Origin of the sequence: Mycolicibacter arupensis (assembly GCF_002086515.1) — a bacterium.
GTDB classification, from domain to species: domain Bacteria; phylum Actinomycetota; class Actinomycetes; order Mycobacteriales; family Mycobacteriaceae; genus Mycobacterium; species Mycobacterium arupense.
This window is the reverse complement of sequence record NZ_MVHH01000003.1, coordinates 1-181,496: the sequence shown is the minus strand read 5'-3', so window position 1 is coordinate 181,496 and position 181,496 is coordinate 1. Positions and strand designations below refer to the sequence as shown.

At 67.4% G+C, this 181,496-nt stretch carries 164 protein-coding genes, 4 tRNA genes, 1 pseudogene and 2 riboswitches; of the genes and pseudogenes, 83 read left to right on the top strand and 86 right to left on the bottom strand.

From position 1 onward, the window contains the following. Positions 1 to 109: 109 nt before the first annotated feature. Both BST15_RS03190 and BST15_RS03185 read right to left on the bottom strand, forming a co-directional pair. Positions 110 to 1,024 carry an ROK family protein gene (locus BST15_RS03190; RefSeq protein ID WP_046187888.1) on the bottom strand — a complete coding sequence of 305 codons (915 nt, stop codon included), beginning with the start codon at positions 1,022 to 1,024 and terminating at the stop codon, positions 110 to 112. Further along, positions 1,024 to 5,193 carry a glycoside hydrolase family 38 N-terminal domain-containing protein gene (locus BST15_RS03185; protein WP_046187873.1) on the bottom strand — a complete coding sequence of 1,390 codons (4,170 nt, stop codon included), beginning with the start codon at positions 5,191 to 5,193 and terminating at the stop codon, positions 1,024 to 1,026. The genes BST15_RS03190 and BST15_RS03185 overlap by 1 nt, the downstream gene beginning before the upstream one ends. 168 nt (positions 5,194 to 5,361) lie before the next feature. Here BST15_RS03185 and BST15_RS03180 point away from each other — a divergent pair, with 168 nt between their 5' ends. The 4 genes from BST15_RS03180 (at position 5,362) to BST15_RS03165 (ending at position 9,657) form a co-directional block, all read left to right on the top strand. After that, the gene (locus BST15_RS03180; RefSeq protein WP_198528273.1) at positions 5,362 to 6,717 is read left to right on the top strand and encodes an ABC1 kinase family protein; all 1,356 of its coding nucleotides are present in this window, start codon (positions 5,362 to 5,364) and stop codon (positions 6,715 to 6,717) included. A 5-nt stretch (positions 6,718 to 6,722) separates the two neighbouring features. Next, a complete protein-coding gene (locus BST15_RS03175; RefSeq protein ID WP_046187887.1) occupies positions 6,723 to 7,628 on the top strand; it encodes an alpha/beta fold hydrolase in 906 nt (301 codons plus the stop codon). A 118-nt stretch (positions 7,629 to 7,746) separates the two neighbouring features. Continuing rightward, positions 7,747 to 8,610, top strand: coding sequence for a cyclopropane mycolic acid synthase family methyltransferase (locus BST15_RS03170; protein ID WP_046187871.1), 864 nt, complete (start codon positions 7,747 to 7,749; stop codon positions 8,608 to 8,610). A 156-nt stretch (positions 8,611 to 8,766) separates the two neighbouring features. Continuing rightward, positions 8,767 to 9,657 (top strand): cyclopropane mycolic acid synthase family methyltransferase, encoded by an 891-nt coding sequence (locus BST15_RS03165; protein WP_046187870.1) that lies wholly within the window; start codon positions 8,767 to 8,769, stop codon positions 9,655 to 9,657. A 66-nt stretch (positions 9,658 to 9,723) separates the two neighbouring features. Here BST15_RS03165 and rplA read toward each other — a convergent pair whose 3' ends face one another. The 11 genes from rplA to BST15_RS03110 all read right to left on the bottom strand — a co-directional run bounded on the left by rplA (position 9,724) and on the right by BST15_RS03110 (position 14,341). After that, a complete protein-coding gene (gene rplA, locus BST15_RS03160) occupies positions 9,724 to 10,431 on the bottom strand; it encodes a 50S ribosomal protein L1 (RefSeq protein WP_046187869.1) in 708 nt (235 codons plus the stop codon). Between the two features lie 69 nt (positions 10,432 to 10,500). After that, the gene (rplK, locus tag BST15_RS03155; protein ID WP_046187868.1) at positions 10,501 to 10,929 is read right to left on the bottom strand and encodes a 50S ribosomal protein L11; all 429 of its coding nucleotides are present in this window, start codon (positions 10,927 to 10,929) and stop codon (positions 10,501 to 10,503) included. Positions 10,930 to 10,953: 24 nt separating this feature from the next. After that, entirely contained in the window at positions 10,954 to 11,748 is a 795-nt protein-coding gene (nusG, locus tag BST15_RS03150; protein WP_046187867.1) for a transcription termination/antitermination protein NusG, read from the bottom strand. Between the two features lie 23 nt (positions 11,749 to 11,771). Next, positions 11,772 to 12,221, bottom strand: coding sequence for a preprotein translocase subunit SecE (gene secE / locus BST15_RS03145; RefSeq protein ID WP_046187866.1), 450 nt, complete (start codon positions 12,219 to 12,221; stop codon positions 11,772 to 11,774). A 78-nt stretch (positions 12,222 to 12,299) separates the two neighbouring features. Further along, positions 12,300 to 12,372 (bottom strand) — tRNA-Trp (locus BST15_RS03140). Between the two features lie 159 nt (positions 12,373 to 12,531). Then, a complete protein-coding gene (gene hadC / locus BST15_RS03135) occupies positions 12,532 to 13,032 on the bottom strand; it encodes a (3R)-hydroxyacyl-ACP dehydratase subunit HadC (RefSeq protein ID WP_046187865.1) in 501 nt (166 codons plus the stop codon). A gap of 14 nt (positions 13,033 to 13,046) precedes the next feature. Beyond that, the gene (gene hadB, locus BST15_RS03130) at positions 13,047 to 13,475 is read right to left on the bottom strand and encodes a (3R)-hydroxyacyl-ACP dehydratase subunit HadB (protein WP_046187864.1); all 429 of its coding nucleotides are present in this window, start codon (positions 13,473 to 13,475) and stop codon (positions 13,047 to 13,049) included. Then, the gene (gene hadA / locus BST15_RS03125) at positions 13,462 to 13,938 is read right to left on the bottom strand and encodes a (3R)-hydroxyacyl-ACP dehydratase subunit HadA (RefSeq protein WP_083070800.1); all 477 of its coding nucleotides are present in this window, start codon (positions 13,936 to 13,938) and stop codon (positions 13,462 to 13,464) included. Before hadA ends, hadB begins: the two co-directional genes overlap by 14 nt. A 12-nt stretch (positions 13,939 to 13,950) precedes the next feature. Next, positions 13,951 to 14,118 (bottom strand): 50S ribosomal protein L33, encoded by a 168-nt coding sequence (gene rpmG, locus BST15_RS03120; protein ID WP_024440978.1) that lies wholly within the window; start codon positions 14,116 to 14,118, stop codon positions 13,951 to 13,953. 37 nt (positions 14,119 to 14,155) lie between these two features. After that, positions 14,156 to 14,229 (bottom strand) — tRNA-Met (locus BST15_RS03115). Positions 14,230 to 14,268: 39 nt separating this feature from the next. Further along, a tRNA-Thr gene (locus BST15_RS03110) sits at positions 14,269 to 14,341 on the bottom strand. Positions 14,342 to 14,528: 187 nt separating this feature from the next. Between BST15_RS03110 and BST15_RS03105 the strand changes: the two genes are divergently transcribed. Next, the gene (locus BST15_RS03105) at positions 14,529 to 15,245 is read left to right on the top strand and encodes an MBL fold metallo-hydrolase (RefSeq protein ID WP_046187862.1); all 717 of its coding nucleotides are present in this window, start codon (positions 14,529 to 14,531) and stop codon (positions 15,243 to 15,245) included. 12 nt (positions 15,246 to 15,257) lie between these two features. Continuing rightward, positions 15,258 to 16,091 (top strand): hypothetical protein, encoded by an 834-nt coding sequence (locus BST15_RS03100; protein WP_046187861.1) that lies wholly within the window; start codon positions 15,258 to 15,260, stop codon positions 16,089 to 16,091. A gap of 21 nt (positions 16,092 to 16,112) precedes the next feature. Here the strand turns inward: BST15_RS03100 and BST15_RS03095 are convergent, their stop codons facing one another. Together BST15_RS03095 and cynS are read right to left on the bottom strand one after the other, a co-directional pair. After that, entirely contained in the window at positions 16,113 to 17,150 is a 1,038-nt protein-coding gene (locus tag BST15_RS03095; RefSeq protein WP_083070799.1) for a patatin-like phospholipase family protein, read from the bottom strand. Between the two features lie 10 nt (positions 17,151 to 17,160). Continuing rightward, positions 17,161 to 17,610 (bottom strand): cyanase, encoded by a 450-nt coding sequence (gene cynS, locus BST15_RS03090; protein ID WP_442928564.1) that lies wholly within the window; start codon positions 17,608 to 17,610, stop codon positions 17,161 to 17,163. Positions 17,611 to 17,702: 92 nt separating this feature from the next. On the opposite strand from cynS, the gene BST15_RS03085 reads away from it, so the two are divergent. The 4 genes from BST15_RS03085 to BST15_RS03070 are packed head-to-tail and all read left to right on the top strand — an operon-like array spanning position 17,703 to position 20,243. Beyond that, positions 17,703 to 18,215 carry a redoxin domain-containing protein gene (locus BST15_RS03085; protein ID WP_109370669.1) on the top strand — a complete coding sequence of 171 codons (513 nt, stop codon included), beginning with the start codon at positions 17,703 to 17,705 and terminating at the stop codon, positions 18,213 to 18,215. Then, positions 18,212 to 19,072, top strand: coding sequence for a cytochrome c biogenesis CcdA family protein (locus tag BST15_RS03080; protein ID WP_046187857.1), 861 nt, complete (start codon positions 18,212 to 18,214; stop codon positions 19,070 to 19,072). The genes BST15_RS03085 and BST15_RS03080 overlap by 4 nt, the downstream gene beginning before the upstream one ends. Positions 19,073 to 19,120: 48 nt before the next feature. Beyond that, the gene (locus BST15_RS03075) at positions 19,121 to 19,633 is read left to right on the top strand and encodes a hypothetical protein (RefSeq protein WP_046187856.1); all 513 of its coding nucleotides are present in this window, start codon (positions 19,121 to 19,123) and stop codon (positions 19,631 to 19,633) included. After that, positions 19,626 to 20,243: an RES family NAD+ phosphorylase gene (locus BST15_RS03070; protein WP_109370668.1), complete on the top strand. Its 618-nt coding sequence runs from the start codon at positions 19,626 to 19,628 to the stop codon at positions 20,241 to 20,243. Before BST15_RS03075 ends, BST15_RS03070 begins: the two co-directional genes overlap by 8 nt. Positions 20,244 to 20,502: 259 nt before the next feature. On the opposite strand, the gene BST15_RS03065 is transcribed toward BST15_RS03070, so the two are convergent. Further along, on the bottom strand, positions 20,503 to 21,627 hold the full coding sequence (locus BST15_RS03065) for a 6-phosphofructokinase (protein WP_046187855.1): 1,125 nt from the start codon (positions 21,625 to 21,627) through the stop codon (positions 20,503 to 20,505). Beyond that, positions 21,624 to 22,790, bottom strand: coding sequence for a zinc-binding dehydrogenase (locus tag BST15_RS03060; protein WP_046187854.1), 1,167 nt, complete (start codon positions 22,788 to 22,790; stop codon positions 21,624 to 21,626). The genes BST15_RS03065 and BST15_RS03060 overlap by 4 nt, the downstream gene beginning before the upstream one ends. A gap of 53 nt (positions 22,791 to 22,843) precedes the next feature. On the opposite strand from BST15_RS03060, the gene recC reads away from it, so the two are divergent. From recC to BST15_RS03040, 4 genes are all read left to right on the top strand, one after another. After that, on the top strand, positions 22,844 to 26,143 hold the full coding sequence (gene recC / locus BST15_RS03055) for an exodeoxyribonuclease V subunit gamma (RefSeq protein WP_046187885.1): 3,300 nt from the start codon (positions 22,844 to 22,846) through the stop codon (positions 26,141 to 26,143). Further along, entirely contained in the window at positions 26,143 to 29,445 is a 3,303-nt protein-coding gene (gene recB / locus BST15_RS03050) for an exodeoxyribonuclease V subunit beta (RefSeq protein WP_046187884.1), read from the top strand. Before recC ends, recB begins: the two co-directional genes overlap by 1 nt. Then, positions 29,442 to 31,181, top strand: a complete 1,740-nt coding sequence (gene recD / locus BST15_RS03045) for an exodeoxyribonuclease V subunit alpha (RefSeq protein ID WP_046187853.1) — start codon at positions 29,442 to 29,444, stop codon at positions 31,179 to 31,181. The genes recB and recD overlap by 4 nt, the downstream gene beginning before the upstream one ends. A 211-nt stretch (positions 31,182 to 31,392) precedes the next feature. Then, positions 31,393 to 32,277 (top strand): NYN domain-containing protein, encoded by an 885-nt coding sequence (locus BST15_RS03040; RefSeq protein WP_109370673.1) that lies wholly within the window; start codon positions 31,393 to 31,395, stop codon positions 32,275 to 32,277. A gap of 15 nt (positions 32,278 to 32,292) precedes the next feature. Here BST15_RS03040 and BST15_RS03035 read toward each other — a convergent pair whose 3' ends face one another. Beyond that, on the bottom strand, positions 32,293 to 33,933 hold the full coding sequence (locus tag BST15_RS03035) for a peptide chain release factor 3 (RefSeq protein ID WP_046187852.1): 1,641 nt from the start codon (positions 33,931 to 33,933) through the stop codon (positions 32,293 to 32,295). 71 nt (positions 33,934 to 34,004) lie between these two features. Between BST15_RS03035 and BST15_RS03030 the strand changes: the two genes are divergently transcribed. Both BST15_RS03030 and BST15_RS03025 read left to right on the top strand, forming a co-directional pair. Further along, complete coding sequence (locus tag BST15_RS03030) at positions 34,005 to 35,423, top strand: SDR family oxidoreductase (protein ID WP_046187851.1); 1,419 nt, start codon at positions 34,005 to 34,007, stop codon at positions 35,421 to 35,423. 23 nt (positions 35,424 to 35,446) lie between these two features. After that, positions 35,447 to 35,833: a DoxX family protein gene (locus tag BST15_RS03025; RefSeq protein WP_046187850.1), complete on the top strand. Its 387-nt coding sequence runs from the start codon at positions 35,447 to 35,449 to the stop codon at positions 35,831 to 35,833. Here BST15_RS03025 and BST15_RS03020 read toward each other — a convergent pair. The 3 genes from BST15_RS03020 to BST15_RS23005 form a co-directional block, all read right to left on the bottom strand. Next, entirely contained in the window at positions 35,830 to 36,666 is an 837-nt protein-coding gene (locus BST15_RS03020; RefSeq protein ID WP_046187849.1) for an SDR family NAD(P)-dependent oxidoreductase, read from the bottom strand. The two genes, BST15_RS03025 and BST15_RS03020, sit on opposite strands and share 4 nt — an antisense overlap. A gap of 3 nt (positions 36,667 to 36,669) precedes the next feature. Next, entirely contained in the window at positions 36,670 to 37,146 is a 477-nt protein-coding gene (locus BST15_RS03015) for a nuclear transport factor 2 family protein (protein WP_046187848.1), read from the bottom strand. Positions 37,147 to 37,236: 90 nt separating this feature from the next. Next, on the bottom strand, positions 37,237 to 37,371 hold the full coding sequence (locus tag BST15_RS23005) for a hypothetical protein (protein ID WP_264002423.1): 135 nt from the start codon (positions 37,369 to 37,371) through the stop codon (positions 37,237 to 37,239). 340 nt (positions 37,372 to 37,711) lie between these two features. Between BST15_RS23005 and BST15_RS03010 the strand changes: the two genes are divergently transcribed. After that, positions 37,712 to 38,080, top strand: a complete 369-nt coding sequence (locus BST15_RS03010; RefSeq protein ID WP_046187847.1) for a hypothetical protein — start codon at positions 37,712 to 37,714, stop codon at positions 38,078 to 38,080. Between the two features lie 44 nt (positions 38,081 to 38,124). Further along, a complete protein-coding gene (locus BST15_RS03005; protein ID WP_083070805.1) occupies positions 38,125 to 40,662 on the top strand; it encodes an SEC-C domain-containing protein in 2,538 nt (845 codons plus the stop codon). Positions 40,663 to 41,021: 359 nt separating this feature from the next. Here BST15_RS03005 and abc-f read toward each other — a convergent pair whose 3' ends face one another. Together abc-f and BST15_RS02995 are read right to left on the bottom strand one after the other, a co-directional pair. After that, positions 41,022 to 42,686 (bottom strand): ribosomal protection-like ABC-F family protein, encoded by a 1,665-nt coding sequence (gene abc-f / locus BST15_RS03000; protein WP_046187845.1) that lies wholly within the window; start codon positions 42,684 to 42,686, stop codon positions 41,022 to 41,024. Between the two features lie 164 nt (positions 42,687 to 42,850). Further along, the gene (locus BST15_RS02995; protein WP_046187844.1) at positions 42,851 to 43,831 is read right to left on the bottom strand and encodes a metallophosphoesterase; all 981 of its coding nucleotides are present in this window, start codon (positions 43,829 to 43,831) and stop codon (positions 42,851 to 42,853) included. 327 nt (positions 43,832 to 44,158) lie between these two features. Further along, positions 44,159 to 44,270: riboswitch (SAM riboswitch) on the bottom strand. A 171-nt stretch (positions 44,271 to 44,441) separates the two neighbouring features. Here BST15_RS02995 and BST15_RS02990 point away from each other — a divergent pair. After that, positions 44,442 to 44,744 carry a hypothetical protein gene (locus BST15_RS02990; protein WP_131701165.1) on the top strand — a complete coding sequence of 101 codons (303 nt, stop codon included), beginning with the start codon at positions 44,442 to 44,444 and terminating at the stop codon, positions 44,742 to 44,744. Between the two features lie 281 nt (positions 44,745 to 45,025). On the opposite strand, the gene BST15_RS02985 is transcribed toward BST15_RS02990, so the two are convergent. After that, positions 45,026 to 45,268 carry a hypothetical protein gene (locus tag BST15_RS02985; protein WP_046187842.1) on the bottom strand — a complete coding sequence of 81 codons (243 nt, stop codon included), beginning with the start codon at positions 45,266 to 45,268 and terminating at the stop codon, positions 45,026 to 45,028. A 331-nt stretch (positions 45,269 to 45,599) separates the two neighbouring features. Further along, positions 45,600 to 45,711: riboswitch (SAM riboswitch) on the top strand. Between the two features lie 20 nt (positions 45,712 to 45,731). Between BST15_RS02985 and BST15_RS02980 the strand changes: the two genes are divergently transcribed. From BST15_RS02980 to BST15_RS02960, 6 genes are all read left to right on the top strand, one after another. Beyond that, positions 45,732 to 46,406 carry a hypothetical protein gene (locus tag BST15_RS02980; protein WP_046187841.1) on the top strand — a complete coding sequence of 225 codons (675 nt, stop codon included), beginning with the start codon at positions 45,732 to 45,734 and terminating at the stop codon, positions 46,404 to 46,406. Between the two features lie 175 nt (positions 46,407 to 46,581). After that, positions 46,582 to 47,145 carry a hypothetical protein gene (locus BST15_RS02975; RefSeq protein ID WP_131701164.1) on the top strand — a complete coding sequence of 188 codons (564 nt, stop codon included), beginning with the start codon at positions 46,582 to 46,584 and terminating at the stop codon, positions 47,143 to 47,145. A gap of 51 nt (positions 47,146 to 47,196) precedes the next feature. Continuing rightward, the gene (locus tag BST15_RS02970; protein ID WP_046187839.1) at positions 47,197 to 48,009 is read left to right on the top strand and encodes a hypothetical protein; all 813 of its coding nucleotides are present in this window, start codon (positions 47,197 to 47,199) and stop codon (positions 48,007 to 48,009) included. A gap of 4 nt (positions 48,010 to 48,013) precedes the next feature. After that, the gene (locus BST15_RS02965; RefSeq protein WP_046187838.1) at positions 48,014 to 48,520 is read left to right on the top strand and encodes a DUF3293 domain-containing protein; all 507 of its coding nucleotides are present in this window, start codon (positions 48,014 to 48,016) and stop codon (positions 48,518 to 48,520) included. A gap of 138 nt (positions 48,521 to 48,658) precedes the next feature. Beyond that, positions 48,659 to 48,907, top strand: coding sequence for a hypothetical protein (locus BST15_RS22505; RefSeq protein ID WP_234708174.1), 249 nt, complete (start codon positions 48,659 to 48,661; stop codon positions 48,905 to 48,907). Continuing rightward, positions 48,900 to 52,265, top strand: coding sequence for a TM0106 family RecB-like putative nuclease (locus BST15_RS02960; RefSeq protein ID WP_234708173.1), 3,366 nt, complete (start codon positions 48,900 to 48,902; stop codon positions 52,263 to 52,265). Before BST15_RS22505 ends, BST15_RS02960 begins: the two co-directional genes overlap by 8 nt. Here the strand turns inward: BST15_RS02960 and BST15_RS02955 are convergent. Together BST15_RS02955 and BST15_RS02950 are read right to left on the bottom strand one after the other, a co-directional pair. After that, the gene (locus tag BST15_RS02955; protein ID WP_046187836.1) at positions 52,253 to 52,642 is read right to left on the bottom strand and encodes a hypothetical protein; all 390 of its coding nucleotides are present in this window, start codon (positions 52,640 to 52,642) and stop codon (positions 52,253 to 52,255) included. The two genes, BST15_RS02960 and BST15_RS02955, sit on opposite strands and share 13 nt — an antisense overlap. After that, complete coding sequence (locus BST15_RS02950) at positions 52,639 to 55,095, bottom strand: ATP-binding protein (RefSeq protein WP_046187835.1); 2,457 nt, start codon at positions 55,093 to 55,095, stop codon at positions 52,639 to 52,641. Before BST15_RS02950 ends, BST15_RS02955 begins: the two co-directional genes overlap by 4 nt. Positions 55,096 to 55,335: 240 nt before the next feature. Here BST15_RS02950 and BST15_RS02945 point away from each other — a divergent pair, with 240 nt between their 5' ends. Beyond that, entirely contained in the window at positions 55,336 to 56,640 is a 1,305-nt protein-coding gene (locus BST15_RS02945; RefSeq protein WP_046187834.1) for a hypothetical protein, read from the top strand. Between the two features lie 226 nt (positions 56,641 to 56,866). Here the strand turns inward: BST15_RS02945 and BST15_RS22500 are convergent, their stop codons facing one another. The 8 genes from BST15_RS22500 to BST15_RS02905 form a co-directional block, all read right to left on the bottom strand. Continuing rightward, the gene (locus tag BST15_RS22500) at positions 56,867 to 57,583 is read right to left on the bottom strand and encodes a hypothetical protein (RefSeq protein WP_234708172.1); all 717 of its coding nucleotides are present in this window, start codon (positions 57,581 to 57,583) and stop codon (positions 56,867 to 56,869) included. Continuing rightward, entirely contained in the window at positions 57,583 to 58,785 is a 1,203-nt protein-coding gene (locus BST15_RS02935) for an McrC family protein (RefSeq protein WP_046187833.1), read from the bottom strand. Before BST15_RS02935 ends, BST15_RS22500 begins: the two co-directional genes overlap by 1 nt. After that, positions 58,754 to 61,000: an McrB family protein gene (locus BST15_RS02930; protein ID WP_046187832.1), complete on the bottom strand. Its 2,247-nt coding sequence runs from the start codon at positions 60,998 to 61,000 to the stop codon at positions 58,754 to 58,756. Before BST15_RS02930 ends, BST15_RS02935 begins: the two co-directional genes overlap by 32 nt. A gap of 3 nt (positions 61,001 to 61,003) precedes the next feature. After that, positions 61,004 to 64,969 (bottom strand): Eco57I restriction-modification methylase domain-containing protein, encoded by a 3,966-nt coding sequence (locus tag BST15_RS02925; protein ID WP_046187831.1) that lies wholly within the window; start codon positions 64,967 to 64,969, stop codon positions 61,004 to 61,006. Beyond that, complete coding sequence (locus BST15_RS02920; RefSeq protein WP_046187830.1) at positions 64,966 to 67,782, bottom strand: helicase-related protein; 2,817 nt, start codon at positions 67,780 to 67,782, stop codon at positions 64,966 to 64,968. Before BST15_RS02920 ends, BST15_RS02925 begins: the two co-directional genes overlap by 4 nt. Positions 67,783 to 67,786: 4 nt before the next feature. Further along, positions 67,787 to 72,865, bottom strand: coding sequence for a DEAD/DEAH box helicase (locus BST15_RS02915; RefSeq protein WP_234708171.1), 5,079 nt, complete (start codon positions 72,863 to 72,865; stop codon positions 67,787 to 67,789). A 172-nt stretch (positions 72,866 to 73,037) separates the two neighbouring features. Beyond that, positions 73,038 to 74,801, bottom strand: a complete 1,764-nt coding sequence (locus BST15_RS02910) for an AAA family ATPase (protein WP_046686344.1) — start codon at positions 74,799 to 74,801, stop codon at positions 73,038 to 73,040. A 152-nt stretch (positions 74,802 to 74,953) separates the two neighbouring features. Next, on the bottom strand, positions 74,954 to 78,412 hold the full coding sequence (locus tag BST15_RS02905) for a DEAD/DEAH box helicase (RefSeq protein WP_083070796.1): 3,459 nt from the start codon (positions 78,410 to 78,412) through the stop codon (positions 74,954 to 74,956). Between the two features lie 150 nt (positions 78,413 to 78,562). Here BST15_RS02905 and BST15_RS02900 point away from each other — a divergent pair, with 150 nt between their 5' ends. The 9 genes and pseudogenes from BST15_RS02900 (at position 78,563) to BST15_RS02860 (ending at position 87,322) form a co-directional block, all read left to right on the top strand. Beyond that, a complete protein-coding gene (locus tag BST15_RS02900) occupies positions 78,563 to 79,336 on the top strand; it encodes a S1 family peptidase (RefSeq protein ID WP_046187826.1) in 774 nt (257 codons plus the stop codon). Between the two features lie 128 nt (positions 79,337 to 79,464). Further along, positions 79,465 to 79,731 carry a sigma factor-like helix-turn-helix DNA-binding protein gene (locus BST15_RS02895; protein WP_052751342.1) on the top strand — a complete coding sequence of 89 codons (267 nt, stop codon included), beginning with the start codon at positions 79,465 to 79,467 and terminating at the stop codon, positions 79,729 to 79,731. After that, positions 79,728 to 81,350 carry a carotenoid oxygenase family protein gene (locus BST15_RS02890; RefSeq protein ID WP_083070795.1) on the top strand — a complete coding sequence of 541 codons (1,623 nt, stop codon included), beginning with the start codon at positions 79,728 to 79,730 and terminating at the stop codon, positions 81,348 to 81,350. Before BST15_RS02895 ends, BST15_RS02890 begins: the two co-directional genes overlap by 4 nt. A 116-nt stretch (positions 81,351 to 81,466) precedes the next feature. Then, positions 81,467 to 81,958 (top strand): annotated as a pseudogene (locus BST15_RS02885) (sigma-70 family RNA polymerase sigma factor). Beyond that, complete coding sequence (locus tag BST15_RS02880; RefSeq protein WP_046187825.1) at positions 81,955 to 82,671, top strand: zf-HC2 domain-containing protein; 717 nt, start codon at positions 81,955 to 81,957, stop codon at positions 82,669 to 82,671. Before BST15_RS02885 ends, BST15_RS02880 begins: the two are co-directional and overlap by 4 nt. A 69-nt stretch (positions 82,672 to 82,740) precedes the next feature. Next, on the top strand, positions 82,741 to 84,492 hold the full coding sequence (locus BST15_RS02875; RefSeq protein WP_046187824.1) for a thiamine pyrophosphate-binding protein: 1,752 nt from the start codon (positions 82,741 to 82,743) through the stop codon (positions 84,490 to 84,492). Further along, the gene (locus BST15_RS02870; RefSeq protein ID WP_046187823.1) at positions 84,470 to 85,135 is read left to right on the top strand and encodes a hypothetical protein; all 666 of its coding nucleotides are present in this window, start codon (positions 84,470 to 84,472) and stop codon (positions 85,133 to 85,135) included. The genes BST15_RS02875 and BST15_RS02870 overlap by 23 nt, the downstream gene beginning before the upstream one ends. 7 nt (positions 85,136 to 85,142) lie before the next feature. Then, the gene (locus tag BST15_RS02865; RefSeq protein ID WP_046187822.1) at positions 85,143 to 86,174 is read left to right on the top strand and encodes a 3-oxoacyl-ACP synthase III family protein; all 1,032 of its coding nucleotides are present in this window, start codon (positions 85,143 to 85,145) and stop codon (positions 86,172 to 86,174) included. After that, positions 86,171 to 87,322, top strand: coding sequence for an aminotransferase class I/II-fold pyridoxal phosphate-dependent enzyme (locus tag BST15_RS02860; protein WP_083070804.1), 1,152 nt, complete (start codon positions 86,171 to 86,173; stop codon positions 87,320 to 87,322). Before BST15_RS02865 ends, BST15_RS02860 begins: the two co-directional genes overlap by 4 nt. Here the strand turns inward: BST15_RS02860 and BST15_RS02855 are convergent. Further along, positions 87,207 to 88,223 (bottom strand): NAD(P)/FAD-dependent oxidoreductase, encoded by a 1,017-nt coding sequence (locus BST15_RS02855; RefSeq protein WP_046187877.1) that lies wholly within the window; start codon positions 88,221 to 88,223, stop codon positions 87,207 to 87,209. The genes BST15_RS02860 and BST15_RS02855 overlap by 116 nt on opposite strands. Before the next feature lie 238 nt (positions 88,224 to 88,461). On the opposite strand from BST15_RS02855, the gene BST15_RS02850 reads away from it, so the two are divergent. Further along, positions 88,462 to 90,774 (top strand): MMPL family transporter, encoded by a 2,313-nt coding sequence (locus BST15_RS02850; RefSeq protein WP_083070794.1) that lies wholly within the window; start codon positions 88,462 to 88,464, stop codon positions 90,772 to 90,774. A gap of 73 nt (positions 90,775 to 90,847) precedes the next feature. Here BST15_RS02850 and BST15_RS02845 read toward each other — a convergent pair whose 3' ends face one another. The 3 genes from BST15_RS02845 to BST15_RS02835 form a co-directional block, all read right to left on the bottom strand. Continuing rightward, positions 90,848 to 91,282, bottom strand: a complete 435-nt coding sequence (locus BST15_RS02845; protein WP_046187821.1) for a type II toxin-antitoxin system VapC family toxin — start codon at positions 91,280 to 91,282, stop codon at positions 90,848 to 90,850. Then, positions 91,279 to 91,575, bottom strand: coding sequence for a FitA-like ribbon-helix-helix domain-containing protein (locus BST15_RS02840; protein ID WP_046187820.1), 297 nt, complete (start codon positions 91,573 to 91,575; stop codon positions 91,279 to 91,281). The genes BST15_RS02845 and BST15_RS02840 overlap by 4 nt, the downstream gene beginning before the upstream one ends. A gap of 142 nt (positions 91,576 to 91,717) precedes the next feature. Next, positions 91,718 to 93,145: a protein adenylyltransferase SelO gene (locus BST15_RS02835; protein WP_046187819.1), complete on the bottom strand. Its 1,428-nt coding sequence runs from the start codon at positions 93,143 to 93,145 to the stop codon at positions 91,718 to 91,720. A 42-nt stretch (positions 93,146 to 93,187) separates the two neighbouring features. Here BST15_RS02835 and BST15_RS02830 point away from each other — a divergent pair, with 42 nt between their 5' ends. Both BST15_RS02830 and BST15_RS02825 read left to right on the top strand, forming a co-directional pair. Further along, positions 93,188 to 93,982 (top strand): S1 family peptidase, encoded by a 795-nt coding sequence (locus tag BST15_RS02830; protein WP_234708170.1) that lies wholly within the window; start codon positions 93,188 to 93,190, stop codon positions 93,980 to 93,982. 72 nt (positions 93,983 to 94,054) lie between these two features. Beyond that, positions 94,055 to 94,513 (top strand): hypothetical protein, encoded by a 459-nt coding sequence (locus tag BST15_RS02825; RefSeq protein WP_046187817.1) that lies wholly within the window; start codon positions 94,055 to 94,057, stop codon positions 94,511 to 94,513. Here BST15_RS02825 and BST15_RS02820 read toward each other — a convergent pair. Then, complete coding sequence (locus tag BST15_RS02820) at positions 94,510 to 96,078, bottom strand: acyl-CoA carboxylase subunit beta (RefSeq protein ID WP_046187816.1); 1,569 nt, start codon at positions 96,076 to 96,078, stop codon at positions 94,510 to 94,512. The genes BST15_RS02825 and BST15_RS02820 overlap by 4 nt on opposite strands. Positions 96,079 to 96,180: 102 nt before the next feature. On the opposite strand from BST15_RS02820, the gene BST15_RS02815 reads away from it, so the two are divergent. From BST15_RS02815 to BST15_RS02780, 8 genes are all read left to right on the top strand, one after another. After that, positions 96,181 to 97,026, top strand: coding sequence for a class I SAM-dependent methyltransferase (locus BST15_RS02815; protein WP_046187815.1), 846 nt, complete (start codon positions 96,181 to 96,183; stop codon positions 97,024 to 97,026). Then, complete coding sequence (locus BST15_RS02810) at positions 97,023 to 97,844, top strand: acyl-CoA thioesterase (RefSeq protein ID WP_046187814.1); 822 nt, start codon at positions 97,023 to 97,025, stop codon at positions 97,842 to 97,844. Before BST15_RS02815 ends, BST15_RS02810 begins: the two co-directional genes overlap by 4 nt. Positions 97,845 to 97,905: 61 nt before the next feature. Beyond that, the gene (locus BST15_RS02805; protein ID WP_052751341.1) at positions 97,906 to 98,307 is read left to right on the top strand and encodes a DUF4226 domain-containing protein; all 402 of its coding nucleotides are present in this window, start codon (positions 97,906 to 97,908) and stop codon (positions 98,305 to 98,307) included. Between the two features lie 42 nt (positions 98,308 to 98,349). After that, on the top strand, positions 98,350 to 98,694 hold the full coding sequence (locus BST15_RS02800; RefSeq protein WP_046187813.1) for a hypothetical protein: 345 nt from the start codon (positions 98,350 to 98,352) through the stop codon (positions 98,692 to 98,694). Then, positions 98,694 to 98,996, top strand: coding sequence for a hypothetical protein (locus BST15_RS02795; RefSeq protein WP_046187812.1), 303 nt, complete (start codon positions 98,694 to 98,696; stop codon positions 98,994 to 98,996). Before BST15_RS02800 ends, BST15_RS02795 begins: the two co-directional genes overlap by 1 nt. A gap of 37 nt (positions 98,997 to 99,033) precedes the next feature. Then, positions 99,034 to 99,909 carry an oxidoreductase gene (locus BST15_RS02790; RefSeq protein WP_046187874.1) on the top strand — a complete coding sequence of 292 codons (876 nt, stop codon included), beginning with the start codon at positions 99,034 to 99,036 and terminating at the stop codon, positions 99,907 to 99,909. A 196-nt stretch (positions 99,910 to 100,105) separates the two neighbouring features. Beyond that, on the top strand, positions 100,106 to 102,472 hold the full coding sequence (locus BST15_RS02785; RefSeq protein WP_046187811.1) for a lysylphosphatidylglycerol synthase transmembrane domain-containing protein: 2,367 nt from the start codon (positions 100,106 to 100,108) through the stop codon (positions 102,470 to 102,472). A gap of 4 nt (positions 102,473 to 102,476) precedes the next feature. Continuing rightward, positions 102,477 to 103,658 (top strand): FAD-binding domain, encoded by a 1,182-nt coding sequence (locus BST15_RS02780; protein ID WP_046187810.1) that lies wholly within the window; start codon positions 102,477 to 102,479, stop codon positions 103,656 to 103,658. Positions 103,659 to 103,660: 2 nt separating this feature from the next. Here BST15_RS02780 and BST15_RS02775 read toward each other — a convergent pair whose 3' ends face one another. The 4 genes from BST15_RS02775 to BST15_RS02760 form a co-directional block, all read right to left on the bottom strand. Continuing rightward, positions 103,661 to 104,740: a galactokinase gene (locus BST15_RS02775; protein WP_046187809.1), complete on the bottom strand. Its 1,080-nt coding sequence runs from the start codon at positions 104,738 to 104,740 to the stop codon at positions 103,661 to 103,663. Next, positions 104,737 to 105,831 (bottom strand): galactose-1-phosphate uridylyltransferase, encoded by a 1,095-nt coding sequence (galT, locus tag BST15_RS02770; protein WP_046686343.1) that lies wholly within the window; start codon positions 105,829 to 105,831, stop codon positions 104,737 to 104,739. Before galT ends, BST15_RS02775 begins: the two co-directional genes overlap by 4 nt. Then, positions 105,828 to 106,304, bottom strand: a complete 477-nt coding sequence (locus BST15_RS02765) for a DUF309 domain-containing protein (RefSeq protein ID WP_046686342.1) — start codon at positions 106,302 to 106,304, stop codon at positions 105,828 to 105,830. Before BST15_RS02765 ends, galT begins: the two co-directional genes overlap by 4 nt. Positions 106,305 to 106,394: 90 nt before the next feature. Further along, a complete protein-coding gene (locus BST15_RS02760; RefSeq protein WP_046188639.1) occupies positions 106,395 to 107,180 on the bottom strand; it encodes a class I SAM-dependent methyltransferase in 786 nt (261 codons plus the stop codon). 88 nt (positions 107,181 to 107,268) lie between these two features. Between BST15_RS02760 and BST15_RS02755 the strand changes: the two genes are divergently transcribed. After that, the gene (locus BST15_RS02755) at positions 107,269 to 107,700 is read left to right on the top strand and encodes a pyridoxamine 5'-phosphate oxidase family protein (protein WP_046188638.1); all 432 of its coding nucleotides are present in this window, start codon (positions 107,269 to 107,271) and stop codon (positions 107,698 to 107,700) included. Between the two features lie 22 nt (positions 107,701 to 107,722). After that, the gene (locus BST15_RS02750; RefSeq protein WP_046188637.1) at positions 107,723 to 108,754 is read left to right on the top strand and encodes an isopenicillin N synthase family dioxygenase; all 1,032 of its coding nucleotides are present in this window, start codon (positions 107,723 to 107,725) and stop codon (positions 108,752 to 108,754) included. Here the strand turns inward: BST15_RS02750 and BST15_RS02745 are convergent. Further along, complete coding sequence (locus tag BST15_RS02745) at positions 108,710 to 110,308, bottom strand: amidohydrolase (protein WP_046188654.1); 1,599 nt, start codon at positions 110,306 to 110,308, stop codon at positions 108,710 to 108,712. The two genes, BST15_RS02750 and BST15_RS02745, sit on opposite strands and share 45 nt — an antisense overlap. Before the next feature lie 303 nt (positions 110,309 to 110,611). Next, positions 110,612 to 110,694 (bottom strand) — tRNA-Tyr (locus BST15_RS02740). Between the two features lie 79 nt (positions 110,695 to 110,773). On the opposite strand from BST15_RS02740, the gene BST15_RS02735 reads away from it, so the two are divergent. From BST15_RS02735 to BST15_RS02720, 4 genes are all read left to right on the top strand, one after another. Further along, the gene (locus tag BST15_RS02735; protein ID WP_046188636.1) at positions 110,774 to 111,265 is read left to right on the top strand and encodes a YajQ family cyclic di-GMP-binding protein; all 492 of its coding nucleotides are present in this window, start codon (positions 110,774 to 110,776) and stop codon (positions 111,263 to 111,265) included. A 44-nt stretch (positions 111,266 to 111,309) separates the two neighbouring features. Further along, on the top strand, positions 111,310 to 112,785 hold the full coding sequence (locus BST15_RS02730) for a flavin-containing monooxygenase (protein WP_046188635.1): 1,476 nt from the start codon (positions 111,310 to 111,312) through the stop codon (positions 112,783 to 112,785). A 75-nt stretch (positions 112,786 to 112,860) separates the two neighbouring features. Beyond that, a complete protein-coding gene (locus tag BST15_RS02725; protein ID WP_046188634.1) occupies positions 112,861 to 113,886 on the top strand; it encodes an NAD(P)H-dependent glycerol-3-phosphate dehydrogenase in 1,026 nt (341 codons plus the stop codon). A gap of 164 nt (positions 113,887 to 114,050) precedes the next feature. Continuing rightward, positions 114,051 to 115,655, top strand: coding sequence for a SulP family inorganic anion transporter (locus tag BST15_RS02720; RefSeq protein ID WP_083070793.1), 1,605 nt, complete (start codon positions 114,051 to 114,053; stop codon positions 115,653 to 115,655). A 19-nt stretch (positions 115,656 to 115,674) separates the two neighbouring features. Here BST15_RS02720 and htpX read toward each other — a convergent pair whose 3' ends face one another. Together htpX and grcC1 are read right to left on the bottom strand one after the other, a co-directional pair. Beyond that, positions 115,675 to 116,523 carry a zinc metalloprotease HtpX gene (gene htpX / locus BST15_RS02715; RefSeq protein WP_046188633.1) on the bottom strand — a complete coding sequence of 283 codons (849 nt, stop codon included), beginning with the start codon at positions 116,521 to 116,523 and terminating at the stop codon, positions 115,675 to 115,677. Positions 116,524 to 116,605: 82 nt separating this feature from the next. Continuing rightward, positions 116,606 to 117,622: a nonaprenyl/(2E,6E)-farnesyl/geranylgeranyl diphosphat synthase gene (grcC1, locus tag BST15_RS02710; protein ID WP_165757095.1), complete on the bottom strand. Its 1,017-nt coding sequence runs from the start codon at positions 117,620 to 117,622 to the stop codon at positions 116,606 to 116,608. 21 nt (positions 117,623 to 117,643) lie between these two features. Between grcC1 and menJ the strand changes: the two genes are divergently transcribed. Then, positions 117,644 to 118,876: a menaquinone reductase gene (menJ, locus tag BST15_RS02705; protein ID WP_046188632.1), complete on the top strand. Its 1,233-nt coding sequence runs from the start codon at positions 117,644 to 117,646 to the stop codon at positions 118,874 to 118,876. A 67-nt stretch (positions 118,877 to 118,943) separates the two neighbouring features. After that, on the top strand, positions 118,944 to 119,618 hold the full coding sequence (locus BST15_RS02700; protein ID WP_046188631.1) for a class I SAM-dependent methyltransferase: 675 nt from the start codon (positions 118,944 to 118,946) through the stop codon (positions 119,616 to 119,618). Between the two features lie 17 nt (positions 119,619 to 119,635). On the opposite strand, the gene BST15_RS02695 is transcribed toward BST15_RS02700, so the two are convergent. Continuing rightward, positions 119,636 to 120,325 (bottom strand): demethylmenaquinone methyltransferase, encoded by a 690-nt coding sequence (locus BST15_RS02695; protein ID WP_046188630.1) that lies wholly within the window; start codon positions 120,323 to 120,325, stop codon positions 119,636 to 119,638. A gap of 36 nt (positions 120,326 to 120,361) precedes the next feature. Between BST15_RS02695 and BST15_RS02690 the strand changes: the two genes are divergently transcribed. Beyond that, a complete protein-coding gene (locus tag BST15_RS02690) occupies positions 120,362 to 121,006 on the top strand; it encodes a DsbA family protein (RefSeq protein WP_052751340.1) in 645 nt (214 codons plus the stop codon). On the opposite strand, the gene BST15_RS02685 is transcribed toward BST15_RS02690, so the two are convergent. Genes BST15_RS02685 through BST15_RS02675 form a run of 3 tightly spaced genes read right to left on the bottom strand, consistent with a single transcriptional unit; the run spans position 121,003 to position 124,020 of the window. Further along, positions 121,003 to 121,473 (bottom strand): DUF3592 domain-containing protein, encoded by a 471-nt coding sequence (locus BST15_RS02685; RefSeq protein WP_046188651.1) that lies wholly within the window; start codon positions 121,471 to 121,473, stop codon positions 121,003 to 121,005. The genes BST15_RS02690 and BST15_RS02685 overlap by 4 nt on opposite strands. A gap of 50 nt (positions 121,474 to 121,523) precedes the next feature. Next, positions 121,524 to 123,179 (bottom strand): 2-succinyl-5-enolpyruvyl-6-hydroxy-3-cyclohexene-1-carboxylic-acid synthase, encoded by a 1,656-nt coding sequence (gene menD / locus BST15_RS02680; RefSeq protein WP_046188628.1) that lies wholly within the window; start codon positions 123,177 to 123,179, stop codon positions 121,524 to 121,526. Between the two features lie 10 nt (positions 123,180 to 123,189). Continuing rightward, the gene (locus BST15_RS02675; protein ID WP_046188627.1) at positions 123,190 to 124,020 is read right to left on the bottom strand and encodes an alpha/beta fold hydrolase; all 831 of its coding nucleotides are present in this window, start codon (positions 124,018 to 124,020) and stop codon (positions 123,190 to 123,192) included. A 71-nt stretch (positions 124,021 to 124,091) separates the two neighbouring features. Here BST15_RS02675 and BST15_RS02670 point away from each other — a divergent pair, with 71 nt between their 5' ends. Continuing rightward, the gene (locus tag BST15_RS02670) at positions 124,092 to 124,781 is read left to right on the top strand and encodes a sensor domain-containing protein (RefSeq protein ID WP_083070803.1); all 690 of its coding nucleotides are present in this window, start codon (positions 124,092 to 124,094) and stop codon (positions 124,779 to 124,781) included. Positions 124,782 to 124,785: 4 nt separating this feature from the next. On the opposite strand, the gene BST15_RS02665 is transcribed toward BST15_RS02670, so the two are convergent. Then, positions 124,786 to 125,733: an o-succinylbenzoate synthase gene (locus BST15_RS02665; RefSeq protein ID WP_046188626.1), complete on the bottom strand. Its 948-nt coding sequence runs from the start codon at positions 125,731 to 125,733 to the stop codon at positions 124,786 to 124,788. An 81-nt stretch (positions 125,734 to 125,814) separates the two neighbouring features. Here BST15_RS02665 and BST15_RS02660 point away from each other — a divergent pair, with 81 nt between their 5' ends. The 9 genes from BST15_RS02660 to menE all read left to right on the top strand — a co-directional run bounded on the left by BST15_RS02660 (position 125,815) and on the right by menE (position 132,781). After that, complete coding sequence (locus BST15_RS02660) at positions 125,815 to 126,717, top strand: 1,4-dihydroxy-2-naphthoyl-CoA synthase (RefSeq protein WP_046188625.1); 903 nt, start codon at positions 125,815 to 125,817, stop codon at positions 126,715 to 126,717. Positions 126,718 to 126,748: 31 nt separating this feature from the next. Continuing rightward, complete coding sequence (locus tag BST15_RS02655; protein ID WP_046188624.1) at positions 126,749 to 127,633, top strand: SDR family oxidoreductase; 885 nt, start codon at positions 126,749 to 126,751, stop codon at positions 127,631 to 127,633. After that, positions 127,633 to 128,037: a VOC family protein gene (locus BST15_RS02650; protein WP_046188623.1), complete on the top strand. Its 405-nt coding sequence runs from the start codon at positions 127,633 to 127,635 to the stop codon at positions 128,035 to 128,037. The genes BST15_RS02655 and BST15_RS02650 overlap by 1 nt, the downstream gene beginning before the upstream one ends. 113 nt (positions 128,038 to 128,150) lie before the next feature. After that, positions 128,151 to 129,428 carry an inorganic phosphate transporter gene (locus BST15_RS02645; protein ID WP_046188622.1) on the top strand — a complete coding sequence of 426 codons (1,278 nt, stop codon included), beginning with the start codon at positions 128,151 to 128,153 and terminating at the stop codon, positions 129,426 to 129,428. After that, the gene (locus BST15_RS02640; protein WP_046188621.1) at positions 129,425 to 129,718 is read left to right on the top strand and encodes a hypothetical protein; all 294 of its coding nucleotides are present in this window, start codon (positions 129,425 to 129,427) and stop codon (positions 129,716 to 129,718) included. The genes BST15_RS02645 and BST15_RS02640 overlap by 4 nt, the downstream gene beginning before the upstream one ends. Positions 129,719 to 129,761: 43 nt before the next feature. Continuing rightward, entirely contained in the window at positions 129,762 to 130,967 is a 1,206-nt protein-coding gene (locus BST15_RS02635) for an inorganic phosphate transporter (protein WP_046188620.1), read from the top strand. Continuing rightward, positions 130,964 to 131,269 carry a hypothetical protein gene (locus tag BST15_RS02630; RefSeq protein ID WP_046188619.1) on the top strand — a complete coding sequence of 102 codons (306 nt, stop codon included), beginning with the start codon at positions 130,964 to 130,966 and terminating at the stop codon, positions 131,267 to 131,269. Before BST15_RS02635 ends, BST15_RS02630 begins: the two co-directional genes overlap by 4 nt. A 52-nt stretch (positions 131,270 to 131,321) precedes the next feature. After that, positions 131,322 to 131,639 (top strand): DUF3349 domain-containing protein, encoded by a 318-nt coding sequence (locus tag BST15_RS02625; protein ID WP_046188618.1) that lies wholly within the window; start codon positions 131,322 to 131,324, stop codon positions 131,637 to 131,639. Between the two features lie 68 nt (positions 131,640 to 131,707). Next, positions 131,708 to 132,781, top strand: coding sequence for an o-succinylbenzoate--CoA ligase (menE, locus tag BST15_RS02620; RefSeq protein WP_046188617.1), 1,074 nt, complete (start codon positions 131,708 to 131,710; stop codon positions 132,779 to 132,781). 24 nt (positions 132,782 to 132,805) lie between these two features. Here the strand turns inward: menE and BST15_RS22335 are convergent, their stop codons facing one another. Continuing rightward, positions 132,806 to 134,635 carry a DUF7159 family protein gene (locus tag BST15_RS22335; protein WP_052751339.1) on the bottom strand — a complete coding sequence of 610 codons (1,830 nt, stop codon included), beginning with the start codon at positions 134,633 to 134,635 and terminating at the stop codon, positions 132,806 to 132,808. A 118-nt stretch (positions 134,636 to 134,753) separates the two neighbouring features. On the opposite strand from BST15_RS22335, the gene BST15_RS02610 reads away from it, so the two are divergent. Continuing rightward, positions 134,754 to 136,226 carry a DUF7937 domain-containing protein gene (locus BST15_RS02610; protein ID WP_052751344.1) on the top strand — a complete coding sequence of 491 codons (1,473 nt, stop codon included), beginning with the start codon at positions 134,754 to 134,756 and terminating at the stop codon, positions 136,224 to 136,226. On the opposite strand, the gene BST15_RS02605 is transcribed toward BST15_RS02610, so the two are convergent. Continuing rightward, complete coding sequence (locus BST15_RS02605) at positions 136,202 to 136,978, bottom strand: S-methyl-5'-thioadenosine phosphorylase (RefSeq protein WP_046188615.1); 777 nt, start codon at positions 136,976 to 136,978, stop codon at positions 136,202 to 136,204. The two genes, BST15_RS02610 and BST15_RS02605, sit on opposite strands and share 25 nt — an antisense overlap. A gap of 84 nt (positions 136,979 to 137,062) precedes the next feature. Between BST15_RS02605 and BST15_RS02600 the strand changes: the two genes are divergently transcribed. Next, positions 137,063 to 137,932, top strand: coding sequence for a 1,4-dihydroxy-2-naphthoate polyprenyltransferase (locus tag BST15_RS02600; protein WP_046188614.1), 870 nt, complete (start codon positions 137,063 to 137,065; stop codon positions 137,930 to 137,932). Positions 137,933 to 137,965: 33 nt separating this feature from the next. Here the strand turns inward: BST15_RS02600 and rpsR are convergent, their stop codons facing one another. The 5 genes from rpsR to BST15_RS02575 all read right to left on the bottom strand — a co-directional run bounded on the left by rpsR (position 137,966) and on the right by BST15_RS02575 (position 139,389). Further along, a complete protein-coding gene (gene rpsR / locus BST15_RS02595; protein WP_046188613.1) occupies positions 137,966 to 138,220 on the bottom strand; it encodes a 30S ribosomal protein S18 in 255 nt (84 codons plus the stop codon). Between the two features lie 4 nt (positions 138,221 to 138,224). Continuing rightward, positions 138,225 to 138,524: a 30S ribosomal protein S14 gene (gene rpsN, locus BST15_RS02590; RefSeq protein ID WP_046188612.1), complete on the bottom strand. Its 300-nt coding sequence runs from the start codon at positions 138,522 to 138,524 to the stop codon at positions 138,225 to 138,227. After that, positions 138,524 to 138,688: a 50S ribosomal protein L33 gene (rpmG, locus tag BST15_RS02585; RefSeq protein WP_046188611.1), complete on the bottom strand. Its 165-nt coding sequence runs from the start codon at positions 138,686 to 138,688 to the stop codon at positions 138,524 to 138,526. The genes rpsN and rpmG (BST15_RS02585) overlap by 1 nt, the downstream gene beginning before the upstream one ends. Then, a complete protein-coding gene (gene rpmB / locus BST15_RS02580; protein WP_046188610.1) occupies positions 138,688 to 138,924 on the bottom strand; it encodes a 50S ribosomal protein L28 in 237 nt (78 codons plus the stop codon). Before rpmB ends, rpmG (BST15_RS02585) begins: the two co-directional genes overlap by 1 nt. A gap of 168 nt (positions 138,925 to 139,092) precedes the next feature. After that, positions 139,093 to 139,389: a DUF4229 domain-containing protein gene (locus tag BST15_RS02575; RefSeq protein WP_046188609.1), complete on the bottom strand. Its 297-nt coding sequence runs from the start codon at positions 139,387 to 139,389 to the stop codon at positions 139,093 to 139,095. Positions 139,390 to 139,465: 76 nt separating this feature from the next. Between BST15_RS02575 and BST15_RS21180 the strand changes: the two genes are divergently transcribed. After that, entirely contained in the window at positions 139,466 to 139,615 is a 150-nt protein-coding gene (locus tag BST15_RS21180) for a hypothetical protein (RefSeq protein WP_109370666.1), read from the top strand. A gap of 24 nt (positions 139,616 to 139,639) precedes the next feature. Here BST15_RS21180 and BST15_RS02570 read toward each other — a convergent pair whose 3' ends face one another. From BST15_RS02570 to hemL, 7 genes are all read right to left on the bottom strand, one after another. Then, entirely contained in the window at positions 139,640 to 140,920 is a 1,281-nt protein-coding gene (locus tag BST15_RS02570) for a MinD/ParA family ATP-binding protein (protein ID WP_409366538.1), read from the bottom strand. 133 nt (positions 140,921 to 141,053) lie between these two features. Next, positions 141,054 to 142,031: a c-type cytochrome biogenesis protein CcsB gene (gene ccsB, locus BST15_RS02565; RefSeq protein ID WP_046188607.1), complete on the bottom strand. Its 978-nt coding sequence runs from the start codon at positions 142,029 to 142,031 to the stop codon at positions 141,054 to 141,056. Then, entirely contained in the window at positions 142,032 to 143,597 is a 1,566-nt protein-coding gene (locus BST15_RS02560; RefSeq protein WP_046188606.1) for a cytochrome c biogenesis protein ResB, read from the bottom strand. Beyond that, positions 143,597 to 144,376 (bottom strand): cytochrome c biogenesis CcdA family protein, encoded by a 780-nt coding sequence (locus BST15_RS02555; protein ID WP_046188605.1) that lies wholly within the window; start codon positions 144,374 to 144,376, stop codon positions 143,597 to 143,599. The genes BST15_RS02560 and BST15_RS02555 overlap by 1 nt, the downstream gene beginning before the upstream one ends. Next, positions 144,373 to 144,963 carry a TlpA disulfide reductase family protein gene (locus BST15_RS02550; RefSeq protein ID WP_046188604.1) on the bottom strand — a complete coding sequence of 197 codons (591 nt, stop codon included), beginning with the start codon at positions 144,961 to 144,963 and terminating at the stop codon, positions 144,373 to 144,375. Before BST15_RS02550 ends, BST15_RS02555 begins: the two co-directional genes overlap by 4 nt. Positions 144,964 to 144,965: 2 nt before the next feature. Further along, positions 144,966 to 145,574 carry a histidine phosphatase family protein gene (locus BST15_RS02545; protein ID WP_046188603.1) on the bottom strand — a complete coding sequence of 203 codons (609 nt, stop codon included), beginning with the start codon at positions 145,572 to 145,574 and terminating at the stop codon, positions 144,966 to 144,968. Continuing rightward, positions 145,574 to 146,893 (bottom strand): glutamate-1-semialdehyde 2,1-aminomutase, encoded by a 1,320-nt coding sequence (gene hemL, locus BST15_RS02540; RefSeq protein ID WP_046188602.1) that lies wholly within the window; start codon positions 146,891 to 146,893, stop codon positions 145,574 to 145,576. Before hemL ends, BST15_RS02545 begins: the two co-directional genes overlap by 1 nt. 92 nt (positions 146,894 to 146,985) lie before the next feature. On the opposite strand from hemL, the gene BST15_RS02535 reads away from it, so the two are divergent. After that, a complete protein-coding gene (locus BST15_RS02535; RefSeq protein WP_046188648.1) occupies positions 146,986 to 147,369 on the top strand; it encodes a nitroreductase family deazaflavin-dependent oxidoreductase in 384 nt (127 codons plus the stop codon). A gap of 3 nt (positions 147,370 to 147,372) precedes the next feature. Beyond that, entirely contained in the window at positions 147,373 to 147,753 is a 381-nt protein-coding gene (locus BST15_RS02530) for a nitroreductase family deazaflavin-dependent oxidoreductase (RefSeq protein WP_046188601.1), read from the top strand. A gap of 7 nt (positions 147,754 to 147,760) precedes the next feature. Here BST15_RS02530 and BST15_RS02525 read toward each other — a convergent pair whose 3' ends face one another. Continuing rightward, positions 147,761 to 149,131 carry a PPE family protein, SVP subgroup gene (locus BST15_RS02525; RefSeq protein ID WP_046188600.1) on the bottom strand — a complete coding sequence of 457 codons (1,371 nt, stop codon included), beginning with the start codon at positions 149,129 to 149,131 and terminating at the stop codon, positions 147,761 to 147,763. Positions 149,132 to 149,302: 171 nt separating this feature from the next. On the opposite strand from BST15_RS02525, the gene BST15_RS02520 reads away from it, so the two are divergent. The 3 genes from BST15_RS02520 to BST15_RS02510 are packed head-to-tail and all read left to right on the top strand — an operon-like array spanning position 149,303 to position 152,217. Then, positions 149,303 to 150,346 (top strand): ABC transporter permease, encoded by a 1,044-nt coding sequence (locus BST15_RS02520; protein WP_046188647.1) that lies wholly within the window; start codon positions 149,303 to 149,305, stop codon positions 150,344 to 150,346. A 3-nt stretch (positions 150,347 to 150,349) separates the two neighbouring features. Further along, positions 150,350 to 151,339, top strand: coding sequence for an ABC transporter ATP-binding protein (locus BST15_RS02515; RefSeq protein ID WP_046188599.1), 990 nt, complete (start codon positions 150,350 to 150,352; stop codon positions 151,337 to 151,339). A gap of 47 nt (positions 151,340 to 151,386) precedes the next feature. Beyond that, positions 151,387 to 152,217, top strand: a complete 831-nt coding sequence (locus BST15_RS02510) for an alpha/beta hydrolase (protein WP_046188646.1) — start codon at positions 151,387 to 151,389, stop codon at positions 152,215 to 152,217. Positions 152,218 to 152,239: 22 nt separating this feature from the next. On the opposite strand, the gene BST15_RS02505 is transcribed toward BST15_RS02510, so the two are convergent. From BST15_RS02505 to BST15_RS02490, 4 genes are read right to left on the bottom strand one after another with little or no spacing between them, the layout of a single operon-like run. Further along, positions 152,240 to 152,512 carry a hypothetical protein gene (locus BST15_RS02505; protein WP_046188598.1) on the bottom strand — a complete coding sequence of 91 codons (273 nt, stop codon included), beginning with the start codon at positions 152,510 to 152,512 and terminating at the stop codon, positions 152,240 to 152,242. Between the two features lie 17 nt (positions 152,513 to 152,529). After that, a complete protein-coding gene (locus tag BST15_RS02500; protein WP_046188645.1) occupies positions 152,530 to 154,608 on the bottom strand; it encodes a heavy metal translocating P-type ATPase in 2,079 nt (692 codons plus the stop codon). Between the two features lie 26 nt (positions 154,609 to 154,634). Next, positions 154,635 to 154,925, bottom strand: a complete 291-nt coding sequence (locus BST15_RS02495; RefSeq protein ID WP_370759840.1) for a hypothetical protein — start codon at positions 154,923 to 154,925, stop codon at positions 154,635 to 154,637. After that, positions 154,922 to 155,461: a hypothetical protein gene (locus BST15_RS02490; RefSeq protein ID WP_046188597.1), complete on the bottom strand. Its 540-nt coding sequence runs from the start codon at positions 155,459 to 155,461 to the stop codon at positions 154,922 to 154,924. Before BST15_RS02490 ends, BST15_RS02495 begins: the two co-directional genes overlap by 4 nt. A 158-nt stretch (positions 155,462 to 155,619) precedes the next feature. Here BST15_RS02490 and BST15_RS23000 point away from each other — a divergent pair, with 158 nt between their 5' ends. Next, complete coding sequence (locus BST15_RS23000) at positions 155,620 to 157,821, top strand: cellulase family glycosylhydrolase (protein ID WP_264002426.1); 2,202 nt, start codon at positions 155,620 to 155,622, stop codon at positions 157,819 to 157,821. A 6-nt stretch (positions 157,822 to 157,827) separates the two neighbouring features. Here the strand turns inward: BST15_RS23000 and BST15_RS02480 are convergent, their stop codons facing one another. From BST15_RS02480 to BST15_RS02455, 6 genes are all read right to left on the bottom strand, one after another. Continuing rightward, positions 157,828 to 158,268: a hypothetical protein gene (locus BST15_RS02480; protein ID WP_082103937.1), complete on the bottom strand. Its 441-nt coding sequence runs from the start codon at positions 158,266 to 158,268 to the stop codon at positions 157,828 to 157,830. Further along, positions 158,265 to 159,248 carry a porphobilinogen synthase gene (gene hemB / locus BST15_RS02475; RefSeq protein WP_046188596.1) on the bottom strand — a complete coding sequence of 328 codons (984 nt, stop codon included), beginning with the start codon at positions 159,246 to 159,248 and terminating at the stop codon, positions 158,265 to 158,267. The genes BST15_RS02480 and hemB overlap by 4 nt, the downstream gene beginning before the upstream one ends. A gap of 25 nt (positions 159,249 to 159,273) precedes the next feature. Further along, positions 159,274 to 160,989: a bifunctional uroporphyrinogen-III C-methyltransferase/uroporphyrinogen-III synthase gene (locus BST15_RS02470; protein ID WP_046188595.1), complete on the bottom strand. Its 1,716-nt coding sequence runs from the start codon at positions 160,987 to 160,989 to the stop codon at positions 159,274 to 159,276. 33 nt (positions 160,990 to 161,022) lie between these two features. Then, on the bottom strand, positions 161,023 to 161,958 hold the full coding sequence (gene hemC, locus BST15_RS02465; RefSeq protein ID WP_046188594.1) for a hydroxymethylbilane synthase: 936 nt from the start codon (positions 161,956 to 161,958) through the stop codon (positions 161,023 to 161,025). Between the two features lie 5 nt (positions 161,959 to 161,963). Further along, the gene (locus BST15_RS02460) at positions 161,964 to 163,355 is read right to left on the bottom strand and encodes a glutamyl-tRNA reductase (RefSeq protein WP_046188593.1); all 1,392 of its coding nucleotides are present in this window, start codon (positions 163,353 to 163,355) and stop codon (positions 161,964 to 161,966) included. Between the two features lie 190 nt (positions 163,356 to 163,545). Next, positions 163,546 to 163,806, bottom strand: a complete 261-nt coding sequence (locus tag BST15_RS02455) for a glutaredoxin family protein (RefSeq protein WP_082103938.1) — start codon at positions 163,804 to 163,806, stop codon at positions 163,546 to 163,548. Between the two features lie 36 nt (positions 163,807 to 163,842). Between BST15_RS02455 and BST15_RS02450 the strand changes: the two genes are divergently transcribed. Genes BST15_RS02450 through BST15_RS02440 form a run of 3 tightly spaced genes read left to right on the top strand, consistent with a single transcriptional unit; the run spans position 163,843 to position 165,834 of the window. Beyond that, on the top strand, positions 163,843 to 164,301 hold the full coding sequence (locus tag BST15_RS02450) for a nuclear transport factor 2 family protein (RefSeq protein WP_046188641.1): 459 nt from the start codon (positions 163,843 to 163,845) through the stop codon (positions 164,299 to 164,301). Between the two features lie 55 nt (positions 164,302 to 164,356). Beyond that, a complete protein-coding gene (locus BST15_RS02445) occupies positions 164,357 to 165,247 on the top strand; it encodes an HAD family hydrolase (RefSeq protein ID WP_083070790.1) in 891 nt (296 codons plus the stop codon). 59 nt (positions 165,248 to 165,306) lie between these two features. Beyond that, positions 165,307 to 165,834, top strand: coding sequence for an FAS1-like dehydratase domain-containing protein (locus BST15_RS02440; RefSeq protein WP_046191491.1), 528 nt, complete (start codon positions 165,307 to 165,309; stop codon positions 165,832 to 165,834). Between the two features lie 95 nt (positions 165,835 to 165,929). Here the strand turns inward: BST15_RS02440 and BST15_RS02435 are convergent, their stop codons facing one another. From BST15_RS02435 to BST15_RS02395, 9 genes are all read right to left on the bottom strand, one after another. Further along, entirely contained in the window at positions 165,930 to 166,958 is a 1,029-nt protein-coding gene (locus tag BST15_RS02435; RefSeq protein WP_046191490.1) for a lysophospholipid acyltransferase family protein, read from the bottom strand. Between the two features lie 3 nt (positions 166,959 to 166,961). Continuing rightward, entirely contained in the window at positions 166,962 to 168,077 is a 1,116-nt protein-coding gene (locus BST15_RS02430) for an SDR family oxidoreductase (protein WP_046191489.1), read from the bottom strand. Between the two features lie 81 nt (positions 168,078 to 168,158). Further along, complete coding sequence (locus BST15_RS02425; protein ID WP_003402602.1) at positions 168,159 to 168,260, bottom strand: 30S ribosomal protein bS22; 102 nt, start codon at positions 168,258 to 168,260, stop codon at positions 168,159 to 168,161. Positions 168,261 to 168,443: 183 nt separating this feature from the next. Next, entirely contained in the window at positions 168,444 to 168,653 is a 210-nt protein-coding gene (locus BST15_RS02420) for a helix-turn-helix domain-containing protein (protein ID WP_024442553.1), read from the bottom strand. Positions 168,654 to 168,791: 138 nt separating this feature from the next. Then, positions 168,792 to 169,652 carry a pyrroline-5-carboxylate reductase gene (gene proC / locus BST15_RS02415; RefSeq protein ID WP_046190879.1) on the bottom strand — a complete coding sequence of 287 codons (861 nt, stop codon included), beginning with the start codon at positions 169,650 to 169,652 and terminating at the stop codon, positions 168,792 to 168,794. A 115-nt stretch (positions 169,653 to 169,767) separates the two neighbouring features. Continuing rightward, the gene (locus BST15_RS02410; RefSeq protein WP_046190878.1) at positions 169,768 to 170,598 is read right to left on the bottom strand and encodes a thioesterase family protein; all 831 of its coding nucleotides are present in this window, start codon (positions 170,596 to 170,598) and stop codon (positions 169,768 to 169,770) included. A gap of 40 nt (positions 170,599 to 170,638) precedes the next feature. Next, positions 170,639 to 171,481: a sugar phosphate isomerase/epimerase family protein gene (locus BST15_RS02405; protein ID WP_046190877.1), complete on the bottom strand. Its 843-nt coding sequence runs from the start codon at positions 171,479 to 171,481 to the stop codon at positions 170,639 to 170,641. A 17-nt stretch (positions 171,482 to 171,498) separates the two neighbouring features. Next, positions 171,499 to 172,503 carry a hypothetical protein gene (locus BST15_RS02400; RefSeq protein WP_046190876.1) on the bottom strand — a complete coding sequence of 335 codons (1,005 nt, stop codon included), beginning with the start codon at positions 172,501 to 172,503 and terminating at the stop codon, positions 171,499 to 171,501. Then, positions 172,500 to 173,498: a Ppx/GppA family phosphatase gene (locus tag BST15_RS02395; protein WP_046190875.1), complete on the bottom strand. Its 999-nt coding sequence runs from the start codon at positions 173,496 to 173,498 to the stop codon at positions 172,500 to 172,502. The genes BST15_RS02400 and BST15_RS02395 overlap by 4 nt, the downstream gene beginning before the upstream one ends. Before the next feature lie 71 nt (positions 173,499 to 173,569). Here BST15_RS02395 and BST15_RS02390 point away from each other — a divergent pair, with 71 nt between their 5' ends. The 6 genes from BST15_RS02390 to BST15_RS02365 form a co-directional block, all read left to right on the top strand. After that, positions 173,570 to 174,364 (top strand): DUF3109 family protein, encoded by a 795-nt coding sequence (locus tag BST15_RS02390; RefSeq protein ID WP_046190874.1) that lies wholly within the window; start codon positions 173,570 to 173,572, stop codon positions 174,362 to 174,364. Positions 174,365 to 174,678: 314 nt separating this feature from the next. Next, a complete protein-coding gene (locus BST15_RS02385) occupies positions 174,679 to 175,461 on the top strand; it encodes an ABC transporter ATP-binding protein (RefSeq protein ID WP_234708263.1) in 783 nt (260 codons plus the stop codon). Continuing rightward, positions 175,443 to 177,974, top strand: coding sequence for an FtsX-like permease family protein (locus BST15_RS02380; protein WP_234708262.1), 2,532 nt, complete (start codon positions 175,443 to 175,445; stop codon positions 177,972 to 177,974). The genes BST15_RS02385 and BST15_RS02380 overlap by 19 nt, the downstream gene beginning before the upstream one ends. A 29-nt stretch (positions 177,975 to 178,003) precedes the next feature. After that, positions 178,004 to 179,371 (top strand): FAD-binding oxidoreductase, encoded by a 1,368-nt coding sequence (locus BST15_RS02375; RefSeq protein WP_046190873.1) that lies wholly within the window; start codon positions 178,004 to 178,006, stop codon positions 179,369 to 179,371. Positions 179,372 to 179,464: 93 nt separating this feature from the next. Continuing rightward, positions 179,465 to 180,910: an amidase family protein gene (locus BST15_RS02370; protein WP_046190872.1), complete on the top strand. Its 1,446-nt coding sequence runs from the start codon at positions 179,465 to 179,467 to the stop codon at positions 180,908 to 180,910. A 111-nt stretch (positions 180,911 to 181,021) separates the two neighbouring features. Beyond that, positions 181,022 to 181,496: DUF222 domain-containing protein (locus tag BST15_RS02365; protein ID WP_133053189.1), on the top strand; the 475-nt coding region annotated here is incomplete at its 3' end.

The following is a 181,496-nucleotide window of genomic DNA, read 5'->3' as shown; positions in this document are numbered from 1 at the left end:
AAGTCCGCCAAAACCCCGACCTACCAATCGCTGCTTGACATAGGAGCAACGTCCAGGGCACGGCCTTCTCGCACTCTCCCGCCGTGGGCGCAGAGTCAACGCAGGTGAGTCACCGCAGCATGGTCAACGCGGCCGCGCCCACCAGCCCGGCATCGCCGCCGAGGCCGGCGGGCACCACCTGGAGTCCGACCAGGAAGTCGAGTCGGGCGCGTTCGGCGAGCGCCTCGTGCAAGGGGCCGAACAGCAGTGCACCGGACTTGGCGACTCCCCCGCCGATCACCACCAGGTCCAGGTCGCACACCGCCCCCACCGAGGCGATCATCACCGCCAAAGCATCGGTTCCGCGCCGGAACGCGCGCAGTGCCACCGGGTCCCCCGCTTCGGCGGCCGCTCCGAGCGCCTTGGCATCTGCCAACGGGGTCTCCGGAGACCAGCCATGGGCCAGTGCCCAGCGCACCATCGACGGGCCGGAGGCGATGGTCTCCACACAGCCGCGTCCGCCACACCGGCACCGATCCCCGTCGGGGTCGACGACCACGTGACCCACATGGCCGGCGTTGCCGGTGCGTCCGAGCACGGGTGTCCCGTCGAGCACCAGGCCGCCGCCCACCCCGGTAGAGACCACCATGCCCAGCATGGACCGGGTTCCCCGTCCCGCGCCGTATCGGTGTTCGGCCAGAGCCATGCAGACGCCGTCACCGCCCAATCGAACCGGCACCCCGGGCACTGCGGCCGCCACTCGGTCACGCAGCGCGAAACCACGCCAGCCCTCGATGTTGACCGGGCTGACGGTCCCGGCGGCGACATCGATGGGCCCGGCCGAACCGATGCCCACGGCATCCACCCGCCCGCCAGCCCGCTGCAGGACGTTCCCGATCAATTCTGCGACCACGGCCCACACCACCTCGGTGCCCTCGGCGGCCCGGGTCGGCAGCGTCGCGGTGTAGATCAGCGATCCGTCTGGGTCGACCAGGCCGGCGGCGATCTTGGTGCCGCCCACATCCAGCGCAAGGATGCCGGCCATCAGTCCCGGCCTTCCGTCGTCGCCGCCAGGACCGCCAGGCGCACCGCCGCCGAGTACGCCAGCGTGCCCGCGCCGGCCACCCGGACCAGCGCCCACCAGGTGCCGGGCTGCGCCCACACCGGTGGTGCGATGTCGAAACCGATCTCCACCTGCCCACCGGCCGGCACCGCCGCACCCAGCGCGGGCGGGCCGGCCCATTCCCAGGTGCCCCACGGGCTGATCAGGTGTGCTTCGACCGCGAATTCTGCATGCGCGTCGGTGCCGACGGCGACGGTGAGCCGCGCGGATTGCCCGGCGATGACCTCCACCCCGGCTGGATCATCGACGTAGAGCAGCCGGTCGGCACCCGGATCGCCGACGCGCACCACCGCCACGTCTTCGACCGACTGTCGCCAGGCCGCCGGAATGTCGCCGGTCGGGTCCAGCCGGGCGCGCACGGGATACAGCCCCGCACTGGTGCCGACCGGGACGGTCACCTCCAGCGGGATGCTCTGGTGGCCGCCGGCGGCCAGTCGCACCGAACTTCGGTCCGGCGTGCTCGCCCAGCCCGCCGGGCACTGGATGGTCAGGGCGCCGGACAGCTCCGCGTCGACGCAGTCGCTGGCCACGGTCAGGTCCAGGGTCAGCCGCGCGCCCGGCTGCGCGGCGACCCGGTGCGGGTGCAACGCGGGTGTGAGCGGCAGCCCGCCCAGCGGCGCCGGACCGCGGTTGTGTAGCCAGTAGCGGGCGTAGAGCGGCTGGGCCGCCTCCACCTCGGGGGCCAGCGGCGCACTGGTTCCAAGACTTTCAAGGGCGAGGCGCGCCGTGACGGTGGCGATCTCATAGCCGTGCAGCCGGCTCGGCTCCGGATGTTCCTGGGACTTCTCCAGCAGGTCTGCCCTGCCCAACACGGACACCGGGCCCAGGTCGCTGTGCAGCGTGACGGCGGTGTCGGCGCCGCGGGTCTCGACCAACCGCAGCGTGACGGTGTTCGGGTCGACGGGCTGCGCACTGCCGCACGCCGTCGGGTTGCCCATCGCCTTGAGCGCCCCCAGGGCGACGCCGTCGCTCGGGTCGAAGCGCAACAACGAACCGCTCGCCGGCAACGGACCCGATTCCCCGGACGCCGCGACGGCCCGCAGGGGTTCGGCGAACTCGGCACTGCGCGCGGGGATGGCCGACTGGCGCCAGTCGCCGTCGCCGGCCACCAGCGCGTAGTCGAAGGTGTGCGTCCAGTGCTGGAGCTGAAAAGCGCTGCCGTCGGGGGCGGTGCGGCGCGGGTCATCGGTCCACGACGCCGACGGCCAGCTGGTGCAGGATCTCAGCAGTGCGGTGTGCAACGTGCCGGCGGAGTCCACGGCGAAGCTGGGCACCCCACGGTTGAGCAGTGCCACGGTGCGCGACTCGAAGGGCTCCATGGCCGCATCCACATCTTGGTGCACCACGATCTGGGCGTCGACCAGGTCCTGGGCCACTCGGGCGATCTCGGCGTGCAGGGCGTCCTCCTCGCGGCCCGCGATCACCAGCACCGGCAACGCCCGCGGCCCGGTCAGGTCGGCGCCGGGGAGCCAGACCTCGGCCAGGGGCCTTTCCGCCGGCACCCACACCCGGGCGCTGCCGCGGCGCTCGAGTTGATGGTGCAGCTCGGCGGTGTAGGCCGGGTCGGCGGCGTCCAACACGGCGCGGGTGAAGGCATTGCGATCGGGCCCACCGAGCGCAATCCGGGTGTCGGGCAGGTTGGAGTCGACGGCGAGGTTGCCGTAGCGGGGCCCTTCGGCGTCCGTGCAGGTGGCGGTCACCCCGGCCCCTACCAGCGCGACCATCAGCTCCCGTGTCGGGGCGCCAGCGGTAATCACCTCAGCCACCGAGACCGCCCGGCTGCCGTCGCCGACGCTGATGCGCGCGGTTGCCGACAGCCCGAACCAGCGGTGGGCGGGAGTGTCGAGGGTCCACGGGTGTTGTGCGGTGTCCACCGAACGCCCGCTGGGCTCATGCAGCAGTCCGAACCCGCGCCCGATGACGGCGTCGGCGACCTCGGCGACCGGCATGGCGCCGGGGATCGGGCAGGGCCAGCGCACCCGCAGCAGGTGGTCGGCGCCGGTGAACTCGTCGATGGTGGTGGCGCAGTCCACCCGATCCACGCCGTGCCACAGCGTCACGGTCTGGGTGTAGGTCAGCACGTCGCGGATCCGCCCGGACACCACCAACCGCTCTCCCAGCGGGCCCCGATAGGCCTGAACCGTCACGTCGCGGGCGACCGCCGAGGTGAACAGGTTGCCGCTGGGCACCAGATGCCACGGCCCTTCCCCGGACTGTGGGTGCCGGAGGTATTCGTCGTAGACGGCAAGCTGGTTGCCCAGCCCGCCCTCGATCAGCATCTCGCGGCCCCCGTGTCGCCACGAGCTGATGCCGCCGCCACGCTGCGGGTCCGCGGTCAGCTGGTGCTGCTCGTTGCTGATCCGGCTGCCGGGCACCGCCTGCCACCCGGAGGCCTCGGCTGCGGGAGTCAGGCGGTAGGCCCGCCAGCCCAGCGAGGGCACATCGCGGGCGAGCCAGCTGACCGTGCTGCCGCCGTGTCCGACGTGGGCGGGAAGCTCGGTGCCGTCGGGTGCGATCACGCGCACACCGGCCGGCAACGGCTTGTGCAGGCAGGCGGTGACGATGTCAGTGCGATCGCGGGCCACCGGGTTCCAGACCACCGCGTGCTCGCCTCCGGTGCCGCATCGGACCAGACCCGACAACGCCGCCAATGCATTGTCGCGGGTCGCGGCGGCCAGCTGCCAGGCGTCGCGCCAGGAAGTCAGCAGGTCCAGATAGACCTGGTCCGCCTCGGACCCGGTGATCGCATCGTGGTGGGCACCGTAGGACAGTTGCGCCCAGGCCTTGGCCAGCGCCGCCTCCGGGTAGTCCACTCCGGTCAGCCCCGCGGCGAACACCGCGAAGCGTTCCGCGCCGAGCAGCGCTGCTTCAGCGGCCCGGTTGGCCTGCTTGGTGTCGATGTAGGAGACGTGGCAGCCGGTATAGATCGGATTCATGTCACGGGTCTGCGGGGACGGATCCACACCGTGCTGCGCGAGTTCGGTGCGCACGGCCGCGAAGAACTCGCTGGGCAGGGCGCACACGAACTTCGGCCAGGTGTAGCGGGTGTTCCAGTCCCGGTGGATAGCGGTGATCCAGCGGTTGGGAGGGGTGAAGTCGGTGCCCACCGGCAGCAGCACGTTGCGGGTGGCGGCTACCTTCTTCATCTCGGTGAAGAGCCGATACACCTCGTCCTCGGCCTCGGCCAGGGTGGCACAGGCGTCCATCCACCAGCCGGCCGCGTAGTGCGCGGGCATGTAGTGGGTCAACAGGCCGCGCCCCGAGGGCGCAATCCACTCGAATTCGGAGGGGAACTGCATCCGGCGCGGATCACCGTGGTCAGCCATCGGGCCCCACTGATGAAACGGACCGCGCGCCCAGGCACTCGAGGACAGGCCGGCATCGGCGACCAGCCCAGGGAACTGCGGGTCGTGACCGAACACGTCGAGCTGCCAGGCGGTCGCCGGATGTGCCCCCATGATGTCGCGCTGGAAGCCCATCCCGGCCACCAGGTTGCGGATCGTGGTCTCGGCGTCGGTGAGGTTGGTCGACGGCTCGTTGTAGCTGCCGCCCAGCACCTCCACCCGCCCCTGCGCGATCAGGCGGCGCAGCTCGGCACGGTCCTGCGGGTGGGTGTCCCAATACGGCTTGAGGTAGTCGACTTCGGCCAGTACGAACTTGTACTCGGGATTGTCGCGGGCCCAGTCCAGGTGCCCGCGCACCAGGGTGAAGCCGTTGGTCTGGCGGCACGCACCGAGCGGGCTCTCGGTCCACACGCTGGTGTAGTTGGCCTGGGTGTTCCACCACACCGGGTCGTAGTGGAAGTGGCCGACCATGAACAGGGTCCAGCCGGGTTCGGCCACGGTGAAGGTGAAGGCGCTGCCGTTCACGCGGGCATCGTGCCGCTGGCCGGGTACCGGGTTCGCCACCTGCACTGGCACCTCGATGACGCCCGCGCCGGGTTCGGCCACCGCGTCACCGGCCAGACCGGCACCCTCGATCCGCACCGGTGTGGGCTCCTGGGCGTCGCAGTAGCCAACCCGGACCAGCTGCAGCGGCGCGCTCGCCGGCCCGACGAATTTCTCGGTCGACTCGACCTCGAGGATCCGCATGGCACAAACCTACGGATGCGCAGCCGCCGTGCGGAGCCTTTCGGCGACCGGCCGGGATCAAGGCGCGGCGAATTGTCGGACCGAACTGGCAGTACCTGTGGGAGCCGGTGGTCTGCTGCTGGACCGTCCGCCCCGATGGCCTCGACTTGGATTTGGCAGACTGCAGCCATGAGTTCGACCCCACCCCGCCAGGTGGCCCAGCTGGACCGGGTCCCGCTGCCGGTCGAGGCGGCCCGCATCGGCGCGACGGGCTGGCAGCTCACCCGCGCCGTCACCCGGGTCTTCACCCGGCTGCTCAAGCCCGGACCGATCCAGCAGAAGGTGATCCGCGAGCTGCCGCAGACCTTCGCCGCCTTGGGCCCCACGTACGTCAAGTTCGGTCAGATCATCGCCTCAAGCCCCGGCGCGTTCGGCGAACCGCTGTCACGGGAGTTCCGCGGCCTGCTCGACTCCGTTCCGCCGGCAGACCCCGAGGCGGTGCACACCCTGTTCGTCGAAGAACTGGGCGCCGCACCGCAGGAGCTGTTCGCGACCTTCGACGAGACCCCGGTCGCCTCGGCGTCCATCGCCCAAGTGCACTTCGCCACCCTGCACAGCGGCGAGCAGGTTGTGGTCAAGATTCAGCGGCCGGGAATCCGCCGCCGGGTCGCCGCCGACCTGCAGATCCTCAAGCGCTTCGCGCAGTTGGTCGAGCTGGCCAAGCTGGGCCGCCGCCTGTCGGCCGGTGACGTGGTCGCCGATTTCGCCGACAACCTCGCTGAGGAGCTGGACTTCCGCATCGAGGGCCAGTCGATGCAGACCTGGGTCTCGCATCTGCATGCCTCCCCATTGGGCCGCAATATCAAGGTCCCCGACGTGTACTGGGATTTCACCAGCGAGCGGGTACTGACCATGGAGCGGGTGTCGGGTCTGCGCATCGACGATGCCCCCGCCATCCGCAAGGCCGGCTTCGACGGCGTGGAGCTGGTCAAGGCCTTGTTGTTCTCCACCTTCGAGGGCGGGCTACGGCACGGCCTGTTCCACGGCGACCTGCACGCGGGAAATCTGTTGGTGGACGACCAGGGCCGGGTGGTGTTCCTGGACTTCGGGATCATGGGCCGGATCGACCCGCGCACCCGCTGGCTGCTGCGTGAACTGGTCTACGCGTTGCTGGTCAAGAAGGATCACGCCGCGGCAGGCAAGATCGTGGTGCTGATGGGTGCGGTGGGCACCGTCAAGCCCGAGGGCCAGGCAGCCAAGGATCTCGAGGCGTTCGCCACCCCGCTGACCATGAAATCGCTGGGCGACATGTCCTATGCCGACATCGGCAAGCAACTCGGCGCCCTGGCCGATGCCTACGACGTCAAGCTGCCACGTGAGCTGGTGCTGATCGGTAAGCAATTCCTCTACGTGGAGCGCTATATGAAACTGTTGGCGCCCCGCTGGCAGATGATGTCCGACCCCCAGCTGACCGGCTACTTCGCCAACTTCATGGTGGACGTCAGCCGTGAGCACAAAGACGACGAGAACGACTCGGGAGCGTGACCGCGGTGGAGAAGCGCATCGGTACTGCCCGCTCGGGCGATTTGGAGATCTTCTATGAGGATCTGGGCGACCCCGGGGATCCGGCGGTGCTGCTGGTGATGGGCCTGGGCGCCCAGTTGCTGCTGTGGCGCACCGGATTCTGCGAGAAGCTGGTGGCGCAGGGGCTGCGGGTGATCCGCTACGACAATCGCGATGTCGGGCTGTCGAGCAAGCTGGGCCGCGAGCATTCCCGCGCCGGACTGCTCCCGCGCATGGCTCGGTTCTGGCTGGGCAAGCCCAGCCCGGCGGTCTACACCCTTGAGGACATGGCCGACGACGCCGCCGCGCTGCTGGATCACCTGGAAATCGATCAGGCCCACGTGGTCGGCGCCTCGATGGGCGGCATGATCGCGCAGGTGTTCGCCGCCCGCTTTGCGCCGCGCACCCGGTCTCTGGCCATCATCTTCTCCAGCAACAATCGGCGTTTTCTTCCGCCGCCGGCGCCGCGGGCGCTGATGGCGCTGCTCACCGGCCCCTCCCCGGACTCGCCCCGTGACGTGATCATCGAGAACGCGGTGCGGGCCAGCCGGATCATCGGCAGCCCCCGCTATCCGGCCCCGGAGGACAAGCTGCGGGCCAACATCATCGAGGCCTACGAACGCAGCTACTACCCGTGGGGCATCGCCCGGCAGTTCGGGGCAATCCTGGCCAGCGGCAGTCTGGCGGCCTATGACCGGCTGATCACCGCGCCGACCGTGGTCATCCACGGACTGGCGGACAAACTGATGCGCCCCGCGGGGGGCCGCGCGGTGGCGGACGCCATCGATCGCGCCCGGCTGGTGCTGTTCGACGGCATGGGCCACGACCTGCCCGAAGAGCTGTGGGACTCGGTGATCAGCGAGCTCACGACGACGTTTGCCGCCGCCAGGTAAAGTCTCACGCATGCCGCCAGGTGGCCCAGGCCACACCGAAGTGCTCATAACAGACCGACAACGGTATTCTGTGCACACTCTCTCCCCCCTTCCGAGAAGATCGCGAGTGAACTGAACCATGCCCAAGCTGGAACCGAAGTACGAGGAACTGCAGTCGATCTACGACATCTCCAACGAGTTCTACGAGCTGTTCCTTGGTCCGACGATGGGCTACACCTGCGGGTTCTACCCGAGCAAGGACACCACCTGCGACGAAGCGCAGATCGCCAAGTTCGACTTGGCACTGGGCAAGCTGGGCCTGGAGCCCGGCATGACGCTGCTCGACATCGGCTGCGGTTGGGGGGCCTGCATGCAGCACGCGCTCGAGAAGTACGACGTCAACGTCATCGGGCTCACCCTCAGCGGTGAGCAGCGTCAATACGCCATCGACAAGCTCGCCAAGGTGGACACCAAGCGCAACGTCGAGGTTCGGCTGCAGGGCTGGGAGGAGTTCACCGACAAGGTGGACCGGATCGTGTCGATCGGCGCCTTCGAGCACTTCGGCCGCGACCGCTGGCCGGACTTCTTCGAGATCGCCTACAACGCGCTGCCCGAGGACGGCCGGATGCTCCTGCACACGATCACCGCGATCAGCGGCCAGGACGAGGCGCAGGCCAAGGGCATTCCGATGACGATGTCGCTGGCCAAGTTCACGCTCTTCATCATGCGAGAGATCTTCCCCGGCGGTCAGCTTCCGTCGGCGTGGTTGCCCCGCAAATACGCTGCCGACGCCGGCTTCACCGTGACTCGGGACGACGAGATCGGATTCCACTACTCACGCACGCTGCAGGACTGGGCGGCGATGTTGGAGGCCAACAAGGAGCGGGCGATCGAGGTGCAGGGCCAGGAGGCCTACGACCGCTTCGACAAGTACCTCAACGGCTGTGTGGAACTGTTCCGCAATGGGAACACCAGTGTCCACCAGTACACGCTGCAGAAATAGCTCGGATCGCCACGACACGGGTTCCGGCTTGACTACATTTCACGTCAACCGATTCATCCGCGACGGGCTAAGCTTCAACAGTTGACCAGCGCAGATCACCTCATTCCCACTGGGTCAGGTCACAGCGGGTTTCATCAGGAAGGCAAGCAGTCACAGATGGTGGACAAAGCGATACCGACCGCGGATATGCGTCCGAAGTTTGAGAACATCCAGGCCCATTACGACCTGTCCGATGACTTCTTCGCGTTGTTCCAGGACCCGACCCGGATGTACAGCTGCGCGTACTTCGAGCCGCCGGACGCCACCCTGGAAGAGGCCCAGATCGCCAAGCTGGACCTGAATCTGGACAAGTTGGACCTGCGGCCCGGGATGACGCTGCTCGACATCGGCTGCGGCTGGGGCGCGACCATGAAGCGCGCCGTCGAGAAGTACGACGTGAACGTGATCGGCTTGACCCTGTCGAAGAACCAGCACGCCTACTCGCAGAGCCTGCTGGACGACATCGACACCGACCGGTCGCGCAAGGTCCTGCTGCAGGGCTGGGAGCAGTTCCACGACCCGGTGGACCGAATCGTCTCGATCGAGGCATTCGAGCACTTCGGGTTCGAGAACTACGACAACTTCTTCAAGAACTCCTACGACATCATGCCCGCCGACGGCCGGATGACCATCCAGAGCAGCGTGAGCTTTCACCCCTATGACCTCAATGCGCGCGGCAAAAAGCTGACCTTCGAGACTGCTCGGTTCATCAAGTTCATCCTCACCGAGATCTTCCCCGGTGGCCGGCTGCCGACCACCAACATGATGGTGGAGCACGGCGAGAAGGCCGGTTTCACGGTGCCCGAAGCACTGTCGCTGCGGTCGCACTACATCAAGACCCTCAAGATCTGGGGCGACGCGCTGGAGGCCCACCACGACGAGGCGGTCGCGATCCAGTCCGAAGAGGTCTACGAGCGCTACATGAAGTACCTGCGTGGCTGCGAGTACTACTTCACTGACGAGGCGTTGGACGTCAGCCTGGTCACTTACACCAAGCAAGCCGTCTGACCCACGGCCACAGCCCACCAAAAAGCCCCCGTCACGCGCAAGCGTGCGGGGGCTTTTTGGTGGGTCTTATTCCGCCGCGAAGTTGCGGGTGACGGCCGGGTCCACCGGAATGCCGGGGCCAGTGGTCGTCGAGATGGTGACCTTCTTGAGGTAGCGGCCCTTGGAGGACGACGGCTTGAGCCGCAGCACCTCGTCGAGCGCGGCGCCGTAGTTCTCCACCAGGTTCTTCTCGTCGAACGACGCCTTGCCGATGACGAAGTGCAGGTTGGCCTGCTTGTCCACCCGGAAGTTGATCTTGCCGCCCTTGATGTCCGAGACGGCCTTGGCGACGTCGGGGGTGACGGTGCCGGTCTTGGGGTTGGGCATCAGACCACGCGGGCCCAGCACGCGGGCGATACGGCCCACCTTGGCCATCTGATCCGGGGTGGCGATCGCGGCGTCGAAGTCCAGGAACCCGCCCTGAATCTTCTCGATCAGGTCGTCGCTGCCCACCACGTCGGCGCCGGCGGCGATGGCCTGCTCGGCCTTCTCACCGACCGCGAACACCGCCACGCGGGCGGTCTTACCGGTGCCGTGCGGCAGGTTGACGGTGCCGCGGACCATCTGGTCGGCCTTACGGGGGTCCACACCGAGGCGGATGGCGACCTCGACGGTGGCGTCCTGCTTGGTCGAGGACGTCTCCTTGGCGAGTTTGGCCGCCTGCAGCGGGGTGTAGAGGTTGTCGCGGTCCACCTTCTCGGCGGCGGCGCGGTAGGCCTTACTGGTCTTGCTCATCGGATATCCAATCTCGTGGTTGGTTGTGGTTAACGGGCCGAAGCTGGCCCTCCCACGTACGTGCTTCTACTACTCGACGGTGATGCCCATGGAGCGGGCGGTACCGGCGATGATCTTGGCGCCGGCCTCGATGTCGTTGGCGTTGAGGTCGGCCTTCTTGGTCTCGGCGATCTCGCGCACCTGGTCCCAGGTCACCTTGGCGACCTTGGTCTTGTGCGGCTCGGCCGAGCCCTTGGCGATTCCGGCTGCCTTGAGCAGCATCCGGGCCGCGGGCGGGGTCTTGAGCGCAAAGGTGAAGCTGCGGTCCTCGTAGACGGTGATCTCCACGGGGATGACGTTGCCGCGCTGGCCTTCCGTCGCGGCGTTGTACGCCTTGCAGAATTCCATGATGTTCACGCCGTGCTGACCAAGCGCGGGTCCGACCGGCGGCGCGGGGTTAGCCTCGCCGGCTTTGATCTGGAGCTTGATCAGCCCGGTGACCTTCTTCTTCGGGGCCATGAGGGGATGTTCCTTTCGTACTGACTAAATCTTGGAGACCTGGTTAAAGGCCAGTTCCACTGGTGTCTCGCGACCGAAGATCGACACCAGCACCTTGAGCTTCTGCTGTTCGGCGTTGACCTCGCTGATGGAGGCCGGCAGCGTCGCGAACGGACCGTCCATGACGGTGACCGACTCGCCGACCTCGTAGTCGACCTCGATGACCGGCCGCTCCAGACCACCGTCGTGGGCCGCGGCGGCGGCGCCTGCCGTCGCACGGGCCTGCTTCTTGGCCGCACCCTGCGGCAGCAGGAACTTGACCACGTCGTCCAGCGGCAGCGAGGTCGGCCGCGAGGTGGCACCGACGAAGCCGGTGACGCCGGGGGTGTTGCGCACCGCCGACCAGGAGTCGTCGGTCAGGTCCATCCGAACCAGGATGTAGCCCGGCAGCACCTTGCGGTTGACCTGCTTGCGCTGGCCGTTCTTGATCTCGGTGACCTCTTCGGTGGGCACCTCCACCTGGAAGATGTAGTCGCCGACGTCGAGGTTCTGCACGCGGGTCTCGAGGTTGGCTTTCACCTTGTTCTCGTAACCGGCGTAAGAGTGGATGACGTACCAGTCGCCCGGCTTGGCGCGCAGCTCGGCTTTCAGCGCGACCGCGGGGTCGAGTTCCTCGGCCGGCTCGTCCTGGGCGGCCTCGGGGGCCTCGGCGTCAGCCTCGGGAGACTCAGCCGCCTCAGCGGCCTCGAGCGACTCGGTGGCCTCCACCGCGGAGTCCTCCGCGGCCTCCGCCACGTCGACCGGCTCGCCCACGGGCGTGTCGCCGTCGAAGGTAGTCACGGTTGTCAGTCCTTCCTATAACTTCACTCGCCGAACACCAGCAGCACCAGGCGGGCCCATCCGTAGTCCGCCCCGGCGACCAAGGCCACCATGAAGACCAGGAAAGCCAGCACCACCGCGGTGTAGGTGACCATCTGCTTGCGGTTCGGCCAGATCACCTTGCGAAGTTCGCCGACGACCTGCTTGAGAAAGTTGAAGACGTAGACGAACGGGTTGCGCGAGGGCCCTTCGGCCTTCTTCTTGGCCTTCTTCTTCTTGGCCTTCTCGGCATCCGCGGCGTCTTCGGCGTCCAGTTCGATGGCAGTCGAGTCCACGTCGGCGTCGCCGCCGACCCGGCGCCGGGAACGCTTGCCCGTGGGCCGCAGCGGGTCGCCGACCTGCCTGCTCACCACGGCCGTGCGACTGCTGCTACCGGATTCGGCATCGCTGTCGCCGTCGGCTGCGGCGTCGGGACGGTCGAGCTCGTCGGTCACCGCATGCTCCTTCGTTGTTCGCGCTTACCTCGTTGCCGTTCCGCGCATGATGTCCAGTGTCCACCATGGCACGTTCAGCAGGGGCGACAGGACTTGAACCTGCAACCTGCGGTTTTGGAGACCGCTGCTCTGCCAGTTGAGCTACGCCCCTTCGCGGTTGGCGCACCAACCTACGGGTTCGGGTGCTTCACCTGTGCGCCGTCTCCGGCTCACACAATTCGCGCGCCCCCCGTTCGCATCACGGAAAGCGCGCTAATGCTGGGAAAACCCCGAGGTCCGAGTGTACCTCGCCGCGTGGGCCAGTTACTAATCAGGCTGTTCGGACGACCTGACCGGATTCGGCGTCCCACCGGAGGTTGACCGAATCGTCGCCGTCGTGACCCATCATCGTGGTGAACGCCTCGAGCACCACCTCGCCGTCCTGATTGGTCAAGATGTTGCGCGTGGTGACGATGTCAGCACCGAAACGCTCGTTGACCGAGGCGATCTCCATCCGGGCGTACAGCGTGTCACCGGCCTTGATCGGCTTGAGGTATTTGAAGCCCTGGTCCACCTGGACCATCTGCATGGTGGTGTAGCCGGTGTCGACGTGCCGGAAGAAGTCGGACTGCACCAACTTCGCCAGAATCGCCACAAACGTCGGCGGCGCAAGGAGCGAGTCGTAGCCCAGCTTGGCCGCCTCGGCCTCGTCGTAGTAGGCGGGGTCCTCAGCCTTGATGGAGCGGGCGAACTCGCGGATCTTCTCGCGGCCCACCACGAACGACTCGGGGTAACGCCAGATCATCCCCCTGATATCAGTCTTGATCGCCATAGCTGCGCTTTCCCCTAAGCCAGCTTCGCGGACGCGACCGCCCGCCCGAAGATCTTCTTGCCACCCGTGGTGGCGGTGAGCGCGATGCTCACCGTCTTCGATTCGGCGTCTACCGACTTCACCCGGCCACTGAAGGTGATCTCGGCACCCTTGCCGTCGTTGGGCACCGGCACCACCGAGGTGAAGCGGACGTTGTATTCGGTCACCGCACCCGGGTCACCCACCCAGGCCGTGACGTAGCCGCCACCGAGCCCCATGGTCAGCATGCCGTGGGCGATGGCCGTGTCCAGCCCCACCTGCTGGGCGATCTCGTCGTCCCAGTGAATCGGGTTGAGATCACCGGAAACACCGGCGTAGTTGACCAGGTCCTGGCGCGACAGCGGGATGACCCGCTCGGGCAGCTGATCGCCTACCTTGACCGAACTGAACTCACGCAACGCCATCGGTGAAACCCTTATCTCCATCGCCGGCGCGACCCGCCAGCGTCGTATACGTCTTCTGCACGATGTCACCGGCGTGGTTGGTGACCACCTGCTTGGTCATGATGATGTCCGTACCGTGCGCACGACGGATCGACTCGACCGATACGTCGCAGTACAGCCGGTCGCCTTCTTTGATCGGCTGGAGAAACTCCAGCTTCTGGTCGACCTGGACGATCTGCGCGTCGGAGACCTCGACGCCGCAGTACTCGAAGAACCCGGAAATGGCCATGTGACCGAAGACCGAGATAGAGGTGAGCGGGGCGACCAAGCCGTCGTAGCCAAGCCCTGCGGCCGCCCGCAGGTCATGACTGGCCGGGTCGACGGCCTTGACCGCGTTCGCATATTCGCGGATCTTTTCCCGCTCCACCTCGTAGTGGTCGGGATAGCGGTAGTGCTTCCCGGCGAGGCGATCAGCCAACGACACGGTGCGCGCTACTTAGCGAGATTCGCGGTGCGACTCGTGCTTGCCGCAGTTGGGGCAGAATTTCTTCAGCTCCAGGCGGTCGGGGTCGTTGCGGCGATTCTTCTTGGTGATGTAGTTGCGGTGCTTGCACACCTCGCAGGCCAAGGTGATCTTCGGCCGCACATCAGTACTGGAGGCCACGTCTGTTGTCCTTCTTCACATGTCGTATTGCGTGCAGTAGCGGTGGGGAGGCTCGATCTCCCGACCTCACGATTATGAGTCGTGCGCTCTAACCAGCTGAGCTACACCGCCCCGATCGGCGCTAGTCGGCGCACCGACTGGCGTCCACCGAGCCCCCTAACGGAATCGAACCGTTGACCTTTTCCTTACCATGGAAACGCTCTGCCGACTGAGCTAAGGGGGCGGTCACCCACAGCAACCCTTTCGGGCGCTGCAAGCCTGTAGAAGGTTACAACCTCGGCCACGAGGTCACCAAACCGCGACGACAGAACCTGCGTCAGGGCAGGCCCGGCCCGCTTGGCGGCGACCTGCATCGCCCGGCTTCGCCGCGCTCGCAATCGACCGGCCCCCGCTGCTTTAGGCTGAAGGGCGTGCCCGATTCCGACCGGCTGTACTTCCGCCAGCTGCTCTCCGGACGCGATTTCGCGGCCGGCGACCCGATCGCTGCGCAGATGCGCAACTTCGCCTACCTGATCGGCGACCGCCAGACCGGCGACGCCGTGGTGATCGACCCGGCCTATGCCGCCGGCGATCTGCTCGACATCCTCGAGGGCGACGGCATGCACCTGTCCGGCGTGCTGGTCACCCATCACCACCCTGATCACGTGGGCGGCAAGATGATGGGCTTCGAACTCAAGGGCCTGGCCGAGCTGCTGGAGCGCGTCAGCGTTCCGGTACACGTGAACAGCCATGAAGCGCAGTGGGTTTCGCAAGTCACCGAGATCCCGCTGACGGACCTGACCGCCCATGACCACGGCGACAAGGTCAGCGTCGGCGCCATCGACATCGAGCTGCTGCACACCCCCGGCCACACGCCGGGCAGCCAATGCTTCCTGCTCGACGGCCGGCTGGTGGCCGGCGACACTCTCTTCCTGGAGGGCTGCGGCCGCACCGACTTTCCGGGCGGCGACTCCGACGAGATGTACCGCAGCCTGCAGCAGCTGGCCGCGTTGCCGGGTGACCCGACCGTGTTCCCCGGGCACTGGTATTCGGCCGACCCGAGCGCCGCGCTGTCGGAAGTGAAGCGATCCAACTACGTATTCAGCGCCGGAAGCCTGGACCGGTGGCGCATGCTGATGGGCGGATGAGGGGAATGGCTGATGGGATCAGTTGAGGACCGCTTGTATGACGTCGCCCACGCGGGCGCGGATGCCTGGCTGGCGTGGGCCGCATGGTTGGCCATCGTCATCACCGTGCTGGCGCTGCTCTATCTGAACCGTCAGCTGCAACGCAACCGCCGGCTGGCCGCCGAGCAGAGCCGCCCGCACGTGGCGATGTTCATGGAGCCGCACGCCGCCGACTGGCACGTCATCGAGCTGGTGGTCCGCAACTTCGGCAAGACCGCCGCCTACGACATCCGGTTCTCGTTCACCCAGCCCCCCACCGTGGCGCGCTACGAGACCGCCTCGGACGGCTACGCCGACGTGGTAGCCCTGCAGCTGCCGGAGGAACTGACCGTGCTGGCGCCCAACCAGGAGTGGCGAACGGTGTGGGACTCGGCGATCGACCGGGCCGAGCTGGGCGAAGGCATCGAGTCGCGCTTCACCGGGACCATCAGCTACGCCGACAGCCCCGGCGAGCCGAAGGGCTGGTTCGGGCGGCGCGGCAAGCAGCCGCGCTACGAGAACAAGGTGGTTCTGGACTGGGCCGACCTGCCTCCGGTGCGCCGAGTCGAGTTGATGACCACACATGACCTGGCCAAGCGGGAGAAGCAGAAGCTGGAGCTGCTGCGCAGCCTGCTCAGCTACTTCCACTACGCGAGCAAGGAGACCCGCCCGGACGTGTTCCGCGGCGAGATCGAGCGGATCAACGGGGCGGCCCGCGAGATCCAGGACCGGCTGCGGGGTCGTGAGCAATTGGAGGCCGCCGGGAACACCGACATCACCGTGCGGCTCGGTGATGCCAGCGCGGAGCTGGGTAAGCACCGCAGCTGAGCCGCTCATTTCGGGCCTGAGCTAATCCGCCTCGGGGTAGCGCGATGCGCGGAAACGCCGCAGGTAGGCGGGCCAATCCCAGGTCGACAGGAATTCGGTGGCGGCGGCATACCCGTTGTCGTAGAGCTTTTCCCGTCGGTCCCGAGAGATGTCGAAATCCAGCACGCTGACATCGGTGGAGTTGACCTTGATGGCCCGCACGCTCACCCACGGCTGATTCAGATAGGTCTGGTCATGGCCGACCAGCATGGTGCTGATCAGGTTCTCCAGCAGCAGCGACTGTCCGAACAGCCGCAGCGGCCGCAGCACCGGGACCATGGCACCCAGCCCGTCGGAGAGCTCGGGGACCACCGTGACCCCGAATGTCGGCCACTGCGGAGGACGGCCGTCGAGCCGGTCGAAGGTGTAGATCGGGAAGTTGGACAGCACCCCGCCGTCGACCAGGGTGGATCGCAATCCGTCGGCGCTGGTCAGGGTCACCGGGCGGTAGAAGAACGGCACCGCCATCGAGGCCCGCACCGCATCGGCGACCGATTGCTCGTCGGGGTCTAAGCCGTAGACCCGCCGGTAGTCCCACGGCAGCCGGACAAGCTGCCCGGTGGTCACGTCGGTCACCGTGACCACCGCCCGGTAGCGCCGCTCGGGCGCCAGATTGTCGGCCTCGTAGGCCAGATCACCCCAGGTGCGCACGCCCAGATTCGCCAACTCCCCGCGGATCCACGCATGGGCGACGTCGCCGCGGTAGAGGGCACTGTCACGCAAGAACCCCCACACCGGTCCCACCACGGGGATCGGTCCGGCGTCACGCCAGCTGCCCAGCGGTACCGACAGCGCCAGTTCCTTGATCTGTGCGGGCGCCAGCTGGTCACCCTGGGCGGCGGCGGCCAAGATCGTGCCCACCACCGAGCCGCCGGACACCCCGGAGATGCGCTGGAGCGAGTAGCCGGCGTCCATCAGCGCGACCACCGCACCGACCAGCCCCACAAAGCGCACTCCCCCGCCGGACAGCACCAGGTCGGCGGTCAGGGGCTGCGCGGCGCCCATCGGTCGATCAGCCATCAGCGCGCTATCAGTCCGCTGAATTCCATTCGTAGGGAAGGAATTTACCGTCGAAGGTGATGACCACCCGATCACCGCCCGGGTGCGACTTGCGCTCGAAGTCCAGGCTGAAATTGATCGCGCTCATGATGCCGTCACCGAACTGCTCGTGGATCAGTTCCTTGATCGCCGGGCCGTAGACGCCCACCGCCTCGTAGAGCCGATAGATAGTCGGGTCGGTGGGCGGGGCGGTGAGCCCGCCGCGTGTCGGCACCGCGGCCAGGACCGGCACCGCCGACGAGTCCAGCCCCAGCAGGCCCGCCAGGACCGTGCCCAGCTCGGCGGGAATCGGATGCTGGCCCAGCAGCGCCGAGGTGGTCCACACCACCGGCTTGCCGATCGCGTCGGCCAACTCCTGCCACGTCAAGCCTTTGGCGATACGGGCCGCGATGATCTGCTCGGTGATCTGGCTTCGGTTCATGGCATCCAGCATGCCCGTCCGGCTCGGTCTTCGAAACCGTGCGCCATGGCAGAACATCAAGATTCGCAGGAGGCGATGGCATACTCGCCGGTATGCCCCCTGACACGGCTTCTGGGCGTCGCCGATCGGCCGTTCTGTTCATGGCGGTGGCAGCGATCGCCGTCCTGATCTTCGGTTGCGGTTCACAGACCCGGGCCGAGAACGCTCAACTTGATTTTGCCGCCCAGACCCTCGACGGCCGACCGTTTTCCGGCGCCAGCCTGAGCGGCAGGCCGGCGGTGCTGTGGTTCTGGGCGCCATGGTGCCCGCTGTGCCAGCGGGATGCGCCGATGGTCGCTCGGATGGCGGCCGAACACACCAAGGTCACCTTCGTCGGCGTCGGCGCGCAAGACCGATTGGACGCCTTGCGGGCGTTCGCCACCCGCTACGGCGTCGACGAATTCACCGAGCTGGCCGACACCGACGCCGCGGTCTGGGCCAGGTTCGGGGTGACTCGCCAGCCCGCCTACGCCTTCATCCACCCGGACGGGCGTGTCGAGGTCGTGACGGGCTCGCTGCCCGAATCCGAACTCAGCCGGCGGCTGCAGGCTCTGACCGGTTCGTGATCGACCCCGCCACACTCAGTTTCGCTCTGGGCGCCGGACTGGTGGCGGCACTGAACCCGTGCGGCTTCGCCTTCCTGCCCGGCTACCTGGGGCTGGTGATCGCCGGCAGCGGCGAGACATCGCGCCCGGCGGCGCTGGCCAGGGCGGCCTTGGCCACCGTCACGATGGCGACCGGATTCCTGACCGTGTTCGGGATATTCGGGTTGGTGGTCTCACCGTTGATCGCCTCGGCGCAGAAGTATCTGCCGTTCGCCACCGTGGTAATCGGTGTGGCGCTGCTGGCTATCGGCGGGTGGCTGGTGTCAGGCCGCGATCTGGCCGTGCTGCTGCCCGCCGCGGCCGGGGGAACTCCCACGGCGCGCCTGGGGTCGATGTACGGCTACGGCGTCGGCTATGCGGTCGCGTCGTTGTCGTGCACCATCGCACCGTTCCTGGCGGTGATCAGCACGACCTTCCGGCAGGGGTCGACGCTGGCCGGGGTCCTGGCGTTCGTCGCCTACGCCGCAGGCATGAGCATCACGGTCGGCGTGGCGGCCATCGCGGTGGCCTTGATGGGTTCGGCGGCAAGCTCGGCACTGCGACGGGTGCTGCCGTATGTGGGCCGGATCGCTGGGGTGATCGTGCTGCTCACCGGGCTGTACGTCAGCTATTACGGCTTGTACGAGATCCGGCTGTACTTCGCCGACGCCGACCCCGACGATCCGGTGGTCGGGGCGGCGGGCGCGGTGCAGTCCTGGCTGGCCGCCCGGGTAGATGCCTTGGGCGTCTGGCCGCTGCTGGGCACCATCATCGCCCTCGCGGCCGTGGCGCTGGGCTGGCGCGCGCTCACCCGTCCGCGCGGTCTCGGCCCCCACTGATTGTTTCGATTGTTTCAATAGCGGGCATCGGCGAGTAGTATCGATCGCATGCCCATCGTCGCACCGATCGCCCGCCAGGTCGCCGAGCGCGCCCGCACCGACGCTGGGTTCGCCCAGGTCCTGGATGCACTGCTGGACGCGCCCACGGCGCCGCAGGGCACCCTGGAGCGCATCGCCGCCCACGCACTGAACGATCAGCGTCGCGCCGCCCTGATCGACGACTTCGTCGCCGGGGCATTGCCCACCCCCCAAGCACAGGAGTTGCTACGCCTCGGCACTCCGCAGGCGGTGCACCGGCTGCGCAGTCGCGGCAAGCTGATCGGCGCGGCAGTGGGCAACCAGACCTGGTTCCCGGCCTGGCAATTCGACGGCGCGCAATTGCGCCCCGACCTGCCGGCGATCCTGGAACTGCTGGGCCGCTTCACCACCGACCCGCTGGCCGCCGACCGCATCATGCGGCTCACCCATGACGAGCTGGGCGGTGTCTCGATCGCCGAGGCGCTGCGTCACCCCGAGACCGCGGCGGACGCACGCCGACTGCTCACCGCGCTCGGTGCCTGAGCTCCCCGCCGGGTACCGGGCGCCACTGCCCCAGACCCGACCCAGCGGACTGCGCCGTCGCCGGATCAATGCCGGGACGCCGCTGTGGCGCCTTGACGCCGAGTCCCCGGACCAGTGGACCTGGGACGGGTTCACCCACCCGCGGTACCGCTTCGATTCTCCGTCGGCGGCATTCCGGACGCGTTACGCGGCAACCGATCTGGTCGGCGCCTTTCGGGAGCGCTACCGGCTGACCGGGCTGATGGTTCCCGGTGATCACGCCCGCCACCATCTGGTGCGCCTGCGCGCCACCCGGCATCTGCGGGTGCTCGACCTACGCACCGAACGCAATCTCGATGCCCTCGGCGTCGACGACCAGATCAGCACCGGCCAGCACGACGCGGTCTGGGCCACCTGCCAGGAGCTGGCGGACGCCCTACGGCGCTGGTGGCCCGAGCCCGACGAATGCCCGGACGCCATCGTCTACCGCTCGCGCACCACCCCGGAGAACTCGGTCAACTACGCGTTCTTCGGAGCCGCAGCTTTCGCCGTTGAATCCTGGCCGCTCTCCGAGCGCCCGGATGTGACCGCGGAGCTGATTCTGCGTCATGGCTTCACCGTGGCGTTCTGACCCGCCCCACCCGTCACAGGCCAGGGGAATAGGGGTGTGTGCCCGGCTCTGAGCGACAAACGGGGTCCTGCCAGCCACTGATCCAGCGTCGGCCACGAGCGTTGCCCCGCCCATGGACCCGGGGCCGCCAATCCCAAGCCGACATAACGTCGTTTGTCGCTCAGAGCCGGGCACACCCCACACGTTCGGCATCACGTGACGCCTGAGGCGGATGTGGCGGGTCCGGCACTCAGCGCGGCAGGCCGGAACCCGCGCCGGCTCAGCCCCCGCGGACGTCCTCGTCGCCGAACCGGATGCCCAGGTCCCGCGCGGTCTGGATGGCATCGCAGTCCAGCGGCACGGTCTTCATCCGGCGGGTGGCCTCCGCCAGCGGCACGTAGCTCACCGTCGGCGGATTGAGCGCCACCATCACACCGCTGTGCCCCTCGTCGAGGGCCCGCACCGCGGCGGCGCCGAACCGCAACCCCAGCAGGCGATCGGCCGACGTCGGTGAACCGCCGCGCAGCAGGTGGCCGAGTACCACCGCGCGCGACTCCCGCCCGGTGAGCGCCTCGAGTTCGGCGGCCACCTTGACGCCCACCCCGCCCAGGCGCTCGGCCTGGCCCACCGCCTTGCCCGCCACGGTCAGCTCGCCGTCCACCGGCTTGGCGCCCTCGGCGACGCAGACGATCGAATATGTCGAACCCCGTTGCGCCCGTTCGCGAATCAGCTCCGCCACCGAATCGAGTCGATACGGGATCTCCGGCAGCAGAACGGCATGCACCCCCGAGGCCATGCCGGCGTGCAGCGCGATCCAGCCCGCATAGCGACCCATCACCTCCACCACGATGATCCGGCTGTGGGAGGTGGCGGTGGAGAACAACCGATCGATGCACTCCGAGGCGAAGTCGACGGCGCTGTCGAATCCGAAGGTCGCCGCGGTGCCTTCCAGGTCATTGTCGATGGTCTTGGGCACCCCGACCAGGCGCAGCCCGGCCTCGTGCAGATGGTGGCCGATCGCCAGCGAGCCGTCGCCGCCCACGGTGATCACCGCGTCGATCTCATGCTTGGCCACAAGGTCGAGAAGCTCTGCGGTGCGGTCCTGTTCGCTCCAGCTGCCGTCGGGCTGTTGCACCGGGTAGGCGATCGGGTTGCCGCGGTTGGTGCTGCCCAAGATGGTGCCGCCCTGGTGGATGATGCCGCGCACCCGGTTACGGGTCAGCTCGATCAATCCGCCGTTGGGGTAGTCGTCACCGAGCAGCAGTCCGTTGAAGCCGTCGCGGATCCCGACGACTTCCCAGCCCCGGCGGCGCGCGGCCAGGGTTGCGGCGTAGATGACGGCGTTCAGGCCCGGTGCGTCGCCTCCACCGGTGCTGATCGCGATCCGCTTGATGCCCGTCGTCACGCCGAGACCTCCTGCACCGAGCTTCGAGGGTCGATCAGGATCTTGGCGTGCCGGGCCGGATCAGCCAGGGCGCCGAACGCGTTGGCCACCCCGTCCAAACCGACGGTCCCGGTGATCAGGGGTGAGACGTCGACCTTGCCCTCGGCGATCATGTGCAGGGTGTCGCGGAACTCCATCGGTGTGTAGCCCAAGACGAATCGCAGGTCGGTTTCCTTGTTGATCGCGATCGCCGGCCGGAACGCGTCGGTTCCCATGCAGACTCCCACCACGACCACCCGGGAGAACAGCGGCGCCCCGGCGATGATGCCGTCGATCACGCCGGGCACCCCTACGCATTCGAAGATCACCGGCCGCTTCGGTGTGGCGGCGCCGACGGCTTCGGCCGCCCGCCACACATGCCACCAGGGCAGCCGCGCCTTGTAGAGCTTGTCGACGGTGCCCACCGCCAGGCTCAGCGCATCCGGTGCCTTCTCCAGATGCCCGTGACCTGCGGCGGCGGCATACGGCGACTCCTGCGCCGGGTCCACCACGATGTCGGCCCCGCAGCGGGTGGCCAGCGCCCGCCGGCCGGGCGAATAGTCGCTGGCGATCACGGTGCGAACGCCGCGAGCCTTGAGCATGCACACCACCGCCAGGCCGATCGGTCCGCAGCCGATCACGATCGCGACGTCGCGTTTGCGCACCTCGCCGCGCCGCACGGCGTGCCAGGCCACGGCCATGGGCTCGGTGAGCGCGGCCGCCTCGGTGGACAGGCCGTTGGGAACCGGCAGGGTCAGCGACTGCTCCACGAGCATCTGCTCGGCGTAGCCGCCCGGCGCCGAGACCGACAACCCGAGCGCGTGCACGTCGGCCCCGCGTCGCAACAGCGGCAGCGCAACCACGCGGGTTCCGGGGCGCGGCGCCTTGCGGGTGCGGGGACCGTGGTCGAGCACTTCGCCGCAGACCTCGTGCCCCAACACCACCTGCTGATCGGAGCGCATGAATCCGTCGTATCCGGTGATGGCCATGACCTCGGCGACCTCGTCGCAGTGCTGGCGAGCGTGCAGGTCGGAACCGCAGATGCCGCAGCGCAACACGTCGATGAGCAGCTGGCCGCGGTCCGGGATCGGAGTCGGGAGGTCGACGACATCAAGTTGGGCGTTACTACAGCTGACGGCTCTCACGCGTCCCAGCCTACGAGGCCGCGCCGTCGGCACCGCGGTTTATGGTGAGCGCGATGGGCCTTCACCTGCACCGTGCCGAACGCACCGACACCCTGGTCGACGGGCTGGGCGCACTGTTGGCGACGCCCCCGTCCGACCCGTTCGACTCCGAGTTGGTGCTGGTTCCGGCCCGCGGCGTGGAGCGCTGGCTATCCCAGCGGCTGTCTCATGTCTTGGGTGCCGGTCCCGCGGGGGACGGAGTGTGTGCGGGGGTCGAGTTCCGCAACCCGGGATCGTTGCTCGCCGAGATCACCGGCGCCGGCCAGGACGACCCCTGGTCCCCGGATGCCCTGGCGTGGCCGCTGCTGGCGGTGATCGACGCGAGCCTGGATCAGCCCTGGTGCGCCACACTGGCAAAGCATGTGGGCCACGGCGACCCCAGCCCCGAGGGTGAGCTGCGCCGCGGCAGGCGCTATGCGGTGGCCCGCCGGCTGGCCGGATTGTTCGCCTCCTACGCCCGACAGCGGCCACAGCTGCTCATCGATTGGAGCGCCGGGAAGTCCACTGACGGTGCCACCGGGGTGCTGGCCGACGATCTGAGCTGGCAGCCACCGCTGTGGCGTGCGCTGGTGGCCGCGGTCGGGATCGATGCCCCGAGCATTCGGCACCGCGAGACCGTCACCCGCCTGCGCCAGGGGCCCGTCGAGACGCTGCCGGCCCGCCTGTCCCTGTTTGGGCACACCCGATTGGCGTGCACCGATATCGAGCTACTGGAAGCGCTGGCCACCCATCACGACCTGCACCTGTGGCTTCCGCACGCCTCCGACGAGCTGTGGCGCTCGCTCAACGACGTGCACGGCTGCGTTCCGCGCGCCGAAGACGAAACGCGGCGCCGCGCACACCATCCCCTGCTGCAGACCTTGGGCCGCGATCTGCGCGAGTTGCAGCGCGGCCTGCCCGCTGCGCCCGACACCGATGAATATCTCTGCGCCACAACCCGACCGGACACGCTCCTGGGTTGGTTGCAGTCCGATCTGAGCGCCAACGCGGTCCGGCCGCAGGGCCGCAGCCTCGCCGCGGCTGACCGCTCGGTGCAGGTGCACAGCTGCCACAGCCCGGCCCGGCAGGTCGACGTGCTGCGCGAAGTCCTGCTTGGGCTGCTGCACGACGATCCGACGCTGGAACCCCGCGACATCGTCGTCATGTGCCCCGATATCGAGACCTACGCGCCGTTGATCGTCGCCGACTTCGGGCTCGGCGAGCTGGCCGGTGACACCCACCCGGCGCACCGATTGCGGGTACAGCTGGCGGACCGGGCGTTGACCCAGACCAATCCGCTGCTGGCGGTGGCAGCCGAACTGTTGGAGATCGCCGGCAGCCGGGCCACCGCCACCGCCGTGCTCAACCTCGCACACAGCGACCCGGTCCGGGCACGGTTCGGCTTCACCGACAACGACCTGGCCCAGATCACCACCTGGGTGCGCACCGCCAACATCCGCTGGGGCTTTGATCCGCACACCCGCGAGCCCTACGGGCTGTCGCACATCGTCCACAACACATGGCGATTCGGCCTGGACCGCATCCTGACCGGGGTGGCGATGTCCGACGATTCGCAGGCCTGGCTCGATACCGCGCTACCGCTGGACGACGTGGGCAGCAGTCAGGTGGAACTGGCCGGCAAGCTGGCCGAGTTCGTCGCACGGTTGCAGTCGACGGTCGACAGGCTCGAGGGCACCCGCCCGCTGGCGCAGTGGATCACCGCGCTGCGCGACGGGGTCGCCGAACTGGCCGACGCCGGCACGGACGCCTGGCAGAGCGCACATCTGCAGCGGGAGTTGTCGCAGGTGCTCGACGACGCCGCGGACCGCAGTGACACCGCGCTGCGGCTGCCCGATGTGCGCATACTGCTGGACGGACACCTGGCGGGGCGCCCGACTCGGGCCAACTTCCGCACCGGAACGCTGACGGTGTGCACCATGGTGCCGATGCGGTCGGTGCCGCACCGGGTGGTGTGCCTGCTGGGCGTGGATGACGGAGTGTTCCCCCGGCTGGACCTGCCCGACGGCGACGACGTGCTGGCACGACGGCCGATGACCGGGGAACGTGACATCCGTTCCGAGGACCGGCAATTGCTGCTGGATGCGATCACCGCGGCCACCGACAAGCTGGTGATCACCTACACCGGCGCCGACGAACACAGCGGCCACCCCCGCCCGCCCGCCGTCCCCCTGGCCGAGCTGATCGACGCCCTGGATCAGACCACGCCGCAGCCGGTACGCCAGCGACTTGTCGTGGAGCATCCCCTGCAGCCGTTCGACGTCAGATGCGTCGAACCCGGCCGGCTGATCCCCGATGTGCCGTTCACCTTCGACCCGACCGTGCCGCTGGCCGCCAGGACCGCCGCCGGAACCCGTCACGACGCGCAACGGTTCATCACCGAGCCGCTGCCCGCACCGCCGTCGGGAGACGTCGCGCTCGTGGATCTGCTGAAGTTCTTCAAGGACCCGGTCAAGGGCTTTTTCAGCGCGCTGAACTACACGCTGCCGTGGGAGGTCGACGAGGTCGAAGACGGTATGCCCGTCGAGATCGATGCCCTGGGCGAGTGGGCGGTCGGCAATCGCATGCTGCACGACATACTGCGGGGAACCGACCCCGCCAACGCTATCGCCGCCGAGTGGCGGCGCGGCAGCCTGCCCCCCGGGCAGCTGGGTTGGCGCACCGCCAAACAGATCCGGGACCGCGTGGTGAACCTGGCCGCCGCCGCGCTCGAACATCGCCACGGTCCTGCGGCGACCTACGACATCGATCTGGACCTCGGGGGCGGGCGCCGGCTGACCGGCACCGTCACCCCGGTGTTCGACATCACCACGGTGTCGGTCAACTATTCCAAGCTGCGCGACACCCACTTATTGCAGGCGTGGATCCCGCTGGTGGCGCTGGCCGCCCAACGGCCCGACGTCGAGTGGACCGCTCGCTGCATCGGCCGGGCCCGCGACGGCGAGCGCGTCCTGCAGCGGGTCCTGGGCTCCCCGCCCCATCCGATCGAGACGTTGCGGGAGCTGTTGTGGCTCTATGACATCGGGCGTTGCGAACCGCTACCGCTGCCGATCAAGACATCGTTCGCATGGGCAGAGAAGCGCCACGCTCGGCGGGACCCGGTCGGGTATGCCAGCAGCAAGTGGACCACCCAGCGCTATCCCGGTGAGGACGCCGAACCCGCGAGTGTGCGGGTCTGGGGCCCGCGGGCGCCGTTCGACGTGCTGGTGGGTCCGCCGCGGCCCGGCGAGGAGGTCGACGGAGAGGACACCCGGCTGGGTGCACTGGCGGCCAGGCTGTGGCTGCCGCTGCTGCGCGCGGAGAGGCGGGGACGCTGATGGAACGCTTCGATCTGCTGGGCCCGCTGCCGGCCCGCGGCACCACCACGGTGCTGGAGGCCAGCGCCGGCACCGGTAAGACGTTCACCCTGGCCGGGCTGGTGACCCGTTATCTGGCCGAGGGGCACGCCACGCTGGACGAGATGCTGCTGATCACCTTCAGTCGCGCCGCCACCCGGGAGCTGCGAGACCGTGTGCGCCGCCATCTGGTGGAGACCGTGGCCGCCCTCGACGGCAGCCGCGCGCCGGAACCCAACGAACTTGTCGCGCACCTGTGCAGCGGCAGTGTGCAGGAGCGGGAGGCGCGCCGTCGCCGGCTGCGTGATGCGTTGGCCGGCTTCGACGCCGCGACCATCGCCACCACTCACCAGTTCTGTCATCTGGTGCTGAAGTCACTGGGCATTGCCGGTGACACCGGTGCGGGAGTGGAGTTGGTCGACAGTCTGGACGACCTGGTCACCAGTGTCGTCGACGACCTGTACCTGGCGAAGTTCGGCACGCAACGCGACGAGGTGGCGCTGAGCTACGCCGATGCGCTCAAACTCGCGCGGGTGGTGGTCTCGGACCCGTATGCCCAACTGCGCCCGCAACATCCCGAGCCCGGAACGGTGGCCGAGGTGCGGCTGCGGTTCGTCGACGCGGTCTGCGCCGAATTGGAGCTGCGCAAGCGCCGGCTCGGGGTGCTGGGGTATGACGACCTGCTTCGCCGGCTGGCCGGTGCGCTGGAACCCGAAGAGTCACCGGCCCGCGAAAGGATGCGGCAGCGCTGGCCGATCGTGATGGTGGACGAGTTCCAGGACACCGATCCGATTCAGTGGCAGGTGATCGAACGCGGCTTCGTCGGCCATTCGGCGGTGGTGCTGATCGGCGACCCCAAGCAAGCCATCTACGGGTTCCGCGGCGGCGACATCCATACCTATCTGCAGGCGGCCCGCACCGCTGGGCAGCAGCGCACCCTGGCGGTGAACTGGCGCAGCGACTCGGCGCTGGTTCATGCACTGCAGACGGTGATGGGCGGCGCGGCGCTGGGGGATCCGCAGATCGTGGTTCACGACGTCGAGGCCGCGGTCAGCGGGTCCCGGCTGGCGGGCGCTCCGAGCGGCGCGCCGCTGCGACTTCGGGTGGTGGGCCGCGCGGCTTTCGGCGTGGGCGCGGACCGTGCGGTCCCGATGCCTAAGCTGCGACGCCATATCCCCGAGGACCTGGCCGCCGACGTCGCCGCCTTGTGGGCCAGCGGCGCCACGTTCGACGGCAGAGTGATCGGCCCCGGCGACGTGGCGGTGATCGTCGAAAACAGCAAGGACGCGGCGGCATGCCAGGAAGCGTTGCTGCGAGCCGGGATTCCGGCGGTGTTCACCGGCGACGCCGATGTGTTCTCCTCGGCAGCTGCCGCCGACTGGTTGTGTCTGCTGGAAGCGTTCGAGGCGACCCACCGTGGCGGTCTGGTGCGGGCCGCCGCGGCGACGGTGTTCTTCGGCCATAGCGCCGCCGCACTGGCCAACGGTGGTGACGCATTGACCGACAAGGTGGCCTCGACGCTGCGGGACTGGGCCGATGAGCTGCGGATGCACGGTCCGGCGGCGGTATTCGAGGCGGCGCAGCTCGCTGGCCTCAAGTGGCGGCTGCTGGGCGAGTACGGCGGCGAACGCACCCTGACCGATCTGGCCCATGTGGCACAGCTGCTGCATGAGGCGGCGCACCGCGACCGGCTGGGCCTGCCGGCGTTGCGGGAATGGTTGCGCCGCCAATGCACGGAGAGAAACGGCGGCGGGCAACATAATCGCCGGCTGGACTCCGATGCCGCCGCCGTGCAGATCCTGACGGTGTGGGGCTCCAAGGGTTTGCAGTTCCCTATCGTGTACCTGCCGTTCGCCTTCAACCGGCACATGTTCGATGAGGCCGTCCCGCTGTACCACGAAGCCGGTGTGCGGTGCCGGAACGTCGGCGGCCCGGACAGCGCCGACCACACCGACGTGCAACGCCTCAGCCTGGCCGAGGCCGCCCGCAACGACATTCGGCTCGCCTACGTGGCATTGACCCGCGCGCAGTCGCAGGTGGTGGCGTGGTGGTCGGCGTCCTATGACGAGCCCAACGGCGGCCTGTCCCGGCTGCTGCGGGGCCGGCGCCGCGGCGAGGCGCCGGTGCCGGATCGCTGCGAACCCAAGCCCTCCGACGAGCAGGCACTGACCTGTTTTCGGGAGTGGGAGGCCGCCGGCGGTCTGGTCATTGAGGATTCGGTGATCCCCGCGCTGGCCCCCGTCACCCCGGCGCAGGCGCCAGAGGACTTGGCGGCGCGGCATTTTCACCGGCACATCGATACCGGGTGGCGGCGTACTTCGTACTCGGGGCTGATCCGACATGCCTCAGAGAACGCCGCGGACGCAGCAGGCGCGGCGTCCGGGGTACACAGCGAGCCGGAGTTGGCCACCCGCGACGACGAGGCCGACGACGTGCCCGTGCCGGTCGCGGCGCCGCCGGACGGAGCGGACCTGCTCTCGCCGATGGCCGAGTTGCCCGCGGGAGCGGCGTTCGGGTCTCTGGTGCATGCCGCGTTGGAGACCGCCGATCCGTTCGCCGCCGACCTGGCGGCCGAGCTGGAAGCCCAGGTGCGTCTGCACGCCGCGTGGTGGTCGGTGGACGCCGAGCCTGCCGCGTTGGCCGCGGCGCTGGTGCCCATGCACCACACGCCGCTGGGACCGCTGGCCGACGGGCTAACACTGCGCCAGATCGGGGTGCGAGACCGTTTGCGGGAGCTCGATTTCGAGATCCCCCTTGCCGGCGGGGATGTCCGGGGCGTGGCACCGGACGTGCGGCTGGCCGAAGTCGGTGCGCTGCTGCGCGAGCACCTGCCCGCCGACGATCCGTTCGCGCCGTACGCCGACCGGTTGTCCACCGAGGCACTGGGCGGCCAACCGCTGCGCGGATATCTGTCCGGGTCGATCGATGTGGTGCTGCGCGTACCCGAGAAGCGTTTCCTGGTGGTCGACTACAAGACCAACCGGCTCGGTGACACCGCCGCCGACTACGGCTTCGACCGGCTCACCGCCGCCATGCTGCACTCGGACTATCCCCTGCAGGCACTGCTGTATACCGCGGTGCTGCATCGCTTCCTGCGGTGGCGGCTGCCCGACTATGACCCCGATCAGCACTTGGGCGGTGTGCTGTATCTGTTCGTGCGTGGCATGTGCGGGCCGGACACTCCCGTCATCGACGGGCATCGCGCCGGGGTGTTCGACTGGCGACCACCGACCGCACTGGTGGTGGCGTTGTCGGACCTGTTGCATGCGAGGCGGGCGGCATGAGCGAACTGCTGGAGTGGCGGGTTGCCTGTGGTGCCACTGGACTGTTGCGGGACTTCAATCAGGCCGGCGTACTCGATGCCGCCGATGTGCATGCCGCCCAACGCATCACCGCCTTGGGCGGTGAGACCGACGAGACGGTGGGTTTGGCGCTGGCGCTGACGGTGCGCGCACTGCGGCATGGGTCGGTGTGCCTGGATCTGGCGTCGGTGGCCGCCGACACCGACGCCGTGGAGGTGCCCTGGCCGGAGCCGGGGGCTTGGCTGGCGGCGGTGCAGACCAGCCGGCTGGTGCAGGCCCAGGTGCTGCGGCTCTACGACGGTCGACTGCTCTACCTCGACCGGTATTGGCGCGAGGAGGAGCAGGTCTGCACGGATCTACTGGCCTTGTCGGCGCCCGGCACGGCACCGGCGCAGCTGCCTGCCTTTGACCGACTGTTTCCACCCGGCAGGTTCGATGAGCAGCGGGCGGCCGCCGAAATCGCGGTGTCGCAGCCGGTGACGGTGCTCACCGGTGGCCCGGGGACCGGCAAGACGACCACGGTGGCACGGCTGTTGGCACTGTTGGCCGAGCACGCCGAACGCTCGGGCATGCCCGGGCTGCGGATCGCGTTGGCCGCACCCACCGGTAAGGCCGCGGCCCGGCTGACCGAGGCGGTCGCCGCGGAGGTTGCCGAGCTGGACCCGGTGGATCGGGCACGGCTCGCCGGCCTGGGTGCGACAACGCTGCACACGCTGCTGGGTTCGCGGCCGGACACCTCGGTGCGGTTCCGCCACGATCGGGCCAACCGGCTGCCCCATGATGTGATCGTCGTCGATGAGACGTCGATGGTGTCGCTGACGCTGATGGCCCGGCTGCTGGAGGCCATGCGTCCCGATGCCCGGCTGATCCTGGTGGGCGACGCCGACCAGCTGGCGTCGGTGGAAGCCGGTGCGGTGTTGGCCGATCTGGTGGAGGGCCTGGAGGGGCGGCCGGACACCCGGGTGGCGACGCTGCAGACGTCGCACCGATTCGGCGAGTCGATCGGTGCGCTGGCGGTGGCGATCCGCGACGGCGACGCCGACACGGCGATCGCACTGCTGGCCGCCGGCGGCGACCATGTCGAATGGATCGACACCGACCATGCGGTGGACGTGGCCGATCGGTTGGCGGCCGTAGTGGTGCCCCACGCGTTGGCCGTGCGCCAGGCCGCCCTGTTAGGCGATGTCACCGCGGCGGCAGCAGCACTCGACGAGCACCGGTTGTTGTGTGCACACCGGGAGGGGCTGCACGGAGTGCGGCACTGGAACCAGCAGATCCGTCGGCTGGTGGCTGAGCAGACCGGTGATCCGATGTGGACCGAGTGGTATGCGGGGCGGCCCTTGCTGGTGACCGTGAACGACTACGGGCTCGGGCTGCGCAATGGCGATACCGGGGCGGTGGTGGTGCGCAACGAGGGGCTGCGGGCGGTGATCTCGACGGCGTCGGGGCCGCTGGAGTTCGCCACCAGCCGCCTGGCCGAGGTGGAGACCATGTATGCGATGACGATCCACAAGAGCCAGGGCAGCCAGGCCGGTGAGGTGACGGTGTTGATGCCGCCCGTCGAGTCGCGGCTGTTGACCCGGGAGCTGTTCTACACGGCGGTGACCCGGGCGAAGTCCAAGGTGCGCGTGATCGGGTCGGAGGCGTCGGTGCGCGCGGCGCTGGATCGCCGGGTGGTGCGGGCGTCCGGGCTGGCGCTGCGCCTGCGGCAGGCGTGAGGACCCCGAGCTGGATTCCGGGCTGATAGCGCGCTGGCGCCGGGCCGATTCGGCGTGTCGTCGGGCCGACCCATGCGAAGAATTGCCCGCCTCTGAGCGACAACTCGTACCCACGCCGCGTCCCGAGCGCCGTTGTCGCTCAAAGGTGGGCATTTCCCCCATAACCTCCGGGCCATTAGGGATGAGGCTGGTGGTGCGCCACACTGGACCGATGACAGAAACCGGTAATACCCGGGTCGCGGTCTACCTCGACTTCGACAACATCGTGATCTCCCGCTATGACCAGGTCAACGGTCGGAGCTCATTTCAGAAGGACAAGTCCAAGGGCCTGTCCAAGAACCCGGACCGGCTGTCCCGGGCCACCGTCGACGTCGGAGCGATCATCGATTTCGCGGCGTCGTTCGGGACGCTGGTGCTCACCCGCGCTTACGCCGACTGGTCGGCGGAGGTCAACACCGGTTACCGTCAGCAACTGGTAGGGCGCGCAGTGGATCTGGTGCAGCTGTTCCCTGCCGCCGCCTACGGCAAGAACGGTGCCGACATCCGGCTGGCCGTCGATGCGGTCGAGGACATGTTCCGGCTGCCGGACCTGACCCACGTGGTGATCGTGGCCGGCGACTCCGACTACATCCCGCTGGCGCAGCGCTGTAAACGCTTGGGCCGCTATGTCGTCGGGATCGGCGTGGCCGGATCGACCAGCCGCGCACTGGCGGCCGCCTGCGATGACTTCGTGAGCTATGACGCGCTGCCCGGCGTACCGGTGTTCAAACCCGCGCCGGCCACCCCGGAGGCCGAGACCGAGGCCGAGCCGAAGCGGCGCTCGCGACAGGCCAAAGAGGAGCCCGAAGAGGTTCAGCCGGATCCGCAGGACACCGCCACCGCCCTGCTCATCCGCGCGCTGCAGATCGGCTTGGAGAAGGACGACGTCGAGTGGCTGCACAACTCGTCGGTCAAGGCTCAGATGAAGCGAATGGATCCATCTTTCAGCGAAAAAGCGTTGGGCTACAAGTCCTTCAGTGACTTCCTGCGATCCTACTCGGACCTCGTGGAGCTCGATGAGAGCTCGACGACGCGGCTGGTACGCCTCCGGAGCTGACCCGGCGCCCCCGCGTCAGCTCTCCGCGGCCACCAGCGACCGCAGCTGCACGTCGGGATTGTCGCGCTGGAAACCCTGCAGGCGCCAGGCGTTGGAGAACAACACCAGGTGCACGCCATCGGTGCGGGTCATGACCTCCGCCAGCGACTGCTTGCTGACGAAGTCGACGTCAGCGTCGTCCACGATCCGCGCGACCTGATAGGGCAACGGCTCCAGCGTGATCGGCGCCCCCATCTCACGGGCCATCCGGTGGGCGGCCACCTCGAACTGCATGGGGCCGACCGCGGCCAGTACCGGGGCCTGCTCGCCGCGGCGATCGGAGACCAGCACCTGCACCACGCCCTCCTGATCCAACTGCTCGATGCCGCGGCGGAACTGCTTGTGCTTGCTGGGATCGACGTTGCGCGCCACGGAGAAATGCTCCGGGGAGAAGCTCGGAATCGGCGGATACTGCACCGGCACATCGCAATACAGTGTGTCGCCAGGGCGCAGGGCGGCGGCGTTGGCCAGCCCGATCACGTCACCGGGCCAGGCGGTGTCCAACGTGGAGCGCTGCTGGCCGAACACCGACTGGGCGTACTTGGTGACGAACGGCTTGCCGGTCGCGGCGTGGGTGAGCACGTCGCCGCGTTCGAAGGTGCCTGAATACACCCGCGCGAATGCGATCCGGTCGCGGTGGGCGGAGTCCATGCCGGCCTGCACCTTGAACACGAACGCGCTGAACGGTGCGTCGGTGGCGCGTCGGCCGCCGTCGACGTCGAGCGCACCGTTGGGCGCCGGCGCCAGCTCGGTGAGCACATCGAGCAGCTGGTTCACCCCGAAGTTCAGCGCCGCCGAGGTGAACAGCACCGGGGTGGCCGAGCAGTCCAGGAACGCGTCGCGGTCGAAGTCGGATCCATCGGCGGACAGCAGCTCGCACTCTTCGACCGCGGTGTCCCAGTCCGCCCCGGCCGCGGCGTGGGCGTCGGCTGCGGCGATGTGCTCCTCGGGGGCGGCGGTGGCCCCGCCGGCGGTCCGGGTGAACCGGATGAAGTTTCCCGAGCGGCGGTCCAGCACCCCGTCGAACTCTCCGGCGATGCCGACCGGCCAGGTCAGCGGTGTGGGGCGCAATCCGATCCGGTCGGCGATCTCGTCCATCAGCTCCAGCGCGTGCCGGCCGGGGCGGTCCCACTTGTTGATCACGGTGATGATCGGGATCCGCCGGTGCCGGCACACCTGGAAGAGCTTGAGGGTCTGCGGTTCCAGACCCTTGGCGGCGTCGATGAGCATGACCGCCGAGTCGACGGCGGTCAGCACCCGGTAGGTGTCTTCGGAGAAGTCGGCGTGACCGGGGGTGTCGAGCAGGTTGATGACGCAGTCCTGGCCCTTGGCCGTGCGGTACGGGAACTGCAGCGCGGTGGAGGTGATGGAGATGCCGCGGGCCTTCTCCATCTCCATCCAGTCCGACACCGTGGCCCGTCGGCCGGACTTGCCGTGCACCGCGCCGGCCTCGGTGATGGCCCTGGCGTGCAGCACCAGCGCCTCGGTCAACGTGGATTTGCCGGCGTCGGGATGGCTGATGACAGCGAAGGTTCTGCGGCGGGCCGCCTCGGCGGAGATCCGGCCGCTGTGCGGCGCGGTAGCCACCGCCGGCGAGTCCAGGGCGTTATCGGTCATTGCGTCGCTGAGTGTATGGGCGATCTGGAGCAATTCAATAATCGGGCACCAGGCCCGATACCCTTCCAGACGTGACCGCGATCGACTCCGAAAGGCTCGCCACCTGCTTGCAGGTGCTGGCCGAGATCGATGCACTGCCGCCCGAGCACCCCGACGCCGTGGCGGTGCGACGGGCCACCGCACGCATGTTCAAAGCGGTCAAGAAGGCCCGCCGCAGCGCCAAACGCGATGCGGTGGCCACCGCCGACAAGGCCGTGATCGCCGCCACCGCCACCGGTGCGCCGGGGCGCATCGACGACGAGACGCAGGGCATCCCGCTGGTGTCTGCGGCCGTCGGGGCCTCGGCGGGCACGCTGCTGCGCTCGCGGGCCTGCTACATCTGCAAGACGCACTACACGCAGGTCGACGCGTTTTATCACCAGCTCTGCCCGGACTGCGCCACGATGAGCCGGGCCAAGCGTGATGCCCGCACCGACCTGACCGGCCGTCGTGCCCTGCTCACCGGCGGGCGCGCCAAGATCGGCATGTACATCGCGCTGCGCCTGCTGCGCGACGGTGCGCACACCACCATCACCACCCGTTTCCCCAACGATGCGGTGCGCCGTTTCGCCGCGATGCCCGACAGCGCCGACTGGCTGCACCGACTGCAGGTGGTGGGTATCGACCTGCGTGATCCGGCCCAGGTGGTGGCGCTGGCCGACACGGTGGCCGCCCAGGGACCGTTGGACATCCTGATCAACAACGCGGCGCAGACGGTGCGGCGCGCCCCTGGGTCGTATGCGGCCCTGGTGCAGGCCGAACGCACCCCCGCCAACGAACTGGTCGACGTCATCACCTTCGACCACGTCAGCGACGCCCATCCCGCGGCGCTGGCAGGCAGCCTCGCCGCGCACCAGGAGCCGCACGCGCTGACCGAGCTGGCCCTGACCGCGCGCAGCGCCTCCCCCGAGCGGATCGCCGCCGGCACCGCGATCGACGCCGGCGGGTTGTTGCCCGACACCGCCTCGGTGAACAGCTGGACCCAGCGGGTGCACGAGGTCGACGCCTTGGAGTTGCTCGAGGTGCAGCTGTGCAATCAGACCGCCCCGTTCATCCTGGTGAGCCGGCTGCGCCCGGCGATGGCGGCGGCGACGGCCCGCCGTAAGTACGTCGTCAACGTCTCGGCGATGGAGGGCCAGTTCAGCCGCCGATACAAGGGCCCGGGCCATCCGCACACCAACATGGCCAAGGCCGCCCTGAACATGCTGACCCGCACCAGTGCGGCCGAGATGCTGGAGAGCGATGGCATCTTGATGACCGCGGTGGACACCGGCTGGATCACCGACGAACGCCCGCACCCCACCAAGTTGCGCCTGGCGGAAGAGGGTTTCCACGCCCCGTTGGATCTGGTCGACGGTGCCGCGCGGGTCTATGACCCGATCGTGCGCGGGGAGGCCGGCGAGGACCTTTACGGGTGCTTCCTCAAGGATTACGTCCCCAGTAACTGGTAGCCGCCGCGGCTACACTCGGGGCCGTGACGACCACCACAGCGCAAGAGCGCTCCGCGATCACCCGTGCTCGCTGGCTCGCCGGCATGCTGCTCGGTGTCGGGACCGCCCATTTCGCCTGGCCCAAGCCGTTCGACAGCATCATTCCGGCCGAGCTGCCCGGCAGCGCCCGGTTCTACACCTATGCCTCCGGGGTCGCCGAGGTGGTGATCGGGGCGCTGCTGCTGGTGCCCCGCACCCGCCGGCGGGCTGCACTGGCCGCGGCCGCGCTGTTCGTCGCGGTGTACCCGGGCAATCTCAACAGCGTCCGGCTGTTCTGGGACAAGCCGTGGTTGCGGGCGGCGACCATCGCTCGTCTGCCGTTGCAGATTCCGATGGTCACCGCGGCGCTGCGGGTGTGGCGCCACGGCTAATACAGCGGGCCGCCGCCGAACAGGCTCCGGTGCGAGTCGGGCTGGTTGCCGTCCAGGTCGGTGATGCCGTAGTCCAGCGCGATCTCGGCGGTGATCAGGGTGTGCCCGTTGCGGGCGGCCAGGTGGGGGTCCTGCGCCAGGGCCGCGATGACGCGGCCGATGAACTCCGGCGTTTCGGCGTTGGCCAGCGGGAAGCCTTGGAAGTTGTCCAGGCCACGATCCATGAAGCCCCGCATCACTTCGTTTTTCACCAGGCCAGGCCACAGCGACACCGCGCTCACTCCGGTTCCGGCGAGCTCCACGGCCATGTCGGCGGCCATCTTGTCCAGCCCGGCTTTGGACATGCCGTAGAGCACCGAGTGCAGGTGCCCGCGGGCGCCGAAGGAGGAGATGTTGGCAATAAGGCCCGCCCCGCGCGGGACCATCAGTTGTGCGGCGTGCACCGAGGCCACGTAGTGGGCGCGCAGGCCCACCCCGATCAGGGTGTCCCAGTCCGAGAGCGGGCGTTGCCAGAACTTCTCGGTGAATCCGGCGAAGCCCTTGGGCGCGGCCCACACGTTGTTGACCAGCAGATCCAGCCGGCCGCCCTGTTCGCCTGCGATGCGGGAGAACAGCGTCGCGATCTGCGCGTCGTCGCGGTGATCGCACTGCACGGCGATGCCGCGCCCACCGCGCTGCGTGACCTCGCGGGCCGTCTCATCCAGTGGCCCGTCGGCGCCGACAGCACCGCGGGCGGTGACGTAGACGGTCCAGCCGTGTGAGCCCAGGGCCAGCGCGACGCCCTTGCCGACGCTGCGGCTGGCGCCGGTGACCAAGGCGATCGGCGTACTCATGGCCTAAACCTCCACAATCGCGTCGTCGCCGAGGGGCCGGGTGATCGCCCAGAGCTGGCGGAAGTGGCTGCGGGCGATCTTCCAGGCCCCGTCCTCGATCAGGTAGCCGTCGTCGTACTCGCCGGTGAGCAGGCGTTCGGTGCGCTCGATCATGTTGAGCTGACGGAACTTCAGCGTCCAGCGGCCGGTGGCCGTGCCGGGGCCGGTGACGGTGATGTCGGGATGCATGCCGTGGTGCATGTCCAAGATCGCCGGTCTGCCATCCACGGTGTGCAGCGCGATCCGGGTGAACACCGCGGCGATCTTGTCGGCGTCGTCAAAACCGCCCAACGGGCCGTAGTTGATGTCGGCGCCGTGGGCGATGAAGCAGGCCCGAAAGGTTGCGGGATCCTTGGCGTCGCAGGCGCGGAAGTAGCGGTGCTTGAGGGCTTTGATCGCCTCGATGTGTTCGAGCGCGGCCAGCCGCTCCTCGGGGGTCATCGCTCGACGATAGTTGCCGGCACCCGGCGCCACGGTAGGGGCACTCGGGTGCGCGATTCGGCGGCTCGGTTAAGGCCGCTCAGGGGTAATTCAGCAGATTTGGCCGGCGAAGAAGGCCGCCGACACCAGACCGACGCACAGCGCCACGGTGGCGTGACCCATCATGCCGGCGGCTGTGGTCGCGGTGGCTGCCGTGACGCCCAAGCCAGTCAAGAAAGCGGTCATTGCATCGGCTCCTGTGGTCTACATCACATCAGAGTTTCTAACGTGGTCTACACCACATCATATCTCTAAGGAAAATGCCAGCGCCATCCCACTCGCCGGAAAGGCGGCCGGATTCCTTCGATGGCGAAGCCGGCTTCGTCGAAGATGGCAATCAGTCCGGTTCAACGTCCTGCCGCTGCGGCGGCAAGTGGCCGTGGAACACCGGGACATCTCCTTTATGGGGGTCGACCGGCTCTCCGCGGGCAGCTTCAGTGCCGGCAGCTTGTCCCGGACGTGGCCGCCCTTGCGGCCTGTGGACGGACCGGCTTGCTCAAGTGCCGTCTCGACGTACGCTGCCTCCATGCCGCACGAGAACCTTGAGTCACGGGTCACCGCACTGGAGGTGCAGGTGGGAGACTTGCGCAGCCGGGTACGCGCCAGCGAACACGACGCCGCCGCAGCCCGGGTGCTCGCCGGCGGGGCGGACCGCGACGTCGGTGCAATCCGCGGCGAAATCCGCGACTTCCAGCAGGCCACCATCGGAAGCTTCAACGCGTTGCGGGCGGACATGGTCGACGGTTTTAGGCGGGTCGACGAGCAGTTCGCGCGGGTCGACAACGGCTTCGCCGAGATGCGCGCCAAGTTCGACATGACCGCGGCCGGGCAGCAGCGCATCGTGGAGTTGATTGAGACCGTCGTCGACGCGCAGGGCGACAACAGCTCCGTCTGACAGCACCGCCGCAAGCGACGTCCGCCGAACCTAAAATCATGCCCGTGACCGACACCTCCGACGCGTTACCAACGCTCGCAGCGATCCTGACCGAGCACGGCCCGCTCTCCGACGAGGACATCGTCGAGCGGCTAAGCGAAGCCGGGATCACCGATCCGGACGCCGTCGCCGACGAACTGCTCGACGAATACAGTTGCCCGGCCGCGGAATTGCCCGATGGACGCTGGGTGTGGTTGCCCTCACTGTTGGCCGGGCGGGTCTTCACCCACCGACTGACCACCGCAGAGATCACCCACGATCTGCTCAACGTCACCCCGGACCTGGATCCGATCACCGAACTGTGCAATTACGACGGCCTTCGGAACTTCGCCGATGGCGCACCGGCGACGATCGTGCTGCCGGATTACGACGAAGCGCTGCTGGCGCAGCGCGGCATCGCAGGCGAGTCGGTCGACGCGTCCGGTGCGCTGCTGCTGGAACCGGGCACCCTGGCGGGGTTGGGGGTGGCCGCGGGCGACCTGGTCGGACTGCGGTTGACCGACGACGGGATTGCACTGGAGCCGGTCACCGCGACGGCGGACCCGACGCTGGGCGCCCAGCTGGCCGCCCTGCTGGACGCCGACGCGCCCGCATACTTCGCCGCCGTAGTTTGGGCGCTGTGCGCCGATCACCCGTCGGCCTTCATCACCGCGCCGGCCCCGCTGAGCGAGATCGTCGACGAGCATGGACTGACCCGCCATGAGGAGCAGCTGGCACCCGCCGGGTTCGACTTCGCCCGTTGGGAGTTCGAGAACACTTGTGCCCGGCTGGCCGCACGCTACCGCCTGGACCCCGATGATGCGTTCGTGTTGACCACGCTGATCGAGGTGCATGGTCAGATGGCGCGGATGCTGGACATGGCCGCCGACGAAGGCGTTGCGCTTGACGGCTTGGCCGACGACGAGCCCGTCGGCGGACCGTTCGCCGATATCCTCGGCGAACTGGGTTCGGCACTGGCGGATCCGCTGCTGGCCGAGATCCTGATGGAGGAGACCACCCGCGACGGCCGGCACGGGGCCGCCGCGCTGGGCTTGTTCGCTGAGACGATGGAGCCGAAGGTACCGCGGGCGGCGCGGGTGGCGACCCGCTGGCTGCACGCGGTGGCGTACGAGCGGCTCGGCGACATCGACGGGTGCGAACGCGAGCTGCTGGCCGCCGAATCGATGAACCCGGACTGGCCACTGCCGTTGTTCGACCTGGCCCGAATCGCCTCCGACCGCGGTGACGCCGAAACCGGCCTGGGGCTGTTGCGTCGCGCCGGTGCTGACGCCGATCACCCGCTGGTGCACCTGCTGGAACGGCACCGCGCGCAACCGCGCACCGACGTCGGCCGCAACGAGCCGTGCTGGTGCGGATCGGGCCGCAAGTACAAGAAATGCCACCTGGGCAACGAGCAGCTCGCGCTGGCCGACCGGGTGGCTTGGCTGTACGCCAAGGCTCAGCAGCACGTCTTGCAGGGCGAGTGGCGCGACCTGGTGGCCGCGGTCGGCTACGAGCGGACCCGCTACAGCGAGGATCAGCCGGACGATCGGTTGGCCGAAGCCCTGGCCGATCCGCTCGCGATCGATGCGGTGCTGTTCGAGGGCGGGGCGTTCGAGGAATTCCTCGCGTTGCGCGGCGGGTTGCTGCCCGACGACGAGCGGGTGCTGGCCCAACAGTGGTTGGGAGTGGAGCGGTCAGTGTTCGACGTCGAGCAGGTCCGGCCCGGCCGCGGGCTCACGTTGCGGGACGTACGCACCGGCGAGGTGCACGAGGTCACCGAGCGCACCGCCAGCCGAATTCTGCAGCCCGGCCAGCTGATCTGCGCGCGGGTGGTGCCGACGGGCGAGGGCATGGAGTTCTTCGGCGGAGTCGAACCGGTCGCGCTGCACGAACGCGGCCCGCTCATCGAGCTGCTTGATACCGAGCCCGATCCGATGGAGCTGGTGGCGTTCCTGACTCGCCGGTTCGCCCCACCCGCGCTGGTCAACACCGAAGGCGACCCGATGGTGATCTGCGAAGCCCAGATTCGGGTCGGTGACCCGGTGGCGCTGGCCGCCGAGCTCGATGAGTGCTACGAGCGCACCGAGACCGATCCGCCTCAGTGGATCGAGTTCGTCACCACCGACGGCATGCAGCGGGTTCGGGCCACCCTGGCGCTCGACGGCGACACGGTGGCCGTGGACACCAACAGTGACGCGCGGATGGACCGGGTGCTGGTGGTGCTGCGCGGGATCGATCCAGCGCTGGAGATTCTCGACGAGACCCGCACCCCGATCGGCGACCTCAAGCAGGCTGCGGCGGTGACCGGCGACCACCCCGTTGCACGTGAGCCCGAAGACCCGGAGCTGCTCGCGTTCATGGAACAGGTGCTCCACGAATACGAGGAACGCTGGCTCGACGAGTCGATCCCGGCGCTGGGCGGGATCACCCCGCGCCAGGCCGCCGACGATCCGACCCGCCGCGGTGACCTGATCAGGCTGCTCAACAGCTTCCCGTCCGGGGCAGCGGCCGGGCGTGGGATGGACGCTGATCGGTTACGGGCGGCGCTGGGGTTGGTCTAGGAGCCTGCTACTCCCCGAGTTTCTCGGCCAGCGGGGCGTTCAGCTCCTTGACTGCGGCGCGGTTGCCGGCCCGCTTGCCGAGTGCCTTGCGGAGTCCATTCTCACCGGCCACTAGATTTCTGTCACGCCCCCGCGGAATATCGGTATCGAGAGCCGCGGGAAACCGGTACTAGATGCTGCGTGATATCGGGAGTCAATACCCTGAAAAGCCGGTATTCCCCGTCCCCGGGCGTCCGTCGACCGCCCGGTTCACTGCGGCCTCCATTCTCCAGCATCACCGGGTCCATCTGGACTGTCCCGGTAACGGAGCCCCCTGAGTTCGTGTGACACAGCATCCGGTGCCGCGGACCAACCCCTTCCTATAACTCCGTGACGCGCCCGTTCTCGACCCGCCAGGAGCGGTCCAGCCGGACGTTCTGCAACATCCGGCGGTCATGCGTCACCAGCAACAGCGCACCGTCGTAGGTTTCCAGTGCCTGTTCCAGCTGTTCGATCGCGGGAAGATCGAGATGGTTGGTCGGTTCGTCGAGGACCAGCACGTTCGTGCCGCAGGCCTGCAGCAACGCCAGACCGGCGCGGGTGCGCTCCCCGGGCGACAGGTCGTCCACCGCGCGCTCCACGTGGTCGGCGGTCAGCCCGAACTTCGCCAGCAGGGTCCGCACGTCCGCGGTCGACCAGTCCGGCACCCACTGCTCGAAGCGGTCAACAAGACGGTCGGTGCCAGTGAAGCCGGCGCGCGCCTGGTCGATTTCGCCGATGGCGACGTTGGCGCCCAGACTGGCCCGGCCCGCGTCGGGCTGCTGGCGGCCGAGCAGCAGGCGCAGCAAGGTCGATTTTCCCGCCCCGTTGGGGCCCACGATGCCGATCCGTTCGCCGGCATCCACCTGCAGCGACACCGGTCCGAGGACGAACTCGCCGTGCCGCACCACGGCAGCGTCGAGGGTCGCGACCACCGAGCTCGACCGTGGCGCAGCCCCGATGGTGAACTGCAGCGTCCATTCCTTGCGAGGTTCGGCGACCTCCTCCAGGCGAGCGATCCGGCTCTCCATCTGACGCACCTTCTGCGCCTGTTTCTCGCTGGACTCGGTGGCGGCGCGCCGGCGGATCTTGTCGTTGTCGGGGGACTTACGGATGGCGTTGCGGACGCCCTGGCTGGACCATTCCCGCTGCGTGCGGGCGCGTGACACCAGGTCGGCCTTCTTCTCGGCGAATTCCTCGTACTGTTCACGCCGGTGCCGGCGGTTGATCTCGCGTTCCTCGAGATAGCTGTCGTACCCGCCGCCGAAGACGGTCGTGGTGTTCTGCGCCAGATCCAATTCCAGGACACGAGTGACGCTGCGGGCCAGGAACTCCCGATCGTGGCTGACCAGCACCACTCCGCCGCGCAGATCCCGCACGAACTGCTCCAGCCGGGCCAGCCCGTCCAGGTCCAGGTCGTTGGTCGGCTCATCGAGCAGGACGATGTCGAACCGCGACAGCATCAGCGCGGCCAAGCCCACCCGGGCGGCCTGCCCACCCGAGAGCCCGGTCATCAGGGTCGTCTCGGGCTGTACGGTCTCGGCGTCCAGCCCGAGGTCGGCCAGCACCGCAGGCAACCGGTCATCGAGGTCGGCCGCGCCGGTGACCAACCAATGGTCCAGCGCGATCGAGTAGGCCTCGGCCGGATCGGTATGCGCGGGAGCCAGATCCGGATCCGCCAGGGCCGCGGCCGCGGCGTCCATCGCCTGCGAGGCCTGCGCGCAGCCGGTCCGGCGAGCGATATAGGCGCCCACGGTCTCCCCTGCCACCCGCTCGTGCTCCTGCGGCAGCCACCCGACAAAGGCGTCGGCCGGGGCGATGGTGACCGCGCCGTGCAGCGGCTCCAGATCGCCGGCCAGGATCCGCAACAGCGTGCTCTTGCCTGCGCCGTTGGCCCCCACGACGCCGATGACGTCGCCCGGAGCCACGGTCAGGTCAACGCCCTCGAACAGCGTGCGGTGCGCGAAGCCGCCGGCGACGTTCTTGGCGACGAGTGTTGCGGTCATCGGTCCATGGTCGCAGGGGCGGGGAGGGGGTGGGCGCGGCGAATACCTAGACGTAGCCGGTTCGACCGATCCCGGCGCCGACCATCAACCCAGGACAACGCACTGCCGCCGCGCCGGAAGGACATAGACAATTCCGAAATGGATATCGCCGACGCTCTCACCGGTCAGCGCAGTTGCTCATAGTTGTCGGGGTCGATCGTATCCTCCCCCGACCACCGGTAGGCGGTCAGCGGCCCGCCGTTGACGGCGCTGAAGTCGACGCACGCGGTGCGGCCGGTGAAGTCCTCCCCAGGGGTCGGTGACTCCTGCCGCCAGTAGTGACCGTAGAACACAGGGACCTCGCCGGTGTAGACGAACGGTCGGCCCCCGGGCGGCAGTACCGTCTCCGGCAGTGGCGGGTAGGGCTCGCCATCCGCGGTGGTGTAGCCGCTGCTCATCACAACGATGTCACTCAGGGTGCGCGCGTCGCTGTTCCACCAGCGGGTGCGGGCTTCCTCCCGAGTGTGGCCGTCCTTGTCCTGGTACGGGCGCAGGCCGTGCTTGACGAGGCTGATCTCCGAGCCCTTGAGCAGGTTTTCGATCGCGCCGTAGAGCTCGTGCGCCTTGTCGTGCGCCGCCACGAGATGCGCCGTATCTGCAAAAGGGGCGCTGGACCCGCAGTGCCGCTGCACCATATCCATCGATTCTTTATGCCAGCAGGCGTGGACGACGCGCAGTCCGTCTAGGTCCAGCCACAGCGGCAGGGTTGCGAACCAGTCGAGGTAGCGGCGCTGTTGGTGGTCGGTGAGCTGGTCCAGGAATGCCTGGTGCTGCTTGGTGTGCTTCGCGTTACGGGTTCGCAGGTACTTCCCGCTGCCGTCCGGATGCTCGTGATGGTAGCCCAGCGCGTTGAACTCGTGGTTGCCCATCACGATCTGGGCGCTGCCCGCATCGACCATGGCCTTGACCACCTGTAGCACTCGCAATTGGCCTGGGCCGCGGTCGATGAGGTCGCCAACGAACACCGCTTGCCGGCTCGGGTGGCGGTACTCCCCTGTGCCGTATGTGATCTCGTAGCCGAGCTTGGCCAGCAATGCCTCCAGCTCGTCGGCGCAGCCGTGGACGTCGCCGATGATGTCGTACCCTGCCACCGCGGAGTCAGTCATCCGATGTTCTCCTATCCCTCTGGGCCCTGAGGTGGGCGTATCTCCTACTGGTCTGTCCGCTGGTGTGGCCGGGCCACACTTCGCCGCAATCGCAATCCCATCGCTCCGGACTATCACGGGTCGGCGCGGGGTGCGGGTTGTGTCCGCGAAAACGGTGACGCCCAATCCAGTTCACGCCGTCGAAGCGATCGTTGTCGTCGCGCAGCTTCGCTAGGTGCTTATCGTCGCTAGTCGCTGGCCAATATCCGAATTCCGCCGCGGCATAACGCAACTTCGCCAGATCCAAGTCAGCCATCACACCACCGAGCTTTCGGGCCCCTGCTGGCAGAGGCGCTCTTGCCGGCACCGGCTGATGCAGGCCGCGTCGTCATCCGAGCCACCCACGAGCGTGGGGTTGGCGTGCCGCCCAGTCGGAGCTTGGCAACGGCATCTCATGACGCAACATCAGGATAGCGCCGAGCACTGACAGATCGTTGGGCTCGCAAAATCCCGCTAGCCTGTCGGCCGTCCCGGATACGGTGTGCGCAACAGGCAGCCGAGCCATTCAACTCGCTGCCCCACCGGCCGCGCTTCCCCCAGGGTGCGGCAGGAGAAGACGGGAGAAATAGCGATGTTGATGCGTCTTCGCCAACGGCTGCAGCAGGTCTGCCACATCCCGGCAGGTCGCACACGCTGGCCGCCGACCGAGAACGAAGGTTCGGTGAAGCATTACACCTACCGCGTTGAGTGGTCCCCGGAAGACGGCGAGTGGGTCGCATTGTGTGTGGAGTTCCCCTACTTGTCGTGGCTCGAGGCATCCCCCACTGAAGCGTTCGCCGGCATGTTGCGTCTGGTGGGCGACGTGATCGCCGATATGGAAGCCAGCGGCGAGGACCCGCCGCAGCCGCTGGCCGAGAGGGAACGGCCCATGTAGGCACATTTCGATGTCGGTCGCTACGGGTATCCCATCGGGCAGCGCCCTAATGTCGTTCTCCAGGCAATCGATTAAACATCCATACCCGCGCCCGTGTGCCGAATATGCCGAGGCAAAGGCGGCTGGCGCTCCCGCCCGGCATCCCCAAGTCCCGCTTGAACGTCGTCCGCCAGCTCTGCGCGTTGTTCGGCAGAGAATCCGACATCACCGCGTCCGCATCGGTAAGTTTGGCGGTGCGGTAACCGCGGATATTCATCGACGTTGCTCGGCGATGAAAGCCTCTAATCCGCCGATGACATCGGACTGATCGATTGCGTCGAGCCGGAGCGGTCGAGCAGGAATGCGAGCCAGATGAGATTCTGGTTGGACATGGTCGGTCCATTCGGGGTTATCGGGACGATTTGGCGCTTCGGCGCAGCTTGAATCGCATCGGCCCGGAAGATGCCGCCGACGGTAACGGCGTACCGACGTACCCATCCCCTGCCATCGACCGTGACGGTCAGGCGATCGGCGGGTACCGACAAGTCGCGGTCGACGCGAAGACCTCCATCAGGTCGAACAACTTCGGAGATCTGTTCGATTCGATTGTCGGCCTACGATATCCGGTGGCAATCAGATGCCAAATGGGACGGTTCACTGCTCGATCGGAAGCAGCGTTGGATCCGCTGCTCAGCGATCTGCGTCGGCGTGCGGCGCGGGTTTGTCAGTACCGGCGGCGGTACCGCGGCCCGGCAGTGCCCAAAGGCAGACTCGGTTCGTCGCCGGACAGGCCGAACGGTCCCTCGAAGGCGGCGCGAGTCGACCAAGTCGGTCATTACCCCACCCGTGTCGGTGCATCTGGTTATCCCGAAGCGACTTCATGAGTTGCCGTCGTCAAGCTCCGACTGGATGGCACGCCAACCCCACGCTCGTAGGTGGCTCGGATGACGAAGCGGCCTGCCCCAACCGGTGCGGGCAAGAGCGTCTCCCCTGCGGAGACCCGGAACGATGGAGATCTCCATTACCAAGTACACCTCGGATGACCAGTGGCGATCGTTCCAGACGTTCGTCGCGGCGTATCTCGCGGGGATGCTGCACCCCCGGGACGTTTTCACCATCTCTCGGGAGTGGACGGTGATGCCGCCGCTGGTGGAGTTCCGCTGCGATGCCAACAGCCGTCTCTGGTTCAGCGTGGGCGCACTGTCATGGAGCGACGAGGACGACGCAAGCGTTCAAGTCTCGCGCGAAAAGCCGAACCAGGTTGCTGTGGAAACGGTTCAGATACTCCGTGCTGTCGCGGATCTGGACGACCCGCGAAAGCTGCGCCTCAGCGGCAGTGGCCCGGCTAGTTCGGTGGCGGTGCTGGCAAAGGCCGGGTTCATGAACGGCGACTACGACGAACCCGCCAGAGAGGCAGCTATGCGCGCCCGGATGATGGCCGACGTCGATACCGACGGCGATGCTATGGATGCGGAGGCCCGAGCGGCGGGACAACGCGCCTTCGAGGGCACCAAGAACGGCAACATCGCCGCGATTGCCTTCGCGGCTGCCTTGGCACGTCTGCGAAGTTGGGTTGATCCATTCAGCCCGACACCGAAGACGGGCATCTTGGTCGGTGGCGGCGCGCCGCGAGAGGCCGACGAAGACGCCATGATCGATTCCGGTGACCGACCAGCTAACTGAGAAAGGTAGGCCCTAATGACAGATGTCGGGGATGCGGCCCTGGACAGGCTCTACCAGAAGATGATGATCGACGATCAGTGGTCGATTGGGGGCCTGGTGTCTGGACCCCACCTCCAAGGATCAGCCCCGCCCTGCGTTTTGCAGTTTCATTCCGAACCTGATCGCCAGGGACGGCATGCTGGAGAACCAGGTGCTCTACCAGCGAAACCGATCCGCTTACGCCGCCGCCTGGTTCAGAGGAAGAACTCATCCGGTGGCGTCTGACAGCGCTGAGTACTACGCCGTCCTAGCGCCGGACAGGGCGATTAACCGGCGGGCCGCGGAGGCCGCGACTGGCGATTTCACGGTCGTTTACCGCACTGACGACGGCCGGATTCTCACCTTCGATGAGGCATTTGATGAGCTCACGCCGGAACTAGCGGAGGGGCTGCCACCCGACGTTCAAAGTATCGATGGAGGTGACGTCGAAGAGTACATCCTTGAGACCGGCGTCTACGAGTCGATCGAAACCGAAGGACGCGTAGTCGTCCACTACACCGATGGCCGGAAGCGTTGGTCCGCTTATCAACTGCGCGAACATATCTTTCCAGCGTCGGATGACGACGGTTTGACCTTCGAAGACTGGCTGGCCGTCCAGGTTCACAGCGGCAAGCTGACGGCGATCGGCGTGTTGCAGTATCTCGGCTACGACGACGCGGAAGTGCAGATCGTGATTGACGAACGACTAATTGTCGACTAGCAACCGGAAACTCCAGTGTTCCCGACGGCCGATCCAGGAGATAACCACAGAATGACTGCAGAAGCGGTCTATGCGATTGCACGCCACGACGGTGAGGGGGTCGACGCACCGCTGCTGGGACGAGTGGAGTTGATCTCCACGGACGCCATGCTGCTGTTGCGGGATGCCGATGGCCGGGAAACGCCCTGCACGGAAACCGATGCCCTCGCCGTGATCTCTTCGACGCCGGAGCTGCGTGAGATTCGCGCCGGTGAGGAATCTCGGATCAACTGTTCCCCAGATATCGCTGCGGAGTTGCCATTCGTGCTGCAGCCGGTGCCGGCCGGAGGCGATCCGTGCGAGTGTTACGCAGAGGTCAATGATGTGCCTTGGATGGCATATCCGACCCTCCACCAAGGAAGCGTCATGCTGCCGATGTGTGAGGAGACCGAACCGCAGGTGGAAACCCTATGGGCTGAGCATTATGTCGGGGAGGGCGACGACAACCCGCTGACCGGCGACACCACGATCGGACTCGCCACATCGAGTGCGGTCGTTGAGTTCAGCCGCCACGACAATGGTGGTATCGACAGCAGCTTCGGCGTCTCAGTCAGACCGGTCGACAGCATCGTCAACGTGTTTGTCGATTGGTTGCTGAACAATGAAGTTCTCCGCGGCCTCTGGGTCGGAGACTCAGCGCCTTCTCTCCCTGTTCGGTTATTCGAGGACGCAGCCGTAGCCCAGAACCATCAGGCCTCCTGGGAGGCCCGGATAGAAAACGAATGGGGCGGGTCATATATCTCCTGGACGAGCCTCCAACTCCATCTACCAGGCGACGTCATCGAGCAGGTCCGTGTTGCCCTGAGCAAGCGGGATCCCCAGTAACTGCATGGCGCACGAACATAGCGACTTCCAGTGGACAGCAAGCTCCACGCTGGCACAGTGCACCCAAGGGGACTACCCATGGCAGCATTACCTCCAGACCGCGGTCGAGTTCGAGGGTGACCGGCAAGCGGGAACGGTGTGGCCCGTAGATTGCGGCGAAATCGGTTGTGAGCAGCCACCACTGGGCCCGTTGCACATAATCACCACGGTCCAACCCGACAGCAATCCCACCAGCGCGGAGAATCTCGCGCGGATGGCCGTGTTGGACCACGAACTTCAGACCGCAGGTATCGCATCGATCACGGCGATCGGCGTCAGTTTTGACGGCACGCATCGGGAGGAAAGCCGTGCGGTGTTCGGCCTGGATGATGGCCAGGCCCGCGCACTCGGGCTACGTTTCGGCCAGGTCGCGATCTTCGGCTGGCGTGGGCCGCGGTGGTCGCTGTTGGCCTGCGCCACCGACCGGCAGGAACACCGTAGGTGGCGGTGGGAGTCGCTGACGACGCAGTAAACCGGCCCGCTGTGTCAGTGCCTTGACGTATAACCAGACGGGCAGATGGACGGGGAGGGTGAAGACGGTGGCAGACATCGGCACACGGTTGCTGGATCCTTTCGACGGCCGGTGGGCGGTCACAGTGAAGGCGCCGCGATGATCGACGTCCTGATTGTCAGCATTGTGATGCCGCTGGCTCCATGTGGCGGCAGTGGGTACTACGACCCGCGCCACGAGATCTGCCAGCCGTACCTGCCCGCCGACCCACAGCCCGGCTATGACCAGAGCTGCTCGGGCGGCTACTACGACCCAGCCCACGGCGTGTGCGCCCCCTACGAGCCGGCTTACCCGCCGCCGTTCTATCACCGCTACGACAACGCCGCCGGAGGATCAGCCGGTGACTGATCCAACGCCACTCGAACATCTGCTCACGCCGTCGAAGATCACCGCATGGCTGGACTGCGCGCACTATCTGACTTTGCGCAATCAGGTTGACGGCGGAACGCTGCCCCAACCGAATTCAACGTTCGGTGAGTTCGCGAGGCTGCTGCTAGACAAGGGATTGCAGCATGAAGAGCAGTGCCTGGCCGAATATCAGGCAAATGGCAAGTCCGTTCTGGAGATACCCGGACGCTACGAACGCGAGTCGTTTGAGACCTGGGTGACCCGCCTCGGCGACCCGTTCAACGACGGCTGGGACGTGATCTACCAGATGCCGTTCATCCACGACGGGGTGCGCGGCATCGCAGATTTCCTGGTGCGGACCAGCGACGGCCGCTACGAACCGGTGGACGCCAAACTAGCCCGGTCCGAAGCCAAGCCCGGCCATGTGCTGCAGTTGTGTTTCTACGCCGACGCGATCGAGGCGTTCACCGGCATTCGGCCACGGAATATGCATCTGTGGTTGGGATCCGGGAAGCAGCAGACGCTGCGGGTCGACGATTTCAGCCCCTACTGGCGGCGGTTGCGCAAGCAGCTGTCCAAGACGCTGACGGCTGGACCGGAGGCCGGTACGGTTCCGCTGCCGTGTACGCACTGCGACTTCTGCGAGTTCAGAACGCTCTGCGACAAGCAGTGGCACGACGAGGGAGCACTGAACCTCGTCGCGGGGATTCGCCAGCCGGAGACCGTGACCTTCGGGGCAGCCGGCATCGCGAACATGACCGCACTCGCTCAGCCGCGCACATCCGTAGTGGGCATAGGCCCGCGGCGGCTGGAGCGGTTGACTGAGCAGGCACGGCTGCAACTGCAAGCAGCGTTGCTCGCCGATGACGATTCACCCCCATTCCAGTTGGTCGAATCCGGTGAAGACCCCGTGTGGGGGCACGGATTCGAAGAACTCCCCCGCCCCGATGATGGCGACGTGTTCCTCGACTTCGAGGGCCACCCATTCTGGCGGGTCGAGACCGGACTGTTCTTTCTGTTCGGGTTGTTGGAGCGCGGGGAGGACGGGCAGTGGCGCTACCGCGAGTGGTGGGCCCATGACATTCAGGCAGAAGCCACCGCGGTATCGGATCTGATCGACTACCTCGCGCAGCGGCGAGCGGCCTTCCCGGACATGCACGTCTACCACTACAACCACACCGAGCGGTCGTCGCTGGTCACACTCACCGAGAAGCACAACGTGGCGCAACGCGCGTTGACCGCTCTGATCGACACGGGCTTCTTCGTGGACCTTCTCCTGGTGGCCCGCAATAGTATCCAAGTCGGCACCGAGTCCTACGGACTTAAGGCTCTGGAACGGCTTACCAGCTTTCAGCGCAGCCACGACATCGACAAGGGTGCCGGCGCGGTGCTGCAGTACGAGCAGTTCATGAAGGACCGCGACTCAGCCGAGTTGGCAAGCATCGCGGTCTACAACGAGGACGACGTGCGGGCGACGATGGCGTTGCGGGATTGGCTGGTGGCGCACCGGCCGACCGACTTGGCATGGCGGGATGCCGTTCTCGAACCCGACCCCGGGTTGCCGGAACTCGACGAACATGTCGAGCGGTTGCACGCCTTCGCTGTCGATACTCCGGAGTACCTGCTCGGTGATCTGCTGGGATATTGGCGCCGGGAATGGTTCGCCTACATCGGGCCGAAGATGGCCAAGCTGGAGGGTGACACCACCGCACTCCACGACGATCCTGAGGCCCTGACCGAACTGCATTGCCTCGGCGAGGTTGAGCGACTGGGCAAGAGGGGCACACCAATCACCCCTGGCATGCGTTTTTCCTTCCCCCCGCAATCGCTCGAGCGATTCCCATACGACGGCGGCAGTGTCATGTTCGTCGATGCTGAAGGCCAACGGTTCTATCCGAGTTTCGAAAACCTTGAACGCAGTTCCTGCACCTTGGACCTGGTGTGGAATACGGCGCTGCAAGAGGTCGGCGTGCTTCCCAGCGTGGTGCTGTTGCACGACTGGGTCGAGCCCAAGCCGAAACCCCAGACAATGTCAGGTTTCGCCGACCAGCTTCTCGACGGCGCCGACATCAACCCGGTGACGATGGCGCTGCTGCGCAGGGACCCGCCACGTTTCACCGCCGGCGGCGAGCCTGTCGGTGGTGTGTTCACCGACGATCTCGCCGACATGACCCGCTGGGTGACCCATCTCGACAACAGCTACGCCGCGATCCAGGGCCCTCCCGGTGCGGGAAAGACTTACAGCGCGGCGCATCTCATCCATGCACTGATCCTGGCGGGCCGACGGGTCGGGGTCACCGCGACGACACACCACGCTATCGATAACGTGTTGGAGAAGGTGGTGCAGCTCTTCCGGGACAACGGGGACACCGCGAAGCTCAACGCGGTGAAGAAGCCGAAGTCCGGTTCGCCATCGGTTCCTGATGGCACCAGAGCCGGTAGTAGCAAGGACTGCGCGCGGCGCGATGTCAACCTTGTCGCCGGCACCACGTGGTTGTTCGCCTCGAAGGAAATGTGCGATTCCCCCGTCGATGTGTTGTTGGTCGACGAAGCCGGCCAACTGTCGCTGGCCGACGCCCTTGCCGCATCAGTTGCATCGCGCAACGTCGTCCTGTTAGGCGACCCGCTGCAGCTGCCGCAGGTCACCCAGGCCAGCCACCCCAACAACAGCGGGCGCAGCGTATTGGAGCACATCCTCGGTACGGACGAAACGCTGCCCGGTGACCGTGGTGTGTTCCTGTCGAAGACCTTCCGCATGCATCCCGACGTTTGCCGGTTCATCTCCGACGAGATCTACGCCGGTCGGCTCACCCACAATGCGAGCTGCGAGCAGCAGAGCACGGTGGCCGGGACAGGGCTGCGCTGGCTAAAGGCCGAACACCGTGGCAACAGCACGTCCTCGTCGGAGGAAGCGGAGTTGATTGCGACGGAGATCGCGCGGCTCGTCGGCACCAACTGGACCAATGAGAAGGGCGACAAGAAGTTTCTGACAGCCGAGGATTTCATGGTGGTCGCCCCCTTCAACGATCAGGTGCGGGCGATCCGGGACCGGCTCAATGCCGAAGTGTTGACTCGCAATGTGGCGGTGGGCACCGTGGACAAGTTCCAGGGCCGCGAGGCGGCGGTGGTGTTCTTCTCCATGACCACCTCGGCGGGTGAGGACATTTCCCGCGGCGCCGACTTCTTGTTCTCCCGCAACCGGCTCAACGTCGCGATCAGCCGGGCCCGTTGTCTGGCTTATCTGGTGTGTACTGAGGAGCTGCTCAATACCCGGGCGCGCAACGTGGAGGACATGCGGTTGATCGCGACGCTCAATTCGGTGGTGGAGTACGCGCAGCGCCGACATCACCCGGAATGATCGGCTTCACCCTCCGGCGAAACGTTGGCGAGGCAAGCCCGTTCCACTGCGAGGCATTGCTCCCGGACCTCTGCCACGGTCGGCGCAAGCTGGTACGCGTGTTGGTGACAGAAGCCGGTCAGCTGGTGCCAGGCGTCGATGAGGATTCCGCCGGCCGGTGTGGTGTCGAGCGATTTGAGGACCGCGAGTTTTGCTTTCGTCGTTCCAACCACCACAGGGAAATCACACAGCGTCGCGCAGCGGGTGTCGATCAGCTCCTCCACCGCCTGCCGTGCCAGGAAGGCTGCCAGGCGCGCCGAATTACCCGCCGCAGCCTTGTCCGGGGAATCGAGGAGTGCACCTGCCCGCGAAAGCAGCAGTTCGGCGTCGGCAATCATCGGCTCTCCACGATGTCGCGGACGGTGTTGCGGAGGTTCCTGACAGCGTCGCGGCCGAGCACGGCACCGTTGTGTGTGCCGGAGGCGCAAATCGCCATCGTCGGGAAACGGTGTCCTCGCTGAGCTTTCCAGCCGGACACATCGCCTGACGCGTCGCCCGTGAGGGCCAACGCCACCCGCCGCTGAGTGGTCTTCGCTTCCTCCCACACAGCATCGGAATCGTGATAGGCCACACCGGCTTTGGCCCGGTCGCCGAAGAACCGCTGGTGTGCCGCGGCCTCGATTGCCATCCGGAACAGACCGGGCGCCGCCTTCCGCTTGATAAGATCGTCCAAGTGATCGTCGAAGATCACCGCCTCCGCATCTGAGACGTACCGATCCGCCGGCAGGTCGTTCTCCTTCACCACGACCACCGACCCCTGCTCTCGAGTGACGTCGAGCAGCTGTGCGGGCACCGAGCGAGCGCGGATGGCCGCCGGCAGCCGGTCGTCGTGGGAGAAGACGATCACTTGACGGGTCCGCGATAGCTCGATCAATACATCGAGGAACCCGCCGATCTTGGCCGGGTCCATCGCTTGGATTGGATCGTCGAGTACCAAGAATCGAAACGGGCTCGCCGGGGTGGTCGCCCGTGGGATGAACAACGCCAACGCAAGTGCGTGCAGCTCGCCCTGGCTCATCACAGATAGAGCTCCGGCCGGCACCCCGTCGACGGTCCCGTCGATGACTGCACGACGCCGGGTGGCGGTCCCTTCAAGAGTGATGCTCCCGAGGTCTACGTTGCTCTCATGCCGCATCCGACCCCAGATGTGCTGGGCCTGCTCGACCATCGGGGCGAGACGCCGCTCCCGAAGCATCTCGGCGTTGGCGCGCAACCACTTCAGCGCCGCTTTCACGCGATCGAGGCGGTCATCGTCCTTCCTCGCCGTGGTCTCCAGGTCGACCCACGACGCGATCGCACGCGCGTTAGGCGCCCAGGCATCCTCCAGTTCGGCGGCCCGCTCCGCTGCCTCCGCTCGCAGCGCAGTTGCGGCTTCGGCCAACTCCAGCGCCGCGATCTCCACGTGGGTCGGACGGTCGGACAGGCTCTCGGGCGCGGACCGCGCACCCTCCAGCGCCTTGTTGAAGGTGCACAGCGACGCCAGCTCAACTCCGTCGATCGGAGGCACGGCCACGATCGTTGCGAAGAATCCGTCGGCGGCCGACCGAGCCCTCGCCAGCCTCTGAGTCAATGCCTGATGTTTGGCGGTGCTCGCATCAGCCTCCGCCAGCCGTTGCTCAGCCGCCACTCGCCACGCGCCGTCGAACGGTCCGGTCTCGCAGACCGGGCAGGCTCCGTCACCGATGTCCGCATGCAGATGCAACGCCTCGCGCAACAGCGTCGCCCGTGCCGTCATCGCCTTCACCGCGGAATCGGCCTCGGCCGTGTAGTCATCGACCGCAGCGCGCAGTTCGGCCGCCACTTCGGCGGCTTTCTCCGGGGTCGGGACGATCACCGCAGCCAGTGTCCGCAGCCGGGCGATGGTGGCCGCTTGGTCGGTCTCGGTACCCAGGGTCGTCGCCGTCACCGCTTCAAGGTCGTAGGGCATGCGAGCAATCAGCTTCTTGACCTGCTCCGCACGCGGGTCCGACGAGCTATCCAGCGTCTGGCGGAGTTGCGTCCGGCCATCGTTGGCGGCTTTACGCGGCCCACTTAGTCGCTTCTCAGCGTCCTTGAGTCGACCGTCGGCGTCGGCGATCATGTCCAGTCCAAGGAGGCGGTTCAGCGAGTCATACAACGCCGAAGGGGCGTCCTCCAGACGCCCGCCGAGCTCGTCGTACGACATCAGTGGACGATGGGTCTCCAATGGCTGGTCCCAGCCGAGCGCAGTAATCGGTTCACGTTTCTGCCCTTTGATCTGCGACCACCGGTGGGCACTGTCCAGCTCCGCACCTACCGCCCAGTCAACGCCGATGGTGGCGGTGGAGCCATCGCGACCATCGTCCGGTTCCATGGCGAAATCGATGGTGATGGCCGCGGGTTCGCCCCTATGAAGGTTCCGCCACGAGGCTTCCCAGTGCTGGCCCTTCTTGTTGGCCCAGCGATAGCTGGAACCCGTCAGGGCGTATTCCAAGGCCTCAGCGAAACTTGATTTCCCGGAGCCGTTGCGGCCGCTGATCACCGTGATCCCGAAGTAGGGGTTCAGCTCCAAGGTTGCACGGGTTCCGATACCGCGGAACCCCGACACAGTGATCGCACGAAGGAACGCCCGCAATGGCGCCGGCCCGCCCATCGTCTTCGTGTCCGGGCGCTCGGGTACGGAAGCTTCGGCACCCAACTGCTCGGAGAGCTCAGCGTCTCCCTGCAGTGCCGCCGCGACCAGATAGGCCGTCTCTTCGGCCACCGTCTCGTCCGCGTCGAGCAGTTCCCAGACTTCCGCCTCGACCGAACCGCCAAGCTCCGCGCCGTCCACTGCCACGTCCTTTCGCCGAAGTACACGCAGCTTGACACATGGGTCGGACGGAAGGTCGATACTCAGCTGGTCACCCTGAGCAACGCCACCGCGAATCTCTTGGTGCAAAACCGAGCAGCATTCCATGGACAAAGGCACCTTTGTCTCCCGCCAGATAAGACGAGCCCTCCGAAGAGCATTCCTATTTGTCGGTTAGCCGGAATATGGTGTCGGTCGGTGGCGACGAGGAGGGACACCTCAATGACTGATCTGGACGAGCCGGCCCGACCGGTGTGGATGCTGGCGACGCAAGACGTCACGGTGCCACCGATAACCGGGGATGCTGCGATGACCCCCGAACGGCTGACCGAACTGCGGACGGTGCTCGCGGCCCTCGCCGACGCCCCGGTCGCAACCCTGGAAGCCCACCCGGTCCCGGCGAAACTCGACCGCAGACAGGGTATGCACCTCGATGCGGCAAGCCCACTGGCCACGCACCTGTCGCAGCTGATCAGCCAGACATCGAAGACCGCTCCCAGCGCTGCCACCGGCGAGACCCTGTACCGCATGGTCGTCCCGGCGAAGGTTGCCGCACAGGTCGGCGGCGGCATGGTCAAGTCGATGGCGTCCAAAGCAGTTCCCGGCGGCGTGCACAGCGCCATGATGGGGCCTTCGGGGATCGCCGCGCAGGCAACGTTTGTTCCGGTCGCTGGGAAGGCGGCCGCTGCCGCCGGCGGGTCCGCGGCCACGGCTGGGGTCGCCGCAGCAAGCGCCGGGGCCCTGACCGTCGCTGCTCCCCTGGTGCTGATGGCAGTCGCCGTCGGAGTCAGTGCGCACGCCGAACAGAAACGACAACAGGCCATCGCGAACATCTCAGCGATGCTGACGCAGCTGCATAATGACGCCCTCGACCGCGAGCGCGTGGCGCTCAGCGGTTGCCGCGCCACGATCGATAAGGCCACCGCCATCCTGCTGGATGAGGGAAAGATCGGCGTCGGGCTGGGATTGGACAGCGCCGTCTACGCCATCGAGACCGCCGTAGCCCAGGCACATCAGCGCCTCGAGAAATGGCGACGCGCTCTCGACGGGTTGGGTGGGCGACCCGTCGAGCTTGCGCAATTGACGAAGCACTTCGATGGGATCGATCAGCCACAGGGTGGTGATTTCCGCGCCCATCTGGAACTCGCCGAGCTAGCAATCGCACTGAAGAAACGTGTCATCGTCCTGCAGGCCGTAGAGCACGCCCAATTGAATCCGGCGAACCTCTTCGAGAACTTCATCGGCACCCTCAAACGTGATCAAAGGTCGGTCGTGGAGCTGGAAAGGGACATCACCGGTGTACTGCGACGACTGTCGTCCCTGCAGATCGACCGTCCCCGCGGTGTGCGCGACATCGTGTTCTCTCGCGGTGAGGTCGACGAGTTGTTGCGCACCGCCTATCGGCTTCGTGAGTTAGGCGACGGCATCGATACTGCCGAGGGCCCTTCCGATGTCGCGATCGAGATGGTGCGCGCCGGAGACGGCTCGGTGGTTGTTCTGCCGGCGCATCGAGTGGTTGCCGCGTAGCGCCTGGCCGAGTTCATGCTCACTGTTTTCGCAGCACCGCCGACAGATGATCCACCCGAGCCGAACTACGCCTGGCGACGCGAACGCAGATTGGCGGGCGCGACCAACATACGGCGGTTCACCAGCTCCACCCCTGGGTACCGCCGTAGAGCGGGGACAGACGCTGCGTACCGCAAACTGCCGTTGCTTAGGCTCCTGCAGAAACAGGTTTCGGACCGCGGTTTGATCAAGCGTTGATCGCGCGGGAGACTCTTTCGCCTACCTCCCACAGCTCGTCGGGGTCAAGTCCTGAGACCGGACTCCAAGGCGCAGAACCGGTGTGGTCAAGTCCCAACATCGAAGCCAGCTCCGCAAAACCAGGATGCCCGGTGACCTTAAAGTTGCTTTTCCAACAGCCAGCAATCTGCAGCTGCCCAGCTTTGACTTTGAACTTGTACGGCGGGAACCTGCGCATGAACGGGTAAACAAACATTCCGCCGAGGGGGCGCTGACCGAAGAACAGGTGGCAGTAATCGCCCATCGCCGGAAGCCGGCTGTTCTCCTGCAGCCTCTCCAGAACCCTGTGTAGGAAGGCGCTGTCGGATTGGCCTTCGACAGCATCGAGGAATTCCTGCGGCGCCCAGGCATCAGTGTCCCGAGGGTCGAATAGGATCTTCAGCCCCTGGAAGAGTCCGGTGCCCGAAGTAGCGGGCGCCAGTGCTTGGCCCGTCAACCACAACCGAAGCCGCTCGTTGTTCCCCGGTGAAACTGCCGAGAAGGCTTCGTCGGCGCGTTTCGGTCGAGTTCGCGTGAGGCTGGTGATCGCGTCTTCGGATGAGTACTGCACCAGAATCGTGATGCCGCCTTTGCTGAACTCGTCGAGAGTAGAAAGATGGTCCAAATCCCAGCCGAATACCGATGCAAGGTCGAGTGTGTCGAGGCGAAACGTCGTCGGCTCGGTCACTACACTCCTATTTCGACCGTGGTCGACGAAATCTGGACGGCCAATCCGTGAATCTGCTTCAGTAGGTCAGCGGGCTGCAACGCCAAATCAAGTGCGTGGCAGTGGATCACGATGCCGGACCGCCGCACTGTGTGCACGCTGACCGGTTCATTGCCCTTAGCATAGATTAGGTGTCCTTCGTCTAACCCAAGAGCGGTACAGTAGGCGAGCATTTGATAGAGGTCGGCGTTCGGGAACCCGTCGTACCGCTCAGCCTTGTACTTGGCGTCGACGACCGACACCGGCACCCCCTGTGCATGGCACAGCAGATCGGGGCGCATCGGAACCTGGCGCGCATCGTCAAGGTGCAACACCGCCTGCGGTTCGCATCGCCACCCGGATGCCTCCAGTGCCTCACTGAACGCGACGGTGACGAAGTCCTCGAACACCCGCCACATGTCGAACATGTAGCCGGACACCCGCAGCTCACCAACATGATGCTCGAAAGACTCTGCCGCAAGGACAATCTGGGCCAGACGCAGCGCCGAGTGGTAACGGGTGTTCAGCCGGCTCGGTTGCCAGCACGGCAGAGCAGCGCCACGCGACAAGATCGACACGTCGGCAAGGCTTTGACGCAGCCGCTGCAGCCGCCTTCTTGCCGTCTCGCTGATCCGTGGCACGGTCAGTAGCCGCAGTGTGGCGGCCAGCAGCAGCTGGTTTTCGGCGATGTCGACGGTGAAGTCGTCGTACTCGACCGCGACCGGCACCGGCAGCCCATAGAGTCGGGTCATCTGCTCGCCTGCGAGCATTCTGCCGCGCAGTACAGGCAGCGCCTCACGAACCGTGCGGTAGCCCTGCAGAACTCCCTGGTCGACGGCGTGCGAGGCAAGCCGACTGAAGGCTTCGGCGATGCCGGGCAGCAAGTCGTCGGCACCGATGAGGTCGACCTGATCATCGCGCCAGAGCCGCTGGTCTTTGGCGTACCCGATCAAGAACAGCAGCCGGTTCAAGTCGGTGATCTTGGGGCGGACGATGAACTGACGCTCCCCCACCGTGACCGCCCCAACCTTGCGACCGGCGGCGATCTCGTAGCTGCCCGGGTCGAGTGTCGGGGTCACCGTGACCAGACCGAGCCGCTGCAGCACCCGGTAGTCACCACCGGTTAGCTCGACGACCTGCGAGTCGCCGCCTTCAGTCAGCGTCAGCGGCGGCGATGGTGTCATCGTGTTCCACAGTCGAGACTGCAGGCGGGTAGGCGACGTCGACTCTGGCCTGCACCGCCTTTTCGATCGCCGACAATCCATACCGTGCCATCACATCCACCGCGCGGTCGCCGTAGTGGTGCTCTTCGAGCAGCGGCAGGATGGCGGTGCGCCACACCCGCTCCAGCCCGCGTTCGTCACCGTCATAGATCGCCCGCCGCATGAAGTACGACGGCCCGATCTTAAAGTCCGCGTCATCGATGCGGGCATTGAGTTCGTCGAGCAGATCAGCGACTTCGCTCGGGCGGCCGTTGTCTGCCAGCCATTTGCGCAGAATGCCGTTGGTGGGTTCCTCCGCGGGGTGCAGCGCCAGGAATGCGAACCGGCGCCGCATCGCGGCGTCGACCAATGCGATGGAGCGGTCGGCGGTGTTCATCGTGCCGAGGATGATGATGTTCTTCGGGAGTGTGAACGGTTCGGTGTCTTCTGAGGAGTACAGCAGGTCGATGGTCTTGTCGCGGTATTCGAGCAAGAAGTACAGCTCGCCGAAGATCTTGGCGAGGTTGCCGCGGTTGATCTCGTCGATGATCAAAACGTAGACCGCGGTCGGGTTCTCGTTGGCCCGGTCCACCAGGGACCGCAGCGGCCCGGGTTTGAGCGAGAACCCGACCTGCCCGCCGCTCTGACCTGTGGGCCGGTAGCCCTCAAAAAAATCCTCGTAGGAGTAAGCGGGGTGGAACTGGACGATCTTGACGTTGGGCTCGGTAGCCAGGTGGCGGGCAAGTTCCTGGGCGATGTAGGTCTTACCGGTGCCCGGTGGGCCGTAGAAGATCAGCTGCGGGCGGTCACGCAACAGCTCAACACATTCCTGCAGCCACCGCCGGGGCACGTAAAGTCGTTCGGCCAGTTCGGCGGTGGCGTCCGGCAGATGCATCGCGGTCGTGCCGGCCGGGGGCTGGCGTCGCTCGGCCAACGCGACCAGGGTGTCGAGGTGCTGGCTCAGATCGAGCACCTCGCCCTGGGCACCCAGTCGGGCGGCGACCTCATCGGGCAGCTCGGCCAGCGGCAGCGAGTTGTCGTACCACTTGACCGGCCGACGCAGGTTGGAGCGTCCGTCGCTGCTGCCGACGTACTCGGCATCCCCGGTGATGACCCCGAAATACACCCGGCCCTGGCTGACGGTGACGACGACGTCCTGGGGATGCATGCGGTTAAGGAACGCCCCGAACTCGTCGAGCTTCTCCTGGCGCTGAGCGTAGCCCGAGGAGTCGTAATCCTCGTCGACGACCGCTTTGAGTTCGTCGCGGCCGATGCCAGCGGCAACGGTGCGCAACCGGCTGGCGGCCAGCGAGACCGCGCTCTTGTGGCGCCAGATCGGCACCATATCTTGGCCTTTGACGCCAGCGCCGTGGACTTTCCAGGCGCGTCGCACCGGCGGCGGAGGTGTCTTGAACCACCAGTACACATAGGGCTCGTCGTACAGGTCGATGTAGCCGCCCTCGGCGTCGGTGACCGCGGCGTAGATTGCGGCGATATCAGCGTCTCGATCGCCGGTCCGGTGATCGAGATACTTGTCGGCCAGCCGATCACGTAAAAGTTGGCGGTGCTCGGCGCTGACGATCGGCAGGAAAAACTTCGGGAACGCCACGTACAGAAGCGACTGCTTCTGAGCGGCCTGGCCGGTCTGCACCGCGCCGACTTCTTCGCGGAAGGCCAGCGGGTCATCGAGTGCGTCGACCAGGCGCTGTTCGGGCAGCGATTTGAAGTATCGGGCAACCTCGATGAGGTAGACCAGTTGCGCCCACCGGTGGCTGGTGAAGGCCTGCCCGCCGTTGAACACCCCCGGCGCCTCCAGCACGGCTGCGACGTCTGCCGGTATCGCAACCGGAGCCGGGCTCATATCGAGGACGTTGCGGATCTGCTTGACCTTCAATGCTCCGCTGACGTTGGTGAGCGGCAGCGTGTTGAGGATCAACAGCTCGGCGAATAGCTGCACCGCATCCGGTGAGGCATCGGCGAGTTGCAGCTTCAGCTTCTCGAAGAACCCTCCCGAGCCGGCATCCGGCCTATCGACATAGAAGCGGGTCAGCTCGTCGAGATTCGCTGCGGTCCAGATCGGCCGACCCGGTGTGAGCAGCGAGTCGTCTTTGCCGAACCCGAAGTCGATGATTCGCCGTCCGACCTCCTCCAGTGCGGTGGCAGCCGCCCATCGGTTCGTCGCGAGCTGCTCAGTCATCGCCTACTCGGCCCCCTTCTTCACGGTGTCTCCCAGCGGCGAGATGTACGACACCCCTGTGCGTTCGGCCTCTGCCATCGCGTCGTAGACCTCCAGAATCAGCTTCTTGGTGCGGTAGTCGCCGTGCTCGGCGATGTCCTTGCGTTTGACGATCGGGAACGTCTCCATGATGTAGTCGACATCGTCCCGTTCGATGCCATAGAGGTGAAAGAATGCGGCGTCTAGTTCGGCACGACAGAGCGCGCGCGTCTCAACCTTCCACGGAGACGATGCCAAACTGGCGTCAAAATCGGTAGCAAGATTAGTCATCTCCGTGTTGTCGAGGACCAACTCAAGGACTCGTCCTATTACCCAATCTGACCAGCGGCACCCTGCCCACGGCACCTTTCGGCCCAATGTTTCAGATGCAGGCATGGGAAGCTGACGCATTGTAAAGAACTTGAGGTGTGTGCCACCGACTTTCTGGCGGGCTACGAAATCGAACACGAAGCTGTTCCAGTCCGCCAACAATAAAGGGGCCGCTTCGGGCGGGTCACAGAACGTAAGCAGTGTTCCGCCCTCGGGCGATGCGTTCTTCCCATTGATGGTTCCGATACATGTCCGCTCGTCAGTGCTCCGGCAGATGTCGCGCCAACCCAGCAACCATTCACGATCCCAGCGCTCCTTGAGCTTGGCATCAACTTCCCGCTCGTCCACCCAATACCTCGTCATGCCAACGAAATTCGGGTCTTGTTTCTCTGCCAGCGTGACGTCACGGACGGTACCGTCACGCTCGTAGGTGGCCCAGCGGTGGTCGTAATGGTGGATCATCTTCCCCTCATACAACGGCAGCATCCGCTCCTTGCCCCGCTCGAACACGTTTCCGCGCAGCACCCACCCGTCACCCTCCAACTCCTCGCGGCTGTGAAACAGCCCCGAATCGCTGGTCACATTGAAAAGACCTTGCATGAAATTGATCCCCCAAGGGTTTCCGTCGGGATCGCCTTCGCGTATGAGTACCGGCACCCGGCGGTAGATGCCGAGGGTGATTTCGGCGTCGCGGCGGCTGCGGAACACCGGACAGGTGCCGGTGTTCGGGTTGAGCAGGGTGATCTCCTCGGGGCTGAGCGTGAAACGCACGTTCGGGCGTTGCAGGTCTGTTGGGTCATGGGCGAAGAACGCGAAGTCAGCCTCTGGTTCGCGAGCCTCGCGGCCGACCAGGGTGAGCAGGCAGAACTTGTAGCTGCGATGCACCCCTTCGAAGAGCGGTTTGGCATTTTCGAAGTCGTAGAGGCTGGCGATCGACCCGTTGACGACGAGGTCTTTGAAGAAGTATTGGGTGGTGGCGTCGGTTGCAATGCCGGTGGGCAAGATCATCCCGAAGCGGCCAGCAGCAGCCAGCAGGTCGCGCCCGGTCTCCGCGAACAACGGATCGGTCTTGATGCGGCCCCGCCCACACAATGGGTAACGGCCCGAGTTCGCTGCAAAATGCCGTATGCCGTCCACGCGACGCTTCTCGGTGAGGTATTCGCGACCTAGTGGCCGGTCGGTGGCGATGAGTTCGGCGATCAGTTTCTTGCGCTTAGCGCCAGCCGCCTTGGCGACGTCCGGATCTCGCGCCTCGAAGAACTCTTGCTCCTTGAGTTCGATGTGCTCCCAGGGTGGGTTTGCGATAACCACCGAGAACCCACCGGCCCAGCCTGTGGCCGGGTTCACCGAGTCTCCGGCCTCGGCCGTCACTGAAAACAGGTGTGGGAACTCCAGATGCCAGTGGAAGAATCGGTATTCGGCAGTCAGCCGCTGCACTTCAGCCTGTGATGCCTCACTGAGTTCACCGTTGCCGTCGAGCAGGGCGGCGATGGTGTGATGCGTCGGCGCAGTTGGTGCGCCAGGGGTTTTCGTCCAGACGAACGCCGCGCACCAGGCGTCGGCGGCCAGCTGTTGGCGCTGATAGTCCTCCGAGCGTGTGTAGCTGTTCCAGCGCTTTTGCTGTACGTGCACGTCGGCCAGCGACAGCGCCGGGGCCGAGACCACTTGCTGAACTTGCTCACCGAGTTTCTCGGTGGCTGCGGCCATGTCGATGTCGAACAAGCTGCCCTGGGCCTTGCGTTCGGCTTTGTTCTGTTTGGCCAGGGTGGCGGCGATCTTCTTGTCGTCGCCTTCGATCGGTTTGAATGCCTCGTCGGGTAGGCCGTCGCTGAGGAGTTTCGGGGTGGCGCCGACCAGGCCGTTGCCAACCTTGATCTGTGCGTCGAGGAATGCCAGCGGCATGCCGGCGTCGAGGGTTTCCATCCATAGCGACACCTTGGCCAGCTCGGCGGCCAGCGGGTTAACGTCGACACCGTAGATGCAACGGCCTACCACGTCGCGCATCGCGGTGCGCACCGCCTCAGGGGCAGGTTCAGGGTCACCGGTGCGGATGTGCGCAAGGCGTTTGGCGATGCGCCGGGCCGCGCCGACCAGGAAATGCCCACTGCCACATGCCGGGTCGCAGACCGTGATGCTCAGCAGTGCCTCTTGGGGGTCATCGGCTTTCTGGGCGTCGTCGAGGACCGGGTCCAGAGCGGTGTCCAGCAAGGATTCCACTAGCGAGGTCGGGGTGTAATACGTACCGGTGTCCTTTCGCTGGTTACCCGCCGACACCGTTAGCTGGTAGGTCTTAGTGGCCGGGTCCCAGGCGGGCACAAATTCCAGCAGCGCTTCGTAGATGCTGCCGAGCTCTTCGGCGCCGAGGTTGCGGTAGTCGACCACCCGCAGGATCTGCGAGCGGGGTTCGCGCACCAGCGACAGCGAGCGCACTGCCGATTGCAGTGCGTCGTTGGTGACTGCGCAGGTGGTCAGGAAATCCAGTTCCCCCGGCTCATACAGCCCACCGATACCCGGCAATCCGAGTTCCGGTTGCCCGTTTTCGTCGCCGAGGCCGCGCCACACCAGAGTCAGGGCCTGCCAGCGGTCGCTGTAGCGGCCGCCGCGGCGACGCCGGGAGATGCGCCGCAGTTTATCGGTGGAGAAGTAGTCCAGGTAGTGCTGCCGGGCGGTCGGGTCAGCGGTCGGGTCGAGCAAGGCGCCGCGGTCTTCGGCGACGAAGGTGAACAGCAGTCGGTAGACCACCCGCAGTAGGGCTTCGTGGATGTCGCTCACCGTCAGGGTGCCGTCGGCAAGCTGTTCGCGCAAGGTCGTGTTGTCTGGGTGGGTGAGGAATCCGGTCCCCAGGGTTAGCAGGGCATCGACGACGCCGTCGCGCAGCAGATTCAGCGCGCGGGAGCCGGTCTCGAGGGCATCTTGGCGCCACCGCTCCAGCCAGCAGGAGGTGGGCCCGATTTCGGGGTCACGGACTTCAAGGCGGGACTGCTGGCACAGCATGTACAGCAGCTGGAAGTCGGAAAACAGGTCGCCGTCGAAGATCGCTTCCAGATCGAATTCGATATAGGCCGAGCCGACCAGCGAGGTGGAGTCGCGTAGCAGTCGCAGCGTGGTGTCGTTAGCCAGCAGCGCCCACAGGTGCTCATCGGAGCGGTTGAGCAGTTCTTGCACCATCGACTGTGGGGAAGCCCCAGCCGCGCCGGCCATGCCCTTGGTGCGGGTATCCAGCGGCACCCGGCCCAGCAGGTGGATCGGCACCGGACCCCAGAGGTGCGAGATCGGGAAGGCATGCTCGCCCAATGTGATCCCGCCCTTGCCCGTGGTGGGCACCCGACCGTAGCCGAGCTGGTCGAGCAGCACCATCAGGAATCTTTCCCGGGTCAAGGCGGTGGCGGCGTCGGTGTCGGGCAGCGCACCTAGGGCTTCCCGGTAGGCGGTCCACGCCCCACGCAGATACGCCCACACCCGGTTGGCTGCGTCGGAGACCGATTCCCCCGCAGCCAGGTGATAATCCTTGGAAGTCAGGCCGTCAACGCCGGTGCGGGCAGCCAGCCGGCCCAGCAGATCGGCGGGCAGTAAGCCACCCTGGATGCGAACGCCGACGAATGTCGAAGCGTTGTAGCTCATTTGCCGCCTCCCACCGGGGGCACGAACACGAAAATGCCCAGCACATCAGCGCCGGGTTCAACTGTGACCTTCAAGCCGCGTACCACCTCGGCGGACGCCTGACGAACCCGACGATGCGCCGCCAACAACCGTTCTGCCAGCTGCTGACCGTGCTCGGCGAGGTGTCCATTGATGTCGGGCAGCCCGTCGAGGGCCCGGCTCAAAAACTGCTCCGCCTGCGGTGCGGGCACATTGCCAGAAGGTTGAGCTGCTAGCAGCGGGATGACCGCCTCTGGATCGAGCCAGTGCGCCTGAACCGGTGAGCCTTCAAACGCAAGGGTGGCGGCGTCTTCGGCGACGAGTTGTTTGGTCCCGGTGCGGGACGGCAGTTGAAAGTGGAATCGATAGCGCACCAACACCAGCGTGGTGCGGGTGGTCACCGCATTCGTGCGCACAACCGCGCAGCGCCGAGCGGGACGTTGTTCTTCAGGTAGGTTTGCATCCAGTGCGGATTCGAGCACGTAGTGAGCGAGCGCTTCCACGGAGGCGTCGGTGCGGTTGAGCACCGCCTCTCCGCGGCGCACTGGCAGGTCGGTGGCGAAGCGCAGTGGGTTGCTGCGGCCCGGTGGCAGTGAATCGCGCAAGCCGAGCGGCAGCGGTGTCAGGGTGGCAGTGAATCCGGTGTCGGCGGCCGTGACCGTGGAGCGCAGTGCACGCAGGGCCTGCTCGACGAAGTCGGCGACTTGGGTGTTCGTGCCCAGCGTTTCGCGGGTGTCCCGTAGTTCGGCGGAGACTTCCTCGGGTTTGATGCCGTGCTGGGCGTATTTGGTTTGGGCGATCTTCTCTCGTTCTGCCGCGGATTCCCACTGGCCATAGAGGGTGTCGCGTTGTTGTTGGACGTCGAGATCCAGGCTGAGCTGTTCGGCGTCCTTGCCGCGTAGCAGCAGGCCTTCCATCAGGGCCTGGACGACGGCATCCGTGTTGTCGGGCACCGGCACCGACACACCGGTAGCTTTGCGGATCGCCTGGTGTTTACGCAGCAGCACCTCAAGTACGACGCCGTCGATTTGGTTGTCGCTGCCGTAGAGCATCACGGTGCGAACTGTGTCGGCGGTCTGGCCGAACCGGTCAACGCGGCCTTCGCGCTGTTCGTGGCGGGTGGGGTTCCAAGCCAGGTCGTAGTGCAGCACCGCCTGGAAGTTCTCCTGCAGGTTCACCCCCTCCGAAAGGCAGTCGGTAGCCACCAGTACGTGTCGGCCTTCGATGGCAGCCAGCTCACCGATGCGGGCGATCCGCTCATCCGGTGGCAGGGTTCCGGTGACCGCCCGCACCGTCACGCCTCTACCCAAGGCGGCGGTGAGCTGTTCAGCCACGTAATCGGCGGTGTCGATGAAGCGGCAGAACACAATCGGGTCGCAGCCCAGCTCCAGTAGTTCCTGGACGATTTTGACCGCAGCGGCGATCTTCTTATCAGGTTTGCCTTCCAGCTTCTGTACGTCAGTGAGGAAGCCGCACAGCCGTCGCGCTTTCACGTTATTACTAGCGGCGTCAATATCGGCACCGGGGGTGGTGTCGGCGGCTTCGATCACCTCGTCCTCGGATTGGTCGAGTACGACGGCCCGGCCGATAGCGTCGGCTTCCTCCGGTGATGCGGCCGCCGCTGCGGCGGCACGCGTGCGCAGCGTTTGCGCCGCGGCTCGCGGGGAGGATGCCAAAGCTCGCAGCAGCGCCAGCGCCGACCACCAGTTGACCCGTCGGGCCAGCCCGCCGTCTTCGGTGCGGACAGTTTCGCGGGCGTAGTCAAGCACCTTGGTGAACAGCGCCTCATATTCACGGCTGAGCGTGTAGGGCACCTCGGTAGAGAGCCTGTCCTTGGGGAATGGGGTGTCTTCATCAAGGTAGCGGCGGATGTCAGCGCGACGGCGTTGCACGAAGTGTTTGGCCAGCAGTTCTCGGCCCTTGCGTTGTTCCAGGTCAACGGTCGCTAGGTCGGGGTCGAGAAGACCCAGTAGGTTGCGGAAGGTTTCCTCTTTGCCACTGTGCGGGGTGGCGCTGGCCAAAACAATGTGCCGGGAGGTGTCGGCGGCCAGCTCACGCAGCAGCTCGTAGCGTTGGGTGCGGCCGGTCCCGGTACTGGTGGAGTCGGCCACACAGGTGTGTACCTCGTCGACAATCACCAGATCCGGGCAGGTGCGCAGGAATTCGTAGCGCCGGCGGGCGCTCTTAATGAAGTCGGTGGACACCACCGTGACCGGGTAGCGCTCGAAGATCGACTCGGCCCCGATTCGTCCGCGTTCCAGCCGCCGCACTGTGGAGGGCCGAACTAGTTCGGATTCCAGCCCGAACTTGCTGCGCAGCTCGGATTGCCATTGTTCAGCCAGTGCCGGGCCGCAGAGCACTGCCAGTCCCCGGGCGTCGCCGGCCTTGAGCAGCTCGGTGGCCACCAGGCCGGCTTCGATGGTCTTGCCGATACCGACGTCGTCGGCGATCAGCAGCCGCACCACATTCTGGCGCAGCGCCATCATCAACGGAACCAGTTGGTAGGCGCGTGGCTCCACCGCGATCGATGCCAGGCTTCGGAATGGTCCTGCAGTGGAACGGAATCCGATCCGTAGCGCGCTGCGCAGCAGGGAGGCGCTCAGATGATCGCCCAGGTCATCAGCCGCCGGCGGGGGGAAGATGGCGGGGCTGACCCCCTCGCTGACCAGGACGCCTGCAATATCATCATCGATGCCGCCGATCGGGCGCAGCACTAGGAAATCGTCGGTGCTCTCGGGCAGTACCACCCATTCGCGGCCGCGCGCGGTCACCAGGTTGCCGGGGGCGAATCCCACTGCGCTACACCCTTCCTTCGCCGAATGCATAGGCGTGCTGTTGGATCTGGGCCAGCCAATCCTGACCCGGATGCAGACGAAGAACCGACCAGCCTGCATCCATGAGTCTGTCCTCGATCTCGTCGGCGCCGGCCAGCGGCTCTATCTCCACGAACACCGCCAGGCTGGAGCCGGCATTGCGGAACGCGAAATCCGCCCTGACGCCTGCGATCTGTTCGCCTACTCCGTCGGGCAGCGCGAATTCATGCTCGACCAGAAGATCGATGAAAGCGCGTTCCAGCTCCGACCCACACCGCGCACGAACCTGTTCGACAAGATCGCCACGTGACTGATCCTCCGTAACCGGTGTGGTGGTGGATGAGGCGAGTGCCAGCAGCAGATTCCGCACCGCGTGCCGGTCGATAGCGTCGTGCTCGTACTGGTTGGCATACGAGAGTAGGCAGTCGTAGCAGGCCTTTTCGCAGCGTTCCCGTGCACCCTCAGCCTTGCCGAGGTCGGCACCGTCAGGTGTGAAGTGGGTGATTTGCAAGGCTTGGCGAGCGGCGCGGGCCAGCGCGTCGGGTTCGGAGTGCAGCCGGCGCAGCACCCCGGCGCCGCCCTCGGCGGACTCAGTGAACAACATTCGTCCGCGCTCAGCATCATCAGGCAGCGCTTCGCTGGATAGCTCGGAGTCTTCCAGCTGGAACTCGGCTTCCATGCCTCGCTCCAACGCATAGCGCAGGCTGGTAGCGACTTGCTCAGAGACCGGCGCGGCTAGTCGCAGCAACAGGATGTTTCGGGTGTCCTGGACATACGGAATTACCTTGTGCTTAGTCGGCACATCGGCGGCATCGCCGAGCCCATCGTCTTGGGGAGTGGTGTCCTCGGCAGCTTTCTCACTGAGCCAGTCGCCCTTGACGGTGTCCAACCAGTAGCCAAGCTCGTTGGGATTCTTACGCCGCCGGCGCCCCACGTTGGTGACCCGCACTGTCGCGGTGTCACCGTAGCTCAGCGCCGCCACCTCGTTGCCGTCTGCCAACGACGCTGTTGCATCCAGCCGGCCTTGACGTGGCCCGTGCTGACTGAACCGGTAGGAGGTGCGCAGCTCGAACCCGGCCCGTCGGCGCTCTTCCTCGTCGCTGGAGATGCGTTCGCGACGACGCGTAAACACAGTCTGCATCCGCATCAGACCGTGCTGCGGATGCCCCAGCGCCACACCACAGTTCTCGCACACATCTAGGCCTGCGCGGCGCACATGGTGGTAGGCGCAAGATTCGCAGCGGTATACATCCTGTAGTTCCACGGTGCCAATACCGCCCGAGGTCATCGGCACCTGGATGCGTTTGACCTCGTAACGGGCACCCTCGTGGTAGATGATCGCGCCGGGTCCGAACTCACTGACCGCCAGGAAGCGCGGCCGTTGCAGATAGTCGCCGCCTTCGCGGCGTCCGGCACTTTGGCGTGCCCCGGGGATATAGGCGGCCAGCGGCAGCCGCGGGAAGTTATAGCCGGGCAGGAAACCTTCCGAGGCGAAATAGCGGTAGGTGTAAAAATCCGAGAACGCCTGGTCTGTATCCTCGTTGCGCAGCAGCCTCAGCTGCCCTTCGGCATCGCGACGGCGGGCTTCTGCAGCATCCCGCGTCCGTTTGGGCACCGTGGGGTCCAAGATGATCCGGTTCTGCTCCTTCTGATCATCCAGCGCTGCCCGATACAACTCCCGCCACCGCTCGCAGGCCCGGTTGAACTGGCTTTCGGCGTTGGCGATCACGGATTGCGCCCATCCGTCGTACCACCATGCCGTGCGCTCCAAGTCCGCGGCGAACGGCGCCATTAGCTCAGCGGCACGATCGTTGGCCCGCCGCACCGCATCCGAATCGGCGAGAGCGCGCTGCAGGTCCGCCGACAGCGGCATATCCGGAACGTCAACGTCGAGCAGTTGCGGCAACCGGGTGTGCAGACTCGCACGAGTCTCGGCCAGCCACAGGGCATGCAGATGGGAGGCCAGTAGCGCCTCATTGGTGAGGTCCAAGCGTGGTGCGGCCACCGAGCCAGCGACCATGTCCTCCGAGCGCCGGAAGTAGTACTGGTCATGGGCATTGCCGGTAGCGCAGTAGGTAGTAACCAGTGCGGGCTGCCCCGATCTGCCCGCGCGTCCGCTGCGCTGAGCGTAGTTGGCCGGGGTCGGCGGCACGTTGCGCATCATCACCGCGTTGAGGCTGGCGATGTCGACACCGAGCTCCATGGTCGGCGAGCAATACATCAGCTTGAGATCGCCCTTGCGGAATTGTTTTTCGCGTTCCTCACGGTCGGCGGCAGATACCTGCGTGGTGTGTTCCCGCGCGTGCATGCCGCCGAGGTCGGCCGCGGTGTTGCGGTACAGGTCGAGGAAAAAGGGGTTGACCCTAGTCCCCTGGTCCGGGTCGAATCCGCGTCGCAACGGATCCGGCGCGCCGTGTCGTCCGTCGCCGGCCTTCCAGATCACCGCGGAGGCTTTGAGCCGGTAGTTGATGCCGGTGGCCCCCGGCAGATCCACAGTCGTCAGCAACCCTGCGCCATCGAGGGTGGCCAGCAGGTCTTCGATGACCTTCTGTGCGTCCGCAACGTCGAGTTGATCACCCTCGAGTGTCATGCCGCTGCGTTCGCGGATGTAGCGTCCCACCGCCGATCGCCCGGTCATTCGGAAATCGTTGCGCAGCGTGCCCTTCTGCCCGGAGATGGTCGATACCGTGCCGGGTTGGGGCCGAGGCTCGTACGGGGGGATCGCCCACAGCCCGGCCAGGTGCTGATCAGACCGCCGTTTGATCCGATCGAAGCCATCGTCGGTCAGACATTCGACATCGACGGCGAGTTCGCGGCGGAACTCATCAAGCACGATTCGGCACAGCTCTTCTCGCTGCCCTGCTTTTGCATCGCGTAACGGTAGGTACGTCTTGTCCCATAGCCCGGCGTCGGCGGCGATCTCAGTCAGCGATTCGTACCCGATTCGCAGCAGCCCGGTCTGTTCCAGGTTCGGCATCGTCACCCGCCAGCCACGCTGCAGGTCGGCATACAGTCGATATTCGATGAACTCCTTGAACGCCTGCTCTGCTGCGGTCCGCGCCCCATATACGGCGTCCGGGTTGGCGGCATAGTCAGCGAATGGCAGGCCGAGAGTCGCCACCGCTCGTTCAGCGACATCGTCGTGGCGCAGGGCGCCCTGCTGCACCGCCCGGTGCAGCGCCCCGCGCAGCTGAGTCATCTGCACGAAATCGTTGAAGTGGCCAGTCTGCAGGCTCGCGTCCTGGCGGTTGTCAACGAACGTCAGAAGCTTGCGCGACTCGCGGCCGAGCTCGGATTCGGGGACACGGTCCAGCGACCGCACGATCGAAGTGCTCAACACCGACACGGCCGAGCTGCGCCCTTCTACGTCCAGGGTGGCCAGCTTGGCGAAGTCGCTGCCGCGTGCCTGTTCGTAGGAGACCTTGCAGCGCAAGCAGAACCGGAACGGCGCCGGAACAAAAGCCGCTTCGACACCGCCGGCGGTGGCCTCGTTGCCACCCACATCTACCCGGATGCGCCGTGGCAAATACTGCTTACGGCGGTCGATGATCTCGCCGTCCATCAGCCAGGAATCCGGCAGCCGCCCCTCCAGTAGCGGATCGACCGGCCACGGCTGATCGGTGGAGATGTAGAGGTAGCCGTTCGCCTGGTCACCACCACTGGCGTCGCGGTCCCGCCGCGACCGGTAGACCGCTTTGCTGCCGAGCGTGGAGCGGGCTACCACGAGATATTCCTGCCCGCACTCGCGGCAGAAAGCTAGCGGGATCAACAGCTGATCCGGATGATCCGGGACCGTCACCTGGTACTGCGAGGTGATATGGCGCCGCTGTTCCTGCTCGATCGACACATAAACCGTGTCGCCCTTGGACAAGAACTGATGAAGCCGGAACGCGAATAACGGCCGGCGGGTCGTCGGATGCGCAACAGCTGACCCGGCCAACAATGTCGCCCGGATAGCCTGTTCGCACTCATCGACGGTACGGCCGGTCTGATCGGCCAGGCGCGCGGCCGAATCATGCACCCGAGCCGGCCGCTGCCGAATCACCTGCCCAGACTGCGGTTCGGTGGTCAACCCGAACGTAGTCTCGATCCACGTCGCCAGCGGTGACGCCGCGAGCAGCTCGTAGCCGCCGGCCGCACCGCCCTGGCGCACGTCGCGGATCAGCCCGTTGACGTCGCAGGGATCGCCGACGGTGGCCCGGTCCAGTGTTTCCCCTATCACCCGGTCCGCGGTGACCTCGGTCCCAAACAACGCGGTGGCGACCTCGGCGACTACCCGCCGCTGGTCTCCCAGCGTGCCACCGCTGGCCATCGTCGCCGACGTACCAATGCACTGCAGTTGGGGCGATTGGCAAGCCCCCCGCACCCGCCGCACCAGCATTGCGACGTCGGCGCCCTGACGCCCACGATAGGTATGCAGCTCGTCGAGGACCAGGAACGGCAAACCCTCCGCCGCACCCACCAACCGGCGGCGCTCCTCGGGACGGGTGAGCATTAACTCCAGCATCACGTAGTTGGTGAGCAAAATGTCAGGGGGATTGCGCAGGATCTCGTCGCGTCGCTCTTCTTTCTCCTGGCCGGTGTAGCGGGCGAACGTCACCGGCTCGTTGCCCTCGCCGTAGCCGTAGCGCAGGAATTTCTCCAACTCGCCGACCTGGCTGTTGGCCAGCGCATTCATTGGGTAGACGATGATCGCCTTCACCCCGGGCCGACGCGGTTCCTGACGGAGGACGTAGTCGACGATCGGGATTATGTAGGCCAACGACTTGCCCGATCCCGTTCCCGTCGTCAGCACATAGCTCTTGCCGGACTGCGCCGCCTGGATCGCTTCCCGCTGGTGGCGGTGCAGCGTGATCGGCTTGGTGCCGGCGTCTTCCACGTCCCGCTTGGGGCGGAATATCTTCGCGCACTCCGGGTGAAGCAGGTTCTCGGAGACCAGCTCGTCGATGGACCCGCCGGAAGCGAACATCGGGTTCAGCGACAACCACGGCTCAGGCCACTGCGTCTGCTTGGCCAACTCGTCGTGGATGTGTTGACTGATCCGTGGCTCACGCGGCTCGATCACACTGGTGGTGAATAGTCGATAGTCGTCAATGAGCTCTCGGTGTACTTGGAAAATATCCATTGCAGTTATATGCCGATCAAATGTCGAAGGTCAGGCAACAGCACGGGAGTCGCTGCCGCCACATGATGAACGTTAACCGGCGATATAACCGCACGGCATCGGTTGTGGTATTTCACCGCCGCCGCAAAGCATCTGGCAACAGCTTCGAATGCACCACCACCAGCTCCCGGTTCGGTCTCGTCAGCGCGGTGTACAGCGGCCCTTGATGTCCGCGATTCTGTTTGAAGTCCGCCGGCTCCACCACGACAACCGCATCGAACTCGATGCCGCGAGCCGAATCCGGGTCAAGGACGTTGACTTCCCGGCCGCCTTTCTCCCACGGGCTCAAGTCGTGCATAGATCCGACCCACCCGCTCACCCGAAGACTCTTCCTCACCGCGGCAGTGTCGGGGCCGACCACGGCGACCGTACCCAGTGGGTAGGCAGTCAGCAGCCGCTCCACCTGCGCGGCGACCGCGTCGCCGACCTCCGCCGGCCGTACCTTAGTCAGAACCGGGTCCGGGCCCTGCTGTTGGAAGGCATTGATCGTGCGCTGACTCGCGGGGAGCAGCCGGGTGGCGAACTCCAAAATCGGCCGCGTGGAACGGTATCCGATGGCCAACTCGAAGATCGCCGTGTCTTCTTCGATCGCGATCAAGTCCAGGATCTCAGGCCAATTCGCCGGAGTGTGGTCCGACCGGCGCTGGTTGAGATCTCCCAGCACCGTCCAGCGATCCTCGATGTTGATCTCGTCGAGCAGCAGCCAGCCGAGCGGAGTTACGTCCTGTGCTTCGTCGATGATGATGTGGGTGATACCAGCGAGGCCGGCCGGCGGACTCACCTCCCACTGGATGTAGGCGAGCAGCGGCGAATGGGCCTGAAGCGTCCGCGCATGCCGGTACTCGGGCAGAGCGCTCAAATAGGTGCTCCACTGCGGGTCGGACGTGACCACTGCGCTGTTGGCGCGCATGTATTCGTAGACCTGCTCGGCTGACAGTGCGGCACCGCCATTGGCCGTTCGAATGTGCCGGATGGCACGCCGCAGCAAGCGCACAAGTTTCCAGTCGGCGTCCTGCGATGTCGGCGAGATCTCGCCTTTCGCCGGGTACTTCAGCCCGAGAATTTGCTGCCACAGCTCCGGCAACGAGAGCACCCGCAACTGTGCGGAGTTGCTGGCTAAGCGGTTGATGACGCCGAGGACGTGTTTGGAGTACCCCGCAGTCGGCCCGATCAGCAGCACGTTGCCGGCAGACCTGTCCGCGGATGGAGTTTCCTCGTTGACCAGGTATGCGGCACGGTGCGACGCAATGATCGTCTTCCCAGTGCCAGGTTTTCCCTCGATAATCATGCTGTCGCACGCCGGCATCGTCACCAGCGCGTACTGGTCCGGCTGCAGTGTGGCCAGAACCGAATCCAGTCGTTTTGTGCGCGGAGCCTGCAACTGGGCCCGCAACGCTTCTTCCGCACGGATCCCGGCAGGTGGGTGATCGGAGTGATGGTGTCCCTGGCGCGCAGCTGCCGAGAGCCCTTCGGCGACTGGGTCTGACGGCTTCGGCACATCAGGTTGCGGCCGTTTGGGCTTAGTCGGCGGGATAGGGATCGCCAGCCCACGCTTGCGGAATGGGCGCTCAGGCGCGTCGGCGCGGACAGTCTCGTCGCTGAAGTCCACGATCCGGCCGTTGCGTCGCACCATGGTGCGGACCACAGCAACCTCGTCGCAAAGCTTGTGATGTCTGGTGCCGCGGTAGAACGTGCAGGCGATCGGTGCAGTCCAGCTGAACACTTCGATACCGTCGAGTTCGGCGTGTTTCTCGCCGATATAGAAATCGGAACGGCCGTCGACCCATTCGTGGGGAGCAACGAGTGCCACTCGACCGATGAGTTCTCCGGTCGGCACCTCACGCGCTGCAGGCAACCCAGTACGAGTCCACAGACTGTTCCTCGGTCCCTGATACGCCGAGGCTTGACTGGCCTTCTCCCGCAGAGTCTTGGCGTACCGCTTCTCTGCCGTCCGTTCGTCTTCGAGGTCGAGGTCTTTGCGTGTTGTGCTCACTGATCCCTCCGTCGCGCCGCTATTTCGATGACACAGGCCGCGAGCGGCTCGAGTCGGATCTCGGGTTGGACCTCTCGCTGCAGCTCGGCGGACAGCGCCGCGAAGCGTTGCTCGGCGCGACGCCGCTGACTGTCGAACAATGCGATAGCGCGCTCGCTCCGCCCACGTGCTCGCGCGGTGGCGATGCGGTTGTCGATCGTCGCGACCTTGCGCTGGTGCTGTTCCTTCAAGGTGATCGTTCGAGCCTCTTGCAGCGCCGCGAACTGGTGGTCTCGCCTAGCTTGCTCGCTCTGGTGACGATCATGCAGTTGGTTCTGTGCACGATCCGCCAGCCTTTCCAGACGATCGATGGACCGCAACGGAGCATCCTCAAGGTCGCCCTCGGCGAGGGCTGCCAGTAGGGCGTTCGCCGGCCCGTCGCCGGCGTCAAGTCCGGACTCAGTCACCGCAGCGCCCCAGATTTCATCCCCACCGCGCGACGCTGAGACAGCCTTGGCCATGACCACAACGTAAACACCCGGTACGACATCTTCGGCCTTCGCCGGGATCCGCAAGGATGCGAAACGCGCCTGACGGTGGCCTGGGACCTCGGCCGCTGCCATTGCGAGCGGACTAGTCGCGGTGAGCAACTTGCCACCACCGGTACGAGCCAGCTCCTGATCGAGGACCAGCGAAATGGGCATCTCACTGCGCAGTTGTGCTGTGATGCCACTGGTTTCGGAGCGGCTGCGTTGGCCAGCTTTGGCGAGCTCCTCAACACGGCCGGCCATCACCGGATTTCCGTGCAGCTCAGCGGTCCGCCGGTCCTTGTCGAACCGGATTCCCGGCGCGCCGTCGACACGCGCCCAGTCGTCGAGCAGTTGGGCGAGCTCGAGCTGCCCGATATAGCGCCCAGTACGCATGAGATCGTCTTCGAGTCCGGCAACATCGACGTCATTACTGACCAGTAGTGCGCTGGAGGCATCCGAGACGTCCTGCAATCCGGCGCGTTGCTCCTCGATTGCCGTCTCGACCTCATGCATCTTCTGCTCGCGCTGTTCGGGTGTCAATGAGAAGTTGAAGCCAATCTCCAATGCCCGCGGCGCATTTGCGGCGATGATCGGCTCGAGTGCCCCGATCGACGATTCGAAGATCCCGATTCGGTCCAGCAGCCGAGACAGGATACGTTCGTCGATGGTCGCCTCGTTGACGAAGTTCACCACCAGCATGGCCTCTTCAACTTGCCCGATTCGATCAATCCGGCCGATCCGCTGTTCGATCTCCATCGGGTTCCACGGAAGGTCGTAGTTGACCACAGCGGAGCAGAATTCGAAGTCGAGACCTTCGCTAGCAACCCGGTTGGCGAGGACGAAGTCATGTGCGCCGGCGCGGAACTCTCCCATGATGCGGCGGCGTTGCTCCCGATTCACTCCGCCGTGCATAACCTCGACCCGGAACTCGGCCTCAAGGCGCTGCTTGAGATAAGCCAGAGTCGGCCGCGAATGAGTGAACACCAGCGCGCGCCGGCCCTGCTGATGCAGCGTACGCAGCACCTCGTACAGGTCATCGAACTTGGTGTCGACGTCAGCGGGTAGACGTTTCGCGGCCGCTATCAGTCCGGCGTGGGGTTCGAGTCGGACCACGGGTGCATCGGAGTCGGCATCGGTGATGTCACCGAATGCCTTCGGCTCCAGTACGGCACGCCGTGCCATGGGCAGACACGCGCTGGCGAGTCGCAGCGGCATCTGCATCGCGAAGTGTAGTGGCCGTCCCATTGCTTTCGCCCGATTCCTACACCACTGGAGGTATTCGTCGTAAAAGTCGGCTTCGGCCTGAGTCCAGACGACTTCGTGTCGGTCCAAGGTCCGTTTGGACTTGCGGTCGTCGACTTCAACTTTTTTGGTACGGGTGATCACCGTCGAGAGTGTGTTGAGGTCGGCCAGGTAGCGTTTGGCCTCCACGATGTCGCGTGGCGCCAAGTCACCCTTGGCGAGGACCTCTTTCAAAAGCGCGAAGTCCGGGCGTTGCATCAGCGGCGCGCCAAGCGCGGTCACCTTGAGCTCATCAAGCCGGGTGCTCAGTTCGCGGCCGTTGACACCCTTCTCGACCAGGCGTGCCGCGACAGCGTTGATGATGCGGTTGGGTTCCAGACGTAGCTCCAGGTCGCGGATGTCGCCGTAGTCCCCGGGAGCGAGCAGCTCAAGCAGGTTCAGCAGGTCATCCTGACGTAGGTTAATCGGTGTTGCGGTGAGGAAAACCAGATTGTCCGCCCAGTCGGTGAGCCGTGTGCCCAGCGCATAGCTCTTGGTGTCCTGGTTGCGCATGGAGTGCGCCTCATCGACGATGACTAGGTCGAATTCCGGTGGCAGATCATCGAGTTCATCCATGCCCTCCCAGGACCTCAAGCGCTCAATGCTGCAGATACACGCCTGCCGGCGCGGCAGGCGGTTCTGACGGTGCTTCTCCAAGAACGTCCGCAGGGTGGCGGTGTCGAGTTCAACCAGGTCGAACTCGAAGCGGTCGTCCATCTCCTCTTTCCACTTGCCGACCAGGCCGGCGGGACACACGATCAGCACGCGATCGGCCTCCCGACGTGCCTCCAACTCGGTCCAGATCAGGCCTGCCTCGATGGTCTTGCCGAGGCCTACTTCATCGGCGATCAGGATGCGGGCCTTACCGGTTTGCAGCAGCTTCAAGACCGGTTTGAACTGGTATGGACGAAAGGTGGTGCGGGTCGCGCGGAACGAGAACAGGGTGTTGGCGAACTTGCTCTGCAACTTCGCCCGCGTCAAGGTGGCACCGAAACGGCGCGCTGGCGTCGGCTCTCGCGTTACCCACGCTCGAGGATCGTCGAGCTCCGGTCGGGGCTTGAGCGAGGATTCGATGACGCTCTGCTGGTGGCCCTCAACGATCACCGTGTACGACCACTGCCCCGACCTACCGCCGAGATACACGCGGTCGCGGATTACGACGTCTACGTCGCCGGGGTGGGTCACTGCGGCTTCGTTGAGCTCAAACCGTGGTGTGGGTACTGCGTGACCGTCGAGCCAAAACTTCTCCGCCCACGCGAACGCCGCCATTAGCGGGTGATCGTCGCTGAGTTGGTCGAGCGGTGCGACCGTCGCGTCCCCCGGCGGTCCACCGAGTGCCACCTGAAGGATCAGCGCTCCACCATCGAGTCCTTGAAACCAGTACAGCCCTTCGGGTAGTTCCGCTTCGGACTGTCCGAGCACCCGGCACTCATTGACATGCGAAGCAAGGGCACGAACCGGGCCGTCGAGTACTAGCGCCCGCACGAACTCGCCGCGATCAAGGGCGATACTGAGATGTTCCGGATCTGGGTGGTAACCGAATGACGGGACGGGTCCCGTAGCCGATGGATCCATCGACGCCATTGTCGGAAAACCCCTTCTCGCCAAGTGGAGACATTGCAACCAGTGCGGACAATCGTTCGCCGAACGGTCACGCTTGAGCATACTTACGTACCACGTCGCGGGTCAGACGTTGGAGAACTCCTTGGGACCTTTCAATATCACCTCCCCGTGACGTATCCCACTGCCCCTGTTCATCCCCACGTAACCTCTTCGCCAGCAAACCCGCAAAAAAACGTCGGTAGCGTTGTTCGGGTGGACGCCATTCGACGACTCCCACCCAAGACCCTGCTCAAGCGCCTGGCCATCGTGGTCGGCGCGCTCACAGTCCTGGCCGGCATCTTCTGGGCCACCCGCGCACAGCCGGTCCGGCAGTTGATCCCGCTACCCCCGGCCCAGGCGATCGGTCCCGGCGTCGGCATCAATGTGTCCGGCACCGGACGCTCGGAATCCACCAGCTGCACCGCGGGATTTCTGGTCCGCACCAACACGGGGCAGCCGGGCCTGTTGTCCGCGGGGCATTGCAACAAGCCGGGCGGGTCTGGCGAGGTGGCCATCCACCACGGCGCCCTCTACCCCACCGTCGGCGGGTTCACCCAGAGCGTCTACGACGGCGACCGCTGGGGAGATTCCAACATCGGGCTCGTCGTCCTGGACCGCCACGAGAAGTTCCCACTGTCCGCCGAAGTCGACGGTCGCCCGGTGACCGGGGTGGCCGACAGCGTCGAGATCGGCGACGAGCTCTGCCATCTGGGGGTGCGCAGCGGTGAGCCGATGTGCGGCACGGTGATCGCCGGCGAGAGGGACTCGGTGCGCTTCACCGCGGCCGGTACCTGCGGCGATGCCGGTGGCCCGGCGTACCGCGTGCGGCCCGACGGCACCGCCGAAGCGGTCGGCATCTTAAGCGTGGTGTCCGACGGGAAAGATCCCGAGGCGGTGTGCACCGGCCCGCAGGAGTCCTCGGTCGCCCAGTTGATCAAGCCGTGGCTGCAGGCCTGGGACCTGACGCTGGTCACCAGTACGTCGTAAAAACCAGCACTCCCTTCCGCTGCCGCCTCACGCGGACCAGACTGAACGAACGGGCCACGGCCGGTTTCGGGGGGATCCGAAGTGAACCGGCCAGGCCGCCGCAGCGTGTCACTCGGGGAGGCCGGTGCATGGACAGTGGAAAGCCCGCGGCAGATCGCGAGACGATGGCGGGCGCGCCCCGTCACCTGGCTCCCGGCCGGGCCGCCGTGGCCGCCGCACTGACTCAGCTCCCCGTTGAACAGCGGGACCTGCTACGCCGTGCCTACTACGACGGCTGGAGCACCCAGCAGATCGCAGCCGATCTGGAAATGGCGGAAGTCAGCGTGAAAACACAACTGCACTACGCGCTGCGGGCCCTGCAACAGGGCCTGCAATCGGTGAGAACACTGCCATGACGACCTCGCACCGCGAGTACGCCACATGGGACGCCGCCTACGTGCTGGGATCCCTGTCGGCATCGGAGCACCTCGAGTTCGAGACCCACCTGGACCACTGCGGGCTGTGCCAAGACGCCGTCGCCGAGTTGTCCGAGACAGTGGTGGCGCTGTCACTACTGGATCGCAGCGACTTCCCGGTCGAGCTACCCCGCGCGACCGTCGCCCCCGAACTCCACGGCGGCGCCCGGAAGGTCCACGGCGGCAGCGCGGAGCTGTCGGCGCCCAGCGCCCCGGTGGCGGTCTTGCAGCCACCGGAGACCGTCTTCTCGGTGTTTCGCCCCGGCAACTACGCGCCGGTCGCCGACGAGCTCACCGCGTTCGACCTGCCGATTCAGGGCAGCATTCCGCCGGAGCTGAACGGCTGGTACCTGCGCAACGGGCCCAACCCTCGCGCGGCGGGCGGGCACTGGTGCACCGGCGACGGCATGGTGCACGGCGTCCGGCTGCACCAGGGCCGGGCGGCCTGGTACCGCAACCGCTGGGTGCGCACCGAGAGCTTCGATCAGCCGCTGCCGCTGCTCAACCCCGATGGCAGCCGCAACCTGCACGCCAGCGCCGCCAACACCCATGTGATCCAGCACGCCGGCAAGACCCTGGCGTTGATGGATGCCTCCCTGCCCTACGAGATCAGTCACGAACTCGACACCCTGGGCACCTACGACTTCGCAGGAAAGCTCGTCGACTCGATGGCCCCCCACCCCAAGGTGTGTCCCAAGACGGGCGAGCTGCATTTCTTCGGCTACGGCGACTTCGCCCGCTCACAGATCACTTATTACCGTGCCGGCGCCGACGGCACCGTGACGATCCGGCGACCGATCGACCTCCCCGCGATGACGCTGATGCACGAATTCGCTCTGACCGCAGACCATGTCGTTTTCCTGGACCTGCCCGTGGTGTTCAACCCGCGGGTGGCCCTGACCGGGCCGGTCGACCGTGACCCGCCCTACCGCTGGGATGACGGTTACGGCGCCCGCCTGGGCGTGCTGCGCCGCGATGACCCCTTCGGGCCGATCCGTTGGCTCGACATCGAACCGTGTTACGTCTTCCACATCGCCAATGCGTTCGACGTGTCCTCACCCCAGGGCGACGCGATAGTGATGCAGGTGGTCCGCTACCCCGAGATCTGGCGCGACAACAGCGATTTCGAGACCACCGCCGCTTTGTGGCGCTGGACCATCGATCTGGCAGCCGGGGTGGTGCGCGAGGTTCAGCTCGACGATCGTGACATCGAGTTTCCCCGCGTCGATGACCGGCGGGTGGGCACCGAGGCCCGCTACGCCGTCACCGTCGGCACCGAGGGCCTGGTCCGCTACGACCTGGCGCGTGACAGCGCCCAGGTGTACCGGTTCGGTGTCAACGGCACAGCGGGCGCCCCCGATGAGGCGGTGTTCGCCCCGGCTCCGGGGCACACCGATGAATCGGCGGGCTGGTATCTGAGCTACGTCTACAGTCCGGTCCGCCAGAGCAGCGAACTGGTGATCATCAGCGCATCGGAGTTCGACGCCGAACCGGTCGCCCGGGTGCAGCTGCCCCGGCGAGTTCCGCACGGCTTTCACGGGAGCTGGATTCCCGACTGAGCCGTCGGGGTATCCGGAACGAGCATGAACCCATCGCCCACCTACGTCGTATCACTAGGCAGGAGGTGATCAGCTTGCCTCGTATCGGCATCCCGCCCGACCACGAAGCCGCGCTGATGAAAGCGCTGTATGACGAACACGCCGCCGTGCTGTGGCGCTACGCCATGCGCCTGACCGGCGACGCCAGCCGAGCCGAAGACGTGGTTCAATAGACGCTGCTGCGTGCCTGGCAGCACCCCGAAGTGATCGACGACACCGAACGCTCCCCGCGGGCCTGGCTGTGCACGGTGGCGCGCAACATGATCATCGACGAACGGCGCAGTCCCAAGTTCCGCAACGTCGTCGCCTCGCTCGACGAGACAACCGCGCCCGAGCAGCCCACCCGCGACGAGGTGGACACCGCGCTGGACCGGATGCTGATCGCCGACGCCATGGCCAACTTGTCACCGGAGCATCGCGCGGTGATCGAACGGTCCTACTACCGTGGCTGGACCACGGCACAGACCGCGCACGACCTGGGAATCGCGGAGGGAACGGTGAAATCACGCCTGCACTACGCGGTGCGGGCTCTACGCCTGGCTCTGCAGGAGATGGGGGTGACACGATGATGTTGCCGCGAGACGCCGGCCCCACCTGGGGGCCGGACGACGACCAGCATCCCTACGCCATGTGGGATGCCGCCTACGTGCTCGGCTCCCTGTCTGCGGCCGATCGCCGCGAATTCGAGGGCCACCTGGCCGGCTGCCCGCAATGCCGGGATGCCGTCACCGAGATCAGTGGTGTGCCCGCGCTGCTGTCACAGATCGACAGCGACACTGTGGCCGCGATCAACGAGGCCGACCCGCCGCCGCAGCCCCCGACCAGCCTGCTTCCGGCCCTGTTGACCGAGGTGCATCGGCGACGCCGGCGGACCCGGATGGTTACCTGGACGGCGTCGGCCGCGGCGGCCGCCGTGCTCGGGATCGGTGTCCTGATCGGCATCGGCTCCTCACCTGCGCGATCCCCGCACCACGAGGCGGTACCGATGGCGCAGGTCGGCACCACCGCGCTGGCCTCCACGGTCGCGGTCAGCAGCCAGTCCTGGGGCAGTCACATCGACTTGAGTTGCGTCTGCCTGGCGCCGGTCAACGCCCACCACGACACGCTGGCACTGGTGGTCGTGGGCCGCGACGGCAGCCAGACCCGGCTGGCGACCTGGGTCGCCGAACCCGGACACACCGCGACACCGGCAGCCAGCATCTCGACACCGGCGGATCAGATCGCCTCGGTCCAGGTGGTCTCGGCCGTCAACGGCCAGGTTCTGCTGGAGCACACGCTCTAGCGCCCCAGCCTGAACCAACGCCGGACGCACACCGTGTCACAGGCATCGTCGGGAGTTAGGTGGGGGTAGATGTCCAGGATCGTTTCCGTGGTCGATTTCATCATCGCCCAGCTGGCGGCGCAGGGGGTCGGTCACATCTTCGGGGTCGACGGCGCGAATATCGAAGATCTTTACGACGCAGCGTATTTCCACCCCGAGACCACAGCGGTACTGGCCAAACATGAATTCTCGGCCGCCACCATGGCCGACGGCTACAGCCGCAGCGGTGCGGGGCTGGGCGTGGTGGCAGCCACTTCGGGCGGCGGCGCACTGAACTTGGTTGCCGGACTCGGCGAATCGTTCGCCAGCAGAGTCCCGGTGCTGGCGCTGGTGGGTCAGGCACCGAGCACCTTGGACGGCCGCGGCAGCTTCCAGGACACCAGCGGCCGCAACGGCGCTCTCGACGCTGCGGCCCTGTTCTCAGCGGTGTCGGTGTTCTGCGAACGGGTGCTCGCCCCCGAGGACATCGTGGCCGCCCTGCCCCGGGCAATCGCCGCTGCACGCACCGGTGGCCCCGCAGTGCTTCTGCTGCCCAAGGACGTTCAGCGCGGCAGTGTCGCCACCGGGCCGAGTACCCACAACGGCGTAGCCGGATCTGATCAACCCCAGATCAGCGACCCGCATCCGATAGTGCAGGCACTGCGCCAGGCCCACGGACCGGTCACGATCATCGCCGGTGAGCAGGTGGCCCGCGACGACGCCCGCACCGAGCTTGAGGAGCTGCGGGCTCTGCTGCGTGCCCGGGTGGTGTGTGTGCCCGACGCCAAGGATGTCTCTGGCACATCGGGGTTGGGGGCGTCGTCGGCATTGGGGGTGGCCGGCATCATGGGCCACCCCTCAGCCGCCGAGACACTGGCCACCAGCGCGGTGTGCCTGGTGGTGGGCACCCGGCTGTCGTTGACCGCCCGCGCCGGCCTCGATGAGGCCCTGAGCGCGGTCCGCACCGTGTCGATAGGTTCGGCACCCCCCTACGTGGCGTGCACGCACGTGCACACCGCGGATCTGCTTCAGTCGCTGCGCGCCCTGCGCCGGGAACTCTCCGGTGCTGGGCGCCCCCGGTGGCTGCGGGTCCCCGAGACCATGCCGCACACGGAGCTGAAGCCGCCCGCCCACACCGGCCCGGGCGTGCGCTATCGCGACGCGATGGCAGAGCTCGACCGGGCCTTGCCCGCCGAGGTCGACATCGTCGTCGATGCGGGCAACACCGGCGCGGCGGCCATTCACTACCTACCACCGCGCAACGGAGGCCGCTTCCTGGTGGCCCTGGGGATGGGCGGCATGGGATACAGCTTCGGTGCCGGCATCGGCATGGCCCTGGGCCGCGGGCGGCGCACCGTGGTGATCGCCGGCGACGGCTCATTCTTCATGCACGGCATGGAGATCCACACCGCCGTGCAGTACCGGCTCCCCATGGTGTTCATCCTGATGAACAACAACGCGCACGCCATGTGCGTCACCCGTGAGCAACTGTTCTACGAGGGCTTCTACAGCTACAACCGCTTTACTCCCAGCCACCTCGGCGCCGGGCTGGCCGCGATGTTCCCGGGCCTGCACGCGATCGATGTGGATACCGACGACGCATTGAGCGCCGCCCTGGCAACCGCGCTCGAGAACGACGGACCCTCGGTGATCAGCATCGAATGCTCCGCCGACGAGATACCGCCGTTCGCACCGTTCCTGTCCGACACCGATTCACCCAAAGCCACTGCCCCCGATGGGCATCACGACCAAGAACCCACCCACAAGGAGGATCATGTCGATGTCGCTGCCAGCCCTCGCTGATATCAACGACCACACCGGTACGTCCGGGTCCCTGGACGGATTGATCCGCGTCGAGACCAGCCCGCGCGAGGTCGCCACGCCGATCATCATGGAGATGATGCGCTCGGTCTACCCCCACGATGTGGTCTTCGGCGACTACTGCACCGTCAACGACTACATCGACTGCCCGCCCGACGAACTGTTCGACTACCTCTCGGACACCCGTAGCCTGGAGGAGTGGACTTACAGCCTGCGCGGCTTCACTCCCACCGAGCAAGAGGGCCTCTGGCTGGCCTATGACCGGTTGGGTTCGGAGACCAAGATCTACACCCGCACCGAGTTCAATCGGGAAGCCCGCACCGTCGACTATCACTGCGCCTGGGATCAGCCCGACCACTTGTGGATGATCTATCTGATCCGGGTGGTCGACGCGCAGCTGGTCTTCGACAAGCCCGGATCGGTTGTGCTGTGGACCAATTGCCACCACCCGTTCTATGACGAGAACCCCTACCCGCAGACCGCGCCGCCCGAGCGCCCGGTATGGGTGGGCGACTTCTGGGACATGTTCGGCGCCGGACACCTGCTGGAGCTGAAGAACCTCAAGGCGATTGCGGAGTATCGCCACCACAACGGTCTGCCGGTCACCCCGGCCTGGATGCAGTGAGGCGAACATGAGCCAGCCCAACCAGCCCGCAGTCAGCCTGATCGACGTCTCCAGTTACCTGCCCGGCGAGCCCGTCCCCGCCGACTACTACACGCAGTTCGCCGAATCCGATGCGTTGCGCGACAACCTGATGTTCCGTGCCCCCCGATTCCGTCATCACGTGGCCGCCGATGAATCCGCGGTCGACATGATCGAAAGGGCGGCACAGGGAATCATCGAGCGCCACGGCAAAGACGCCTTGGAAAGCGTCGACATCCTGATCACCCACACGCAGTTGCCCGACATCCCGTTCTGCGGTTCGGGCGGCGGCATCGCCCACCGCCTGGGAATGCGTCCGACCACGGTGCTGGATCTGCACAACGGCGGCTGCGCCGCCTTCGTTCTGGGAATCAACATCGCCCGCCAACTCCTGGCCGCCGGCGCCGGGCGCAGCGCGCTCATCGCGATCACCCAGAACGCGGCCGGCCAGGTCTTCGATCAGCCCGCCGTACGCAGCAAGTCGCAGGCGTCGGTTCCCGGTGACGGCGCCGCGGTCGGGCTGCTCACCCTGTCCGATCAGTCCCCGATCATCGACGTCGAATGCCGCACCTACGGCCAGTACGCCGGCGACATGACCTATACCGTCGACCCGCCCCGAAAATGGTGGGAGCCCGGCTCCGGCGCCGGCTACATCGGCTTCACCGAAGACAAGATCACCAAGGTGCTCGCCCGCGGCAATCGGCAGGTCCCCGAGGTCGCGCTCGCGGTCTGCCACCGCAATCACCTGGCCGCCTCCGACATCGGTCTGCTGGTGACCAACCAACCCAACCGGGTCTTTCTGCGCAACTGGCGCGAAGCGCTGGAGTTGCCCGAATCGCGACACGTCGACACCTTCGACGAGTGCGGCAACCTGTTCGGCGCCGGTATCCCGATCAACCTGGATCGCGCCATCAGCGAGAACCGGGTCCAACCCGGCGAGGTGGTGATGATGGCCGGATTCGCACACGCCGGAGACTTCGCCGGTGCGGCGGCCGTCCGGTGGGGCGGGCGTCCGCAATGACCTCCGCGGCACAGGCGGATCCGGCGAGCGCGCAGCTTCGCAACATCCTCGCGCCGGCGATCGACCCCTGCGCGTTGTCGCTCAACGAAAGCGCGCTGCCCCCGCTTCCAGCGGTGCGGGCGGCAATGGCCGACTTCATCGGGGCGGCCAACCGCTATCCGGAGTTCCTGCCGACGCGGCTGCGCACGCTGGTGGCCGACCATCTCGAGGTCCCGCAGGAGAACGTGGCCATCGGCCCCGGGGCCTCCGGCTTGGCCCTGCGCCTGCTGCAGGCCGCTGCGGCACCCGGTGACCGGATCGTATTGAGCACACCCATCTTTGAGGGATACCTGGCGTTTGCCCGGATGGCGGGACTGGTAACGGTGAGCGTTCCCCTCGACAGCTACGGCCACCACGACCTGGCCGCCATGGCCCACGCGGCCCAGGACGCGCGGGTGGTGGTGCTGTGCCGGCCCAACAATCCGACCGGCACCCTGGAGTCCGTCGCCGACGTGGAGCGGTTCATCGGTGAGGTGCCCACCGACACCATCGTGTTGCTCGACGAGGCCTACATCGAGTTCGTCGCGGCCACTCGACGCGTCGATGTCCACCGGCTGATCGCACGCTTCCCGAATGTTGTTGTGCTGCGCACCTTCTCCAAGGCATACGGGCTGGCCGGTCTGCGCATCGGATACGCCTTGGCGGCTCCGGAATTGGCCGAGCTGTTGTGGTCTTTGCAGCTGCCGTTCGGCATCAACACCGGCTGCACACTGGCGGTGGCGGCCTCCTACGCCGCCCACGCCCAATTGGAGCAGCGCATCGCACACATCGTCGCCGAACGCAGCTATCTGAGCGCCCGGCTGCGTGCCGCCGGCGCCTACACCACCGACTCGCACGCGAACTTCGTCTACCTTCCCGCGGCCGGCCGCTCGTGGAGCGAGATCTTCGACCACAGCGGCCTGCAGGTGCGCAACTACCCCGATGGTTCGGTGCGCATCACCGTCGACTCCCGCGGCTCCTCCCAGAAGGTGCTGGGCGTCGTCGAGCAGGCGCTCAATGGGCCAGCAGGTGCACCGCACGGTCAAACACCGCCGGCAATGCGCGGCAGGCCGGGACCACAGCCCGTCGGGCCGGCTGCCACGCGCTGGTCAGCACCAGACCGCGGGTGAGCAGGCGGTAGCGGCGCGTGATCGACTGCCAGCGCCGTTCGTAGGCCTGCGGGTTGTCCTCGACGATCGCCGCGACGGCGGCCGTGGCCTGCTTGACGGCCAGGCTGATGCCCTCTCCGGTCAGCGCATCCTCGTATCCGGCGGCGTCACCGACCAGCAGCACCCGGCCGGCGACGCGCCGCGAAACCACCTGCCGCAGCGGGCCGCACCCACGGGCGGGGCCACTGGCGGCGTCGCCCAGGCGGGCAGCCAGGGCAGGAAACCAGTCGAGCTGCGGACGCTGCGGCGACAAGATCGCCACCCCCACCAGACCGGGCTCTACCGGCGTCACATACGCCTCACCCCAGCGCGACCAATACACCTCCACGAACGGCGACCAGGGCGCAATCCGGTAGTGCGATCGCACCCCGTAGCGCCGTGGATTCCCTGCGACGCAGGGGATCCCGACGGCGCGGCGAATCGTGGAGTGTAGACCGTCGGCGCCGATCAGCCAGCGGGCCCGCACACCGCCCGCGGTGACTCCTTCGGAGTCTTGGACCACGTCGCCCACCTTCGTGTGGATCCAGTCGACGTCGTTGCGTTTGGCCTGATCGGCCAGGGCGGCATGCAAGGTGGTGCGTCGTACCCCGCGACCCGGTCCGTCACGGAAGGACGCCTGGGCGCTGCGCCGGCCGTCGAGGTAGGTGATGCCGTGCAGTGCCATCCCGTCGGGGTCCACCCCGAGCGAGGTCAACACGGCCAGCCCGCCCGGCATCAGCCCCTCCCCGCAGGCCTTGTCGATCGGGCCGTCCCTGGGGTCGGCGACGATCACCGACAGTCCGTGCCGGCGTGCGCACAACGCCGCGGCCAGACCACCGGGCCCGCCGCCGACGATCAGCAGGTCGGCGTCGAAGCCCGTCACCGGCACCCCAACGCGACGTTGTCCATCCGAATACGTTCCCGCACTTCCGCTGTGTTGGCCAGGGCGAAGCGACGGCAAGGGGTGTGCGCAGCCATATCGTGACCACGGTGCCGGCGGGGCGGTGGTTCAACGGCGCGGCACGCCCGCAAATGGTGAACGGCGGGGCCGTCCACTACGTATGTTGTCGGTAAGGGCGCCCCCGCACCCCCGTTTGCCCCGTGAGGCGAAAGGTCACTACGTGCTGTACCGGATCGCCGTGTTGGCCCTGTCCGCTCCACGCCGTGTCCTTGCTGTGGCCGGACTGGTCATGGTGGCCGCAGCGGTGTTCGGAATCCCGGTGGCAGACAGTCTGTCTGCGGGCGGATTCCAGGACCCCGATTCCGAGTCCGCCCAGACCACCCAGTTGTTGACCGACACGTTCGGTCAGAGCGACCAGCAGCTACTGCTTTTGGTGAGTACACCCGAGGGCGCCGACAGCGCGAAGGCGAGCGCGGTCGGCACCGAGATCGCTGCGGCACTGCGCAAGTCGCCGTACGTCTTCAACGTCGCCTCGCCGTGGACGGATCCGCCGTCGGCGGCCGCGCGCCTGAAGAGTACCGACGGAACCGCGGGCCTGATCGTGGCCAATCTCAAGGGCGGCGAGAACGACGCGCAGAAGTACGCCCGCACGCTGGCCGACCAGCTGGCCCAGGACCGCGACGGAGTCACCGTGCGAGCCGGTGGCGGCGCCATGATCTACGCGCAGATCAACCATCAGAATCAACACGACCTGCTGCTGATGGAATCGATCGCGATCCCGTTGAGTTTCGCGGTGCTGGTATGGGTTTTCGGCGGCCTGCTGGCGGCGGCACTGCCGATCGCGCTCGGCGGGCTGGCGATCGTGGGTTCCATGGCCGTGCTGCGGCTGATCGCGTTGGGCACGGACGTGTCGATCTTCGCGATGAACCTGACCACCGCACTGGGGTTGGCGCTGGCCATCGACTACACCCTGTTGATCATCAGCCGCTACCGCGACGAGCTGGCCGAAGGCGCCGCCCCGGACGAGGCTCTGGTCCGGACCATGACCACCGCGGGCCGCACCGTGTTGTTCTCGGCGATCACCGTCGCACTGTCGATGGCGGCCATGGTTCTGTTCCCGATGTACTTCCTCAAGTCGTTCGCCTACGCCGGCGTGGCGACCGTGACGTTCGTGGCTATCGCCGCCATCGTGGTCACCCCTGCGGCCATCGCCCTGTTGGGGCCGCGCCTGGACGCGCTGGATCTGCGGCGCGGGCTGCGCCGGCTGCTGCGGCGCCCCGAACCGATCGCGCGACCGGTCGAGCAGGGTTTCTGGTATCGGTCCACGGCCTTCGTCGCCCGGTTTGCGGTGCCGATAGGCCTGGTGGTGGTCACGCTGCTGGTGGCTGTCGGGCTGCCGTTTCTCGGGGTGAAGTGGGGCTACCCCGATGACCGGGTGTTGCCGCGATCGGCGTCGGCGCACCAGGTGGGTGACGCGATGCGCGAGCAGTTCGCCGACGACTCCGACCGGGCGGTGCCGATCGTGGTGCGCGACGCGCACGCCATCGCTCCCGAGGAGCTGGATCGCTATGCCTGCGATTTGTCCCGGGTGCCTGGGGTGTCCTCGGTGTCGGCACCCACCGGCACGTTCGTCGGAGGCAACCGCGTGGGCGACCCGTCGGCGGCGACCGGCATCAAAGACGACACGGTGTTGCTGACCGTCGCCGGCACCGCCCCGCTGTTCTCGGACGCCTCCGAAGCCCAGCTCGATCGGCTACACCAGGTGCCGGGACCAGCCGGTCAGCCGGTACAGATGGGTGGGCTGGCGCAGATCAACCGTGACAGCGTCGCGGCGATCACCGATCGGCTACCCCACGTGCTGGGCCTGATCGCCGCCATCACCTTCGGACTGCTGTTCCTGCTGACCGGCAGCGTGGTGTTGCCGATCAAAGCGCTGATTCTCAACATTCTGTCGCTGTCGGCCGCCTTCGGCGCCCTGGTCTGGATCTTCCAGGACGGGCATCTGGGGGCGCTGGGCACGACGCCCACCGGGATGTTGGTCGCCAACATGCCGGTGTTGCTGTTCTGCATCTCGTTCGGACTCTCGATGGACTACGAGGTGTTCCTGATTTCCCGTATCCGCGAGTACTGGCTGGCGTCGGGCCAGACCCGCGCCGACAACGACGAGAGTGTGTCGCTGGGGCTGGCCCATACCGCCCGGGTGATCACCGCTGCAGCACTGATCATGTCCATCTCGTTCGCAGCCCTGATCGCCGCGCAGGTGTCGTTCATGCGCATGCTGGGCCTCGGCCTGACCCTGGCGGTGCTGGTGGATGCCACCCTGATCCGGATGGTGCTGGTGCCGGCGTTCATGCATCTGATGGGCCGATGGAACTGGTGGGCGCCCGGCCCGCTGGCGTGGGTGGCGCGGCGTTTCGAGATCAGCGAGAACGGCAGTGCGCCAACGGGTCGGCATGCGGCACCGCCGGGACTGGCGGCCCCCCAGGTGCCGGCGGGTCACGGTGCCCACCGGGCTCACCGGGACACGCAGTAGGCCGCGCTGTCCGCACCGGACTCAGTGCGGCATGAACAGCATTGGAAGCGAAAACCATTGGTGCAGTCTGTCCTCAGATCGCGATGAAACCCAGGCGCTCGGCGACCTGGCGCTGCGCTGCATCTCGCGAGGCGAAACCGCCCTGCTCTCCGGGCTCCAGCAGCGGGGGGACTACCAGTGCGGCGACCGCCAAGTGCCAGGCGTCCATCGCACGCAGTGCATGCCGGCGCACGAGTTCCAGGGCATCTTCCTCCACCTGCTCCTGCGGAGCGCCCAACACGACGACCGGTCCGGCAAGGTCGGCGTCCAATGCTGCAAGAAGGCCCTTTTCCAGGGCGCGGCCCGCCCGCGCTGCGCGGACCAGGGCGCCGGAGACCTCGATCCGGGTCCAGGTACCCGTCACGGTGGCAATTTCCGGGTCGGCGATCAGCGCGGTGGCCTGCTGATGCCCGTCCTCGTCAGCCAGGTAGGCGCGCGCCAGGACGGACGAGTCCAGGTAGGCGATCACGGCCGTTCGCGTTCGTCGGCGAGCAGCCGGTCGAGCTGCGCACCCAGGCCGTGGGTCGACGCGATCGCGCGTTGTCGGCGAGCTGCGCTCACCGGGCGGGCGATCATCGGTCTCAGAGTCCCGGAGGCGGCCGCGGCCGCGCGGACCCGAGCCCGACGGTCGCCGGAATCCGCTTCAGCCGCCGCGTCGAGAATCTCGGTGGCCACCGCATTGAGGCTGCGCCCCTCGCGCGCCGCGCGGGCCATCAGCCGACGGTGCAGTTCCTCGGGAACCCGCAGGAGAAGCTGCTTCACGCCCTCGATGATAGCTACTTTCATATCCTGATATCACCTTGTGTGTGCATGCGGATACCGCGCAGACCGGCGCAGCGTGTCAAGTCTGGTGCAGCTGGCCAGGAAGCGCGTAGTCACCAGCCACTGGCCCTGTGAATAACCGTCACGTTCCGCAGAAGGTCCGGTAGTTCCCGAATTCCGGAGGCGCCGGGGACGCGTAGTCCGCCAGGCCGTCGCGCTCCCGGTACGGGTCGGTGATCGCGCCCAGCAACTGATCCACCGGCGTGAGGTCTCCCCGCATCGCTGCCGCCAATGCCTGCTCCACCAGGTGATTACGCGGAATGTAGACCGGGTTGACGCGGTCCATCGCGTCGACGTCGGGGTCCATGGCCCACCAGCGCGGCAGCCAGTCGCCGAACACCGCAGGCAGTGCGGCGGTGTCTCCGCGACCCGCCCGTGCCAGTCGGCGGAAGAACGAGGTGTAGTCCACCTGGTGCTCGGTCATCAGCGCCAACGCCTGATCGACCAGCGCGGCGGACTCCACACTGGCCGCCAGCCCGAACTTGGCCACCATGCCCGCCGACCACAGGCCGTGATAGCGCGGCATGAATCCTTCGAGGGTCTCCACCGCCACGGCCACTGCCAGCTCCTCGGTGGCGGCCAACAGCGGCAGGACGGTCTCGGCGAACCGGGCCAGGTTCCACTGTGCGACCCGGGGCTGATTGCCGTAGGCATAGCGACCGGCGTGATCGATGGAACTGAACACCGTCGCCGGATCGTAGGCCTCCATGAAGGCACACGGGCCGTAGTCGATGGTCTCCCCGGAGATGGTCATGTTGTCGGTGTTCATCACCCCGTGCACGAATCCGACCAGCATCCACTGCGCGATCAATGCCGCCTGTGCTTCGATCACCGCCTGAAACAGTGCGAGGTAAGGGTTCTCGGCGTGGCCGGCATCGGGGTAATGCCGAGCGATCGCATAGTCGGCCAGCCGGCGCAACAGCCCCAGATCACCGGTGGCATGGGCCTGCTGGGCGGCCAGCTGGAAGCTGCCCACCCGTAGGTGGCTGGCGGCGATACGGGTCAGCACCGCCCCGGGTTGCGGGGTCTCCCGTTGCACCAACGCTCCGGTGGCCACCACGGCCAGCGAACGGGTGGTGGGAATCCCGAGGGCGTGCATGGCTTCACTGATGAGGTATTCGCGCAGCATCGGGCCGACCACCGCCAGCCCGTCACCGCCCCGGGCGAATGGCGTGGGCCCGGAGCCCTTGAGGTGCACATCGCGTTGACGGGCGCCGTCGAGTTCACCGAGCAGCAGCGCGCGGCCGTCGCCGAGCAGCGGAACGTAGTTGCCGAACTGGTGGCCGGAGTAGGCCTGTGCCACCGGGGTCGCCCCGGCCGGAACCGCGGCACCGGTCAACAGTGCCAGTCCTTCGGGACTGCGCAGCCAGCCCGGGTCCATCCCCAGTTCACCGGCCAATTCCTCGTTGAGGACCAGCAATCTCGGTTCCGGTGCTGTGGCGGCCTGCCAGGACTTCGCGAGTTCGGGGAACTGGCGAGCGAAGTCGGCGGTCAGAGTCGGGGACGCCATCTGCCAAGCCTACGCAAGGCCGCTGCCGCTACCGTTGCGTCGGTGACGACACCGAGCCGCGGGGACAGGGTGCGGACAGCGGCGTGGCGGATCGGGACCGCCGTGGTGGTCACCGCGATCTTCGTCGGCCTCTACCTGGTGAACCGCGCCCACCCGATCCACCCCCAGGCACCGATTCCGATGGCGCACGCGATCGGCCCCGGTATCGGCATCAACATCGAGCCCGCCGGCGACCACTCCGGTGCCAGTTGCACCACCGGCTTCCTGGTGCGCGACCGCGACCACCGGCCGGGGTTGCTGGTGGCCGGGCACTGCAATCCGGGCGGCGGTCACGGCCAGGTGGAGATCCGCCACGGCGGCGCCTTCGCCTATCGCACCATTGGCACCTTCACCGAGACCGTCAACGACGGGAGCGACTGGGACGACTACGACATCGGGCTGATCACCCTGGATGATCCCGGCAAGATCCCGGTGACGTCGATGGTCGACGGCCATCCGGTGACCGGGGTGGCCGAATCGGTGGTTGTCGGTGATGTGCTGTGCCACTACGGAATCCGCAGCGGCGGTGCACTGTGCGGACCGGTGGTGGCCAGCGAGACCAACAAGGTCCGCTTCCAAACCGGGGGTACCTGCGGCGACTCCGGCGGACCGGTGTACCGGCTGAATGAGGACGGCACCGCCGAGGCGGTCGGCATCTATGTCGCGGTGTCCGATGGCAACTACTCCGAGCCCAAGTGCGAAGACCCGCATCCGTTCTCGATCGCCCAGACCATCGCCCCGTGGCTGTCGGCCTGGGACCTGACGCTGGACACCACCACCGGCCACGACCCGTCCTGACATCGGCGGCGCGGATGATGGCGAAACGTCGGAAACGCTCCTAACCTGGGGGAATAACCCTAGGAGGGCACGATGATTGCCACCTCAGAACACGCTCCTACCACCACCGCCCCGGCCAGGACACGCATGTTTGCCCGGGTGCTGGGTCCCTTCCTTTTCATCGTCACCGCAGCGGCGATATTTCGCGCACCGCAGGTGTGGGAAGACGTCGAGAATTACGGGACCGACCCGTTGACACTGTGGGCCACTGGGGCATTCACCTTGCTGGTCGGCTTGATCGTGGTGGCGCTGCACCCCTACTGGCGCGGCGCCGCGGCGATCTTCGTCTCGGTGACGGGATGGATCACCGTCCTCAAGGGGCTCGCGTTGACCGTTTTCCCCGACAGTGGCATGTCCGCGGCGAACATGGCGATGCGGGCCGACGGCTGGACCCGCCTGCTCTACGCCGTGTTCGCGCTCATCGGGCTGTATCTGACCTATGTCGGGTGGGTGCCGTCCCGGGAGCGGGGACACCACACACCGGCGCCCTAATAGGTGTCGACGAATCGGCGCGGCGGCACGTCCTGCCCGAACCGGACGGACGCCGCCAGGGTGGCGGCGATCAATCCCCGGGTATCGGCGGGATCGATGACGTCATCGATCTCGAAAAGCGTTGCGGCGTTGAGCGCTTTGGCGTTCTCCTGTGCGATCGCGGTGGCCTGACGTACCCGTTCCTCACGTTCGTCGGCGTCGGCGATGGCCTCCAGCTCCTTGCGTAGACCCAACCGGACGGCCCCCTCCAGTCCCATCGGACCCAGGTGCGCGCCGGGCCAGGCCACGGTCAGTACCGGCTCGTGCAGGCTGCCGCCCATCATGGCCTGCGCGCCCAGCCCATAGCCCCGCCGCAGGATGACCGCCACCAGTGGCACCCGCAGCGCGGCGCCGGCCACCAGTAGCCGAGATGCCCTCCGCACCAGCGCTTGGGCCTCGGCCGCGGGGCCCACCATGTATCCCGGACAGTCCACCAGCGACACGATGGGCAACCCGAAGGCGTCGCACAGCTGCAGGAACCGCGCGGCCTTGTCGGAGGCGGCCGCGGTGATGGCGCCCGCCATCACCATGGTGTTGTTGCCGATGATGCCGACCGGGCGACCCTCGATGCGCGCCAGCGCCGTGACCATCTCCGGCGCAAACTTCTCCCGCAGGAACGTCACCGAGTCGGTGTCCGCCAGGGTTTCGATGATCGGCTTGAGCGGATAGGCGCGCCGGGCGCGCTCGGGGATCATGGTGCGCAACGCGTTCTGGTCCGGCACGGGACCGGGCGCGGTGTCGCCCTGGAAGTAGCCCAGCACCCGTTTGGTGACCGTGACGGCTTCGGCTTCGTCGGCCACCACAATGTCGACGACACCGTTGGGGGCCTGCATCGACAGCGGGCCCACGTCGTCGGGTGCGACGTGCCCCAGGCCGCCGCCGGCGATCATCGCCGGCCCCGCCATCCCGATCGAGGTGCCTGCGGTCGCGATGATCAGATCCGAGGCCCCGGCGATCACGGCGTTACCGGCGAAGCAGCGGCCGTTGACCACCGCGATGCGCGGCACCAGACCGGACAGCTTCGCCCACAAGGCGAATGCCGGCACGTCCAGCGAGGACACCGTCGGGTAGTCGGTGTCGCCGGGCCGTCCGCCGCCGCCCTCGGCGAAGAAGACCGTCGGCAGACGCAGCCGCTCGATCAGCTCGAAGAGCCGATCCTTCTTGAAGTGACCGATCGCGCCCTGCGTTCCGGCCAGCACGGTGTAGTCGTAGGACAACACCGCGCAGGCGCCGCGTTCGCGTCCGAACAGTTCGCCGTTGACGGTCGCGGTACCGCCCAGCAGGCCGTCGCCGGGGGTGTTGGCGATGAGGTCGTCCAGGTCACGTCGGGCCCGTTGGGCCGCGATCGCGAACCGCCCGTACTCCACGAACGTGCCCGGATCGACCAGGTCGGCGATGTTCTCGCGGGCGGTGCGCCCACCGGCGTCGTGCCGGCGCTGCACGGCGTCGGGTCGGGCCGCGTCCTCGGTCAGCGCACGCCGGCGCAGAAGCTCGAGGTGATCGTCACGCAGCGGAGCATCGGGCATCGGGCATTCCTTCGCCGTGGTGTTGACGCCGTGGTGTGGAGGTAAGTCACCATCATGGGCTGCGCCACGTGCGCGCCGGCCTGCGGCCCCTACGCTCGGGGCATGGCGAACGAGGAACAGCAGCACGCCTGGGCGGCCCAGGGCATCGACTGGGTCGACAACGCGGCGATCTTCGAGGCGGTACTGGCACCGTTTGCCGACGCTGTGATGAACGCCGCCGAGATCGGCGCCGGTGCGCGGGTCCTCGACATCGGCTGCGGCTCCGGTACGTTGCTGCAACGCTCGGCAGCCCTGGGCGCCCGTGCGTTCGGCGTGGACATCTCCGCGCCCATGGTCACCGCGGCCCGCCAGCGGGTGCCCGCGGCAACGGTCAGTCTGGGCGACGCCCAGACCATGGACCTGCGCGCGCCCGCCGGCGGGGCCGCGTTCGACACCGTCATCTCCCGGTTCGGGGTGATGTTCTTCGACGACCCGGTGGCCGCGTTCACCAACATCCGCCGGGCGGCCGCACCGGGTGCCCGGCTGGCGTTCGTGTGCTGGCGCGACGGCGACAATCCGATGTTCACCACGGGCATCGACATCTTGGCGACAAAGCTGGAATCGCCTCCCCCGGCGCTGGACCCCACGCTGCCGGGCCCGCTGGCCTTCGGCGATCCCGAACGGGTACGGGCCGTGCTGACCGACGCCGGCTGGAGCCACGTGGCACTCGAAGCGTTCGACGGGGTGTGTGACTTCGGCATCGGCGGCAGCGACGGCGTCGAGGAGCGCGTCCGGCTGATCCTGGCGAACCGCACCGGGCAGCAGGCCCGCGCCGAACTGGAGGAACGGCTGGGCGCCGAGGGTTGGGCCGCGGCCGTCGACGAATTGCGGGACGAGTTGCGCCGGCTGCGGGTCGACGGGGTGGTGAAGTTCCCGGGCCACACCTGGGTGGTCAGCGCGATAGCGTGACCGCTGTGACCGCCTCCTCGCACCCCTTCGACCGCGCCGTCCGGCTCGAGACCGTCGACGCTGGGACCGTTCGCGGCGCCACCGATCCGGACTGGGCCAATATGGTCGGGCCGTTCGGCGGGATCACCGCCGCCGCCCTGCTGCGCGCCGTGGAATCGCATCCCGATCGGATCGGCGATCCGCTGGCACTGACCGTCAACTTCGCGGCCCCGATCACCGACGGCGAGTTCGACATCTGCCTGCGCGCCGCCCGAACCAACCGCAGCAACCAGCACTGGGTGCTGGAACTTCGCCAGGGCGACGAGGTCAAGACCACCGCAACCGCTCTGTTCGGTCTGCACCGCGACACGTGGGCCGACGACGAAAGCCACCCGCCGAGCGTCCCCGCACCCGAGGAGGTCGAGCCGGGTGCGTTTGTGGACGCGATCGTCTGGGCCAAGCGCTACGACATGCGTTTCACCGACGGCCCGGTTCCGCTACGGGCCGTCGAACCCAGCGAATCGTCGACCACCACCTTGTGGGTGCGTGATGCCCAGGGCCGCGCCCTGGACTTCGCTGCATTGGCCTGCCTGTCCGACGTGTTCTTTCCGCGCGTGTTCCTGCGTCGCGGGCGTTTCCTGCCCGCCGGAACCATCACCCTGACCACCTATTTCCACGTCGACCAGAGCGAGATCGACGCTGCAGGAAGCGATTACCTGCTGGCCAGCGCACACGCCAATCGGTTCTCGCGCGGCTACTTCGATCAGAGCGCCCACCTGTGGTCGCGCGCCGGCCGACTGCTGGCCAGCACCCATCAACTGGTGTATTTCAAGGACTGACGCTTCCCTGGGCTTCCACGGTGAATACCGCGATCGCCGGCGGTGAACTAGCGTCCCGGCTATGCCCGAGGAACTCGGCGCTCACGCCGACGCCGCCCGCGCACGCGAGGCCGCGCTGGCGCAGCGGCTGCAACGGTCCGTGCACACCGATCGGGCTTTCCTGGCCACGCTGCGCGACGCGGCGCAGGTCACTGCGCAGGGGCGTCGCCGGCTCGACAGCATCGAAGCCGAGATCCGCCAAGCGGTGGCGCAGCATCGCGCAGCTCTGAACACGCCCGCCGGCGCCCGCCAATTCCAGCGGTTCCTGACCGCCAAGACCTGCGACATCCACCGGGTGATCACCGACACCGTGGCCGACAGTCAGGATCGCGCGCGGTCGGTGCGCACGCTGGGTGGCGGGTACTCGGTGCAGGACCGCCGGCGGCCGACCATCCAGGCCGTCGGTGTCGTCGGCCTCGGGTAGGCCGGGCGGTGTCCCCGCGTGACCGCCGAGAGGAGCTGGTAGATGCTTGTCCCACTTGCGAGCCGCATCCGCGGCAGCAGCCCCGAGGTGTGGCGCACCGCCACCTGGGCGGCACCGCTCGTCGTGCAAGGCGTGTTCGCAGCAGCGTTAGGCATCGGCTGGCTACTGGCCCGCTTTCCGATCAACACTGATGCCCGGATTTCCCTCTTGGTCGTGGTCACCACCACCATCACCACCGATGCCTCGCTCGTGCTGGCCGCAAGACTGCTGTGCGCGGAATCACCACGCCGGCACGGCCTCGGCTTTGCCCTCGGCGGAGCCGCAGTGGCTGTGGCCGCCGTCGGCTTGTCCTTCGTCCTGGCTTTCCTGACCGTATTGCGACCCTGATGAGCGCCCCACCTGCCGAGGATCGCTACAGCCCGTACGGTTTTGTCGCCGCAGTGGCCACCATGGCGTTCGTCGAAGCCGCGACGTGGGCGTTATTCCCCTATTGGATCCTGCAGCTCTACCTGCTCGGCATCGCCACAGCGATCCTGGTACCCACCGGCTTCTTCATGTGGCAGACCGGTGGCATCAAAACTGCTCAAGTGGGCTTGGGCATCCTCATCGGCTGTCTGGCGACACCCTTGACCATCGCCCTCGTCGTCCTCCCGCCAGTGATAGTCACCCAAGTCCTGCACTGGGCGTAGACGCCGACCAACACCACCGGCAGGTACGGTGACCAGCATGTCTTTCCGAATCACTGACACCCCCGATCAGTCCGGCCGCACCTTCGTGGTGACCGGCGCCAACGGTGGTCTGGGCGTGGTGATCACCCGCACCCTCGCCGCCAAGGGCGCCACGGTGGTGATGGCCTGCCGTAACACCGCCAAGGCCCAGGAGATCGCCGACGGCATCGACGGCGACGTGACGGTGGCGGCGCTGGACCTGGGCAGCCTGGAGTCGGTGCGCGAGTTCGCCGGCCAGCAAGGCGGATTCGACGTGCTGATCAACAACGCCGGGATCATGAACATCCCGAAACGGCGGACCGTGGACGGCTTCGAGATGCAGTTCGGGGTCAACCACCTGGGCCACTTCGCACTGACCGGCCTACTCCTGGACCGGATCAGCGACCGGGTGGTGACCGTGGCGAGCATCGCGCACAAGCAGACCCCCAAGTTCTGGGTCGACGACCTCAACTACGAGCACCGTCCCTACCAGCGCAACCTGGCCTACGCGCAGTCCAAGCTGGCCAACCTGATGTTCGCCCGCGAACTGCAGCGCAGGCTCGTGGCGGCCGGTTCTCCACTGCGCTCCTACGGCGTGCACCCCGGGGTGTCGAGCACCGAGCTGTTCGACAACGACAAGACCCTTGTCGGTCTGATCGCCAAGTACGGCCTGCACCTGGTGGGCCAGCCGCCGGAGCGGGGCGCCGAGTCCACCCTGTTCGCGGCCACCGTCCCCGATGCCGACCCGGACATCTATTGGGGACCCATGAAGCTGAACCAGTCGCGTGGCCCGGTGGGGCCCTGCCCCTCCAACAAGCTGTCGAACGACCGGCAGTTGTGGCTGCGGCTCTGGGAGGAGTCAGAGAAGATGACCGGGGTCAGCTACCCGCTCTGAGACAGCGGCGAGGCGGTTGTCGCTGCGAGGCGGGCACACCCGACACCCTTACCAGCCAGTGACAACTGTGACGGATGGGACTCCGGCGGGGCGACGCGGCCGTATCTCACGGACAAACCAGCGTGATCCCGCAGCTCACCGGTTAAGTTGTGGCGAGCCGCCACGCGATGCGGCATGAGACGGACCGAAAGAGATCATGCGAGTTGAGGGGCGCGACGTCACCGTCACCGGCAACCTGCTGCAGCCGCTGACCCGACGCACCAACGACATCCTGCGTCTGGTGTTGGCCACGCTCTTTCTCGCCACCGTCATCACCAGCTCGCTGGTCACCCGCTACGAATGGGTGGCCCTGGAGCGGTCGGTATCGCAGATCATCGGGGTGCTCTCCCCAGTCCACGCCAACTTGGTCTACCTGGCCTACGGCATCGCGATCTTGGTGTTGCCGTTCGCAATCCTGATCGGGCTGGTGGTCTCCCGACAGTGGAAACTGCTGGGCGCCTATGCCGTGGCCGGGCTGCTGGCGGTGGTGTCACTGTCCATCCGCAGCACCGGCATGGCGGCACCCAACTGGCATTTCGATCTCTCCGACCGGCTGGCCACCACGCTGGCGCAGTTCCTCGACGATCCGCGGTGGATCGCCATGCTCGCCGCCATGCTGACCGTCTCCGGGCCGTGGCTCCCGGCCCGGTGGCGCCGCTGGTGGTGGGCGCTGCTGCTGGCCTTCGTGCCCATCCACTTGGTGGTCAGCGCGATCGTGCCGGCGCGCTCGCTGCTGGGACTGGCGGTCGGCTGGTTCGTCGGCGCGCTGGTGATCCTGATCGTCGGCACCCCGGCGTTGGAGGTGCCGCTGGACGGCGCCGTGCGCACCCTGGCGCGCCGCGGTCACGCCGTCACCGAACTCGCGGTCATCCGACCCGCCGGCCCCGGCCCGCTGGTGCTGTCCACCGTCGGCGAAAACCCGGCGATCATCGAGTTGTACGGCCCCAACCAGCGCAGCGGAGGCGCCCTGCGCCAGCTCTGGCGCAAATTCCGGCTACGCACCACCGAAACCGCACCCCTGCACGCCTCGCTGCACCGTGCGGTGGAGCATCGCGGGCTGATGGCGATCTGCATCGGCGATACCGGGTTCGCCAACACCAAGACCGTCGCGGTGGCTTCACTGGATCGCGGCTGGACGCTCTACGCCCATACCCCGCCCCGCGGAACTCCGCTCGCCAACAGCACCGCCACCACTCCGGTGAGCAAACCCTGGGAGTCGCTGCGGCATCTGCACGATCAACAGATCTCGCACGGCGACCTGCGCAGCAAGGAGATGACCGTCGACGGCGGCACCGTGCTGTTCGGCGGTTTCGGCAACGCCGAGTACGGCGCCACCGACACTCAACTGCAGTCCGATATCGCCCAGTTGTTGGTGACGACGTCGTGGCTCTACGAACCGGCCGCTGCAGTGGAGGCGGCCATCGAGTACTTCGGCCGCACCGCGGTGCTGGCCGCCTCGCGTCGCCTCACCAAATCGGCGGTGCCCGCGCGCCTGCGCAGCGCCGTGCCCGACGTCGGCACAGTGATCGCCGCCGCTCGCGAGGAGGTCAAGCGCCAGACCGGTACCGATCAGATCCAGACCAAGACCATCACCCGGTTCACCCGCAGCCAGTTGATCCAGCTGGTCCTGCTCGTTGCCCTGGTCTATGTCGCCTACCCGTTTATCAGCCAGGTGCCCACGTTCTTCTCCCAACTGCGGCAGGCGAACTGGTGGTGGGCGATGGTTGGGCTGATCGTCTCGTCGCTGACCTATGTCGGCGCCGCCGGTGCCCTCTGGGCTTGCGCCAACGGCTTGGTCCGGTTTCGAGATCTGGCGATCATGCAGGTGGCCAACACCTTTGCCGCCACCACCACCCCGGCCGGCGTCGGTGGTCTGGCGCTGAGCACACGGTTCCTGCAGAAGGGTGGCCTGAGCACGCTGCGTGCGACGGCCGCCGTCGCGTTGCAGCAGTCGGTGCAGGTGATCGTGCACGTGATCCTGCTGGTCATCTTCACCACCGCCGCGGGAGCCTCGACGGATCTGTCGCACTTCGTGCCCGGCGCCACCCTGCTCTATCTGATCGCCGGTGTGGCGCTCGGGCTGGCAGGAATCGTGCTGCTGGTTCCGAACCTGCGCCGCTGGATGACCACGGCGCTGCGTCCCCGCCTCAAGGAGGTCACCGGGGACCTGGTGGAGCTCGCCCGGGAGCCCAACCGCCTGGCGTTGATCGTGCTGGGCGCCGCCGGCACCACCCTCGGCGCGGCGCTGGCCTTGTGGGCCAGCGTGGAGGCCTTCGGCGGCAACACCTCATTTGTGACCGTCACGGTAGTGACGATGGTCGGCGGCACGCTGGCCTCTGCCGCACCGACACCGGGCGGCGTGGGAGCCGTGGAGGCCGCCCTGATCGGTGGGCTGGCCGCGTTCGGCGTACCCGCCGCGCTGGCAGTCCCCTCGGTACTGCTCTACCGGGTGTTGACCTGCTGGCTGCCGGTGTTCATCGGCTGGCCGGTGATGCGGTGGCTGACCGAGAACGAAATGATCTGAGCCAGTGCGGATCGCGATCAGCGGTGCCGGAGTAGCCGGGACGGCGCTCGCGTACTGGCTGCACCGCACCGGCCACACCCCGACCGTGATCGAGCGCGCACCGGCCTTCCGCGCCGGCGGCTACATGATCGACTTCTGGGGCATCGGCTACACGGTCGCTCGGCGCATGGGCATCGCAGATCAGATCCACGAAGCGGGATACCACATGGAGACCGTGCGCTCTGTGGACGCCGACGGCCGCGCCCTCGCCGAATTGGACGCGGGTGTCTTCACGCACCTCATCGGCGATGACTTCATCACCCTGCCACGCGGCGATCTCGCGGCCGCCATCTACGCCACGGTCAGCGACAAGGTCGAGGTGATTTTCGGCGATAGCATCACCGCTATCGATCAGCATGACGACGGTGTGCGGCTGACGTTCTCCCACGCCGGACCACGCGATTTCGATCTATTGATCGGCGCAGACGGATTGCACTCCAACGTGCGACGATTGGCCTTCGGCCCGGATGCCGAGTTCGAGAACTATCTGGGATGCAAAGTGGCTGCGGCCGTCGTAGCGGGCTATGAGCCCCGCGACGACCTAACCTACGTCACCCATGCCGCCCCGGGGCGGCAGGTGTCCCGCGTTGCGCTGCGCGACGACCGCACGCTGGCCCTGTTCGTATTTCGCGACGACACCGCTGCTGATGGCGACCCGAAAACCATTCTGCGGGAACGGTTCGCCGATGTCGGCTGGGAGTGCCCGCAGTTGTTGGCCGCGTTGGCCGACCAGGCCGGAGTGGCCGAGGCCGACGACTTGTACTTCGACGCGGTCAGTCAAGTCCGCATGGACCGGTGGTCACACGGTCGGGTGTTGTTGATTGGGGATGCCGCAGGTTGTATCTCCTTGCTCGGCGGCGAAGGTACCGGCCTGGCGATCACCGAGGCCTACGTTCTCGCCGGTGAGCTGCATGCCGCCAAAGGCGACCACGTGCGCGCCTTTCACGCCTACGAAGAGCGGCTGCGCCCGTTCATCGAAGCCAAGCAGGCCGGCGCGCGTCGATTCGTCGGATTCTTCGCCACCCGAACGCGATTGGGCCTATGGTTCCGCAAGCAGGCGCTACGGGCGATGAACCTGCGGATATTGACAAGCCTGTTCGCCGGCGCCGTTCGCGACGATATCGACCTGCCCGATTACGGGATCTGAAACTATCCCGCCCCCGCCGCGGCATATACCCGACTCACCTCGGGCTCGGCGTAGCCGGCGTCGGTGACCGCGGCGCGCACCGCGTCACCCACCTTCACGGTGAGCGGTGCGGGCACCAGCGCGATCACGCAGCCCCCGAATCCACCGCCGGTCATCCGGGCGCCGAGCGCACCGGCGGCCACCGCACTGTCGGCGATCAGATCGATGTGCTCGGTGGTGATCTCGAAGTCGTCGCGCATCGAGGCGTGCGAGGAGTTCAACAGCGCCCCGGCAGCGGCGAAGTCCAGCTCCGCGCACGCAGCGACGAAATCCAGCACCCGATCGTTCTCGGTGAGCACATGCCTGGCACGCCGGGCGTCGACCGGATCATGCAGCGCGCCCAGCGCTTCCACGCCCCGATGTTGAAGGTCGCGCAACGAAGCCACCCCCAATTCGGCGGCCGCCCGTTCACACGACGCTCGCCGTGCGGCGTATTCGCCATCCACATGACCGTGCCGCTGGCCGGAGTCCAGCAGCAGCAGGGTCACCCCGGAGGCTTCGGGGTCGAACGGTGTCGGGTGCACCGTGACGTCCCGGAAGTCGATCAGCAGGGCGTGGGACATCTCACCGAACAGCGACGACAGCTGATCCAGCAGACCCGTTGGCGCCCCGACATAGTCATTCTCGGCCCGTTGGCCGATCCGGGCCTGATCGATCCGGTCGAGGTGTCGGCCCGCCGCGGTGCTCAGCGCGCCGAGCACCGCGCATTCCAGAGCTGCCGAGGACGACAGGCCCGAACCGATCGGCACGTCACTGCTGATGGTCATCGAGCCACCGGGTACGGCGAATCCGCTGTCGCGCAACGCCCAGACCACTCCCGCGACATAAGCACCCCAGCCATGGATCTGGCCGGGAGTGGTGTCCAGCGCTATGGTCACCGGCGTGTCGGCGCAGTCGCTGAACACGGTGAGCGTGTCGACACTGTCCGGGGTGAACGTGACATGAGTACGCTGCGGCAACGCTATGGGCAGTGCGAAACCACCGTTGTAGTCGGTGTGTTCGCCGATCAGGTTGACCCGCCCCGGCGCAGAGTAGGTGATCACAAGTCACGCAGCCTAGCCGCCACAGCCTCCGGGGTGACGTCGGCGATGAACGCATCCATCGCCGACTCCGAGGCCGCCAGATATTTCAGTTTGGACGCACTTCGTCTGATCGACATCAACTCCACGTGGAAATAGCCGTCGGCCTGGACGCCGCGGTCGCGGTACTGGTGCAGGGCGGCCATGTAGGGCAGCGGGGCGTCGTAGATCCGGTCGAAGCGGCTCAACAGGTCTCGGTAGACGATCGCGAAGTCGTCGAGTTCGTCATCGGTCATCTCAGTCAGGTTGTGCGCCCGCCGATTCGGATACAGGTGAACCTCTACCGGCCAGCGCGCGGCGAAGGGCACGAACGCAGTGAAGTGGTCGGAGCGCGCCACCACTCGGGTACCGTCGGCGCGCTCGGCGGCCAGCAGATCGGCGAACAGGTTGGTGCCATGCGCAATTCGATGCTCACGGGCCTGCACCAGCATCGCCGCGGTGCGTGGGGTCAGGTAGGGGTAGCCGTAGATCTGGCCGTGCGGGTGGGCCAGGGTCACCCCGATCTCCTCGCCACGGTTCTCGAAGCAGAACACCTGCTCGATGCCCGGACGGTTCAGTAGGTCGGCGGTGCGATGCCGCCAGGCCTGCACCACAAGAAGCGCGTGGGCCGGCGGCAGGTCGGCGAACGATCCCGTGTGATCGGGCGAGAAGCAGATCACCTCACAGCGGCCGTTGCCCGGTTTGGAAACAAACTCGGTGATGAAGCCGTCGGCGTCGGGCGGGGTGACCACACTGGTCCCCGGCCCCGCGAGGCTGGGGAACCGGTTCTCAAAGACCACCACGTCGTAGTCGGCGGCCGGCACCTCACTGGTGCGGCCGTTCGGGCCGGGGCAGAGCGGGCAGGCATCGGCAGGGGGCTTATAGGTCCGGTCTTGGCGTTGCGCGGCAATGATCACCCATTGACCGGTGGTGCGGTCGAAACGCAGCTCGGAGGCCTCGGGGTCGCGTGACGGCAGCGGCCGACGATCAGGCACCGGCGCCGCAGTGTTGCCGGGCAACGCGAAGAACAGCTGCTCGCGGCCGTCGGCCAGCGTCCAGCGCAGCGGGGCGCTCACGCGATCAGCCGCGGGTGCAGCCGCTGGGGCGCGATCGTGACTCCGGCCGCCACATCGTCGGCCAGGTCCGCGGCAAAACTCCGCAGCCCGGCCAGGTCGATCCCGTGCGGCGCCGGGGGCGGCACCGTCGCCAAGTGTTCGGCGCCGCGGCGCAGCAGACTGATCGCACCGCTGACGTTCCCGCGTTGCACGTGAGTGACGCCCACCGCCAGCTGCGCCAAGCCCTGCCATAGGTCACGCTCGGCGGCGGGACGATGTTTCCAGGCGGCTTCGAGTACCTCGTGGGCGTTGAACGCCAGCCCGTCGTCCAGCAACAGCTGCGCGTAGGCGAGCATCTGCGCGGGCGGGAGGTTGAGGTCGTCAGGAACGCCCTGGACACCGTCCTGGCTGCCTCGCGGCAACGGGCGGCCCAGACGATCCCGCGGGCGGGCGTTGCGGGGGCGGCCGGAATTGTCGCGGTCGCGGGTTGTCATGGGCTCATCATGCCGCGCGTCGGAATCCGGCGACGCTCCCACGGTGTGTCGCGTCGCAGGATTCCGGCTCGGCCAGCAGGTCCGGGAAACCTAGGCCGGCTTGACGGCAATCACCTCGATGGCAGCCATGTTGTCGCGGTGACGGCGGAACGTCGCACGCATAGTGCGCACCCGGGCCCGCGCGTCGGAATCGCGCAGCACGTTGAACACGAACCGCAGCGCCCCGGGCAGGCCTTCGTCGGCGACCAGCCGGCGGGGCTCCAACAGTGCCATCGGCGCGTAGCCGATCTTCTCCACAGCGAACCCCGCGTCGGTGAGCAACTCGGTCCATTCCGCGGCGGTCAGCGGGCGGGCGTTGACCTTGATGGAGCGGGCCAGCGCGGTCCGGACCTCGTCCTTGACGGCGTCTGGCACATCGTGGGGCACCAGCACCATCTCGTGGATGGCGTAGCGGCCGCCGGGACGCAGCACCCGGAAGGCCTCGCGGATGATGTCGGCCTTGTGGGCGTTGGTCTGCATGGTCAGCATCGCTTCGCCGATCACGACGTCGGCGCTGTCGGCGTCCAGACCGGTCTGCGAGGCCTCCCCGGTGACTACTCGGCCCCGGCTGCCGACTACCGAACGCACGGCGCCGGCGGCGTTCGTGTCGGCCTCGACGCCGGTGTAGCTGCCGGGGTTGCGCTCCAGGATGTCGGTCGCCGTGCGCCCCATGCCGGGTGCCAGCTCCACCACATCGACGCCGGTCAGGCGCGCGTCGGCCAGCATTCGGTGGGTCAGCTCGAGCCCTCCGGGCCGCAGGACGCGTTTGCCCAGCCGGGCGAAGAGCCAGTGGCCGGGCAGGTCGGCGGTCTTGCGTTCGGGCATCGGCAGGTTCATGCAATGAAGGTTAGCCTTACCAATATTGCAGACGCCAGGGGTCTTTAGGCCCCGGAATAGCACCGGCCTCGTCGGTGTTCGACCGAACATGCCCAAGCCATTCACCGAAACCGAACGCCAGCAGTTCCTCGCCGACAAGCACGTCGCGGTGTTGTCCGTCGCGGCCACCGACGGCCGCCCACCCGCCAGTGTCCCGATCTGGTACGGCTACACCCCCGGCGGCGACATAGTCATCAACACCGGTGCCGGCAGACGCAAGGCCAGGCTTATCGAGCAGGCCGGCGTGGTGACGCTGGTGGTTCAGCGCGAAGACCTGCCCTACCAGTACGTGATCGTCGAAGGCACCGTGGTCCAGACCACCACGCCGGCACCACTGGACCAGCGTGAAGCCATCGCGATCCGCTACCTGGGGGAGGAAGGCGGACGGGCCTTCGCCGCCAGCATGGGCGACGACTCCAGTGTGCTGTTCACCGTTCGGCCCGACCGCTGGCTGACCGCCGACTACTCCGGCGATCTGTAGCCACGACCGAAAGCCCGACGCGATGCTGCCCGTGCTCGACCTGTCCGAGGCCGACACCGACACCGCCGGGTTTCGCCGGGCGTTGCGGGAGGCCGCCCATACGCACGGCTTCTTCTATCTCACCGGTCACGGCGTGCCCGACGCGCAGATCACCCAGGCCCTTGAGCTGGCGCGGCAGTTCTTCGGATTGCCCGACGAGGACAAGCAACGGATCAGCCAGTTGCACAGCCCGCATTTCCGGGGCTATTCACGCGTGGGCGGCGAGCTGACCAACGGCTGCATCGACTGGCGCGAGCAGATCGACATCGGTCCCGAATGCCCGGCGCTGCCCGGCGCGCAGGGTTTCTGGCATCTGCAGGGCCCGAATCTGTGGCCGCAGCGGCCGGCGGCCTTCAGGCCCGTGTTCGAGTCGTGGGATCGCTCACTGTCCTCGGTGGGCCGCACCCTGCTCGGGCACTGGGCGGCCTCGCTGGGCGCTGGAGAAGATCTGTTCGACGACGCCTTCACCGCTCCGTCGACGCTGATCAAGGTGATCCGCTATCCCGGTACCGCGCACAGCGATCAAGGTGTCGGTGCCCACAAGGACTCCGGGGTGTTGACCCTGCTGCTCGTCGAGCCCAATTCCGAGGGCCTGCAGGTGGAAAGCGCGCCCGGCGAATGGGTGGACGTGGCTCCCGTGGCGGGTGCGTTCATCGTCAACATCGGTGAACTGCTCGAAGTCGCGACCGACGGCTACCTGCGAGCCACGCGCCACCGGGTGCGCTCACCCCGGCCCGGCACCGACCGCGTGTCGATCGCCTACTTCCTCAACCCGGCCCTGGATGCCACCGTCGCGCGCATCCCCCTGCCTGCCGCGCTAGCCGTCCTGGCCCGCGGTGTGGAGACCGACCCCGACAATCCCCTCTACAACACTTACGGCCAGAACGCCTGGAAGTCGCGGACGCGAGCACACCCGGACGTGGCCGCGTTGCACCACGGGATCACGCCGGCCCCGACCGCATCCCGGCCGTCAGACCACCTGGCGACCGGCCAGGAACGTGGCGCGCACCTCTAGATCCGCGATCGCTTCCGGGGCGACGGTGCGCGGGTCCGCCGAGAGCACCACCAGATCGGCATACTTGCCCACTTCCAGGGAACCTGTCACGTCGTCGGCGAACAGCTGCCAGGCCGCGTCGAGGGTCTGCGCCCGGATCGCCTGCTCGACGGTGAGCCGCTCCTCGGGCGCCAAGACCCGCCCACTGGGCGCCACCCGGGTGGCGGCGACGCTGATATTGCGCAGCGGCTCTTCGGGGGTGACCGGCGCGTCGTTGTGCAGGGAGATGCGAATGCCGGCCGCGACGGCAGAGGCCGCCGGCATCCAGCGTGACCCGTGCTCCTCCCCGAACAGCCCGTCGACCAGAACATCCCCCCAGTAGTGCAGGTGGTCGACGAACAGGCTGCAGGTGACACCCAACGCGGCAGCACGGCGCAACTGCTCGGGGCGGATGGCACCGACGTGTTCGAGCCGCAGCCGGTGATCCTCGCGCGGGTGCCGGCGCAACACATCTTCGTAGACGTCGAGGATGGTGTCGACGCCGTTGTCACCGTGCACGTGACAGGCCATCTGCCAGCCGTGCGGGAAATACGCCTCGACGATCTCGGTCAACTGTTCACCGGTGTAGTTGGCGTGCCCGCACGATCCGGGTTCGACGCCGATGACGCGGGTGGCTTCGGTGTCCAGATATGGGAAGGACAGGTCGATGTTGCCGATCCACGGCGAGCCGTCCACCCAGATCTTGATACCGACCTGACGAGCAATGTCGTCTCCGTCGCCTGGCGAGGCGTCGGTGTGCAATTGCGGATTGGAGATCTCGTAGGTGCGCAGTCGCACCGTCAGCTCGTCATGCAGTGCCTGCACCAACGGCCGGAACTGCGGCGAGAACGCCATCTCCGAAATCGTCGTCAACCCCGCCCGGTTGAGGCGCGCACACTCGGCACGCAGCATCGCCGGAGCGTCGCCGGGCAGCATGGCCTCACCCAGCAGCGGAATGAGCGCCCCGGTCTCCTCCGCGGTCCCATCCAGTTCACCGGCGGCGTCGCGGCCATACTTGGCCCCGACCGGGTCCGGGGTATCGCGGGTCAGCCCCGCCGCTCGGCCGGCCACGCTGTTGAAGTACGCCTTGTGTCCCGAGTTGTGCACGATCACCAGCGGGCTGTCCGGCGCGAGGCCGTCCAGCCAGGCCAACGTCGGCTCAGGCAGGCCCGGCTGCAGCAACTGGTCCCAGCCGATCGCGTAGGCCCCCGAGGCGCCGCGCGCGGCGACCTCTGCGCGGACCAGATCCACCACGGCATCCGGGTCGGTCAGGGTGACGGGCCGGATGTCGACCATCCGCCCCGACAGCACGACCGACTCCATCAGCGGGTGACCGTGGGCCTCGACGAAACCGGGCAAGACACAGCCGTCGCCGATGTCGAGCACCTGGGTGTCCGGGCCGATCAGACTCTCGATGTCTGCGCGGTCACCGACCGCGACGATGCGCCCCCCGGTGACGGCCAGCGCCTCGGCGGTCGGTTGCGCATCATTGACCGTCACAGCCGTGCCGATGACGACGAGATCGGCTGCGGGCATGGTGGGCTCCTTCTCGGCAGGCATCGCCGGAGTGTAAGCCGCCGCGAACGCGCGAAGATGCCAGCCCACGGAATTGACTGTGCGGAGCGGTTTTACGCAGCCTGTGCCCAACCATTGACTCCTCCAGGCCCCTCGACTTAATGGCTGCAGGAGGCGGGGGAACGAGGAAGGCCACCGGGATCACCTCCACGGCACGATCGCGAAGTCGCCAGCAGGAGCTTCTGGCCGAACCGCCGAGGCTCGCGCCGGTCTGCGACCCCGAAAACACGTCAGGCCCCCTCGAAAGAGGGGGCCTGACCAGTGTGGCAGGTACAGGATTCGAACCTGTGTAGGCTTCCGCCGACGGATTTACAGTCCGCTCCCATTGGCCGCTCGGGCAACCTGCCGTAGTGCGCCTAGCAGAGTACAACGAGGATGTACCTCAGACACAAACGGCCAGCACAACTCAAGGAGAGGACAGGTCTCGTGGCGGACTCATCGTTCGACATCGTCAGCAAGGTCGATCGGCAGGAGGTCGACAACGCCCTGAACCAGGCCGCCAAGGAACTGGCCACCCGGTTCGACTTCCGCGGCACCGACACCACCATCGCCTGGAAGGGCGAGGAGACCATCGAGCTGGTGAGCTCCACCGAGGAGCGGGTCAAGGCTGCCGTCGACGTCTTCAAGGAGAAGCTGATCCGCCGCGACATCTCTATGAAGGCGTTCGACGCCGGGGACCCGCAGCCGTCGGGCAAGACCTACAAGGTGAGCGGCAGCCTCAAGCAGGGCATCGATTCCGAGCACGCCAAGAAGATCAACAAGCTGATCCGCGACGAGGGCCCCAAGGGCGTCAAGTCCCAGGTCCAGGGCGAGGAGATCCGGGTCTCGTCGAAGAAGCGTGACGACCTGCAGGCCGTGATCTCGCTGCTCAAGGGCGCCGACCTGGACGTGGCCCTGCAGTTCGTGAACTACCGCTAGCGCAATCCCGACCCGCCGGCCCGCCCGGTGCCTAGTCTGGGATTGTGACTACCGAAGAGGTCGTGGACGTCGTCATCATCGGAGCCGGCATCTCCGGTATCGGCGCGGCCTACCGAATCACCGAGCGCAACCCGGGCACCAGTTACGTCATCCTGGAACGGCGCCAGCGGATCGGCGGCACGTGGGATCTGTTCCGCTATCCCGGAGTGCGCTCCGACAGCAGCATCTTCACGTTGTGCCTGCCGTATGAGCCCTGGACTCGGCGGGAACGGGTCGCCAACGGCGACGAGATCCGCGACTACCTGACCGAGGCCGCACACAAGCACGGCATCGACCGCCACATTCGGTTCAACAACCACGTCCTAGAGGCCGACTGGGATTCGGCGACCGATACCTGGGCAGTGACGGCGGACGAGAACGGCACCCCGCGGACTTACCGCAGCAGGTTCGTGTTCTTCGGGTCCGGTTACTACAACTACGACGACGGCTACACCCCGGACTTTCCCGGTGCCGAGACGTTCGCCGGGACGCTGGTGCACCCGCAGCACTGGCCCGAAGACCTGGACTACGCGGGCAAGAACGTGGTGGTGATCGGCAGCGGGGCCACTGCGATGTCCCTGGTGCCGGCGTTGGCCGAGACTGCCGCGCGGGTGACCCTGCTGCAACGCACACCGACCTACCTGATCTCGGCGCCCAAATACAGCATGTTCGTCAACGTGGTCTCGAAGCTGTTTCCCCGCAAGGTGGCTCACCCGATCATTCGATTCGTCATGGCGCTCTTCGAGGGCTATGTGTGGTTCTTGGCCCGCAAAACGCCTCCGCTGCTGAAGTGGATGCTGCGTCGCGAGGCCGTGCAGAACCTACCCCCCGGCTACGCCGTGGACACCCACTTCAAACCGCCGTATCAGCCGTGGGACCAACGCCTATGCCTGATTCCCGACGCCGACCTCTACGCCCACATCAGCGCCGGGCGTGTGGAGATGGTCACCGAGCGGATCGATCACTTCGACACCACCGGAATCGCCTTGCAGTCCGGTGCACACCTGGATGCCGACATCATCGTCACCGCCACCGGCCTGCAGCTGCAGGCGCTCGGAGGAGTGCGGATCAGCCTGGACGGCACCGAGATCAAACCCACCGACCGGTTCGTCTACAAAGCCCACATGCTCGAAGACGTACCGAATCTGTTCTGGTGCGTGGGCTACACCAACGCGTCCTGGACGCTGCGCGCCGACATCACTGCGCGCGCCACCGCCAACCTGCTGTCCTACATGGCTTCTCGGGGCTACACCCACGCCTACCCGCACCTGGGCGACCAGCCGATGACCGAGAAGTCGGCCTGGGACATCCAAGCCGGCTATGTGCTGCGCGCACCGCACGCGCTTCCGCGGTCGGGAACCAAACGGCCCTGGAACGTGCGGCAGAACTACTTCGCCGACGCCCTGGACTTCCGGTTCGACCAGATCACCGAGTCCATGGTGTTCGGGCGGGCCGGAGAGGCGATACCGCTGGCCGGGTAGTGGCTGGGCTGCCGTTTAGGCGACATGTCCACAAACCGCCGGTGTGGCGGTGTCGACGGCAATACGCTGTCGCTCATGCCTGCTGCTACTCGTACACCCAATGTCGTCGTGCTCGGAGGCGGATCGTTCGGCACCACCGTGGCATCTATCTGCTCGCGCCGCGCGCCGACGCTGCAATGGGTCCGATCGGAGTCGACCGCCGCCGACATCAACGACAACCACCGCAACAGCCGCTACCTGGGCAACGACGTGGAGCTCAGCGAAACGCTGCGCGCCACCACCGACTTCGCCGAGGCCGCACACTGCGCCGATGTCGTCGTGATGGCGGTTCCCTCGCACGGATTCCGGGGAGTCCTCGAAGAGCTGGCCGCCGAGCTGCGCCCCTGGGTGCCGGTGGTCTCGCTGGTCAAGGGCCTGGAGCAGGGCACCAACATGCGGATGTCGCAGATCGTCGACGAGATATTGCCCGGACATCCGGCCGGCATCCTGGCCGGGCCGAACATCGCCCGCGAGGTCGCCGAAGGGTACGCCGCGGCCGCGGTGCTGGCCATGCCCGATCAGAGCCTGGCGTGCGAGCTGGCGTCACTGTTTCGTACCAAGCGGTTCCGGGTCTACACCACCGACGACGTGATCGGTGTCGAGATGGCCGGGGCCCTCAAGAACGTGTATGCGATCGCGGTCGGGATGGGCTACTCGCTGGGGATCGGCGAGAACACTCGGGCCATGGTGATGTCGCGGTCGGTACGGGAGATGTCCAAGCTGGGTGAGGCCATGGGCGGGGCTCGCGACACGTTCGCAGGCCTGGCCGGGATGGGCGACCTGATCGTCACCTGCACCAGCCAGCGCAGCCGCAACCGGTACGTCGGCGAACAACTGGGATCCGGCAAACCCATCGACGAGATCATCGCGTCGATGAACCAGGTGGCCGAGGGCGTTCGGGCCGCCAGCGTGATCATGAAGTTCGCCGCACAGTACGGGCTGAGCATGCCGATCGCCCGCGAGGTCGACGGTGTGATCAACCACGGCTCCACCGTCGAGCAGGCCTACCGCGGGCTGATCGCCGAGACACCGGGCCACGAAGTGGAGGGAACGGGCTTCTAACTCCCAGAAACCTGTCAATACCTGCCAGAAACCTGGTAATTCCCTTCGGTTGTGTAACCGATGTTTACTTTCTAGACATGTTTACTTGGTGAACCGGTAATAATCGAGGAATATCTTTGCTGCATCTCAGCGACGTCTTATGAGAAGAGCAGGGGAGTTACCGGATGCTGACCGTGCGAAGAGCCGGCGATGCCATCACCAACCGCACAGCCAGGTCACGATCGATCCTTCGGTACGACTTCCCGGCGTCATTGGTGGTGTTCCTGGTAGCGCTGCCGCTGTCACTGGGCATCGCCATCGCCTCGGACGCGCCGGTACTGGCCGGCCTGATCGCCGCTATCGTCGGCGGCCTCGTCGTCGGCCTGTTCGGCGGCTCGCCCTTGCAGGTGAGCGGGCCGGCGGCCGGCCTGACGGTGATCGTCGCGGATCTGGTGGCAACCTTCGGCTGGAAGGTGACGTGCGCTATCACCGTCGGCGCCGGAGTGCTCCAGATTCTGCTCGGCCTGAGCCGGGTGGCGCGAGCCGCGCTGGCCATCTCCCCGGTGGTGGTGCACGCGATGCTGGCCGGTATCGGCGTCACCATCGCCCTGCAACAACTGCACGTCCTGCTGGGAGGCAAGTCGGCCAGTTCAGCCTGGGTGAACCTGACAGCCCTACCCAGCGGGGTCATCGACGCCAACGGACCTGAGCCGCTCCTGGGAATCCTGGTGATCATCACGATGCTCGCCTGGCGGTCGGTGCCCGGTCCGCTGGGCCGGATTCCCGGCCCCCTGGTGGCGATCATCGGGGCGACGCTGCTGTCCTTGAAGTTCTCCCTCGATGTTCGCCTCATCACCCTCGACGGCTCGCTGCTGGACGCCGTTGCGCTGCCTGAGCTGCCCCACGGTCAATGGGCAGCCGCCGTCATCGGAGTGGTCACCGTGGCGTTGATCGCCAGCGTGGAGAGCCTGCTCTCGGCGGTGTCGGTTGACCGGATGCACAACGGCCCGCGCACCGACTTCAACCGCGAACTGATCGGGCAGGGCACCGCGAACGTCACCTCGGGCCTACTCGGTGGCCTGCCGATCACCGGGGTGATCGTTCGCAGCGCGACCAACGTCAGTGCCGGCGCGAAGTCGCGGGCGTCGGCTTTCCTGCACGGTGTGTGGATCCTGCTGTTCGCCCTGCCGTTCGCCGGTCTGATCCAGCAGATTCCGAGCGCTGCGCTGGCCGGGTTGCTGATCACCGTCGGCGTCCAGCTGATCAAACTGGCTCACGTCGAAACGGCATGGCGCAGCGGTGATATCGCCATCTATGCGGTGACCATCGTCGGCGTGGTCTTCCTGAACCTGCTGGAGGGGGTCATGATCGGGTTGGCACTGGCGCTGGTCATGACCGGCTGGCGAGTCATCCGGGTCAAAGTCACTTCCGAGCAGGTCGGCGAGGCGTGGCTGGTTTCCATCACCGGCGCCTGCACCTTCCTGGCACTGCCGAGGCTCACCGGCGTACTGGCGCGGATTCCCGCGGGCGCCCGGGTCATCCTGGACATCTCGACGACCTACCTCGATCACGCCGCCGAACAAGCCCTCGACGACTGGCAGCAGCAGCACTGCGCCAACGGCGGCACCGTCGTGCGGCCGGGACAGTCCGGCGAGGATGCGGACTCCTCCTGCACGACCTGCGCACCGGAGGTCCGGCTTGAGGTGAGTCCGGAAGCGCTCGCACATGCGGTCCACAACGACGTGCCCGCGTTGGGCGTTCCCGGATCGAGCAGGAACGGACGCGCCTGATCGGAGCCGATGAGCCCCGCTATCCCCGGGCCATCGCCTCGAGCCGGCGAATCCGATCAGCCATCGGGGGGTGGGTGGCGAACAGCTGGCCGACCTTTTCACCTGCCCGGAACGGGTTGGCGATCATCAGATGCGACTGGCTGGCCAGTGCCGGCTCGGGCGGCAGCGGGGCGGCCTGCACGCCGTCGGAGATCTTGCGCAGCGCCGAGGCCAGCGCCAGTGGGTCGCCCGAGAGCACGGCGCCGGATTCGTCGGCCTGGTACTCGCGTGACCGCGATACCGCCAACCGGACCACCGAGGCCGCCAGCGGCCCCACCAAGGCGACCAGCAGCATGGCCAGCGGGTTGCCGTCGCGGCGGTTGCCCATGAACATCGCCATGTTGGCCAAGCCGGTGATCACCGAGGCCAGTGCACCGGCGACACACGAGATCAGGATGTCGCGGTTGTAGACGTGGGACAGCTCATGGCCGAGGACCGCGCGCAACTCCCGTTCATTGAGCAGTCGCAGGATTCCGCTGGTGCAGCACACCGCGGCGTGCCGCGGGTTCCGGCCGGTGGCAAAGGCGTTGGGCGCATTGGTGTCGCTGACGTACAGCCGGGGCATCGGCTGGTGGGCGGCGGTGGCCAACTCACGCACGATCCGGTACATCTCCGGCGCCTGAACCTCGGTCACCGGCTGGGCGCGCATCGCACGCAGCGCCAGCTTGTCGCTGTTGAAGTAGGTGTAGGCGTTCATTCCCACGGCGAAAAGCACCGCCACCCACATCATCTGCGGTCCGAACGCCCGGCCCACCAAGACGATCAACGCCGACATCACCAACAGCAGAAAGAACGTCTTCGCCGTGTTGTGATACGGGTGCCAGGTCATCGACTCCTCCTTGAAGAACCTTGAAGAACCCCGGTCGTGCTCATTAAACGCCGCCGGGGTCGCACGAGTTCCGCAATCGCGGTCAGCCGTGTCGGTTGACGGTGTAGTCGACCAGGCTGGCCAGGGCTGCTCGGCCGACGCAGTCGGGCAGCGCGGCCAGCTCCGTGCGCGCCTGCGCGGCATAGTCGGCCACCGTCTGCTTGGCCCGGACCATGCCGGCCGAGGCCCGCAACAGGTCCAGCGCCTCCTCGACCGCCGCGTCTTCGGTGACCGGACCGGCTAACAGCACACGCAGCCGCTCAGCGTCGGCTCCGGTGCCCTGCAGCGCGTAGAGCACCGGCAGGGTGTGCACGCCCTCACGCAGATCGGTGCCGGGCAGCTTGCCGGACTCATCGGGGTCGGAATCGATGTCGATGATGTCGTCGGAGATCTGGAAGGCGGTGCCCACGATCCCGCCCAACCGGGCCAGCCTTTCGATCTGCTCATCGCCGGCCCCGGAGAATGTGGCGCCGAATCGCCCCGACGCCGAGATCAGGCAGGCCGTCTTCTCGTAGACCACCTTGAGGTAGTGCTCCACCGAGTCCACCCCCTCGGCCGCGCCACGGGTCTCGCGCATCTGACCGGTGACCAGCTCCGCGAAGGTCTCGGCGATGATCCGTACCGCGTCCGGCCCCAACCGTGACACCAGACGTGACGCCGTGGCGAACAGGTAGTCGCCGGCCAGGATCGCAATGTTGTTGCCCCACCGCGCATTGGCGCTGGGCGCTCCCCGGCGGATCTGCGCCTCGTCCATCACGTCGTCGTGATACAGCGTGGCCAGGTGCACCAACTCGATCACCGCGCCGGCCACCGTCACCTGCCACGCATCGGGCTCGGGTCCCAGTTGGGCGGACAACACCGTGAACAGCGGACGGAAGCGCTTGCCACCGGCGTCGAACAGGTGGGTCACCGCCTCGGTCATCAGGCCGTCGCCGCCCCGAAGTTCGGTGTCCATCAGCTCTTCGATGCGGGCGACCCCGTCGCGTACCCGGCCCGCGAAATCCGGGTCCCCCAAGCCGCCGAAATCCAACCCCGCCACCACACTCGCCGGTGTCCTCACGGCTCCAACATACTGGTCACTGTGAATTCGCAGGCTGATGTGGTGGTGGTAGGCGCCGGACCGGCCGGGTCGGCGGCTGCCGCTTGGGCCGCCAGAGCGGGCCGCGACGTGCTGGTGATCGACTCAGCCGCCTTCCCCCGGGACAAGACCTGCGGCGACGGCCTGACCCCCCGTGCCGTCGAGCAGCTCGAACTGCTGGGCCTTGGCGAGTGGCTCGACGGTCACATCCGCCACCGTGGCCTGCGCATGGCCGGCTTCGGCAGCGAACTCGAAGTGGATTGGCCGGGCCCGTCCTTTCCCGCGACCGGAAGCGCCGCGCCCCGCACCGAGCTCGATGAGCGGATCCGCAAGGTCGCCGAAGACTCCGGCGCCCGAATGCTGCTGGGTGTCAAAGCGGTCGATGTTTCCCGCAACGCGTCCGGGCGGGTGCGCTCGATCGTGCTCGGCGACGGCTCGCAGGTGGCCTGCCAGACCCTGATCGTTGCCGATGGCGCACGCTCGACGCTGGGGCGGGTGTTGGGCCGGCAGTGGCACCAGGAGACGGTTTACGGGGTGGCCGCGCGCGGCTACCTGGCCTCCCCCCGCAGCGACGAGCCGTGGTTGACGTCGCACCTGGAGCTGCGCTCGCCCGAGGGCACGGTGCTGCCGGGGTACGGGTGGATCTTCCCGCTGGGCAACGGCGAGGTGAACATCGGCGTCGGAGCGCTGGCCACTGTCAAGAGACCCGCCGATGTGGCACTGCGACCGCTGATGTCCTACTACGCCGACCAGCGCCGCGAGGAGTGGGGATTTGAGGGTCCGGTTCGCGCGCCGGCGAGTGCGCTGCTGCCCATGGGTGGAGCGGTCTCGGGCGTCGCCGGACCCAACTGGATGTTGATCGGTGACGCCGCGGCCTGCGTCAACCCGCTCAACGGCGAGGGCATCGACTATGGCCTGGAGACCGGGCGGTTGGCCGTCGATCTGCTGACCGCGTCGGGACCGTCCGCTGTGCTCACCCAGGCGTGGCCCGAACTTCTGAGCAGCCACTATGCGCGGGCATTCTCGGTGGCCCGGCGGCTGGCCCTGTTGCTGACGTTCCCCCGATTCCTGCCGGCCACCGGACCGATGGCGATGCGCTCTCCGGCGTTGATGAAGTTCGCCGTCCGGGCGATGGGCAACCTGGTCACCGACGAGGACGCCGACTTCGCGGCGCGGATCTGGCGCGGCGGCGGGCGGATGTCGCGGCTCATCGATGGCCGCCGGCCGTTCTCCTAAGCCTTACCCACCGCCGCTGCATATCAAGAACGTTGACATGTATCGAGGTCGTTGCTATACCGGAGTCATGAGCGATTCCATGGAAATGCACTTCGACGCCGCCTACCGGGGGGAATCCGAGGAGCTGGGGTCGGGAACCAAGCCACCGTGGAGCATCGGGGAGCCGCAGCCCGAACTGGCCGCCCTGATCGCCGAGGGCAGGTTCCACGGCGATGTCCTCGACGTCGGCTGCGGCGAGGCCGCCATCTCGCTGTACCTGGCCGCACAGGGCCACACCACCGTGGGCCTCGACAGCTCACCCACCGCCATCGACCTGGCCCGCCGCGAAGCGGCCGAACGGGGCCTGACCAACGCCACCTTCGAGGTCGCCGACATCAGCGCGTTCTCCGGCTATGACGGCCGCTTCGGCACCATCGTGGACAGCACCCTGTTCCACTCGATTCCGGTGGCGGCCCGCGACGGCTACCAGCGCTCGATCGTGCGCGCCGCCGCACCCGGCGCGTCGTACTTCGTGCTGGTCTTCGACAAGGCCGCCATCCCCGAGGGCCCGCCGTTTGCGGTGACCGCCGACGAACTGCGCGAGGTGGTCGCCCAGTACTGGGTGATCGACGAGATCAAACCGGCCCGGATCCACGCGGCATTCCCCGACAATTTCCCCGGCTTCGGCGGTGTGCCGCTGCGCGCGGAGGCGGACGGTCGCAGGTCAGCCGCGGGCTGGCTGCTCTCGGCCCATCTGGACTGAGCCGCAGCTTCGCGGGGTCAGCGTGGTTTGCGGGCCGAGTGCAGCGCGACGATGCCACCGGTGAGGTTGCGCCAGCTCACTTCCGACCATCCCGAATCACCGATCTGCTCGGCCAAGGCGGCCTGATCCGGCCAGGCGCGGATGGACTCGGCGAGGTAGACGTAGGCCTCCGGGTTCGACGACACCGCGCGTGCCACCGCCGGCAGCGCCCGCATCAGGTACTCCTTGTAGGCGGTGGCGAACACCGGCACCGTCGGAGTGGAGAACTCGCACACCACCAGGCGCCCCCCGGGGCGGGTCACCCGGGCCATCTCCCGCAGACCCGCCGTGTGGTCGACGACGTTGCGCAACCCGAAACTGATCGTGACCGCGTCGAACACGCCGTCGCCGAACGGAAGCTTCGTGGCGTCCCCGGCGACCTTGGGCACCGGGCGCCCCGCGCCGGCGGCCAACATGCCGACCGAGAAGTCCGCAGCCACACACCAGGCGCCCGACTTCGCGAGTTCGACCGTCGACACCGCGGTGCCGGCGGCCAGATCCAGCACCTTCTCCCCCGGCTGCAACTCGAGTGCCTTGCGGGTGGCCCGGCGCCAGGACCGGTCCCGGCCCAGCGACAGCACCGTGTTGGTCAGGTCGTAGCGGCGGGCGACACCGTCGAACATCGACGCGACGGCGTGGGGGTCTTTGTCCAGGCTGGCGCGGCTCATCGGGTTGACGCTACCCGGTTTCGCTAGGGTCGTGGGATGCGGTCTTGGCTGGGAACATTGGTAGCACTGGCGGTATTCGGCGGGTCAGTGGCGGCGCCGGCGACTGCCGATCCGGCGACAACCGGCACGGCGTTGGCCGCCGACCACTTCGGCGTCCTGGCCGGTTCGGCGCAGGCCCCGGTCCAGCTGGAGATCTTCTGCGACCCCCAGTGCTCCGAGTGCGCCAAGTTCGAGGCGGCCTCCGGCGGTTCGCTGAGCAAGCACCTGGCCGCCGGGGACGTCGCGGTGACCTACCGGTGGATGACGTTCCTGGACGCCCGGCGCCACAATGACGTTTCGGCGCGGGTGGGCAACGCCCTGATGGCAGCGACCGATCCGGCCACCTCCGCCGAGGCATACCAGGGCTACGTGAACGCGCTGTACCGCAAGGGCGGAGCGCCCGGCCTGGACGACCTGGCGACCACCGCACGCGAGAGCGGCCTACCCGCCCCGGTGGTGGAGCGGATCGCCGCGGGGCAGCAGGCCGTGGACACCACCTCGATGAACGCCTTCAACCGGGTGCAGCTGCTGTCGGCCAACCCGCGCAGTCCCGGCACCCCCACGGTGTATGACACGGCGACCAGGACCGTGGTGGACACCGACGACGCCGGCTGGCTCGACCGGCTGGTGGATGCGGGTTAATCCGCCGCCCACCGCCGTTCGGCGACATTGCATCCGGCCAGCGCCGCGATCCCGATCAGCCAGGCGAGCACCGCGACCGAACCCGCGGGGATGACCGCCAGCACCGCGGTGCGGTGTTGCACCCGCACCAGGTCCGGGTCGGATTTGTCGTATTCGACGTAGATCCGCATCCCGGTGGCCAACTCGGAGGGGTAGAGCACACCGAGCTCAGGCCGGTAGGTGATCCGTTCCGGCGTGACGAATTCGATCGTCGAGCGACGAAAGCCCGCGTTGAGCACCTCGGCCGCTGCGACACCCATGTCGCGCTCGATGGTGATGTCGTTGCGCCACGCCCCGGCGACCAGCAACAACGACTGCAGGGTCACCAGCGCCACCAGGATCAGGATGCCCGTGCGCGTCCACCGCAGTGCGCGGCCGGCCACCGAGCTTCGAGCAAGCAGGCCAGGCCCACCGATCAGCCGGAGCACTGCCGGTCGCAGCACCCGAAAGACCCAGGTGGCTCGGTAGTCGGGCAGTCTCACAGCGCGGCCTTGATCGCGGCGTGCAGGGACCGCAAGGACGAGCGGTCGGCTTTGACCTCCAGCACCCGAACCCCACCGGCGGATTCGGCGAGCGCGGCGGGCAGGGCGTCGGCCTCCGCCTGCTGGAATTCCACGTGGTAGGCGTGACACAGCGCGGCGATGTTGACGTCGTGCGGGGTGCCGAAGACACGCGACGACACGTCGGCGAAGCGCGGGTCGCCCTGCTCCAGCAGCTCGAAGATGCCGCCGCCGTTGTCGTTGGACACCACGATCGTCAGGTGCTGCGGCCGCGGTTCGGTGGGCCCGATCAGCAACCCGGAGCTGTCGTGGACAAACGTCAGGTCCCCGATCAGCGCGATGGTGCGCGCATCGGGGTGCCGGCGTTCATGAGCCAGCGCGGCACCGATCGCGGTGGACACTGTGCCGTCGATACCGGCGACCCCGCGGTTGGATCGCACCGCGACATCGCGGGTCCGCGCGGCGTTGCCCAACCCGACCAGTGCGGCGTCGCGCACCGGGTTCGACGCGCCCAACACCAACTGGTCTCCGGGGCGCAGCGCGTCGGCCACCGCCGCGGCCACGTGCAGGCCGGTGGTGAGCGGGTGGGCCGCCAACTGCTCGCGCACCACGGCCTCTGCGTGAGCATTGAGCTGCGCGCAGCGGCGCAGCCAGGCCGGATCCGGCTCTCCGGAGAGGACCGCTCGGGTGCCGGTGGCCTGCGAGTTGCCCGAGACGTCGGGCCAGCGCGGGCCGGTGGTCAGCGCGTACACCGGCAGTGTCGGGTCGGCCAGCAGGGCCGACACCGGACGGTGCAGGGTGGGCCGGCCGGCCATGATCACCTGCTGCGGGCGCAGCAGCGGCAGAGTCAGTGGGTGCAGCGGATTTTGTGGTGTCGGGGCCGTGGGTTCGGCGACCGTGGGCAGCGCCGCCAGGTTGGGGTGCAGACCCGCCCCGTGCCCGGCGATCACCACGGTGTCCGGGGACACGTCGATATCCAGGGGCTGATCGAAGCTGACCGGCGGGGTGTAGGTCCAGGGTAGCCCGTTCGGCCGGCCCGCCGGTTCGGGCTGCTGAGCTGTGTCGGCGTCAGGCACCAGCGGCTCGCGCAGTGGGATGTCGAACTGCACCGGTCCGGCATTCGCAGTTCGAGACCCGGTGGCGGCCACCACAACCCGGCACACCGCCGAACGCCAGGTGGCGTTGAGGGCGTCCAACCGCTCGGGGGCGTCCTCGGCCAGGCCGAGGCTGATGCTGGCGCGCACCTGGGTGCCGAAGTAGCCCAGTTGCTCCATGGTCTGGTTGGCGCCGGTGCCCAGCAGTTCGTAGGGGCGGTTGGCGCTCAACACGATCAGCGGCACCCGGGCATAGTTGGCCTCGACGACGGCCGGTCCCAGGTTGGCCACCGCGGTGCCCGACGTCATCGCGACACAGACCGGGGCACCGGCACCCACCGCCAGCCCGATCGCCAGGAATCCGGCTGTGCGTTCGTCGATGCGCACGTGCAGCCGCAATCGGCCGGCCCGATCTGCGTCGTGCAGCGCGAACGCCAGCGGCGCATTGCGTGAACCCGGGCACAGCACCACATCGCGGACACCGCCGCGAATCAGCTCGTCGACGACGATGCGGGCCTGTGCCGTCGAGGGGTTGGTCATTGGCACCAGGTTAGTCGTGCGCCGGGGGGCCGGCCGCCCACCGGAACGGCTTGCCGTCGACCTCGGCGAGGAACTCCAGGGCAGCCTTGTTGACCTGGTCCGGCTTCTCGATGAAGCCCAGGTGCCCGGCATCGGGGATCTCCAGGTAACGCGCGCCCGGGATCGCCTCGGCGACCTCACGGCTCAGGTGCGCCGGGGTGACGACGTCGTCACCGAATCCGATCACCAGCACCGGTGCGGTGATGTTGGCGTAGGCCGGCAGCCGGTTGGTCAGCGGCGCCACGTCGAGTTGGCAGCGCAACCCCGGGGTGCTCTTCACCGGCCACATGGTGAACATCGCGATCCAGTCCTTGATCGCCGCGTCGTCACTGAGCGTCTTGGGCGAAAAGCTTTCCAGCAGGCGCACTTTGGCTTCGTACTCCGCGGGCAGCTCGACACCGGATTCGGCGAGCTTGGCCTCGGCGGAGTAGAAGAATTCGCGGGCCCGGTCGTGACGGCCGCGAGTGGCCATCAGCACGGCGGATTTCACCAGTTCGGGACGGGCCAGCATCAGTTCCTGGGCGATGAAGGAGCCCATCGACACCGCGACGATCCGGACCGGGCCGATGTCGAGCGACTCGATGAGCTGCGCGGTGTCGGCCACCATGGTTTCGGTGGTGAACCCCGAGGCGTTCTCGGTGGCACCGATACCGCGGTTGTCGAAGGTGATCGGGCGATACCGCGCAAGCTGGAACTCGCGCACCTGGTGCAGGTGCCAGCCGCGGCCCGCGCCGCCCCGCCCGGCGATGAACAGGACCGGCTCACCATCCTGATTACGGTCGTCGTAAGCGAGGTTGGTCACCAGAGTGAAGGTACGCGACCCGCCGACGCCTTATGGTGTCAGGATCGCGACTGCGCAGCTGGGGGACGGTGATGCAGATACGGAGCGTCGGGTTGGCGTGCACACTGGCGCTGACCTGCGCCGTGCTCGCCGACTGCGCCCGCGTGACCGGCGGCGCGGCGGTGCCGGCCGACAGTGATGGTCCCCGCCCCGTGACTGCCGCGATGCTGCCCGAGCTGCTACTCGAGGCCTCCACCGTCAACGACATCATGGGCGCGCGCGGGATGCGGGTCAAAGACTCCCGGTCGCGGATGTTCGACTCCGGCCGCCAGTTTCCCGACCACTCCTGCCTGGCGGCATGGATGCCCATCGAGAAAGCGGTGTACACCGACACAGACTGGACGGCCACCCTCGCCCAGACCCTCGCCCAGAACTCCCAAGACCACGTCGCGATCCAGGCCGCGACGGTGTTCGCCGACCGCGAGGTCGCCCGGAGCTTCTTCGACGTGACCGCCCAGCATTGGAAGTCCTGCGGCGAGCGAACATTCACCACCACCAAGGACGGCTCCCCGCAGTCGGAATGGACCTTTGACAACGTCTCCGACGTGGACTCCACCGTGTGGATGACCCAGCACCAGGAGGACAGCCCGGGCTGGTCGTGTCAGCGGGCACTGCGGGTCACCAACAACGTCGCCATCGACGTGTTGGCGTGCAAGTTCTACGTCAGCGACGAAGCCGTCACCATTGCCAACGGGATCGACGCGCGGTTGCCCAGCGTGTGAGTAGTTACCGCGGCAACAGCCGATGACAAGCCCGGACCCGTTCGATCCACCACTGCCGTCGCTGCGGCGCGGCGGCCAGGGCCTGTAACCGGGCCGGGTCCGGGGTGATCGGTTGCACCGGCAGGTAGCCGTCTTCTTGTGCCGGCGTCTCGGCGATGTCCTCGACGAACAGCGAACCGGTGCCCAACCCGCAGGCATGCCGTAGGTCCGGCAGTGCGGCCGCGGCGCGCAGGCCGGCGGCGATCCCCACCGCCGAGTCGATCGCGCTGGAGATCACCACCGGTATGTCGATCTGCGCAGCGATCTTCAGCAGTGCCGAGATTCCGCCCAGCGGAGCGACTTTCAGCACCGCGATATCGGCCGCACCGGCCCTCACGACGGCCAGGGGGTCGGCGGCCTTGCGGATGCTCTCATCGGCGGCCACCGGGGTGTCGATGCGGCGACGCAGCTCGGCGAGGTCGGCAACACTGGCGCAGGGTTGCTCCAGATACTCCAGCGCGCCCAGCGCCATTGCCGCCTCGACGGCCTGATCGAGGGTCCACCCGCCGTTGGCGTCAACCCGCACGGTGGGGATCAGCGCGCGCACCGCCTCGACGCGGGCGACGTCGTCGGCCAGGGTCTGGCCCGGTTCGGCGACTTTGACCTTGGCGGTGCGGGCGCCGGGGAACCGCGCCAGCACCTCGGGCACCCGCTCAGCGTCCACCGCCGGCACGGTCGCGTTGATCGGAATGCGGTCGCGAACGGGCGGGGGCGGTTGCCGGTAGGCACTTTCCAGGGCGGCAGCCAGCCAGTGCGCCGCCTCGGGGGCCTCGTATTCGGGAAAGGCACCGAACTCTCCCCAGCCCGCCGGGCCCTCGATCAGGGCCAGCTCTCGAACGATGATGCCGCGGAACGTAACGCGCATCGGCAACGCCACCACGTGCAGGCGGTCCAGGATGTCGTCGAGAGTCATCGTCTACACCGTAGACAGCGTGATCAATCCGTGGCGGCCACTCCGGCGACCTGACCCCGCTGCCCCGGTACGGTCGCAGACGTGAGCAGCAACCCTTTTGACCCGAGCATCTGGCGCACCGTCGACGGCTTCGCCGACCTGACCGACATCACCTACCACCGCCACGTCAGCGACGCGACGGTGCGGGTGGCGTTCAACCGTCCCGAAGTACGCAACGCCTTTCGGCCACACACCGTCGACGAGCTCTACCAGGCCCTCGACCACGCCCGAATGTCCCCCGACGTCGGCGTGGTGCTGCTGACCGGCAACGGACCGGCACCCAAGGACGGCGGCTGGGCTTTCTGCTCCGGCGGCGACCAGCGCATCCGCGGCCGCAGCGGCTACCAGTACGCATCCGGGGAGACCGCGGACACCGTTGATGCCGCGCGCGCCGGCCGGTTGCACATCCTGGAGGTCCAGCGGCTGATCCGATTCATGCCCAAACCGGTGATCTGCCTGGTCAACGGCTGGGCGGCCGGCGGCGGACACAGCCTGCACGTGGTGTGCGACCTGACCCTGGCCAGCCGTGAGCATGCCCGGTTCAAGCAGACCGATGCCGACGTCGGCAGCTTCGACGGCGGCTACGGCAGCGCCTACCTGGCTCGGCAGGTGGGCCAGAAGTTCGCCCGGGAGATCTTCTTCCTGGGCCGCACGTACACCGCCGAGCAGATGCATCACATGGGTGCCGTCAACGAGGTGGTCGACCACGCCGACCTGGAGGCCACAGGGGTGCAGTGGGCTCGCGAGATCAACGGCAAATCGCCTCAGGCACAACGCATGTTGAAGTTCGCCTTCAACCTTCTCGATGACGGACTGGTGGGCCAGCAATTGTTCGCCGGCGAAGCCACCCGGCTGGCCTACATGACCGACGAGGCCGTTGAGGGCCGCGATTCGTTCTTGGAGAAGCGCGACCCGGACTGGAGCCGGTTCCCGCGCTACTTCTGACCCGAAACCGTTACGCCTAGACTGGCTAACCATGAGCCGCAGTCCGCTACGCCGGTTGTCCGACCAGATCACGCTCGCCACCATGCGCCCGCCCGTCTCCGCGCAGCTGATGCACCGGCCCGGAGCCAAGGCTATCGACCTGACCGGCAAGCGGGTGATGGTGACCGGGGCATCCTCGGGCATCGGGGAAGCCGGCGCCGAGCAGTTCGGCGCGGCGGGCGCCACCGTGATCGCGGTGGCCCGCCGCCAGGAGAACCTCGACGCGCTGGTCCAGCGGATCACTGCCGCGGGCGGCACCGCTCACGCCATCGCCTGCGACCTGTCCGACCTGGCGGCCATCGACCAGCTGGTCAAGGATGTCGACGAGCGGTTCGGCGGGGTGGACATCCTGGTCAACAATGCCGGGCGCTCGATCCGGCGTCCGCTGGCCGAATCCCTGGAACGCTGGCACGACGTCGAGCGGACCATGCAGCTGAACTACTACTCGCCACTGCGGCTCATCCGCGGCTTCGCTCCGGCGATGCGCGAGCGCGGCGACGGCCACATCATCAACGTCGCCACCTGGGGCGTATTCACCGACTCCTCGCCGCTGTTCGGGGTCTACAACGGCTCCAAGTCCGCATTCAGTGCCGTCAGCCGGGTCATCGACAGCGAGTGGGCCCGCTACGGCGTGCAGTCCACCACGCTGTATTACCCGCTGGTGAAGACGCCGATGATCGCCCCCACCGCGGCGTTCCAGGGCAAGCCGGGGCTCACCGCACAGGAGGCCGGTACGTGGATGATCGAGGCGGCCAGATATCGCCCGATCCGCATCGCGCCGCGCCTGGCGCTGGCGTTTCGTGCAATCGACAACCTCAACGCCGGTTGGGCCACCGCGATCGTCAAGCGGAATCGGATCGAGCCGGTCGAGGACTGATGGAGATTCTGGCCAGTCGCGTCCTGCTCCGCCCGGCCGACTACCAACGCTCACTGCGGTTCTACCGCGATGAGATCGGGCTGGCGATCGCCCGCGACTACGGCGCCGGCATGGTCTTCTACGCCGGTCAATCGCTCATCGAACTGGCCGGCCACGGCAACCCCGAGCAGCCGGAAACCGTGTTCTCGGGGGCACTGTGGCTGCAGGTCCGTGACGTCGCCGCCACCCAGGCCGAGTTGGAGGGTCGCGGGGTCGCCATCGCCCGGCCGTGGCGGCGCGAACCGTGGGGATTGTTAGAGATGCATGTCACCGATCCCGACGGCCTGACCTTGATCTTCGTCGAGGTCCCAGCCGACCATCCACTGCGCCGCGATACCCGCGGAGATGGCCCCCGGAAGCCTTGAGGTTAACGACGGGGAAACAGTTCGATACGTCTCGACGTACACCCGCGTTTCGCCTGCACGATCGTTAGACAACGGCGCCGCGCAAGCCTCAGAATCAAAGCCGTGATGCTCCCGTGAGCCTTGAACTGCTTCTCCTGATCATTGTGGTGATCACGGCTTTGGCCTTCGATTTCACCAACGGATTCCACGACACCGGCAACGCCATGGCGACCTCGATCGCCAGCGGTGCTCTCAAGCCCAAGGCAGCGGTCACCATGTCGGCCTGCCTGAACCTGATCGGCGCCTTCTTGTCGACGGCGGTCGCCGCAACAATCGCCAAAGGCCTGGTCGACGCCAACCTGGTGACCTTGGAGATCGTCTTCGCCGGCCTGGTCGGCGGCATCGTGTGGAACCTGCTCACCTGGCTGCTCGGCATCCCGTCGAGCTCCTCGCACGCCCTGATCGGCGGCATCGTCGGCGCGATGATCGCCGCGGTCGGCGGGCACGGGGTGAACTGGAGCGGGGTGGTCTCCAAGGTGCTGGTCCCGGCAGTGGTGGCGACGGTGGTCGCGACCCTGATCGCCTCGGTCGGCACGTGGCTGGTGTACCGGATCACCCGCGGCGTCGACGAGAAGCAGTCGGAGAAGGTGTTCCGGCATGGTCAGATCGGCTCAGCGGCGCTGGTGTCGCTGGCGCACGGCACCAACGACGCCCAGAAGACCATGGGCGTGATCTTCCTCGCTCTGATGTCCTACGGGGCCGTGAGCACCTCGGCCACGCTGCCGCCCCTGTGGGTGATCGTCAGCTGCGCGCTGGCCATGTCGGCGGGCACCTACACCGGCGGCTGGCGCGTGATCCGCACCCTGGGCAAGGGGCTGGTCGAGATCAAGGCGCCGCAGGGCATGGCCGCCGAGTCGGCCGCGGCCTCGGTCATCCTGCTGTCCAGCCACTTCGGCTACTCGCTGTCGACCACCCAGGTGGCCACCGGGTCGGTGCTGGGCAGCGGCGTCGGCAAGCCGGGCGCGCAGGTGCGCTGGGGTGTGGCCGGCCGGATGGCGGCGGCCTGGCTGGTGACGCTGCCGATGGCCGGCGGGGTCGGCTCGGGCGCATACGGCCTGGTCCACGGGATCGGCGGCTACCCCGGAATCATCATCGGCGTGGTGCTGCTGATCACCACGGTCCTGGCGATCTGGCTGCGGTCGCGCCGGGCCCGCATCGACCACAACAACGTCAACGCCGAATGGGACGGCACCCTCACCGGCGGTCTCGATGCCCCCGGCGTGCAGCCCGAAGAGGCGGGTCGCGAAGTCGAGAACGCCCTGAGGATGGCGTTCAACGCCGACTCCGAGGGCCCACAGTTGACCGTCGTCTCCAGCGACGACCCCAACTCACGCGAGGTCATCCGGTCATGAATCAGTGGTTCAACCTGGCAGCCACCTGCAAGATCCTGGTCTTCGGACTGTTGGTCGGCGGGTTACTGCCGGCACTGTTCGCCGTCGGTGTGCGGATCAACGTCGCGGGTAATGGTGTCCCCGCGGTCGCCGACGGCACCGCGAGCGCGCGCCGGCCACTGATGGTCGCCTTGAGCTGGGCGATCTTCATGCTGGTGCTGGCCGTGGCGGTCATCGGCGTGCTCTTCATCGCCCGCGACTTCTTGGGCCACCACCTGGGCTGGTACCTGCTCGGCGCCAAGCGGGGCTGACCCGGTTCGACAAGGCAGGCGTCCGGCTGCAAAAATCCGCACGGTGACCTTGGAGCTGTTCCTGTTGATCACGGTCGTGATCACCGCACTGGCCTTCGACTTCACCAACGGCTTCCATGACACCGGCAACGCAGTTGCCACCGGGATCGCCAGCGGTGCGCTCAAGCCCAAGACCGCGGTGACGCTGTGCGCAACCCTGAACCTTGTCGGCGCGTTCATGTCGACCCAGGTCGCCGCCACAGTGGCCAAGGATCTGGTGGTCACGAACCTGGTGACGCTGGAGGTGATGTTCGCCGGACTGGTCGGCGGCATCGTGTGGAACCTGGCGACCTGGCTGTTCGGTATCCCTTCCAGCTCCTCGCACGCCCTGATCGGCGGCGTGGTGGGGGCCATGCTGGCCGCGGCCGGCAAGGCCGGGGTCCGCTGGCCGGGGGTGGTCTCCAAGGTCCTCGTCCCGACGGTGATCGCCGTGCTGGCCGCGACCCTGGTCGCCACGGTCGGGACCTGGCTGGTCTACCGCCTGACCCGGGGCGTCTCACGGGGACGTACCCTGCGGGATTTCCGGCGCGGCCAGGTGTTCTCGGCTGCCCTGATGTCGCTGGCGCACGGGACCAACGACGCCCAGAAGACCATGGGCGTCATCTTTCTGGCGCTGATCTCCTATGGGGCAGCACTCAAGACCGACGTCACCCCGCCGCTGTGGGTGATCGTGTCGTGCGCCGTGGCGATGGCCGCCGGCACCTACTTCGGTGGGTGGCGAGTCATCCGCACCCTGGGCAAGGGCCTGGTGGAGATCGAGTCACCCCAGGGTATGGCCGCTGAATCCTCCTCGGCAGCGATCATTTTGCTGTCCAGTCATTTCGGCTACTCGCTGTCGACCACGCAGGTGGTGACCGGATCGGTACTGGGTTCGGGCCTGGGCAAGCCGGGCGCCAAGGTGCGCTGGGGGGTCGCCCGCCGGATGGCCACCGCGTGGGTGATCACGCTGCCGCTGGCGGGGGCCATCGGCGCGGGCACCTACCAGGTGATCCACCGCATCGGCGGCTATCCGGGCACCATCGCAGGACTGGCGTTGCTGGTAGGCGTCTCCGTGCTCATCTGGCTGCAGTCCCGCAAGGTCCCGGTCGACCACACCAACGTCACCGCCGAGTGGGGTGCACACATGACCGACGGACTCGACGTCATTGCACCACAACCCAGTACCTCCGATGTTCCTGACGAGGTCGGCGCGGAGGGAGTCGGTGCGTGAACGCCCTCAGCGCCTGGTTCGACTACGTCGCCACCGCCAAGATCGTGATCTTCGGTCTGCTGGTCGGCACCGCACTGCCGGCATTGTTCGCCGTCGGGGTCCGGCTGGGCGACGCCGCCGACGGGCCGACTGAGCACGGCCGCGAACTGACGCTGCTGCGCTGGTTCATCTTTGCGCTGTTGCTCGCCGCGGTCTTGGTGGGCGTGTTGTTCATCGCGCGTGATTTCATCGAGCATCGCATCGGCTGGCAATGGGATGACTGGGGTAATTGGGACGAGGTGTTTGGCCTTGATGAGAAGTAATATTGGCGCTGACATGTTCCTTCCGGTGTCGGCGCGGGGAAGTTGACGCAGTATGAACAAATTTCTCACCTCGATCGTCGCCTGGCTGCGCGCCGGGTATCCCGACGGCGTGCCGCAGAACGACTACGTGCCGCTGCTGGCCCTACTGTCGCGGCGCCTGACCAACGACGAGGTCAAAGACGTCGCTCGCGAGTTGATCGGCCGCGGTGAATTCGACCGCATCGACATCGGCGTGCTGATCGCCCGCCTGACCAATGAACTGCCGGCCCCCGAGGACGTCGAACGGGTGCGAGAAAGGTTGGCGGCCAAGGGCTGGCTGCTCGACGACGCTCCTACCAACGACGCCCCCTCCAACGGAGGAAACCCATAGCACGCCTGCGTGCCCTGGCCATCCCACCCGGTGATGCCGTCTCCACACTCCTGCCCGCATTGCAGGGTGTGCTCGATGGTCATGCCGCCGCATTCACTCCGGTCGGCCCGGATACCGATCCATCGGCACTGACGGCGCTGCGCGTCGACGAACCGATCGACGACGAGATCGCGCTGGTGGTGGCCACGTCGGGAACCACTGGAGTGCCCAAGGGAGCCCTGCTGACCGGCGCCGCGCTCGCGGCCAGTGCCGCCGCCACCCATGAGCGACTGGGCGGGCCGGGCCACTGGCTGCTGGCACTGCCACCGCACCACATCGCCGGCATCCAGGTCCTGGTGCGCAGCCTGGTCGCAGGCACAGTTCCCGTGGCAGTGAACGTCACAACAGGATTCGATCCCGCCCGGCTACCTGCGGCGGTGGCGAAAATGGGGGCCGGGCGACGCTACACCTCGCTGGTGGCCACCCAACTGGCCAAAGCACTGCAGCAGCCCGGGCCCAGCGCCGCGCTGGCCCAACTGGATGCGGTGTTATTGGGCGGAGGCCCGGCCCCACAACCGATCCTGGACGCGGCAGCCGCCGCCGGCATCGCCGTGGTACGCACCTACGGAATGAGCGAGACCGCGGGCGGCTGTGTCTATGACGGCGTCCCGTTACCGGGGGTCCGGATGCGGATCGGCCGCGACGGGAGGATCGCGCTCGGCGGCCCGACCCTGGCGCGCGGTTATCGCGATCCCGTCCACCCCGACCCCTTCGCCGAAGCCGGCTGGTTTCAGACCAATGATATTGGTGCCCTTGATTCTTCGGGGAACCTGAGGGTGCTGGGCCGCGCCGACGACGCGATTAGTACCGGAGGCCTGACGGTGCTGCCCGGCCCGGTGGAGGCGGTACTGATGACCCACCCCGCCGTGGCCGACTGCGCGGTGTTCGGAGTCGCCGACAGCAGGCTGGGGCAGCGGGTGGTCGCCGCGGTGGTGGTGGCCGGCGCAATCTCGCCGACGTTGGACGAGTTGCGGTCCCATGTCGCGGAATCTCTGGATACCACGGCGGCGCCCCGCGAGTTGCATGTCGTCGCCGCCCTTCCGCGACGCGGAATCGGCAAGCTGGACCGAAAAGCGTTGGTGCGTAGGTTCTCTGCGGACTAGCTCCACCTTAGCTGAGGTGCGGGTTCAGTCTCCGCCACTCGAGCCGCCGCTCGAACCACCGCTGGACCCACCACTCGAACCGCCGCTGGATCCGCCGCTCGAACCACCACTCGACCCACCGCTGGACCCGCCGCTCGAACCGCCGCTGGAACCGCCACTTGACCCACCGCTCGAACTCCCGCCGGAGCCACCGCTGGAGCCAGATCCGGAACCGCTGCTACCGGAACCACTCGAGGATCCACCGGAGCCGCCGGCCCCGGAGCCGCTGGAGTCCCCACCGGTACTAGTGCCCGAGCCACCGGAACCCGCACCCGAGCCGTCGGAACCCGAGCCCGAACTCCCCGACCCCGCAGTCCCAGAGCCGTCGCTACCCGATCCTCCGGTGCTGACTCCGCCGGAGCCGGAGCTGCCCGATCCACCGTCGCCCGACCCTTCAGAGCCACCACCGGACCCGCCGGTCCCGTCGGAATGACCGCCGGCGCCGCTTTCGCCGGAACCTCCGGTGTCCTCACCCGAACCGCCGTGGTTGCTGCCGGATCCACCGGAGCTGCCGTCGCTTCCGCCCGTACCGGAACCGCCGGAATGTCCTCCGCTGGAACCATTTTCACCGGAACCATCGCTACCTGAGCCACCCGGAACACTGCCGCCCGAGCCACTGCCACCCGAGCCAGTGCCGTCCGACCCATTGCCACCCGAGCCTGCGCCACCAGAGCCGGCATCTCCACCGGGGAGACTTCCCCCGGTGTGACCACCACCCGAGCCAGCACCTCCCCCGCTAGTGCTCCCACCCGAGCCGGGCAACCAACCACCACCGCCACCGAGTGGCCCGGTGATGATCGGGATCGGGATCGGTATCGGGATCACCCCCGGCGGCGCCGGGGCGACCGGCGGCGCCGGGACGACGGCAGGCGGCGGAGACACCACGGCCGGAGCCGGGTTAGCTGGGACCACAACAGGATTCGGCACCGGAGCCTGCGGCACAGGCAACGCTGCCGGCTTCGGCGCCGGCAGCACCGGCATGAAGTTGCCGGGCACCGGCTGGGACTGCGGCGGGGCCGCCACCACCGGAGGCTGCGACGTCGTCGACGCGGCGGTGGGCCGGATGCCTATCGTCACCGCCACAGCCAAGGCCGCACATCCGGCCACCAGGATTCCGCCGACCGAGCTGCCCACCAGAAGCGCTCGCCCCACCGGCGGCGGGGCCTCGCGCACGGTGAATTCAGCGGCCTCCTCGTCGCCGTACTCGGCACCATAGGTGTCGTAGCCTTCGTAGCCGTCGTATTCGGTCTCGGCGTATTCGACCGGCAGCGGTTCGGAGTCATCGTCGGTCATCGAATACGCCAACTGCTGGTCGGACTCGCTACCCGCAGCCGTCGGTGCCAGCGCTGTGGCGCCGGCGTCCAGAGCAGCGGCGTCGGGAATGGCCGCCTCTGGCGCTGCCATGCCCAGCACCGTGGCGTCCGCTACCGCGGGCGCAGCCATCGTCGCCTCACCGGTCGGGGCGGGCAGCCACGTCGTCTCACCGTCTTCACCCGATACGTTGCGTGCCAGTGACACCGCCGAACGCGCCTGGGTCTGCTCAGAGACGTTCTCGACGCCGGCCTCCTCGAGCGCCTGACGAAGCTCCGCCATCAATTCCGCATCCGACCAGCACAGCCGGGTGGCGGCCAATCGGTGCCCCTCATCGGCCAACATGCGATGGGTGCCCGTCACCGTTTCGACGAGCGTCTCGACCGGACTTCTCGTCAAGTCGAGCAGGGACTCATCGAGCACGGCGTCGCCATAGGCGTCCGATTCGACGAGGGCCAGTCGAGCCAGCGCGCCGGTAACCGACACCCCTAGCGCGACATCCATGGCGCGCCTCCTTCCGCGGCTACTCGAATTGCCAGTCTAGTCGCGCGCAACCGATCGCCGAGCGGAGCGATCTTCGCAGTTCAGTGGCGTGCGCCGCGCCCGCGGTTATGGTGAGCAGGTGATCGCCGAGTCGACCAGGAGCTGGAATATCGGCCGCGATGTGACAGCCGCGGCGCTGCTTCTGGCGGCGCCGGCATTGCCGTGGAGCCTGTATTTCGGAGCCGGCATTCCCACCAGCGAACCCGGGATGCTGGCCGCCTTGGCCGCGGTGACGGCGCTGGCGCTGGCGGCGATTGCCGTGACCCATGCCGGTCCCTGGAGCATCCAGCGGCCAGCCGCCGATCCGGCCACCACCGGACGGCTTCGACTGGCGCTCAGCGCCCCGTATCTGCTGCTGGTGCTCGGCGTGGTAGCCGTCGATCTGGTCCAGACGATCCGCTACGGCGGAACATCTCGGCCACCCGGCGGCGTCGGACCCGGCGCACTACTGGGTACCGCCGGTGCCGTCCTGGCCGCGCAGCCGGTGCTCGACGGGCCGGTGCGGCTGTGGTGGCGCACCGTCAAGCTCCTCGGGTACGCCGCGGTCGCGGGCGCCACGGCGAGCGTGTTGTTCAACCTGTATTGGCGGGTGCGCTATGCCCTGCCCGACGCCGACGCCACCAGCGGCCTGGGCCGCCAGCAGGTCGTGATCATCGTGACCGCGCTGGTCTACGGGGCGGTCGCCTGGACGACAGTGGTCGTTGCCTCGCGCTGGGTTCTGCAGCGCAGCAAGGCGTCCCAGCTCGCCGTGGTCCTGCTCGGCGGGGCGGCCCTGTTCGCTGCGGCGTTGGTGTGGGTGCTTCCGGTGGGCCGCGACATCGACGGATTCCACGGCATCGCGCAGAACACCTCCACGGCGGGAGTCGGCTTCGAGGGCTACCTGGTGTGGGTGGCGGCCGCTGCGCTGTTCGCGGTTACGGCCGCGCGTGATGCGTCGGCGGCGACATGGTTGGGCGCCATCCGCAACACGCTGCTGCTCATCATGGTCTGGAGCCTGGGATCGGCATTGATGCGCCTGGTCGATCTTGGCGCGGCGATCGGATTGGACCTGCCGTATTCGCCCTACGACAGTGCTGCCATGGCCGCCTTCGATGTGGTGACAGCGGTCATCGCGATGTGGCTGCGACTCAACCTGGGCAATCGGTCCCTCCCGGCCGCCGCGGTGTGGTCGGTGAGCGCGGTGCTGGTCGGCTTCACCATCGCTCGCGTCGTGGTGGGCGTGGGCCTTGCTCCGCGGCTGGCGGATTCCCAGCGCGCCCAGGCATGGGCAAACCCGGTGTACGGCAACGGCCTGGCGCAGCAGATCACCAGCACGTTCGACGTGGCACTGTGCGCGCTGGCGCTGTGCGGGTTGGTGGTGGCTATCGTCGCCGGAGGGCTCACGGTGTCCGCCGACGACCGTCCCAAGCCCGGCGAACCGGGCACGCCGCGCATTTTCCGGTCACCGGCGCCCGTGTCTGACACGCCCGGGAGTGGGCCGAAGATCTATCGCGGATCAGACGATTCCAGCGCGGGCGGCCACAGAGCTCAGGGCAGTTCGAACGGCAGCTGAATGCCCTCGTGCGGCAAACAGTGCGTACAGGTCCTCTCACCGTCGATGCGCCCGATGGCCTGCGCCACCAGATTTTTGAACGGTTCGATGTTCTTCTGGAACTCCGCGAACACGTCGACAGCCCTCACGCCGCTGCCAACATCGACCCCGGCGTCCAGATCGGTGACCAAAGCTACAGCCGCATAACACATTTCCAGTTCACGGGCCAGCACCGCCTCCGGGTAGCCGGTCATGTTGATCAACCGGAATCCCGCCGCGGCGAACCATTGACTCTCCGCGCGCGTAGAGAATCGTGGCCCCTGGATCACCACCATGGTCCCGCCGTCGACGACGTCGGGCAGCGCGGTCACCGCGGTCCGCAGCGTCGGGCAGTACGGGTCGGCGAACTCGACGTGCACTCCCCCGTCATCGAAGTAGGTGTCGGCGCGCCCCCGGGTGCGGTCGACCAACTGGTCGGGCACCACCACAGAACCGGGGGGCAGCTCCGACGTCAGGCTGCCGACCGCACACGGGGCGAGAATGCGTCGTACCCCCAGCTCCCGCAATGCCCACAGATTGGCTCGATAGGGCACCGTGTGGGCCGAGTACTCGTGCGCTGCGCCGTGCCGTGGCAGAAACGCCACCTCATGGCCGCCGACGGTGCCGACCGTGATCTCCGCGCTGGGCGCCCCGTAGGGGGTGACGCAGCGGACACGGCGCGCATCGTCGCCGAAGAACGCGTAGAAACCGCTACCGCCGATCACGCCGAGCATGTCGCGCCGCTTCCTCCTGATCGCTGCGCTCGGCGTCGTCACCGCCGAGCAGGGTCCGCTCCTGCCGCGTGCAAGGATCGTGCGGTGGCCAGCTTCGCACAATGGAGAGAAGGGGCACGTCCCCGCACCCTGCCCAACGCGATCGCCCCGGTGATCGCCGGCACCGGCGCGGCGGCCTGGCTGGGCGCCGCCGTGTGGTGGAAGGCACTGCTGGCGCTGGTCGTTGCCCTGGCGCTGATCATCGGGGTGAACTACGCCAACGACTACTCCGACGGCATCCGCGGCACCGACGATGACCGCACCGGTCCGGTGCGCCTGGTGGGCTCCAAGCTGGCAAGCCCGCGGGCGGTGCTGACCGCCGCGATCATCTCGCTGTCGATCGGCGCGCTGGCCGGGTTGGCACTGGCCCTGGTCAGCGCCCCGTGGCTGCTGGCCGTGGGAGCGGCCTGCATCGCCGGAGCCTGGCTGTACACCGGAGGTTCCAAGCCGTACGGCTACGCCGGCTTCGGTGAGATCGCGGTGTTCGTGTTCTTCGGCCTGGTGGCCGTGCTGGGCACCCAGTACACCCAGGCGCTGCGCGTGGACTGGGTGGGCGGGGCGCTCGCCGTCGGCGTCGGTGCGCTGTCGTCGGCGGTGCTGGTGGCCAACAATCTGCGCGACATCGCCACCGACAAACCCGCAGGCAAGATCACGCTGGCCGTGCGCCTGGGCGACGCCCGCACCCGCGCGCTGTTTGCCCTGCTGCTGACCTTGGCCGGCCTGATAACGCTGGCGCTGATGCGGGCCACGCCATGGTGTGCCGCGGGGCTGATCGCGACCCCGCTGGCGCTGCGGGCGCTGGCACCGGTGCGCTCCGGGCAGGGCGGGCCGGCGCTGATCCCGGTGCTGCGGGATACCGGGCTGACCATGCTGGTGTGGTCCGCAATCGAAGCCGCGGCCCTGGCGTGGGCCTGACGCCTCACCCCCGAATGCGCGCCCGCGGGATGCTCACCTGAGGTTTCCCGGGTGCAGCAGCGCCATCTCACGGGCGTTCTTGATCGCGGCCGCCATCAGTCGTTGTTGTTGCGGAGTGAGCCCGGTGATTCGACGCGAACGTATCTTTCCGCGCTCGGAGATGAAGGTCCGCAGCAGTGCGACGTTCTTGTAGTCGATCCACTCAATGCCCGCGGTGGCGAGCGGATTCTTCTTGCGCGGCTTGAGCGATGACTCCAGCGGCTTGCGATTTCGCCTGTTCTTACTCACCGCGTCACCAGCTTGCCTTGGAGATTCCGGGCAGTTCCCCGCGATGCGCCATCTCGCGCATCCGCACCCGGGAGAGCCCAAACTTGCGCAGGTGACCGCGCGGCCGACCGTCGACGGTGTCGCGGTTGCGCAGGCGCACCGGACTCGCGTCGCGCGGAAGCCGTTGCAGTGCCGCCTGAGCCGCCGCCTTCTGGCCCGGATCTCCGCGCCCGATGATCTCTTTCAGCTCCGCGCGCCGCTCGGCGTAACGCGCCACAGTGCGGCGACGCTGCTCGTTCTTGACGATCTTCGACTTCTTCGCCATCAGCGTTCCTCACGGAATTGGACATGGCGACGAACGACGGGGTCGTATTTGCGCAGGACCAACCGGTCAGGGTCGTTGCGCCGGTTCTTGCGCGTGACGTAGGTGTAGCCGGTTCCCGCGGTGGACCGCAGCTTCACGATGGGTCTGATATCTGTGCTGGCCATCAGATCCGCTGCCCTTGCTCACGCAGCCGTGCCACAACTGCTTCGATGCCGTCACGGTCGATGACTTTGATGCCTTTGGCACTCACCCGCAGCGTGATCCGGCGGTCTTGCGAGGGCAGGTAGTAGGTCTTGGTCTGGATGTTCGGGTTCCAGCGACGGCGGGTGCGTCGGTGCGAGTGCGACACCGAGTTTCCGAAGCCGGGCGATCGGCCAGTGACCTGGCAGTGCGCGGACATGTTCCTCCTTGATCGGGCGTGCCTGAAGCTTAACAATAATGATAATCATTTTCATTAAGCTCGCGCTAGAGGGCCTTCAGCCTCCCCGCACCAGCGCCTCGATCACGCTGCGCCCACCACGGAGTCACCCCGCACATCCGCCTGGCCAGCAGACACAACGGGGGCGGTTCACTCCCCGCGCAGTCGGGCCTGCAGCTCGTCGCGTTCGCGCCGCCGACGCTCACCGGCCACCGTCAAGCTCGCCGTGGCCCGCTGACGCAGCGGGGTGAAGACCCACATCCCCAACGGCAGCGCCACGATCAACGCCAACATTGCCGCGATGATCGGCGGGAAGTCAGTGAGACCGAGCAGTCTGCCCACCCCGTAGATCACGCCGGTCAGCACCACCAGCAGCGCGAGCCGCGCCGCGGTGTACACCGCCACATCCAGTACCGCACGGCCCCACGGGGCCCGTCCTGTAGCCACGGTCTACAAGCCTACTGGCGGGCCGGACCTGCGTGGACAACGCAAACGGTATATTCGGCGCCAGGAGGTGTCGCGAGTGCTCTACCTGCTCCTCGTTCTGACCCTGGGAACGCTGCTCTATCTCGGCCTGCGCACCATCCGTGCCCGGCCGAAGACTCGCGTCATCGGTCCCGACGACGATCCAGAGTTCCTCTGGCGGATCAGCCACGGCGACAATCAGCCCTAAAGGGCCGCCGCGTCACACCCCGATCTAGACGAAATGCTGGTTGAACCGGTCGTCGCCCGGGAATGCCTCGGCCACGACCGCCGCCAACTCGACCAGCGCCTCGCGGGTCTCGCGCTTGAGCCGCAACAGATCGATCTCCGCGCCTTCTTCCAGGTGCGGATCAAACGGCACCAGGCGCACCGCGCGGCAGCGCCGGGAGAAGTGGTCGACCACCTTCTGCATATCGACCTTGCCGGACCGCGGACGCACGGCGTTGATCACCGCGATCGAATTGCGCACCAGGTCTTCGTGACCGTGGGCGTCGAGCCAGTCCAGGGTTGCTGAGGCGCTGCGGGCGCCGTCTACCGAGCCGGAACTGACCACGATCATGGTGTCGGCCTTGGCCAGCACCGCCGACATGGCCGAGTGCATCAGACCGGTGCCACAGTCGGTGAGCACCAGGCTGTAGAACCGCTCCAGCACCTGCAGGGTGCTGGCGTAATCCTCGGCGCTGAACGCGTCGGAGACCGCCGGGTCGCTGTCGGAGGCGAGCACCTCCAACCTGCTGGGGCCCTGGTTGGTGTAGCTGCGGACGTCGCTGTAGCGCTGAATGCCGTCCGCGTCGCGCAACAGATGGCGCACCGTGGCCGGCGTCTCCATCGGCACCTTCTGATTCAACGTCCCCCGGTCCGGGTTGGCATCCACGGCCACCACCCGATCGCCCCGAATGGAGGCGAACGTGGCGCCCAGCGTCGCGGTGATCGTGGTCTTGCCGACACCCCCCTTGAGGGACAGCACCGCGATCCGGTGGCAGCCCTGCAGCGGCCGGTTCACCTGCACCACCAAGTCATTGAAACGGGTGGTCCGCGGGCTCTCTCCGACGTTGATCAGCTGGCCGGACAACACATAGAGCAGTCGGCGCCAGCCCGTGGTGGGCGGCGGCTTGACCTGACGCAACAGTGAAGTGGTGGACAGGTCCGAGAACGGTGCGATGTGCTCGGCGGGGCGATGCGGTCCCTGACCGGACCCGCCGGGGTTGCCGCCGTAATAGACCGGCGCGGGGTTATCCATGGGCTGGGGGACCCAGCCGGCGGACGCGCCTGGGGTCCAGGACTGTTGCGTGGCGGGGGTCTCCGCCGGGGCCGGCGGCCACGGGTCGACCGGGTCGGAGAACCGGCGCTCGGTGCGGAATCCTCCGAACGAACGGGTCTCGGGTGCCTCGGTCCGCGGGCCGATCGATCCAGTGGCCGCCGCGTCCGCCGGCTTGTCCGAGGCGTCGTTGACGTGCTGATACGGCCGGAACTGAGTGGTCGGATGGTCGGTCACATCGTGGCTCGCAGTGACATCACCGGGTGCATGGTCGGACACTGGTATCTCCCCCGTCACAGTGGTTAGGACGTCAATGGATGTCGTTAACCGCAGGGTAGCGCAGCAGTCATAAAGGAAACTGTCAGCTGTATTAGCCGACTCCGGCATACGAGTGCAGGCCCACCGTCACCAGGTTGACGAAGAACAGGTTGAAGATCATCGCCGCAAAGCCGACGACGTTGATCCAGGCCGCCTTGTAGTCCCGCCAGCCCGCTGTCGATCGGGCATGCAGGTAGGCGGCGTAGACCACCCAGGCGACGAACGACACCGTCTCCTTGGGGTCCCAGCCCCAGTAGCGGCCCCACGCACCTTCTGCCCAGATCGCACCGAAGATCACCCCGAAACCGAATACCGGGAAGGCGAAGATCGTGCTCCGGTAGGCGATCCGGTCCAGGGTTTGGGCATCGGGAAGCCGGCGCACCATGCGGGCCAGCGCCCCGGGTGCGTCGGGGTCGCTGAGGCGCGACGAGCGGATCAGAAACAGAATGCTGGCCACCCCGGCCACCAAGAAGACACCGGAGCCGATGCTGACCACCGAGACGTGGATGGGCAGCCAGTAGGACTGCAGGGCGGGCATCACCGGCGCGGCCGTGGCGTAGAGCCAACGCCCGGAGACGGTCAGCAGGATCAGCACCGGCAGCAACACGAAGACCCACAGGCTGCGGTGCTGGGGACGGCGCAGGGCCACGGCGGCAGCCACCAGCCCGGAAAAGCAGGTCAGGTTGATGAACTCGTACATGTTGCCCCATGGTGGGCGCAGCGTGGCCGCGCCGCGGAGCACGATGCAGGCCAGCAACAGTGCGATACCCAGGTAGACCAGGGCCAGGCCGGCGCGGCCCACCCGCTCGCCGAGGGGACGCCGCGGCGCGGGCAGCACCACCCCGGGGGTCGTGCTGTCGGCGCGCACCGCACCGGCCGTCACCAGTTCGGCGTCGGCGGGTGCGCGGCCCCGGCTGGAGGCCAGTTCGACGGCCAGCAGCAGCATCGCGATGACGAGCACGACCATCGCCGAGGTGAAGGCCCAGTCGGAGTAACGCGCCAGGCCGATGTCGATGTGGCTGGTGTTCATCTAGACCTCCTTGCCGACCAAGCGGGTGCACAGTTGCTCGAACTCGTCGCCCCAGCCGGAGTTGTCGGTACGAGCCAGCCCGCCGAGCTCGACGCTCACCGTACCGGCTCGCTGGGGCGTGATTCGGATCCAGATCCGGCGGCGGCGCACCAGCAGCGACACCACCAGACCGGCCATCATCGTCATGGCGAACCCCAGCACCCAGAGCTGGGCCGGGTCGTAGGACAGCTGGATGTTGACGAACGGCACCGCACCGTCGAAGCGCACCCGGGTGCCGTCATCGAGCCGGAGCTCTTCGCCGGCCTTGAGGTTGGATCGGGCCGCTTTGGTCAGCCGACCCTGGTCGATCAGCCGGGAGTCCAGGGTGAACAGGCTCTGCGGGCGTCCGGTGTCGAGTCCGGTGTCGCCACGGTAGACGTCGATGGCCACCGCGGGATCGTTCAACGCGGGGAAGGCCGACGACAGCAGCCGGTTATCGAGCTGCTCGGTCGGGGCGAACAGGCCCTGAATGCCGATCTGGTGTTTGCGACGCTCGGCCGCGTCAGGGTAGGTCCCGGCCGGCGGGTCGAACCGGATCGCACCCGACGACAGCAGCGTCAGCGGGTTGTCCGGCCGGAACTGCACGGTCTGGGTGCGGGTCTGACCGTCCGGGAAGATCACGGTGAAGGTGGGCGCGTAGCCGTGGCCCTGCAGGTAGGCGCGCACGCCGCCGACCCGCAGCGGATGGTTGACCTCCAGCTGGTAGGGCCGCCACTGATCGGTGCGCAGATCCTCACCGGCCTGGTAGTCGATGTGCGCGGTGAAGGAGGTCGCCAGCCCGGTGGGCAGGTAATCGGCGGTGAAGTCGTTGACCCGCAGGCACAGCGGGTGCAGTTTGGTGCCGTCGACGGTGGCGCCGGCACGGAAGGAGTCGAACGCGGCCGGCGAGGCCGAGCAGAACCCCGGTCCACCGTCGGCGATGACCATCACGTTGCCCTCGTAGCCGAACAGGCGCCCGATCGCCACCGAGGCCAGCAGTCCCAACAACGCGAAATGGAAGACCAGGTTGCCGAATTCGCGGAGGTAGCCCTTCTCGGCGGACACCTCGACGGTGCCCTGATCGGAGCGGACGACCTTGCGCCAGCCGCGCAGCCGTTCGGCCAACTGACTGCCCAGGGCCTCGGCGTCCCCAGGCAGCTCCGTCGCGGCGTGCTTGGGAAGACGGGCCAGGTTCCGCGGCGCGGCGACCGGGGTGGCCCGCAGATTGCGCAGGTGCTCGAAGGTCCGCGGGGTCAGACAACCGATCAACGACACACACAGCAGCACGTAGATGGCGGTGAACCAGAAACTGGAGAAGACGTCGAAGGCCTCCAGACCGTCCAGCCAAGGACCCAGGTCCGGGTGCAGCGTCAGGTACTCGTCCACCTTGGCGGCGTTGAGGCTGCGCTGCGGCAGCAGGGCTCCGGGGATGGCGGCCAGCGCGAGCAGCACCAGCAGCACCAGCGCGGTGCCCATCGAGGTCAGCGCGCGCCAGGTGTTGCGGACTCGGGCAGACAGCTTCGCCAGAACAGAGGAGGTGGAGGCCATCAGATCGGCAGCCTGACGTCGGAGACCAGGCCGTCGCGGACGGCGGCCACGAAGTGATCCCACACGCCGGTGACCAGCGCCAGCCCCACCGCGATCAGCAGTACCCCACCGAGAATCTGGATGGCGCGGGTGTGCCGGCGCAGCCAGCTCAACCCGGCGACCGCGCTGGCCGACCCGAAGGCCAGCGCCACGAACGGGATGCCCAGGCCCAAGCAGTAGGCGATCACCAGTACCACGCCGCGGGCCACCCCGGCGCCGTCGGTGGTCGAGGCGACCGCGATCACCCCGGTCAGGGTCGGACCCAGGCACGGCGTCCAGCCCAGCGCGAAGACCGCACCCAGCAGTGGCGCGCCCAGCACTGTGGACAGCTGCTGCGGGGTGAAACGCAGTGAGCGTTGCAGCGCCGGAACGAATCCGACGAACACCAATCCCATCGCAATGGTCACCGCACCGCCGATACGTTGCAGCAGCACCTGATTGGTGATCAAGCTGGTGGTCATGCCCAGCACCGCAATCGAACCGAGCAGAAACACCGCGGTGAACCCGGCAACGAACAGCGCAGCCGATCCGGCGACACGCCACTTCGCCGAGGGCGGGACGGTGCCACTGTGCGGGTCGGGCCGTTCGTCGACGCCCACCACGGCGGCCAGATACGACAAGTAGCCCGGCACCAACGGCACCACGCACGGTGAAGCGAACGACACCAGGCCGGCCAGCGCCGAGACCGCCACGGCCAGCAGCAGCGGGCCGGAGGTGGCAGTGGCGGTGAGACCGCTCACGACGCCGCCTCGCCGGCCAGCCGCTGGACCACCGGCCGCAGATCCTCGGCGAGCACTTCACGCAGGAACACCGCCGCCACCCGGTGCTGCCGATCGAGCACCATGGTTGCCGGGATCACCGACGACGGATAGCGGCCACCGAAGGCGATCATGGTGCGCATCGCCGGGTCGTAGATGGAGGGATAGGTGATCTTGCGGTCGGTGATGAAGTCGCGGGGAGCTTGCGGCTCGGGGTCGCGCACGTCGATACCCAGAAATGCCACTCCCTGGGCGCGGGTGTCGTCGTAGACCTTTTGCAGTTCCGTGATTTCGGTGCGGCAGGGCCCGCACCACTGCCCCCAGACATTGACGACCACGACCTTGCCCGCAAAGTCGTCGACGCCGATGGTGCGCGACGGGTCCATCAGATCCGGCCCCGAGATCGGGCCGGGCCGGCCGCGGGCTTGGGGTGGGTCATAGACGATGTCGGTTTTGCCGCCGGGCGAGACGAATTCGAAGGTGCCACCTTGGGTGACGGCGTCGTCGCCGACTGAGCAGCCCGAGGTCAAGGCGGCCAGCACCGCCGCGACGATCAGTACTGCTCGCATCCTCAGCCGCCGGCCGGGACCTGGTAATCGACTTCGACGAGGCGATCACCGTCGTAGATCAGCGTGGTGACCGAGCCCACGCCGCATTCGCGACGGCGCGGGTCGTGCCAGAGCCGGTTGCCGGTGAGGTGCTGGCGCGCAGTCCATACCGGCAGCTGATGGCTGACGCACACCACCTCGTGGCCGGCGGCCCGCGACCGGGCCCTGTTCACCGAATTGGCCATCCGAGCGGCGATCTGGTCATAGGGTTCCCCCCACGACGGGGTGAACGGGTTACGCAGATGCCACCAGAACCGTGGGTTGCGCCAGGCGCCATCGCCAGGCGAAACCCGTTTTCCCTCAAAGAAGTTCGCCGACTCGATCAGGTCAGCGTCGGTGTCGATGGGCAGGTCGTGCCGGGCGGCGATAGGAGTGGCGGTCTCCTGGGCACGTTGCAGCGGCGAGGCGATCACCGCGACGATGTCGCGGCCGGCCAGCAGCTCGGCGGCGGCGATCGCTTGACCCTGCCCGGTTTCCGAGAGCCGGAATCCGGGCAGCCGGCCATACAGAATGCCGTCGGGATTGTGGACTTCGCCGTGGCGGATCAGGTGGACGCGAGTTTGTTCTGCCATCAGGATTTCGGCTCTCCGGTGGTGGCGGCGGCGCGCGCCGCGGCGGGAAGTGCACTGGCGATCCGTTCGAAGGCCTCGTCAGTGAGGGCGGCCGAGACAAACCAGGCCTCAAAGGCACTGCACGGCAGGTACACACCGGCATCCAGCAGCGCATGGAAGAACGCCGGGAACCGCCAGGTCTCACTGGCTCGGGCCGCGGCGAAGTCGGTGACGGGCTGGTCGGCGAAGAACACGCTGAACATGTTTCCGGCCCGCGGAATCTGATGCGGCACACCGGCAGAGGTCAGTGCTTCGGCCAGCATGGCCGTCAGACGGTCGGCATTCTTGTCGAGCGCGGTGTAGACATCCGCGTCGGCGGCGCGCAGGGTCGCCAGGCCGGCGGCGGTGGCCACCGGGTTCCCCGACAGCGTGCCGGCCTGATAGACCGGCCCCAGCGGCGCCAGCCGGTCCATGACTTCAGCCCGGCCGCCGAATGCCGCGGCGGGAAGCCCGCCGCTGATCACCTTGCCGAAGGTGAACAGATCCGCATCCACCGGGTCGATCCCGTACCAGCCGCTGGAGCTGACCCGGAAACCGGTCATCACCTCGTCGATGATCAGCAGCGCACCGTACTGGGCCGTGATGGCCCGCAGCTCGGCGTTGAAGCCGGGCGCCGGCGGCACCACCCCCATGTTGCCGGGGCTGGCCTCGGTGATGACGGCCGCGATCTGGTCACCGAACTCGGCGAACGCCCCGCGTACCGCTGCGATGTCGTTGTAGGGCAACACGATCGTGTCAGCGGCAGTGGCGCCGGTGACTCCCGGCGATGACGGCAGCGCCAAGGTGGCGACGCCGGAACCGGCGTCGGCGAGCAGCGCGTCGACATGACCGTGGTAGCAGCCGGAGAATTTGATGACCTTGGCCCGGCCGGTGAAACCGCGGGCCAACCGCAGCGCACTCATGGTGGCCTCGGTACCGGAGTTGACCAGCCGGACCTTGTCCACCGCCGGCACCCGGGCGATGATCTCGGTCACCAGCTCGGTCTCACCCCGGGTCGGCGCCCCGAAGGACAGGCCGGTTCCGACGGCGGTTCGAACCGCCTCGACCACCGCGGGATGGGCGTGGCCGAGGATCATCGGCCCCCAGGAGCAGACCAGGTCCACGTAGCGATTGCCGTCGGCATCAGTCAGCCAGCAGCCTTGGGCTTCGGCGATGAAACGGGGTGTGCCCCCGACCGCGGCGAACGCGCGCACCGGTGAGTTGACGCCGCCGGGAATCACCGCACAGGCCTCGGCGAACAACCGCTCGGAGGCCGCCGTGGCACGATCCGCATTACCCACGACGACCAGTGTCCCAGCCGCCGCGGCGCTGTCCGACTACCGGGTGTAGTTGAGGGTTGAAGTGGCTCGTCGGCCGGAGTTGGATGGCAGTCATGCAATTACCGCAACGACTGGCCCGGTTCAACCGGCACGTCACCAACCCGATCCAGCGGATGTGGGCCGGCTGGGCGCCGACGTTCGGAATCCTCGAGCATGTCGGCCGACGCTCCGGCAAGCCCTACCGAACCCCGCTGACGGTGTTCGGCACCGACGACGGGGTGGCGATCCTGCTCACGTACGGCCCCGATCGGGACTGGCTGAAGAACATCACCGCCGCCGGTGGCGGCACCATGCGCCGACACGGCAAGACCTTCAGGGTCACCGGGCCACGAGTGGTGAGCAAGGCGCAGGCCGCTGAGCATGTACGTCCCGGCGCGCGCAGGGTCTTTGCGCGGCTGCCGTTCGAGCAGGCGGTGCTGCTCACCCGGCAGGGGTGAGAGATGCAGTTCTCCGAGCGGCGGGCCCGGTTCAACCGTGTGGTCACCAATCCGCTGTTCCGCCCGATCTGCGGCTGGGTGCCGATGTGGTCGATCGTCGAACACACCGGCCGCCGCTCCGGCGCGGTGTATCGCACCCCGGTCTCGATGTTCCACACCGCCGACGGCGTGGCCGTGCTGCTGCCCTATGGCACCGGCCGTGACTGGGTGAAGAACCTGCACGCCGCCAACGGTGGGCGGGTCACGGTGGGCGGTAAGACCTTCGCCGTCACCAACCCGCAGGTGGTGGCCACCGATGAGGCGCTGCGGCTTCTGAAAGCGCCCTGGCGCCAACTCCTCGGAAGGGTTGGGGTGCCGCACACCCTGCTGCTCACCCGCGCCTGAGCCCCCACTACTGCCCGAGCAGACGCATCTTCTGCTCGTTGTACTCGTCGTTGGTGATCAGTCCACGGTCTCGCAGTTCGGCGAACTCGCGGATCTCCGCGGCGATACCCATCGTGGTGGGCCCGGGTGCCCCGTCGGCGCCACCGGTCGACGTCTGCGCAGCCGGGTCGGACGCCGCGCGCTGCGGCATCTGGACCCGCGCCGACGACTCGGCGTCGACACCCCCGCGGCCTCGGCTGACCGAACCCGCCAGGGCGCTGCCCCCCATACCCGCCAGGGCCATCTGGCTGAATGCGGTGCCGGCGCCACTGAGCGAAGCCGCCGGGGCACCGCCAACACCCGGTCCGACCAGTGGCTTGGTGTAGGACAGGCCCCGGATCTCGGGGGCGGTGGCCGCCCAGTTGATCGGCACCGACAGGTTCCCGGCGCTGATCGCCTCGCCCATCGCCGCCGACAGCGCCGCAGAACCGGGCACCATCGGCCGCGAGGGGGTCAGCGGGGAGAACAGGTCGATGTTGCGCAGGATCTCGAACTCCACCAGCGCCAACTGGTCCTGTTCGGAAAGGATCTCCCGGGTGCTGGCATCGCCGGCCGCCCAGGCGCCGGCAGACAGGATCAGGCTAACCCCCGACACCGCGCTGACACCCAGCAGATCCGACAGGCTGGGCCAGACGAGCAGGTCTTCGGGTCCCGCTGCCACGCCGGGGACGGTGGCCGCCGCCTGCATCAGCAACGTGCTCGGATCCCCGAACAATCCCGAAGCCAGCTGCCCCAGTAGGGACTGGACATTGGACGACGACGATGTCGCCTCACCACTGCCGACCGCGGCCGCCTGGCCGACAGGGCCGGCGGGATTGCTGGTCTGCGGGGGTTGCTGGAACGGTGTGAGCCCGATCGCGGCCGCCGACGCTGCGGCGTAGGCGTACATGGCCCCGACGTCTTGAGCCCACATCTGGCCGTATTCGGCCTCGTTGGCAGCGATCGCCGGAGTATTGAGACCCAAGACGTTGGTGGCGATCAGCAGCAACAGCGCAGCGCGGTTTGCGGCCACCACCGACGGGGGCACTGTCGCAGCATGCGCCACGTCGTACGCCGCCGCGGCAGCGCTCGCCTGCGCGGCGGTCTGGTCGATCTGCCCCGCGGTGACCGTCATCCAGGCCGCGTAACCCGCCGCGGAGCGGGACAACGCCTCCGACGCCGGCCCCAGCCAGGCCTGGGCGGTCAACTCCGCGACCACCGCTTCGTAGGAGGCGACCGCAGCATGCATTTCGGCGGACAGGGCACCCCACGCCGCGGCGGCCGCGCGCAGGGGCGCGGAGCCCGGTCCGCTATAGAGCCGCACCGAGTTGATCTCCGGGGGCAGCGCAGCGTAATTCATCACCGACCCCTCCCTCGGACAACCACCAGGTTCAACGACAGCGGCGTGAGTGTATTTGTAGTCCACCAGCCCACGGTCGACTGGGCGTTTCCGGATTTGCGGGGCACTACCTCGCCGCATCGCGAGACCGCCGGCTCAGCTGGGCCCTGCGATAACATCGCGGGAGTGCGGATGTTGATCACCGCGTTTCGTGACCTGCAGTGGCGACTGCGCCGGTTTATCGTCGCCGCCGTGGGCACCGCCCTGGTGTTCGCCCTGACCCTGGTGCTGGCCGGATTGACCCACGGATTTCGGGTTGAGGCCGAGCACGTCGTCGATTCCCTGCACATCGACCGATACCTGATCCAGACGGCCGCGGTAGGCCCGTTCATGGGTTCGTCGCGGTTCCCGCAGGCCGAGGCCGGAGACATCGCCGGGATCGCCGGAGTGCAGGCGGCTCTTCCCGTGGTCTACGGCAACACCATTGTTCACGATGGCAGCTCGCCGCTGAACGTGAACATCTACGGCGTGCCCAAGGCCGCAATGCCACCGCTGAGCGCTGGGCGTGCCCCGACCGAGCCCAACGAGATCGCGATGTCGACCACGCTCCACCGCGCCGTCGGCGACGAGGTCGAACTGGGTGCGGCAAAGTTGCGGATCGTCGGGCTGGTGGACAAATCGACGACATTGGCCGGCCAACCCAATGGCTTTCTGACCGTGGCGGGCGCCCAGCGGCTGATGTATTCGGGACAGCCGGTGGTCTCCGCGATCGGGCTGCGGGGCGTCCCCGCGCACGTGCCCCAGGGCTACCGCGTGGTGGACCGGGTCGCCGCCGTCGACGACATGGTTCGGCCGTTGGCCGGAGCGCAGATGGCACTGTCGTACATGTCGGTTCTGCTGTGGGCGGTCGCCGCGCTGATCGTGGGTTCACTGATCTACCTCTCGGCCCTGGAACGCACCCGCGATTTCGCGGTCTTCAAGGCGTTGGGGGTCACCACTTCGATGGTGCTGACCGGGCTGGCCCTGCAGGCCGTGGTGGTCGCAGTGACGGCGGCGGTGCTCGGCGGGGTGCTGGCGGTGTCGCTCGGGCCGCTGTTTCCGATGCTGGTGGCGGTGACCGGGTCGTCGTTCGCCCTGCTGGTCCTGACCGCAGTGGGAATCGGCCTGTTGGCCAGCCTGGCCGGGCTGCGCCACGCCGTGTCGGTCGACCCGGTGCTCGCGTTCGGAGGTCCCTGACTCGTGGGAGACCTGCGGATTCGTGAACTGGTCATCGAATACAGCACGGGCGGCGGCGAACCGATCCGTCCCATTCACGGCCTGAGCCTGGACGTGCCGGCCGGCTCGCTGGTGGTGGTGCTCGGGCCCAGCGGCTGCGGCAAAACCACCCTGTTGTCTTGCCTGGGCGGCATTTTGAGCCCCACCAGCGGTCAGATCCAGTTCGGCGCCACCGAGGTGACCGCACTGGGCCGCCGCGATCTGACCTCCTACCGGCGGCGCACCGTCGGAATCGTGTTCCAGGCGTTCAATCTGGTGCCCAGCCTGGCCGCGTTGGAGAACGTGATGGTGCCGCTGTGGGCCGCCGGCTGGACCCAGTGGTCCGCCCAGGAACGCGCCCGGGACCTGCTGGCGCGGGTCGGCTTGGCCGACCGGACCCACCACCGGCCGGGTCGGCTCAGCGGCGGCCAGCAGCAGCGCGTCGCGGTGGCCCGTGCCTTGGCCCTGGATCCGCCCTTGATCCTGGCCGACGAGCCCACTGCCCAGCTGGACTACGTCCGGGCGGGCGAGATCGTGCAGCTGCTGCGGGTACTGGCCGCCGGGGACCGCGTCGTGGTGGTGGCCACCCATGACACCCGGATCGTCCCGCTGGCCGACATCGTCGTCGAGCTCTCACCAACGACCGCACCGGCGCGCCCCCAGCAGGCGCCGGTTCGGCTGGGTCCCGGCTCGGTTCTGCTGGAACAAGGCACCGTCGAGGACCTGATCTACGTGGTGACCGAGGGTGCGGTGGAGATCGCTCCGGATAGCTCGGGTGCCGGTGATGGATTGCTCAAGATCGGCCGGCCAGACCACTACGCAGGCCGGCTCGGGCCCATGGTGCGGATCCCCCGCTCGGCCACCGTCCGCGCCCTGGACGAAGCCACCGTCGTGAGCTACACCGTGGATGCTTTCCGGCAGCAGTTCGGCCGCCCGCCGGTTCCCGACGTTCCTAACGAACCGGCATCAACCTGATCAAAAACGCGGCGCACCGGGACAAGGCGTGCAGTGCGCGCGCGATGATGCTGGACATGGCTGATATGACCCGCCGGGCTGCTTTGCGCCTCGGGGTCGGTGCCGCGGGGGCTGCGGGAATGTTCGGGGCGGGGATGGCGTGGCGCCCGAGCCCATCCGTGGCGACCGGCGCCACCTACCCGACCCGCGAATCCGGATCCTTCATCTCGGCGGCGCGCGGCGGGGTGGAGACCAACTGGATCATCGCGCGCCCGCCGGGACAGACCGCTCCCCTGCGGCCGGTGATCGCCCTGCACTGCAAGGACGGCGACGCGGCCTGGGTGATGGATCTGGGTGTGGAAGAAGAACTGGCCAAGCTGACCGCAGCGGGCCGGCCGCCGTTCGCGGTGGTGGCCGTGGACGGCGGGAACACTTATTGGCGCCGGCACAGCACCGGTGAGGACTCCGGTGCGATGGTCCTCAATGAGCTGATCCCGATGCTGCCCGAGAAGGGCATCGACATCACCCGCGTCGGGTTCATCGGCTGGTCGATGGGTGGTTACGGCGCACTGCAGCTGGGCACCCGCCTGGGCCCGTCACGCACCGCAGGAATCTGTGCCGTCAGCCCGGCGATCTACATGACCTACTTCGGCGCGCCCGCCGGTGCATTCGACAGCATCGACGACTGGCGAACGAACTCGGTGTTCAACCTGGCACCCCGGCTGGCCCCGTTCCCGCTGCGCGTCGACTGCGGGACCGCGGACAGCTTCGCCTATGCGACGAAGAGTTTCATCGGGCAACTGAATCCGCCGCCGGCGGGTGGGTTCGCTCCCGGCGGTCACGATGTGTCTTACTGGCAAGCGCAGCTGCCGGCGCAGTTGGCCTGGCTGGATTCGTGATGCCGACGGGCTCAGGCGACGACTAAGCCTGATTCATGGGGTTCATCGGGCTGCCCGGGTTGGCCGGATTCATCGGATTGGCCGGGTTCTCCGGATTGGCCGGATTGAGCGGGCTGTTGATGTTGGCCGGGTTGGTCAGGCTGTCCGGGCCGTAGGGTCCGACATTGCAGACCGCATTGGCATTCGCCAGGCAATCGGCCGGGTTGAACGGGTCGGGATCGGCGGGGTCTGCGGTGGCCGGCACGGCGAACGCCAGCGCACACGCGGCGACCGAAGCGGACAATGCGATTCTCATCTGGGCCCTCCTCAGGACTACCGGAACGCCCGCAGCCGCAGGCTGTTCGTCACCACCAGAACCGAGGAGGCGGCCATCGCCGCGCCCGCGATCATCGGGTTGAGCAGCCCGGCCGCCGCGAGCGGGATCGCCGCGACGTTGTAGCCGAACGCCCAGATGAGGTTCTGCCGGATGATCCGCAGCGTACGCGCGGACAACCGCAGCGCGGTCGGAACCGTGGAAAGATCGCCCCGCACCAGCGTCACGTCGCCGGCCTCGATGGCGGCGTCGGTACCGGTCCCCATGGCCATACCGATGTCGGCGGTGGCCAGGGCGGCCGAGTCATTGACGCCGTCGCCGACCATGGCCACCCGTCGCCCCTGTGCCTGCAGGGCCGTGACGGCATCGGCCTTGTCCGAGGGCAACACATCGGCGATCACGTGATCAGGGTCGATCCCGACCGCGCTGGCCACCACTTGCGCAATCGCCGCGCTGTCACCGGTGAGCAGCATCGGGGTGATACCCATGGCCTTGAGTTCTGCCACGGCGGCCGCGCTGGTGGGCCGCACGGTGTCGGTCAGGGTGATCGTCCCGCGGGGCCGGCCGTCCCAGGAGACCTCGACGGCGGTCCCGGCCTGCTGGGCGATGGCCGAGCGGGCCACCTCGACCCGCACCCCGTCCACCAGTCCGGTCACCCCGTGGCCTGGGCGGCTGGAGAACTCGCGCACCGGAGCGATCGGCAGGCCGGCGGCTTTGGCCCCGGCGACGATGGCCGCCGCGATCGGATGCTCCGACGCCGCTTCGACGGCGGCGGCGCGCGCCAGCACCGTGTCGGCAGTCTCGCCCTGCGTGACGGTGAGGCCGCCGACGGCCATCACGCCGGTGGTGATGGTGCCGGTCTTGTCCAGCACGACGGTGTCGATGCCGCGCACGCCCTCAAGCACCTGCGGGTTCTTGATCAGGATGCCCAGCTGTGCGCCGCGGCCGGTGCCGACCAGGATCGCGGTCGGTGTGGCCAGCCCCAGCGCGCAGGGGCAGGCGATGATCAGCACGGCCACGGCCGCGGTGAACGCCGCCGCGGCCGACTGGCCCGCCAGCAGCCAACCGGCGAGGGTGAGTGCGGCAATCACCAGTACCGCGGGCACGAACACCGCCGACACCCGGTCGGCCAGTCGCTGGATCGACGCCTTACCCACCTGGGCGTCGGTGACCAGTTTGGCCATTCGCGCCAGCTGGGTGTCCGCGCCCACCTTGGTGGCCCGGATCCGCACCAGGCCGGTGGTGTTGAGCGAGCCGCCCAGAACCGGATCACCGTCGGCGACATCCACCGGCAGCGATTCGCCCGTCATGGCCGAGGTGTCCAGGGCGGTGGCGCCGTCGATGACGACGCCGTCGGTGGCGACCCGCTCGCCCGGCCGCACCACGATCACGTCACCGACCCGAAGCTCGGCGATGGGTATCCGGACCTCGGTCGGCTCGTCATCATCGCCGCGCAGCACGGTGGCGTCTTTGGCGCCGAGTTCGAGCAGCTCCCGCAGCGCCGCACCGGCCGAGCGCTTGGCGTGCGATTCGGCGTAACGCCCGGCGAGCAGGAACACCGTGACCACGGCGGCCACCTCGAAATACAGGTGCCCCGCACCGGTGAGGACCGCGGCCACCGACCACAGGTAGGCCGCCCAGGTGCCGAGGGAGACCAGGGTGTCCATGGTCGCGGACCGGTGGACGGCAGTGCGCAGCGCAGCTCGGTGGAACGGATAACCGCCCCACGCCACGATCGGTGTGGTCAGCGCGAACACCAGCCATTGCCAGCCGCTGAATTGCCAGGGCATCACCATCGACAGCGCCACCACGGGAACGGCCAGCACGGCCGACCCGAGCAACCGGGTTCGCAACTGGCCGGCCGAAACATCGGCGTGTTCGGCAGAGTGGTCGTGAGCCTCGCCAACCACGGCGGCCCGATAACCAGCGGTTTCCACCGCGCGCACCAGGTCTTGGGCCGAAACGTGGGCCTCGTGCTCGACATGGGCCCGCTCGATGGCGAAATTCACCGTCGCGCTGACTCCGTCGAGGGCGTTCAAGCCGCGCTCCACGCGCGCCGCGCACGACGCGCACGTCATTCCCCGCAGGTCGAGATCGGTGGTGGTCACCTGGACGATGATACCCCCGTGGGGTATTTCTTCTCCGTGGCGCGGACGGCCCGGCGCAGCCGCGCACCGCCCACCACGGCCAGCACCCCCGCTGCCGTCGCCAACACCCCCGCCAGCAGCAGCACCTGCGGGTGGTAGCTCACCGAGGTGGTGGCCGGTTCGCCGGCGGTCACCGGTGCGACAAGGACCAGATAACGCACCTGCGACCAGCTGATCGCGCAGCCCACCGCTGCCGCGACGGCTGCAGTCAGCTCAACGAGAGCCCGGACGATCGCCGCGGTCCTCACCAGGACGACCCGTCGTCGACGTCGGTCTCGGCCGGCCCGCCCGGCGAGACCGTCTCGGGGATCAGCTCGCGCAGTGCGGCACGCAGCCTGCGGTGGTCGCGAGCCCATGCCTGCACCGTGCGTCGCCCGGACAGCCGCAGCCCGATACCCACCCGGCGTCGGGGCACGCCGCTCAGCTCACCCAGCGCTCGGGATTCCTGCCACTTCTGCAGCTGCTGCTTACCCCAGCCGGTGGGTCGCTCCGCCTCGGGGTAGATCGCCAGAATGTCGGCGACCCGGATGATCTCGGTGCCCTGCCGCAGCGTCTCGGACGAGAGCTCAACGGAGGTATGGATGCGCGCGGCCTTCACCTGAATGGCCAGCATCAACGAGACCAGCACCAGCAACACCGCGGGAACCAGGGGCTGGAATCCGAACCCGCTGGAGTTCTGGATGAACAGCAGGAGCCCCGCCGAGATCGGGCCGAACAACACCCAATACCAACTGGCGCCGCGCTCCAGGAACAGCGGTGCAGGTGGCGCGTGAGGCTCAGTCATGTCGAGTCAGCCTAACCCGGCCGCACGGGCTCGAGCGCCCGGCAGTATCGACCACACAGTTTTGGTCTTTCTTAGGTTGCGCGCCCGCACCTGGGGATATATTCCGTCTGCGTATATGTTCTACACAGGTTCGCCATAACCTTGGAGATGAGCACCCGATGATGCGCCGCCACGGCTCCCCCACAGATCGCCACCTACGCACCTGGGCCGGCGGTGTTGCCGCGGCCACCGGCGCGTTTCTGACATTCGGGCTGGCGCCGCTGGCCACGGTCCCGGCAGCGCAGGCCGACTTCGATGACGCGCTCGAGGCGGTCATGGCGCCTTTCCTGGACGCCACGACCGGCGGGCTCGACTGGAATGCGGTGTTGTCACCCACCGCGTGGGACACCTTCCTGGCGCCCTCCCACTGGGACAGCGCGCTGGCCGAATGGAGCGGCGCCGCCCTGGCCGGTGCCGCGCTCGACCCGAACACCTGGCTGCTGCAGTACGTCTACACCCCGATCCACGATGTCCTCGAAGACGGGATCAACAGCGACATCGGCCGGGCACTCACCGACCTGATCAACGGTCCCTCCCAGCTCCTCACCGGCCGCCCCCTGATCGGCGACGGCGCCGATGGCACCGCCGAGAACGCCGCCGGCGGCGACGGCGGCTGGCTGTTCGGCGACGGAGGCAACGGCTGGAACAACACCGAGCCCGGCGGCATGGGCGGAGCCGGAGGCAACGCCGGACTGTTCGGCAACGGTGGTGACGGCGGCGACGGCGCGGACGGCGGTCTGGGCGGCAACGGTGGTGACGGTGGCAACGGCGGCTGGCTGATGGGCATCGGCGGACTCGGCGGCAACGCCGGCGACGGCACCTACACCGGCTTCGGTGACCTCCCCGCTCTCGGCGGCGCGGGCGGAAACGCCGGCCTACTGCTCGGCGCCCATGGCGACCACGGCCAGTTCGGCGTTCTTGACGGCGCACCGGCAGCCGTCGCGGGGATCAGCACCGCGGGCACCTGGATCACCGATGCCGATGGCCGGGTGCTGGTCATGCATGGGTTCAACGAGGTCTACAAGATTTCGCCGTATGAGCCGTCGGCAGGCGGATTCGACGAGGACGACGCGGCGTTCCTGGCCGCCAACGGCTTCAACTCCGTACGCCTGGGAGTCATCTGGGCGGGCGTGGAGCCGCAGCCCGGCGTCATCGACTACAACTATCTGGCCTCGATCGACCAGACCGTCCAGATCCTGGCCAGGTACGGCATCGTCAGCATCATCGACTTCCACCAGGACGACTACAGCCCGGTCTTCGGCGGCGAAGGCGCACCGGAGTGGGCCACCCAGACCGGCGGACTGCCCAATCCCGACTTCGGCTTCGGACTCAACTACCCGCTGAATCCCGCCCAGAACCACGCTTGGGACATGTTCTGGTCCAACGCCAACGGTCCCGACGGCGTGGGCCTGTTGAACCACTACGCGCGCATGACGCAGGCCGTCGCGGACTATTTCAAGGACGACCCCAACATCGCCGGCTACGAGATCATCAACGAACCGTGGGCGGGTTCCTCTTGGCTGTCAACGATATTCGGCAACTCCTACTATGAGGCTCAACAGCTGACCCCGTTCTACAACCAGGTGAGCGCAGCGATCCGCTCCGTTGACCCCACCACTCCGCTGATCTACGAGCCGAGCGCCCTGTTCAACCAGTCGCTGCCGACGCAGCTCGGTGAGGTCGACGACCCGCACGGTGTCTTCGCCTTCCACGACTACTGCATGTTGAACGTCTTCGGCTCCATCTTCATGCCGTGGTGCCCGGACTACATCGAACTCGTTGCCAGCAACGGCGAGGCGTACACCAGCAAGTACGGCGTCCCGGGTCTGATCTCGGAATTCGGCTCCGCCAACGGCGCAGCCGAGATCACCCAGGTGATGAACGCCTCGGACCAGCGCATGTGGGGCTGGTCGCAATGGGCCTACAACGGCGTTCCCGCTATCACCGGCACCGCGCCGGGCAATGCGCTGGTCTTCGACCCGAGCAAGCCACCCGTTGGCGACAATGTCGACTGGTCCAGGTTGGAGGTCTCCTCGGCCCCCTACGCGCAGGCCGTCGCCGGCACCCCCACCTCCTGGTCGTTCGCCGCCGGCACCTACCAGCTCAGCTACTCCACCGAAATGGCCAACGGCTCCGGCCACTTCGCGGCCGGCAGCCAGACCCACATCTCGGTACCGCCCATCCAATACCCGGACGGCTACCAGGTGAGTGTCACCGGCGGGCACATCGTGTCCGCGCCGGGAGACCCGATCCTGATCATCGCCTCGGACGGCCCCGGCAATGTCAGCGTCACCGTGACCCCCGCGGGCGGCGGTTCGTAGCCACAGCTACCGGGTGAAGTAGGCCTGGGCCTCGGAGCGGTGCAGCAGAAAGGTCCCCGCGGCGATCAGCACCGATCCGACAATGCCGGTGACCGCCGTGACCACGGCCACCGCGGGCCGCGGATCAGCGGCGGACAACCCGCTGACCGTGTACACGATCGAGGCGATCCCGCCACCGGTCAACAGCGTGCGCGCCCAGCGGTACCCCGAGCGCATCAACATCAGAAAGGTCGCCACCAGTACGCCGAGCACCACCGCGATCAGGCCGACCACCGCGTAGGTGACCATGGTCGAAGGGAGCTCCGGGGCGCTGAGCAGACTCACCACGTAGCCGCACATCATCAACGGCAACGCCACCAGCCACAGCCAGAACCCCGTCTCGACATCGACCGGACGCCCTGGCAGGGGCTCCGCCGGGGATCCCGGCGGCTCGAGTGGAACGCTCACGCCAGCCAGTCGGCCGCTTCGGCCGCCCAATAACTCAGCACGATGTCCGCGCCGGCCCGCCGGATACCGACCAGCGACTCCAGCGCCGCGGCCCGCGCATCGATCCAGCCGTTGGCCGCGGCCGCCGCGATCATCGCGTACTCGCCGGAGACCTGGTAGGCGGCCACCGGAACCGAGGACACCGCGGCCGTCGCCGCGATCACGTCGAGGTAACCCATGGCGGGTTTGACCATCACAATGTCGGCACCTTCGGCGAGGTCGAGCTCGACCTCGTGCAGCGCCTCGCGGGCATTGCCGGGATCCTGTTGGTACGTGCGGCGATCGCCGCTCAAGGTGGAGGCCACCGCGTCGCGGAACGGACCGTAGAACGCCGACGCGAACTTGGCGGCGTAGGCCAGAATCACCACATCGCTGTGCCCGGCGGCATCCAGTCCGTCCCGGATGGCGGCCACCTGGCCGTCCATCATCCCGCTTGGGCTCACCACGTGAGCGCCCGAATCCGCTTGGGCCAAAGCCAGTTCGACATAGCAGCTCAGCGTGGCGTCGTTGTCCACCCGGCCCCTATCGTCGAGCACCCCGCAATGTCCGTGATCGGTGAACTCGTCCAGACAGGTGTCGGCCATCAACACCGTGGCATCGCCGAGGTCGGCGGACAGATCGCGCAGCGCGACGTTGAGCACCCCGTCGGGATCCGCGCCGACCGATCCGGTGCTGTCCTTGTCTGCCTGGGCCGGAACACCGAACAGCATCAGGCCGCCCACACCCGCCGACACCGCTTGGGCTGCCGCGGCGCGCAGCGAGTCACGGGTGTGCTGGTACACGCCTGGCATGGAAGCGATGGGCCGCGGCTCGTCGATGCCGTCGGCGACGAACATCGGCAGCACCAGATGTCTTGGCTCCAGAGATGTTTGAGCCACCAGGCGGCGCAGTGCCGGAGTGGAGCGCAGCCGGCGCGGACGCTGCCGAGGAAATGCAGTCATCGGGCCACCGCGCTCCCCGTCACCGTTAGCGCCTGCGGCTCTTCTTACGCGGTGGTGGCAGCGCACCCTCGGCTCGCAGTCGTGCCGCGTGCTCGGCCAGCGCATCCACCAGGGGACCCACTGCCGCGGTCTCCGGCTGCACGTCCACCCGCAGCCCGAATTCCGCCGCCGTCTCAGCGGTCTTGGGTCCGATGCAGGCAACCAGGGTGCGGGCGTGCGGCTTGCCGGCGATACCGACCAGGTTGCGGACCGTGGAGCTGGAGGTGAAGCAGACCGCGTCGAAGCCGCCGGTCTTGATCATCTCGCGAATGTTGGCGGGCGGCGGAGCGGCCCGCACGGTGCGGTAGGCGGTTACGTCTTCGATCTCCCAGCCCCGCTCCCGCAGGCCTTCGGCCAGGGTCTCGGTGGCGATGTCCGCACGCGGCAGCAGCACCCGGTTCACCGGGTCGAAAACGTCGTCATAGGGCGGGAATTCGTCGAGCAGGCCCAGCGAGGACTGCTCACCGGACGGCACCAGCTCGGGGCTGATCCCGAACGCCCGGACCCGCTCCGCGGTGGCCTCGCCCACGCACGCGATCTTCACACCGGAGAACGCGCGAGCGTCCAGACCGAATTCGGCGAACTTCTCCCACACCGCGCGCACCGCGTTGGTCGAGGTGAACACCACCCACTGGTAGCGGCCGTCCACCAAACCCTTGACGGCCCTTTCCATCTGGGCGGGGCTGCGAGGCGGCTCCACCGCGATGGTCGGAACCTCGATCGGTGAGGCGCCGTGCCCGACCAATCGGTCGCTCATCTCACCGGCCTGGTCTTTGGTACGCGGCACCAGAACCGTCCAGCCGTACAAGGCGCGGCTCTCCCACCAGTTCAGCTTGGCGCGGCTGGTCACCGTCTTGCCGATGGTCACCACGAGCGGGCCGGCCGACGTCTCTTGGCCGTTGGGCAGGATCACCGGGTCGATACCGGCCAGCGCCGCAGCGTCGGTCAGACCGCCGAGGCTGGACTCGATCGACCGCTGGGCACAGGTGGTGCCCGACGTGGTGACCACACACGGCGTGTTGTCCGACAGGCCGTACTCGATCAACGTGCGGGCCGCCTCCGGCAGGTGCGAGGTGGTGGCCTGCAAGATCAGCGGGCCCGGGGCCGCGGCCAGCGCGCCCCAGTCCACCTGCGGGTCGCGAACATCGGCGACGGTGTGCGACGACCCGAGCGGCAGCCCGGCGTAGGTGGGCACCGCGCTGGTGGCGGGCAATCCCGGAACGATCTCGAAGGCGATACTGGTGCGCGCTACCGCGTTCACCTCGGTGATGACCGCATCGATCGACAGCGGGTCACCGGCCACCAGACGCACCACGTCAGCGCCCGAGCGGGCCTCGGCCGCCAGAATCTTGGCCACCTCGGCGGGCTCGCCCAGTGCCGGGCGGATGTCGGGTCCACCAGGAACCGTGGTGGGAGCAGCACCGGCCGCATCGTCGTCGGCGTCGGTGCCGTCGGCCGCGTCGTTGTCGGATTTGTCCGCCTTGGGAGACGGGGGCACCGGCCCCACGATCGGAGGCAGGTCCACACCGACCAGCGCCAGCACTGCCTCGGGCACGTCGGGGTCGACGAACACCAGCGCGGCATTGGCCAGCGCCGTCCGCGCCCGCGTCGTCAGCAGACCCGGGTCACCAGGCCCCGAGCCGACGAACACAATGCGCCCCGGCTTGGGCTTCTGCCCTCGCACGCTCACTTGGCGAGCCATTCGTTACTCCCAGTCACTTCCCCACGCACCGTTTCACCGTGCCGCCGACATGAGTTCGCGTGCACCCAACTCGAACAGTTCCGCCGCGACCGAGACACCCAGTTCCCGGGCCCGGTCCGGACTGCCGATGCCGGACGCGCGAATCACGTCGGATCCGTCCAGCGCCGCCACGCAACCGCGCAGCGACAGCTCGTCGAAGATCCGGCCGTCCTCATCGATGGACTCGACCACTTCGGCGATCGCGCCCACCGGTGCGGAACAACCCGCCTCCAGTTCGGCGAGCAGGGTCCGCTCGGCGGTGACCGCCAGGCGGGTGTCGGTGTCATCCAACTCCGCCAGCAGCGCCGCCAGTGCGGTATCGCCGGCGCGACATTCCACCGCCAGCGCCCCTTGAGCCGGAGCCGGCAACATCTGTACCGGTTCCAACGTCTCGGTGACCGCATCGAGGCGTCCCAACCGGGCCAGGCCCGCCCGGGCTACCACGATGGCGTCAAGTTCGCCGCTGCTTACCCTGTTCAACCTGCTATCTAGGTTGCCTCGTAGGGGGCGAATTTCCAAACCGAGACCCAGTGCTCTAAGCTGTGCGGCCCGCCGGGGCGACGAGGTGCCCACCACGGCACCCGCTGGCAACTCCCCCAGCACCAGTCCATCCCGCGCCACCAGTGCGTCCCGCGCGTCCTCACGAGGCGGGACGGCGGCGATCAGGAAGCGGGGGTCGGACGCGGTCGGCAGGTCCTTGTGCGAGTGCACGGCGGCGTCGACTCGGCCATCCAGGATCGCCTCCCGGAGCTCCGCGGTGAACACACCCACCCCGATGTCGACGATGGGTCCCGACGTCCGGTCTCCCTGGGTGCTGATGATGACCAACTCGGCGGGGTGCCCCGCGGCTATCAGGGCATCACGAACGGTGCCGGCCTGGGTGGTAGCCAACAAGCTACCCCGAGTACCGATGCGGATTACGTCACCCAAAACGTCTACCCGGCCGACCCGGTTTCGGCGCCGACATCGAGTCCGCCCGGCACCACAGGCAGTTCACCGGCCGTCGCGACCGCGTCGACAGCGGTCGGGTCGAGCTCGAACAACTCCCGCAGCGCCTCGGCGTAGCTGTCGCCGCCGGGCGAGCTGGCCAGCTGCTTGACCCGCACGGTCGGTGCGTGCAGCAGCTTGTCGACGACGCGGCGAACGGTGCGTGCCACCTCCTCGCGCTGCGCGGCCTCCAAGTCCGGCAGCCGGTGATCCAGCCGCAGCAGTTCGGCGGTGACCACGTCTGCGGCACGCTGGCGCAGCGCGGTCACGGTCGGAGTGACCTCGGCCATCCGCTGGCCGGCCAGATACGTGGCCACCTCACGAGCCACGATGGCCCGCGCAGCCTCGGTATCCGACGTCGCGACCTGCGCGGACGGCTCGCGCTGGATGCGATCCATGTCGATGACGCGCACCCCGGGCAGCCCGGCGACCGCGGCATCCACGTCGCGCGGCATGCCGAGGTCACAGATCACCAGCGGCTGGGTCGCCTCGTCACGGTTGCCGCCGACCAGAGCGTGGTGCACGTCGGCCAGGGAGACCACCGGGCTCACCGCGCCGGTGGAGGACACCACGATGTCGGCGCCGATCAGGGCCGCGGGCATCCGCTCCAACGCAACGGCGTCGGCGCTCACGCCGCTCTCCCGGATCTTGCGGGCCAGTCGCTGAGCCCGAGGCAGCGAACGGTTGACCACGTGGATGTGTTGGACGCCGCCGCGCACCAGATGCGCCGCCGACAGCGCTCCCATCGACCCGGCACCGATCACCACGGCGGTCCGTCCCAGCAGCGCGTCGTCGCCAGACGTCGAGCCCCACTGTTTGCCGGCGATGCCCAGTGCGACCGAGACCACCGAGGCACCTGCGGCATCGATCCCGGTCTCAGAGTGCACCCGCTTGCCCACCGACAGGGCCCGCTGCGCCAGTTCGTGCAACACCCGGCCGACGCTGCTGTGGGCTTCGGCGGAGGCGTAGGCGCGCCGCACCTGGCCCAGCACCTGCTGCTCGCCCACCACCGCGGAGTCCAGGCCGCTGGCCACCGAGAACAGGTGCTCGACGGCGGCCTCGCTGTAGCGGACGTAGGCGTACTTGGTCAGGTCGGCCATGGACATCCCGGAGCGCTCGGCGAGCACCTGCCCGATCGCCGACAATCCGGCGTGGAAGGCCTCGACGACCGCGTACACCTCGACCCGGTTGCAGGTCGACAGGATCATGGCCTCGGTGACGAGCGGCGATTGCAGCACCTGCTCGACGATCTTGACCTGATCGGATTCGGCGGTGCTGAGCTGTTCGAGTACCGAGACGGGGGCGCTGCGGTGCGAAACCCCGAAGAGCAGGACGCTCACGGCAATATCACCTGGCCCGCTCCTTGCTCACCTGTGAACAAAAACTTCACCCCACGGTAAAGGCTAAGTCGCTGGGCCACCAAATTCGGCGGTTCAGCGAGGCTCGACGCAGGAGAGGCGAAGCTGGGACCGCCGTTCAGCGGGGCGGTTCAGCGAGGCTCGACGCAGGAGAGGCGAAGCTGGGACCGCCTCAAGTGCCGGCCACATCAGCACGTAGCCGCGGCTCATCGACCTCCCAGTAGCTGTGTTCCCGTCCGTCGAGCAGCACGACCGGCAGGCGGTCGCCGAATTCCGCACGTGGCCCGGTGTCGCCGGCGGCCGCAGCAGCATCGACGTCGACGGCTCGCAGGTCGAAACCGAGTTCGCCGGCCAGCCGGGTCAGCTGTGTGTGCACCTGGACGCAGACTGGGCATCCTTCGCGGGTGAGCAGCTCTACCTGGTGGCGGGTCATGGCTCCAGTGTGGCGCACGGTGGTTATGTTGTGGCTATGTCCAGCGGAAGCGCGGTGTCGATCACGAACCTGCTGTACCGCTACGCGGAGTTGATGGATGCCGGCGACTTGGACGCCGCGGCTGCCCTGTTTACCCACGCCCGCATCAAGGCCGACCCCGAGGGCACCGTGATCCTCGACAGCGCCGGGATTCTGCAGCTGTGGCGCGGGCTGGTCACCATCCATGCCGACGGCACGCCCCGGACCAAGCATGTGATCACTAACCCGATCCTCGAGATCGATGAGGCCGCCGGGACCGCAACCTGCCGCTCGTACTACACGGTGCTCCAGCAGACCGACGCCGTTGCCCTGCAGGTGATCGCCGCCGGCCGCTATCACGACGAATTCGAGCGCATCGACGACAGCTGGCGATTCCGATTCCGCGACTATTCGATGTTCGACCTCAAAGGTGATCTACGCGATCACCTGGGGGTGATCGGCGGGACTGGCGGATAGGGTTGATGGCGGCCGCAGCACCGGCCGTCAAGACGAGCGGTGGAAGGAGTCGGTGATGGCACCGCCGGACCCTGCCGAACAGGAGTCGACAGCCGCCGTGACAGCGCTGACCAGCGACCCCAGTGTGGATCGGGCGCTCATCGATGTGACCGAGTCCGACAACCCCGCACCGGTCGACCTGACCGCCGCCGCGTTCTTCGACGTCGACAACACCCTGGTCCACGGCTCGTCGATGGTGCATTTCGGCCGGGGGCTGGCCGCACGCAACTACTTCACCTACGGCGACGTCCTCGGATTCGTCTATGCCCAGGCGAAATTTCAGCTCACCGGCAAGGAGAACAGCGACGATGTCGCTGCCGGTCGGCGCAAGGCACTGGCCTTCATTGAAGGCCGGCCGGTCTCCGAACTGGTGGATCTGGGCGAGGAGATCTACGACGAGATCATTGCCGACAAGATCTGGCCGGGAACCCGCGAGTTGGCCCAGATGCACCTCGATGCCGGCCAGCAGGTGTGGTTGGTCACCGCGACGCCTTACGAGCTTGCCGAGACCATCGCTCGACGGCTGGGGCTGACCGGCGCACTGGGCACCGTCGCCGAGTCGGTCGACGGAGTGTTCACCGGCCGCTTGGTCGGCGAGATCCTGCATGGACCGGGCAAGGCCCACGCGGTGCGGTCGCTGGCGATCCGCGAGGGCCTGAACCTGCGCCGCTGCACGGCTTACTCCGACAGCTTCAATGACGTGCCGATGTTGTCGCTGGTGGGTACGGCGGTGGCGATCAACCCCGACGCCGCGCTGCGGGAGATGGCGCGCAAGCGCGGCTGGGAGATCCGCGACTTCCGCACCGCGCGGCGGGCGGCACGCATCGGGGTGCCGTCGGCGCTGGCGCTGGGCGCCGTCGGCGGGGCCCTGGCCGCAGCCGTCGCGCACCGGAACGAGCGCGGCTGACCTGCTCGCTGATAGGCTTCCGCCGCCGAGCACCACGGCGAGCGGAGGGGTAAACCGGCATGTCAGTACACACCGAGTCACAGCGAATGGTCGGAGCCCACTACCGGTTCCCGGACTACTTCGAGGTCAGCCGGGAGAAGATTCGCGAGTTCGCCCGCTCCGTCAAAGACGAGCATCCGGCCCATTTCGACGAGGCCGCGGCAGCCGAGTCCGGGCACTCCGCGCTGGTGGCGTCGCTGACCTTTCTCGCGGTCGCCGGCCGACAGGTGCAGCTGGAGATCTTCGACAAGTTCGACCTCCCGATCAACATCGCCCGGGTGCTGCACCGCGACCAGAAGTTCACCTTTCACCGGCCGATCGTGGCCGGTGACAAGCTGTTCTTCGACACCTATCTGGACTCGGTGATCGAGTCGCACGGCACGGTGGTCAGTGAGGTCCGCAGCGAGGTCACCGACGCCAACGGCGAGCCGGTGGTGACCAGTGTGGTCACCATGCTCGGTGAGTCGGTCAACCAGGACGCCGACACCGAGGCCAAGACGATCGCCGCCCTGGAGGCGATGCGCGACCGGGCGCTGGGCAAAAAGTAGGCCGCTTGGCCGCTGAGATTGCGCGTGCGGCTGTGGGCACGCCTTCCGCACAGCCCTGACCGCAATCTCACGGAGTGAGCGCGGCTCCGCGCGGCTCAGCCGAAGAACATGTTGCGGCGGCCGGCCAGCAGCCGGTACAGCGTCTGCTGGATGGTCTCGCGCACCTGGTCGGTCAGCTCGAAGGTGACCATGGGGTCCTCAGCGGCACCGGCCTCGTAGTCGGTGGTCGGAATCGGCTCACCGAAGGCGATGTGCCACTTGGACGGCATCGGCACCAGACCTGCGGGCCCTGCCAGCGGGAACAGCGGCGTGATCGGGAAATAGGGCACACCCAGCAACCGGGCCAGCAGCTTGACGTCGGCGATCATCGGGTAGATCTCTTCGGAGCCGACGATCGAGCACGGCACGATCGGGGCCTTGCTGCGCAGCGCCGCCGAGACGAAGCCCCCGCGCCCGAAACGCTGCAGCTTGTAGCGGTCCTTGAAGCGCTTGCCCAGGCCCTTGTAGCCCTCGGGGAACACAGCGGTCAGTTCGCCGCTCTCCAGTAGCCGATTGGCATCAGCCGTGCAGGCCATGGTGTGGCCGGCTTTTCGGGCGGTCGGGCCGATCATCGGCAGATCGAAGACCAGGTCAGCGGCGAGCATCCGCAGGTTCCGGTGGTCGGGATGGTGGTCGTGGACCGCCACCGACAGCATCAGGGCGTCCATCGGCAACACTCCGGCGTGGTTGGCCACCACCAGCGCGGGCCCCTCGACGGGAAGGTTCTCGATACCGCTGACCTCGACGCGGAACCAGTCGTTGAAGAACATCCGCAGCAACGGGAGCACGACGGCCTCGTTGAAGTGCGGATCGAACCCGAATTCGTCGACCTGGTAATCCCCGGTGATGCGCTCCCGCAGGAACGCCGCAATGGCGGCCACCCTGCTGGTGAACTCGCTCGGGGTGGGCGGTGCCGGCACCGACGCACCGGTCCCTCCGCGGCGCTCGTCAAGCTCGCTGACAACTGCTGCGGTCTGTCTTGTGGAGGCCTGTTTGGACGGGCTGCCCAGTGCTGATGGATGTCGCCGCACAGATCCTGAATGCTTGTGCAGCGGAATGACTTTCGCCCTCGAATCATCCGCCATGCGTTACCCTCCCCGCACCTTGTTGACGCCTATTTCCCCCAGGCGCTGCGCTGCGCTCACCGTTCGCTGCTCCACCGAACGGACCCACTTGGGGTCAACGATCGGGCTGAGCCCTCGACCACGCACATAGTCATCGAATGCTTCTGCGGTGGTCCACTTGGTGCTGTAACCAAGTTCGGTTCGCATTCTAGTCGTGTCCATCACCCGACCAAAGCTCAGATAATCGAGCTGCTCCCGGTTGATCTCGGTGTAGTTGTTCGCCCGCCGCAGTGAGTCCAATGCCCACAGGCCGACGCCGGGCAGTGGGATCGGAATGCGGCCAGACCGGCGGATCGCCTGCGACATCATGATGATGCCGTCCGCGCCGATGTTGAAGGTGCCGGCCTTGCCGGCCGTGGTGGCCCGCTCCAATGCGCCCAGTGCGTCTTGCTCGTGCAGCAGCTGCAGGCGCGCGTCTCGGCCCAGCACCATCGGAACCAGCGGGCCGGCCAGATAGCGCGACAGCGCGGTATCCATGGCCGGGCCGATCATGTTGGCCATCCGCAAGATGGTGACCGCGATGTCGGGCCGACGCCTTCCCAGCCCGCGGGCGTAGCCCTCGATGTCGATGCTGTCGCGAGGAAAGCCCTGGGTGGGCGGCCGGCGACTTGAGGTGTCCTCGGAGAACAGCACCGGGTCGCGAGAGCAGGACCCATAGACCTCTGAGGTCGACTTGAGCACCACCCGCCGCACCGACGGGGCCTTCTGACAGGCGGCGAACAACTGCATCGCGCCCATCACGTTGAACTCTTTGAGCGCCGCGCCCCCGCCAGATCTCGGCACGTAGGACGCCGCCGCGGCATGCACGACGGTGTCGACTTCGCTGTTTCGAATCACCTTGGCGATAAAGGGGTTGCGGATGTCGGCACGGACAAACTCGGCGCGCCCCATTCGACGCAGCATGTCCTTGCTCGGCATGACCGCATCCACAGCGATCACCCGATTGATCAACGGGTTCTGCGTGAGTCTCGCGGTGAGGAAACCACCCAGGAAGCGGCACGCACCGGTGACCAACACAACCTTGGGGTAATGCCGGGAGTCACTTCGCGTGCCGTCGCTCGGGGGTCCGGCCTCGTCCACCCCGTCAGCCTAACGGCCGGGCCGGAAAAGCAATACCGGCATCGGCTTCGGCTTACCTGAAAGTGGACGGGCCCCAGCGGGTTACTTGCCGAGTTTTCTGCGCTGCACGCGGGTACGGCGAAGCAGCTTGCGGTGCTTCTTCTTCGACATGCGCTTGCGCCGCTTCTTGATGACTGAACCCATGAACTCCGCTATCTGCTTCTGCCCGCGCCGACGAGTGGGCGCCGCTGAACTTGATCGACCCGGTTACTTTACCCGTAGGCAGGCACGGACCGGAAAACCGCACCTGGCCGGGCCGCCAGCACAGCCGACCCCGGGCGTCGCCGTGCGGCGACGCCCGGGGGGCGCTTGCGTGACGACCGGCGCTTAGCCCGCGTCGAAGAAGGACGTTTCCAGCAGGTCGTGCACCGCTTTGGCGTGCACCCGGAAGGACCGCCCCACCCGTACCGCGGGCAGCTCGCCGTTGTGCACCAAGCGGTACACCGTCATCTTGCTGACCCGCATCAGCGCGGCCACCTCGGCCACGGTGAGAAATTGTGTCGTGTCACGCGCCGAAGGCCCGTTCGCAGACGTCATCGTTACCCATTTCAATCAGGCACGTGCAGTCTCAGCGGCTTCCCCTCCGCTGCGCCCACACGCACAGACAAAAGGAGAATAGCGGGACAGATGGGGTTCCTGCGACTACTGAGGGCCAATATGTGAAAAATAAGTGAACTACTCGGATGTAATTCTTAGCTGCTCAGAGCGGGTTTTTGCCGCCTGGACCGCCCGATCGACCGAGGTCCGCAGGCCACCGGCCTCCAATTCGCGTAAAGCCGCTGCTGTGGTGCCGCCAGGGGACGTCACCATCGCTCTCAGGTAGGCCGGAGTGGTATCGATTCCGGCATTCGCAGCTCCCCCACCGGCCCCACCGTCGTCCAGCAGCATCTGCGCCGAACCGGCCATCGTCTGGACCGCCAAGTCGGTGGCCGCCTGCCGGCTCAGCCCCGCCGCGACCCCGGCATCCACCAAGGCCTCGACCATCAAGAAGAAATACGCCGGCCCTGAGCCGGACACCGCGGTGACCGCGTCCAGCTGTTCCTCCGGAACGATCGCCACCGTTCCGACGCAATCGAACAGGGCGGCCACATCGGCGACCTGCTCGTTGCTGGGGAACCGTCCCTTGGCCAGCGCGCTGGCGCCTGCACCGACCTTGACCGGGGTGTTGGGCATCACACGCACCACCGCGGCGCCCGCCGGCAGCTTGGACTCCACATAGCCGGTGGTGAGTCCGGCCACGATCGTCACCAGCACCTGTTCGGCAGTGTCCCCGGAGGACGCGGTGACACTCTTGGCGAACTCCTCGATCACAGAGTCCACGTCCTGCGGCTTGACCGCGACGATCACGATGGCAGCGTTCTCGACCGCATCAGCGACCGACGTGACCAGCACCGAGTACTTCTCGGACAGCTGCCGAGCCCGCTCGCTGTACCGCTCGGCGACCACCAGGTCCTTGACTGGGCGACCGGCGGCGAGCAGTCCCGCCAGCAGCGCTTCGCCCATGTTTCCGCCGCCGATGATCGCAATTCTGGCCATGGCGACAGCATGTCAGACCGGGCGATCGCAAGCGTGGCGCAGCCACGCGCGGCGGGTCGCCCGCAAATAAAAGCCGGGCGATCGCAAGCGTGGCGCAGCCACGCGCGGCGGGTCGCTACCGGCTCGGCACCATCGCCAGTTGTCGGGTCTGCACCACGATTCGGCCCTCGCAGTCGACCACGGTGTGGTCCTCGTCGAACCAGTCCTGGCCGATCTGCACGCAGCTGCAGATCACCCGCAGCCAGCCGTCGGCCGGGATGGCACGTAGATAGGCCGTCAGCTGGACGGTGGGCGCCCAACCGTGGCGATTGACGGCATAGGTGACCGGCGCCGACACGTCGCCGCACAGCAGCGCAAAGAGCACATCGGGCACGGCACCCTTGGGCCGCACCCACATCTCGATCACCGGCGGGCCGCCGTCTGAGCGAGGACCCAGCGTGGTCAGCGCCGGCCGGATATCGCACCCGTGCGCCAGATGCACGATGTGCTCCATCGGATGGCCCGGTCCTATCGGCTCCAGACCGGGCGGCGGCTCGGGCGTCATCAGCGGAACCACCGGGTTGAACGACAGCAAAGGCGGGGCTTGATGCTCGGGCTCGCTGAGGGTGACGACGGCGCGTACCGCGGTGCGCTCGCCCTGGTTGAGTTCGACATCGACGAGGCTGACGCGGCGGCCACGCTTGCGGATCGTGGCCACCAGTTGCATCCGACCGGGGTCGGGCGCCCACAGATAGCTGGCGGACACCGCGACCGGCTGCAGTCCGCCACCGTGCGCGGTGCGGGCGGCGTTGGCGCACAACGCGAGCATCGCTCCGCCGTGCACCTTCGGTCCGATGGTCCAATGCTCGTTGAGCTCCCCGGAGAACACCGCCACATCGTCACCGCGGTCGTGGCCGTCGATGCGCTCCAGGGCCATGGCGTCGGTGAAGAGGGTGGATGCGGTCACGCGTGTGCTCCTCGTGTCTCAGCGGTCAGCAGGTGCGCGATCAGCGCAGCAGGTGCGTCCGGGCAAACTGCAGCGATTCGGCCAGCAACGCCTCACGCTCCTGCGGCGTCCGCGCCTGCGCGGTGGTCACCTCCAGCACCACGTGACCGGTGAAGTCGCTGGCGGCCAGCAGCTGACACACCTCGGCGGTGGGCTGGTCCCCACGACCGGGCACCAGATGCTCGTCGGCCGGCAATCCGGTGCCGTCGCACAGGTGCAGGTGTGTCAGGCCCGAACCCATCCGGCGCGCCATCTCCAGCCCGTCAGCGCCGGCTGTCGAGGTGTGGGACAGATCCAGGGTGTAATGCGCGTGGTTGCCGTCGAGCGGATCGTGCGAGGGCGCGAACGCCGAGATACCCGCGCCGGGTCCACCACCGCGACGGCGCATCCGCTCGCGGGACTGATCGGCGCCGAAGAACCGGTCGGCACGGAACGGGAACATGTTCTCCACGGCAACCGCCACGTCGCTGGCGGACTCCAATTCGGCGACCTGGTCGCTGAATCCGTCGGCGTACCGCCGCTGCCAGCGAAACGGCGGATGGACCACCACGGTCTGGGCGTCGAGCTGTTCGGCGGCTCGCACGCTGCGTTCCAGCTTCGCGATCGGGTTGGAGCCCCATACGCGTTGCGAGATCAACAAGCAGGGCGCGTGCACCGAGAGCACCGGGACCCGATACTTGCGTGACAGCCGCTTGACGGCACCGATGTCCTGGCTGACTGATTCGCCCCAGACCATGAGTTCGATGCCGTCGTAGCCGAGCCGGGCGGCGTATTCGAAGGCGGCCTCGGCCCGTAGCGGGTAGACCGACGCGGTCGACAATCCGACCTTGATGGCAGGGCGCACGGACTAATACTGAACGGCTAATTGGCGTGCAGCGCCAGCGGCCCCAGTGTGACCAGCAAACCGACCGCCACCGCGATCAGTGTGCTGACGATGTCGACGGTCTTGCGGACCGCCTGGACCGCGGCCACCAGACCCAGGGTGACCAGGACCGTGAGCACCAGGGCCACGATGCTGTTCCACCGCCACAGCTGGTCAAAGGCGATGAACAGGCCACCCCCGAAGGCCACCGCCAGGATCGACTGCAGCACCACCAGAAGGCCGCCGACCACGCCCGGTCGGCCGACGTACTGGTCGGCGGAATCGGCCTCGGCACTCGTACCGTCACCGCCGGCGTCCTCGGCGTCGACGTCGGGGTCTGCGGCCAGGGCTGACCCGCTCGCACGCTCGGTGGGGCCGCCCTGGGTCAGGATCGACCGCACGAAGGCGGAGTCGCCGGTGGACAGCTCGGCGCCGCGGGCCTCGGCAGCAAGCGCATCGAGGTCGATCGCGGTGTAGGTATCCACCGGATCCGGCCGCATCCGCTCGGCACCAGAACCCGCCGTGTGGGCCTCTTCGGGCTGCTTGTTCTCGACGACGGGTTGCTCGGACCGACGTAGGGGCCGCGGGTAGGGGCTCTGCAGCGGGCCGGTGACGCGCGGGGGCTGCGGTGGGGACTTGGGCCAGCGCGGCTCGGCGGGGCGTCGTTGGGCGGGCTCTGCCGGTTGCGCGGGGCGGGGTCCGGTCGTGGGCTGGTCGTCTTCGACGAAACCGGGCGCCGGTCCGATCGGCAGCGCCCCGCTGGGCTCGCCGTCGACACTGGCTACGGGAGGGGGCTCGGGCGCAGGCTCCGGTGGGGCCTCATCCCGGATGATTGGTATCTCGCCGGTCAGTTCGGCGACGGTGACGGCGTCGGCGTTGCCGCGTCTGCGCCGGCGCCGGCCGGTTACCGGCGGCGAACCGATGCTGCCGTTTTTGGCGAGCAGTTCGGCGACCGAGATGGGTCGCGTCTCGACATCGCGGGGGTCGGGCTTGGATTCGGTCATCGATCCCCTCCCTTCGACCGTGCCGCGGCGAGGTTCTTCATGGCGGTAGATCCGAGCAGGGTCACACCGTCGGCTTCACTGTCGAGCCGCCGCAGGATCAGACCCTCCCGCAGCGCCCACGGGCAAATCTCCACCGTTTCGATAGACAGCGCTCGCATGCTCGCTTCCGCCACCAGAGCACCGGCCACGATCTGTGGCGCCCGCTCGGCGCTCACTCCTTCCAATTCGGCCCGATCAGCCGTGGTCATCCTAGAGATGAATGATATGAGCTGCCTAAGGCCGGTGGCGGTCAATGTGCGCCGAACCCGTGGCCCGGCGGCCGACGGAGCCGCACCGGTGAGCCGGGCCAGCGAACGAAAAGTCTTGGAGCTCGCGACCGCCAGGTCGGGCGGGCCGGCGTCCAGTACGGCAGCCGCCGCGCCCGCCAGTTCAGTGTCCAGCCAGTCCCGCAGCATCGCCACCCGCCGCCGTCCGGGCGGGTCCTCCGTCAGCCACTCGCGGGTGAGCCGGCCGGCGCCCAAGGGCAGCGACAGCGCCACATCGGGCTCCTCATCGACTCCGCTGGACATCTCCAGCGATCCGCCGCCGATGTCGAGGTTGTTGATCCGCCCGGCGCTCCAGCCGAACCAGCGCCGCACCGCCAAGAAGGTCAGCCGGGATTCGTCCTCCCCGGCCAGTACCTGTAGCTCAACACCGGCCTCCGAGCGCACCCGCGCCAGCACGTCCTCGGAGTTGGACGCGTCACGCACCGCCGAAGTGGCGAACGCGACCAACTCAGCACAGCCCGAACTCGCTGCGATCGTGGCGAATTCGGCGACCGTCGAGACCAGCCTGTCGGCGCCGCGCCGGGTGATCTTGCCGGAGCTGTCGGTGGCCTCTGCCAACCGCAGCGTGGCCTTGGTCGAACTCATCGGAGTCGGGTGACCGCCCCGGTGGGCATCGACCACCAATAGGTGGACGGTGTTGCTGCCGACGTCGAGCACCCCTAATCGCACGCACCCAACTTAGTGGGGCGCGACCCGGACATGGTGAGGCAACGTGAATTTCTGGTCTAGCGTGGAGTTTCGTGACCCCGGCCAAGCCCCGTTCGCACCCTGGTGAGGTGGACCTGGACTTCCCCCGCGAGTGGGTGGAGTTCTACGACCCCGACAACCCAGAACATCTGATCGCCGCCGATCTGACCTGGTTGTTGTCCCGCTGGAGTTGCGTCTTCGGGACTCCGGCCTGCCAGGGCATCGTGGCCGGTCGGCCCGACGACGGATGCTGTTCGCACGGCGCGTTCCTGTGTGACGACGACGACCGGGCCAATCTCGATGACGCGGTAGCCCAGCTGACCGAAGCCGACTGGCAGCTGCGCGACAAAGGCCTGGGCAAGAAGGGCTATCTGGAGTACGACGAGAACGACGGCGAGGAGCAATTGCGCACCCGGACCGTCAAAGGGGCCTGCATCTTCTTGAACCGCCCCGGGTTTTCCGGTGGCGCGGGATGCGCGCTGCACCTCAAAGCCGTCCGGCTGGGCGTGGAGCCCCTGACGATGAAACCCGAGGTGTGCTGGCAGCTGCCCATTCGCCGCAGCCAGGACTGGATCACTCGGCCCGACGACACGGAGATCCTCAAGACCACGATCACCGAATTCGACCGCCGCGGCTGGGGGCCGGGCGGTGAGGATCTGAACTGGTACTGCACTGGGGACCCGGCGACACACGTCGGCGCACGGCAGGTCTGGCAGAGCCTGGCGCCCGAGCTGACCGAGTTGCTGGGAGCTAAGGCCTATGCGGAATTGGCCGCGATCTGCGAGCGCCGCAACGAACTCGGCCTGGTGGCTGTGCACCCGGCCACCGCTGCCGCTCGGCGCACCTGACCGGAGCATGGTGCACTTGGGTGGCCGCAAATTCATGACTCAAATAGCCCCAGGTCAGAGCGCACATTCTGACCAAGTGAGGGCATCCGGTGCCGGTGGCTGACCGCGGGGCGGCCGCGGGACCAGGGCCGCTTCCCGTGGTCGGGCTCAGCGCCGAACGATTTTCAGCAGGCGCGCAACGTCGGTATGATCGGCCCAGAGCGCCGCGTAACGCACCAACTTCGCGGAGTGCGTAAGGAATTGAGAAACGCGCCCAACGCGGGCATGATCGGCTGTATTACGACGCCCGCTGGAGATTCAAGATCAGGACCGAGATGCACACCGTGGATATCGAGCTCAACCGGAACGGACACACGCCGCCGGTCGTTCTTCGCCCGCCCGTGGTCCTTGAGGCACGCAATCTCAACAAGCAGTTCGGTGAGGGCGACACCGCCACTCCCATTTTGCGCAACATCAATATCCAGATAACCCGTGGCGAATTCGTCGCCATGGTCGGCCCCTCCGGTTCGGGCAAGTCCACCCTGCTCAGCATCCTTGGGCTGCTGGACCTGCCGACCAGCGGCGATGTCCTCATCAACGGCCAGAGCGTGTCGCAGCTCTCGCGCCGGCAACTGGCCACCGTGCGCTGTCAGACACTGGGCTACGTCTTCCAGGCCTTCAATCTCCTGGCAGGCCTCTCCGTGGTCGAGAACGTCATGCTCCCGGGCCTGCTGGCAGGCAAATCGGGCCGCAGCCAGCACGCACATGCGATGAGCCTGCTCGACCAGGTCGGCCTGGCCGCCAAGTCCAAGCGCGTCCCGTCGGAATTGTCCGGCGGTGAGCAACAACGTGTCGCCGTGGCGCGCGCGCTTTTCATGAAGCCCGACGTCATTCTCGCCGACGAACCGACCGGAAACCTGGACACGGTAAATGGCCAGCGCGTTATCGACGCCCTCTATAACCTGAATGCCGCCGGCCAGACAATTGTTTTGGTGACCCACGACCGGAAAATTGCGGACGACGCACCCCGCCTGATTTCGCTGCTCGACGGCGAAGTCGAGACCGACAGCGGAATGGCTCACGCGGCAAACAATGTGACATGGCTCGCGGAACACTAGCCGCGACTTTCGGCCTGCTCCGGATAATCAACTTCCGAGCCGTCCGTAAACACGCTTTCCGGGCCGCACTGGCCGCTTTCTCCCTCGGTGGCGGCGTCGCCGTCGTGGTGGCCGTCATGATCGAGGTCACCAGCGTCTCCAAGGCGGTCGAGGACGTCGGTTACCAGATCGCCGGGCCCGCGCCGCTGCGCGTGGTCGGTGCGGCCACCCGTGGCGGCATCAACCCCACCGTCGTCGACGACGCCCGTGCCGTGCCCGGAGTCGGGGCCGTGGTGCCGGTCATTCGCGGTGTCACGATGATCCGCAACGACGGCAAAGAGAGCTTCGGACTGGCCTTGGGCGTGGACTGCTCGGCCCAGTGGATCGTCGACCCGAAGGTCTGCCAGGCAGGGCAGGCCGAGCCCCCGCCGGCGATCTCGAAATCCCTGGGCGACTCGCTGAATGATTCGGCCACCCTGGTCACCGACGTCGGGCAACTGTCGTTGGAAAAGTTCCAGCGGGTGTCCGACCTCGACGACGTCAACAACGGCCTGGTCGCGGTGCTGCCGCTGAGCATGGCGAAGGTGCAGTTCGCCCGCGGCGACCGGGTGGACATGCTGTATGTGACCCTGGACAAAGACGCCGACGCCGGCGAGGTTCAGCAGCGCCTGAAGACCACGCTCGGCCCCACCTACAACGTGCAGCCCCGCAGCGAGCCGGCCAAGGGCTACAACGTCAATGACGTGCTACTGCCCCTGTTGGGCATCTTCGCCCTGATCTCGATCGGTGTCGGGGTCATCCTGATCACCCAGATCACCCGGCTCTCGGTCGAGGAGCGCCGCCGCGAGATCGCTATCGCCTCCGCGCTGGGCGCGTCCCCGGCGTCGATCATGACCGGCTTTCTCAGCGAGGCCGCCTTGTTGGGGGCCGTGGGCTCGGCAATGGGTGTGCTGACCGGGATCGTGATCTCCGAACCCATCGTGGCCAGTGCCAGCGAGTTGACCGAGCGCTTTGTGGGCGTCACCGTGCCGGTGATCCTCAAGCCGGTGATTCTGATCGTGGGCATCGTGGCCGGCATCGCACTGGCGGTCGGGGCCGCGATAGGCCCCGCCTTGTCGGCGTCCAACACGCCCATCGCGTCCGAGCTGTCGGGTCGCGCGGCCCAGGAACAGACCACTTCGCGCAAGATCTGGTTCAAAGCGCTGCTCCTGCTGGCTATCGGGCTCTCCGGCGTGATCGCGGCCTGGCTGGCGACGCTGTCCGGCGCCCTCGTCGCCTGGCAGGCCATCATCGCCGATATCGGTGCGGTGGTCGCGCTGATCGGACTGCTGTTGGCCACGGCCTACCTGAGTGCGCAGGCGATCACCAGCGTGCGCCCCAAGCCCGACAAGGCGAGCGGGGCGACGCTGACCATCGCACTCAATGCCCTGCGGTCGGACCGGTCGCGCACCGCGGCCATCTCGGGCGCCATTGCGGTTCCCGTCGTCGTGGCCATCCTGCTGTCCGGGTTCCTGGTGGCTATCCACATCGGCGCCACCAAAGTCGCCGAATCGCAGGCGGACGGCCGCATTGCGATCACCACGACACAGTTCGCCGATTACGGCCCCATTGACGCGCGATTCGCCCCGCAGACGGTCACCAAACTGAACTCGGTGGCCGGCGTGGAAAAGACCGAGCGGATGGCCGAAATCGAGATCAGTCTCAAAGACGGGTCGCTAGCGCATATTCAAGCCCAGGACCGTCCGACATTTCCGTTCGGATTACTCGCCGGGCAATCCCCGGAGGCTAGCCAGAAAGCCAATCAGGTCGTCATCGGCAGCGTTCTGGCACGTGAGAAGAACCTCCACATCGGTGACACTCTCGTTTTCGGAAGTGGACTCGACGCACAGGCGATGAGCATCGGCACCATCGTGGCTACTCCGGAATACGGCGGCCGCCGGATCTACATGCCGTACTCGATCGCCGAACAGATCTACGGCCCCCAGCCGGCCGGGCTGATCTTCGCCACTCCCGCGGATGGATTCACCGCCGGCCAGGTCATCGAGAACATCCAGGCAGCGCAGTTCGACCAGCCACTCACCGCGGTGGACACCGACGGCTACGCCTCTGACATCGCGACCTCGATCGGGCGGTACCTCACCCCGCTGAACACACTCAAGTACGGACTGTTGGCGATCGCCTTCATCTCGGTGCTGTCCACGCTGCTGCTGGTCGGGATCCGACGCAGGCGTGAGGTCGCCCTGATCCAGGCCCTGGGTGCCACCCGCACGCGGGTGTTCAGCATCACCACGATCGAGGCGGTCGTCGCCGGCGCCGCCGGTGGCCTGTTCGGGGCGGTGCTCTCGATCGCGATCTCCGAAGCCGTGCGCAGGGCGGCCGTCGTCAACGTCGGTTTGATCACCCCGTTGGTGTTTCCCTGGACCGACGCCGTCCTCTACGCGGTACTGGCCACCGTCGCCGCCGTCTTCGCCGCCATCATTCCCGCCTGGAAGAGCACCCGGTCCACGCCGGCGACCGAACTTCGCGACGAGTGAGCTCGCCGCGCTGATCTGTTAAGGATGCGATGACAGCCACCACCCCCACCGTGCCCGGCTTCACCGGCGACGCCCTCTACCCGGGCGACGCCCGCTATGAGGAGGCGCGCCAGGTATTCAACGGTTTGATCGACAAGCGCCCCCGGGTGCTGTTGCAGTGCCGTTCGCAGGACGACATCGTGGCCGCGGTCCGGTATGCCGTGGACTCCGGCGCCGAGATCGCCGTGCGCAGTGGCGGACACAGCGTCGCCGGCCACTCGGCCACCGAGGGCGGCATCGTCATCGACCTGACGCAGATGCGCGGGGTCCGGGTCGACGCGCAAGCGCGCGTCGCCTACGTCGACGCGGGCGCGACCTGGGGTGACGTGGACCCGGTCACCAGCCGCCACGGCCTGGCCTGCCCGGGCGGTGTGGTGTCAACGACGGGCGTCGGCGGCTTTTCGCTCGGTGGTGGTATCGGGTGGCTCTCCCGCGCCCACGGCATGACGTGCGACAACCTGATCGGCGCCACCCTGGTGTTGGCCTCGGGCGAGGTGATGACGGTCAGCGAGACCGAGAACGCCGAAGTCCTGTGGGGTCTGCGTGGCGGGGGCGGCAACTTCGGCGTCGTGTCACAGTTCGTGCTGCGATTGCACCCGATCGACGGGGTGGTGGCCGGCGTGCAGTCCTACCCCGACACTGACGCCGAGGCGGCACTCAAGCACTTCCGGGCCCAGATGGACAATGCCCCCGACCATCTGGCCTCCATCCTGGACTTCTCCACCGACCTGACGACGAGCCAGTCACTGGTCAACGTGCTGGCCTGTTCGACGCGGACGGACGCGATCGGCAACGACGACGTCAGCGCGCTGGTCAACGTTCGGGGCGCATCGGCCAAGCCGGTGGTGGCCGTTCAGCACAAGCTGGACTACTCCACCTGGCAGCAGGCCCTGGACTACACCGCGCCCTACGGCTGGCTCAACTATTGGAAGTCGTTGTTCGTCACCGAGCTCACCGATGAGGCGATCCGGCGCATCGCTCTGCTCGGCCGGTCACGACCGTCGGCACAGACCCGGCTGCACCTGATCCGGCTCGGCGGCTACGCCAGCCGGGTTCCGGCAGACTCGACGGCCATCGTCGCCCGCGATCATCCGTACATCATTCATTTGATGGCGACGTGGACCGACCCCGCCGACAGCGCGCGCTGCACGGCGTGGGCTCGGCAGGCTTTCGAGATTCTGCGGCCGCTGGGCCCGGACAGCGCCTACCTGAACTTCGTCGGCGACGAAGGGCAAGACCGCATTCGCGCGACCTTCGGCGATGCCGGATACCAGCGTCTCGCCGAGCTCAAGGCGCGCCTGGACCCGACCAACCGGTTCACCCTCAACCACAACATCGAGCCCGCTACGGGTAACTGACCCTCCCCGAGTTCTCAGTGTGTCGCCAACGTGGACACACGTTTACGCAGGCGCGCGGTAGGTATTGTTGTCCGCGGGGGAAAGGACGCAAGAATGCCTGCCGCGCACGATGATGAGTTGGCCTTCGCCGGCGTCGCGCGCTTGGCGCAGTTGGTGCGCGCACGCGAGGTGTCCCCGCGCGAGCTGGTGACGCTGTACCTGGATCGGATCGCCCGGCTGGACCCGGTGTTGAACGCCTTCCGCACCGTGCTGGGCGACCGGGCGATGGCCGAGGCGGCGGATGTTGAGCGACGGCTGGCCGCCGGCGAGGCCCTTCCGTTGGCCGGTGTTCCGATAGCAGTCAAGGACGACACCGACGTCGCTGGCGTTTCCTCCATGTGCGGCACCGGAATTGACGCCGGCCCGGCGAGCACCGACAGCGCCGCCGTGCGACGGCTGCGGGCGGCAGGCGCGGTGATCATCGGCAAGACGCATCTCTCGGAGTTCGGCGCCTACCCGGTGAGCGAGTCGGCGACCTGGGGCGTGACCCGCAACCCGTGGGATCTCTACCGGACCACCGGCGGCTCCAGCGGCGGCTCGGCAGCAGCCGTCGCCGCCGGCATGGTGCCCGGCGCCACCGGCAGCGACAGCGGCGGCTCCGTGCGCATCCCGGCGGCCTGCTGCGGACTGGTCGGCCTGAAGGGCCAGCGCGGCCGAGTCAGCACCAAGGAGTCACCGGAGCGGGCCTACCGATTCCACGGGCTCAACCACATCGGACCGCTGGCGCGCAGCGTCATGGACGCCGCCCTACTGCACGACGCCATGACCGGCCCCGAACCCGACGATGAGATCCCTTCGCCGCCTCCGGCACCCCCGCTGATGGAGACACTGCTGGCCGCTCCTCGGCGACTGCGGATCGCGATGTCCTTCAAGCCCGTGGTCCCGGTTCACGTCAGCGATGAGGTACGCCGGCCGGTCCTTGCAACCGCGGAGTTGTTGCGCTCGCTGGGCCACGAAGTGGTTGAGCGCGATCCGGTCTATCCGATCACGGGTATCGCCGCGGTGCTCGCACTGTTCATGAACGGTTTCGCCCACGAGATCGAGCGCCTCCCGAAAACCGAACTGCTGGAACGGCGTATGCAGGCCGAAGCGCGAACAAGCCGCTTGGTCCCGGATTGGCTGGCGCATCGGGCTGTGGCTTCGGAGCCCCGGATCACCGCCCGCTCACAACGCAAGATCGCCGACTTCGACATCCTGATGACCCCGGTGCTGGCAATCCCGCCGGTGCGGGTGGGCTACTTCGAGGGCCTCGGGCCGACCCGGGCGATGCTGAAGATGCTCAAGTTCATCCCGTTCACCTTCCCCCAGTGCTACAGCGGTCAGCCGGCCATCTCCGTGCCTACCGGTATCGCCGACGACGGCCTGCCCGAGGCGGTACACCTGGTTGCCCGGGCCAACGACGAGGCGACGCTGATCTCACTGGCCGCGGAGATCGAATCGGTTCAGCCCTGGACCCAGCGCCGCCCGCCGACCGAGAAGCTGCTGTCCGAAGTCAGCTAGGGACACCCTATCGGGCTGGGTCTCGCCGTCACTGTATTCACTTGTGTCACTGTGGTTTTAGGTGTGATTGAGTTTCCGCGGCTTGTCGGACCCCGCCGCTAGTCTTAGCACATGCGTTCGAGTGGTCGTGGGGAGGTCGTCGAAGCCTTCGACGCGCTCTCGGCTGATCTGGATCGGGCGTTGGAGTTGGACTTTGATGCGTTGACACCGCGGGAATGTGTGGCGCTGCTGCGGCGCTGCGAGAAGCTGCGACGCCGCCTGCCGGCGGTGGAGCATCCACTGGTGAATCAGCTGGCCGCCGCCGACCCGGCCGAGGTCGGTGGCAAGCCCCGCTGGGTCCTGGCCGACGAGTTGCACATCACCCGCGGCGAAGCCGGACGCCGTATCGCCGAAGCCGCCGAACTCGGGGCCCGCCGCACCCTGACCGGCGAACCATTGGAACCGGTGCTGCCGACGGTGGCTACCGCGCAACGAGCCGGCACCATCAGCACCGCACATATCGCGGTGATCCGCTCCTTCTTCAGCTACCTGCCCGCCGATATCGATGCCGGTACCCTGGCCCAGGCCGAAGCGCACCTGGCCGACC

What these genes read in the sequence shown, in the direction of transcription:
- BST15_RS02440 (WP_046191491.1), top strand. Translation starts at nt 165,307, where the DNA reads ATGTCAGTACACACCGAGTCACAGCGAATGGTCGGAGCCCACTACCGG.
- BST15_RS02800 (WP_046187813.1), top strand. Translation starts at nt 98,350, where the DNA reads ATGCTTGTCCCACTTGCGAGCCGCATCCGCGGCAGCAGCCCCGAGGTG.
- recC (WP_046187885.1), top strand. Translation starts at nt 22,844, where the DNA reads ATGGGCCTTCACCTGCACCGTGCCGAACGCACCGACACCCTGGTCGAC.
- BST15_RS23000 (WP_264002426.1), top strand. Translation starts at nt 155,620, where the DNA reads ATGATGCGCCGCCACGGCTCCCCCACAGATCGCCACCTACGCACCTGG.
- BST15_RS02650 (WP_046188623.1), top strand. Translation starts at nt 127,633, where the DNA reads ATGGAGATTCTGGCCAGTCGCGTCCTGCTCCGCCCGGCCGACTACCAA.
- BST15_RS02530 (WP_046188601.1), top strand. Translation starts at nt 147,373, where the DNA reads ATGCAGTTCTCCGAGCGGCGGGCCCGGTTCAACCGTGTGGTCACCAAT.
- BST15_RS02695 (WP_046188630.1), bottom strand. Translation starts at nt 120,325, where the DNA reads ATGAGCCGCGCCAGCCTGGACAAAGACCCCCACGCCGTCGCGTCGATG.
- BST15_RS02420 (WP_024442553.1), bottom strand. Translation starts at nt 168,653, where the DNA reads ATGACGTCTGCGAACGGGCCTTCGGCGCGTGACACGACACAATTTCTC.
- BST15_RS02640 (WP_046188621.1), top strand. Translation starts at nt 129,425, where the DNA reads ATGAATCAGTGGTTCAACCTGGCAGCCACCTGCAAGATCCTGGTCTTC.
- BST15_RS02380 (WP_234708262.1), top strand. Translation starts at nt 175,443, where the DNA reads ATGGCTCGCGGAACACTAGCCGCGACTTTCGGCCTGCTCCGGATAATC.
- BST15_RS02550 (WP_046188604.1), bottom strand. Translation starts at nt 144,963, where the DNA reads ATGCGAGCAGTACTGATCGTCGCGGCGGTGCTGGCCGCCTTGACCTCG.
- BST15_RS02895 (WP_052751342.1), top strand. Translation starts at nt 79,465, where the DNA reads ATGGACAGTGGAAAGCCCGCGGCAGATCGCGAGACGATGGCGGGCGCG.
- BST15_RS02930 (WP_046187832.1), bottom strand. Translation starts at nt 61,000, where the DNA reads ATGACTGAGCAGCTCGCGACGAACCGATGGGCGGCTGCCACCGCACTG.
- BST15_RS02785 (WP_046187811.1), top strand. Translation starts at nt 100,106, where the DNA reads ATGCGAGTTGAGGGGCGCGACGTCACCGTCACCGGCAACCTGCTGCAG.
- rplK (WP_046187868.1), bottom strand. Translation starts at nt 10,929, where the DNA reads ATGGCCCCGAAGAAGAAGGTCACCGGGCTGATCAAGCTCCAGATCAAA.
- BST15_RS03185 (WP_046187873.1), bottom strand. Translation starts at nt 5,193, where the DNA reads ATGCGGATCCTCGAGGTCGAGTCGACCGAGAAATTCGTCGGGCCGGCG.
- abc-f (WP_046187845.1), bottom strand. Translation starts at nt 42,686, where the DNA reads ATGACCGCAACACTCGTCGCCAAGAACGTCGCCGGCGGCTTCGCGCAC.
- BST15_RS02755 (WP_046188638.1), top strand. Translation starts at nt 107,269, where the DNA reads ATGCCCAAGCCATTCACCGAAACCGAACGCCAGCAGTTCCTCGCCGAC.
- BST15_RS03085 (WP_109370669.1), top strand. Translation starts at nt 17,703, where the DNA reads ATGCCCCCTGACACGGCTTCTGGGCGTCGCCGATCGGCCGTTCTGTTC.
- hadB (WP_046187864.1), bottom strand. Translation starts at nt 13,475, where the DNA reads ATGGCGTTGCGTGAGTTCAGTTCGGTCAAGGTAGGCGATCAGCTGCCC.
- BST15_RS02490 (WP_046188597.1), bottom strand. Translation starts at nt 155,461, where the DNA reads ATGACTGAGCCTCACGCGCCACCTGCACCGCTGTTCCTGGAGCGCGGC.
- hadC (WP_046187865.1), bottom strand. Translation starts at nt 13,032, where the DNA reads ATGGCGATCAAGACTGATATCAGGGGGATGATCTGGCGTTACCCCGAG.
- BST15_RS03035 (WP_046187852.1), bottom strand. Translation starts at nt 33,933, where the DNA reads ATGACCGATAACGCCCTGGACTCGCCGGCGGTGGCTACCGCGCCGCAC.
- BST15_RS02525 (WP_046188600.1), bottom strand. Translation starts at nt 149,131, where the DNA reads ATGAATTACGCTGCGCTGCCCCCGGAGATCAACTCGGTGCGGCTCTAT.
- BST15_RS02385 (WP_234708263.1), top strand. Translation starts at nt 174,679, where the DNA reads ATGCACACCGTGGATATCGAGCTCAACCGGAACGGACACACGCCGCCG.
- cynS (WP_442928564.1), bottom strand. Translation starts at nt 17,610, where the DNA reads ATGAACCGAAGCCAGATCACCGAGCAGATCATCGCGGCCCGTATCGCC.
- BST15_RS02435 (WP_046191490.1), bottom strand. Translation starts at nt 166,958, where the DNA reads ATGGCGGATGATTCGAGGGCGAAAGTCATTCCGCTGCACAAGCATTCA.
- BST15_RS02425 (WP_003402602.1), bottom strand. Translation starts at nt 168,260, where the DNA reads ATGGGTTCAGTCATCAAGAAGCGGCGCAAGCGCATGTCGAAGAAGAAG.
- htpX (WP_046188633.1), bottom strand. Translation starts at nt 116,523, where the DNA reads ATGACCTGGCACCCGTATCACAACACGGCGAAGACGTTCTTTCTGCTG.
- BST15_RS02455 (WP_082103938.1), bottom strand. Translation starts at nt 163,806, where the DNA reads ATGACCCGCCACCAGGTAGAGCTGCTCACCCGCGAAGGATGCCCAGTC.
- BST15_RS02825 (WP_046187817.1), top strand. Translation starts at nt 94,055, where the DNA reads ATGATTGCCACCTCAGAACACGCTCCTACCACCACCGCCCCGGCCAGG.
- BST15_RS03020 (WP_046187849.1), bottom strand. Translation starts at nt 36,666, where the DNA reads ATGAGTACGCCGATCGCCTTGGTCACCGGCGCCAGCCGCAGCGTCGGC.
- BST15_RS03040 (WP_109370673.1), top strand. Translation starts at nt 31,393, where the DNA reads ATGACAGAAACCGGTAATACCCGGGTCGCGGTCTACCTCGACTTCGAC.
- BST15_RS03015 (WP_046187848.1), bottom strand. Translation starts at nt 37,146, where the DNA reads ATGACCCCCGAGGAGCGGCTGGCCGCGCTCGAACACATCGAGGCGATC.
- BST15_RS02655 (WP_046188624.1), top strand. Translation starts at nt 126,749, where the DNA reads ATGAGCCGCAGTCCGCTACGCCGGTTGTCCGACCAGATCACGCTCGCC.
- BST15_RS02505 (WP_046188598.1), bottom strand. Translation starts at nt 152,512, where the DNA reads ATGAGAATCGCATTGTCCGCTTCGGTCGCCGCGTGTGCGCTGGCGTTC.
- BST15_RS02820 (WP_046187816.1), bottom strand. Translation starts at nt 96,078, where the DNA reads ATGCCCGATGCTCCGCTGCGTGACGATCACCTCGAGCTTCTGCGCCGG.
- BST15_RS02925 (WP_046187831.1), bottom strand. Translation starts at nt 64,969, where the DNA reads ATGAGCTACAACGCTTCGACATTCGTCGGCGTTCGCATCCAGGGTGGC.
- BST15_RS02890 (WP_083070795.1), top strand. Translation starts at nt 79,728, where the DNA reads ATGACGACCTCGCACCGCGAGTACGCCACATGGGACGCCGCCTACGTG.
- BST15_RS02905 (WP_083070796.1), bottom strand. Translation starts at nt 78,412, where the DNA reads ATGCTCAAGCGTGACCGTTCGGCGAACGATTGTCCGCACTGGTTGCAA.
- ccsB (WP_046188607.1), bottom strand. Translation starts at nt 142,031, where the DNA reads ATGAACACCAGCCACATCGACATCGGCCTGGCGCGTTACTCCGACTGG.
- BST15_RS22505 (WP_234708174.1), top strand. Translation starts at nt 48,659, where the DNA reads ATGATCGACGTCCTGATTGTCAGCATTGTGATGCCGCTGGCTCCATGT.
- BST15_RS02860 (WP_083070804.1), top strand. Translation starts at nt 86,171, where the DNA reads ATGACCTCCGCGGCACAGGCGGATCCGGCGAGCGCGCAGCTTCGCAAC.
- BST15_RS02445 (WP_083070790.1), top strand. Translation starts at nt 164,357, where the DNA reads ATGGCACCGCCGGACCCTGCCGAACAGGAGTCGACAGCCGCCGTGACA.
- rpmG (WP_046188611.1), bottom strand. Translation starts at nt 138,688, where the DNA reads ATGGCCAGCACAGATATCAGACCCATCGTGAAGCTGCGGTCCACCGCG.
- BST15_RS02865 (WP_046187822.1), top strand. Translation starts at nt 85,143, where the DNA reads ATGAGCCAGCCCAACCAGCCCGCAGTCAGCCTGATCGACGTCTCCAGT.
- BST15_RS02880 (WP_046187825.1), top strand. Translation starts at nt 81,955, where the DNA reads ATGATGTTGCCGCGAGACGCCGGCCCCACCTGGGGGCCGGACGACGAC.
- BST15_RS02975 (WP_131701164.1), top strand. Translation starts at nt 46,582, where the DNA reads ATGCTGGAGAACCAGGTGCTCTACCAGCGAAACCGATCCGCTTACGCC.
- BST15_RS02765 (WP_046686342.1), bottom strand. Translation starts at nt 106,304, where the DNA reads ATGACAACCCGCGACCGCGACAATTCCGGCCGCCCCCGCAACGCCCGC.
- BST15_RS02750 (WP_046188637.1), top strand. Translation starts at nt 107,723, where the DNA reads ATGCTGCCCGTGCTCGACCTGTCCGAGGCCGACACCGACACCGCCGGG.
- BST15_RS02965 (WP_046187838.1), top strand. Translation starts at nt 48,014, where the DNA reads ATGGCGCACGAACATAGCGACTTCCAGTGGACAGCAAGCTCCACGCTG.
- BST15_RS23005 (WP_264002423.1), bottom strand. Translation starts at nt 37,371, where the DNA reads ATGACCGCTTTCTTGACTGGCTTGGGCGTCACGGCAGCCACCGCGACC.
- proC (WP_046190879.1), bottom strand. Translation starts at nt 169,652, where the DNA reads ATGGCCAGAATTGCGATCATCGGCGGCGGAAACATGGGCGAAGCGCTG.
- BST15_RS03190 (WP_046187888.1), bottom strand. Translation starts at nt 1,024, where the DNA reads ATGGCCGGCATCCTTGCGCTGGATGTGGGCGGCACCAAGATCGCCGCC.
- rpsN (WP_046188612.1), bottom strand. Translation starts at nt 138,524, where the DNA reads ATGGCGAAGAAGTCGAAGATCGTCAAGAACGAGCAGCGTCGCCGCACT.
- BST15_RS02945 (WP_046187834.1), top strand. Translation starts at nt 55,336, where the DNA reads ATGACTGATCTGGACGAGCCGGCCCGACCGGTGTGGATGCTGGCGACG.
- BST15_RS02790 (WP_046187874.1), top strand. Translation starts at nt 99,034, where the DNA reads ATGTCTTTCCGAATCACTGACACCCCCGATCAGTCCGGCCGCACCTTC.
- BST15_RS02520 (WP_046188647.1), top strand. Translation starts at nt 149,303, where the DNA reads ATGTTGATCACCGCGTTTCGTGACCTGCAGTGGCGACTGCGCCGGTTT.
- hemB (WP_046188596.1), bottom strand. Translation starts at nt 159,248, where the DNA reads ATGACTGCATTTCCTCGGCAGCGTCCGCGCCGGCTGCGCTCCACTCCG.
- BST15_RS02980 (WP_046187841.1), top strand. Translation starts at nt 45,732, where the DNA reads ATGGAGATCTCCATTACCAAGTACACCTCGGATGACCAGTGGCGATCG.
- BST15_RS02870 (WP_046187823.1), top strand. Translation starts at nt 84,470, where the DNA reads ATGTCGCTGCCAGCCCTCGCTGATATCAACGACCACACCGGTACGTCC.
- BST15_RS02535 (WP_046188648.1), top strand. Translation starts at nt 146,986, where the DNA reads ATGCAATTACCGCAACGACTGGCCCGGTTCAACCGGCACGTCACCAAC.
- recD (WP_046187853.1), top strand. Translation starts at nt 29,442, where the DNA reads ATGAGCGAACTGCTGGAGTGGCGGGTTGCCTGTGGTGCCACTGGACTG.
- recB (WP_046187884.1), top strand. Translation starts at nt 26,143, where the DNA reads ATGGAACGCTTCGATCTGCTGGGCCCGCTGCCGGCCCGCGGCACCACC.
- BST15_RS02805 (WP_052751341.1), top strand. Translation starts at nt 97,906, where the DNA reads ATGCCCGAGGAACTCGGCGCTCACGCCGACGCCGCCCGCGCACGCGAG.
- BST15_RS02665 (WP_046188626.1), bottom strand. Translation starts at nt 125,733, where the DNA reads ATGACTCTCGACGACATCCTGGACCGCCTGCACGTGGTGGCGTTGCCG.
- BST15_RS03075 (WP_046187856.1), top strand. Translation starts at nt 19,121, where the DNA reads ATGCCCATCGTCGCACCGATCGCCCGCCAGGTCGCCGAGCGCGCCCGC.
- BST15_RS02795 (WP_046187812.1), top strand. Translation starts at nt 98,694, where the DNA reads ATGAGCGCCCCACCTGCCGAGGATCGCTACAGCCCGTACGGTTTTGTC.
- BST15_RS02700 (WP_046188631.1), top strand. Translation starts at nt 118,944, where the DNA reads ATGAGCGATTCCATGGAAATGCACTTCGACGCCGCCTACCGGGGGGAA.
- BST15_RS02955 (WP_046187836.1), bottom strand. Translation starts at nt 52,642, where the DNA reads ATGATTGCCGACGCCGAACTGCTGCTTTCGCGGGCAGGTGCACTCCTC.
- BST15_RS02720 (WP_083070793.1), top strand. Translation starts at nt 114,051, where the DNA reads ATGCTGACCGTGCGAAGAGCCGGCGATGCCATCACCAACCGCACAGCC.
- rpmB (WP_046188610.1), bottom strand. Translation starts at nt 138,924, where the DNA reads ATGTCCGCGCACTGCCAGGTCACTGGCCGATCGCCCGGCTTCGGAAAC.
- BST15_RS02510 (WP_046188646.1), top strand. Translation starts at nt 151,387, where the DNA reads ATGCTGGACATGGCTGATATGACCCGCCGGGCTGCTTTGCGCCTCGGG.
- BST15_RS02995 (WP_046187844.1), bottom strand. Translation starts at nt 43,831, where the DNA reads ATGACTGACTCCGCGGTGGCAGGGTACGACATCATCGGCGACGTCCAC.
- BST15_RS02935 (WP_046187833.1), bottom strand. Translation starts at nt 58,785, where the DNA reads ATGACACCATCGCCGCCGCTGACGCTGACTGAAGGCGGCGACTCGCAG.
- BST15_RS02990 (WP_131701165.1), top strand. Translation starts at nt 44,442, where the DNA reads ATGTTGATGCGTCTTCGCCAACGGCTGCAGCAGGTCTGCCACATCCCG.
- rplA (WP_046187869.1), bottom strand. Translation starts at nt 10,431, where the DNA reads ATGAGCAAGACCAGTAAGGCCTACCGCGCCGCCGCCGAGAAGGTGGAC.
- BST15_RS02745 (WP_046188654.1), bottom strand. Translation starts at nt 110,308, where the DNA reads ATGCCCGCAGCCGATCTCGTCGTCATCGGCACGGCTGTGACGGTCAAT.
- BST15_RS02370 (WP_046190872.1), top strand. Translation starts at nt 179,465, where the DNA reads ATGCCTGCCGCGCACGATGATGAGTTGGCCTTCGCCGGCGTCGCGCGC.
- BST15_RS02690 (WP_052751340.1), top strand. Translation starts at nt 120,362, where the DNA reads ATGCGGTCTTGGCTGGGAACATTGGTAGCACTGGCGGTATTCGGCGGG.
- BST15_RS02605 (WP_046188615.1), bottom strand. Translation starts at nt 136,978, where the DNA reads ATGCTCGGCGTGATCGGCGGTAGCGGTTTCTACGCGTTCTTCGGCGAC.
- BST15_RS03180 (WP_198528273.1), top strand. Translation starts at nt 5,362, where the DNA reads ATGAGTTCGACCCCACCCCGCCAGGTGGCCCAGCTGGACCGGGTCCCG.
- BST15_RS03170 (WP_046187871.1), top strand. Translation starts at nt 7,747, where the DNA reads ATGCCCAAGCTGGAACCGAAGTACGAGGAACTGCAGTCGATCTACGAC.
- BST15_RS22335 (WP_052751339.1), bottom strand. Translation starts at nt 134,635, where the DNA reads ATGGATGTCGCGCTAGGGGTGTCGGTTACCGGCGCGCTGGCTCGACTG.
- BST15_RS02815 (WP_046187815.1), top strand. Translation starts at nt 96,181, where the DNA reads ATGGCGAACGAGGAACAGCAGCACGCCTGGGCGGCCCAGGGCATCGAC.
- BST15_RS02670 (WP_083070803.1), top strand. Translation starts at nt 124,092, where the DNA reads ATGCAGATACGGAGCGTCGGGTTGGCGTGCACACTGGCGCTGACCTGC.
- BST15_RS02500 (WP_046188645.1), bottom strand. Translation starts at nt 154,608, where the DNA reads ATGACGTGCGCGTCGTGCGCGGCGCGCGTGGAGCGCGGCTTGAACGCC.
- BST15_RS03010 (WP_046187847.1), top strand. Translation starts at nt 37,712, where the DNA reads ATGCCGCACGAGAACCTTGAGTCACGGGTCACCGCACTGGAGGTGCAG.
- BST15_RS03100 (WP_046187861.1), top strand. Translation starts at nt 15,258, where the DNA reads ATGGGATCAGTTGAGGACCGCTTGTATGACGTCGCCCACGCGGGCGCG.
- BST15_RS02625 (WP_046188618.1), top strand. Translation starts at nt 131,322, where the DNA reads ATGAACAAATTTCTCACCTCGATCGTCGCCTGGCTGCGCGCCGGGTAT.
- BST15_RS03165 (WP_046187870.1), top strand. Translation starts at nt 8,767, where the DNA reads ATGGTGGACAAAGCGATACCGACCGCGGATATGCGTCCGAAGTTTGAG.
- BST15_RS02835 (WP_046187819.1), bottom strand. Translation starts at nt 93,145, where the DNA reads ATGGCGTCCCCGACTCTGACCGCCGACTTCGCTCGCCAGTTCCCCGAA.
- BST15_RS02875 (WP_046187824.1), top strand. Translation starts at nt 82,741, where the DNA reads ATGTCCAGGATCGTTTCCGTGGTCGATTTCATCATCGCCCAGCTGGCG.
- BST15_RS02545 (WP_046188603.1), bottom strand. Translation starts at nt 145,574, where the DNA reads ATGGCAGAACAAACTCGCGTCCACCTGATCCGCCACGGCGAAGTCCAC.
- BST15_RS02970 (WP_046187839.1), top strand. Translation starts at nt 47,197, where the DNA reads ATGACTGCAGAAGCGGTCTATGCGATTGCACGCCACGACGGTGAGGGG.
- BST15_RS03095 (WP_083070799.1), bottom strand. Translation starts at nt 17,150, where the DNA reads ATGGCTGATCGACCGATGGGCGCCGCGCAGCCCCTGACCGCCGACCTG.
- BST15_RS02470 (WP_046188595.1), bottom strand. Translation starts at nt 160,989, where the DNA reads ATGGCTCGCCAAGTGAGCGTGCGAGGGCAGAAGCCCAAGCCGGGGCGC.
- BST15_RS02560 (WP_046188606.1), bottom strand. Translation starts at nt 143,597, where the DNA reads ATGGCCTCCACCTCCTCTGTTCTGGCGAAGCTGTCTGCCCGAGTCCGC.
- BST15_RS02760 (WP_046188639.1), bottom strand. Translation starts at nt 107,180, where the DNA reads ATGAACCTGCCGATGCCCGAACGCAAGACCGCCGACCTGCCCGGCCAC.
- BST15_RS02375 (WP_046190873.1), top strand. Translation starts at nt 178,004, where the DNA reads ATGACAGCCACCACCCCCACCGTGCCCGGCTTCACCGGCGACGCCCTC.
- BST15_RS02725 (WP_046188634.1), top strand. Translation starts at nt 112,861, where the DNA reads ATGCCTGCTGCTACTCGTACACCCAATGTCGTCGTGCTCGGAGGCGGA.
- BST15_RS02400 (WP_046190876.1), bottom strand. Translation starts at nt 172,503, where the DNA reads ATGACCGAATCCAAGCCCGACCCCCGCGATGTCGAGACGCGACCCATC.
- BST15_RS02450 (WP_046188641.1), top strand. Translation starts at nt 163,843, where the DNA reads ATGTCCAGCGGAAGCGCGGTGTCGATCACGAACCTGCTGTACCGCTAC.
- menD (WP_046188628.1), bottom strand. Translation starts at nt 123,179, where the DNA reads ATGACCAACCCCTCGACGGCACAGGCCCGCATCGTCGTCGACGAGCTG.